Annotated in this window: 191 protein-coding genes, 4 tRNA genes, 1 other RNA gene, 1 pseudogene and 1 riboswitch (1 of these 198 cut by a window edge); of the genes and pseudogenes, 169 read left to right on the forward strand and 28 right to left on the reverse strand. The window is 45.5% G+C overall.

Going from position 1 to position 230,686, the window contains the following annotated elements:
- From ileS to DW183_RS09190, 15 genes are all read left to right on the forward strand, one after another.
- Positions 1-1,736, forward strand: partial view of an isoleucine--tRNA ligase gene (gene ileS, locus DW183_RS09120; protein ID WP_118281687.1) — the 3' portion only. Its footprint begins 1,417 nt before the window's first position; the window shows 1,736 of its 3,153 coding nt (coding positions 1,418-3,153); its start codon lies off the left edge, out of view; its stop codon occupies positions 1,734-1,736.
- Between the two features lie 32 nt (positions 1,737-1,768).
- Entirely contained in the window at positions 1,769-4,225 is a 2,457-nt protein-coding gene (locus DW183_RS09125; protein WP_118281882.1) for a glycogen/starch/alpha-glucan phosphorylase, read from the forward strand.
- A 107-nt stretch (positions 4,226-4,332) separates the two neighbouring features.
- Positions 4,333-5,193, forward strand: a complete 861-nt coding sequence (locus DW183_RS09130; protein WP_118281688.1) for a patatin-like phospholipase family protein — start codon at positions 4,333-4,335, stop codon at positions 5,191-5,193.
- Positions 5,183-6,034, forward strand: a complete 852-nt coding sequence (locus DW183_RS09135; protein WP_118281689.1) for a type II CAAX endopeptidase family protein — start codon at positions 5,183-5,185, stop codon at positions 6,032-6,034. Before DW183_RS09130 ends, DW183_RS09135 begins: the two co-directional genes overlap by 11 nt.
- A 27-nt stretch (positions 6,035-6,061) precedes the next feature.
- Entirely contained in the window at positions 6,062-9,544 is a 3,483-nt protein-coding gene (locus DW183_RS09140) for a DNA polymerase III subunit alpha (protein WP_118281690.1), read from the forward strand.
- A 44-nt stretch (positions 9,545-9,588) separates the two neighbouring features.
- On the forward strand, positions 9,589-10,566 hold the full coding sequence (gene pfkA / locus DW183_RS09145) for a 6-phosphofructokinase (RefSeq protein ID WP_118281691.1): 978 nt from the start codon (positions 9,589-9,591) through the stop codon (positions 10,564-10,566).
- 75 nt (positions 10,567-10,641) lie between these two features.
- Positions 10,642-11,403, forward strand: a complete 762-nt coding sequence (locus DW183_RS09150) for a TrmH family RNA methyltransferase (RefSeq protein WP_118281692.1) — start codon at positions 10,642-10,644, stop codon at positions 11,401-11,403.
- A gap of 14 nt (positions 11,404-11,417) precedes the next feature.
- Complete coding sequence (locus tag DW183_RS09155; protein ID WP_118281693.1) at positions 11,418-11,681, forward strand: hypothetical protein; 264 nt, start codon at positions 11,418-11,420, stop codon at positions 11,679-11,681.
- 30 nt (positions 11,682-11,711) lie between these two features.
- Positions 11,712-12,374 (forward strand): GTP pyrophosphokinase, encoded by a 663-nt coding sequence (locus DW183_RS09160; protein ID WP_118281694.1) that lies wholly within the window; start codon positions 11,712-11,714, stop codon positions 12,372-12,374.
- Positions 12,375-12,540: 166 nt separating this feature from the next.
- Complete coding sequence (gene ispE / locus DW183_RS09165; RefSeq protein ID WP_118281695.1) at positions 12,541-13,413, forward strand: 4-(cytidine 5'-diphospho)-2-C-methyl-D-erythritol kinase; 873 nt, start codon at positions 12,541-12,543, stop codon at positions 13,411-13,413.
- Positions 13,414-13,419: 6 nt separating this feature from the next.
- The gene (locus DW183_RS09170) at positions 13,420-14,094 is read left to right on the forward strand and encodes a GntR family transcriptional regulator (RefSeq protein ID WP_118281696.1); all 675 of its coding nucleotides are present in this window, start codon (positions 13,420-13,422) and stop codon (positions 14,092-14,094) included.
- Between the two features lie 72 nt (positions 14,095-14,166).
- Positions 14,167-15,663 (forward strand): spore germination protein, encoded by a 1,497-nt coding sequence (locus DW183_RS09175; protein ID WP_118281697.1) that lies wholly within the window; start codon positions 14,167-14,169, stop codon positions 15,661-15,663.
- Between the two features lie 2 nt (positions 15,664-15,665).
- Entirely contained in the window at positions 15,666-17,780 is a 2,115-nt protein-coding gene (locus DW183_RS09180; RefSeq protein WP_158573056.1) for a GerAB/ArcD/ProY family transporter, read from the forward strand.
- A gap of 100 nt (positions 17,781-17,880) precedes the next feature.
- On the forward strand, positions 17,881-18,474 hold the full coding sequence (gene spoIIR, locus DW183_RS09185) for a stage II sporulation protein R (protein WP_158573057.1): 594 nt from the start codon (positions 17,881-17,883) through the stop codon (positions 18,472-18,474).
- Between the two features lie 125 nt (positions 18,475-18,599).
- The gene (locus DW183_RS09190) at positions 18,600-19,022 is read left to right on the forward strand and encodes a DUF1934 domain-containing protein (protein WP_118281700.1); all 423 of its coding nucleotides are present in this window, start codon (positions 18,600-18,602) and stop codon (positions 19,020-19,022) included.
- 52 nt (positions 19,023-19,074) lie between these two features.
- Here the strand turns inward: DW183_RS09190 and DW183_RS09195 are convergent, their stop codons facing one another.
- Positions 19,075-19,548 (reverse strand): hypothetical protein, encoded by a 474-nt coding sequence (locus DW183_RS09195; RefSeq protein ID WP_118281701.1) that lies wholly within the window; start codon positions 19,546-19,548, stop codon positions 19,075-19,077.
- A gap of 148 nt (positions 19,549-19,696) precedes the next feature.
- On the opposite strand from DW183_RS09195, the gene DW183_RS09200 reads away from it, so the two are divergent.
- The 9 genes from DW183_RS09200 (at position 19,697) to DW183_RS09240 (ending at position 32,214) form a co-directional block, all read left to right on the forward strand.
- A complete protein-coding gene (locus tag DW183_RS09200; RefSeq protein WP_158573058.1) occupies positions 19,697-20,062 on the forward strand; it encodes a TIGR04086 family membrane protein in 366 nt (121 codons plus the stop codon).
- A gap of 82 nt (positions 20,063-20,144) precedes the next feature.
- On the forward strand, positions 20,145-20,288 hold the full coding sequence (gene scfA / locus DW183_RS09205) for a six-cysteine ranthipeptide SCIFF (protein WP_118281703.1): 144 nt from the start codon (positions 20,145-20,147) through the stop codon (positions 20,286-20,288).
- Between the two features lie 136 nt (positions 20,289-20,424).
- Positions 20,425-21,801, forward strand: a complete 1,377-nt coding sequence (gene scfB, locus DW183_RS09210; protein WP_118281704.1) for a thioether cross-link-forming SCIFF peptide maturase — start codon at positions 20,425-20,427, stop codon at positions 21,799-21,801.
- Entirely contained in the window at positions 21,798-24,080 is a 2,283-nt protein-coding gene (secD, locus tag DW183_RS09215; RefSeq protein ID WP_118281705.1) for a protein translocase subunit SecD, read from the forward strand. Before scfB ends, secD begins: the two co-directional genes overlap by 4 nt.
- A gap of 41 nt (positions 24,081-24,121) precedes the next feature.
- On the forward strand, positions 24,122-25,360 hold the full coding sequence (gene glyA, locus DW183_RS09220; RefSeq protein ID WP_118281706.1) for a serine hydroxymethyltransferase: 1,239 nt from the start codon (positions 24,122-24,124) through the stop codon (positions 25,358-25,360).
- A 60-nt stretch (positions 25,361-25,420) separates the two neighbouring features.
- Positions 25,421-26,707 carry a serine--tRNA ligase gene (gene serS / locus DW183_RS09225; RefSeq protein ID WP_118281707.1) on the forward strand — a complete coding sequence of 429 codons (1,287 nt, stop codon included), beginning with the start codon at positions 25,421-25,423 and terminating at the stop codon, positions 26,705-26,707.
- 189 nt (positions 26,708-26,896) lie between these two features.
- The gene (locus DW183_RS09230) at positions 26,897-28,891 is read left to right on the forward strand and encodes an elongation factor G (RefSeq protein ID WP_118281708.1); all 1,995 of its coding nucleotides are present in this window, start codon (positions 26,897-26,899) and stop codon (positions 28,889-28,891) included.
- A 170-nt stretch (positions 28,892-29,061) separates the two neighbouring features.
- Positions 29,062-29,763 carry a response regulator transcription factor gene (locus DW183_RS09235; RefSeq protein WP_118281709.1) on the forward strand — a complete coding sequence of 234 codons (702 nt, stop codon included), beginning with the start codon at positions 29,062-29,064 and terminating at the stop codon, positions 29,761-29,763.
- A gap of 60 nt (positions 29,764-29,823) precedes the next feature.
- Positions 29,824-32,214, forward strand: a complete 2,391-nt coding sequence (locus DW183_RS09240) for a sensor histidine kinase (RefSeq protein WP_118281710.1) — start codon at positions 29,824-29,826, stop codon at positions 32,212-32,214.
- Here DW183_RS09240 and DW183_RS09245 read toward each other — a convergent pair.
- Positions 32,186-33,481: a helix-turn-helix domain-containing protein gene (locus tag DW183_RS09245; protein ID WP_118281711.1), complete on the reverse strand. Its 1,296-nt coding sequence runs from the start codon at positions 33,479-33,481 to the stop codon at positions 32,186-32,188. The genes DW183_RS09240 and DW183_RS09245 overlap by 29 nt on opposite strands.
- Positions 33,482-33,649: 168 nt before the next feature.
- Between DW183_RS09245 and DW183_RS09250 the strand changes: the two genes are divergently transcribed.
- The 11 genes from DW183_RS09250 to DW183_RS09300 all read left to right on the forward strand — a co-directional run bounded on the left by DW183_RS09250 (position 33,650) and on the right by DW183_RS09300 (position 49,885).
- On the forward strand, positions 33,650-35,044 hold the full coding sequence (locus DW183_RS09250) for an MFS transporter (RefSeq protein ID WP_158573059.1): 1,395 nt from the start codon (positions 33,650-33,652) through the stop codon (positions 35,042-35,044).
- A gap of 131 nt (positions 35,045-35,175) precedes the next feature.
- Entirely contained in the window at positions 35,176-36,072 is an 897-nt protein-coding gene (locus DW183_RS09255; RefSeq protein ID WP_118281713.1) for an alpha/beta hydrolase, read from the forward strand.
- A 55-nt stretch (positions 36,073-36,127) separates the two neighbouring features.
- Positions 36,128-38,683 (forward strand): glycoside hydrolase family 3 C-terminal domain-containing protein, encoded by a 2,556-nt coding sequence (locus tag DW183_RS09260; RefSeq protein WP_118281883.1) that lies wholly within the window; start codon positions 36,128-36,130, stop codon positions 38,681-38,683.
- A 298-nt stretch (positions 38,684-38,981) separates the two neighbouring features.
- Positions 38,982-41,555, forward strand: coding sequence for a PRD domain-containing protein (locus DW183_RS09265; RefSeq protein ID WP_118281714.1), 2,574 nt, complete (start codon positions 38,982-38,984; stop codon positions 41,553-41,555).
- A 16-nt stretch (positions 41,556-41,571) separates the two neighbouring features.
- Complete coding sequence (locus DW183_RS09270; RefSeq protein ID WP_118281715.1) at positions 41,572-41,892, forward strand: PTS lactose/cellobiose transporter subunit IIA; 321 nt, start codon at positions 41,572-41,574, stop codon at positions 41,890-41,892.
- 10 nt (positions 41,893-41,902) lie between these two features.
- Entirely contained in the window at positions 41,903-42,205 is a 303-nt protein-coding gene (locus DW183_RS09275) for a PTS sugar transporter subunit IIB (RefSeq protein ID WP_118281716.1), read from the forward strand.
- Between the two features lie 41 nt (positions 42,206-42,246).
- Entirely contained in the window at positions 42,247-43,533 is a 1,287-nt protein-coding gene (locus DW183_RS09280) for a PTS sugar transporter subunit IIC (protein WP_118281717.1), read from the forward strand.
- Complete coding sequence (locus tag DW183_RS09285; RefSeq protein ID WP_118281718.1) at positions 43,533-44,984, forward strand: glycoside hydrolase family 1 protein; 1,452 nt, start codon at positions 43,533-43,535, stop codon at positions 44,982-44,984. Before DW183_RS09280 ends, DW183_RS09285 begins: the two co-directional genes overlap by 1 nt.
- Positions 44,985-45,003: 19 nt before the next feature.
- Positions 45,004-45,270 carry an HPr family phosphocarrier protein gene (locus DW183_RS09290; protein WP_118281719.1) on the forward strand — a complete coding sequence of 89 codons (267 nt, stop codon included), beginning with the start codon at positions 45,004-45,006 and terminating at the stop codon, positions 45,268-45,270.
- 13 nt (positions 45,271-45,283) lie between these two features.
- Positions 45,284-46,996 (forward strand): phosphoenolpyruvate--protein phosphotransferase, encoded by a 1,713-nt coding sequence (gene ptsP / locus DW183_RS09295; RefSeq protein WP_158573060.1) that lies wholly within the window; start codon positions 45,284-45,286, stop codon positions 46,994-46,996.
- A 21-nt stretch (positions 46,997-47,017) separates the two neighbouring features.
- Positions 47,018-49,885 (forward strand): glycoside hydrolase family 3 C-terminal domain-containing protein, encoded by a 2,868-nt coding sequence (locus tag DW183_RS09300; RefSeq protein ID WP_118281721.1) that lies wholly within the window; start codon positions 47,018-47,020, stop codon positions 49,883-49,885.
- A gap of 14 nt (positions 49,886-49,899) precedes the next feature.
- Here DW183_RS09300 and DW183_RS09305 read toward each other — a convergent pair whose 3' ends face one another.
- Positions 49,900-50,475 carry a TetR/AcrR family transcriptional regulator gene (locus DW183_RS09305; RefSeq protein ID WP_158573061.1) on the reverse strand — a complete coding sequence of 192 codons (576 nt, stop codon included), beginning with the start codon at positions 50,473-50,475 and terminating at the stop codon, positions 49,900-49,902.
- A gap of 163 nt (positions 50,476-50,638) precedes the next feature.
- On the opposite strand from DW183_RS09305, the gene DW183_RS09310 reads away from it, so the two are divergent.
- The 3 genes from DW183_RS09310 (at position 50,639) to DW183_RS09320 (ending at position 52,384) form a co-directional block, all read left to right on the forward strand.
- Complete coding sequence (locus DW183_RS09310) at positions 50,639-51,571, forward strand: DUF5692 family protein (protein WP_118281723.1); 933 nt, start codon at positions 50,639-50,641, stop codon at positions 51,569-51,571.
- 176 nt (positions 51,572-51,747) lie between these two features.
- Positions 51,748-52,143: a C-GCAxxG-C-C family protein gene (locus tag DW183_RS09315; RefSeq protein WP_118281724.1), complete on the forward strand. Its 396-nt coding sequence runs from the start codon at positions 51,748-51,750 to the stop codon at positions 52,141-52,143.
- A gap of 16 nt (positions 52,144-52,159) precedes the next feature.
- Positions 52,160-52,384 (forward strand): Lar family restriction alleviation protein, encoded by a 225-nt coding sequence (locus DW183_RS09320; RefSeq protein ID WP_118281725.1) that lies wholly within the window; start codon positions 52,160-52,162, stop codon positions 52,382-52,384.
- A gap of 56 nt (positions 52,385-52,440) precedes the next feature.
- On the opposite strand, the gene aroD is transcribed toward DW183_RS09320, so the two are convergent.
- Entirely contained in the window at positions 52,441-53,205 is a 765-nt protein-coding gene (aroD, locus tag DW183_RS09325; protein WP_118281726.1) for a type I 3-dehydroquinate dehydratase, read from the reverse strand.
- A gap of 219 nt (positions 53,206-53,424) precedes the next feature.
- Here aroD and DW183_RS09330 point away from each other — a divergent pair, with 219 nt between their 5' ends.
- The 6 genes from DW183_RS09330 to DW183_RS09355 all read left to right on the forward strand — a co-directional run bounded on the left by DW183_RS09330 (position 53,425) and on the right by DW183_RS09355 (position 57,791).
- Positions 53,425-53,952, forward strand: coding sequence for a shikimate kinase (locus DW183_RS09330; RefSeq protein ID WP_118281727.1), 528 nt, complete (start codon positions 53,425-53,427; stop codon positions 53,950-53,952).
- 56 nt (positions 53,953-54,008) lie between these two features.
- Entirely contained in the window at positions 54,009-54,875 is an 867-nt protein-coding gene (locus tag DW183_RS09335; protein ID WP_118281728.1) for a shikimate dehydrogenase, read from the forward strand.
- Positions 54,876-54,908: 33 nt separating this feature from the next.
- A complete protein-coding gene (locus DW183_RS09340) occupies positions 54,909-55,190 on the forward strand; it encodes a nucleotidyltransferase family protein (RefSeq protein ID WP_118281729.1) in 282 nt (93 codons plus the stop codon).
- Complete coding sequence (locus DW183_RS09345; protein WP_118281730.1) at positions 55,171-55,572, forward strand: HI0074 family nucleotidyltransferase substrate-binding subunit; 402 nt, start codon at positions 55,171-55,173, stop codon at positions 55,570-55,572. Before DW183_RS09340 ends, DW183_RS09345 begins: the two co-directional genes overlap by 20 nt.
- Before the next feature lie 180 nt (positions 55,573-55,752).
- Entirely contained in the window at positions 55,753-56,997 is a 1,245-nt protein-coding gene (locus tag DW183_RS09350) for a hypothetical protein (RefSeq protein ID WP_118281731.1), read from the forward strand.
- Positions 56,994-57,791 carry a hypothetical protein gene (locus DW183_RS09355; RefSeq protein ID WP_118281732.1) on the forward strand — a complete coding sequence of 266 codons (798 nt, stop codon included), beginning with the start codon at positions 56,994-56,996 and terminating at the stop codon, positions 57,789-57,791. Before DW183_RS09350 ends, DW183_RS09355 begins: the two co-directional genes overlap by 4 nt.
- Before the next feature lie 120 nt (positions 57,792-57,911).
- Here DW183_RS09355 and typA read toward each other — a convergent pair whose 3' ends face one another.
- Complete coding sequence (gene typA, locus DW183_RS09360) at positions 57,912-59,744, reverse strand: translational GTPase TypA (protein ID WP_118281733.1); 1,833 nt, start codon at positions 59,742-59,744, stop codon at positions 57,912-57,914.
- 185 nt (positions 59,745-59,929) lie between these two features.
- Here typA and DW183_RS09365 point away from each other — a divergent pair, with 185 nt between their 5' ends.
- From DW183_RS09365 to DW183_RS09390, 6 genes are all read left to right on the forward strand, one after another.
- On the forward strand, positions 59,930-60,568 hold the full coding sequence (locus DW183_RS09365) for a single-stranded DNA-binding protein (protein ID WP_118281734.1): 639 nt from the start codon (positions 59,930-59,932) through the stop codon (positions 60,566-60,568).
- 91 nt (positions 60,569-60,659) lie between these two features.
- Positions 60,660-61,142 carry a cob(I)yrinic acid a,c-diamide adenosyltransferase gene (locus tag DW183_RS09370; RefSeq protein ID WP_118281735.1) on the forward strand — a complete coding sequence of 161 codons (483 nt, stop codon included), beginning with the start codon at positions 60,660-60,662 and terminating at the stop codon, positions 61,140-61,142.
- Positions 61,143-61,199: 57 nt separating this feature from the next.
- Positions 61,200-61,375, forward strand: a riboswitch (Lysine riboswitch).
- 133 nt (positions 61,376-61,508) lie between these two features.
- Positions 61,509-62,393 (forward strand): 4-hydroxy-tetrahydrodipicolinate synthase, encoded by an 885-nt coding sequence (gene dapA, locus DW183_RS09375; protein ID WP_118281736.1) that lies wholly within the window; start codon positions 61,509-61,511, stop codon positions 62,391-62,393.
- Between the two features lie 37 nt (positions 62,394-62,430).
- Entirely contained in the window at positions 62,431-63,192 is a 762-nt protein-coding gene (dapB, locus tag DW183_RS09380) for a 4-hydroxy-tetrahydrodipicolinate reductase (RefSeq protein WP_118281737.1), read from the forward strand.
- A gap of 170 nt (positions 63,193-63,362) precedes the next feature.
- On the forward strand, positions 63,363-63,797 hold the full coding sequence (locus DW183_RS09385) for a MarR family winged helix-turn-helix transcriptional regulator (protein WP_118281738.1): 435 nt from the start codon (positions 63,363-63,365) through the stop codon (positions 63,795-63,797).
- Positions 63,798-63,799: 2 nt separating this feature from the next.
- Entirely contained in the window at positions 63,800-64,576 is a 777-nt protein-coding gene (locus tag DW183_RS09390; RefSeq protein ID WP_118281739.1) for a sulfite exporter TauE/SafE family protein, read from the forward strand.
- Between the two features lie 9 nt (positions 64,577-64,585).
- On the opposite strand, the gene DW183_RS09395 is transcribed toward DW183_RS09390, so the two are convergent.
- The gene (locus tag DW183_RS09395) at positions 64,586-65,239 is read right to left on the reverse strand and encodes an alpha/beta fold hydrolase (RefSeq protein ID WP_118281740.1); all 654 of its coding nucleotides are present in this window, start codon (positions 65,237-65,239) and stop codon (positions 64,586-64,588) included.
- 172 nt (positions 65,240-65,411) lie between these two features.
- Between DW183_RS09395 and DW183_RS09400 the strand changes: the two genes are divergently transcribed.
- The 15 genes from DW183_RS09400 to DW183_RS09470 all read left to right on the forward strand — a co-directional run bounded on the left by DW183_RS09400 (position 65,412) and on the right by DW183_RS09470 (position 83,815).
- Positions 65,412-66,731, forward strand: coding sequence for an MFS transporter (locus tag DW183_RS09400; RefSeq protein ID WP_118281741.1), 1,320 nt, complete (start codon positions 65,412-65,414; stop codon positions 66,729-66,731).
- A 20-nt stretch (positions 66,732-66,751) separates the two neighbouring features.
- Positions 66,752-67,480 carry a glycerophosphodiester phosphodiesterase gene (locus tag DW183_RS09405; RefSeq protein ID WP_118281742.1) on the forward strand — a complete coding sequence of 243 codons (729 nt, stop codon included), beginning with the start codon at positions 66,752-66,754 and terminating at the stop codon, positions 67,478-67,480.
- Positions 67,481-67,504: 24 nt separating this feature from the next.
- Positions 67,505-68,194, forward strand: a complete 690-nt coding sequence (locus DW183_RS09410; RefSeq protein ID WP_118281743.1) for an MgtC/SapB family protein — start codon at positions 67,505-67,507, stop codon at positions 68,192-68,194.
- Positions 68,195-68,287: 93 nt separating this feature from the next.
- Entirely contained in the window at positions 68,288-69,796 is a 1,509-nt protein-coding gene (gene clpX / locus DW183_RS09415) for an ATP-dependent Clp protease ATP-binding subunit ClpX (protein ID WP_118281744.1), read from the forward strand.
- A gap of 30 nt (positions 69,797-69,826) precedes the next feature.
- On the forward strand, positions 69,827-71,269 hold the full coding sequence (locus DW183_RS09420) for an HD domain-containing phosphohydrolase (RefSeq protein ID WP_118281745.1): 1,443 nt from the start codon (positions 69,827-69,829) through the stop codon (positions 71,267-71,269).
- Positions 71,270-73,996 carry a hybrid sensor histidine kinase/response regulator gene (locus DW183_RS09425; protein WP_118281746.1) on the forward strand — a complete coding sequence of 909 codons (2,727 nt, stop codon included), beginning with the start codon at positions 71,270-71,272 and terminating at the stop codon, positions 73,994-73,996. It abuts the gene before it with no gap.
- A gap of 13 nt (positions 73,997-74,009) precedes the next feature.
- A complete protein-coding gene (locus DW183_RS09430; RefSeq protein WP_118281747.1) occupies positions 74,010-75,716 on the forward strand; it encodes a S8 family peptidase in 1,707 nt (568 codons plus the stop codon).
- A gap of 72 nt (positions 75,717-75,788) precedes the next feature.
- Positions 75,789-76,295 carry a DUF5721 family protein gene (locus DW183_RS09435; protein ID WP_118281748.1) on the forward strand — a complete coding sequence of 169 codons (507 nt, stop codon included), beginning with the start codon at positions 75,789-75,791 and terminating at the stop codon, positions 76,293-76,295.
- A gap of 94 nt (positions 76,296-76,389) precedes the next feature.
- Positions 76,390-76,593, forward strand: a complete 204-nt coding sequence (locus tag DW183_RS09440) for a cold-shock protein (protein ID WP_118281749.1) — start codon at positions 76,390-76,392, stop codon at positions 76,591-76,593.
- Between the two features lie 277 nt (positions 76,594-76,870).
- Complete coding sequence (locus DW183_RS09445; RefSeq protein WP_118281750.1) at positions 76,871-78,160, forward strand: M18 family aminopeptidase; 1,290 nt, start codon at positions 76,871-76,873, stop codon at positions 78,158-78,160.
- A gap of 33 nt (positions 78,161-78,193) precedes the next feature.
- Positions 78,194-79,348, forward strand: coding sequence for a transglutaminase domain-containing protein (locus tag DW183_RS09450; protein ID WP_118281751.1), 1,155 nt, complete (start codon positions 78,194-78,196; stop codon positions 79,346-79,348).
- Positions 79,349-79,486: 138 nt separating this feature from the next.
- Positions 79,487-80,323 carry a DegV family protein gene (locus DW183_RS09455; RefSeq protein WP_118281752.1) on the forward strand — a complete coding sequence of 279 codons (837 nt, stop codon included), beginning with the start codon at positions 79,487-79,489 and terminating at the stop codon, positions 80,321-80,323.
- Between the two features lie 5 nt (positions 80,324-80,328).
- On the forward strand, positions 80,329-81,600 hold the full coding sequence (locus DW183_RS09460) for a bifunctional folylpolyglutamate synthase/dihydrofolate synthase (protein WP_118281753.1): 1,272 nt from the start codon (positions 80,329-80,331) through the stop codon (positions 81,598-81,600).
- A gap of 11 nt (positions 81,601-81,611) precedes the next feature.
- Positions 81,612-82,244, forward strand: coding sequence for an endonuclease III domain-containing protein (locus DW183_RS09465; RefSeq protein ID WP_118281754.1), 633 nt, complete (start codon positions 81,612-81,614; stop codon positions 82,242-82,244).
- Between the two features lie 92 nt (positions 82,245-82,336).
- Positions 82,337-83,815 carry an MFS transporter gene (locus DW183_RS09470; RefSeq protein WP_158573062.1) on the forward strand — a complete coding sequence of 493 codons (1,479 nt, stop codon included), beginning with the start codon at positions 82,337-82,339 and terminating at the stop codon, positions 83,813-83,815.
- A gap of 2 nt (positions 83,816-83,817) precedes the next feature.
- Here the strand turns inward: DW183_RS09470 and DW183_RS09475 are convergent, their stop codons facing one another.
- Entirely contained in the window at positions 83,818-84,849 is a 1,032-nt protein-coding gene (locus tag DW183_RS09475; protein ID WP_158573063.1) for an AraC family transcriptional regulator, read from the reverse strand.
- A 161-nt stretch (positions 84,850-85,010) separates the two neighbouring features.
- Between DW183_RS09475 and DW183_RS09480 the strand changes: the two genes are divergently transcribed.
- Positions 85,011-86,651 carry a GH35 family beta-galactosidase gene (locus DW183_RS09480; RefSeq protein WP_118281757.1) on the forward strand — a complete coding sequence of 547 codons (1,641 nt, stop codon included), beginning with the start codon at positions 85,011-85,013 and terminating at the stop codon, positions 86,649-86,651.
- Positions 86,652-86,671: 20 nt separating this feature from the next.
- Here the strand turns inward: DW183_RS09480 and DW183_RS09485 are convergent, their stop codons facing one another.
- Positions 86,672-87,856 carry a helix-turn-helix domain-containing protein gene (locus DW183_RS09485; protein WP_118281758.1) on the reverse strand — a complete coding sequence of 395 codons (1,185 nt, stop codon included), beginning with the start codon at positions 87,854-87,856 and terminating at the stop codon, positions 86,672-86,674.
- Between the two features lie 183 nt (positions 87,857-88,039).
- Here DW183_RS09485 and DW183_RS09490 point away from each other — a divergent pair, with 183 nt between their 5' ends.
- The 9 genes from DW183_RS09490 to DW183_RS09530 all read left to right on the forward strand — a co-directional run bounded on the left by DW183_RS09490 (position 88,040) and on the right by DW183_RS09530 (position 104,132).
- Positions 88,040-89,944, forward strand: a complete 1,905-nt coding sequence (locus DW183_RS09490) for a hypothetical protein (protein ID WP_147403379.1) — start codon at positions 88,040-88,042, stop codon at positions 89,942-89,944.
- Positions 89,945-90,031: 87 nt separating this feature from the next.
- Positions 90,032-92,479, forward strand: a complete 2,448-nt coding sequence (locus tag DW183_RS09495) for a hypothetical protein (protein WP_243069555.1) — start codon at positions 90,032-90,034, stop codon at positions 92,477-92,479.
- Positions 92,480-92,492: 13 nt separating this feature from the next.
- Positions 92,493-94,805: a GH36-type glycosyl hydrolase domain-containing protein gene (locus tag DW183_RS09500; RefSeq protein WP_118281760.1), complete on the forward strand. Its 2,313-nt coding sequence runs from the start codon at positions 92,493-92,495 to the stop codon at positions 94,803-94,805.
- An 83-nt stretch (positions 94,806-94,888) separates the two neighbouring features.
- Positions 94,889-95,836 carry an ABC transporter permease gene (locus tag DW183_RS09505; protein ID WP_118281761.1) on the forward strand — a complete coding sequence of 316 codons (948 nt, stop codon included), beginning with the start codon at positions 94,889-94,891 and terminating at the stop codon, positions 95,834-95,836.
- Between the two features lie 13 nt (positions 95,837-95,849).
- Positions 95,850-96,764, forward strand: coding sequence for a carbohydrate ABC transporter permease (locus tag DW183_RS09510; protein ID WP_118281762.1), 915 nt, complete (start codon positions 95,850-95,852; stop codon positions 96,762-96,764).
- Positions 96,765-96,777: 13 nt separating this feature from the next.
- Positions 96,778-99,327, forward strand: a complete 2,550-nt coding sequence (locus DW183_RS09515; RefSeq protein WP_118281763.1) for an alpha-L-rhamnosidase — start codon at positions 96,778-96,780, stop codon at positions 99,325-99,327.
- The gene (locus tag DW183_RS09520) at positions 99,305-101,743 is read left to right on the forward strand and encodes a glycoside hydrolase family 3 N-terminal domain-containing protein (protein ID WP_118281764.1); all 2,439 of its coding nucleotides are present in this window, start codon (positions 99,305-99,307) and stop codon (positions 101,741-101,743) included. The genes DW183_RS09515 and DW183_RS09520 overlap by 23 nt, the downstream gene beginning before the upstream one ends.
- On the forward strand, positions 101,740-103,557 hold the full coding sequence (locus DW183_RS09525) for a family 43 glycosylhydrolase (protein ID WP_118281765.1): 1,818 nt from the start codon (positions 101,740-101,742) through the stop codon (positions 103,555-103,557). The genes DW183_RS09520 and DW183_RS09525 overlap by 4 nt, the downstream gene beginning before the upstream one ends.
- 32 nt (positions 103,558-103,589) lie before the next feature.
- Positions 103,590-104,132 carry a histidine phosphatase family protein gene (locus tag DW183_RS09530; RefSeq protein WP_118281766.1) on the forward strand — a complete coding sequence of 181 codons (543 nt, stop codon included), beginning with the start codon at positions 103,590-103,592 and terminating at the stop codon, positions 104,130-104,132.
- Here the strand turns inward: DW183_RS09530 and DW183_RS09535 are convergent.
- Positions 104,129-104,563, reverse strand: a complete 435-nt coding sequence (locus tag DW183_RS09535) for an FMN-binding protein (RefSeq protein WP_118281767.1) — start codon at positions 104,561-104,563, stop codon at positions 104,129-104,131. The two genes, DW183_RS09530 and DW183_RS09535, sit on opposite strands and share 4 nt — an antisense overlap.
- 137 nt (positions 104,564-104,700) lie before the next feature.
- Between DW183_RS09535 and DW183_RS09540 the strand changes: the two genes are divergently transcribed.
- Positions 104,701-104,773: transfer RNA gene (locus tag DW183_RS09540), tRNA-Gly, on the forward strand.
- Positions 104,774-104,905: 132 nt separating this feature from the next.
- Here the strand turns inward: DW183_RS09540 and DW183_RS09545 are convergent.
- The 4 genes from DW183_RS09545 to DW183_RS09560 form a co-directional block, all read right to left on the reverse strand.
- Complete coding sequence (locus tag DW183_RS09545; RefSeq protein ID WP_118281768.1) at positions 104,906-106,909, reverse strand: hypothetical protein; 2,004 nt, start codon at positions 106,907-106,909, stop codon at positions 104,906-104,908.
- The gene (locus tag DW183_RS09550; protein ID WP_118281769.1) at positions 106,884-107,783 is read right to left on the reverse strand and encodes an ABC transporter ATP-binding protein; all 900 of its coding nucleotides are present in this window, start codon (positions 107,781-107,783) and stop codon (positions 106,884-106,886) included. Before DW183_RS09550 ends, DW183_RS09545 begins: the two co-directional genes overlap by 26 nt.
- Entirely contained in the window at positions 107,767-108,153 is a 387-nt protein-coding gene (locus DW183_RS09555) for a GntR family transcriptional regulator (RefSeq protein WP_118281770.1), read from the reverse strand. The genes DW183_RS09550 and DW183_RS09555 overlap by 17 nt, the downstream gene beginning before the upstream one ends.
- 168 nt (positions 108,154-108,321) lie before the next feature.
- On the reverse strand, positions 108,322-108,564 hold the full coding sequence (locus DW183_RS09560) for a hypothetical protein (RefSeq protein ID WP_118281771.1): 243 nt from the start codon (positions 108,562-108,564) through the stop codon (positions 108,322-108,324).
- Positions 108,565-108,739: 175 nt separating this feature from the next.
- Here DW183_RS09560 and thyA point away from each other — a divergent pair, with 175 nt between their 5' ends.
- The 16 genes from thyA to DW183_RS09640 all read left to right on the forward strand — a co-directional run bounded on the left by thyA (position 108,740) and on the right by DW183_RS09640 (position 129,779).
- The gene (gene thyA, locus DW183_RS09565) at positions 108,740-109,588 is read left to right on the forward strand and encodes a thymidylate synthase (protein WP_118281772.1); all 849 of its coding nucleotides are present in this window, start codon (positions 108,740-108,742) and stop codon (positions 109,586-109,588) included.
- Positions 109,589-109,599: 11 nt separating this feature from the next.
- Positions 109,600-110,088 carry a dihydrofolate reductase gene (locus tag DW183_RS09570; protein ID WP_118281773.1) on the forward strand — a complete coding sequence of 163 codons (489 nt, stop codon included), beginning with the start codon at positions 109,600-109,602 and terminating at the stop codon, positions 110,086-110,088.
- Positions 110,089-110,095: 7 nt separating this feature from the next.
- The gene (gene ilvB, locus DW183_RS09575) at positions 110,096-111,817 is read left to right on the forward strand and encodes a biosynthetic-type acetolactate synthase large subunit (protein WP_118281774.1); all 1,722 of its coding nucleotides are present in this window, start codon (positions 110,096-110,098) and stop codon (positions 111,815-111,817) included.
- An 18-nt stretch (positions 111,818-111,835) separates the two neighbouring features.
- On the forward strand, positions 111,836-112,351 hold the full coding sequence (ilvN, locus tag DW183_RS09580) for an acetolactate synthase small subunit (protein ID WP_118281885.1): 516 nt from the start codon (positions 111,836-111,838) through the stop codon (positions 112,349-112,351).
- A gap of 14 nt (positions 112,352-112,365) precedes the next feature.
- On the forward strand, positions 112,366-113,667 hold the full coding sequence (locus DW183_RS09585; RefSeq protein ID WP_158573064.1) for a cell wall hydrolase: 1,302 nt from the start codon (positions 112,366-112,368) through the stop codon (positions 113,665-113,667).
- Between the two features lie 248 nt (positions 113,668-113,915).
- Positions 113,916-117,992 (forward strand): type II CRISPR RNA-guided endonuclease Cas9, encoded by a 4,077-nt coding sequence (gene cas9 / locus DW183_RS09590; protein ID WP_158573065.1) that lies wholly within the window; start codon positions 113,916-113,918, stop codon positions 117,990-117,992.
- Positions 117,989-118,861, forward strand: coding sequence for a type II CRISPR-associated endonuclease Cas1 (gene cas1, locus DW183_RS09595; protein ID WP_118281777.1), 873 nt, complete (start codon positions 117,989-117,991; stop codon positions 118,859-118,861). Before cas9 ends, cas1 begins: the two co-directional genes overlap by 4 nt.
- 45 nt (positions 118,862-118,906) lie before the next feature.
- Entirely contained in the window at positions 118,907-119,206 is a 300-nt protein-coding gene (cas2, locus tag DW183_RS09600) for a CRISPR-associated endonuclease Cas2 (protein ID WP_243069561.1), read from the forward strand.
- Complete coding sequence (csn2, locus tag DW183_RS09605; protein WP_118281778.1) at positions 119,203-119,871, forward strand: type II-A CRISPR-associated protein Csn2; 669 nt, start codon at positions 119,203-119,205, stop codon at positions 119,869-119,871. Before cas2 ends, csn2 begins: the two co-directional genes overlap by 4 nt.
- 2,577 nt (positions 119,872-122,448) lie before the next feature.
- A complete protein-coding gene (locus DW183_RS09610; RefSeq protein WP_118281779.1) occupies positions 122,449-123,636 on the forward strand; it encodes an acetyl-CoA C-acetyltransferase in 1,188 nt (395 codons plus the stop codon).
- 35 nt (positions 123,637-123,671) lie between these two features.
- Positions 123,672-124,544, forward strand: a complete 873-nt coding sequence (locus tag DW183_RS09615; RefSeq protein ID WP_118281780.1) for a 3-hydroxyacyl-CoA dehydrogenase family protein — start codon at positions 123,672-123,674, stop codon at positions 124,542-124,544.
- A gap of 80 nt (positions 124,545-124,624) precedes the next feature.
- Positions 124,625-125,779 (forward strand): acyl-CoA dehydrogenase, encoded by a 1,155-nt coding sequence (locus tag DW183_RS09620; protein ID WP_118281887.1) that lies wholly within the window; start codon positions 124,625-124,627, stop codon positions 125,777-125,779.
- 20 nt (positions 125,780-125,799) lie between these two features.
- A complete protein-coding gene (locus DW183_RS09625; RefSeq protein WP_118281781.1) occupies positions 125,800-126,582 on the forward strand; it encodes an electron transfer flavoprotein subunit beta/FixA family protein in 783 nt (260 codons plus the stop codon).
- 24 nt (positions 126,583-126,606) lie between these two features.
- A complete protein-coding gene (locus DW183_RS09630) occupies positions 126,607-127,650 on the forward strand; it encodes an electron transfer flavoprotein subunit alpha/FixB family protein (protein WP_118281782.1) in 1,044 nt (347 codons plus the stop codon).
- 184 nt (positions 127,651-127,834) lie between these two features.
- Positions 127,835-128,914, forward strand: coding sequence for an S-methyl-5-thioribose-1-phosphate isomerase (mtnA, locus tag DW183_RS09635; protein ID WP_118281783.1), 1,080 nt, complete (start codon positions 127,835-127,837; stop codon positions 128,912-128,914).
- A 19-nt stretch (positions 128,915-128,933) separates the two neighbouring features.
- On the forward strand, positions 128,934-129,779 hold the full coding sequence (locus DW183_RS09640) for an Mrp/NBP35 family ATP-binding protein (protein WP_118281784.1): 846 nt from the start codon (positions 128,934-128,936) through the stop codon (positions 129,777-129,779).
- Here DW183_RS09640 and DW183_RS09645 read toward each other — a convergent pair.
- Complete coding sequence (locus DW183_RS09645; protein ID WP_118281785.1) at positions 129,754-130,077, reverse strand: hypothetical protein; 324 nt, start codon at positions 130,075-130,077, stop codon at positions 129,754-129,756. The genes DW183_RS09640 and DW183_RS09645 overlap by 26 nt on opposite strands.
- 473 nt (positions 130,078-130,550) lie before the next feature.
- Between DW183_RS09645 and DW183_RS09650 the strand changes: the two genes are divergently transcribed.
- The 5 genes from DW183_RS09650 (at position 130,551) to DW183_RS09670 (ending at position 135,455) form a co-directional block, all read left to right on the forward strand.
- The gene (locus tag DW183_RS09650; RefSeq protein ID WP_007888235.1) at positions 130,551-131,153 is read left to right on the forward strand and encodes a Type 1 glutamine amidotransferase-like domain-containing protein; all 603 of its coding nucleotides are present in this window, start codon (positions 130,551-130,553) and stop codon (positions 131,151-131,153) included.
- Positions 131,154-131,213: 60 nt separating this feature from the next.
- Positions 131,214-131,573, forward strand: coding sequence for a GNAT family N-acetyltransferase (locus DW183_RS09655; protein ID WP_243069556.1), 360 nt, complete (start codon positions 131,214-131,216; stop codon positions 131,571-131,573).
- Between the two features lie 97 nt (positions 131,574-131,670).
- Complete coding sequence (srtB, locus tag DW183_RS09660) at positions 131,671-132,456, forward strand: class B sortase (protein ID WP_118281786.1); 786 nt, start codon at positions 131,671-131,673, stop codon at positions 132,454-132,456.
- 71 nt (positions 132,457-132,527) lie between these two features.
- Positions 132,528-132,607: transfer RNA gene (locus DW183_RS09665), tRNA-Leu, on the forward strand.
- Between the two features lie 346 nt (positions 132,608-132,953).
- On the forward strand, positions 132,954-135,455 hold the full coding sequence (locus tag DW183_RS09670) for a glycoside hydrolase family 2 TIM barrel-domain containing protein (protein ID WP_118281787.1): 2,502 nt from the start codon (positions 132,954-132,956) through the stop codon (positions 135,453-135,455).
- Positions 135,456-135,459: 4 nt separating this feature from the next.
- On the opposite strand, the gene DW183_RS09675 is transcribed toward DW183_RS09670, so the two are convergent.
- Together DW183_RS09675 and DW183_RS09680 are read right to left on the reverse strand one after the other, a co-directional pair.
- Positions 135,460-136,707, reverse strand: coding sequence for a helix-turn-helix transcriptional regulator (locus tag DW183_RS09675; protein WP_158573066.1), 1,248 nt, complete (start codon positions 136,705-136,707; stop codon positions 135,460-135,462).
- A gap of 20 nt (positions 136,708-136,727) precedes the next feature.
- The gene (locus tag DW183_RS09680) at positions 136,728-137,843 is read right to left on the reverse strand and encodes a D-2-hydroxyacid dehydrogenase (RefSeq protein WP_118281789.1); all 1,116 of its coding nucleotides are present in this window, start codon (positions 137,841-137,843) and stop codon (positions 136,728-136,730) included.
- A gap of 221 nt (positions 137,844-138,064) precedes the next feature.
- Between DW183_RS09680 and DW183_RS09685 the strand changes: the two genes are divergently transcribed.
- The 6 genes from DW183_RS09685 to DW183_RS12450 are packed head-to-tail and all read left to right on the forward strand — an operon-like array spanning position 138,065 to position 144,620.
- Positions 138,065-140,044, forward strand: coding sequence for an alpha-amylase family protein (locus DW183_RS09685; protein ID WP_118281790.1), 1,980 nt, complete (start codon positions 138,065-138,067; stop codon positions 140,042-140,044).
- A gap of 11 nt (positions 140,045-140,055) precedes the next feature.
- On the forward strand, positions 140,056-141,561 hold the full coding sequence (locus tag DW183_RS09690) for an MFS transporter (RefSeq protein WP_118281791.1): 1,506 nt from the start codon (positions 140,056-140,058) through the stop codon (positions 141,559-141,561).
- Positions 141,562-141,567: 6 nt separating this feature from the next.
- On the forward strand, positions 141,568-142,470 hold the full coding sequence (gene garR / locus DW183_RS09695) for a 2-hydroxy-3-oxopropionate reductase (RefSeq protein ID WP_334294461.1): 903 nt from the start codon (positions 141,568-141,570) through the stop codon (positions 142,468-142,470).
- A gap of 14 nt (positions 142,471-142,484) precedes the next feature.
- Positions 142,485-143,732: a glycerate kinase type-2 family protein gene (locus DW183_RS09700; RefSeq protein ID WP_118281793.1), complete on the forward strand. Its 1,248-nt coding sequence runs from the start codon at positions 142,485-142,487 to the stop codon at positions 143,730-143,732.
- A gap of 11 nt (positions 143,733-143,743) precedes the next feature.
- Entirely contained in the window at positions 143,744-144,430 is a 687-nt protein-coding gene (locus DW183_RS09705; protein WP_118281794.1) for an MBL fold metallo-hydrolase, read from the forward strand.
- Positions 144,431-144,476: 46 nt separating this feature from the next.
- Positions 144,477-144,620: a hypothetical protein gene (locus DW183_RS12450; RefSeq protein ID WP_158573067.1), complete on the forward strand. Its 144-nt coding sequence runs from the start codon at positions 144,477-144,479 to the stop codon at positions 144,618-144,620.
- Between the two features lie 51 nt (positions 144,621-144,671).
- Here DW183_RS12450 and DW183_RS09710 read toward each other — a convergent pair whose 3' ends face one another.
- A complete protein-coding gene (locus tag DW183_RS09710; protein ID WP_118281795.1) occupies positions 144,672-146,627 on the reverse strand; it encodes a glycoside hydrolase family 31 protein in 1,956 nt (651 codons plus the stop codon).
- Between the two features lie 168 nt (positions 146,628-146,795).
- Between DW183_RS09710 and DW183_RS09715 the strand changes: the two genes are divergently transcribed.
- Both DW183_RS09715 and DW183_RS09720 read left to right on the forward strand, forming a co-directional pair.
- Positions 146,796-147,575, forward strand: a complete 780-nt coding sequence (locus DW183_RS09715) for a class I SAM-dependent methyltransferase (protein ID WP_118281796.1) — start codon at positions 146,796-146,798, stop codon at positions 147,573-147,575.
- Between the two features lie 72 nt (positions 147,576-147,647).
- The gene (locus DW183_RS09720) at positions 147,648-148,466 is read left to right on the forward strand and encodes a class I SAM-dependent methyltransferase (RefSeq protein ID WP_118281797.1); all 819 of its coding nucleotides are present in this window, start codon (positions 147,648-147,650) and stop codon (positions 148,464-148,466) included.
- 3 nt (positions 148,467-148,469) lie between these two features.
- Here DW183_RS09720 and DW183_RS09725 read toward each other — a convergent pair whose 3' ends face one another.
- Complete coding sequence (locus tag DW183_RS09725; protein WP_118281798.1) at positions 148,470-149,399, reverse strand: helix-turn-helix transcriptional regulator; 930 nt, start codon at positions 149,397-149,399, stop codon at positions 148,470-148,472.
- A gap of 205 nt (positions 149,400-149,604) precedes the next feature.
- Here DW183_RS09725 and uxuA point away from each other — a divergent pair, with 205 nt between their 5' ends.
- The 4 genes from uxuA to uxaC all read left to right on the forward strand — a co-directional run bounded on the left by uxuA (position 149,605) and on the right by uxaC (position 153,762).
- Positions 149,605-150,660, forward strand: coding sequence for a mannonate dehydratase (uxuA, locus tag DW183_RS09730; RefSeq protein WP_118281799.1), 1,056 nt, complete (start codon positions 149,605-149,607; stop codon positions 150,658-150,660).
- A 34-nt stretch (positions 150,661-150,694) separates the two neighbouring features.
- Positions 150,695-151,543 (forward strand): SDR family oxidoreductase, encoded by an 849-nt coding sequence (locus tag DW183_RS09735; protein ID WP_118281888.1) that lies wholly within the window; start codon positions 150,695-150,697, stop codon positions 151,541-151,543.
- Positions 151,544-151,634: 91 nt separating this feature from the next.
- Positions 151,635-152,267 (forward strand): bifunctional 4-hydroxy-2-oxoglutarate aldolase/2-dehydro-3-deoxy-phosphogluconate aldolase, encoded by a 633-nt coding sequence (gene eda / locus DW183_RS09740; protein WP_118281889.1) that lies wholly within the window; start codon positions 151,635-151,637, stop codon positions 152,265-152,267.
- A 100-nt stretch (positions 152,268-152,367) separates the two neighbouring features.
- Positions 152,368-153,762 (forward strand): glucuronate isomerase, encoded by a 1,395-nt coding sequence (gene uxaC / locus DW183_RS09745; protein WP_118281800.1) that lies wholly within the window; start codon positions 152,368-152,370, stop codon positions 153,760-153,762.
- Between the two features lie 88 nt (positions 153,763-153,850).
- Here the strand turns inward: uxaC and DW183_RS09750 are convergent, their stop codons facing one another.
- Entirely contained in the window at positions 153,851-155,203 is a 1,353-nt protein-coding gene (locus tag DW183_RS09750; protein WP_118281801.1) for an MATE family efflux transporter, read from the reverse strand.
- Positions 155,204-155,518: 315 nt separating this feature from the next.
- Positions 155,519-155,603 (reverse strand) — tRNA-Leu (locus DW183_RS09755).
- 147 nt (positions 155,604-155,750) lie between these two features.
- On the opposite strand from DW183_RS09755, the gene DW183_RS09760 reads away from it, so the two are divergent.
- The 14 genes from DW183_RS09760 (at position 155,751) to DW183_RS09825 (ending at position 168,613) form a co-directional block, all read left to right on the forward strand.
- Complete coding sequence (locus tag DW183_RS09760; protein WP_158573068.1) at positions 155,751-156,401, forward strand: helix-turn-helix domain-containing protein; 651 nt, start codon at positions 155,751-155,753, stop codon at positions 156,399-156,401.
- Positions 156,402-156,497: 96 nt separating this feature from the next.
- The gene (locus DW183_RS09765) at positions 156,498-157,298 is read left to right on the forward strand and encodes a motility protein A (RefSeq protein WP_243069557.1); all 801 of its coding nucleotides are present in this window, start codon (positions 156,498-156,500) and stop codon (positions 157,296-157,298) included.
- A 67-nt stretch (positions 157,299-157,365) separates the two neighbouring features.
- Positions 157,366-157,995, forward strand: a complete 630-nt coding sequence (locus DW183_RS09770) for a Maf family protein (RefSeq protein ID WP_118281803.1) — start codon at positions 157,366-157,368, stop codon at positions 157,993-157,995.
- A gap of 158 nt (positions 157,996-158,153) precedes the next feature.
- On the forward strand, positions 158,154-158,696 hold the full coding sequence (locus DW183_RS09775) for a phosphohydrolase (protein WP_118281804.1): 543 nt from the start codon (positions 158,154-158,156) through the stop codon (positions 158,694-158,696).
- Positions 158,697-158,779: 83 nt separating this feature from the next.
- Positions 158,780-159,832 carry a deoxyguanosinetriphosphate triphosphohydrolase gene (locus DW183_RS09780; RefSeq protein WP_118281891.1) on the forward strand — a complete coding sequence of 351 codons (1,053 nt, stop codon included), beginning with the start codon at positions 158,780-158,782 and terminating at the stop codon, positions 159,830-159,832.
- A gap of 18 nt (positions 159,833-159,850) precedes the next feature.
- Positions 159,851-161,638 (forward strand): DNA primase, encoded by a 1,788-nt coding sequence (gene dnaG, locus DW183_RS09785; RefSeq protein ID WP_118281805.1) that lies wholly within the window; start codon positions 159,851-159,853, stop codon positions 161,636-161,638.
- A gap of 29 nt (positions 161,639-161,667) precedes the next feature.
- Positions 161,668-162,933: an RNA polymerase sigma factor RpoD gene (rpoD, locus tag DW183_RS09790; protein WP_243069558.1), complete on the forward strand. Its 1,266-nt coding sequence runs from the start codon at positions 161,668-161,670 to the stop codon at positions 162,931-162,933.
- On the forward strand, positions 162,933-163,640 hold the full coding sequence (locus DW183_RS09795) for a tRNA (adenine(22)-N(1))-methyltransferase (RefSeq protein ID WP_118281807.1): 708 nt from the start codon (positions 162,933-162,935) through the stop codon (positions 163,638-163,640). The genes rpoD and DW183_RS09795 overlap by 1 nt, the downstream gene beginning before the upstream one ends.
- A 27-nt stretch (positions 163,641-163,667) precedes the next feature.
- Positions 163,668-164,450, forward strand: a complete 783-nt coding sequence (locus tag DW183_RS09800) for a Nif3-like dinuclear metal center hexameric protein (protein ID WP_118281808.1) — start codon at positions 163,668-163,670, stop codon at positions 164,448-164,450.
- Between the two features lie 5 nt (positions 164,451-164,455).
- Positions 164,456-166,111 carry a nucleoside kinase gene (locus DW183_RS09805; protein WP_118281809.1) on the forward strand — a complete coding sequence of 552 codons (1,656 nt, stop codon included), beginning with the start codon at positions 164,456-164,458 and terminating at the stop codon, positions 166,109-166,111.
- A 25-nt stretch (positions 166,112-166,136) separates the two neighbouring features.
- Positions 166,137-166,487, forward strand: an RNA gene (gene rnpB, locus DW183_RS09810) — RNase P RNA component class A.
- 185 nt (positions 166,488-166,672) lie between these two features.
- Entirely contained in the window at positions 166,673-167,101 is a 429-nt protein-coding gene (locus DW183_RS09815) for a hypothetical protein (RefSeq protein ID WP_118281810.1), read from the forward strand.
- A gap of 12 nt (positions 167,102-167,113) precedes the next feature.
- A complete protein-coding gene (locus tag DW183_RS09820) occupies positions 167,114-167,953 on the forward strand; it encodes a DUF5685 family protein (protein ID WP_118281811.1) in 840 nt (279 codons plus the stop codon).
- A gap of 18 nt (positions 167,954-167,971) precedes the next feature.
- Positions 167,972-168,613: a DnaJ domain-containing protein gene (locus tag DW183_RS09825; RefSeq protein ID WP_118281812.1), complete on the forward strand. Its 642-nt coding sequence runs from the start codon at positions 167,972-167,974 to the stop codon at positions 168,611-168,613.
- 188 nt (positions 168,614-168,801) lie between these two features.
- Here DW183_RS09825 and DW183_RS12740 read toward each other — a convergent pair whose 3' ends face one another.
- Together DW183_RS12740 and DW183_RS09835 are read right to left on the reverse strand one after the other, a co-directional pair.
- Positions 168,802-169,017, reverse strand: a complete 216-nt coding sequence (locus tag DW183_RS12740; RefSeq protein WP_256386606.1) for a DUF1349 domain-containing protein — start codon at positions 169,015-169,017, stop codon at positions 168,802-168,804.
- Between the two features lie 108 nt (positions 169,018-169,125).
- The gene (locus tag DW183_RS09835; protein WP_158573069.1) at positions 169,126-170,163 is read right to left on the reverse strand and encodes an AraC family transcriptional regulator; all 1,038 of its coding nucleotides are present in this window, start codon (positions 170,161-170,163) and stop codon (positions 169,126-169,128) included.
- A gap of 214 nt (positions 170,164-170,377) precedes the next feature.
- Between DW183_RS09835 and DW183_RS09840 the strand changes: the two genes are divergently transcribed.
- The 8 genes from DW183_RS09840 to DW183_RS09875 all read left to right on the forward strand — a co-directional run bounded on the left by DW183_RS09840 (position 170,378) and on the right by DW183_RS09875 (position 185,469).
- Entirely contained in the window at positions 170,378-171,469 is a 1,092-nt protein-coding gene (locus DW183_RS09840) for an alpha/beta hydrolase (protein WP_118281814.1), read from the forward strand.
- Between the two features lie 34 nt (positions 171,470-171,503).
- Positions 171,504-173,756, forward strand: a complete 2,253-nt coding sequence (locus tag DW183_RS09845; protein ID WP_118281815.1) for a glycoside hydrolase family 3 C-terminal domain-containing protein — start codon at positions 171,504-171,506, stop codon at positions 173,754-173,756.
- Positions 173,757-173,818: 62 nt separating this feature from the next.
- On the forward strand, positions 173,819-176,614 hold the full coding sequence (locus DW183_RS09850; protein WP_118281816.1) for an alpha-L-rhamnosidase: 2,796 nt from the start codon (positions 173,819-173,821) through the stop codon (positions 176,612-176,614).
- 14 nt (positions 176,615-176,628) lie between these two features.
- Positions 176,629-179,277, forward strand: a complete 2,649-nt coding sequence (locus DW183_RS09855; protein ID WP_118281817.1) for a family 78 glycoside hydrolase catalytic domain — start codon at positions 176,629-176,631, stop codon at positions 179,275-179,277.
- Positions 179,278-179,285: 8 nt separating this feature from the next.
- Positions 179,286-180,098, forward strand: coding sequence for an SGNH/GDSL hydrolase family protein (locus tag DW183_RS09860; RefSeq protein ID WP_118281818.1), 813 nt, complete (start codon positions 179,286-179,288; stop codon positions 180,096-180,098).
- Between the two features lie 103 nt (positions 180,099-180,201).
- Positions 180,202-181,578, forward strand: a complete 1,377-nt coding sequence (locus tag DW183_RS09865; RefSeq protein WP_118281819.1) for an MFS transporter — start codon at positions 180,202-180,204, stop codon at positions 181,576-181,578.
- 23 nt (positions 181,579-181,601) lie between these two features.
- Positions 181,602-183,857, forward strand: coding sequence for a beta-glucosidase (locus tag DW183_RS09870; RefSeq protein ID WP_118281820.1), 2,256 nt, complete (start codon positions 181,602-181,604; stop codon positions 183,855-183,857).
- A 418-nt stretch (positions 183,858-184,275) separates the two neighbouring features.
- On the forward strand, positions 184,276-185,469 hold the full coding sequence (locus DW183_RS09875) for an ATP-binding protein (RefSeq protein ID WP_118281821.1): 1,194 nt from the start codon (positions 184,276-184,278) through the stop codon (positions 185,467-185,469).
- A gap of 200 nt (positions 185,470-185,669) precedes the next feature.
- On the opposite strand, the gene DW183_RS09880 is transcribed toward DW183_RS09875, so the two are convergent.
- Both DW183_RS09880 and pyrB read right to left on the reverse strand, forming a co-directional pair.
- Entirely contained in the window at positions 185,670-186,098 is a 429-nt protein-coding gene (locus tag DW183_RS09880) for an aspartate carbamoyltransferase regulatory subunit (RefSeq protein WP_118281822.1), read from the reverse strand.
- Positions 186,092-187,012, reverse strand: a complete 921-nt coding sequence (gene pyrB / locus DW183_RS09885) for an aspartate carbamoyltransferase (protein ID WP_118281823.1) — start codon at positions 187,010-187,012, stop codon at positions 186,092-186,094. The genes DW183_RS09880 and pyrB overlap by 7 nt, the downstream gene beginning before the upstream one ends.
- Before the next feature lie 460 nt (positions 187,013-187,472).
- On the opposite strand from pyrB, the gene DW183_RS09890 reads away from it, so the two are divergent.
- The 12 genes from DW183_RS09890 (at position 187,473) to DW183_RS09945 (ending at position 200,746) form a co-directional block, all read left to right on the forward strand.
- Positions 187,473-188,945: a UDP-N-acetylmuramoyl-L-alanyl-D-glutamate--2,6-diaminopimelate ligase gene (locus DW183_RS09890; protein WP_118281824.1), complete on the forward strand. Its 1,473-nt coding sequence runs from the start codon at positions 187,473-187,475 to the stop codon at positions 188,943-188,945.
- A gap of 24 nt (positions 188,946-188,969) precedes the next feature.
- Entirely contained in the window at positions 188,970-191,198 is a 2,229-nt protein-coding gene (gene priA, locus DW183_RS09895; protein WP_118281892.1) for a replication restart helicase PriA, read from the forward strand.
- A 24-nt stretch (positions 191,199-191,222) separates the two neighbouring features.
- Positions 191,223-191,699: a peptide deformylase gene (gene def, locus DW183_RS09900; protein WP_118281825.1), complete on the forward strand. Its 477-nt coding sequence runs from the start codon at positions 191,223-191,225 to the stop codon at positions 191,697-191,699.
- A gap of 12 nt (positions 191,700-191,711) precedes the next feature.
- Complete coding sequence (gene fmt, locus DW183_RS09905) at positions 191,712-192,668, forward strand: methionyl-tRNA formyltransferase (RefSeq protein WP_118281826.1); 957 nt, start codon at positions 191,712-191,714, stop codon at positions 192,666-192,668.
- Positions 192,669-192,706: 38 nt separating this feature from the next.
- On the forward strand, positions 192,707-193,420 hold the full coding sequence (locus DW183_RS09910; protein WP_178010095.1) for a zinc metallopeptidase: 714 nt from the start codon (positions 192,707-192,709) through the stop codon (positions 193,418-193,420).
- On the forward strand, positions 193,413-194,693 hold the full coding sequence (gene rsmB, locus DW183_RS09915) for a 16S rRNA (cytosine(967)-C(5))-methyltransferase RsmB (RefSeq protein ID WP_118281828.1): 1,281 nt from the start codon (positions 193,413-193,415) through the stop codon (positions 194,691-194,693). The genes DW183_RS09910 and rsmB overlap by 8 nt, the downstream gene beginning before the upstream one ends.
- 8 nt (positions 194,694-194,701) lie before the next feature.
- Positions 194,702-195,742, forward strand: a complete 1,041-nt coding sequence (gene rlmN / locus DW183_RS09920) for a 23S rRNA (adenine(2503)-C(2))-methyltransferase RlmN (RefSeq protein ID WP_118281829.1) — start codon at positions 194,702-194,704, stop codon at positions 195,740-195,742.
- A 14-nt stretch (positions 195,743-195,756) separates the two neighbouring features.
- Positions 195,757-196,494, forward strand: a complete 738-nt coding sequence (locus DW183_RS09925; protein ID WP_118281830.1) for a Stp1/IreP family PP2C-type Ser/Thr phosphatase — start codon at positions 195,757-195,759, stop codon at positions 196,492-196,494.
- 2 nt (positions 196,495-196,496) lie between these two features.
- On the forward strand, positions 196,497-198,455 hold the full coding sequence (gene pknB / locus DW183_RS09930; protein ID WP_118281831.1) for a Stk1 family PASTA domain-containing Ser/Thr kinase: 1,959 nt from the start codon (positions 196,497-196,499) through the stop codon (positions 198,453-198,455).
- 7 nt (positions 198,456-198,462) lie between these two features.
- Positions 198,463-199,341: a ribosome small subunit-dependent GTPase A gene (gene rsgA / locus DW183_RS09935; protein WP_118281832.1), complete on the forward strand. Its 879-nt coding sequence runs from the start codon at positions 198,463-198,465 to the stop codon at positions 199,339-199,341.
- A 34-nt stretch (positions 199,342-199,375) separates the two neighbouring features.
- Positions 199,376-200,023, forward strand: a complete 648-nt coding sequence (gene rpe / locus DW183_RS09940; RefSeq protein ID WP_118281833.1) for a ribulose-phosphate 3-epimerase — start codon at positions 199,376-199,378, stop codon at positions 200,021-200,023.
- A 66-nt stretch (positions 200,024-200,089) separates the two neighbouring features.
- Positions 200,090-200,746 (forward strand): thiamine diphosphokinase, encoded by a 657-nt coding sequence (locus DW183_RS09945; RefSeq protein WP_118281834.1) that lies wholly within the window; start codon positions 200,090-200,092, stop codon positions 200,744-200,746.
- A gap of 119 nt (positions 200,747-200,865) precedes the next feature.
- Here DW183_RS09945 and DW183_RS09950 read toward each other — a convergent pair whose 3' ends face one another.
- A complete protein-coding gene (locus DW183_RS09950) occupies positions 200,866-203,301 on the reverse strand; it encodes a GH36-type glycosyl hydrolase domain-containing protein (RefSeq protein ID WP_118281835.1) in 2,436 nt (811 codons plus the stop codon).
- Between the two features lie 411 nt (positions 203,302-203,712).
- On the opposite strand from DW183_RS09950, the gene DW183_RS09955 reads away from it, so the two are divergent.
- From DW183_RS09955 to DW183_RS12685, 19 genes and pseudogenes are all read left to right on the forward strand, one after another.
- Entirely contained in the window at positions 203,713-204,732 is a 1,020-nt protein-coding gene (locus DW183_RS09955) for a LacI family DNA-binding transcriptional regulator (protein WP_118281836.1), read from the forward strand.
- Between the two features lie 80 nt (positions 204,733-204,812).
- Complete coding sequence (locus tag DW183_RS09960; protein ID WP_118281837.1) at positions 204,813-206,207, forward strand: hypothetical protein; 1,395 nt, start codon at positions 204,813-204,815, stop codon at positions 206,205-206,207.
- Between the two features lie 66 nt (positions 206,208-206,273).
- A complete protein-coding gene (locus DW183_RS09965) occupies positions 206,274-207,266 on the forward strand; it encodes a carbohydrate ABC transporter permease (protein ID WP_118281838.1) in 993 nt (330 codons plus the stop codon).
- Positions 207,256-208,128 (forward strand): carbohydrate ABC transporter permease, encoded by an 873-nt coding sequence (locus DW183_RS09970; protein WP_118281839.1) that lies wholly within the window; start codon positions 207,256-207,258, stop codon positions 208,126-208,128. The genes DW183_RS09965 and DW183_RS09970 overlap by 11 nt, the downstream gene beginning before the upstream one ends.
- A gap of 5 nt (positions 208,129-208,133) precedes the next feature.
- Complete coding sequence (locus DW183_RS09975) at positions 208,134-208,778, forward strand: DUF624 domain-containing protein (RefSeq protein ID WP_118281840.1); 645 nt, start codon at positions 208,134-208,136, stop codon at positions 208,776-208,778.
- 59 nt (positions 208,779-208,837) lie between these two features.
- Positions 208,838-208,990: pseudogene (locus DW183_RS12870) on the forward strand (fumarate hydratase C-terminal domain-containing protein); the annotation flags it as partial.
- Between the two features lie 146 nt (positions 208,991-209,136).
- Positions 209,137-209,997, forward strand: coding sequence for a TrmH family RNA methyltransferase (locus DW183_RS09985; RefSeq protein WP_118281893.1), 861 nt, complete (start codon positions 209,137-209,139; stop codon positions 209,995-209,997).
- A gap of 72 nt (positions 209,998-210,069) precedes the next feature.
- Complete coding sequence (locus DW183_RS09990; RefSeq protein ID WP_118281841.1) at positions 210,070-211,560, forward strand: methyl-accepting chemotaxis protein; 1,491 nt, start codon at positions 210,070-210,072, stop codon at positions 211,558-211,560.
- Between the two features lie 355 nt (positions 211,561-211,915).
- Entirely contained in the window at positions 211,916-213,013 is a 1,098-nt protein-coding gene (gene ychF, locus DW183_RS09995; protein WP_118281842.1) for a redox-regulated ATPase YchF, read from the forward strand.
- A 68-nt stretch (positions 213,014-213,081) separates the two neighbouring features.
- The gene (locus tag DW183_RS10000; protein WP_118281843.1) at positions 213,082-213,336 is read left to right on the forward strand and encodes a YlmC/YmxH family sporulation protein; all 255 of its coding nucleotides are present in this window, start codon (positions 213,082-213,084) and stop codon (positions 213,334-213,336) included.
- A gap of 112 nt (positions 213,337-213,448) precedes the next feature.
- Positions 213,449-213,901, forward strand: a complete 453-nt coding sequence (gene nrdR / locus DW183_RS10005) for a transcriptional regulator NrdR (protein ID WP_118281844.1) — start codon at positions 213,449-213,451, stop codon at positions 213,899-213,901.
- Between the two features lie 84 nt (positions 213,902-213,985).
- Entirely contained in the window at positions 213,986-214,381 is a 396-nt protein-coding gene (locus DW183_RS10010) for a hypothetical protein (RefSeq protein WP_118281845.1), read from the forward strand.
- 172 nt (positions 214,382-214,553) lie between these two features.
- Positions 214,554-215,093 carry an isochorismatase family protein gene (locus DW183_RS10015; protein ID WP_118281846.1) on the forward strand — a complete coding sequence of 180 codons (540 nt, stop codon included), beginning with the start codon at positions 214,554-214,556 and terminating at the stop codon, positions 215,091-215,093.
- A gap of 26 nt (positions 215,094-215,119) precedes the next feature.
- Positions 215,120-215,563 (forward strand): ribose 5-phosphate isomerase B, encoded by a 444-nt coding sequence (gene rpiB, locus DW183_RS10020; RefSeq protein WP_118281847.1) that lies wholly within the window; start codon positions 215,120-215,122, stop codon positions 215,561-215,563.
- Positions 215,564-215,576: 13 nt separating this feature from the next.
- Complete coding sequence (locus DW183_RS10025; RefSeq protein WP_118281848.1) at positions 215,577-217,874, forward strand: GGDEF domain-containing protein; 2,298 nt, start codon at positions 215,577-215,579, stop codon at positions 217,872-217,874.
- A gap of 147 nt (positions 217,875-218,021) precedes the next feature.
- A complete protein-coding gene (locus DW183_RS10030; RefSeq protein WP_118281849.1) occupies positions 218,022-219,791 on the forward strand; it encodes a methyl-accepting chemotaxis protein in 1,770 nt (589 codons plus the stop codon).
- Positions 219,792-219,882: 91 nt separating this feature from the next.
- Entirely contained in the window at positions 219,883-220,440 is a 558-nt protein-coding gene (efp, locus tag DW183_RS10035; protein WP_118281850.1) for an elongation factor P, read from the forward strand.
- Positions 220,441-220,455: 15 nt separating this feature from the next.
- Positions 220,456-220,665: a hypothetical protein gene (locus tag DW183_RS10040; RefSeq protein ID WP_118281851.1), complete on the forward strand. Its 210-nt coding sequence runs from the start codon at positions 220,456-220,458 to the stop codon at positions 220,663-220,665.
- Positions 220,666-220,746: 81 nt separating this feature from the next.
- A complete protein-coding gene (locus tag DW183_RS12685) occupies positions 220,747-221,433 on the forward strand; it encodes a lytic transglycosylase domain-containing protein (protein ID WP_118281852.1) in 687 nt (228 codons plus the stop codon).
- A gap of 51 nt (positions 221,434-221,484) precedes the next feature.
- Here DW183_RS12685 and DW183_RS10050 read toward each other — a convergent pair.
- Positions 221,485-221,557 (reverse strand) — tRNA-Thr (locus tag DW183_RS10050).
- 149 nt (positions 221,558-221,706) lie between these two features.
- Here DW183_RS10050 and DW183_RS10055 point away from each other — a divergent pair.
- The 3 genes from DW183_RS10055 (at position 221,707) to DW183_RS10065 (ending at position 224,894) form a co-directional block, all read left to right on the forward strand.
- Positions 221,707-223,254: an ASKHA domain-containing protein gene (locus DW183_RS10055; RefSeq protein ID WP_118281853.1), complete on the forward strand. Its 1,548-nt coding sequence runs from the start codon at positions 221,707-221,709 to the stop codon at positions 223,252-223,254.
- Positions 223,255-223,321: 67 nt separating this feature from the next.
- Positions 223,322-224,062 (forward strand): nickel pincer cofactor biosynthesis protein LarB, encoded by a 741-nt coding sequence (larB, locus tag DW183_RS10060; protein ID WP_118281854.1) that lies wholly within the window; start codon positions 223,322-223,324, stop codon positions 224,060-224,062.
- Between the two features lie 22 nt (positions 224,063-224,084).
- Positions 224,085-224,894 (forward strand): LarC family nickel insertion protein, encoded by an 810-nt coding sequence (locus tag DW183_RS10065; protein ID WP_118281855.1) that lies wholly within the window; start codon positions 224,085-224,087, stop codon positions 224,892-224,894.
- On the opposite strand, the gene DW183_RS10070 is transcribed toward DW183_RS10065, so the two are convergent.
- The gene (locus tag DW183_RS10070; protein ID WP_118281856.1) at positions 224,891-226,120 is read right to left on the reverse strand and encodes a DUF4317 domain-containing protein; all 1,230 of its coding nucleotides are present in this window, start codon (positions 226,118-226,120) and stop codon (positions 224,891-224,893) included. The genes DW183_RS10065 and DW183_RS10070 overlap by 4 nt on opposite strands.
- A 137-nt stretch (positions 226,121-226,257) precedes the next feature.
- On the opposite strand from DW183_RS10070, the gene asnS reads away from it, so the two are divergent.
- From asnS to DW183_RS10090, 4 genes are all read left to right on the forward strand, one after another.
- Entirely contained in the window at positions 226,258-227,640 is a 1,383-nt protein-coding gene (gene asnS / locus DW183_RS10075) for an asparagine--tRNA ligase (protein WP_118281857.1), read from the forward strand.
- A gap of 70 nt (positions 227,641-227,710) precedes the next feature.
- Positions 227,711-228,721 (forward strand): aspartate--ammonia ligase, encoded by a 1,011-nt coding sequence (gene asnA, locus DW183_RS10080; RefSeq protein WP_118281858.1) that lies wholly within the window; start codon positions 227,711-227,713, stop codon positions 228,719-228,721.
- A gap of 18 nt (positions 228,722-228,739) precedes the next feature.
- On the forward strand, positions 228,740-229,036 hold the full coding sequence (locus tag DW183_RS10085) for a YerC/YecD family TrpR-related protein (protein ID WP_118281859.1): 297 nt from the start codon (positions 228,740-228,742) through the stop codon (positions 229,034-229,036).
- A 3-nt stretch (positions 229,037-229,039) separates the two neighbouring features.
- Entirely contained in the window at positions 229,040-229,675 is a 636-nt protein-coding gene (locus DW183_RS10090; protein WP_118281860.1) for a DUF1836 domain-containing protein, read from the forward strand.
- 79 nt (positions 229,676-229,754) lie between these two features.
- Here the strand turns inward: DW183_RS10090 and DW183_RS10095 are convergent, their stop codons facing one another.
- The gene (locus DW183_RS10095) at positions 229,755-230,597 is read right to left on the reverse strand and encodes a lipase family protein (RefSeq protein WP_158573070.1); all 843 of its coding nucleotides are present in this window, start codon (positions 230,595-230,597) and stop codon (positions 229,755-229,757) included.
- Positions 230,598-230,686 lie beyond the last annotated feature (89 nt).

Genomic DNA, 230,686 nt, shown 5'->3' on the forward strand with positions numbered 1-230,686 from the left:
AGTGCGGACACCAGGAATGTATCGGAAGCCGTGCAGAATTGGCAGAGCGTGCCGGTGATCCAAAGGCAGCAGAAGTAGAACTCCATCGTCCATATATCGATGCCGTGACCTTCACCTGCCCGGATTGTGGAAAGACCATGCACCGTGTACCGGAAGTTATCGACTGCTGGTTCGACTCCGGAGCAATGCCATTTGCACAGCACCATTATCCATTTGAAAATAAAGACTTATTTGAACAGCAGTTCCCTGCACAGTTTATCTCTGAGGCAGTGGATCAGACCCGTGGATGGTTCCATTCCCTGATGGCAGAGTCCACCCTGCTTTTCAATAAGGCACCTTATGAAAATGTTATCGTACTTGGACATGTACAGGACGAAAACGGACAGAAGATGTCCAAGTCCAAGGGCAATGCGGTAGATCCGTTTGATGCATTGGAGACCTACGGCGCAGATGCGATTCGCTGGTACTTCTATACAGCAAGTGCACCATGGATCCCGAAGAGATTTTCCGGCAAACTGGTACAGGAAGGTCAGAGAAAGTTCATGGGAACCCTGTGGAACACCTACGCATTCTTTGTACTATATGCTAATATCGATGAATTTGATGCAACAAAATATACACTGGAATATGACAAATTATCCATTATGGATAAGTGGATTCTTTCCCGCCTCAATTCGGCTGTAAAGGATGTGGATGACAATCTGGCAAACTACCGTATTCCGGAGGCAGCAAAGGGATTGGATGCTTTTGTTGATGACATGAGCAACTGGTATGTACGCCGCAGCCGTGAACGTTTCTGGGCAAAGGGCATGGAGCAGGATAAGATCAATGCATACATGACACTTTACACCTGTCTGGTTACCATCTGTAAGGCAGCAGCACCAATGATCCCGTTCATGACAGAGGAGATCTATCAGAACCTTGTCAGAAGCATTGATGCAGCAGCGCCGGAAAGTATCCATCTGTGCGACTATCCGGTTGTTAATGAGGCATGGATCGACAAGGAACTGGAAAGCAACATGGACGAACTTTTGAAGATCGTCGTTATGGGACGTGCCTGCAGAAATACAGCCAACATCAAGAACCGTCAGCCGATCGGTCAGATGTATGTCAAGGCAGAAAAGGATCTGCCGGCATTCTATATGGATATCATTGCAGATGAGTTAAATGTCAAGAAAGTGACCTTTACAGGTGACGTGGCAGACTTTACTACCTATACCTTCAAGCCGCAGCTTCGTACCGTAGGACCAAAATACGGCAAGTTCTTAAAGGGCATCCAGCAGGCACTTGCAGATCTGGACGGCAACGCTGCCATGGCAGGCTTAAAGGCTGATGGCGTGCTCAGACTGCCGGAGGTAGATGCATCGATCGAACTTTCTGAGGAAGACCTTTTGATCACCATGACCCAGAAAGAGGGCTATGTGACAGAAAACGATGCAGATATGACGGTGGTATTGGATACCAACCTGACCGAAGAATTACTGGAAGAAGGATTTGTAAGAGAGTTGATCAGCAAGATCCAGACCATGCGTAAGGAAGCAGACTTTGAAGTTATGGATCAGATCAAGGTATTCTATCAGGGAGCCGAAAAAGTCGGTCACATCTTTGCCGAGAACTGTGATACAATCAAGAAAGAAGTTTTAGCAACAGAGATCACAGCAGGCGACCAGGGCGAATACAATAAAGAATGGAACATCAATGGCGAGAAAGTTACTCTGGGAGTTTCAAAACAATAATGAGATTGCTGAGAAGAAAGGAGCCTGAGCAGATGGTTCATACTTTTGACAAGAAAGCGTTTAAGAAACAGATCAAGGAAAATGTCAAACTCTTATATCGCAAGGAGTTTGAGGAGGCAAACGATCAGGAAGTCTATCAGGCAGTTGCGCTGGCAGTCAAAGACGAAGTCATTGACAACTGGCTGGCGACCCAGAAGACCATGGAGAAAAAGGATCCCAAGACCGTATATTATATGTCTATGGAATTCTTAATGGGCAGGGCATTGGGCAACAATATGCTCAATCTCTGCTGCTATGATGAGATTTCAGAATGTCTGGATGAATTGGGATTTGATATCAATGCGATCGAGGATCAGGAACCGGATCCTGCACTTGGAAATGGCGGTCTGGGAAGACTGGCAGCCTGCTTTATGGATTCCCTCTCTACTTTGGGATATCCGGCATATGGCTGTGGCATCCGCTACCGCTATGGTATGTTCAAGCAGAAGATTGAGGACGGTTACCAGAAAGAAGTGCCGGACAACTGGTTAAAGAACGGTTATCCGTTTGAGATCAAGCGACCGGAATATGCACATGAAGTCCGTTTTGGCGGCTATGTCAGAACCGAGCAGGGCGAGGACGGCAACCTGCACTTTATCCACGAGGGATATTCTTCTGTGATCGCAGTTCCTTATGATATGCCGATCGTCGGCTACGACAACAATATGGTCAACACCCTGATGATTTGGGATGCAGAGCCAAAGGAAGTCTTTCGTCTGGATTCCTTTGACAAAGGGGAATATGATAAGGCAGTCGAGGAAGAAAATCTGGCACGCAATCTTGTCGAGGTTCTCTATCCGAACGACAATCATATCTATGGCAAGGAACTCCGCCTAAAGCAGCAGTACTTCTTTGTATCTGCAAGTTTGCAGCGTATTCTCTGCCGCTACAAAAAGCATCATGACGACATTCGTAAATTATACGAAAAAGTCACAATCCAGATGAACGATACCCATCCGACCTTGGCAGTTGCAGAACTCATGCGCCTGCTTTTGGATGAGGAGGGCTTGAGTTGGGATCAGGCTTGGGAAGTGACGACCAAGACCTGTGCCTATACCAACCACACCATCATGTCAGAGGCTCTGGAAAAATGGCCGATCGAGATCTTCTCCCGCTTACTGCCGAGAGTTTACCAGATCGTTGAGGAGATCAACCGTCGTTTTGAGATCGAGATCCGCAACCGCTTCCCGGGAGACGAGGGTAAGGTAGCCCGCATGGGTATTATCCGTGACGGACAGGTCAAGATGGCGCATCTTGCCATTGCGGCAGGCTATTCTGTCAACGGTGTGGCAAAACTCCATACAGAGATCTTAAAGACCCAGTCTTTAAAAGATTTCTATGATATGTACCCGGAGAAATTCAACAATAAGACCAATGGTATCACACAGCGCCGTTTCCTCTTACATGGAAACCGCCTTTTGGCAGACTGGGTGACAGATCACATTGGCAAGGAATGGATTACCAATCTGTCCCAGATGAAGAAATTAGAACTCTATGCGGATGATAAAAAGGCACAGCATGAGTTCATGAACATCAAATACCAGAACAAACTGCGTCTGGCAGAATATATCAAAGAGCACAATGGCATCGAGGTCGATCCGAGATCTATCTTTGATGTGCAGGTAAAGCGTCTGCATGAGTATAAGAGACAGTTGCTCAATATTTTGCATGTCATGTATCTTTACAACCAGATCAAGGAGCACCCGGAAAAAGAATTTTATCCACGCACCTTTATCTTTGGCGCAAAGGCAGCAGCAGGCTATAAGAATGCCAAACTGACGATCAAACTGATCAACAATGTGGCAGAGGTCATCAATAACGATAAGAGTATCGAAGGCAAGATCAAAGTTGTCTTTATCGAGGACTATCGCGTATCCAACGCAGAGTGGATCTTTGCAGCGGCGGATGTATCTGAACAGATCTCTACCGCCAGTAAGGAGGCATCCGGCACCGGCAACATGAAGTTCATGTTAAACGGCGCGCTGACCATCGGTACCATGGATGGAGCCAATGTGGAAATGGTTGAGGAAATGGGCGAGGAAAATGCCTTTATCTTCGGTATGAGTGCAGAGGAAGTCATTGCACATGAGAAGAACCGTGATTACAACCCAATGGATATATTCAACAATGATCAGGATATCCGTAAAGTCCTGACCCAGTTAGTCAACGGATTTTACAGTGGCAGCGATTCTGAACTCTTCCGTGACCTTTACAATTCACTCTTGAATACACAGTGTACGCAGTACGCGGACACCTATTTTGTACTTGCAGACTTCCGTTCTTATGCAGAGGCACAGCAGCGTGTCATGGAAGCCTATATGGATGAGACCGGATGGGCAAAGAAGGCACTTTTAAATGTTGCCAATGTTGGTAAGTTCTCATCTGACCGCACCATTCAGGACTATGTGGATGATATCTGGCATTTGGATAAGATCACAGTAAACAAATAATAAATATTTTACGCACATATGACAGCGGTCGCTTTCCTGCGGCTCGCTGTTATATTGCGTCTTATAAACGTGTGCTTATGGCGTACGCTATCACAAGGAGCAAAGAGATGAAAACGGGATTGATCGTTGAAGGGGGAGGCATGAAATGCGCATACAGCGCAGGAGTTTTGGACATCTTTTTAGACGAGGGGATTCAGTTTGATTACTGCATCGGTGTATCTGCGGGCGCGGCAAACAGTGCGTCTTTTCTGGCAGGGCAGCGTGAGCGAAACATGCGCTATTACACCAAACATGTCAAGGATCCGCGCTATATCAGTCTGCGCAGTCTGCTGACAACAGGATCCTTATTTGGATTGCAATACATTTATGGAACGATGACAAATGAGGGAGGCGGCGATCCGCTGGATTATGATGCTTATCATAACAATCCGACGGAGGCTTATCTGCCGGCAACGGATGCCGAGACAGGGCTGCCTCACTATTTTAATAAAAATGAGATCCGGCGCAACGAATACCAGCCGATCATGGCGACCTGTGCCCTTCCGGTGGCATGCCGTCCGATTTCTTATGAGGGACATGTCTATTATGACGGCGGGGTATCGGATTCCATGCCGATCGAGCATGCCCTAGAGCATGGCTGCGACCGTTTGATCGTGATCTTTTCCAAGCCGCGGGGCTTTCGCATGAAGCCGCAGGGCGGCAAGATCGCCTATACGCTTGGGCTCAAGCATAAATACCCAAAGATCGTAGAGGATCTCAACCATCGCCACAAAGTCTATAACCGGCAGATGGATATGGTAGACACATTAGAAAAAGAAGGAAAGGTTATGACTTTCTGTCCGTCCGCAGACATCAAGATCGGCACCTACACCACCGACCCGGCGGTAATGATGCAGTTGTATGATAACGGGATCGCGGATGCCCAAAAACAGATGAGTCAGATAAAGGAATTTTTAAATGGAAAATAAATTGTCAAATATTTGGAAGTGCTTTCTGCCGAGCGTTTGTATCTTTGTTTTACAGATGGCGATTTCTTTTGTGGGGATGTTTTTTGTCTTTTGTTATAAGGCACACACTTATACCAGTGGAAGTTTTTCGGACTTCTTTCAGGGTTACTATAACGCGGTGACATCAACGGACTTTAACGTGGGCGTTATGTTGGTATATGCCGCTATTGCAGCCGTATTGTTTTTCTTCTGGTACTACAAAAAAGTATGTGATAAGAGTGCAAAAAAGGGAGCCTTTGCGCTTTTGAAGGCAAATCCGGCGACCTGTATTGTGGGCGTGATCCTGCTTTCTTTTGGGATGCAGTATCTGTGTACTTATCTGATGAATGTAGTTTCCGTTCTTTTTCCCAACTGGCTGACCCAGTATGAGACCTTGATGGACGGCATGGGCTTGTCAGAGTCACTGACCCTGCCGTTGGTACTCTACACGGTCGTGATCGGACCGATCTGTGAAGAACTGACCTTCCGCGGACTGACCTTTTCTTATGCCAGACGTGTTATGCCGTTTTGGGCAGCCAATGTGGTACAGGCACTGCTTTTTGCCGGTATGCATATGAATCCGCTGCAGGCAGTATATACCTTTTTATTTGGCTTAGTGCTTGGATATTTTGTGGAAAAGGCAGGCAATCTTTCCATGGGCATCTGCCTGCATATGAGTTTCAATGCTGTGGGCGTTTTGAGCGGTGGTCTGGCCTTAGGCGGCAATGGACCGATGCAGTTCTTCTGTATCTTATTTGGCTCTATGGTGGCTACTTATCTTGGCATTTTGCTCTTGAACAAGAATGCCAAAAATATGGCGTAATTTATCATAACTACGAAAGGGAAAGACATGGCATTTGTACATTTACACACACATACGGAGTACAGTCTTTTGGACGGCTCCAACAAGATAACTGAATATGTGGCGCGCGTGAAAGAACTTGGCATGAATGCGGCTGCCATTACGGATCATGGTGTCATGTATGGTGTCATTGATTTCTATAAAGAGTGTAAAAAACAGGGCATCCGGCCGATCTTAGGCTGTGAGGTCTATGTGGCACCGGGTTCCCGCTTTGACCGTGAGTTGTCGCATGGGGACGACCGCTATTATCATCTGGTGCTTTTGGCAGAAAATAATGTCGGCTATCAAAACCTGATCAAGATCGTTTCCATTGGTTTTGTGGATGGCTACTACTACAAACCGCGTGTGGATATGGAGACACTGGAAAAATACCATGAAGGCATCATCGCCCTGAGTGCCTGCTTAGCAGGCGTGGTACCCCGTTATCTGCAGCGTGGCATGTATGAGGAGGCAAAGGAGATCGCTCTTAAGCACCGTGCCATCTTTGGAGAAAACAATTATTTTCTGGAATTGCAGAGCCATGGGATCGAGGCGCAGGAACTGGTCAACCAGCAGTTGGTGCGCATGAGCAAGGAGACCGGCATTGAACTGGTCTGCACCAACGATATCCATTACACCTATGCAGATGATGCGGCGCCGCATGATGTCCTTTTGTGTATCCAGACCGGCAAGAAACTGACCGACACCGACCGTATGCGTTACGAGGGTGGACAATATTTTGTCAAATCCGAAGAACAGATGGCGGCACTTTTTCCTTATGCACCACAGGCGCTTGCCAATACGCAAAAGATCGCTGACCGCTGTAATGTAGAGATTGAATTTGGCGTGACAAAACTGCCGCATTATCAGGTGCCGGAGGGCTACGACTCCTGGACCTACCTCAACAAACTCTGTTTTGAAGGCTTGCAGGAACGCTACGGAGACCGGGCAGAGGAATTGAAACCGCGTTTGACTTATGAATTAGAGACCATCCAAAAGATGGGATATGTGGATTATTTTTTGATCGTCTGGGATTTTATCAATTATGCCAGAACACATCATATCCCAGTAGGACCGGGACGAGGCAGTGCAGCCGGAAGTCTGGTGTCCTATACGACCGGTATCACCAATATCGATCCGATCCGTTACAATCTATTGTTTGAGCGATTTCTGAACCCGGAACGTGTATCCATGCCGGATATTGATATCGACTTCTGCTTCAACCGCCGAGGTGAGGTCATTGATTATGTCATTGAAAAATATGGCAAGGACTGTGTGACCCAGATCGTCACCTTTGGAACCCTCAAGGCAAAGGGCGTCATCCGGGACGTTGGACGCGTCATGGATATGCCATACAATTATGTGGATTCCATCGCAAAGGCAGTGCCGGATGATCTTGGCATGACATTGGATCTGGCTTTGAAAATGAGCCCGGATCTGCGCAAGATGTACGAGGATGACCCGGAGGTCAAGCGGCTGATCGATACGGCAAAACGTCTGGAAGGTCTGCCGAGGCATACGGGAATGCATGCGGCAGGTGTCGTTATCTCCCAAAAACCAATGGATGAATATGTGCCGTTATCGCGTGGCGGAGACGGTACGATCACAACCCAGTTCGTCATGACGACGATCGAGGAACTGGGACTTTTGAAGATGGATTTCCTGGGACTTCGTACCTTGACCGTCATTGATGATGCTGTCCAGTTGGTCAAGAAAAATTATGGCGTATCGCTGGATATGGATCATATTGATTATGATGATAAAAAGGTCTTAGACCTGATCTCATCCGGTAAGACGGAAGGGATTTTCCAGTTGGAAAGTGCCGGCATGAAGAATTTCATGAAGGAACTGCGCCCGGAGAGTTTAGAGGATGTCATCGCTGGAATCTCTTTGTATCGTCCGGGACCAATGGACTTTATCCCTGCCTATATCAAGGGCAAGAACGACAAGGCATCCATCACCTATGACTGTCCGCAACTGGAACCTATCTTAGCCCCGACCTATGGCTGCATCGTATATCAGGAACAGGTTATGCAGATCGTGCGTGATCTGGCGGGCTATTCTATGGGTCGGAGCGATCTGGTGCGCCGTGCCATGTCCAAGAAAAAGACCCAGGTCATGGAAAAGGAACGCCAGAACTTTGTTTACGGAAATGAGGAAGAGGGCGTCAAGGGTTGCATTGCCAACGGGATCAGTGAGGCTGTGGCAAATAAGATCTACGACGATATGATCGATTTTGCCAAGTATGCTTTCAACAAGTCCCATGCGGCAGCATACGCAGTTGTGGCATATCAGACAGCCTTTTTGAAATATTATTATCCGGTTGAATTCATGGCAGCCCTCATGACTTCGGTGCTGGATAATGCAGGCAAGGTTGCTGAGTACATCATGGTCTGCCGGGAGATGGGCATTGACGTCCTACCACCGGATATCAATGTGGGAGAGGGCAAGTTTGCCGTATCGGACGGAAAGATCCGCTATGGCATGTATGCGATCAAGAGTATTGGACGTCCGGTCGTGGATTTCATTGTGGCAGAGCGTCAGCAGAACGGCGATTACAAGACTATCGAGGATTTCTTAAAGCGTGTCAGTGGCAAGGAAGTCAACAAGCGTGCGGTGGAAAACCTCATCAAGGCGGGAGCCATGGATGGACTGGACGGCAACCGCCACCAGATGATCACGGTATTCCCATCCATCATGGATCGGATTAGCAGTGATAAAAAATCTTCCATGGCAGGGCAGATGACTCTCTTTGACATCGCATCGGATGATATCAAAGAAGAATTTGAGATCAAGATGCCGGATCTGGAAGAATACGATAAGGAAGAATTTCTGGCATTGGAAAAAGAGGTGCTGGGTGTTTATATCAGCGGGCATCCTTTAGAGAAATATACAGAACTTTTAAAAAAGAACGTGACTGCAGGCTGTCGAGATTTTATGCTGGATGAGGAGACTCATAAGGCGACTGTGGCAGACGGGGCAATGGTCATTATCGGCGGCATGATCACGGACAAGACCATCAAATATACCAGAAACAACCAGACCATGGCTTTTATCACCATAGAAGACCTCTTGGGCAGTGTGGAAGTGATCGTCTTTGCCAGAGAATACGAAAAATACCGAAATCTTCTGGAAGTGGACAACAAGGTCCTGATCAAGGGACGTGCCCAGGCAGAGGAAGAAAAGAATGCAAAACTGATCTGTACGGAAATGCATGGATTTGACGAAGTGCGCAAGGAACTCTGGGTCCAGTTTGCGACCAAGGAGGAGTTTGAAGCAAAACAGCAGACTCTCTTCGATGCCATTGCCGATATGGATGGGGAAGATAACATTGTGGTATATATTTCTGCTATCAAGGCGATGAAGCGCATGCCGGCAAATTGGAATATTTCCATAAATGAGGATGCGATGGAGAAAATATCACAGATTTTTGGCAGACAAAATGTAAAAGTTGTGGAAAAGAATGTTGAATTTCAAAGAAAAAGATATTAGAATATAAGTCGAGTGAATGGATTAAATTATAGGAGGAAGTTACGATGGCAAAAGAAGTACAGACAATTGGCGTCTTAACAAGTGGTGGAGACGCACCGGGAATGAATGCAGCCATCCGTGCAGTCGTGCGACAGGCGATTGCCAGAGGTAAAAAGGTCAAGGGAATTAAGCGTGGATATGCCGGACTTTTGCAGGAAGAGATCATAGATATGGATGCGCATAGTGTATCTGAGATCATCCAGCGAGGCGGTACGATCTTGCAGACAGCCAGATGCTTGGAGTTCATTGAACCAGAAGTACAGAAAAAAGCAGCAGACATCTGCAAGAAGCATGGAATAGATGGATTGGTCGTTATCGGTGGTGACGGTTCCTTCAAAGGAGCGCAGAAGTTGGCAACACTGGGGATCAATACGATTGGTCTGCCGGGCACGATCGATCTGGATATCGCATGTACAGAGTACACGATCGGATTTGATACAGCCGTAAATACAGCAATGGAAGCCATTGACAAGGTACGTGATACTTCTACTTCCCATGAGAGATGTTCTATCATCGAGGTTATGGGACGTGGTGCCGGTTACATAGCACTCTGGTGCGGTATTGCCAACGGTGCCGAGGATGTATTGCTTCCGGAGAGATATGATTATGACGAGCAGGCACTTGTCAACCATATCATCGAGGGCAAGAAAAAGGGCAAGCAGCATCACATCATCATCAATGCCGAGGGTATCGGACATTCTGCTTCTATGGCAAAACGTATCGAGGCTGCTACCGGTATTGAGACAAGAGCAACGATTTTAGGACACATGCAGCGTGGCGGAAGCCCGACATGTAAGGATCGTGTTTATGCATCTACCATGGGTGCATTGGCAGTTGACCTGCTTTGCAAGGGAGCATCTAACCGCGTTGTAGGTTATCGTCATGGCGAGTTCGTTGATTTTGATATTGATGAGGCACTTGCAATGACAAAGGGAATTGATGAATATCAGTTCGAGATCTGCAATACGCTTTGCAATTCATAACAGGAATGATATGAGGGGTGATGCCGCGTGCATCATCCCTTTTTTGGTTTTCTACCATGCAGAAAGGCAGGAAGTATGATCACAAGCACCGCAAATAAGCAGGTAAAACACATTATACAATTACAGAAAAAAGCGCGGCTTCGTCGCGAGGAAAATGTCTTTATCGCAGAGGGCCCGCGCATGGTCATTGAGACGCCAAAAGAAATGCTGGAAGAGATCTATGTGGCAGAGTCTTTTGAAGATACCTGGGATGGACCAGTAGATGAGATCGTCAGTGACGCGGTGATGAAGGCTATGTCGGATACACAGACCCCACAGGGAGTGCTTGCTGTGGTAAAAAGACCTTCCTATGATCTGGAGGATATTCTTGCCAGGCGCCCGGCACATCTGCTTTTGGTGGAAGGAATTCAGGATCCGGGAAATCTGGGGACCATGTTTCGCACCGGGGAAGGCGCAGGCGTTACCGGTGTGATCATGCACAAGACGACGGTAGATCTTTTTCATCCAAAGACCGTGCGCTCGACCATGGGAAGCCTTTACCGGGTGCCTTTTTATGTGGCAGAAGACTGGGAAAAAGACCTGCATAGAATCTCGGAGGCAGGCATATCTTTATATGCAGCGCATTTGCAAGGAAAGCAAATGTATGATATGTTTGATTATAGGTCTGATTGCGGATTCCTAATCGGAAACGAGGGTAATGGTCTGACGGATGCGACGGCAGCGATGGCGGACGCTTATCTGCGTATTCCGATGGAGGGATCGGTAGAATCTCTGAATGCGGCAATGGCGGCAGGCATACTCATGTATGAGGTCAACAGGCAGAGAAGACAAAAGTAGGAGGACGTAAGAAGTTGCGTATATGGTTCAAACAGTGGAAAGACAGCCGTATGGTGCGGGATCTGGTCATTGAGGACAATTCGGATGAGACGAGAACGCACAAGGTATTTGGCGCACTGGATCAGGCTTGTTATGATATGGATCTGGGCAGACCTTTATGGCTGGATGTTACGGTGCGTGATTTTAAACGCCAGGCAAAAGCCAGATTTACCAAAGATTGTTTTATGGAAGAAGTTCCGTTTGATTATTTAGAGATCGATGTCATTGAGGAAGACTAGGATGGGTCGAAAAGCAGGGGGTAGTTAGAAATGGAAAGCATAATGATGCAGGACGATTCGGTTTTGTCGTGGAATACGGCAATGCTTTTATACAATTCAGCACTGAAAGAAATGGGAACCAAGATTGAGATCTTAAATGATGAATTCCAGCATGTGCATCAGTACAATCCGATTGAATACGTCAAGACCAGATTGAAATCGCCGGAGAGTATTGTCAAGAAATTGAAGCGCTATGGATACGAGGATTCCATTCAGAATATGATCGAATACTGTAACGATATCGCAGGTGTGCGTATTGTCTGTTCCTTTACATCCGATATCTATCGTCTGGCGGATATGATTGGTAGACAGAGTGATATCACCGTTTTATCCATCAAGGATTATATCAAAAATCCAAAGCCGAGCGGCTATAAGAGTTATCATATGATCGTTACGATCCCGATCTTCTTGTCCGATCGCATGGTAGATACCAAGGTGGAGATCCAGATCCGTACGATCGCCATGGATTTCTGGGCGAGTCTGGAGCATAAGATCTATTATAAATTCGAGGGGCATGCACCGGCGTATATCAGCCATGACTTACAGGAGTGTTCCAAGATTGTATCCGAACTTGACGAAAAGATGCTCATGTTAAATGAGGCGATCTTAAAGGCAAAAGAGGAGCAGGAGAAAAAAGAAGCAGAAGAAAAGTAGAATTGCTTACCCAGTCAACAAGGAAGGTTGACTGGGATTTTTCTTGTCTGTAGCATTGCATATTGTTGTTTTTTGAATACAAAAATAGGTTGAACTGTTGGAAAGAGAATGATACAATAGGGATTGTACTAAAATAAATACATCGCTAAAGCGATGAGGAGTTTATATGGACGAGATGACAGTGAAGGCACTCGCCAAGATCAATATCGGTCTGGATGTGACTGGCGTGCGGGAGGATGGATATCATCTGGTGCGCATGATCATGCAGACGGTGCATATGTATGATCTGGTGACGGTGTCTAAAAGTGCAGAGACAGGCATTTCCATGACGAGCAATGCCAAGTATCTGCCGACCAATGAGGATAATCTTTGTATTAAGGCTGCCAAGTTGCTGGCAGATGAATTTTCCATTACGGATGGTACACAGATCCGACTCAGCAAGAGGATTCCGGTTGCGGCAGGCATGGCTGGAGGCAGTTCAGATGCGGCAGCCGTTTTATATGGTATGAACCGGATCCATGGACTGGGACTTACCAAAAAAGAACTGATGGAGCGAGGCGTAAAGATCGGTGCAGATGTACCTTATTGCCTGATGCGGGGGACGGCTTTGGCAGAAGGGATCGGTGAGGAGTTGACAGAACTTCCCCAGATGATGCGTTGTCCGGTTTTGATCGCAAAACCGCCCATCTCTGTTTCTACCAAGTATGTTTACGAGCATCTGGATGCGATCGAGGATCCGGTGCACCCGGACATAGATGCCATGATCGCAGATATTACAGCGGGAGACCTGCATGCGTTGGGATCCCATATGGGCAATATCTTAGAGGATGTGACTATTCAGAAATATCCGGTGATCGCACAGATCAAGGAGTTGATGCGGCAGAATGGAGCCGTGGTTTCCATGATGAGCGGCAGTGGTCCGACCGTCTTTGGTTTTTTTGATGATGAGGAGACTTTACAGAGAGCAAAGCGTGCAGTAGAGGCATCGGGACTTGCCAATCGCGTACAATGCACGACCATATATAATAATAGGAGATAATAGAGAATGAGTGAAGAATTACAGTTGGACATGGATTCCTATTTGCCCCTGCGAGACGTGGTATTCAATACCCTGCGTAATGCGATCCTGCGAGGGGATCTCAAGCCGGGCGAGCGTTTGATGGAAATGCATTTGGCAAATAAATTGGGAGTCAGCAGAACACCGATCCGTGAGGCGATTCGTATGCTGGAGCAGGAAGGACTTGCCGTGACGATTCCGCGCAAGGGAGCTCAGGTTGCTAAGATGACGGAAAAGGATCTGCAGGATGTCTTAGAGATCCGGGATGCTTTGGATGAACTGGCGGTCAGCATGGCATGCCAGCGTATGACACTGGAATTGTTATTGGAACTCAAAGAGTCTATGAAGGATTTTGAGATCGCAACGAGATCCGGGGATGTGCGAAAGATCGTGGAGGCAGATGAGGCATTTCACAATGTCATTTATCGCATGGCGGACAATCCAAAGTTGGAGACTATCGTCAACAATATGCGTGAGCAGACCTATCGTTATCGCTATGAATATGTCAAGGGCAATAGCACTTACAATCAGTTGATCGATGAGCATGCCAAGATCATCGCGGGCTTTGAGAAAAAGGACAGCGAGTATGTCAAGGCGATCATGCATACGCATCTGGAAAATCAGATCGAGGCTGTGCGCGTGGTTATCCGTGAGCAGGAATAAATTTCAAATTATCAGACCATACTAAGAGACAGGCGAGAGCCTGTCTCTTTTAATGTTTGAGAGGTAGTTAGGATGGAGCAAGGATATAAATTCACAGGAAAGATCGCAGAAGACAAAGGCGCAATGCAAAAGATCTTCGCAAATTGCGACGACATCCTACAGCGGGATATGACGCTGGGAGCAGAGCACGGCATTGACTGCTTTTTACTTTACATTGAGATCACCATGTCGTCCGTTATGTTTGAAACCACAGCCATCGGGCAGTTTTTGACCCGGTTATCTGTCATGCCGGAAAATGAGATTCGGCGGCAGTTGGCAGAAAATGGGCAGGGACTTTCGGACATGGTCTTATATGACACGGCAGAGGAGGCAGCCGCCGGTCTTTTGACCGGGGATGCTATCTTGGTGATCGACGGCTTTGCCCATGCCATGAAGATCCCGGACAAGGGCTATCCGGGGGCGACCGTGCGGGACACAGACTCAGAGAAAGTCCTGCGTGGCTCTAACGAGGGATTCAATGAAAATGTCAAGATCAACACAGCCCTTCTACGCAAACGCCTGCAATCCACAGATCTGAAAGTGGAAAATATGAGTCTGGGCGTGCGCACTAACACCCTGGTCAACCTGGTGTATATGGATGGGATTGTGAAAAAAGGACTACTGGAGCATGTCAAGGCAAGACTATCTGATTTTGTCATTGATGGGATCCTAGACAGCGGGATGGCAGAGCAGTTGACGGAAGAAACCTGGCTGTCCCCATTCCCGCAGATCCAGTCGACCCTGCGCCCGGATCGGGCGGTCATGGCAGTCTTGGATGGAAAAGTCCTCATCCTCTGCAATAACTCTCCGGCGGCGCTGATCGTGCCGTCAGACTACAACTCCTTTATCCAGACCGCCGATGACTACTATCAGCGTCCGATCGTGGCTTCCTTTGGCAGGATGCTCCGCTATGTGGCGTCCTTTCTGGCAGTCGCTATGCCGGGGCTGTATCTGGCGGTTACGAATTTTCAGACCGGCATCCTGCCGACGACCCTGCTGATGTCCTTTGCGGCGGCTCGTCTTGGCGTGCCTTTTCCTGCTGTCGTAGAAGTCCTTTTGATGGAACTATCCTTTGAACTTCTTCGGGAGGCGGGCGTGCGTTTGCCGGGAGCCATGGGTAATACCATCGGTATCGTGGGCGGACTCATCATCGGGCAGGCGGCAGTGGATGCCAATATTGTCAGTCCTATCGTTGTGATTGTGGTGGCGTTTACCGCCCTGTGTTCCTTCTCCATCCCCAATGAGGAATTCGCAGGAGCCTTTAGGATGCTTAAGTTTTTTGTCATCCTTATGAGCGCGTGGCTGGGCTTCTTTGGCTTCCTATGGTCCATGTTTGCCATCCTCATTCATCTGGCACTTTTGAAAAGTTTCGGTCAGCCTTATCTGTTACCTTTTATCGGGGCCAAAGGGGATGAGGAGACCAGACGTAAGGACTCACTGATCCGCTTTCCACTGGGAAAAATCTTCTACCGGTCGGTACATGCAAAATGGGATCAGAAAAGAAAATTCCGTCGGAAAGGAGACGAATAGCCATGCAGATGCAAAACGGAAAAATTTCCCTGCGCCAGTATAAAAGACTGCTCTTTTTTGACATGGTCGGTCTGGGACTGGTCATCCTGCCGGATCTTCTGGCAAGACACGCAGAGCGTGCAGGCGGATGTTCTATTTTCCTGGGAGCCCTGCTCGCCAGCCTGTATGGCGGGCTTTTGCTTGCCTGTATGCGGGGCGGGGTTCGTGATCGGTCCTGGCTCTATCTTCCCTATGGGATCTATCTGCTTTTCGTGGGAGCTTTTGGGCTATACCTTCTGGCAGACCTGGTGCATACCTTCCTGCTGCCGGAGGAGTCCTTTCTCCTGCTCACAGTCCTGATCCTGCTTCTGGTGCTCTATAGCAGGCGCGCCGGTCTGGAAGGGCGGGGACGGACCTTTGAGGTCTTGTTCTGGCCTATGCTCCTGCTTTTGATCATCCTATTGGCACTGGGGGCAAGCAGCCTGCGTGGCATGAATCTTTTCCCACTGCAGCTTTCCAAAAAGGGCTTTGCCTTTCTGGGCTGGTATCCTGCTTTTTTGGTCTTTTCCTCCTGCCAGTTTGTCTTTTTTATGGGGGATGGTCTGGAAGACGGCGTGGATCAGAAAGCCCAGTGGAAAGGAACCTGTGAGATGATCTGGCTGTCAGCCCTTGTCCTCTTCCTGACTTATGAGATGCTGCTTGGCTCTTTTGGCAGCCAGGCATTGGCGGCGGCGGAGACACCGATCATGATCTTTACCAGCAACATTGTCATTCCCGGCGGTTTTTTGCGGCGGCAGGAAGCCCTGGTGGCAGGCGTGTGTTTCGCGGGGCTGATCGCTTTTTGCGGCAGTGGTCTGCATTATGGGATCTTCTGCATCAAGCGAGGGCTGGGACTGGAAAAAAAAGCACACAAGAAAGGGGAAAAGGCAGTTGTCTGGCTGTCAGCCCTTGCCATGCTTCTGATCAGTCTGGGACAGTATTATTACAGTAGAAAAAGCGGCGGACTGGTGGTGCTTCTGGCTTGGCTGTCAGCCCTTGCCCTGTGTTTTCCTTTTTTCCTGATGGAAAGGAAAAAGCGAAAAAGAGGGATGGCACTGGCGGTCCTTTGTCTGGGAATGGTCTTGTTTGGATGTGGCTGTAGTGTGCAGGAACTGGAAAATAAGAGTTTCCCTATGGTCATGGCCCTGCGCGCGGAGGACGGCGACTGCGTGCTTACCTATAAATATATGGATCTGTCCCGGGTGTCCGAAAAAGAAAAGACCAAGCAGGGCAGTGATGAACTGACTGTACGGTCATCCTCCGTGAGAGGTGTCATCCGCCGTATGGATGAGAAAAACGGAAAGATCCTAGACCTCAACCATGTCAAAGTCCTTTTGCTGGAGGCAGAATTTCTGGAAGAAAAGGATTTTATGCAGGAACTGGTGGAGATCGGAAACAGCGGTGTGGATCTGCCGGGCAACATGATCGTTTTTGTGGCGGAGGATGTGGATGCCATCAGCAATCTGCAAGAAGAAATGGACGAAGATCTGGGCAATTATCTGGCAGAGATGCTGGAGGGCAATCCCAATTACGAGGATACCAGCGGAGCGACTTTTAAGAGCCTGATCTGTGACTGGTACAATGGGGGCAGCAGTACTATCCTGCCGAGCCTTGGCGTGCAGGACGATCTGCCGGTCGTGGAGGGCTACTATCTCATGCAGACCGACGTCAGTGGAGATGACCAGATCTTGCGAAAAGTGACCGCAGAAGAAGGCTATGTGGCAGGACTGTGCAGTGGTGCTATTGGCATGGTGGATATGGACGTGGACGGCGGGCAGATCCATCTGGAAAATGTCAAAGTCTCTTATGAATATACGGCGACAAACTCCGGTGTCGGCTGTCAGTTGACCTTTCGCGGAGACATCATACAAAAGGACAGCATTGATCTTTCTGCCCAGAAATTGCAGGAGGCTGCCGCTGCCTATCTGGCGGGCATGATCCAAAATGCATACGAGCAAAAGGGGCTGGATCTTGCCAACTCCTATGGACATCTGCGCTGCCATGATCTGGATCTTTATGAAAAATACCAGGGGCGGGCAGGGGCTTATCGGAAAGATCTGCATCTGGAAACAATCTGTAAATTCCGTGTCGTGGAATAAGGATTGTATAAAAGAAAAATTTGGTTGCATACTTTGGTTAGAAACATCGGATGGATGTCCGGTGTTTCTAATCTTAAGACAGAAAGAGCAGGAAGCAGATATGTATGCAAAAAGGAAAAATATAAGGATCGTGGCAGGACTTTTGATCGTAGGACTACTTGTCCTCATAGGGCAGAGCCGGCATTTGCAGGAGGACTACGCCAGTGAAGTCTTTCGTTTTCATGTGATCGCCAATAGTGATACTGAGGAAGATCAGGCACTCAAATTGCAGGTGCGGGATCAGGTGGGGGCTTATGTTTCGGGATTGCTTGCGACAGCAAGCGATAAAAAGGCGACAGAGAGCATCATCCGTGCGCATCTGAAAGAGATTGAGAAGATTGCGGGGCAGGAGATCGCAAAAGAAGGTTATACCTATCCGGTCACGGCGGCGATCGAGGATGTGGATTTCCCGGAGAAGTTTTACGGCATTTATCATTTGCCTGCAGGTAATTATACTTCCCTACAGGTGCGGATCGGTCAGGCGCAGGGCAAAAACTGGTGGTGCGTCATGTATCCCAATATGTGTTTTCGGGACAATACATATGAGGTCGTGGGAGAGGATGAAAAAGAGCAGATGTACCAGGTCTTTACCTTATATCAGTATAAAAAACTCATCGAGTCCGAGGACAAGCAGATCCGTTTCCGTTATCTCTGATGTCCGTAAAATGTGCAGATAAAAATGCCATGGAAGAGAAGATAGGAATAGGGTATAATCCTATATGAGCCATCCGGGAAGCACCGGGGCTGACAGACTAAGACAGAAAGACAAAGGATATACCAATGGATAATCGTATTCTTATAGAAATGACAAGTATACAGACCGTGGATGGGCAGGCGGATACCAATCGGCTTACCTACCACGGCAGATATCAGGAAACGGATGGAAAAGCAATCCTTCAATATATGCAGGTGGATGAGATGGGGCGTACCCGCAATAAATTGGAAGTCTGGGACGGCGGCTGCCGCATGACGACGACAGGAGATATGGGACGGGTCATGGAATTTCTTCCGGGGCAGCGCACAAGCACGCAGATGCGGACCCCTATGGGATGCATGGATATGGATATTGTCACGCATGTCTATGAATTGGATGTTGTCAAGGAAAAAGAACCACACATGCAGATCTTACTGGTCTATGATCTCTATGTCGGTGGAAATACACTGGCAGAGAACCGGCTGGAAGTCCGTGTGCAACCGGCATAAAGAGAGCAAAGAAAAAGGCTTGTCCGTATCGGACAAGCCTTTTTGATATGTCTTATTTGCTGGCATTGAGTTCTTTCTGCTTGCGCAGTGCCCAAGCACGAAGCCCCTTTTTCTTCTTTTTGCCATCTTCGGATTCTGTTTTTCCGTGCAATCCGCGAACACTTGTGATGTAAAGTCCGCTGACTCTTGCCTTGACTTCCTTCTTTACAGGAATCTCATCAAAGATCGTCGCATCACAGATCAGTGACATGACCTTTGGACCAACCTTGGCCTTAACGATCGGCAACTTGGACAACTTTGCATAGAAAGGTGTCTGTGCGATCACTTGCTCCGGCAGACCGGAATCTTTGATCCGTAACTTTTTCTTGTCGATGATAAGCATTGTCACATTCTGGGCGGTTGCCTCCACCTGTGCGTTTTGCTCTTCCTGTTTCTTTTCGGCACGCTTGCCAAGGAAATACAATCCAATGATCAGCGCAACGAGAATGACCAATACAACAATCAATACAATCCAACCAGTACTCATTCCGTTATCCTCCTAAAAATATCGGAGTCCATTGTAGCATTATTCCCCTAAAAAAGCAATGGATGTGTCATATTGTAGATGGAATTTACATAAATTCATAGTGGATGATGGGACGGATCCGATCCCAGTGTGGAGAAAGGATGGAAAAATGAAAGAGACAAAGGTGCGAAGGGGATGCGTTGTGCGCAGCCTGCTTGTCATGTATATTATCAGTGGATTATTGTTGGTACTTTTAGCCCTTATCGTGTCACGTGTGGAAAAAGAGGATGCAGTCGCCCAGGTCGGCGTGATCGTCATCTATGTGCTTTCCTGCGGTATCGGGGGCTTTGTCCTGGGAAAATGGAAGAAAAGGCAGAAGTTTTTGTGGGGGCTTTTGGTTGGGATCTTATATGTGGCAACCCTGCTTGGGGCAGCCCTCTGGATCCAGAAAGGAAGCCTGCCGCCCATCCCCTATATGGGAACTGCATCTGCCATCTGCATCGGATCGGCAATGCTGGGCGGTATGCTGAGTTGAGGAAGCAGAAAAAATGCTTTTCCTTTAGGCACTTGTATGCTATAATATAGCGTAATCAAGCAGTAAAGGAGAGATATTTACAATGAAACATGTACAGACATTAAATACAAAGAAGTTACAGAACACAGTAAAGAAGGGTGGATGCGGCGAGTGCCAGACATCTTGCCAGTCTGCATGCAAGACATCTTGTACTGTAGGTAACCAGTCTTGCGAGAACAATCGCTAATCATCATATTTGTACAATGCGGAGCGTCCTACTTTTCGTGGGAGGCTCCATTCTGTAGTTAAAACAAGAAAAAGTACACGCGACCGTACGCTTGATAGCGTTCGGTCATTTGTGCGTTTATAGAAGGAGGACTATTTTGGTTCATCAATACAAAATGGGCGGTTACAATATCGTGATCGATGTCAACAGCGGGGCCATTCATGTGGTGGATGACATGACCTACGATATGATCGAGATGTATGAGTCATCCGATAAGGACAGCATTTTTGCAGAGATGGCAAAACGCTACCCGGATCACAAGGATGAGATCGCAGAAGTCTGGGACGAGATCGCAGAACTGATCGCCGCAGAGGAATTATTTACAAAGGACTCATATGAGCCTTATATCACAGATTTTGCCAAGAGACCTACGGTTGTCAAGGCACTGTGTTTACATATTGCCCACGATTGCAACCTGGCATGCCAGTATTGCTTTGCAGAGGAGGGCGAGTATCACGGTAAGCGTGAACTCATGTCTTACGAAGTCGGCAGAAAGGCATTGGATTTTCTGGTTGCCAATTCCGGCAATCGCCGCAACTTAGAGGTGGATTTCTTTGGCGGAGAGCCGCTGATGAATTTTCAGGTTGTTAAGGATCTGGTCGCATACGGCAGGAGTCTGGAGGAAACACATAACAAAAAGTTCCGCTTTACGCTTACGACCAATGGCGTGCTTTTAAATGATGACATCATGGAATTTGCCAACAAAGAGATGGGCAACGTGGTCTTGAGTATCGATGGCAGAAAAGAAGTCCATGACCGCATGAGACCTTTCCGCAAGGGGGCAGGATCTTATGATCTGATCGTACCGAAGTTCCAGAAGTTCGCGGACAGCCGACATCAGGAAAAATACTATGTGCGTGGAACCTTTACCCATAACAATCTGGATTTCTCTAAGGATGTCCTGCATTTAGCAGACCTTGGTTTCAAGCAGATCTCGGTAGAGCCGGTCGTTGCACAGGAGACAGATTCCTATGCGATCCGCGAGGAGGACTTGCCACAGTTGATGGAAGAATACGAAAACCTGGCATTGGAGATGGTAAAACGTCATGGAAAAGAAAATGACTTCAACTTCTTCCACTTTATGATTGATTTAGAAGGCGGTCCTTGTGTGGCAAAACGTTTGTCAGGTTGTGGATCAGGAACAGAATATTTAGCAGTAACACCGACAGGTGATCTTTATCCTTGCCATCAGTTTGTTGGAAATACCGACTTTTTGATGGGAAATGTGGATGATGGCGTGGTCAATACAGACCTGCGTGACGAGTTCAAGTCCTGCAATGTCTATGCCAAGGACAAGTGCAGGGAATGTTTTGCAAGGTTTTATTGTAGTGGTGGATGTGCAGCCAATTCTTACAACTTCCATGGCGATATCCATAATGCATACGATATAGGATGTGCACTTCAGAAAAAACGTGTTGAATGTGCCATTATGATAAAAGCGGCATTGGCTGCACAAGAAGGAGAAGAAGTATGAAACGATTAAAGAAAGGGCAGGGAGTAGCGTGGCTTGTGGTCCTGCTTGCCTGCATTGTCGGATTTGGTTATCTGGCATGGAATATTGTGACAGCGACCGTTTCCGGCAAAGATGATTTTGACATCCGTCTGGGTCTTGACCTTGCAGGTGGTGTCAGCATTACTTATCAGGTTGTGGGAGATACCCCGTCCAGCGAAGACTTAAACGATACGGTCACCAAGTTACAGAAGCGTATCGAAAATGAACTGGGATCCGACTCCTCTACAACAGAGGCGAGTGTTTATCCGGTCGGTGATGACAGAATCACTGTTGAGATTCCAGGTGTTAAGGATGCTAATGCACTTTTAGCAGAACTGGGAACGCCGGGCTCTATTTATTTCATCGCGCAGACAGATGCTGATGGAAACCAGAACTATTCTTATGACAGCACGACCGGTGGTTATAAGTTGAATTATGACCTGAATGATCTGATCGCAAATGGTTCCGTTATTTTGCAGGGGTCTGATGTAAAAAATGCTACGGCTACCAATCAGCAGAACCAGACAACAGGAGCAACAGAGCCGGTGGTATCTATTAGCTTGACAGATGCCGGAACAAAGGCATTTGCGGATGCAACCACAACGGCTTACGCAAGAGGTGAATCTATCGGTATCTACTATGACGGACAGTTTGTCAGTGTACCAAAGGTAAATGCAGCCATCACAGATGGCAAGTGTGTTATCGAGGGTATGAGTGATTTTGATGAGGCAGACAGCCTTGCTTCTTATATCCGTATTGGTGGTCTGAATCTGGAACTGGAAGAGTTGCAGTCAGAAGTCGTAGGCGCACAACTGGGAAGCAGCGCATTATCTACCAGTTTGCTTGCAGCAGCCATCGGTCTGATCATTGTCATGATCTTCCTTATGATCATGTACCGTGTGCCGGGTGTGGCAGCGTCCCTTGCTTTAGCACTTTACACAGGACTTATGTTATTTATCCTGTGGGCATTTGATATTACCCTTACATTGCCGGGTATCGCCGGTATCATCCTTTCCATCGGTATGGCGGTGGATGCCAACGTTATCATTTTTGCCCGCATCCGTGAAGAGATTGCGGCAGGCAAGAGTGTGATCGCAGCCATTGAGATTGGATTTAAGAAAGCACTTTCTGCCATTGTTGATGGTAATGTGACAACATTGATCGCAGCAGCGGTTCTTGGTGTTTTAGGTTCCGGTACGGTAAAGGGATTTGCCATTACCTTAGCGCTTGGTGTTGTTCTTTCTATGTTTACCGCCTTGGTCATCACAAGAATTTTGATGAACGCTCTGTATGCAGTAGGACTCCGTGATCAGAAGTTCTATGGCAAGGCAAAGGCAATGAAGAATATCAACTTCATGAGCAAGAAGGCAGTCTTCTTTGCCTGCTCTATCCTGGTGATCTGTGTCGGCTTTGTCGGCATGGGCGTACATGGTGCAAAGGGAGATAAGGCATTAAATTATAGTCTGGAATTTTTGGGCGGTACTTCAACAACCGTAGAATTTAACGAAGCCTACACTTTGGCACAGGCAGATGATGAAATCGTGCCAAAGATCGCTGAGGTCATCGGCAATAATGACGTCCAGACACAGGTTGTTGATAATACCAATCAGATCATCTTTAAGACCAGAAGTCTGGATCTGGAGCAGAGAGAAGCACTCAATACCATGTTAGAAAATGATTATGGTGTAGACGAGAGCGCGATCACTTCTTCCAATATTGGTTCTACCATCAGTGGAGAGATGCGTTCACAGTCTTTGATTGCTGTTATCGTAGCAGCATTCTTTATGCTTCTTTACATCTGGTTCCGCTTTAAAGATATCCGGTTTGCAAGTAGTGCCATCATTGCCCTGATCCATGATGTGCTTGTGGTACTGGCACTTTATGCAGTTGCACGTATTTCTGTGGGCAGCGCATTTATTGCATGTATGCTTACGGTTATCGGTTATTCTGTCAATGATACGATCGTTATCTTTGACCGTATCCGTGAAAATAAAAAAGTACTTCGTGATGAGACACCGGAGAGTCTGCAGACACTGGCAAATGAGAGTATCACGCAGACACTTTCCAGATCCATCAGTACCTCCTTTACGACAGTTGTTATGGTACTTATGCTTCTGATTCTTGGTGTAACAAGTATCCGCGAATTTGCATTGCCACTTTTGGTTGGTATTGTATGCGGTACTTATTCTTCTATCTGCATCGCTACAGAATTATGGTATGTGATGAAGGTACATATTAAGGGAAAAAAGAAGGCAAACTAAGATAGGTTACTTGTAAACATGCACATCATAAGGAGGAAAGGATGTACACATTAGAAGATATCAAAGCAGTAGATCCACAGATTGCAGATGCCATTACGGCAGAGTTTGGCAGACAGTCCAGCCATATCGAACTGATCGCTTCGGAAAACTGGGTGAGTCCGGCCGTGATGTCGGCAATGGGCAGTGTACTGACCAACAAGTACGCAGAGGGTTATCCCGGAAAGCGGTACTATGGCGGATGTGAGTGTGTTGATGTGGTAGAAGAATTGGCAAGAGAGCGTGCTAAAAAATTATTTGGATGCGACTATGTCAATGTACAGCCACATTCCGGGGCTCAGGCAAACATGGCAGTGCAGTTTGCCGTACTAAAGCCGGGAGATACTGTGATGGGTATGAATTTGGATCACGGCGGTCATCTGACCCATGGATCACCAGTCAACTTCTCAGGTACTTATTTCCATATTGTTCCTTATGGTGTGAATGATGAGGGATTTATTGATTATGATGAGGTGGAGCGCCTTGCAAAAGAATGTCATCCTAAGATGATCATTGCAGGTGCATCTGCTTATGCAAGAGCCATTGATTTCAAGCGTTTCCGTCAGATCGCCGATATGGTAGATGCGGTGCTCATGGTTGATATGGCACATATTGCCGGTCTTGTTGCAGCAGGTTTGCATGAAAGTCCGGTTCCTTATGCGGATGTTGTTACGACAACAACCCATAAGACTTTACGTGGTCCGCGTGGTGGTATGATCATGGCTACCGCAGAGGCGAATGAAAAATATAACTTCAATAAGGCTGTATTCCCTGGAACACAGGGCGGTCCGCTCATGCATGTGATCGCAGCTAAGGCAGTTTGCTTCCAGGAAGCCTTGCAGCCGGAGTTTAAGGTCTACATGAAACAGGTGGCTGACAATGCACAGGCACTTGCAAAAGGCTTGCAGGATAGAGATATCAAGATCGTATCCGGTGGTACTGACAATCACTTGATGCTTGTCGATCTGACCCCATATGATCTGACAGGAAAGGCAGTTGAAAAGTGGCTGGATGATGCACACATCACCGCCAATAAAAATACCATTCCGAACGATCCGAAGAGCCCATTTGTTACAAGCGGTATCCGTCTTGGTACACCGGCAGCTACAAGCAGAGGCTTGAAGGAAGACGACTTTGATCGTGTTGCAGAGGCAATCGCCAGCGTGATCAGGGAAGGCGAAGATGGCGTGGCAAAGGCGCGCAAGATTGTGGACGAACTCACAGATAAATATCCGTTGAAGTAATAACTTTGCTGCGAAGCATTGGGATTACCAATAGATTTTTGATAATGGAAGGAAAACAAAATGATCGATATTAAGTTTTTAAGAGAAAATCCTGAAATTGTAAAACAGAACATCAAGAATAAGTTTCAGGAGCACAAACTTCATCTGGTAGATGAGGTTATCGAGTTAGATGCGCAGGCGAGAGCTGCACAGCAGGAAGCAGATGAACTCCGTTCCAAGAAGAACAAGATCGCTAAGCAGATCGGTGCTTTGATGGGACAGGGCAAGAAGGAAGAGGCAGAAGCAGTCAAGGCTGAGGTTGCCGGTATTTCTGCGAGACTTGCGGAGTTAGAGCCGAAAGAAAAAGAATTACAGGAAAAGGTTACACAGATCATGATGAACATTCCAAACATCATTGATCCATCCGTACCGATCGGCAAGGACGATTCCTGCAACGTCGAGATCGAGAAGTTTGGCGAGCCGGTCGTTCCTGATTTTGAGGTTCCATATCATACAGATATCATGGAACGCTTTGACGGCATTGATCTTGAGAGCGCTGGAAAGGTTGCTGGAAACGGCTTCTACTATCTGATGGGAGACATTGCAAGACTGCATTCTGCAGTGATCTCTTATGCAAGAGACTTCATGATTGACCGTGGATTTACCTACTGTGTACCACCGTTTATGATCCGTTCTAACGTGGTTACCGGTGTTATGAGTTTTGAAGAAATGGATGCCATGATGTATAAGATCGAGGGTGAAGACCTCTATCTGATCGGTACATCCGAGCATTCTATGATCGGTAAGTTCATTGATACTTTGAATGATGAAGAAAAATTACCATATACCCTGACTTCTTATTCTCCTTGCTTCCGTAAGGAAAAAGGTGCCCATGGCATCGAGGAACGTGGTGTTTATCGTATCCATCAGTTTGAAAAGCAGGAGATGGTCGTTGTATGTAAGCCGGAAGATTCCAAGGCTTGGTATGACAAGTTGTGGCAAAACACCGTTGATCTCTTCCGCAGTCTGGATATCCCGGTTCGTACCCTGGAGTGCTGTTCCGGAGATCTTGCAGATCTGAAAGTAAAATCATGTGATGTAGAGGCATGGTCACCTAGACAGAAGAAATATTTCGAGGTAGGCTCCTGCTCAAATCTTGGGGATGCACAGGCTCGCCGTTTAAAGATCCGTGTGAAGGGTAAGGATGGTAAGTATTTTGCCCATACCTTGAATAACACGGTTGTTGCACCACCAAGAATGTTGATCGCATTCTTAGAGAACAACTTAAATGCAGATGGTTCTGTTAATATTCCAGTGGCTTTACAGCCATACATGGGCGGTAAGACAGTGCTTGTTCCAAAGCATTAGTGTGTCAAAAAGAAACATATCGAAGCACAGTGAGCCAATCGCTGTGCTTCTTCTTGTTTATGGGACAAATATCTGCCAACTAATGTACAAGCGATAAAAAAACAGAAAATTCTGAAAAAAGAGTGGTAATATGCCATCCACCTTGCTACAATAGCAGTAAGAGAAAACGAAGCGAGGAGGACATGTGACATGAAGGTTTTTACAACGGACAAAATTCGTAATGTGGTTGTTCTGGGGCACAGTGGGGCAGGCAAAACCAGTCTGGTGTCCGCGATGAATGGTATTGCAACCGCATCCAAGCAACGCATGACAGAACCGGCGGCAACAACGCAGATGCTTGTGCAGCCGATTTTGTGGGACGATCACAAGATCAACATTCTGGATGTGCCGGGAGCATTCGATTTCGTGGGGGAGATTGAAGAAGCCGTAGGCGTTGCAGATGCTGCCATCATCGTTATTTCCGGTAAGAATGGTGTGGAGAACGGAACGCGCAAGGCATGGGCTATGTGCGAAAAATACCATTTACCGCGTATCGTTTATGTAAGCGACATGGATATTGATGATGTCTCTTTTAAAAATGTTGTACTGGGTTTACAGGAATTGTATGGCAAGTGTATTGCACCTTTTCATTTTCCGCTGCGTGAAAATGAGGAATTTGTGGGTTATGTCAATGTGATCCAAGAGCGGGCAAAGCGTTGGCAATCCGATGGAACGGTTGTAAAGTCAGAAGTGCCGGAATATTCTATGGAAAATCTCTCTATCTATCGGGAAGCCCTGATGGAGGCGGTAGCAGAGACCAGTGAAGAATTTCTGGACCGCTATTTTGCAGGCGAGACTTTCTCGGAGAACGAGATCCGACAGGCACTCCGCGTCAATGTATCCGAGGGAACGATCGTACCGGTCATGATGGGCTCCAATACCATGGAAAGAGGTATGTATACACTATTGGCAGACATCATCAAATATCTGCCGTCACCGGATCAGCGCAGTGCAACCGGTATGAATGTCCTGACCCAGGAACTTTTCGAGGCAAATTATAATTTTGCTAAGGCAAAGACAGCCTATGTATTTAAGACTATCATGGATCCTTTTATTGGAAAGTATTCCCTCTTTAAGGTCATGTCCGGTGTTATCAAGTCAGACGATAACCTATACGACCCAGTCAAAGGACAGGAGATCCGCATCAGTAAGTTGTATGTCATGAAGGGAAGCAAGGCAGAAGAAGTAGAGGAACTGCACGCGGGCGATGTGGGTGCCCTCAGCAAGGTGTCGGGCTTGCAGACCTCCACGACACTTTCGACCAAGGCAACGCCGGTTCTTTATCCGGCGACCGCAATTTCCACGCCATATTGTGCAATGCGCTATTTTGCGGCAGATGCCAAGGAGGATGACAAACTGACGCAGTCGCTTTTAAAACTGGCAGAAGAAGACCGGACACTTCGGGTGGAAAATGACAGTGAAAACCGTCAGACGCTTGTATATGGCATCAGTGAACAGCATTTGCAGGCGGTCGCAGACCGACTAAGAGCCAAATATAACGTCGAGATGCAATTAGAAGCACCGAAAGTAGCATACCGTGAGACTATCCGGGGCAGTGCGGATGTCGAATACAAGCACAAGAAGCAATCCGGTGGACATGGACAGTACGGACATGTCAAAATTAAAGTATCTCCGTCAGGAAATCTGACCAGCGCATATGAATTTGAAGAGACTGTTGTCGGCGGAGCCGTACCGAAGAATTTCTTTCCGGCAGTGGAAAAGGGTATTGCCGAGGGAACGCAGGCAGGACCGCTCGCAGGATATCCGGTGGTCGGCATCCATGTCAATCTTTACGACGGCTCATCTCATTCGGTGGATTCGTCAGAGGCAGCCTTTAAGACAGCAGCCACCATGGCTTTAAAGGATGCCCTCATGAAAGCCGATCCTGTCCTTTTGGAGCCAATCGCATTGCTTCAGGTGCGTGTACCGGAGGATAAAGTTGGCGATGTTATGGGAGAACTCAGCAAGCGCCGTGCCAGGATCATGGGCATGAATCCGGAGCAGGAGAATGGCAGGCAAAGGATTGAGGCAGAGATTCCCTATGCAACACTCTATGGTATCGGGACAACACTTCACTCTATTACAGGAGGGGAGGCAGAGTATTCCTACGAATTCCTGAAATATGAAGTTGAAAATAAGGGATAACTTAAGAAAGTCTTAAAGACTTCCCTACTTGGAAATTAAATGATGAACCGCTACAATATGTATATGATTAATCAATACATGTTGTGGCGGTTTTTGTGTGTCGGATGCATAATTTTGCAAGGCATCAGATATCATCTTAAAAAACACAACAAAATTCTCTGGAGGATAAAATGGTAAACGTACTGGTTTGTGATGATGAAAAAGATATTGTTTCTGCACTGCGGATTTATCTGGAAAGTGAGGGCTATCAGGTCTATACGGCATATGACGGTATAGAAGCGCTGGAAGTGCTGGAAACAAAAGAAATACATTTGGTGCTCCTGGATGTGATGATGCCACGGCTGGATGGGATCCAGACCATGGCAAAGATTCGCGAGACATCTAATGTTCCGATCATACTTTTGACAGCAAAGAGTGAGGATACGGATAAGGTTTTAGGACTCAATGTCGGTGCAGATGATTATGTGACAAAACCTTTCAATCCGGTAGAATTGCAGGCAAGGGTCAAATCACAGTTGCGCCGCTACATGCAACTGGGGGGAAACCATGCAAGCGCTTCCGGTGATGATGGCATCATCGCGATCGGTCCGATCGTATTAAATGATCGGGCTAAAGAAGTGACGTTAGATGGAGAACTGGTCAATCTGACAAGGACAGAATATGATATCCTGCATCTTTTGATGGAAAACCCGGGAAAAGTATTTTCCCCGGCACAAATTTATGAACAGGTCTGGAAGGAAGATGCCTTTGGCACAGAAAATACCGTTGCTGTTCACATTCGTCATCTGCGTGAAAAACTGGAGTATGATCCGGCAGAACCAAGGTATGTTAAGGTTGTGTGGGGAAGAGGGTACAAGGTTGAAGACAAATAGAGCTCGTCCGTACAAACTGCCACGATGAAATAAAACAGGAAGAAATGTGAGGAATTTGATATGAAAAAAAATTGGAAAGGACAAACGGCGTATAAGGCTTTTGCGCTTTTGATTGCTTGTATAACCGGAATAACTACACTGCTTGCCGCTATCATGATGATCTTCAGTATCGGTTTACGTGCCGAATATGGGAATCAAAATGATACGATCGCAGAACTCATGCAGGAACATATGGTTTCCAACTATGCAGCCTATTTGAAGGAGAGTGCAACCGAAGAGGGCGGCTCCTGGGATGCTTTGGATGGCTCTTTGCTGACCTACGCAGTAGAGCAGATTGATTTTCAGGTAACAGGAGATGGCGACAAACTCAATGTTGTGCGGAACAACAATTTTGTCTATGGATCACCTTATCTGATCCAGTGGCTGCAGGATAAAAACCATCGGGAAATGGATGGCGTGTATGAAAATGTATTTTTCGATAAAAATGAATACCATTATAACACGGATACCTGGTTGGGAGCCATGCAGACCAATGTCTATGGATATGTTGGAAATGATGAAGTCTATCTGGATGAAAGCAAAAATGGAGATCGGTTGGAGTATTATGATTATGACGTAGACAGTGAAGATGCAGATAATATAGAAGAAAATCTGACAGATGAAGACAATATGTCGGATGATGTCGAAAATGAAGGGAATAATGCAGGAGACCTTCTTGCAGGAGAACTGCCGCCGGAAGGAACGTATACTTTCTACCGTATTTATATGATTCCCAATCTGGAAGATGTATTTCTGGAGGCAAATGATACAGCGCAATTGACGGATGAACAGCAGGATGTAGTCAAAGAGAATTACCGCGATGCGGCAATCACCATTATGGGATCTTTTTCTTATGGAAAAAGTGCTTTGGATCCAGGCAATTTCTTTGAAGTCATCAATCGTCTGCAAAAATATGAAGATGATCTGGTCTTTGCCAATGGCATGAGTGATTATCTGTGGATTCCGTATATACTTACTGCCATACTGACTATGCTGCAGAAGGTTTATCTGCCGATCCTTCTGGTATCGTTGCTTTTGTTTATCGTTTCCTTTGTTTTTCTGATGACCATGTCCGGACATCGCAAGGAAGATGATGCGATTTACCTACGATGGGCGGATCGCGTACCTTATGGTATTTACGGCATTGTAGTTGCAACAGGTGTATGCTTAGGCGTGATAGGGAATATAGGATTGTGGATGGCCTATTATAGTGGGGTTCTGGCATTGGCAGAGTTCGTTACTTTGTCCATTGTGCTTGCAATCCTTTGGACATTGCTTGCACTGGCATTTTGCATGAGTACGGCAACGCGTATCAAGTCAGGTCAATTCTGGAAACATACACTTTGGCATTATATTGCAGCCTTTTTTAGAAAATGGCTGATCAATCCTATCAGACGGCTGCATCGTGCAATACATGAAAATACAAAACTAAGCACGCGTTTAGGCCTAGGGCTTGCCATTTTAGCCTTGGTGGAACTGATGGCCTTACTGGCAACCGGTATTTATGGCGCAGGCGTTTTCCTTTTCTTTTTATATAAGATAGCCGAGACAGCCTTGATCTTCTATCTGGTCTTGATGGCAAAGAAATTAAAAGATGGTGGAAAGCGTGTCGCCAGTGGCAATTATAATGAGCCGATCGATACCACACATATGATTGCTCCTATGAGAGAACACGGCGAAGATATCAACCATGTGGGCGAGGGGATCGCTATTGCAGTGGCAGAACAGATGAAGAGTGAACGCTTCAAGACAGAACTCATCACGAATGTGTCGCACGATATCAAAACACCGCTGACCTCTATTATCAACTATGTAGATCTGATCAAAAAGGAGGGGATTTCTGAGGAAAAAGTAAGAGAGTATGTTGAGGTCTTGGATCGCCAGTCTGCTCGTTTGAAAAAACTTATTGAAGATCTCTTAGAAGCATCCAAGGCATCCACCGGTAATGTAGAGATGCATATGGAAGCCTGTGATGCCGCTGTGATGATCTCGCAGGTGGTCGGAGAGTATCAGGATAAACTGCAAGCACAGGATATTGAGATTGTGGTAAATGAAGCAAAGAATCCTGCAAATATCATGGCAGACGGCAGACATCTGTGGCGGGTATTTGATAATATCATGAGCAATATTTGCAAATATACACAGGACCATACCAGAGTCTATGTCAATGTGGAAGATGCAGGTGACCAGGTGCGCATGATCTTTAAGAATATTTCCAAGTATCCGCTCAACATCAGCAGTGACGAGTTGATGGAACGTTTTGTCAGAGGTGATGCATCGAGAAATACCGAAGGTCACGGCTTGGGACTTTCCATCGCATCCAGCCTGACCGCACTCATGGACGGACAACTGACCATCGATATTGACGGTGATCTCTTTAAGATCACGGTTGCGATGAAGAAGCAGGCTTAGAAAGGCTCTGCACATATGCGGATGGGGGCAGTCCGGTGCGCTTCTTAAAGACAGAAGAAAAATAAGACGGCGTGGAAAAATGTAATTTGGCACTCAGATCAGTCAGGGAAATGTTGTTATAGGTCAACATTTCCTTGGCTTTTTCTATGCGCAGATCTGTCATGTAATCGCCGATGGACTGCCCGGTCTGTTTTTTAAACTGGGAGGACAGGTAATAGGTGGAATAGCCTAGGGCTTCTGCCAGATCCTCCAGAGTGATCTTTTCATAGATGTTGCGGTGGATCAGTGCGATGCAGTCATTGACAAAAGGAGAGTATTCCTTTCCCTGTAACTGGATCTCATGCACGCGGTGGATAAAGGTATCATAGGCAAGAAAATGGATATCCATGATATTGTTGAGGTCTGTGCAGTCAGGGGATTCGATCTGCTGGATATAGTAGTCACTGAGAGAGTAGGCTTCGTCCGGATCCATACCGCCACGGATGGCGGCGCGGGTAATGAGTGCCACAAAGACAATGATCTCATCCTTTTCCTGTCTGACGATATCGCCCGGGCTCATAAGTCCTACCAGGTAGTTGTCTGCAGATAATTCCGTATTTTGCAGTTCGTCCTGATAATGGATGTTGCCGGTCTCGACATGTTTTAGCATAGCACATTCCATGGCATAACTACTGTGTTCGGTGATGGTAATATCGTGTGCTGTGCTGCCATTTTTCTTGGTTGGAGCCAAGGTATTTTTGGAACTGAGTGGATTGAGGGTGGGAAAAGAGGTGGTGGTCAGATTTCCCGGTGTTTTTCCATAAAGAGTGTAGTAGAGCATGCGCACGCTCTGCAAAAAGAGGCTATAGGGAATGACCGGAATCTCCTTCTGCACTTCCATCATGCGGTGCTGAGAGGATATGGACATATGCCAGTCGTCTAGCAGGCGCTTGAAATTGATCTCCGATACGGAGGAGTTTAAAAAGGGACCTAAGACGTAGAAAGAGTCTAAATTGTCATCTACAATATAAGGCTGGATCGCCCAGGTCAGGCAGAGGCGGTCCGGGTAGAGGATGGGCATGGTGGAGTTGGAAGCATAGGTCTTTAAGGCATCATCCTTGGAGTCAAAAAAGAAGTTGCGGACTTCGTTGATCCAGGGACAGTTGGTATCCAGGAGTTCCCAATCCTTTGTATAGTGCCAGAAGCAGATATTATTTACTGCATATAAAGAGTCGAATAAATAAGTAAGTTTTTGTGTCTGATACATGCTAAGTCCTTTCTTTCTCATCTTGTATTATCCATATCCTAGCACGCTTTTGTTAAATTTTCTATAATGTTTAATGAAATATTGTTAGAAATATCGAAATTTTAACAGGGTAAAACACAAGGAATTGGTATGATAAATACAAGAAATGGTCATGTGAAAGCACATGATCTTACAAGGAGGGTATTACTTATGAAGAAAAAAGCAAATTGGCTGGATCCGAGTACAACAGCCGAAAATGAAGTCCTGCCGGGCTATCTGAAGTGGGCATGGACATCCAGAGGTCTGTCTCTAGCACTCAATGTTATCTTGATCATGCAACTGACCTATTATTGTACCGACATGCTGGGCATGGGGGCAACACTGGTCGGAACCTTGCTTCTGGCATCCAAGATCTTTGACGGTGTGACAGATTTGTTTGTTGGTTTTATCATCGATGCGACGCATACCAAATGGGGCAAGGCAAGACCGTATGAGATCTTTATCGTCTTTGTATGGGGACTCACCGTACTTCTTTTCTCTGCACCGGAGATGAGTACGACCGGAAAAGCAATCTTTGTATTTGTACTTTATACACTGATCAATTCCGTCTGCGCTACTTTCTTAAATGGTGGCGATGCCGTATATCTGGCAAGAAGTATCCGAAGCGAGAAGAATCGTGTATCCGTTATGTCCTTTAATGGTGGTATCATCATGCTGTTTTCTATCGTAATCAGCATGCTTTTGCCACAGTTGATCGCAGGCATGGGATCTACCAAGGAAGGCTGGACGACCATGGCACTGCTCTTTGCCATTCCGTGTGCTATTATCGGTATGTTCCGTTTCATCTTTGTCAAGGAAGTGGTAGATGACAATCAGCCATCCGACCAGCAGAAAGAGGAGGTACAGAAGATCCCGCTCAAGCAGAGTTTAAAGTGTGTATTCTCTAACAAATACATCTTTATTCTGGCTGGTATGACCTTAGTCGTACAGTTGGCAACCAATATCGGTACAGCCGTAAATACATATTATTTCAAGTACATCATGGGTAATATCGGTCTGGCAACACTGGTTTCTATCGGTAGTATGCTGACACCGGTCATCATGCTGATCTTCCCGGTACTTTCCAGAAAGTTCGGAACCGTTCCGATCCTGCGTGCAGGTGCTGTTTTAGGCGTTGTTGGTTATGGCATCCGTATTCTTGGTGGAACCAATCTGGTTACTCTGACACTTGGTTCTGTTATTGGTGGTGTTGCGATTTTACCGGTTACCATGATGATCTCTATTTATCTGATCGATACCATGGACTATGGCGAGTGGAAGACCGGAACCAGAGTAGAAGGTATGCTTGCTTCTGTCAACTCTTTTGCTTCTAAGTTGGGAAGTGGTATCGCATCTGGCCTGGTAGGACTGATTATGGGACTTGCCGGATATGATGGAAGTCTTGCAACCCAGTCAGCATCCGCTCTGACCTCTATCCAGGTACTCTTTAACTATGTACCTATGGTTCTGATGGTTGTACTTTTGATCCTTGGTATTGCATACAAGTTGGATAAAGAACTTCCACAGATCAAGGCTGACCTTGCAAAAAAGCATGAGGCACAGTAAGAAGAAAGCGAATAATTAAAAAAACGTAAAAATTTAATAAGTCAAAAGTGCAGTGTCTGTTAGAATGCGTGTAACAAATAGCAGAGACTGTACTTTTTGAAATATAAAAAGCGCAGAGATAGGAGAGGTTTATGTCATTTACAGCAAAGATGTTTCGCATGGTATCCGGAAAGGCAGATGCCAAGCGTGACGCAAACTTAGTCGTACCGGAGGATGTAACCGCAGTCTATGATATCAATTACGCCGGGAATGCGGATGCTTATAACTTACTGGATGTGTATTATCCAAAGGACACCGATCATCTTTTGCCGGTCATCGTCAGCATCCATGGGGGCGGCTATGTCTATGGAACCAAAGAAATCTACAAATATTACGGTATGTATTTAGCCCAGCAGGGATTTACTTTTGTCAATTTCAATTACCATCTGGCACCGGAAGCCAAATTTCCGACCCAGTTGACGGAAACGAATATGGTGATGGAGTGGATGTGCGATCATGCTGATGAGTATCATCTGGATCTAAATAATGTCATTTTGGTGGGCGATTCTGCCGGATCCCAGATGACAAGCCAGTACGCAGCCATCGCGACCAATGCAGATTACGCAAAATTATTCCCCTTTACGGTGCCGGAGGAAATCAAGATACGTGCCCTTGGTCTGAATTGTGGTATGTACACCCTGACCATTCTGGGTAAGGATGGCAAGGTCAACAAGATGAACAAGGAATTATATGGCGATTATCTGGGCAAAGATTTTGATTTTTCCAATGAAAAAATAGATGTGCTGGGGCATATCACCGCCGATTATCCGCCGACTTATGTCATGACATCCTATTATGACTTTTTGAAGGAAAACGCCCAGCCTATGTATGAATTTTTAAAAGGCAAGGGCATCCCTTGTGCATGGAAATGCTATGGATCAGAGGATAAAAAATATATGGCGCATGTCTGCCATGTCAATATGAATCTGGAAGAGGCAAAAGAGATCAATCAGGATGAATGTGCATTCTTCCGAAAATATCTGGTGTAGAAAATTCAGACTGCAAGCAGCCTTGTATGAGAATAAAAGAAAAGGAGACAAGAAGATGGTACATATTACAGATGCAAGTATGCAGAAATTTGAAAAAGAGCATATCGCAAAGGTGCGCGAGGTTGCACCGGAATGTGCGATACTCTTAAAGAGCAATGGAGATTTTCCTTTGGATGCAGCAGGCAAGATCGCGCTCTTTGGCAGTGGCGCCAGAAGGACGATCAAGGGTGGAACCGGATCCGGGGATGTCAATGTCAGAGCCTATACGACCGTAGAGCAGGGATTGGAGAATGCTGGCTTTGAGGTGGTGAGCAAGGCTTGGCTGGATGCTTACGAAGAACATATGACAAAGACAAGAAAAGAATGGATCACCGCCATGAAGGCAGAGGCGGCAGCCGCAGGCATCAATGGTATTATGTATTGCATGGGAAAGGTCATGCCGGAAACTGCCTATGAATTTTCATTGGAAAGCGATGCGGACATCGCCATCTATGTACTGGCAAGAAATTCGGGTGAAGGCGCTGACCGTACCATGGTAGCGGGCGATATCAATCTGACCGAGACCGAGATCCGCGATATTCTGGCATTACAGAAGCAGTATGACAAGTTCCTTTTGGTATTAAATGTTGGTGGCATGGTAGATCTGACACCGGTAAATACCGTAGAAAATATCCTGCTCTTAGGACAGTTGGGAACACCGACCGGCGATGTTTTGGCAGACCTTGTCCTTGGCAAGTCTTACCCATCCGGTAAACTGGCTATGACCTGGGCGCCGATCGCAGAATATCCATCAACCGAGGGCTTTGGCGATCCGGATGATACCTACTATCGTGAGGGTATCTATGTGGGCTATCGTTATTTTGATACTGTCGGAAAAGAAGTGACCTATCCATTTGGTTACGGACTTTCTTACACGACATTTGCTGTTGAGACAAAGGATATTGTCGCAGATGAAAAGCAAGTCACAGTCACAGCCCAGGTGATAAATACAGGAAAATGCGCAGGCAAAGAAGTGGTACAGGTCTATGCCAGCCTGCCGGAAGGAGACCTTGACCAGCCTTATCAGAAACTGGTCGGCTATGCCAAGACCAAGGAAGTGGCAGCCGGAGAGAGCACAGAAGTTTCTGTCACTTTTGCAACCCAGACCCTTGCTTCCTTTAGTGAGAAGGACAGCGCCTATATCATGGAGGCAGGTGAATATGTCATCCGTCTGGGAAGTCATTCCAGAGATACCATGGTAGCAGGCATCCTGACCTTAGATGACAAGGCAGTCCTGGAAAAGACCAAGCACATCTGTGAAGGCTGGGGCTTTGATGATCTTGTGCCGGAAAAAGTTGCTTTCAACCCAGATGGCGAGGAAGAACAGAAAGAGGCTGCAAAACATATTGCATTATCCGCAGCCAAGTTTGAGACCGTGACTTATACTTACCCGGAAGTGGCAGCGGAGATCCCGGAGGGACAGACTTTTGATTTTGCAGAAGTGCTTTCCGGTAAAAAGACTTTGGAGGAATTTGTCGCAGGACTTTCGGATAAGCAACTGGCTTATCTTGCCATTGGCAATTATAAGGATGTACCGGAAGGCGCGGGGGCAGAATCAGTCATCGGTGCAGCAGGATCCCATGTGGCAGGTGCCGCAGGCGAATCTACCAGCCGTCTGGAAGATCTTGGCGTTGGCGGACTTTACATGGCGGATGGTCCGGCAGGACTGCGTCTTGCTACTTCCTACAAGATCGTGGATGGCGAGATCAAGGGCAATGCCAATGCTTTTGCCAACTTTATGGAATTTATGGGCGAGGAAGAACTCAAGATGATGGCGTCTATGGCACCAAAGCCATCGGAAGCGGAACTTGCAGCACCGGAAAACTACCAGTACTGTATCGCAATCCCGATCGGCACGGCTTTGGCACAGGCTTGGAATGATGATGTCGCGGAGATCTGTGGCGATATGGTCGGACAGGAAATGGAAATGTTCGGTGTGCATCTGTGGCTGGCACCGGCACAGAATATCCAGCGTTCCCCGCTTTGCGGACGAAACTTTGAGTACTATTCTGAGGAACCGATCGTCAGCGGACGTACCTCCGCTGCCGTGACGCGCGGTGTGCAGAAGCATCCGGGCTGCGGGGTTACCATCAAGCATTTTGCATGCAACAATCAGGAGACCAACCGCTTCTTGTCCAACTCTGTTGTCAGTGAACGTGCCCTGCGTGAGATCTATCTCAAGGGATTTGAGATCTGCGTCAGAAGTGCAAAGCCGGAGGCTATCATGTCATCCTATAACCTGGTAAATGGCGAGCATACCTGCAACAGCAAGGATATCCAGACCCACGTACTTAGGAATGAATGGGGACATGAGGGCATTGTCATGACAGACTGGTTTGTGACCGGTGGAATGGGCAATGGTGCAGAACACCGTGATAACAAGTATGAGACAGGATCTGCCGCAGGCTGTGTCAAGGCTGGCAACAATATCACCATGCCGGGCGGATCGAGTGATCTTGCGGACATCCTGGACGCATTGACCAATAAGGAGCATGCATATGCCCTGACCAAGGCAGAATTGCAACAGAATGCCATGACAGTCTTAAAGGAAGTCATCAAATTGAGAAAATAAACAGAAAAAATAAATTCATACGACGGATACGTTTGGAAACCCAGACGTATCCGTTTTTTTATACACTAGATGCTCTACTGACATAAAACATATACACTAAGCATAGAGATAAAAGAAAATATGCAAAAAGTACAAGGATTTATGCAAATTTACTATATTTATGTATATAAATTACAGGAAAAATACCATACACTAAGCGTTTTGACGATAAAAACAGGTCGTGGTAGATTTCTTATTGTATAAAGTGTATAGTTCTTCTTGTATATACAGTAACAAAACCGGCAGAGGAGATCCGCTTATGAAATCAAACAAAGAAAAGATCTATGACTTTATTCAGATGCATGATACGGCAGAAAAAGAGGGAGGTGTGTCAACGACATATATCGCACAGGCGCTATCTTTACAGCGAACCAATGTCAGCAGTCTTTTGAATGCTCTCGTGGAAGAGGGAAGGATACATAAATCCAATGGCAGACCAGTTCTTTATTCCATTGCCGGTGTCAGCCGGGGGGATGAGGAAGAATGTTTTTGCAAGATGACAGGATGGCAGGGCAGTTTACAGCATCCGATCCAGTTAGCCAAAGCAGCAGTCTTATATCCGGGCAGAAGCCTGAATATCCTGATCGTGGGAGAAAAGGGAACCGGAAAGAAAGAGTTCGCACACCTGATCTACGAATATTGTCTGGTAAAACAAATTTTTTCAGCGGAGAGTCCTTTCTTACAGATGAATTGCAGGGACTATCAGGGCAGTGCCAAAGATGCCAGGGAAAAACTCATGGGCGAGCGGCAGAGTGGCATGTTAAAGGATGCGGAGAGCGGTATCTTATACATGGATAATGTGCAGTATCTGGACGGTGGACTCTTGCGGGAAATCGCCTCCTACAGCGGAAAGCCCGGAAGGAAAGGGCTTTTGATCGCCAGTTGCACACCGGACGCACAGCCGGCACAGGAGGAGTTTCAGAGTGAATTTCCAATCGTTATTACAATGCCGAGGATCACAGAACGACCGATCGAAGAACGTATGGAAATGATCCAGACACTTTTTTCGACCGAAGCCTCGCGGGTAGGCAGGGAACTGGTCGTAAAGGAAGAATTGATGCGCTGCCTGCTTTTATATGAATGTCCTGAAAATTTTCAACAGTTGAAGCGGGATATCAAGATCGGTTGTGCCAATGCTTATGTGAGGGAACTGGCAAATGACCGGAGGATCACCCTCTATGTCAGCGACTTTGAACCGACCATACGTCAGGGAATGTCCCGTTTCGGACAGATGAGGGAGGAGATCGAAAGACTGATCCCGGAAAACAGCACCTTTACCTTTGACGGCAGTCGGATGCGTGTCAGTGAGACAGAGACCAAAAATATTTACAAGGAATTGCGGCAAAAGGCAAAGCAACTGGAGTCGGAGGGCATTGAGGATGAGGATATCAAGATGCTGCTCAGCACCGAAGTGGAAAGAGCCTTTGGCAAATATCAGCAAAAACTGATCCATGAAGTCCGCAGCCGGAAAGAATTGGAACTCATTGTAGATGAGGAACTGATCGACATGGTGGAGAGATTTCTGGCAAAAGTGGAGAACGCAAGGAACAAAAAGATCGACGATGCCGTATTTTTTGGACTTTGTCTGCATATGAAAAATGTAGTGAATGGTACAAAGACGACAGAGTCCATGGATCGGCTTGAAATATCTGAGGTCGTTACCAAATACAAGCAGGAATATATGCTAAGCCTTGCCTTTGCGGAGGAGATACAGGAAGTCTATGGCAGACAACTGACCATAGACGAGGTTATTTTGATCACCATGTTTTTGTGCTACGAACCGCCAAAGCAGACGGACAAGGGACAGATGGTTATCCTCTACGCCTTTTATGGCAAGGACATTGCAGCATCCATTGTGCGTACGATCACCGAGATCACAGGATTTAACCATATTTTTTCCTTTGAGGTATCGCACCGTCAAAGCGAGACGCAGATCTATGAGTCTTTGAAAAAATGTATTTTGGAGATTGAGCAAAAACAAGGTGTGTTCATAGTCTATGACAGTGATCTGGTGTCCAAAGTGGCAGAGGAGATCTCTGCGGAGACAGGTATTATGATCCGTCTTTTCCCGGCACCGGTGACGACCATGGGGATCGAACTGGCGAGAAAGGCAATGATCTCATCCAACCTGGATGCCGTTTATCGGGATGTCATGAAAAGCGTCGGTGATTTTGCCACCAGCCATGAGAAGTATCTCATCACTTTATGTACTACGGGCAAGGGTGGCGCGGAGGAATTAAAGACCTATATTGAGCGCTACGGTCACATGGAGGATGTGCAGATCATTCCTTTATCCATGAGTGATCCCAAGGCTTTGCAGGAGGTATTTCGTGACCTGATGCGGCGTGGAACCATACTTTGTGTGGTAGGAACCTTTGATCCAAAGTTATATTCCATTCCTTTCTGCTCGATCACGGAGGTTTTTACGACACCCAAAGAACGTTTGCCGGAACTTTTGCGAAAGACCGAGTCTAAGGATTATGAGGTCGATCATCAGGAAGTCTTTCATTATCTTGCCGGGCAGTTTAGCCATGTGGAGATAAAAAAGGTAGAGTCATCGGTAGAAGCATTTTTACAGGAGGTCGATCAGAAATTAAAACATATGACGCAGGATGCACAGATGGGACTATTGGTTCATACTGCCTGTTGTATTGAGCGTTTGGCATCCGGGGAGACTTCACCCGAAAATCCAAAGCGCAAGGCAATCCTGCATCAATATCACAAAGAATTTCAGCAGCTGCTTCGGATGCTAAGACCGATGGAAAAAGCCTTTCACATTATCTTTAGCGACGACGAGGTGGCAAATATGCTGATGATCATATATCAGATATAAAACAAAGGAGGTTACTATGAGCGAAGAATTACAGGAAGCATTGGAAGAGATTTCCATGTTGATCATTGCTAATTCCGGAGCAGCCAGATCGGCGGCATTTGAAGCCTTACAGGCTGCCAAAAAGAAGGATTTTGCACAGGCGGATCAACTGATGGAAAGCGCGGAAAAGAGTTTACAGACAGCCCATGAGGCGCACCGGAAACTCTTGCAGATGGATGCAAAAGGTCAAGTGGACAGCGTCAGCATTCTGCTTTGCCATGCACAGGATCATCTGATGGGAAGTGCATTAGCGGGGGATCTCATCAAGGAAATGATCCTTTTATACAAGGAAAAATAAGGAGGGGCATATGGAAAGGAAAGTGTTATTGATATGCGCTGGGGGCATGTCAACCGGGATTCTGATGAAGAAAATGGAAAAGTATGCAGAGGACAAAGGCATTGAGCTCAAGATCGACGCAGTGGGGATGTCCGCATACGAAGATTCCTACAAAAATTATGATGTGATCCTTTTAGGACCGCAGGTGTCTTACAAAAAGGAGGAGATCGCACAGGTAACGCAGATGCCGATCGCCGTGATCGCAGCCTATGATTACGCTATCGGTAATGTAGACAACATCATGAAACAAGTGGATGAGATCTATCCACAGTAATATCCGGTAAGGGTTTTTAGGGAAAGGAAAAGGAGAAGGATATGAGTAATTTATATGAAAGCAAATTCATGCAAAAAGTAAAATCCATAGGCGAAAAATGTGCGGGTAACAAAGCGATCGCAGCAGTATCTGCCGGTATGATGATGGCAATGGGCATCATCCTGATCGGCGCTATTTTCCAGTTGATCGCAATCATCCCGACTTTCTTTGGGGCGTGGACGACGGACGATGCGATCTATAACATCTTATTGGTACCATATGATCTGTCTATGGGGCTGATCTCTGTTTATATGGCATTTACCATTGCCTATTCTTATGCCAAGTCGCTTAAGATGCAGGCACTGACCAACGCATTAAATGCCATGTTGATCTTTTTGATCGTTGCAGGACCGATCAAGACGGTAGAACTGGCGGACGGAAGCAGTTTTACCGGTATTGACAACTCCTGCCTGGGTGCTGTGGGTATGTTCACAGCCATCATCATTTCGCTCTGTACCGTCAAGATGGCGCATTTTTGTGAAAAGCATCATCTGATGATCAAGATGCCGGATGTCGTGCCGAAATTTTTGCAGGACACCTTTGCATCTTTGATTCCACTGGTTATCAACATCGCGATCTGGCATACGATCGGAAGCATCTGCTTGAATGTCATGACGATCTCTCTGCCATACGCGATCTCTTATCTCTTATCTGCACCGCTTGGCGCACTGACCAGTGTACCGGGTATCATTATTGTCGTATTGGTTGCAAATGTCCTCTGGACTTTTGGTATCCATGGAACCATGGTTGTTTATATCGCCATTATGGCACCGCTCATGGAGTACATAGCCAACAATGCTGAGCATGTATCCAAGGGTGAAGCACTCGTCTTTGTACCGGTTGCTTTGTTTGGTATCATGAACTGCTGTGGCGGAACGGGAAATACCTTGGCACTTTGCGTCATGGGTCTCTTCTCCAAGTCTGAGCAGATCAAAGCAGTCAGCAAGGCGGCTGTTGTACCGGGTATCTTTAATATCAATGAACCGGCAACTTTCGGTTATCCGATCATGTATAATCCGACACTTGCTATTCCATTTGTGATCAACCCATTGATTACCATGATCATTTGCTACTTTGGTTATATGGTCGGCTTCTTTAAACCGGCGTTTACCATGATTACAGCGACCTTACCGGTCGGCGTATCACCATACCTGTGTACCTTATCCTGGACCAATATCCTGATTCCGGTCATTGCCTTTATCGTGGCATGGGTGGTATATCGTCCATTCTTTAAGGTATATGAGCGCGATCTGATCGCAAAGGAGCAGGAAGCAAAAGAGGTGGCTTAATGAATGCAGACTTTTTATGGGGTGGCGCGATCGCTGCCAACCAGGTAGAAGGTGCATGGAAGGATGATGGGAAGGGAGAGTCGATCTCAGACCATATCACCGCGGGGACAAAAACGTCTCCGCGGCGATTTACCAAAGAAGTGAGGGAAGGCGAACACTATCCAAGCCATCATGCCATAGACTTTTACCATCATTATAAAGAGGATATTGCCCTGTTTGGGCAGATGGGATTTCAGGTACTGCGTCTGTCTATTGCGTGGACACGCATCTTTCCTATGGGGGATGAGGAAAAGCCAAACCAAAAGGGATTGGATTTTTACCACGCCGTATTTGCTGAGTGTAAAAAATGGAACATCCGTCCGCTGGTGACACTGTCACATTATGAAATGCCTTACCATCTGTGTCAGGCATATGGCGGTTGGCAAAATCGTAAAGTTATAGACTTTTTCCTGCGTTATTGCCGGACGGTTTTTACAGAGTATCAGGATGAGGTCGATCTGTGGCTGACCTTTAATGAGATGAATACTTTAGTCAGTCGTTTTGGAACCCTGCTGGGGGCAGGAATTTTGCCGGAAGATGGAGCAGATATGTTTGGGCTTGGTCGTATGCAGACGCCGGAGACAAAGGAAGAAATGCAGGCGCGTTTTCAGGCACTCCATCATCAGTTTGTGGCAAGCGCAAAGGCGGTAGCCTTAGCCCATGAGATCAATCCGAAAAACCGGGTGGGCTGTATGTTGTCGGCGGCAGGAGTCTATCCATATACCTGTTCACCGGATGATATGTTAGAGGCACAGTGGCAGATGAAAAAAAGCAACTGGTTCTGTGGGGATGTCTGCATCCGCGGGGCATATCCTTATTATATGGAGCGTTTTTTTGAAGAAAATGCTATTGTCATTGTCGGCAAGACAGAGGATGCTGACATTTTAAAAAAGGGCTGTGTGGATTTTTTCAGTTTCAGTTATTATACTTCGCGTTGCGTGACAAGAAATGCCGAGGTACAAAAGACTGCCGGCAATATGATGCTGGGCGTGCAAAATCCGTATTTAAAGGCCAGTGAATGGGGATGGATCATCGACCCCAAGGGGCTGCGCTATCTGCTCAATGCGATTTATGACAGGTATCAGATTCCGGTCATGCTGGTAGAAAATGGCTTGGGAGCGGTCGATCAGTTGACGGAGGACGGATGTATCCATGATGATTACCGCATCGCATATCTCAAGGCACACATTGAACAGATGAAGGAAGCCATGAAAGACGGGGTGGACCTGATCGGTTATACGCCATGGGGCTGTATCGATCTGGTCAGTGCCAGCACAGGAGAGATGAAAAAACGTTATGGTTTTATCTATGTAGATCTGGATAATGAGGGCAAAGGATCCGGAAAACGTATAAAGAAGGATTCCTTTTACTGGTATCAGAAGTGTATTGCCAGCCATGGCGAGGAATTATAGAAATAAGAGGGTGGATCATATGGTTACAAAACAAGTGGAATTTATCAATAAGACAGGACTTCATGCAAGACCGGCATCGGATTTTGTCATGCTGGCAAAAAAATATGAGTCTAAGATCACGATCTGTAAGGAAGGTGGAGAGCCGGTCAATGCCAAGTCGGTCGTGCGTCTTTTGGCAGAAGGAATCGGGCAGGGAACAAAAGCGGAACTTGCAGCAGAAGGTCCGGATGAGGAAGAAGCGATCGAGGCTTTGGCAGTTCTGGTTGCCAGCGGATTTGGAGAATAAGGGGACAGCGACTATGGGCGAGAGACAGAAGTTTTTATGTGGTAATGCCGTATCCAAAGGGATTGCGATCGCAAAAGCATATAGATATGAACCATTGGATCTGAAGGTCAGCAAAAGCAAGTGCGACAAGGAGGAGACAGAAGCCGAGTGTCGGCGCTTTCAGTCGGCAAGGGAACAGGCAAAGGAGGAATTGCAGACACTTTATGCAGCCTTAGAGGAGGAACACCCGGATCAGGCGAAGATCTTTGTGGCGCATCAGGAAGTCCTGGAAGATGAAGAAATGACCGAGGAGACGGAGAATGTCATAAAAGAGGATTGTCTGACGGCTGAAAGCGCAGTTGATACAATATTCAACCAGTATGCCGATCTCTTAAAGCAGGTAGAGGATCCCCTGATCGCAGGCAGGGCGGCAGATTTTTTGGATGTTAAGGCAAGAGTGCTTCGCCTTTTACTGGGAAAAGAGGAAAAAAGACTGGATCATTTTGCCGAGGATGTGATCGTGGTGGCGCATGACCTTTTGCCGAGCGACACTGCCAATCTGGATCGCGACCATGTCAAAGGTCTGATCACGGAAGTGGGTGGTTCCAATTCGCACTGCGCAATCTTAGCCAGAAGTTTTTCACTTCCGGCGATACTGGGAGCAGAAGATGCCATGACGCAGATCCAGGACGGACAAGACCTGATCCTGGATGGTCTGACCGGTCAGATATGGCTGGATTTTTCCCAAGAAGAAAAAGAGCAGTATGAACAAAAGCGACAGTTGTGGAAAAAACAGATAGAGGAGGAGCAGACCTATTTGCTTCGTCCGGGAGCAACCAAAGATGAGGTAAAGATCGCGCTGGGGATCAATGTAGGATCGGATGCGTACGATACAGCAGGGGCGGCATATGATTTTATCGGTCTTTTCCGGACGGAATTTCTGTATATGGAAAACGACCATATGCCGACGGAAGAAGAACAATTCAGTGTCTACCGTCGTATCTTAGAAGGTGCAAAAGGCAAGCCGGTGACCCTGCGGACGCTGGATATCGGAGGGGATAAGACCCTGCCGTATTTTTCCCTGCCAAAAGAGGATAATCCATTTCTGGGAGAGCGGGCGCTGCGTTTATGTTTTTCCCACATGGAGATCTTTGAGACGCAAATGCGTGCGGCACTCAGGGCATCTGTCTATGGAAATTTACAGATCATGTTTCCCATGGTAGGCAGTATGGAGGATATCCGCAAGGCAAAGGAAGCGGTAAGAAAGGTCATGGATGCACTGAAGCAGGAGGGGATTGCCTATGATCCAAAGGTTAAGATCGGTGTCATGATCGAAGTCCCAAGTCTGGCTTTGCAGGCAGATCTTGTTGCGCAGGAGGTGGATTTTGCCAGTATCGGATCGAATGATCTGACCCAGTATGTATGTGCGGCAGACCGCATGAACGCTGCCATGGAGCCTTACTATCAGACTTATGCACCGGCGATGGTTCGGCTCTTGGGCTTTGTTTTTGAAAGTTTTCAGAAGGCAAACAAGCCGATCTCTGTATGTGGTGAGATGGCGGGAAATCCCAAGGGGGCGGCACTTCTGGTCGGACTTGGCGCAAGAAAACTCAGTATGAATGCTGCCATGCTGGCTGCAGTAAAAGCAGAATTGGCAAGGCACAGGATAGACGAATTAGAGAAAATGGCAAAGACCTGTCAGGAACTTTGCACAGAAAAAGAGATTAAGGAGCAGATGGAAATGTAAAAGAAAGTTAAGAGGTTTTTTATGAAAAGAAGAATAGCAAGCAGATATCTGGCTGGTTTATTGACCCTTATTCTTACAGTGACGACTTTGGGAACATCTTTGGTCGAGGCGTCTACAGGGGACATTGATGCCGCAATCGTAGCGGAATCATTACAGGTGGCAAAGCAGGTCGAAGCAGAGGGCATCGTTCTTTTGAAAAATGAAGACGGGGTGCTGCCACTTGCAGCAGAGCAGGCTGTCAGTGTCTTTGGAAGCGCAGCGATCGATCCGTATTATGGCAGTTCCGGTTCCGGATCGATCAAGTCGGATACCATGATCGGATTTTATGATGCGCTTTCTGCAGCAGGTATTACATATAATGATACCCTTTATCAATCTTACCGGACTTGGTATGGAAAGAACGGCAATCATAAAGAAATGCCCGTCAGCGAGTTGGATATGACCCAGGCAAGGGAATATGCCGATACAGCGATCCTTATGATCGGAAGATCCGGGAGCGAAGGAAATGACCTTACCCTGGAAGAATTGCAGTTGAGCGCGGATGAAAGCAGTCTGATCGATACAGTGGCAAAGACTTTTGATCATGTGATCGTATTGTTTAATATTGCAAATATGATGGAGATGGGATTTTTAGAAAATTACCCATCGATCCAGGGGGCTGCGATCATATGGACACCCGGTGAAGCGGGCATGGAATCGGTCGCACAGATGTTGGCAGGGCAAATAAATCCATCCGGAAAACTACAGGATACGATCGCATATCATGTATCGGATCATCCATCTACAGCAAATTTTGGCGATTATACTTATGCGGATCAGAAAGCCAACTTTGTGGAGTATGAGGAAGGCATTTATGTCGGCTATCGCTATTTTGAGACCTTTGGGGTTCCGGTCCAGTATCCGTTTGGCTTTGGACTTTCTTATACAGAATTTGCATGGAGCGATATCAGCTTTGATAAAAACGGAAGGGACTGTCAGGTGGCAGTGACGGTGACGAATTGCGGAGAACGTGCCGGTAAAGATGTGGTCCAGATCTATGTCAGCCTGCCATATCAGGCAGGAGGTGTGGAAAAAGCGGCGACACAGTTGGTGGCTTTTGTCAAAACGGATCTTCTGGAGCCGGGAGCAAGTGCACGCTATACGGCAACCTTTGACATATGGGATTGTTCTTCTTATGATGCTGACGGCGAACAGGCATATATTTTAGATGCCGGTGATTATACGGTGCGTGTGGCACATGATGTAAAAGATAGTGAGTGTGATTTCTCTTATGCACTTGGGGAAAAACTGGTAAAGAAAACGGATGAAGTATCCGGTGCAGAGATCAAGAATTTATTTTCGGATGCTTTCTGTGATCAGATGACGGTTCTGTCAAGAATGGATCCGGTGGGGACTTATCCGACCACACCTGTCAATGAGACCTGTCCGGTTGATATCAGTGATATGGATGCTGCTGTAGCACCGGAAACGGATGCGGATGCCGTGGCACCGACGATCGGAGCGATTTATGAGGATAAGATCATGCTGCAGGAAGTGGCTGTGGATCCATCATTAGAGGAGGCATTTTTAGATCAGTTGACTTTGGATGAGATGATCGATCTGATCTGTAACTGCGGCTATAAGACACCGGGCGTAGATCGTCTGGGAATCCCAAAGACAAATGATAATGACGGACCGGCTTCCGTAAAAGGAGCAGGCGGTCTTTTGTATCGGGACTCCGGTGTGGCATGGCCGGCGGGAGTATGTCTTGCCTGCACATGGAATGTAGATCTTGCCTATGCACATGGCGTGCGCTGTGGTATCGAGGCAAAAAATATAGGTACAAATATCTGGTATGCACCGACGGCAAATATTCATAGAAATCCAAAGGGCGGACGAAATTTTGAGTATTTTTCCGAAGATCCGATCGTTTGCGGAAAGATGGCAAGTGCCATTGTGCAGGGGGCGCAGTCACAAAACCTGACAGTTACAGTAAAACATCTGGTCTTAAATGAGCAGGAGAAAAACCGCTGGGGGATTTTGACCTGGGCGGATGAACAGACGATACGGGAGATATACCTAAAGCCTTTTGAGATAGCGATCAAGGAAGGCGGAGCAAGAGGTGTCATGTCTGCTTACAGCCGTTTGGGAAAGACCTGGTGCGGCGGAAATGATGTACTGTTAAAGGATCTTTTGCGTACAGAGTGGGGCTATTCCGATTATGTGATCTCAGACTTTTCCGTACATGGTCTGTATGGAAGTTATATGAATCCTTTACAGGCGACATATGCGCAGAATGATGCAAATCTGACAGGTATTTATGCAGTCCAGTTTTTATCTATCAAAAAAGCGATGAAGCAGGAGTATAAAGAAAATCCGGCAGCTTTTGGTACAGCCATGCGAGCGTGTGTGAGAGACATTATCCATATGAAAATGGCATCCAGTGCATTCTCTAGGCAGGTGGGCACATCGGAAAGCATACACATTGAAGGTGAGACGGCAAAGGTCAAGGGTAAGTCTGTCAAGAATGCCGGGTTTACGGAAAAAGCAGATGGTGCAAGTCAGGGATATGTGCTCTGCAATCTGTCCAAGAAAGGCAATGTGGCAACATGGACATTTGATGTAGCGGAAGCAGGAACCTATGATTTGACTATGGCATTGGCAAGTACAAATCTGATCGGGAAAGATGTGGCGTTAAGTAAGCAGATCAATATGCAGGTCAACGGCGTGGATACGGATGTATCGGAGATAGAAATTCTGGGCAGTGGCGTTTTGAAATATAATCAGTTCGCTAGCTATGGCCCATTGCAGGTAGATCTGCAGGCAGGGACGAATACGATCACTTGGACAGTGATTGGGTATTCGGTGCCAAATGTAGACTATGTGGAATTATATAAAGTAACAGAGTAATTAGGATGTTCAAGTCATCCATGGCGGATCAGGCGTATGCTCTCTGCCATGGATGATTTTGCTATTCGGGTAAAATCTGTTAGTGACAGTGCAGGACTTTCCTGCCGGAACCAGTAGGCATACAAGCCCATGATGCCATTGGCGATATATTCTGCGTAGTAATCTTTCTGTATCTCGGAAAGTGAAGTGTCACAGTTGGACTCCAAAATGCAGTATTTGATCGCTGCTACGCCATCTTGAAAAAATCCGGAGCAACTTGGCTCGGTAAAGATCACGCGGTAAAAGTCTATCTTATCTTGTGCTACAGCGCTCAGACAGTCAAAAAGAGTATCTAACTGCACATTTCCGCGCTGCTTGAGTTGCTCGGTGATGGCATCGCGAGCAATCTTTTGCATTTCTTTTACCAGATCTTCGATACTCTCATAATGAAGATAGAAGGTGCGACGATCAATATCAGCCTCACGCGTTAATTCAGATATGGTAATGGCGTTGTAAGGTTTTCTTTTTAATAGTTCCACAAAGGCATGACGCATTGCCTGTTTCGTCTTTTCTACGCGACGGTCTGTTTTGCGTTCTTTTGTTTCAGACATAAATTTTCTCCCCCCTGTAATATTGCTCATAAAGTTGTGACTTGTGCATTTCTGCTCATTTCTAAAAGGACTGGCGATTGTTTTTTTGCCAGAAACATTTATATAATAATAGCATAATAAATGCACAATGTGTGCATCAAAAGTACAAGGAGGGGGATTTTTTATGGGAATTTTGTACAATGTACCAGATTTAAAGACGTGGGGATTTATGGCATTTGTCCTATTGGCATTGATCGCTTTTAATGAACTGGGGCGAACCAAGAAGTGGGGTGGAATTTTGCTGTTTGTGATTGTGCCGTTGGTTCTAACGATCACAATCTGGCCGACAACAGCAGCACCGGGAAATGAATATGGAACAGGAAACTGGTTCAACTGGGTAAAGACATATTCAGCACTGGCTGGTTGCGTAGGATTTATGCTGATCCGCTACTGCCCAAAGATTGAACATAGTAAGTTCGCAATCTATTTTCCACCAATTATTTTAGCGGCGAATATCTGCGAGGCGGTTATGCGAGATTTTCAGGTATTTTCGTGGGGATTGACAGAGGGCGGATATGTAGACAATTTGTGGACGATTTCCGGACCGTGGAACATTATGAATGGCATCGCCGGAATCTTTAATATTTTGCTGATCTGTGGCTGGTCAGGCATCTTTGTTTCAAAGGATAAAAGCAGGGATATGATGTGGCCGGATATGGACTGGATCTATATTCTGACTTATGATCTGTGGAATTTTGCATATACATATAACTGCATTTCAGATCATTCCGTATATTGTGGAATGTTACTCTTGCTATCCTGCACAATACCGTCTTTCTTTATCAAGAGGGGATGTTGGTTACAGCACAGAGCGCAGACGCTGGCACTTTGGATCATGTTTATCATGACGGTCCCGACCTTTGCAGATCGTGTAGCACCGGTGCCGACAACGCACAATCCGACGGCATTCTTTATTGTAAGTTTCCTTGCGCTTGCAAGTAACGCTGGACTTTTCATCTATCAGGTATACGTTATTCGTAAGAATAAGAAGAACCCACTTAAGGATGAACTTTATACAGAAACAGCACATTACAAGAAGATTGTTGCTGAAAACTAAAATTTCATAATTTCACTTATATAGCTGAGCCGCCATTTTTATGGTGGCTCAGCATTTTTTCGCTTTCATGGTAGAGGTGTTGTGAGGTTTCTGATTTTGAACAAGGGAAAGCGTTTTGCTCGTGTTATACTTGTATAAAATCGAAAAGTGCATCTATACTAAATGGAGGATAAAATATGAATCAACATGTAGATAAAGCAATGGAGTTAAGAAACGAGATGCCAATGGTAAATAACTGTGCACAGACCATCATGCGTGTCTACGCAGATGAACTTGGCATGAATGAGGAACAGGCGGCAGCCATCGGCTGCAATTTTGGTGGCGGCATGAAATGCGGTGGTACTTGTGGAGCAATCACAAGTGGACTGATGGTGTTAGGCGCTATGGGCATAGATTCGCCAAAAGTCGTCGGAGAATATCGCAAACGTATGGCAGGTATGCATGATGGATTGACAGACTGTGCGGCGTTATTGCAGGAAAATGCCAGAAAAGGTGGCGAGAAAAAGGTACATTGTGATAATATGATTAAGGAGTCCATCGAACTGATTGATGAACTCACAGAGAATAAATAAGGAATGGAGCATCAAAATGGATATTTTTGATAAGATTGAATTACAGGATTGTCCAATCTGCGGAGGCGCAGGACTGTTGGAAGAGGAGAATGGCAACAGTTTTTATGTGGCATGTATGGATTGTGGCAGCCGTTCTGTAAATATTGATTACAAAGAAGAAGCAAAACGTGAAGATGCAGCACAGCGCGCTGCAGACTTGTGGAATACCGGAAAAGTAATTTCCAGTCATCCGGGAGAATAAAAAAAGAAGCCGCAAGGCTTCTTTTTTATATGCTTTATATGTGCCTTAGATATTTTTTATTGTATAGCATTATGCAGCAGAGTAAGCACTGTATTTACGTCATCCACATTCATTTGACCAGGGGCAGAAATTTTATTGGCAGCGGCAAATGTCATGGAGGAACCGAATACCTCACCGCAGAGACGACTGAGGACACCGGTATCTGCCATAGACATGGTTATAATTGGACTTGTGGCATGACAGCGTGTCATTTCTTCTGTTGCGGAGAGGAGTGTCAAAACATCTTTTTTGCTTTGTGGCATGACAGCGATTTTGGGGATATCAGCCCCCATGTCCTGCATTTTACATAGACGCTGGAGGATGTCCTCTTTGGAAGGTGTTTTGTAAAAATCATGATTAGAAGCAATGACTTTTACACCAGCAGCGTGCGCACCGGCAATGATTTCGGATACTGTATCATCACCAATAAAAATCTCAACATCAATAAGATCGACATTACCGGTTTGGGACGCAAGAATATTTAATTCTTTATAGGCATCAACGGAAATAGATTTTTCGCCACCTTCTGCGGAAGTCCGGAAAGTCATGAGCAGTGGTGTTTCACCAAGGATGTTACGAAGTTCTTTTAATACATCTTCTACTTGCGTAAAGTCAAAGACGCCCTCAAACCAATCAGCACGCCATTCTACTACATCAAGTGGAATGGTATGAAAGGAACGTGCTGTAGTAAGAATTTCTTCCTTTGTCACACCGACGATGGGAACGATAATCTTTGGCATTCCAGTACCGATTTCGATATTTTTTACTTTTACAGGATTCATAATGTATTCTCCTACTATAATATGCATGCAAAACCTAACTATAATGAATGTACTCGTTGTTTTGCATAAATGCAACTGCCTTTTGATAAAAAATGACTTTATCACTTTAAAGCCAAAGAGTACTTGAATTCAGACCTGCCATACGTTATGATGGAAGAAATTCGTGAAGTCATATAGATATCTGTGATTTTACATAAAAGAAGGCAGAGGACTTGAAAAATGAAAGATTTGGAGAAGTTAGATTTTAATATTTTTCTGATTGGCTTTATGGGCGTTGGAAAAAGTACAGTTTCAAAGGCTTTACAGCGTATGTTCGCCATGGATGTGGTGGAAATGGATGAGATTATTGCAAAACGCAATGGTATGAGTATATCAGAGATTTTTGAGTTACACGGAGAGGAATATTTCCGTAACGAAGAGACTGCGTTTTTGCGAGAAAGTCGCGAAAAAAAGAACATGATCGTGTCGTGCGGCGGTGGTGTACCGATGCGCCAGGTGAATGTGGATGAGATGAAAAAGAGTGGTAAGGTAGTGCTTCTTACAGCCAACCCGGAGACGATTTTAGAACATGTCAAGCATAGCCATGACAGGCCACTTCTGGAAAATAATAAGAACGTAGATTATATTGCAGAACTGATGGAAAAGCGCCGGGAAGCTTATGAAGCAGCTGCTGATATCGTCATTGCTACCGATGGTAAGAGCGTCTATGATATTTGTGAGGAAATCATTACAAAGGTCAATCAGTAGCACAAGATGTTGTTGATACGAGAATAAACTACAACATATAGAAAAGAGGAAAAAAGATGGGAAAAGAGATTACAGGACATACAGGGCTTTTATGTTTGCTTGGAAGCCCGGTGGCACACAGTATATCGCCGGCAATGCACAATGAAGCATGTAAGCAGTTGGGATTGGATTACGCGTACTTAGCGTTTGATGTGCCGGAAGAGAAGATGCCGCAGGCGGTAGAGGGACTTCGTACCATGGGAGCGCGAGGTTGGAATATTACGATGCCGGGAAAGAATATTATGTGTAAATTAGCAGATAAGCTTTCGCCTGCATCTGAGATTTCCGGTGCATGCAACACCATTGTTAATGAGGATGGTGTACTGACTGCATATACGACGGATGGCGTAGGTTTTATGCGTGCTGTTAAGGACAAGGGTGTAGATATCATTGGAAAGAAGATGACACTTCTCGGTGCCGGCGGAGCTGCAACAGCTATTTTGGTGCAGGCAGCGCTTGATGGTGTGGCTGAGATTCAGGTATTTAATATCAAGGATGCTTTTTGGGAGCGTGCGCAGGATATTGTGAACCAGTTGAATGAGCGTACCACGTGTAAAGTGACGCTGCATGATTATGAAGACCCAGAGGTGCTTCGCGCAGCCATTGCGGACAGTGCGATTCTTGTCAACGGTACATCGGTTGGCATGGCTCCAAAGACGGATGCAACCATTATTACAGATACGACAATGTTCCAACCGGATCTTTTCGTATTTGATGTCATCTACAATCCAAAGGAGACGAGACTTCTGCGCGAAGCAAAGGCAGCAGGATGTAAAACATCCAATGGTATGTATATGCTTTTGTACCAGGGAGCAGCATCTTTTGAACTGTGGACAGGACAGGAAATGCCGGTGGACATCATAAAAGAAAGGTATTTTTCATAGGACGCTGTGAAAAGCATGGAGGGAGTTAGTTATATGAACACAATGCCAATAGCGGAAGTTATTGATCATGTTGCAACTATTTGCAAAAAACATGGATGCAAACGATTAGATTTATTTGGATCATTCGCGACAGGAACAGCAGTACCTACGAGTGATATTGATTTTGTGGTGTACGATTGTGATAATATAACAAAATTGGAAGAAGATTTGGAGCAGATTGATACATTGCGAAAGATAGATATTTTCGATTATAATAGTATTAACAATGAGTTCTTGTTGGAGGATATTCGTAAGTATGGAAAACAAATATATTAATCGCTATCGTACATTTTGTAAATGTCTGGATAATTTAAAAAAAAGCAAGCAGGCAAATCCAAATGAAGATTTTGTGTTGGAAGGAACCATCATGAATTTTAATCTCACTTTTGACATTTCATGGAAAGTAATGAAAGATATATTGGTGAAGCAATTGGGAATTCTTGATTTTGCGATAGGATCTCCGAGAGATACGTTACAGCAGGCATTTACCAATCGCATTATTGATGATGACAAATGGATGCAGATGCTCCGTATTCGAAATCAGTTGGCGCACGACTATGATGGAAGTCTGGCTGCGGCGGAATTTGCGATAATCGTTAATGAATATATCCCCTTATTTGAACGATTCAGAGGTTGCGCAGAACAATATTATACATGACGAAGAGGAAGAACCGCGAGGTCTTCCTTTTTTTATACAAAGAAAATTTAGTGATGTATGCAAAAAGCATACATGTAAACATGACCGTGAGGATATATGCTTTTAATATACACAAATTAAAGGCTAGTCATATGAAAAAAGTACGTTTAGACTATTAGCAGAACGAAGGGAGGTTCAAAGGTGAATTATATCGTAGATAAGAAAAAGGTGGGCGCATATTTAAAAAAATTAGTCAAAGAAAGTCAATATTCCTCAAACAGACAATTTGGCAAGGAATATCTGAAAATGATGGGATACACTCAGCCAGACGATATAGAAATCAATAGAATGAATAATCGTCTGTCGCAGATTTTTAATGGGAAAAAGGGAATACAGATGGAGGACATGCTGACTTTTTCAGATTTACTGGGGGTATCCTGCGAAGAAATATTAAGTGCAGGAGAGCGACGGGTTCCAGTATCTAGTCATATGACAAATTATCGCATTGCTTTTTCGCAAGATGAAGAATTATGGTCTAGTTATATGAAGCGTGAAGATAAACTGTTTTTAAATAGTGATGAGTATGGAAAAACCGTGATTGACTATGCAATAGAATTTAAAAATTATCCATTTATTAAGTGGTTGTTGGATGAAGAATTTATATGGCTTGTAGATAATAGTGAATATCGTCAATTTGGTTATTCATATGGTGGTGGAACAAGCATAGAAAAGCGTGCTCCATGGGACATGGATAATGCTGTACCATTACAGGTGAAATATGATGATCAGTTAAGACTGAAGATTATAACATTGGCACTGGAAAATGAAGATTATGATGTTTTAGATGAATTTCGGGCAAGGGAGACACCGTTTTTACATAGGGTGGGTTATTTAAATGATCGGGATGATGCATACCAATATTACAATGAAGATTATATACATGCAATCGCGAATGCATCGGATAATGTATTGGAATATTTTGCTAAAGAATTTGAACTGGTAAGCAATCTTAAGTGGAAAAGTCAATTTATTTATCCGTTTCTTGGGGAAGTTATTGAAGTTTTAGTGGAGAATCATCAATTTAAAAAAGCGGAGTTTTTGGCGCAACATGTTTTAACACATAATCAGAATACATATGAACAAGTAGAGTCTTTGATAAATATCGCCTATACAGCAGCATGTGATGAGTGGGGAGATAAACTCACGGAAGATTTAAAGAGAGCCTTAAGACTACAAATACCCAAGCAGATAGAATATTCGGAAAAAAATCGCGTGGTGTCTTTTTTCGATAGTATGGGGAAAGATAAAACGCCGATCTGCTATGCGACTAATATTGTGAGAGTAAAAGTGGATAAAACCAAGTCACCCATCAAAGATGTGTTGCTTGAAATTAATATGTGGTATGACCGAGTTGCAGCATTAAAGGAGACATGGGGATGCGAATGAAAAAGAAAGTGAAGGTAATCATAGGGATCATCATTGTAGTGGTGCTGGTGATAGTCATTGGAAAGATTTCTTCGCATCGTGTGAATACATTAGCAAACTGGTCTTTTCAATATAATGACAGCACAGATGATTATAGTCTCTTCTTCGCGCTATGTGATACGAAAGAAAGAGAAGTTGCGGCATCCGGAAAAGTTAGTATTCGAATAGAAAATGAGAATGGTCAGGTTGTTTATGAGGGAAAGAAGGCATTTGATAAATCAGATTTCGGAACCTATGAAAGCAAGGCGGCTGGTGAACATTTTCTGGCTGATGTCAGAATTGGTAAAGATGAAATGGCAGAAGGAAGTTCAGAGAAGGGTATGGTCTATTTTACGGTTAGTGGAAGTGATTATGTATTTGACGAGGTTCATTGCGAGGCATATAACCTGCCAACAAAAGAAATAACGATAGATGTACAGGGATTGCCACAAGAAATATGCCAAAAGGATTGGGATGGCTCTGTGAAAGCAAAACTTATGATCACGGATGTAACATATAGTGTATCATCTGATATGATGGCAGGTATTACTTTTAGTATATCTGGAGAAAAGACATTTGGAAGTCGTACGAGTTTGGGCTATGATATGATAGATTACCAGTTATGTGACGGAAATGGATATGTGGTAGATTCTGGTCAAATTTTTATAGACAAAGCACTTGGAACCGGAGATAAATTTACGGATGATTCATTGACAATTTATGACTTGATTCCGGGAGAAACATATGTGCTGACTTTTCAAGATGGTGCGTGGTAGATGAAGAAAAAGGATAAAAGTAGCCAACCTGTTTGTTGGCAAAATGATACGGTGGAGAATAAATAAAAAACGCGTTGGGCTGATAGAAATCTATCAACCCAGCGCGTTTATTTCGTTTCCTTACTTTTTATTAAAGTTGGCTCTCTTTCTTAAAGTAGGATCCAGGATACGCTTGCGGATACGCAGGCTTTCCGGTGTTACTTCAAGCAGTTCATCCGTATCGATGAAGTCCAGCGCCTGTTCCAGACTAAGGACTTTTGGTGGAACCAGTGTCAGTGCTTCATCCGCAGAAGAAGATCGGGTATTGGTCAGATGCTTCTTTTTGCAGACATTCAACTCGATGTCTTCCGCACGGGAAGAAGATCCGATGACCATACCGGCATAGACTCTTTCGCCAGGTCCGATAAAGAGGGTTCCACGATCCTGGGCAGAGAACAGACCATAAGTTACGGATTCGCCGGACTCAAAGGCGATCAGAGATCCCTGCTTACGGTAAGCAATGTCGCCCTTGTATGGTGCGTAGCCTTCAAAGATCGTATTGATGATACCGTTTCCCTTGGTGTCGGTCATGAACTCGCCACGATAACCGATCAGACCTCTTGCAGGAATCAAAAATTCGATTCGTGTGTAGCCGCCGGTGATCGGGGTCATGTTCTGCAATTCACCCTTGCGCTGGCTGAGTTTTTCGATAACGGCACCGGTAAATTCGTCCGGTACATCGACATAAGCGCGCTCCATTGGCTCTAATTTCTTGCCGTTCTCATCGGTGTGATAAAGTACCTCTGCCTTAGATACGGCAAATTCAAAACCTTCACGGCGCATATTTTCGATTAGAACGGACAAATGCAGTTCTCCACGTCCGGAAACCTTGTAAGAATCCGGAGAATCGGTCTCTTCTACACGCAGGGAAACGTCCGTGTTTAATTCCTTGAACAGACGATCGCGGATATGACGGGAGGTAACGTATTTACCTTCCTGTCCGGCGAGCGGGCTGTCATTGACGATAAAGTTCATAGAGATCGTCGGCTCAGAGATCTTCTGGAATGGGATCGGCTTTGGATCGTCAGGGTTGCAGATGGTATCTCCGATGTGAATGTCCGCGATACCGGATACGGCAACGATAGAACCGATGCGGGCTTCCTCAACGTCAACCTTTTCCAGACCGTCAAATTCATATAACTTATTGATGCGGACTTTCTTTAACTTGTCCGGCTCATGATGGTTGACAACGGCAACTTCCTGGTTGATACGCAAGGAACCATTGTCGACCTTTCCGATACCGATACGTCCCACATATTCATTGTAGTCGATCGTGCTGATCAGAACCTGTGTACCAAGGTCAGGATCACCGGTTGGTGCCGGGATATAATCTAAAATGGTCTCAAACAAAGGAACCATGTCTTTTCTTTCGTCGTCCAGATTTAAGACAGCAAAGCCTTCCTTTGCGGAAGCATAAACGAATGGACAGTCCAGTTGTTCGTCAGAGGCATCTAGATCCATGAAAAGTTCCAATACCTCATCAATAACTTCGTCCGGTCTTGCCTCCGGTCGGTCGATCTTGTTGATACATACGATAACCGGCAGATCCAGATCCAGTGCCTTCATGAGCACGAACTTGGTCTGTGGCATAGCACCTTCAAAGGCATCAACGACTAGGACAACGCCGTCTACCATTTTAAGGACACGTTCTACCTCGCCACCGAAATCTGCATGTCCCGGTGTGTCAATGATGTTGATCTTGGTATCCTTATAATAAACGGCTGTGTTTTTGGATAAAATGGTGATACCACGCTCACGCTCAATATCGTTAGAATCCATCACGCGTTCCGCAACTTCCTGGTTGGCACGGAACACACCGCTTTGCTTTAATAATTCATCTACAAGTGTCGTCTTACCATGATCGACGTGAGCGATAATGGCAATGTTACGAATGTCATCTCTTGATTGCTTCATGTCATCCTTCTTTCTATAAGGTCTTTCCTTAATATAATACAAATTTACACATACTGTACTAGTTTACCACAAATTTAGGGATTTACAAGTTTATCGACAAAATGCCTGTCACTTTTTACCTTGCACATGGTAAACCATAATGGAGAAAAGATTGAAAGATCCAAAAGAAGGGAGAGGCTAATCAAATGGCAGATAAAGTGTTAGAAAACAATCAGGTATCAATCGTGGGAGAAATTGTTTCGGATTTTTCTTACAGTCATGAGGTGTATGGGGAAGGTTTTTTTGTGGTGGAAGTAGCCGTGAACCGTCTGAGCAATTATGCAGATTACATTCCACTCATGGTATCTGAAAGATTAATTGACACGACACAGTCTTATATTGGTGAAAAGATCCATGTGACGGGACAATTTCGCTCGTATAATCGCCATGAAGAAACAAAGAACAGATTGATCTTATCTGTCTTTGTCAGGGAACTTGAATTTGTAGATGAATATATGGAAAACGAGGATGAGGAAAGAAAGAGCAATTACATCACACTGGATGGCTATGTGTGCAAAGCCCCGGTTTATCGTAAAACGCCGCTGGGACGGGAGATCGCAGATCTTCTGGTGGCAGTTAACCGCTCTTATGGAAAATCAGATTACATTCCATGCATCTGTTGGGGCAGAAATGCCCGTTATGCCACGACATTTGAGATCGGCAGTCATGTCAGCGTGATCGGTCGTATCCAAAGCCGGGAATATGTAAAGAAATTATCGGAGGACGAGGCAGAACGCAGAATTGCATATGAGGTATCTGTATGCAAGATTGAAGAATTGGACTAAAAATTCACATAATTGCCATATTTTACAATCTGTGGTAAACTGAGTGCACTTGGTGATGTATTTTTAAATTTCAACCGTCGTAGGAGGAATTATGGATAAGGGTATTATTCAGATTTATTACGGAGAGGGACAAGGAAAGACATCTGCAGCACTTGGCAATGCCATCCGCAAGGCAAGTAACGGACAGAGTGCCTATGTGGTGCAGTTCATGAAAGGACAACTGGATACGGAATATCTGACAAGGCTGGAGCCGGAGGTCAAGGTCTTTCGCTTTGAACGTTGCAGCGAGGGATTTGATGCGCTGGATGAGGCAGAAAAGCAGGAGCAGAAGCAGAACATCCAAAATGGCTTGAATTTTGCAAAAAAAGCCCTTGTGACCGGACAGTGCGATATGCTGGTTCTGGATGAGGTCTTAGGACTGGTAAAGGAAGGCATGGCAACGGAAGATCAGATCTTAGAGGTCTTGCAGGCAAAGTCCTTATACACAGATGTGATACTGACAGGCAGGGATTCATTACCGCGTGTATTTGATATGGCAGACAACATTTTAAATATCGTACCGGAGAAAGTCTGAACCGTCGATATTTATTGACAAGGTAATAGCGTAATGCTATAGTTTAAAAGTATTATATAAAAAGGTAGAGGTTGCGTAATTCATTAGTAATTCACAGGATGTGGCAGGCACAGTGGAGTGTGAAGGAAAGGGAGGCACGCCGAAAGGATACGTCTTCTGCGGATGTTTTCTTGGGCGCAAGTTTAATAGGCTTGTGACTGTCATCTCGTAAGAGATGGGGAGCTATCATGGATGCGTATGTATTGACCAGCTCCTTAGAGCTGGTCTTTTATGTGCAAGACCTTATGACAAGATAGAGATAAAACATATATGCATTGTTTCACGAGGCAAACAGGTCGCATATACTGTATAAAGGAGGAGAAGAATATGGCTATTTTTACAGGCTCAGGAGTTGCAATCGTTACACCGATGAAGGATAATTTAGAGGTAAACTACGATAAACTGGAAGAACTCATTGACTTTCATGTAAAAGGTGGCACGGACTGTATCGTCATCGCCGGAACGACAGGCGAGGGCGCGACCTTATCCATGGAAGAACACAGAAACGTGATCCGCGCGGCAGTGGAGTTTACCAGACATCGTATTCCGGTGGTGGCAGGGACCGGTTCTAATTGCACAAAGACAGCGATCCAGCTTACCCAGGAAGCAGAGGAAGACGGTGCAGACGGTGCACTGATCGTGACACCGTATTACAATAAAGCAACACAGACAGGCTTGATCAAGCATTACAGCCAGATCGCATCAGAGACAAAACTGCCGATCATTCTTTACAATGTACCGGGACGTACCGGATGCAATATCCAGCCGGAGACCGTGGCAACGCTGGTTCGCGAGAATGAAAATATCGTAGGCTTAAAGGAAGCAACCGGCAATATGGCACAGGCATCCAAGACTATGTACCTGTGTGACGGCAAGTTGGACCTTTATTCCGGCGAGGACGGACTTGTTGTACCGTTGATGGCGATCGGCGGTATCGGTGTGATCTCCGTTATTGCCAACATTGCACCACAGCAGACACATGATATGTGTGCAAGTTATATGGCTGGCGACCGTGAAAAGGCTTTAGAATTACAGATGAAGTCTTTGCCGCTCGTTGATGCACTCTTTAGCGAGGTCAACCCGATCCCTGTAAAACGTGCTCTGAACCTGCTTGGCATGGAAGTTGGTTCTCTGCGTGCGCCACTTTGCGAAATGTCAGATGCTAATGCGGCTGTCTTAAAGCAGGCAATGGTAGAATACGGACTGCTGTAATCGGGCAGACTAGATAACGGAAGAGGAGATTTTAAGCATGGTAAAAGCGATTATGCATGGCTGTAATGGTCATATGGGTCAGGTCATTACAGCCATTTGCAAAGAAGATGAAAATATTGAGATCGTAGCAGGCATTGACTTAAATGACAGCCTGCCAAACGACTATCCGGTCTATAAGAGCCTGGCAGAGTGTGATGTCAAAGCAGATGTTGTCATTGATTTCTGCAATGCCAAGGCAGTTGATGCACTCTTAGATTATTGTGAGACGACAGGGACACCGGTGGTACTTTGCACGACCGGACTTTCGGACGAGCAGCTTGCCCGTGTAGAGGAAGTATCGAAAAACGTAGCAGTCTTAAAGTCTGCTAATATGTCACTGGGTATCAATACCTTGATGGATCTTTTGAAAAAGGCAACCGATGTGTTTGCGGAGGCTGGATTTGATATCGAGATCGTAGAAAAGCACCACAACCAGAAACTGGACGCACCGAGCGGTACGGCGCTGGCACTTGCAGATGCTATCAACGAGGAGTTGGACAACTCCTATGTTTACAAGTTTGACCGTTCCCAGGAGCGCAAGAAGCGTGAAAAGAAAGAGATCGGTATTTCTGCTGTGCGTGGCGGTTCCATTGTGGGCGAGCATGAGGTCATCTTTGCCGGTATGGACGAGGTCATCACCTTCAAGCATACGGCATATTCCAAGAGCGTATTTGCCAAAGGTGCTGTAGAGGCAGCCAAGTTCTTAGCAGGCAAATTGGCAGGACATTATGATATGAAGGATGTCATTGCAGCCAAGTAGGAGCGGGAAGTTATCTTCCCTACATAATAATATAGGTTTTTATTTGAGGTACTCTGTAGGATGCAGAGTACCTTTTTTATGAGACAATGAAAATATGCATCTTGACAAAAGGAGGTAATTTTCTTAAAATACTTCAAAAATGAACAATTCAATTTTGAAAGGAGATGCATATGAAAACAGGACTTGAATTCAGCAGAAAAGTGGACACTGCATATGTGGCACTTTGCAAACCTTTGCGCAAGAAGTGGCATTTGACGCAGACAGCCCTGGATATTCTTATGTTTCTGGCAAATAACCCGGAGTTTACAACTGCCCGTGATATTGTTGAGATCCGAAAATTGAAAGCAAATCTGGTATCGGTCAATGTAGACCGACTGGTGAGGGAAGGCTATCTGGTGCGACAGGAAGTGGCAGGGGATCGTCGCAAGACGAAACTTTTATGCACATCCAAAGCCGATGAGATCATCACACAGGGAAGAAAATTGCAGCAGGATTTTGTTGCACTTTTATTTGCGGGGATTGATGAAGAGACAATGGATATCCTTTTAGGCAGTATGACAAAAATGGAAGAAAATCTTGATTATATACTTGAGGAGGAAGCGTAAAGATGAATTTGTTGCTTACGATCTTAGTTACTTTTTTTGCGGGAATGGGAGCGGGGCTCGGAACCGGATTTGCGGGGATGAGTGCAGCCGCGGTCATCAGCCCCATGCTGATCACATTTTTGGGGCTAGACCCCTATATGGCAGTCGGCATTGCTTTATCGTCTGATGTCTTGGCGAGTGCAATTTCTGCCTACACCTACGGAAAACACAAGAATCTGGACATAAAAAATGGCTTGATCATGATGGCAAGCGTTCTGCTCTTTACGGTCGTGGGAAGTTACATTTCCAGCTTGGTACCATCGAAAACCATGGGAAATTTCTCTGTCTTTATGACATTTTTACTGGGAATAAAATTTATTGTCCGACCGGTCATGACGACAAAAGAATCTATGGAGAGTGTTTCACCGAAAAAACGTGTGATCCAGTCGATCATCTGTGGCGTTTTGATCGGTTTTATCTGTGGATTTGTCGGCGCAGGAGGCGGCATGATGATGCTTCTGATCCTGACATCTGTCTTGGGTTATGAATTAAAGACCGCCGTAGGCACCAGTGTGTTCATTATGGCATTTACGGCACTGACCGGGGCAGTATCACATTTTGCGATCGGTGGCTTGCCGGACGTGACCGTGTGGATCCTCTGCATTGTCTTTACCCTGATCTGGGCGCGGATCGCTGCCATTTTTGCAAATAAGGCAAAGCCAAAGACTTTAAACCGGGTAACCGGGATCATTCTGGTTGTCCTGGGCATTGCCGTTATGGGATTTTCCTTTTTGTCTTAAATGAAAACCCTACAAAAACTTGCGTAAGACCGGAGCGAGTTTATCGGTGTGCTCGACATAAGAGCCGTGTGTCTCGCCCTCAAAGATATGCAGGGTCGCCTGTGGCAGGTGATCTGCGATCGTCTGGGTCTCCTTGGGCTTTATCATATCCTTGCTGCCAGCACAGACGAGAGCAGGAAGGTTGATGGAACGCAATTTGTCCGGCGCAATGTCCGGCTCTAACAGCATCATTTCCACCAGTGGACTGTTTGTCTTTTTGTAAAGAGATTTGATCTCGCGTCTGGCAGAGCCGGTCAGACCCTTAGGGCTCAGGTTGGCTCCGCACAGAACAATGGCGTAAAGAAGATCCTGGCGTTTTAAGGCTACGAGCAGTGTGATGATGGCGCCGTCACTAAAGCCGCACAAGACCGGCTTTTCAATATGTAAGGACTCGATAAAGCAGATGACGTCTGCTGCCATATCTTTATAATGATATTCTTTTGGGGTGGCACTTTCACCCTGTCCGCGGCTGTCGATGGCATAAACCGTATGATCCATGGACATTTCTGCGATCATGCGATCCCAGATCGCGTGTGTTTCTCCATTGCCGTGCAAAAAAATGATGGGGCTGCCTTCTCCCTCTTTTTCATAAGATAATATCTGTCCGTTTAGTTGAATATACATAGTAAAACCCCGCATCTGAAAATTTCTATCTAAATTCTAGCATGATGGGAAAAAAGTTACAACTCCGGGATGGAAACTATGGCTATTATTTAACGTTCTTTTTACTTTACCCACATGGGGCGAAATGGTATAATCTTTGTGTATTATTAAAAAATAAGGGGGTTTTTTACAAATGAAACTAAACGTAAAAAAGACGGTCCAGGTCGGATTCGCGTTTTTATCCATCTGTGCATTCTGGCAGATGTATAATGCCATCATTCCGATCATCCTGACCTACACATTCCATATGAATGAGACGATCTCCGGTGCCATCATGGCAGCGGACAATGTACTTGCCTTGTTCTTACTGCCGCTCTTTGGTGGTATTTCCGACCGGTGCAAGTGCAATTGGGGCAAGCGTAAGCCATTTATCCTGTTTGGAACGATCGCAGCAGTCATCCTGATGCTTTTGATCCCACTCATCGATAATTCTTACTATGAGAACCCGTCGACAGCCAAATTGGCACTCTTTATCGGGGTATTGGGAGCACTTTTGGTTGCCATGGGAACCTACCGCAGCCCGGCGGTTGCTTTGATGCCGGATATCACACCAAAGCCACTGCGAAGCCGAGCCAACGCCATCATCAATCTGATGGGAGCACTGGGCGGTATCATGTATCTGGTGATCGCCAGTGTGACTTTGAATTCCAAGAGCGAGCATGAGAACTACTTCCCGATCTTTCTGATCGTAGCAGGTATCATGGTCGTAGCCGTCATGATCGTTATGATCACGGTAGATGAAGTAGACTTAAATAAGCAGATGCGCGAATATGAGGCTGCACATCCGGAAGAGAATCTGGAAGTACAGGATGCGTCCGGTAATGCAGAACTGCCAAAGGATGTCAAGAGAAGTCTGATCTTCTTACTCCTTTCCGTAGCTTTCTGGTTCTTCGCATACAATGCTTTGGAGACATGGTTTACCACTTACGCAAAGAGCGTATGGGAAATGACGACCGGTCAGGCATCCCTTTGCCTTACCGTTGCAACCGGTGGCGCCATCTTAGCCTATGTTCCGGTTGGCTCTATCGCAGCCAAGATTGGACGTAAGAAGACCATTTTGAGTGGTATCATCCTGATGCTGATCAGTTTTATCGTGGCACTTGCATTTTCACTTATGAGTGACACCTTCAGCCCGGTTCTCTATGTTCTCTTCTTGTTAGTAGGATTTGGCTGGGCAGGCATCAATGTCAACAGTCTGCCGATGGTTCTGGAAATGTGTAAGGGAAGTGACATCGGTAAGTTCACCGGCTATTACTATACCTTTAGTATGTCAGCACAGATCGTTACACCGATCGTGGCAGGCTTTTTGATGGAGCATGTCGGCTACAAGGCGCTGTTCCCATATGCCGCAGTCTTTATGGTGATCGCATTTATTACCATGCAGTTTGTAAAACACGGCGACAGCAGAGAAGGTATCAAGCAGGGTATTGATGCATTTGATTTTGAAGATTAAGAGAGAGGAAGTAATACATAATGAGAACAAAACCACTTGTATGGGCGCATAGAGGAGCCAGCGGATATGCACCGGAAAACACACTTGCCGCTTTTCAGAAGGCGGTAGATTTAGGCGCTGACGGAGTAGAACTGGATATCCAGTTGACAAAGGACGACCAGATTGTCGTCATCCATGATGAGATGATCGACCGTACCAGCGATGGCAAGGGATGGGTCAAGGATTATACTTTGGAAGAATTGCGGGCATTCAATTACAACCGCACCAAACCGGAGTATAAGCATGCTGATATCCCTACCATGCGAGAAGTGTTTGAACTCTTAAAGCCAACCGGGCTTTTCATCAACATTGAGATCAAGACCGGTGTGGTATTTTATGAAAAGATCGAGGAAAAGATCTTAGCCCTGGCCAAGGAAATGGGCATGGAAGACCGCGTTTGCTATTCTTCCTTCAATCATTACACAGTGACACGTATCCACGAGTTGAAGCCGGATGCAGAGGTTGGATTTTTATATGCAGACGGTCCGATCGATATGCCGTCTTACGGCGTAAAGCACGGTGTCAACGCACTCCATCCTGCACTTTACAATCTGCAATATGACGGATTTGTCAAAGAGTGCAAGGAAAAAGGACTCAAACTCAACGTCTGGACAGTCAACGAGAGACCATATATGGAAATGTGCTGTCAGTACGGCGTGGATGCTATCATCACTAACTACCCGGATATCGCAAAAGAGGTAGTCGGCTAAGACAATATACAATAAGGGGATGACATGGAAATGTTACAATATTTAGAGCAGTTTAATTTGCTCTCTGTATTTGTGCGTCTGGCGCTTGCGACGGTCTTGGGGGGATTGATCGGCTTGGAGCGTGGATCGCATGGGCAGCCCGCAGGTCTGCGCACCTTTGCGCTGGTCTGTCTGGGAGCCACCATTGCCATGATCACAGATGAATATCTGGTTGTGACATATGGCACGGGAGATCCTGCCCGACTGGCGGCACAGGTCATCAGCGGCATTGGTTTTCTCGGCGTAGGTACGATCATTGTAACCGGAAAGAATTACGTCAAGGGATTGACGACGGCGGCAAGTCTGTGGACGACCGCCTGTCTTGGCATAGCGATCGGCGCGGGATATATCGCAGGAAGCCTGCTGGCTTTCTTTTTCATCGCTTTCGTTATGACTGTGCTGACAGCTTTAAGCCATTATGTGGATGAGCATAACACCAAGATTAAGTTGTATCTGGAAGTGGATAAATCAGACGGCATTGAGGTGCTGTATGATTATGTGACCAAGAATGGCTACGAGATTGCTTCCGTTGACAAGCAGAAGCGGCAATCTTTACAGGGCAAGGACACGGTGCTTATGGTCGTGATCGATCTGAACAAGCGATGTTCGCATGCAGACTTCATCAATGGACTCAATCAGAACGATTCGATCCATTACATAGAAGAAATTCGATAACAGAGATGCAAATATGGGGAAACTCGGTTGAGTTTCCCCCTTTTTTGTTTTATAATTCTCTAATATAAGTAAAAACAGAAAGTAGGAAAAAATATGTCAGAACACGATAATGATTTTCGAGAAGTAATAGATGAAGAAGACAAGGATGCGGATGTCGTAGAAGTGACAGGTGATACTACGGTAGACCCGAGCGTCGCAGATCCGAATAACGACAAAAAGGATGATTATGAGGATATCTGCTATATCTGCCGCAGACCGGAGTCTGTTGCCGGCAAGATGATCCACATTCCAAATAACATCTGTATCTGCAACGACTGTATGCAAAAGACCTTTGATTCCATGGAAGGTTTTGGCTTTGGCAGTGGGGACAATGCAAGTTTAAACAACATTGATTTTTCCAAGATGCCAAATATCAGCATGGTAAATCTTTCGGATCTTTCTGATTTCATGCCGAACATGCCAAACTCACAGCGTCTGAAAAAGAAGAAAAAGAAAGAAGACAAGCAGGAAGCACCTGTGCTGGATATCAAGAATATTCCGCCACCACACAAGATCAAGGCAGAACTGGATGAGTATGTGGTCGGACAGGAATACGCCAAAAAGGTCATGTCCGTTGCCGTTTACAATCACTACAAGCGTGTGGCAACCGGGACCATGGATGAGATCGAGATCGAAAAGTCCAATATGCTCATGATCGGACCGACCGGTAGTGGTAAGACCTATCTGGTAAAGATACTTGCGCGCCTCCTGGATGTGCCGCTTGCCATTACAGATGCGACTTCTCTGACCGAGGCAGGTTATATCGGTGATGATATCGAAAGCGTTGTTTCCAAACTTTTGGCGGCAGCAGACAATGATGTGGAAAAGGCAGAGCGCGGTATCATCTTTATTGATGAAATCGACAAACTGGCAAAGAAGAAAAATACCAATCAGCGTGATGTCAGCGGGGAATCCGTACAGCAGGGCATGCTCAAACTCCTAGAGGGAGCCGAGGTTGAGGTTCCGGTCGGAGCCAGCAGCAAGAATGCCATGGTGCCGATGACCATCGTAGATACCAAGAATATCTTATTTATCTGCGGCGGGGCCTTCCCGGATCTGGATTCTATCATCAAGGAGAGACTCAACAAGGCATCTTCCATGGGCTTTATGGCAGATCTCAAGGATAAGTACGACAAGGAAGAAAATATCCTGATGAAGGCGACAGTCGAAGACCTCAAGAATTTTGGCATGATACCGGAATTTCTGGGACGTCTGCCGATCCTCTTTTCACTGGAGGCACTGGATGAGGATATGTTAGTCCGTATTCTGAAAGAGCCAAAGAATGCCATCATCAAGCAGTATCAGAAGTTACTGGAACTGGATGAGGTCAAGTTGGAGTTTACGGATGAGGCACTGCATGCCATTGCAAAACAGGCAAAGCAGAGAGAACTTGGCGCAAGAGCCCTGCGTGCCATCATAGAGGAGTTTATGCTGGATATCATGTATGAGATCCCTAAGGATGACAACATCGGGAAAGTCATTATCACAGAGGACTATGTGACGAAAAAGGGCGGACCAAAGATCGTTATGCGCGGAGCAGAAGCCAATCTGATCGAAGGATAATTTTTTACGGTATTGAGGGAGTAGATATACATGAGATACATCGCACTGACGGAAGCAAAAGCAGGGATGCAGTTGGCGACCAGCCTATATGATAGTAATGGGCGAACGCTGGTTGGCAGTCATATCCTGCTGACGGACAATTACATCGAAAAACTGATCGAATACGGCTATGCGGGTATCTACATCGAGGATGAACTGACACAGGACATTGAGGTGGAGGATGCCATTTCGCCGCAACTGCGTGCGGAGGGCATGGATTGCATCGAAAAAAGAGATATTGACGGCTGCAAGGTCGTGGCAGAAAAGTTGGTCGAAGAGATCCTTTCCAAGGGAAGGATTTCTTTGGATATGCTGGATCTGCGTTCCTATGACGATTATACCTATGCACATTCCGTGAATGTAGGTGTTTTGTGCGGTGTGATCGGCATGGAAATGCACATGAATGAAAAAGAGATGGCACAACTGGTCACGGCAGCCCTTTTGCATGATCTGGGCAAACTTGCCATCCCGGGGGAGATCCTCAACAAGCCGGGGCGTCTGACCCAGAAAGAATACAAGCGCATGCAGGAGCATCCGGTCATTTCCTATGAACTCATCAAGGATCGTTTTGACCTTTCTGCACAGATCAAGGTGGCGGTTCTCTTTCACCATGAAAATGTCGATGGGACAGGCTATCCTAATGGTGTCATGGGTGAGGAGCAGACTCTTTTTACCAAGATCTTACATGCGGCAGATGTCTATGATGCGCTGGTTTCCAAGCGTCCTTACAAAGAGCCTTATGCGCCGTGTGAAGCGGCAGAGTATCTCATGGGCGGTTGCGGGATCCTTTTTGACCGGGAGGTTGTTGAGGTCATGCTGCGTTCCATCCCTCTTTATCCAAAGGGCACCGAGGTGGAATTGTCCGATGGCAGGGTCGGTGTGATCAAGGAGAATGCGGATGCCCACAATCTGCGACCGATCGTGCGGCTTTTGGATGGCACGACACTGGATCTGTCTGACCGTGCCAATATGTCGATCGCCATCTTACCGCCAAAGGGCAAGCAGGAAGTTTCTACTTCTTCTGAGGCCGAGCGGAAGGAAATGATCAAGCATCAGCGGGAGGTTCATATCATCGCGGTGGATGATATGAAGACCAATTTACAGATGATCTATGACATTTTAAAGGATGATTACAAGGTGACGCTTTTGAAGTCGGGCGCACAACTGATCAAATATTTAGAGAAGAATCCATACCCGGATCTGATCCTGTTGGATATCGACATGCCGCAGATGGATGGCATCGAGGCGGCAAAGCGGGTCATGGATATGACAAAGGAGAGTGTGCCGATCATGTTTGTATCTGCCCTCTGTGACACCAAGACGATCATGGCATGCAAGGACTTAAATGTGGCGGGCTATGTCGTCAGACCATACAAGCCGGTTTACATACGTTCCGAGATCGAGCGTATCATAAACCGATGGGAGGCAAATTAGATGGTATTTGGATTTCAAGTGGTATGTTTGCTGGTGACACTGGTCACGGTATTTGCCTATATCGCGCATCATGTGTATTCCAGAGAACATCGTCTTTTGCCTCTCTTTTTAGGCGTAATCGCCGTCTTTGATTTTTATCGGATCGTTTTGATGCTGACGGGAGCCGTAGGTCTTTTTGCCCAGTTGGAAAATCTTCTGATACTGACGCTGACGACCGTTATCTCTTATTATGCGGTCGATTATCTGCATATCAAATTGCCTCATGCTATCCATGTGGGCTTATTTCTTTATCTGATCGTTTTACTTATCCTGATATTTTTACATTTCGACCAGCCGGATACCTATGTGGTGGCATTTCGTTTCTTTACGATCTCTAACGCGCTTTTTGTATCGGCGGGAGCCTTATATTCATATGAGACACAGCATTTTTCCAAACGCGACAGCATTACGAATGCCCTTATGTTTATCGCCATTTGTCTGCCGTCTGTGGTGGGCAGTACCTGGCAGGTCAAATCAACACGGGGACATTCCCTGCTCTTGGTGGTATGTCTGGCAAGTTGTCTTATCATCTTATATCTGATCTTTGCCAATCGTCTGGTGGCGACTAGCGTGGTCATGCAGCAGAATGCTTTTGCAAATTCCAGTGTGGCGCAGTTTTTGCTGGATAAAAACCTGGAATTGATCGATGCCAATGGTATGGCGATGGATATTTTCCTGGATGGCAAGGAGTTTTGCAATTTTGAGGATATCCATGACTTCTTCTGGAAACATAAGGATATGATCTTTGTGCAGGACGGCAGTGTGGGCGATTATGTCTATCGGGACAAGACTTATGAATGTAAAGAGCGTATCATCTGTCAGGGCAAGCGGCTTTTAGGCTATCAGTTGTCGGTTGCAGATGTGACGGCAGAGCGGGCGCGTCTGGAGCAGTTGACCGAGGAGAGCAAGGCGGCACAGTGGCAAGCACAGATGAAAAGCCACATGCTTGCGACCATGAGCCACGACCTGCGGACACCGGTGCATGCCATTATAGGAGCCAGTGACATCCTCATGACCAGCCATGCCATTTCTGCCAGAAACCGTGCCATGATCTCTTATGTGCGAGGGGCAGGCAATGATCTTTTAGAAAAGATCGATCAGATCCTTTTGTATTCAAAGATGGAAGTGGGACGTTTGGAATTGGAAGAACACGCTTATTCCATGGAACACCTGATCACGGAACTCATGCAGATGCTCTTATACAACTTGCATGGGCATGATGTCGGCTGTCGGGCGCGGTTTGCAACGCCGATCCCGCAGACAGTCATTGGGGATGAGGAACATGTGCGGGAGATCCTGCAAAATGTGATCTCCAATGCGGTCAAATTTACCAAATCCGGTCAGATCGACCTGACCCTGTCCTGTCAGGATCTGGAAGATGACCGGGTGCGTTTCTGCTGCCTGATCGAGGATACCGGAGCGGGCATGACGGAAGAACAGATGGCGCATATGTTTGAGTCCTATCGGACCTATACCGTGGACGGACAGGAGGGTACAGGACTTGGCATGACTATTGTCAAGGAATTGTGCAAACTCATGCAGGGCGATTGCAAGGTGGAGAGCCAGCAGGGAAAGGGTACAAGGGTAGAGGTGACCTTCTGCCATAGAAAGGCGGATGAAGGCAAAATCCAGCCGGGTGAGATCAATCACTTTACTTTGGTTGATAGAATAGTCAACTACAAGGATGATGTCTGCCCGGATTATGTCTATCCGACGGCGCGGGTCTTATTGGCAGATGATATGGTCATCAATCAGCAGATCTTCCGCCATATGATAGCCCCTTGGAAAGTACAACTGGACATCGTGGCGAACGGTATGGAAGCAGTTGAGGCTGCCAGACATGAGGACTATGATCTGATCTTTTTGGATTATCTTATGCCGGAAGTCAATGGGCTGGAAGCGGGAGCCGAGATCCGCAAATACAGTCAAGTGCCATTGGTGCTTTTGACGGCGAGCGATCAGGAAGATATTTTACGGGCTGTTAAGGACAAGGGATTTGATGCCTTCCTGGGCAAGCCGATCGATATGTTCCGCTTCAAAAACACGCTGGAGGAATTGCTGCCCAAAGAAAAGCAGACGCCGGTCGTCTTGCGGGACAACGCAGGGCAGGCACATCATATCGAGATCTATGCGCGGGCTTTGCAGACCTATCTGGATGAGATGGAAGAACTGCGGGAGGAACTACCAGTCTATGCTAAGGAGGACCGGGAACTTTTCCGTGCCAAGGTGCATGGTGTCAAGAGTGCCAGCCGACAGATCAAGAAGGAATATCTCAGCGAATATGCGGAAGTTTTAGAAATGGCGGCGATCGTAGGCAATCAGAAATACATCGATCGCCACATCGAGGAACTCCTTTCCTGTATGGATGATGCCTTAGAGGAAGTGCGGGCAGAACTTTCCTATATGCAGGATGCTCTGGCAAAGACGGAAAAAGAGTCGGAGCAGAAAAAGGTCATGTCTCGCGACAAAAGGCAGTATCTTTGGCAGGAGATCAAGGAGGCTTTTGCTTCCTATGATACCGGATCGATCGAGCGGGGCTTGGAGACCTTGGGGCAGATCGCCCTGCCGGAAAGCGAGCAGGCTGCCTATGAGCAGACCCATGCGTATTTTATGGATTTTGCCTATGAGGAAGGCGAGACTTATCTGGAAGAATTTTTGCAGGAATTGGATATAAAAAGCAGATCATAGCATAAGATATCATATGAATTGTTATGATATGATCTATGGAAATGATTATTACGATCTGATCGTGCGCAACACGGCATATTTGCCTCCGCTTTCGGATGGCATCTGTGGTCTGGATGTGGGGAACAATTACACCATTCTTTTTGTCTCGCGCGATCGCTATCCCGACTTTCGGGTGGCAAATTACCACTATAATGCCATACCAAACTGCTACCAGCCTCTGTCCATGGAAGCCCTGGATGCAGCAGGGATCCTGCAGGTGCGGGAAAACCCGGCGCTGGGCTTGGATGGAAAAGGCGTTTTGATCGGCTTTTTGGATTCTGGGATCGATACGACCCATCCGGCATTTTTGGATGCCGCTGGGGAAAGCCGAATCGTCGCGGTCTGGGATCAGAATTATGTGGAAGAAAACGAAGGCACGGCCAGAACGGCGGATGACCTGCCACAGCCTTATTACGGCAGAGTGTATGGAAAAGATAGCCTTTCTGTCTATGGCAATCGTGATGCGACCGGGCACGGAACTTATGTGGCGAGCGTGGCTGCAGGCAGTGACGTAGGAGATCACAGTGGGGCGGCACCGGCGGCGGACATCGCCATGGTGCATTTAAAAGAGGCAAAACCTTATCTGCGCCAGTATTATTTTATCCCGGAGGATGCGACCTGCTATGCGGAAAATGACATCATGTTCGGCATACAGTTTTTGGATGAACTGGCAAGGATGCGGGGGCAGGCGCTCGTGATCTGTATGTCTTTGGGCTGCGGGCTCAGCAGCCACAGCGGCAACAATTCCCTGGCACTTTATCTGAATGATCTGGCGGTTGCCTACCGCAGATGCGTAGTGACGGCGACCGGAAATCTTGCGGCGGCAAGAAAGCATTTTCAGGGAGTCTTTACGGCGGAGGACATAGAAGAAGGACTGGGGAAAAAGGCCTACCGGCAGGTGGAAGTTGTGGTGGAAGAAGATGTCTGCGGTTTTGTCATGGAACAGTGGTGTCTGGCACCTGCCCGCTATGAGGTGGCGATCGTTTCGCCTTCCGGGGAGGTACATCCGGCGGTCGGGATCCAGACGGCGGGTAGTCAGATCTATGATTTTCCTCTGGATGGAACGACGGTGGAAGTGGACTACAGTTTCCCGGAAGCCACGGCAGGCAACCAACTGATCTATTATCGTTTTACAAAACCGGCGCAGGGCATATGGCGGATCCGGGTCTACAGCGAAAACGGACAGCCGGGAGAATTTCATATGTATCTGCCGGGGCAGGCGCTGACATGTGGGCGCATCTACTTTCTGGCATCCAACCCGGATACGACCATTATGAATCCGGCGAATGCCAACCGCGTTCTGACCATTGCAGGCTACAATGCCGTGGAAAATGCTATTCTTTTGGAAAGCGGGCGTGGCTATACTATAGACCGGCGGATCAAACCGGATCTGGCGGCACCGGGCTATGCGGTCGAAGGAGCAGTAGCAGGCAGGGGCAATTTCCCGGCGGAAGCCCGGTATGAAAGGCAGACCGGTACCAGCGGGGCTGTGGCGATCGCATCAGGGGCCGCGGCACTTTATCTGCAATGGTGCGACAGACGGCAGGATACTCTGGTCAATACGACACAAGTTAAAATTTTTTTGATCCGGGGGGCAAGGGCGATCCCCGGTGACCTTTATCCCAACAGGCAGTGGGGCTATGGGGCGCTGGATCTGTATGAATCTTTCCGGCGTATATAATAAGGATAGGCGGGAAGCAGGAGTTCTGTTAAAATAGAGGCAGTGACCTATCACAGATACCAAGGAGAGAGAATGTTAGCACTTAAAGTATTAGATGTAAAAAATTGCATGAATGACCTTTTGGCGTCGGAAGCCTTTGATCGTTTCTTGTTGTCAGATGCGACGATCACGACCAGGATGACTTATTCTCTGGACGGACATCTGACCAAGGGCTATCTAACCGAGGAGGAACTTTTGGAGGAAGGACTGTCCGGGGAACGCTGTGTGCCTTATGGATATGTGCGCAAATTGTGCTTTGATATGATCAAGGGCAAGCGCAAACCGGCATCTTTTCATTTTACCTTTCTATGTCCGCAAAAACTTTTACGCGAGATCATAGAGGGACAGAGTCTTTCCATCCAGCCGTCCGAGGTAGCCAATCTGACCCTGAATTTACGCTATGTCGGGGAAGAATTACTGGTGACGGCAGGTTGCACCATGCAGGGATTTTCTCTGGATCGAAGCATGGAAGAAGCATGGAAAACATGGGTATTAGCCTTTTTTGGGAGACTTTCGATCGCAGTGGAAAAAGCCGTGTAAGAAAGACCGAAATGCCTTTACTTTTCGGCGCTTGTGTGCTACTCTAATCACATATTGGTTTCCAATATAGATAATTTTTTTGGAGGTACTTGTAATGAGCAAGGGTACAGTAAAGTGGTTCAACAACCAGAAGGGTTACGGATTCATCTCTGACGAAGAAGGCAATGATGTTTTCGTACACTACACAGGCCTTAACATGGAGGGCTTCAAGTCTTTAGAAGAAGGCGCTGCTGTAGAATTTGATGTTACAGATGGTGCTAAGGGACCACAGGCAGTAAACGTAACAGTAGTAGGCTAATCTACGAAGTATTAATCAGACCGTTTTCAATGTACCTTTTTAGTTTATACATCTTGATTTAAATTGAGCAGGAAATTGGGATACAGCATGATTAAGGAAAGGCGGCGTGCATAGCATGTCGCCTTTTGCTTTGCGGCGGCTGCGCAGGACGGGAACATCAGTGCCCCCGGTCATACTTGCCCTAGATTGTTTCCTATACAAAGAGTGTTGTCCGTCCTGCGTAGATAGGACGTATGACAGTAAGAAAAGGCGATATGCTATATATGGAGGAAGTAGAATGAAGAATGAGATCTTAGTGAAATATTTGAAGGCGGGGATCACGCCGTTTCATCTGGTGCAGCAGTGCGCAGCAGACTTAGAGGCGGCAGGCTTTGCACCGCTTGCCATGGAAGAAGCATGGCATCTGGAAGAAAGCAAAAAGTATTATATCAATCATCATGGCACAACGATCCTGGCATTTACCGTGCCAAAAAAGGATGAGATGCTGGCAAGTCAGGATAATATCGCACTCCGCATTGCTGCGGCACATACGGATTATCCTTGTATGCGGATCAAGACCAGCCCGGATGTCAAGACCAAGAAATATCATAAACTGAATGTGGAAGTCTACGGCGGAGCCATTCTGAACACATGGCTGGATCGTCCGCTGGGGATCGCCGGACGCGTGGCACTGCGGTCAGATAAGTGCCTACATCCGCAGATGCGCCTGTACGACAGTAAAAGACCATTGGCAACCATCCCAAACCTTGCCATCCATATGAACCGTGAGATCAATAAGGGCATAGAACTCAACCGCCAGGCCGATATGCTGCCATTGCTTGGCATGGGCGAGGATGAGGATGCCTTTATGACATTTCTGGCAAAAGAACTGCAAGTGCCGGTGGAGGATATTCTGGACTTTGAACTGTCTATCTATGTCTGGGAAGAACCGGCTCAGATCGGTCTGCGAGAGGATATGATCTCATCGCCGCGTATTGATAATATCAGTTCCTGTGCTGCGATCATGGAGGCTATGTGTCAGGCAACTTGTGACAAGCATTTAAATATCGGCATTTGTTACGACCATGAGGAGATCGGCAGCCGGACCAAGCAGGGCGCAGGATCTGCCATTCTCACCGATGTCATCGAAAAGATCTATGAATCTATGGGATGGACGGCTCGGACTGCAAAAGATGCCATTTATCAGGGACTGATGGTCTCTGCGGATGTGGCGCATGCCCTGCATCCAAATCATGTGGAAAAAGCAGACATCACATCACAGCCGATCATGGGAGATGGTTTTGCCATCAAGGAGGCTGCTTCTCAATCTTATGCTACGGACTGCGAAGCCATTGGCATTGTAGAGCAGATCGCACGGGCAAATGGGATCGCTTACCAGAAATATACGAATCGATCTGACATTGTGGGCGGCGGTACTTTGGGAGCCATTTCCTCTGCACTTTTACCGATGCGCACGATCGATGTGGGTGTACCTATGCTTGCCATGCATTCCGCAAGAGAATTGATGGGGCAGGCAGATTACGGCAACCTGAAAGATCTGATCGTATCTTTTTATGGAGCAGCCTGAACTTTAACGATTTTTTAACCTTTGGAAATTAGAATGAGAAAAAATACAAAAGGACATAATAGAATATATGCCTGTCTGGGGCTTGTATGCAGTCTTTGCCTTTTACTTCTTACTGCCTGCGGTCCGGTGGATTTTTTACAGGAGACCGTCAATGGGCGGCTGGAAAAGGTCGTTGTGGGCGAGGCAAAAGAGGTTGAGACCATTTCGGCAGACCGCTTTGCCTACCAGCAGTTGTCGGCAGAGGAGCAGACAGTCTACGATCAGATCTTAGATTGCATCCAGCATCATACCGATTGCGTGACGGTATCCACCAAGGATCAGGATGTCTTAGACAAGGCATATCGCTGTGTGATGGCAGATTACGGCGGGCTTTTCTGGACATCCGGTTACCAGTACAACACCTATTCCAGTTTTGATCAGGTGATCGGCATGGAATTTATGCCGACCTATACCTATACCCAGCAGGAGCGGGAGGAATTGCAAGCGCAGATCGACGATGTTGCAGACCTCTGGCTGGCCGGGATCGACAGCGATGCCTCCGATTATGAAAAAGTCAAGTATGTCTATGAAACACTGATCAGTCAGGTGGATTATGATGCCGATAGCCAGAATAATCAGAATATCATCAGCGTATTTATAGGTAAGAAGACGGTTTGTCAGGGCTATGCGGATGCGACGCAATATCTTTTGTGGCAACTGGGCGTGTCGTCTATCGTGGTGACCGGTCTGGCAGGTGGCGATAACCATGCATGGAATCTGGTCAATCTGGACGGAGAATACTATTATATTGATACCACTTGGGGCAACACCCATTTTCTGGGAGAATTGCAGGGTGCCAAGAAGATCGATTATGGCTATCTGGGCGCCAGTACGCAGGATCTGGCGGCGACCCATACGGCGGATATGCCCTTTGACCTGCCTGCCTGTGAATCTGTGACGGACAATTACTTTTATCAGGAAGGTCTGTATTTTGAGACAGCAGATTTGTCTGCTATTGGCAGCCGGATCAGAGAAAAATATCGACGGGGCGCGACAGAAATCTCCCTTCGTATGTCAAATTTGCAGGATTACCTGCAAGTAAAAGACGATCTGATCGGGCAGGATAGGATCTTTACATATCTGGAGGGGCAGCAGGAACTGACCTATTTTGAAAATCAATCGCTCTATATTTTGACTTTTGTCTTGTAAAAGAGTAGGAAAAAGCCACTTTTGCTGGAAAATGCGCAAAAAGTATTTACAAAAGTGGTTTTATATATTATTATGATGTGGTGATGAAAACCACGTGAGAAATAAAACAAAACCACAAACAGGTTGGGAGGCGTTTTTATGTATAAAATAATCATTGATTCTTGTGGAGAATTATCAGAAGAAATGAAAGAGAACGGACATTTTGCCAATGTTCCGCTGACATTACAGGTCGATGATGCAGAGATCGTTGATGATATGACCTTTGATCAGGCAGATTTTTTGAAAAAGGTCGCTGCCAGTGAGGAGAGCCCAAAGTCAGCCTGTCCTTCCCCGGATGCCTATATGCAGGCGATGGATTGTGATGCAGACCATATTTATGTGATCACCCTGTCATCACAGTTGAGCGGATCCTACAACAGTGCCTGTCTGGCAAAGGATCTTTTCTTAGAAGACCATGAGGATAAGAAGATCTGTGTGATCGATTCCAAGTCCGCTTCTGTCGGGGAATCTTTGATCGGACTCTATATTGCATCCTGTGAAGAAGCCGGTATGGATTTTGAGACAGTGGTTGAAAATGTCGGTAATTACATCGAAAACCAGCACACTTTCTTTGTACTGGAGACCTTAGAGACCCTGCGCAAAGCAGGGCGTCTCAGCAATCTGAAGGCAAAACTTGCCAGCACCCTCAACATCAAGCCGATCATGGGATCGACCGAGGAAGGCTCCATTCAACAGTTGGCGCAGGCAAGAGGCATGAATAAGGCATTGGATCGCATGGTCCAGTCCATGATGGAAGTGACCAAGAACTGTGAGAACCGTGTTCTGGCAATTTCCCATTGTAACTGTAGGGAGCGTGCGCTACAATTAAAAGAAAAAATAGAAAAGGTAGCCTCTTTTAAGGATATTTTTATTGTTGATACGGCAGGTGTCAGCAGTATGTACGCCAATGACGGAGGCATTATCATGGTGGTATAGCGCACATGCAATACGAAGAAATTATCGAAATCATACAATCAAAAAGAAGATTTGGAAAGGCATATGGAAGAGATGTGACCGCGGAAATGATGGAACGTTTAGAACATCCGGAAACGGGCATGAAAATCATTCATATTGCCGGAACCAATGGAAAAGGATCAACGGCAGCATTTGTAAGTAGTATATTACATGCTGCCGGTTTTGTTGTAGGAAGATTTACATCACCACATCTGATCCGCTTTACAGAACGTATCGTTGTTGACGGAGAAGAAATTGGAAAAGATGATGTCATACGATTAGGAGAACGTGTGTTAGCACTTCCGATGAGACAGGAAACAACGATGTTTGATTTGTGCCTGGGAATGGCAGTGCTATATTTTAAAGAGAAGAATTGTGACTTCGTTGTTTTAGAAACGGGACTCGGTGGGGCGAAAGATTCGACTGCGGGATTATCAGTTGTTCCTGAGGTTTGTGCGTTTACAAATATTGGATATGATCATACGGCAATTCTTGGAAATACCATAGAAGAAATTGCAGCGGAAAAAGCCGGGATTTTGAAAAAAGGTACCCATGCAGTTCTTGGAATTATGGATGAAAAAGCAGCGGATGTGATAAAAAAACAGGCGGAGATTTTGGATGTCCCCATTACAAATGTGGATAACTTGTTGACAAAAATCTCAACCTACGAAATACCGCTAAACGGCGTATTTCAGAGGGCTAACGCCACATTGGCTGTGGGGGTAGTGGAAACATTATTCAATAACCATTGTGGATATCTCGGGGATAACTTTTTGTCGAAAAAAGAGGAAATCATTCGACAAGGGTTAGTGGAAGCTAAGTGGCCAGGACGAATGGAGGTTTTGTCCGAGAAACCGTATGTTTTGGTAGATGGAGCTCATAATCCGCATGGAGTTGAAGCGTTATTCAACTCACTAAAAAATATGTTTCCGGATGAAAAATTTGTCTTTTTGGTAGGAGTTATGGCAGATAAGGACTACAGAGCCATGATGCGGTGCATGTATCCGCTGGCGGACACCTTTTTGTGTGCTACGGTTGATACCAGTCGCAGTTTACAGGCGGACGAGTTGTGTCAGGATCTTTTGGAAGATGGAATGTCTGCTTCCGTAAGTGGAGATCTTTTGGATGGGATCCAAAAGGCGATCGCTTTAGGAGAAGAAAAAGGAGAACGTATTATTATTTTTGGATCTCTTTATTTTATAGGAGAGGTCAAGGCAATATTTGAAGGCGGAAGCATACATCTGCCGGAGTATGAGTAGAGGAGAAAAGGATGCGAAAAAAAGAATTAGCAAAACTTGTCATAGAAAGATTAAAGGAAGAATACCCGGAGTCTCATTGTACCCTGGATTATGATGATGCGTGGAAACTGCTCGTCAGCGTGCGTCTGGCTGCCCAGTGTACGGATGCCAGAGTCAATGTTGTAGTGCAGGATCTTTTTGCGGCTTATCCGTCGGTAGAGGCGCTGGCGGAGGCGACCCCGGAAGAAATCGAAAAATATGTCCATCCGTGTGGACTGGGCAAAAGTAAGGCGCGGGACATCAGTGCCTGCATGAAGATGCTGCGCGATCAGTATGACTGCCATGTGCCGGATGATTTTGATGCCCTGCTTTCCTTGCCCGGCGTGGGGCGAAAAAGTGCCAACCTCATCATGGGGGATGTCTTTGGCAAGCCGGCGATCGTGACGGATACCCACTGTATCCGACTCTGCAACCGGATCGGACTGGTGGACGGCATCAAGGATCCGAAAAAAGTGGAGATGGAACTTTGGAAGATTGTGCCACCGGAGGAGGGCAGTGAACTCTGCCATCGTCTTGTCGATCACGGACGTGCCGTGTGTACCGCGCGGACTGCACCTTATTGTGATAAATGCTGTCTGGCGGATATTTGCAAGAAGAGGATATAAATTATGAAAACTGCACATAAGAATTGCGTATCTTTTCTATTCGTTGTAGAATATACACATATAATATGGAGAGTAGGAAAGGGGTATTTTTTATGGAGAATGAAGAAAAACTCAGAAAGCGGAATTTGATCACTTATCCGCTGGGAACGATGGGACGTGATGCGGTTTACGCACTGATTAACAGTTATCTTTTGACCTTTGTCTTGTTTACCCATTCGCTGACGGCAGCGCAGTTGACCGCCATCACCGGTATTATGATCGGAGCGCGTGTCTTTGATGCCTTTAACGATCCGATCATGGGCAATATCATCGAGTGCACCAGAAGTAAATATGGTAAGTTCAAGCCATGGCTTTTGGCAGGCATTTTATCGACCTCGGTGGTTATTTATCTGATGTTTAATGTGCAGTTGCAGGGCTGGAAGTTCGTGGTATTTTTTGGTGTCATGTATTTTGCCTTTAGTATTACCTATACCATGAACGATATTTCTTATTGGGGCATGGTTCCGGCGCTGTCCTCCGATGCAGATGCGAGAAACCAGTTTGCCTCGAGAGCTACGCTTTTTGCCGGTATTGGTGGTACGGCGGCAACGATCCTGATACCGCTTTTTACGACAGGCAAGAATACCATTGGCGGTAACGCTGCTTACGCATACGGTAGGATTGCGCTGGTGATCGGTATCTTAGCACCGCTTTTTCTTTGTATCACCATTTTTGGTACTAAGGAGCACCGCGATACGGCGCAGGAGAATAAGGCAAAAGAGAAGTTCAGTTTCAAGAAACTGGTACATGCGATCTTTCGGAACGATCAGTTGATCTGGGTAGCAGTCATCTTTTTGATCCAGCAGATCGGCAATGGATTGATCGTGGGCGGTATCGGTTCGACTTATATTTATTCTATCTATGGATATGAAGGTGGACTTTATTCTTTGTTTACGACCGTCGGTATGTCGGTTACGGCATTTTTGATGATCTTTTATCCGACCATTTCACGCCATATCCATCGTAAGAAACTCATGGGCTATATGGCTGTGATCGCAACCATCGGGTATGTCATGATCTTTGCCTCCGGGCTGATGCCGGGCAAGGGCATGGGCAAGTTTGTGGTGCTTATGATCGGCTATATGCTCTGTAATTTCGGACAGTATTGCTACTATCTGATCATGATGATCTCTATTATGAATACGGTCGAGTACAACGAACTCAAATTTGGTTCGCGTGATGAAGGCATCATCACATCCCTACGTCCTTTTATCACCAAACTGGGTGGAGCCATCATTGTAGCGGTCACATCAGCCGCATATATTTTGCTGGGGGTTACCGATTATACCAACCAGATTTCAGAATTAGAGCAGCAGTGCAATCAGAACCTGATCACAGAGGCAAGCAAGTTGTCCCAGATCGACGCAGTGCTTTCTCATGTGACCAATCAGCAGGCTATGGGGCTTTTGATTTTTATGTCCATCGTGCCGGGCATTTTGATGCTACTTTCTTATTTTCTCTATAAGAAGCATTACAAGTTGGATGAGGAAGAATATGACCGTATCTGCAAGGAGTTGGGAAAGACGGAGTAGGATCACCTTCGTATATCCCCCGGCAGCAGACCGTAGCGTTCCTTGAACTTTCGGTAAAAGAAGCCCTGATTATGGTAGCCGACAGCCTCGGCAATGGAGGCAATGGATCGGTCTGTCGTGTGTAAAAACTGCATGGCTTTGGCAAGCCGGATCTCCTGTATGTAGGCAGAGAGGGTAATATCTTCTGCCCCGCGAAAAAGACGGTTCAGATAGTCCGGGCTATAGTGAAAGGCATTGGCAACGGCAGATACTGACACAGTGGCAAGATGGGTATTGATGTACTGCTTGATATCAGAAAGCAGGGCATTGTGCCATGCCTTGGTATCTTCGGTCATGACCTGCATACGAAATTCCTGTGTTAAAAGGTCAATGATGCGCTCGACATAGCCGACGATGATATGTTTTTTGCCGGGGCGGCAGGCGATCAGTTCTTCCAATATGGTATAAAAAGCATGATAGGTCAGAGGTGTCTGATCAAAAGGAGAGAAGCGGATATAGAGATATTCGCTTCTTTTTTGGTTGAGAAGTTTTCGGAGTGCCTGCATATAGTCGGTGCGGCGGTCGGCGCCAATATATTGATCAAAGAAAGAATCGTCCACATCCAGACACAGGATGGTGCAGTCTCTGGCGAGAAGATATTCTCCGTGCATGACACCGGCAGAGATCAAAAGCATTTCTCCCTGTGAAAGGCTGACATCCTGATCTTCGATATGGATGCGCAAAGACCCCTCGACAATGTAGATGAGTTCAATATGTGTATGTGCATGGAGGTCACAGCGCATACCGTTTTCAAAAGGAATCAAAAAAGTGTAAGCGTCCGGTGCAGAGATCGTGGCATAGAAAAACTCCTGCTTAGACCGGGGACTGGTGTGCCAGCCGGTCAAGGTGACCAGGTCGTAGGTCAGGCGGCGCGGAGAATTTTGGAAATGGTAAGTCGTATCTAAAAATGCCTGATGCTCGGCGTAAGAATTGACGACAGGCTGATCTACCGTGCTTTTTTCAACTGTTTTTGAGAGTAATTCTGTAATATTCATGGGGAAAGTATAACATGCCGGAGAAAAAAAGAAAATACCATGTCGGATTTGGTAAGTGAAAAGCGACAGAGTGTGCGTCATTGGAAATTACAATCGATGGAAAATGAGGTTAGGATAGGAGTCATCATAAACAAAGTAAAATAGAAAGGATAGATAGGATTATGACAAGTAAAAGAACCGTATTTACCGTAGATGGAAAACCTTTTATCGCAATCGCCGGAGAGTCACACAACTCCAGTTCATCCGATGCCGCCTATATGCAGGGCGTATGGGATAAGGCAGAAGAGGAAGGCTTAAATACCTTACTGCTCCCTGTGACATGGGAACTGACAGAACCGGTGGAAGGACAATTTGATTTCACATTAGTTGATACACTTATCAACCAGGCGAGAGAAAGAAAAATGCATCTGATCTTCCTTTGGTTTGGTACATGGAAGAATGCCCAGTGTATGTATGCGCCGGAATGGGTGAAAAAAGATATGGTGCGATTCCCGAGAGCCCAGATGGAAAAGGGCAAGAATAAGACCAGACTGATGGCATTTTACGGCATGGAATATACGACGCTTTCCGCTTTTGGTGAGGAGACAGTGAAGGCTGATGCGAATGCTTTTGCTCATCTTATGGCACATATCAAGGAAGTCGATGAAAACGTGGGTACCGTGATCGGCATGCAGGTAGAAAACGAGACCGGTATGCAGGGATCTGACCGGGAACATTCCGATTTTGCTGATGCGAAATATGCAGAGGATGTTCCGGCAGAATTTGTTTCTTATATGAAGGCTCATACAGACAGCATGGAGACCGGTGTCAGGGAAGCCGTGGAAAATGGCGCTCATGCCGGAAACTGGGAGCAGGTCTTTGGAGCATGTGCCGGAGAGATCTTTACTGCATACTATGTGGCATCTTATGTGGAGAAAGTGGCTGCCGCAGGCAAGGCAGTATATGACCTGCCGTTTTCTGCAAACTGCTGGCTGGATAAGGGCGAGGAAGCGGGAAAATATCCGACCGGTGGACCGGTAGCCAAGGTCATGGAGGTATGGCGCTACGCAGCACCGTCGATCGATGTGATCTCTCCGGATATCTATGTGCCAAACTTTACCGAGATCTGTGATACCTACACCAAGATGGACAATCCGCTCTTTATCCCGGAGACAGCGACACATTCACATTGCGCACCGCGTCTGATCTATACGATCGGCCATTATCATGCAACCTGTTTTGCGCCGTTTGGCTTTGAGGATATGGGGCAGCCTTTTAATGATATTTCTGCCTATCTGTTTGGGGTGGACGTATCCGATCCGCTCTTACAGACGCCACAGAATGTCGAGGACTATCGTTGGTGTGCATCAACCTTAAATGACATGATGCCGCTTCTGACAGAAGCTTATGGCACAAACGATTTGCAGGCGGTGATCTCCGAAAAAATGGATATGACGCCGAGCGATCCGTCTAAGGGCTTTGCCGGAATGATGGCAAATAGTGATCCGGAAAATGACACCATGATGTTTGGCGGCTTTGGCTTCAAGGTCATGATGAACATACCGCTTGTGACAAGAAAAGACGGTGTGTGCTTGATATTGAAGGCAGAGGAAGATACCTATTATATCCTGGCGAATGGCTGCATGATCACGCCATTTTCTGCAAACCCGGAAAAACCAAACTATGACATCATCGCACTGGAAGAAGGCAAATTTGTAGATGGACAGTGGAAAGCCGGTCGTCGTTTGAATGGCGATGAGGCATCCCGTTTCTGCTACAATGACTATACTCTGGTGAAATTGAAGGTATTTGCTTATAAATAAAATATGAAAAACAGAGGATTTCAGTTGATCCGTTGCATTTTTTTTCGATACTGCAATGGGGTCAACTGAAATTTTTTCTTAAAGGCATTTTGAAAATAACTTTGACTGGAGTAGCAGAGATAATTGCTGATCTCCGTCAAAGACATGTTGGTATACATTAAAAGGCTCTTGGCTTCTTCCAATTTACAACGTGAAATGTAGGCACCCGGAGAAATACCCAGTTCTTTACGGAAACAATTTGTAACATAGGAAGTGCTGCGTTCGATATTATCTGCAACATCTGTTACGGTGATCGGTTCGTTTGTATGGCTGCGAATAAAATTCATGCTATTGAATACATCACTGGATACCCCAAGTGGGATGTGGCTCTTGCCGGAAAGTTGGCAGAATTTAACCAGCATATTGTAGCGTAGAGTCTCAATCTCGTGGATAGATTGGAGTTTTTCACATTCCTGCACATATTGTCCCATCAATTCAAATGCAACTTCTGTTGAAACACCGCCGGGAATGGCTCCGATCATAACGATATTGGTGATGGTGCTAATGAACATATTTTTTGCCTGGCGCAGCGCCGATGTTGCCATAGGCTTTGCCAGAATACTCAATGGAATCTGATTTAAATAACTTTCTAATTCCTCCTCATTTCCCATTTTAATAATTTCATAAAGTCGCAGTTCGTTGGAATAGGTATTGAAATATTCTTTGGCTTCGTCTCCGATATTGGATCTGGTATTGGTCGCCATGTCATCTGCTGACGGGGTATAATCCGGAAAAAAGTGTGATAATTCACAGGTTTCATTATTGATTGCCTGATGAAGAAAAATTAAGTGCTTGGCTAATTGTAATTGGTTCATACGCGGGATAGAGCATAAAAAATCCTGGATCTTATCTCTTTCAGAGAATGGGATTTTATTTTCACGAAGGAAGGCATTTAGGATCTCAGGTGTGATCTCAGTCTCGAACACGGGACCAATCACGATGTGTATGGAAGTGTCTTGGACGCGGACAATGCCATACTCGATCGAAGGATCATAGTGACTAAAACAGGGGAAGTTTGGAAGATCATCCGGGACATAATAGTCATTATATTGAGGAATATTGGTTACTGTCCGTACGGAAGAATAAAGTATGTTCACATTGTCTAAAAGATTGACAGGAATACTTGTGGCAGAAAAATAACTTTTACAAAAATTAAGATAATCCATAAAATATATCCTCCGATCATGATTTTAAAGTCAGTTTAAATGAAAAAAAAAGAAAAATCAATAATGAAAATCATAATAACAAAATGAAAAGCGCAATATTGAATAAAAATCCTATGATATTCTTGTATCATCAAAAAGATGACAAGCGCGCGAAAATGGAATCTACAATTTTAGGAGGTTTTTATGAAGAAAATAACTTGGAAGAGAATGCTATCGGTAGCACTTGCTGCAACCATGGTAGCAGGGGTTTTTACCGGATGTGGTAAATCGAGTAGCAAATCGAATGATCCGGATCATTTCTCAATGTGGATCTTTCAGACAGATGGCGCGGGCAAGTATTATACGGATTACAACGATTCCGCAGCAGTACAGTACATAGAGGCGCAGACATGGGATACGGAAAATGGTGGTATTGGCGATGGTGAGAGCCTGGATTTTGATTTTCAGGTGCCGGTTGCCGGATCAGAATCAGATAACTTTAATACACTGCTCTCCACAGGTGATTATCCTGATCTTTTGGATCTTACGGTTTCATCTGAAAATGCAGAAGCCTTGGCAGATGACGGAATCCTTATGGATATCACAGAATATGTAGAAAAATATATGCCAAATTATGTTGCATATCTGGAGCAGAACCCGGAACTCAAGATGCTTTGCACATCAACAGATGATGAAGGCAAGACACATTATTATCAGATCTGTATGTTGGGCGATTCCGTTAGAGATCCTTGGCAGGGCTATATGTATCGTCGTGACTGGATCGTAAAGTATGCTACACCGACCGATTATGTATGGGATTGGGATAGCGATACAGTAAAGAAAAATGGTCATCCGGAAGTAACACCTCTTTCTGAGGCAAAGAAACAGAACAATCTGACCGGATGGAAGAAAAATGAAGTGACTTCCTTTAGCGCAAGCGATGGAGATGATCCGGACAATACCTATGAAGATAATGTTATCTTCCCAAGTGGTACATCAGATCCTCTGACCATCAGCGACTGGGAGTGGATGTTTGAAGCATTTGACAAGGCAATCGCAGAAAGAGGCTGGGATGATGCTTATGACATTTCTATTTCTTATATGGGAAATAGTACCTTAGGCGATCTGGTTTCTTCTTTTGGTGGTGGTAACGGCTACTATTACATCAATGATGGAACGGTAGAGTATGACGGAACTTCTGAAAACTTTAAGACATACACAGAATGTATGCAGAATTGGTACGATCAGGGATGGTTGGATAAGCAGTTCTATACCAGAACAGATATCTTCTATATGATCAATACCACAGGCGTTAGTCAGGGTAAGGTAGGTCTTTGGTCTGCTTACACAGGAACCGCTTTAGGTTCTGTGATCCGTGATACCTGCATGGATGAGTCAGATAAGGAAGATGCCTATGCAATGGCTGCACCACTTCCAATCAATGATACTTACGGTAGCGATGCACAGAAATTTAAAGATCCTGACTGCATGTATCATGACAGCAGAAAGGCAGCAGCACTTGGTGTTACCAACAAATGTGAGGATAAGGATTTAGCAACACTGTTTACCTTCTTTGATTGGACTTACACAATGGAAGGCGCTTTGCTTACAAACCTGGGACTGACAGAAGAGCAGATCAGCGAAACCAAGTTGGATCCAAACTTATATGAAGAATATGGATACAAGGGCAGTTATGAATTGACAACAGGGGATGATGGAAAGCCGCTTTATACCCAACTGATCCCACTTGACGATGCTGTAGGTGGTGCTGTGACTGCAACCAGAATGTGTGTAGGATTGCAGCTGAATGGTAATACAGATGACTATACCATAGAGCAAGACGAATCCGCAGTGTTAAAGCATGCATATGAATTATGGACCAAGTATGAAGATACCGGAAGTGCATCTGATTATGCATCCTTATTAAATTCGGATGATTCACAGACATGGAGTACAATGCAGACTACAGTTAGAGATTATATGAGCCAGAATCTGCCGCAGGTAATCCGTGGAGAAAAGACATGGGATGAATATGTAGCAGGTATGGAAGCAAATGATCCATCCAGCGTTTGCGAACTCTTGCAGAAACAGATTGACAAAGCAAAATAAAAAGATATTGCCTTATAGGATATTTAAGACCGTCATACCGGTATGGCGGTCTTTTTATACCAAAATTTCAGGAAAAAGGAGAAAAACATGAAGCAGCATATCAAACTTTCTAAGACACAAGTCAACAAGGGAGTCTTGGATTTTTCACATTTACTGGATGCGCCTGCGGGCAAACATGGATTTTTGCAGATAAAAGATGACCATTTCTATTTTGAAGATGGTACACGAGCACGTTTTTTGGGGTTTAACATTGCAGCGAGATCCAACACACCGAGTCACGAACTGGCAGAAAAATTGGCAGACCACTTTGCAAGCATGGGAGTAAATATCATCCGCATGCATGCAGCAGATGCACCGATCGGTCAGGAGGAGTGCACCTGGAGCAGTTGTAAAGAGGCACCTCTCCTAAAATATAGTGAGGGGTCCAGCATAGAGTTTAACCCGGAAGGTCTGGATCGTTTTGATTATCTGGCAGCTAAATTAAAGGAAAAAGGCATTTATCTGCATTTTGATCTTCTGATTGCCCGCCAATTTCTAGCTGGAGACGGACTGGAATATCCGGGAGATATGGTTCCTTGTATCAAGTGTTTTCCTATGTTTAACCAGCGTCTGATCGATCTGCAAAGAGACTATGCAAAGAAGTTTCTTTGCCACGTCAATCCTTATACAGGGTTTGCCTATAAGGATGATCCGGCGGTAGCTGTCGTGCAGATGAATAATGAGGATTCGGCGATCAAAGGTATTGATGAAGTAGACCAGAATCCACAGTTATTGCCTTATATGGAAGAGGTACAAAGGCGCTTTAATTATTTCCTATTGATGAAGTATGACAACCGGGAAAAACTGGCAAGAGCATGGACCAGTGATGGAGTATGTGCCCTGCGCGAGGATGAGGATCCGGCAAAGAATACGGTTAAGATGGTGCGGGGATCTTTTTACCAGCCAACCAACAATGCATGGGATGACTGGGCAGGCGATGTCAGCCCGGCGCGTTATGCAGATTATATGGAATTTGGACTTTGGTCCAATCGACGTTTTTACCGGGAATATAAAAATTATCTGCTCTCTCTGGGAGTCAAAGTACCGATTGCTGCCAGCAATCTGATCGCGGGTGCCGCGGATGTCTATGGACATATTGACGGTGATTTCATGGAGAATAATACGTATTTTAATCACCCGATCCTGCCGGTCTATGGAAGGACATTTATGACGGGGCGGCCCTCGGAAAGTGTATCAGTGAATCCGCTCACGGTACAAAAATATATTGGACAGATGGCAACAACGCTTTTATCACTGGGATCTGTGTCCTGTGTCGAAGGGAAACCATTTATGATTACGGAATGGAATGATTATGGATTACATCCGTTCCGGTCGACTTCTTTTGTGCAGATGATCGCCTACGCTTGTTTGAATGATTGGGATGGTCTGATCCTCTATAATCATCATACATCGGACAAGGACAACCAACCGGATGATGAGATCCATGATGTCTTTGATTGCTATAATGACCCGGCAGTTATGTGCCAGTGGGGGTTCATGGCAAATGTGTTTTTGAAGGGATTGGTAGCCAAAAGCAATGTCAAAGTAGAGCAGGTCTTTTCCATGGAGGATTTGGAGACATTGCCAAATTGGTACGCCATGGTCAATCTGATCGCACCATATATTACCGGTCTGCGTGCGGCATTTGTGGAAAATGGGCATAAATATCGGGGAGATGCGGATCTTGCGATCAATGCGGGCTACTTTAATACTGCAGATTTATCTGAAGCAAAGCATGCTGTGCAGTTTGCATGGTCAAAGGATAGGGATGCTTTTCGAAGATTCCCGGATGACCAGCGACTTCCTAAGGCTAGTAAAGGCTGCATGGAAGAGGATGCCAAGATTTATCTGGACGAAAAAAATCTTGTCATTAGAGATATCCGTCAGATGGCAGGTATGGGAGATTATACAGAGTTTGCAGAGAAACTGGATCAGGCAATGAAGTGTTGGAAACTAATCCCGGAGGATACAGGTCTGGTGGATGGAAAATTGATTTCGGCAACAGGAGAGATCTGTTTCGATCCGGCATATGCAAGATTTGAGGTACATACACCGTATGCCGCATACTTTAGTGGTGCGCCAGAAGAAAATATTGTGCTGGATGATCGTATTCTGGTCAAGGCATGCAATGACCGAATCTCACTCTCCGTCATGCCGCTATATCAAGAGGAAAGGGACAAAATGAAGCTGGCAGATGCCAATGAATTTGTGATTTCTGCGTTTGGACGATGTGGCAATGATGATAACGTGATCTCAGACGGACCGGAGTATGCACCGGGTATCACGATGACTTGTATCACAATGAACGGAAAGTTATATGCGGAGACCTTAGAGGGAAGCATGATCATAAAGGCACAGAATAAGGCAGTCCTGGAGTTTTTAGATACTGAGGGCAATGTGATCTCTTCTGTGGAGAAAGCAGCGAAAAATGGTCAGGTTGTCTTTGACTTGCCGGGAAATGTAGCCAGTGTATTTTATCATCTGTGGATGGATTAGAAAGAGGTAATATATGGAAGATAAATTATATGAATTTTCGGAAGATGAAAAAGCCTGCGTGATCTATCAGCCCAAACTGCCACGCTATTGGTTTAATTATCTTTGGAGTGAGAAAGGCTACTGTGCGCAGATTTCCCAGAATGGGCATGGACGAAGTTATTACCTGAATGAGAAAGCGGATATGTGTATGCTGAATAATAATGATGCACGCTATGTTTATATCCGTGATGATGAGTCTATGCAGAGTTGGAATATAGGTGCGGCACCGCTCAATGAAGAAGTGGAAAATTTCAAATGCACGCATCATCTGGGATATACAGAGTTGTCTTCTCAGGTGGATCAGATCACATCTTGCTGGTGCCTGTATGTGCCGAAGGATGCTTATCACGAGGTTTGGCGGATACGCATAAAAAATGAGAGCCAGCGGACAAGAAAATTGAGTGTTTTTGAGGCGACCAGTTTTGAACTGGAAGGCTTTTCCTATCCCAGATATTATGAAAATTATCGATGCATGGAAACACATTTTGATAGGGATCTGAATGGGATTTACTGTTCTTCCGATCATCCTTTTGCTCCGCATAAGCGGTATAACGCATTCCTTGCCTCGTCGGAACCGGTCTTTGCTTTTGACGGAGATCTTTCAAAGTTTTGCGGCGGCGTAGGAACGATCACTAAGTTAGATGCGTCGGCATATGCACTTTTTCAACGTCCGGACATTGTTGTGAAGGGACTGGATTGCAGTAATTCCGAGGCGGCCTTATTTGTCCTAGGGGCAGTCCTGCAACATAAGATCGTCCTTGCGCCGGGTGAAAGTAAAGAAATTTATATGGTCATGGGAGTGAGCGAATCCGTAGAAGAAGCCATTTCTGTGGGCAGACAGTACAAAGAGAAAAAGGCTGTGGAGGACAGTCTGCAAAAGGCGATCGCCTATAATGTGGATAAGTACAGTTCCCTTATACTGGAAACCCCGGATGCAAAAGTGAACCATATCATGAAAGAGTGGATCAAAAAGCAGGTGGATTGCTGCATTGTCGGTAAGAAAGGAGTTCGAGACAATTTGCAGATTGCGGTAGGACTTTTGAATTACCGGCAGGAAAAGGCAAAAGAAGAGATCTTAGAATGTTTACGCCATCAGTTTCAGAATGGTCATGCTGTCTTGACATGGTATCCATATGATGATACCCGCTATTCGGATCAGCCGTTCTGGATCATATGGGCAGTGTGCGAACTGCTCAAGGAAACGGGGGATCTTTCTCTCCTGGAACAAAAGATCTCTTGGCAGGATGGCGGTCAGGCAACGGTCATGGAGCATCTGCGCGCAGCGGTATCCTGTCTGATCCGTGATAAAGGAAAGCACGGTCTGGTCAAGATCTATTTTGCAGATTGGAACGATGCCTTAAATATCACGACCGATCCGGAGGCAGAAAGCGTGATGCTGTCGGAACAGTTCTGTATGGCACTGCTGGAGATGGAAGCCTTGATGCATTATATCGGCAATGAGGAATATGCCGTCTTTTTGCGACAGGAATATGAAAAATTGGCACAGGCGATCAACACCTATGCGTGGGATGGCAAATGGTATATGCGTGCCCTCAGTCAGGTGGAAAATATTGGTTCAAAGGATAGCGATGGGAGCAAGATTTATCTCAACGCGCAGACATGGGCGGTGCTGGCAGAGATTGTACCGCCGGAGCGTATGGCAGATGTGGTTGCTTCCGTGGATGGCATGGAAGGAGATTTCGGCTTTCCACTGAATATGCCAGCCTATGAAAAATATTCACCAAATGTAGGGCGTATGTCCGGTATGCTTCCGGGCTTGTTTGAAAATGGCGGTGTATATTGCCATGCGACCAGTTTTAAGATTTTTATGGATTGTAAATTGGGACGCGCCAATAAGGCAATCCGTACTTTGAAAAAGATCATGCCGGATAGTGAGCAAAACCCATCCAGCAATTCCGGGGCAGAACCATATGTGTTTACAAATTGCTACGCTACGCACCCGGGATATTATGGAAAATCCTACTGGTCATGGACGACAGGTACATCGGCATGGGCTTTGCGCAGTATTTATGAAGGAATCATGGGTTTACAGAGAACTTACGAAGGTTTAAGGATCGCACCGTGTTTTCCGTCAGATTGGAATGAGGCGACGGTAGTGCGGCATTTCCGCGATGCAGATTATCGGATCTGCATCCATAATCCTATGCATCTGGAGCAGGGAGTAGCACATATTCTTATGGATGGCCAGGAGATTACAGGCAATATCCTTCCGGATATGCAGGACAACAAGGTGCATGATGTACAGGTTACCCTGTGCGGAAAATGATATTTACAATCAGAAAATGAAAAACATAATACATAGAATGATGCCTATGATAAAGTATAAGCAGAAACAAGGAGGAAGGTTCTATGGCAAAAACAAAATCTAAATCGGCGACGTATAACCCGAAAAACACATGGAAATATGATCTGAAGAAAAATGGAGTGCTTTATCTGATCTTCTTGATCCCATTTACATTTCTCTTGATCTTCAAATATATTCCGATGGTGGGGATTTTGATGGCATTTCAGGATTATAAAGTCGCGAAAGGCTTATTCGACAGTCCGTGGGTCGGACTGGATAAATTTCAGGAACTGTTTGCGGGGGCACAATTTGGTTATGCTTTTCGCAACACGGTCTATATGGCACTATTGAATCTGACATTGGGATTTATCATTCCGGTTATCCTGGGACTTCTGATCAGTCAGGTCAGAAATAAAAGAAGATCCCGTGTGGTACAGACCATCACATATATGCCATATTTTGTTGCACCGGTCGTTGTGTGTACTTTGGCAAAGGAGTTTTTAAAAGAAGGTGGAGCCATCACCATGTTCCTGACTATGTTTGGACTTCCAAACCAGAACTGGCTGGCAGTCAATTCACCGGTGTTCTGGTTCATTAACTGTTTCCTTGGCATTTGGCAGGGGGCAGGCTATGGAGCTATTGTTTACATAGCAGCCATCAATGGCATTGACCAGAATCTCTATGAAGCAGCCTGTATTGATGGAGCAAGCAGATGGCAGCGCTTATGGAATATCACAATCCCAAGTATTGTGCCACTGGTTGTTATGATGTTTACCATGCAGATTGGATTGGTATTTATGACAGGATTTGATAAGGTATTGCTTTTGTATATGCCGACAACTTATGAATTTTCAGATTGCCTGAGTACATACACCTATCGAATGGCATTTTCTTCAGGAAATGACTTTAGTTTATCAACAGCATCCGGTTTGTTGCAGTCTATTATCGGAACCCTGTTACTGATCTTTGGTAACAAAATGTCTGAAAAAGCAACGAAAATGTCGCTGTTCTAAGGAGGAATGAGAGATGGCTAGAAAACCGAAATACAAAGAAGGAATGGTCGTACACCCGAGCCTTGGAGAGAGGGTAGCAGACGTCATTATCGGGATTATCTTATTGGCTTGCATGGCATTGGCAATTATTCCGATGTGGCATACCCTGATGGCGTCTTTGTCCGATGGCAATTTACTCCTGGCACACAACGGAGTCTTATGGAAATGGGTAACAGCGGACGGAAAACCAAACTGGGACGGATATATTAAGACTTTATCTTATGATGATATGGCGATTATCAAGAGTTATGCCTATACCATTTTATATGTGGTGGGCAATGTCCTGGTCGGTTTGGTATTAAATGTGATCGCAGCTTATGTGATCTATCGTAAGCCAAAGGCATCCGGGATTATGATGCTCTTTATCATTATTTCCCTTATGTTTAATGGTGGAACGGTACCGACCTATATGGTCATCCGGAATCTGGGGATGACCGGAACCGTATGGTCTATGATCCTGCCGGACTGTACCAATGCCATGTTTATCATTTTGACCCTGAATGCATTCAAACAGGTGCCAAAATCAACGATCGAAGCAGCCGAGTTGGACGGGGCAGGACATTTTACCATCATGTTCCGTATTCTGCTTCCGCAGGCTATGGGACTGGTAACGGTAACCATGATCAACACAGCGATCATTTCTTGGAATGCATGGTTCAATGCAATGCTTTATGTTCCAAGTGATAAGAATTTGTGGCCTTTACAATTGTGGATCAAGCAGATCGTGGCAGATAATGCGACACTTACTACAGCAACATCACCGGATTGGAACCGTTATCTGGTATCTTACTGTGTGATCATCATTGCCACTTTGCCGGTACTTATCGCAATGCCATTTGCACAAAAACAGTTACAAAAAGGATCTCTGATGGGAGCCGTGAAAGAATAAAGGATAGGAAAATATGATTAAAATTAGTGATATTACGATCGACTATCGTTCTTTATTGGAAAGGAAGGATACCATTTATTATACGGATCAGTCAAAGCCAGTGCTTGGATTTTGCATGGAAAGTGATGAACAAAAGATTCGTGTAGAGAAGGCATGTATTTCCTTAAATGGATGGCAGGAGGAAATAGACGAAATCGCCTATGTTATCTATGGGGGAGAAGAACTCCTGCCGATGCAGACATATACGATCCGTGTGCAGGTAAAAACGACAGACGGTAACCATACAGAAGCCCATGCGACCTTTGAAACAGGTCGCATGGAGCTACCTTGGAAGGGGAATTGGATCACGGATCCATCGATCATTAATACGTCACCCTTATCACCGAGACCTCTGGAATTTCGCAAAAAGATCATTTTGCAAAAGCCGGTAAGATCCTTGAAAGTTATGGCAACAGCCATAGGGATCTATGATCTGTATTGGGATGGAAAACGGATCAATACAGAATACTTTGCACCGGGATTTACGGATTATGATCATCATTTACAATATGGTATCTACCCATTGGAAAATATCCAGCCGGGCACTTATGAGTTGCGGGCGATCGTCGCCGCTGGCTGGGCAGTGGGACGGTCTACCTATATACAGGATACCAATAAGAGCAGATCTCTTTTGATGGCAGACAGGCAGGCTTTTTTATCTGACGTTTTTGTGGAATACATGGATGGAACAAGTGAATGTGTCGGTACCGATGCGTCCTTTGAAGTGGCGCAAAGCGGGACATACCTTTTTGCAGATTTCTATGATGGTGAGATTTATGAGGCAGATCCAAGCCGTGCTGTCTACGCATGGAAAAAGGCAGAAAACACACAGTTGAAAGAAAAACCAACTATTCAGGTTCGCTATGGAGAGCCTGTTTTGGGACATGAGATCTTTGCGGGAAAGTATATCGGACAGACCAGGGATGGAGAATTTTTATATGACTTTGGACAGAATTTAGCAGGAGTCATAAGAATGACGGTGCAGGCAAAAGCAGGAGATGTCATTACCATCCGTCATGCGGAAGTTCTGGATGGTGATGATCTTTATGTGCAAAATCTTCGTTCTGCCAAGCAGATCATAGAATATCACTGCAAGGATGGAGAACAGACATATTCGCCGCGTTTTACCTATATGGGATTTCGTTATATTGCTGTCAAAGGCATCCGGCCGGAACAGATGCAGATAGAGGTACAGGCGGTTTATTCCGATCTTCTGGGAGATGGCGGTTTTTCCTGTTCCAATGAGGATCTGAACCAATTACAGAACAATATCGTATGGAGCGGAAAAAGTAACTTGGTGGATATTCCGACAGATTGTCCGCAACGCGATGAGCGGCAGGGCTGGACAGGAGATATTGCTTTGTTTGCTTCTACCGCATGTTTTAATTTTGCCATGGATCACTTTTTGATGAAATGGCTGAAGGACATGAAGGCAGAGCAGGGAAAAACGGGATCCATTCCTTTTGTTGTTCCCGTTAGAAAAGGTATCACACCGAGCATGACGACCAGTTGCTGGGGAGATGCCTGTATTATCGTTCCATACGAATTGTATCGCTATAGTGGAAATGTGCGGATTTTGGAAGAAATGTATCCGGTCATGAAAAAATACATGAAGGATGTCCGCAGGTGGGCTAATATGGGGCTTCTTGCCAACAAGACACCTTATGTATTTTCCCTCCCATTTCAATTTGGTGACTGGTGTGCACCTTATGGCAGCCTGCCGGACTGGCTTGCAAAAGGAAAATGGACGGGAACTGCCTATTATGCGCATGCCTGTGATTATATGGAAAAAATTGCACGGATTCTGGGAAAAGACCGGGATGCGGATGAATACCGGAGATTAGGCGAGAAAGTAGCAGACACTTATATAGATAAGTTTATGCAGGGCAAGGGGCAAATGCCGGACACGGAGGCTTTTCAGACGGGCTATGTCTTGCCTTTATATTTTTCCTTGGCAAAGGCTGAGAAGGTCAATCAGACAATGGTAGAAGAACTGTGGAAGTGTATCCAGGCGGATGGTGGACATCTGAAGACAGGATTTACGGCAACACCTTATTTATTGTTTGCGCTTGCGGATCATGGTTATGTAAAAGAGGCATACAAACTTTTACTGGAGGACACCAATCCGTCATGGCTATATCAGATCCGAAAAGGTGCCACAACGACATGGGAGCAGTGGGACATTATTACAGAATCCGGTGAGATAAAAGAAGGATCCATGAACCATTATGCATATGGCGCTGTCGGAGATTTTCTCTACCGCAGGGTGTGCGGTCTGGAAGCCGAGGAGGCAGGCTATCGCCGGTTCCGGGTACAACCATTGGTGGGCGGCGATCTTACTTTTGCTGAATGCTGGCACAGGTGCCCTTATGGGATCATCCGTGTGCGCTGGGAAAAGCGGGAGGATGATCTGTATGATCTGCAAGTGCAGGTTCCGGTGGGGACAAGTTGTCGGGTGGTACTGGCAAATAAAGAAATTGAGATGGTGGAGAACGGAAATTATGAGTTTACATGGAAAGAATAAAATTTATTTGGATGAAACGAGATCTGTAGAAGAAAGGGCAAAAGACCTGCTTTTGGATATGTCGCTGGAAGAAAAGATGGCACAGGTCAACTGTGTTTTCCCATTCGATAAAAAAGCCATGGATCTTGCATGGATCGCTGAGAGAGTGCCTTATGGTATCGGCGAGGTCAGTACCTTGGAAATGCGGCGCATACCGACCTTACAAGGCGCGGCGCAGTGGGTAAAAGATGTGCAGACGCTGGTTATGGAAAAGAGCCCGCATCATATTCCTGCGATTTTTCACATGGAGGGACTTTGCGGAGCTTTTATCCAGGAGGCGACCAGTTTTCCGTCCGGTATTGCCAGAGGGGCATCTTTTGATCCGGATCTGGAAGAACAAATAGGATCTTGTGTAGCCGAGCAGGAATTGGCTTGTGGTATTACCCATATTCTGGCGCCGGTTCTGGATATATCTAGGGATTCCCGCATGGGTCGGCAGGGAGAAAGTTATGGAGAGGATCCTGCTCTTGCAAGTGCCATGGGGGTAGCCTATACCAAAGGAATTCAGGAAGCAAGTGTAGATGGCAGACAGGCGGAAAGTGTGGCGAAGCACTTTTTGGCATTTCATAACTCGCAAGGTGGAATCCATGGAACCCATAGTGATACACCCGAAAGACTTTTACAGGAAATATATGGAAAACCTTTTCAGGCGGCGATCAAGGAAGCTGGATTAAGAGGAATCATGCCTTGCTATTGCTCCATTGATGGAGAGCCGGCTTCTCTTTCCCATAAACTTTTGACAGACTTGTTGCGGGAACAGATGGGATTTGATGGTCTGTGCATCAGTGATTATGGTGGCATAGAAAATAGCCATAATTATCAGCGTATTGGTGAAAGTATGGCAGATGCAGGGGAGATGGCACTGGCTGCCGGTATGGATGTGGAAATGCCAAGTCCTGCCGGTTATGGCAAGGAATTACAGGAAAGATTTGCAAATCAGGCATTGGATATTGGCGTGTTAGATCAGGCGGTATATCGTGTCCTTTGTGCCAAGTTTCGCATGGGTTTGTTTGAACATCCTTACCCGTTTATGGATGACAAACTGGAAAATGTTTATCGGAAGGCGGATAAAGGAAAGCAGCTGACCAGACAGTCAGCCATGGAATCCATGACACTGCTCAAGAACGACGGTATTTTACCTTTACGTAAAGATAAGATAAAAAAGATCGCTGTGATTGGTCCCCATGCGGATAATGCGCGTATGTTCTTTGGCGGTTATACGCACATATCTATGATGGAATCTATTTATGCGGTGGCGAACAGTATTGCAGGGGTTGCCGGGATTGAAAATACGACCGGTAAGACTATTCCAACGGTTCCGGGGACTGATATCCAGTTGGATCAGGGGGAAGAGTATGATGCTATTTTGCGTACCCAGAAACCGGACTGTCCGTCTCTTTTGGAATATTTGAAAGCGTATGCACCATCCTGCGAGATCGTATATGCCAAGGGCTATGATATTGCCGGTCAGGATCAATCAGGATTTGATGAGGCATTGCAGATAATCGGGCAGGCAGATCTGGCAATTCTTACTCTGGGAGGAAAATACGGCACCTGCTCTCTGGCATCTATGGGAGAAGGTGTGGATGCAACAGATATCAATCTTCCGGAGTGTCAGGATGCATTTATTGAACAGGCAGCGGAAATAGGCAAGCCGCTTGTGGGTGTCCATATCTTTGGTAGACCGATTTCTTCTGATATAGCCGATGAAAAATTGCATGCTATCCTTGAGGCATGGAATGGTGCTGAGTGTGGTGCGGAGGCGATTGTGCAGACCTTGTTTGGTGAGAATGATCCGGCGGGACGTTTGCCGGTATCGGTAGCATATAAAAGCGGACAGATCCCTATTTATTACAATCATCCGTGGGGGTCTGCGGAGTCACAGAGTGGCAGTATCGGCTTTGCAAATTATGTGGATATGTCGCATAGTCCGCGCTATCCGTTTGGACATGGCTTAAGTTATGCAGAGTTTTATTATCGGGATCTGCATATAGAAAATAGAGAAGTAGATACCATGGGCGACATTGTATGTAGTTTTTTCTTAAAAAATGTGTCAGACTGTGCAGGTGATGAAGTGGTGCAGATTTATGTATCAGATCGATTTGCATCCCGTACCAGACCGGTCATGGAATTGGCAGCCTTTGAGCGTATTCCTTTGCAACCGCATGAAGAAAAGGAGATTATCTGTCACATTTCGCCGTCTCAACTTGCATTTTTAGATAAGGATATGAAGTGGAAGATAGAAAAGGGTGATATTGATCTTTTGATCGGAGCCTCCAGCAAAGATATCCGTCTGAAGGATAGCATCCGGATCACAGAAAATGCATGGATTGATGGCAGAGACAGAAGTTTCTATGGAAAGGTAGAGGTCAAATGAGAGTATATTGTAATCCGGTAAATGTACCCTATGCTTATCAGTTTAAAAAGGATCCACGGGATCGGTATAAAATGACAGTCAACCGGGAGGCGGCAGATCCTTCGATGGTTATGTTTCAAGGCAAATATTATCTGTTTGCTTCTATGACAGGTTCGGTGTGGGTCTCTGAGGACATGGCGCATTGGGATAGTTATCCTTTGCCAGAAAATATGCCAATTTATGACTATGCACCGGATGTGCGTGCCATAGGTGAGTATCTGTATTTTACGGCATCTAGCCGGGATGTAAAGTGTAGTTTTTATCGCACCAAGGATCCGATCCATGGGCCGTATGAAGAAATACCGGGCTATATGGATTATTGGGATCCGAACCTGTTCCAGGATGATGATGGCAGACTCTATTTTTACTGGGGATGCGCAAATGCGACACCTATCTGGGGGATAGAGTTGGATCCTGCGACCATGGAACCTATGGGCCAGAAAAAAGATTTGATCTTTGGTGACCCATATCATATTGGTTATGAGCGCTTTGGGGAAGATCATTGTGAAGAACCAAAGAGTCAGGCTGAGATTGATGCCCTATTTCAGGAATTTTTAGATCAATGCGGAGAAGATGCAGATAAGATCCCGGAAGCCAACAAGGCGATGATACGGGCAACCTATGCCGGAATGCCTTATATCGAGGGTGCATGGATGACAAAGCATGCCGGAAAATATTATTTACAATATGCTTGTCCGGGAGCGGAATTCAATGTTTATGCGGATGGGGTCTATGTGGCGGATGCACCGTTGGGACCTTTTCATTTAGCAGAGAATAATCCATTTTCGTATAAGCCGGGTGGCTTCCTGCCGGGAGCCGGACATGGATCTACCATGCAGGATCGCCGGGGTCAGTGGTGGCATACGGCAACCATGCGTATTAGTAAGAATCATGTATTTGAAAGACGAGTAGGCATTTGGCCGGCAGGCTTTGATGATGTGGGAAATCTCTATTGCAACCAAAGATACGGTGATTGGCCTTATATTATAGAAGATATAGAAAAGGATCCATGGGCAGATCCGAGGTGGTATCTGCTCAGTTACCGGGCGAAGGTGACTTCCTCCGGGTGTGAAAAGGGACATGAGGCGGCATTGGTTGTGGACGAAAATGTGCAGACATGGTGGAAAGCAAAAGAACTGGATGCAGAACCTTGGTTGTGTCTGGATCTGGAGACCTGTGATCATGTGCATGTGGTGCAGATCAATTTTGCTGATGATATGGAAAACAGGATAGACTGTCCGGGAAGTCTGGTGGCAGGACCCGATATGGAACGTTATATAGACTGCAATATACATCCGACAAGATGGCTCTTAGAGGGATCTGCGGATGGCAGGGACTGGACGGTTTTGGTGGATAAGCGGCAAGCCCAGACAGACCTTCCGCATGATTATGTGGTATTTGAAGATGGCATAGATCTGCGTTTTATCAAATTGACGATCATAGATGTGCCTTATCATGTTTTGCCGAGTGTCTCAGGAATACGGGTCTTTGGAAACGGGGATGGTAAACGACCGGAGATGGCGAGGGCTCAGGTAGAACAAACCGATGCAAGAGATATGGTAGTATCTGCTGTTTCAGATGAAAGCGTTTGTGGATATAACATTTTATGGGGGCATGCACCGGGAAAACTTTATCATAGTTGTATGGTTATGGGAGCATGTCAGGCATATAAAGTGGGAGCACTCGTAGAGGGGCAGTCCTATTATGTAAGAGTGGATGCTTTTAACAAAAATGGCATTACGCATGGAAAAGAAATTTGCCTTCCTATGGTATGATAGTAAAAACGTTATACACAGGAGGACATAGAATGCATCCAATTTATTTTGTGAGACATGGAGAGAGTGAATGGAATGTTGCAGACCGTATCTGCGGGCAGACGGATGTAGCCTTGACAGACCTGGGGCATGCGCAGGCAATTGCGACCGGGCAAAAGATCGCCAAAGCGGGAATTGCCATCGATGAGATCCTGTATTCGCCGCTGAGCCGGGCTGCGGAGACGGCGCGGCATATTTCGGAGATGACAGGCGTGCCTATGCGCATGGAACCGCGTCTGGTGGAACAGAATTTCGGCAAATGGGAAGGAACTTCGCCAAGAAATGCTGCGGACTTCTTTGAGGCAAAAAAGCAGTTTGTATGCCGCCACGAGGGCGGGGAGTCTATGCTGCAGTTAGCCCAGCGCATTTACAATCTTTTGGATGAATTGGGCAAAGAGGCGGATAAGACCTATATGCTCGTTGCTCACAATGGCATTGCCCGCGTGGTCTGTTCGTATTTTCACGATATGACAAATGAGGAGTATGCCTCATATGGTGTGAAAAATTGCAGCCTGACAAGATTTGATTTTGACTAAGGCTTTATTTTGGCATGGTCGAGGGCATCCTCGATCGCCATCATAAGGACCTCGGTCGTGTACTGGTTGTTGGCTTCGTATGTAATATTGTCCAGAGACTGTGACTCATAGATCTGCTGGCTGATGTTACTTAGCGCCGGCTGCATGAGTGGGTACATGGTTGCAACGGACTCCTCCAGATTGACAAAGGAAATGTCATTGATATGGTTGGAATCGACGACGACCTGGACTTCGATGGCACTGTCGTTCATGGTAAATCCGGCAGTATATACGCCGGGCATGTAGATGGTTTCCTGCACAGGCTCCGGTTTCTCGTGGCTGGAAAACATCCAGCATAAGAGAATGACAAGCAGTACGCCAAGACCGGCAAATACCGCAGTATATATTAATTCTTTTAGATGAAATACGACGATTTTGGTTTTCTTGCTCACGATAATTCCCCCAGTTTTCGGTGTCTAGTAGAGTATATGAAAAAAAGTTAAAAAAATTCTTATTTTTTTGTTGACAAACTATAGGGGGTTATATATAATAATTTTTGTCGTCACGGAGATGACACAACATAATAAATGCGACAGTGGCTCAGTTGGTAGAGCACCTCCTTGCCAAGGAGGAAGTCGCGGGTTCGAGTCCCGTCTGTCGCTCTTGTATGAGGAACGAATTTGATTCGTTCCTTTTTTGCGTAATAAGGAGATTGTTAAGACAAAGAAAAACCATCTCGCCCCGATTAGTGCGGTCGCGAAGATGGTTTTTCTTATATTATGGTAACTTATATTTTACTCATCAGTAAACATATAGACTTCCCCTGCTGTGGATAGGGTCAGATCATCGGTGTTTGTGATCATGCCCATGTCGATCATCGCCTGCAGGGTATGGGTGCAGTCCGGTGTCGGGTGGATATATAAATGTGCGGTCATATCTCCATTTGCGGCAACGGCTTCCTTGGTCTCCTCAGCGACCGCCATTTTGGATACCGGAGACAGGGCGCCGGTGACGCTAACGTAGTTTGTAAATAAACTTAAGGAAGAACGACCGGTGTAGTAGAAGGAATACTTGGTGCGGTCCAACAGGATCGGTTCCGGGGATCTTAGGACAAGAGCGAAGGAATCCGAGTAGCATGGCGCGCTGGCGTCCAGATCTGTGATCTTGTAGTTGCCTTCCTTAATATCCTGCACAAATGCCTCATAGAGATTTTGCAACTGGGCATTCGTGTAAGTCTTTTCTTCAGATCCATCGTCCGGGGCGTCAAAAGGATAAAAAGTCACATCCTCTGCCTGAAGTTCTGCATAGTTTTTTGAAATACCATGGGTCAAGATGGCATCCTTGTCGTTAAAGAGTGACAGGAGTTTTTGACAGGTATTCTGATATGCTTCGGACTTGCCGGCATAATCCGGCAGACGGTAAGAACGGCTCAGTGAACTGCCGTCTTTTAAATGGTAGGAAATATCCAAAAATCCATAAGGCTCGCTGCAATGTCTGGAATAATCTAAAAGTTCTTCTTTTTCATTTATGATCTCTTTGTGGATCGAAATGAAATCCGCAATCTCATCGGCATCTGTAAGAGCATAGGTGGTTTCTCCCATCGTCATGTCTACTTCAAAAACATCGGATGCTGTCGGAACCTGCCTTTCGATACCAAATACATCAAAACGCACGCAGAGCAAGAAGGCGAAAATGACGCCGGTGTAAATGCAGCAGTATTTCATGTACCGCCTTTTCCATACATGTCTGGTTCGGTCGATCAGCATCTGTATTATGAAATAAAGGATCACACCGATGCCGAGACATAGGATCATGATGCTGATAAAAAATACCGTCTCATTCTCGGAAAGGAGATTGGTTAAGGCATAACCGATGCCGACGGTTGCCAACAATGAGGCGAAAAAGGTCATACCCAGTGTAAATACCGGTTTCATAAATGGCACTGCGATAAAATCACCACAGGTTTCCAAGGCTTTATGCTGGTAAAGCAGGTAAGCGAGTCCGGCAAGCCCAATGCCGACTAAGGCATAGACCAGCAGGGTAGGCAGAGCCTCCGGCAGGATATGATAGATCCGGTAGGTGGCATCATTGATATAAATTCCGGTATGATGCGGCAGATAGGCTGACGGCGTCATACAGAGCAGTTTGTTCCGGTAAATATCCGAAGAATAAACACCGAAACAAAGGAAGGATAAAAGCACGCGGATCACGACCTCAGCCGCCATAAACATAAAATTGAAGATCCAGTAGAAGATGAAATTTGTAATTAACTGTCCACTGATCATGGCGGTAAACAGGGCTATGCCTAAAAAGCATAGATCATAAGCAATCATGCAAAGCATCCAATACCATGGAATCCATACCAGACTTCCGGCACCAAAGACAAGATAGAGGATGGTATTGATCAGGGTTACTGCCAGTTGCGGCAGGAGAGTAAGCGTCAAAATAGAAGCAATACCGGTTGAAAACATGATCTTACGGTTGACCGGGAAAGCATGCATCATGTTGCAGGACCGTCTTTGGTATAAATAGGAAAAGACAGCCAAGGTCACTAAGATCATGTAAATAGCAACAAAGATTGGTACATTTCTGTTCATCACCCCTTCATACAAATCCTGATGTGTTTTTAGGGTCTGGATATAGGCGTCCGGGGACTTTTGCATATTCAGGCGGTTTACGAGCATATTGCAGGACATACTGATAAAAAGAAATGCAAAGTAAAGAAGCGGAAAAGCCACAAAGCGAGTCAGATTTTTCTTGTATATGGTCTTGTTAAAAAAGGATGTTTTTGACTTCATAATGTTCTCCTTCCATTTCATAGATAAAGATTTCTTCCAGGCTCAGAGGAAGAACATCTAAAAGCAGTGGATGCAAGGCTGCCATTTTTTCCTGCGCCTCCCGTGGCTGACCTTTTAAGATCAGGGTAGAAACACGCCCGTTGGTCACGGAATGTAAAACCTGCAGTCCCTCCGGGATCGGTGGAAGATCGCCGTCAAAGGCAACCTGCACTTTGGTGACACTGCTCTGTAAATTGTCTAAAGAGCGTTCCAATATGATATGGCCATGGCTTAGGATGCCGATGTGATCGCAGACGTCTTCCAACTCACGCAGATTGTGTGAGGAGACGAGTACGGTCGTTCCACGATCAGCAACTTCGCCCATGATCAGGCTCCAGATCTGTCGGCGCATGACCGGATCCAAGCCATCGACCGGTTCATCCAAAACGAGCAGGGCAGGATGGATGGACAGAGCCAGAACAAATGCCACCTGCTTGATGGTACCCTTGGAAAAAGACCGGATAGGTTTCTTGAGGTTTAACATAGGAAAACACTTGCAGATCTTATAAAAATACTGCTCGTCAAAACTTGGATATAAGCCCTTGTAGTAATGCATCATATCAAGCGTGGTCGCCTGTGCAAAATAAAAGATCTCATCTGGGATGTAGGCAATTTTTTCTTTGATAGACGCATTTTCCCGGATGTTTTCACCGTCAATGAGGATCTCGCCTTCGTCTGGGCGGTAGGCACCGACGATATGACGGATGATAGTGGACTTTCCGGCACCGTTGGGACCGACCAGACCATAGATGGCACCCTTAGGTACATGCATCTGCAAATGGTCGAGGGCTTGTGTGCCATGGAAAGATTTGGAAACATTATTGATCTGAATCATCTTTGCCACCTCCTTTTGCCAGCACTTCAATGCGTTCTTTTAATTGCTCCTTGTCTTCGCTTAAGAAGAGAAGTTCTTTTACGATCTCGTCAAATTTTTTTAGCAATTCGTCATTCCTCCCGGCTGAAATATCTTTTCTGTCTGCAGCAAAACTGCCACGGCCTGTGATCGTGTAGATGTAACCCTCCTGTTCCAATTCACGGAACGCCTTGGCGATGGTGTTGGGATTGATCGCCAACTGGCTTGCAAGTTCGCGCACGGAGGGAAGTTTTTCATCGGTAGCAATCGCTCCGGTGATCACGAGACGCTTTAAGCCATCCTTGATCTGTTCGTAGATGGGCTTGGAGTCCCGATAGTTTAGTTGAATCATAAAAGGAATCACCACCTTTACCATTTCTGAAACTGTATTAGTTGTACTAGTACACTTATAACACGCTTTGCTAGGATATGTCAATAGCCTGTGAAAAATGCATAAAAAAACACTTCACAACATGAATTTGTGAAGTGCCTGTATGTCTTGTATCAATATGTATATGAACTAGTCTTGCAAAGAAGAAAGATACTCTGTCAGATCTGAGGTATCTACACTGTAATAAGTAGGGGTTTCAGCCTTTTTCTCCTCGTATTTTGTGTGTGCAGAAAATCCTGCCCATACAACGATAGCGACTGCCACAACAATACCGCCTACAGCAAGAAGGATGTGTTCCATCTTTTGCTTTTTGAGGATCTTCTTACGGTTGTGTTTCTGTTCTTTGCGTAAGTCAACTTTTTCCTGGCTCATTCTGTCTTACTCCTTCGATTAATTTCTTCTATAAATATAATCCTTTTTGCGACAAAAGGCAACTTCTTTTGTTGCGCTCCTGGGATAAATTCGCTACAATAAATAATAATATGGCATTGCTATACATTGATTGAAATGATATATGATTTGACATAAAGATGGGAGGAAATGACAAGTGAGTCTAGCAGATCAGATTTTTGTAGATATGTGCAATGATATCATAACGAATGGCATCAGCACGGAGGGAGAAAAGGTGCGCCCGAAATGGGAGGACGGCACCAGCGCTTATACGATCAAGAAGTTTGGTGTCGTGAACCGCTATGATCTGTCAAAGGAATTTCCGGCTATCACACTTCGTAGAACAGCCATCAAAAGTTGTACCAATGAGATGCTCTGGATCTGGCAGAAAAAGTCCAACAATATTCATGACCTCAAGAGTAGTGTCTGGGATGAATGGGCAGATGAGACAGGCTCGATCGGCAAGGCTTATGGTTATCAGATGGGGGTAAAGCATAAGTATAAAGAAGGTATGATGGATCAGGTAGACCGCGTGATTTATGATCTGAAAAACAATCCTTTTTCACGTCGTATCATGACAAATATTTATGTACATCAGGATCTGTCAGAGATGCATTTATATCCTTGTGCATATTCGATGACATTTAACGTGACGACAAGACCGGGAACAGACAAATTGGTTTTAAATGCAATTTTAAACCAGCGTTCACAGGATGTTTTGGCAGCCAACAACTGGAATGTATGTCAGTATGCTGTGCTTATGCATATGTTGGCACAGGTGTGTGATATGGAAGTGGGAGAACTTGTACATGTGATCGCAGATGCACATATTTATGACAGACATATTCCACTCGTGCAGGAACTGATTACCAGAGAGCAGCATCCGGCACCAAAGTTCTGGCTGAATCCGGAGATCAAGGATTTTTATGCCTTTACCGAGGATGACATCCGTTTAGATGATTATGTTACCGGACCACAGATTAAGAACATACCGATTGCAGTATAAGGAGTAGATATATGAACATCATCGCATCAGCAGACAATAATTGGGCTATTGGCAAGAACAATGAACTTTTGATCCGTATCCCGCAGGATATGAAGCGTTTCCGTCAGATGACAACAGGAAATGTCGTTGTCATGGGACGAAAGACTTTAGAGAGTTTTCCAAATCAGGCACCCCTCAAAGACCGCATCAATATTGTATTGACGGCAAATCCAAATTATGAGGTCAAAGGAGCTGTGATCGTACATTCCATGGACGAATTGCAGGAAGAATTGCAAAAATATAATTCCGAGGATATTTATGTGATCGGTGGAGACAGTATTTACCGGCAGATGCTGGATCTTTGCGATACAGCCTATATCACAAAAATCGATTATGCCTATGAAGCCGACGCACATTTGCCAAATCTGGAAAAAGATCCGGCATGGTCGATGACTGAGGAGAGCGAGGAGCAGACTTACTTTGATGTAATCTACACCTATCAGATATATAAGAGAGGTTGATCATAATATGGACATCACGGGAAGAAAATTATTTGTAAAAGCATTACAGGAAGAAGGCGTAGATACTATTTTTGCTTATCCGGGCGGAATGGTAACCGATATTGTGGATGAGTTGTACAAGCAGGATTCAATCCATGTTGTTTTGCCTCGCCATGAGCAGGCGCTGATCCATGAGGCAGAAGGATACGCTAGAGCAACAGGACGCGTCGGTGTATGTCTGGTGACCAGTGGACCGGGGGCAACCAATACGATTACCGGTATCGCAGATGCACATTACGACAGTATTCCGCTTGTCATCTTTACCGGTCAGGTGCCGCAGAGCCTGATCGGAAACGATGCCTTTCAGGAAGTTGATATCGTTGGTATGACGAGAAGCATTGTAAAATATGGTGTGACCGTGCGTGACCGCAAGGATCTGGGCAAGATCATAAAGATGGCATTTCAGATCGCAAGTTCCGGCAAGCCGGGTCCGGTATTGATCGATATCCCAAAGGATATCCAGACCCAGAACGGACCGGCAGGATATCCGGATCATGTGGATATCCGCGGCTACAAGCCAAATGAGACCGTACATATCGGGCAGTTGAAAAAGGCATACAAGATCTTGAAATCAGCCAAGCAGCCTTTGCTTTTAGCAGGCGGCGGTGTTAATATCTCAGGGGCACAGGAACTTTTGACGACCTTTGCGGAAAAGATGCATATACCGGTTGTCACGACCGTTATGGGCAAGGGAGCCATCCCAACAGACCATCCTCTATATGTGGGGAACAGCGGTATGCATGGCAGATATGCCGCAAATATGGCGGTCAGCGAATGCGATGTTCTCTTCTCGGTTGGCACAAGATTCAACGACAGGATCACGGGCGATCTGAACGAATTTGCACCAAAGGCAAAGATCGTACATCTGGATATTGATGCATCTTCTATTTCACGAAATGTCGTTGTGGATGTGCCGGTCGTTTCGGATGCCAAGATCGCGCTGGAACGTCTGGTGGAATGGGCAGAAGCCAAGAATACGGACAAGTGGCTGGCAAAGATTGGCATGTGGCAGGAAGAAAATCCGCTGGAAATGCGACGAGACCATGGACTTTCGCCACAGATGATCATGGAAGCCATCAACGATACTTTCCCACAGGGAATTGTCGTGACGGATGTCGGACAGCACCAGATGTGGGCAACGCAGTATATTACCATGCCGAGAGGCAAGCAGATGATCACTTCCGGTGGTCTCGGAACGATGGGGTTTGGTTTCCCGGCAGCAGTGGGCGCCAAGATCGGAGCACCGGACAAGGATGTTGTCTGTATTACGGGAGACGGCGGCATGCAGATGAACATGCAGGAAATGGCGACCGCTATTTGCGAAAAAGTGCCACTGACCATCTGTATTTTGAATAATAATTATCTGGGCATGGTGCGCCAGATGCAGCAGTTGTTCTATGGCAAGCGTTATGAGATCACCTGTCTGCGCCGACAGATCGGATGTCCGGACGGTTGCAAGGGACCGAATGAAGCGTGCCCGCCATATGTCCCGGATTTTGTGAAATGGGCTGAGAGTTATGGGGCGCATGGACAGCGCGTGACTTCTTTGGAGGAGGCAAAAGCGGCGCTGGCTGAGGCAAAAGAGCGGACAGATGCACCTACGGTGATAGAGTTTATGATTGCAACAGAGGAGATTGTTCTTCCTATGGTAAAGAGCGGTAATCCTATGAGCGAAATGATTTTGAAGTAGGAGGTGTCAGATATGGGAATGAAAAATCGATGGATTGCACTCTATGTAGAAAATCAGGTGGGCGTTCTGGCGAAGGTGTCCGGTCTTTTTTCTGCAAAGTGCTATAACTTACAAAGTCTTACCGTTGGCACGACCGAGCATGAAGATGTCTCGCGCATGACTATCTGTGTTACCAGTGATGACATCACCTTTGAACAGATCAAAAAGCAGTTAAACTGCATGGTGGAAGTCATCAAGGTGATCGACCTGACGCATGTGCCTTTGCACATGAAAGAGATCCTTTATGCCAAGGTCAAGGGGCTTGACAATGAGGGCAAGGAAGAAGTCTTTCGGATCGCGCAGGTCTTCAACGTCAACAATGGCAATGTTAAAGTGGCGGACATCGGCGAGGACAGTGTACTTTTGGAATGTACGCTGACAGACCACAGAAATGACGATCTGATCACACTTTTGAAAAAGCAGTTCAAGAGCAAGGTTGAGATCGTGCGGGGCGGTGCGGTTGCGATCGAGGCAATCTCTACATCCTGCCGATAAAGATGAGGTTTGATATGAAAAAACTTTGGAAAAAGTGTCTGGTTCTTTTCTTGTGTTTTTGCGTGATGTGGAGCGCAGGGGGCATAGGCAATGTCTACGCTAAGTCTCTGGAGGAGATCAGACAGGAACAATTAGAAAACAAAAAGAAAAAGGACGAGGCAGAGAGCCAGAAGAACGATGCACAGAAAGTTGTTGACGATCTTCAGGACGAGGCAGATGATCTTGGCGCGACCTATAACTCATATAACAAGCGTTTGCAGAGCGTCAACCAGGAGATCACGGATACGCAAAATGCGATCGAATCTGCCAATGCCAGCATTAGTCAGTTGGAAAAGGAACTGGCTGAGGCAGAGGCGGCAGAGGCTGAACAGTATGAGGGGATGAAGACCCGTATCCAATACATGTATGAGAACGGATCCCAGTCGCTTTTGACCACCCTTCTGGAGAGTGGCTCCATGGTAGAATTTTTGCAGAGAGCCGAGTATGTGTCCTCTATCACTTCCTATGACCGAAAGATGATGAACTCCTATGCAAAGTTGCAGGAGACCATCAAGGAAAAGTCGGCAGCACTTAGTGATAAAAAGACAGAACTTTCTGCCTATAATGATACGCTTTCTGCAAAGCAGGATGAACTTGACGATCTGGTCAATGATGCCGGCAATGCCTACAGTGCCAAGAAGGGGGAAGTATCAGCGGCACAGATGTCCGTGGAAGAATACAATGCCAAGATCCAAGAGTTCCGGGACAATGAGACAGCATTAGAGGGAGAGGCAGCAGCAGCGCAGGCAGCCCTGGCACAGCAGATCCTGCAGCAGCAACAGCAACAACAGCAGCAAGGGGGAGATACAGGTGGAGACGGCAGTGATGGATCCGATGCAGGTAATGCAGGAGATGCGGGCAATACACCGCAGATTCCTACGGAAAATACCGGTGGCTCGATCTCTTATTCGGATGCTGACTTGAAACTGATGGCTGCGATCATCCAGGCAGAAGCCGGAGGCGAGTCCTATGCAGGACAGTTGGCAGTCGGAACCGTTATTATGAACCGAGTCAAGAGTTCCCTGTTCCCGAATACCTTATCGGGGGTCATTTATCAGACCAACCAGTTCCAGCCGGTACGAGACGGGCATCTAGCCCTGATCCTGGAGCGTGGACCGAATGAATCCTGCACCAATGCCGCCAGACAGGTTTTGAATGGCTACCGGTCGGGCGACTGGCTCTTTTTCATGACCAAGAAGTGGGCTGATTATTACGGCATCACGGGATATACTATGATTGGAAATCATGCGTTCTTTAGAAATTGGGGAGCAAATTAGAAAAAACGTGGATACTTTTCTGAGGGAAGGTGTCCGCGTTTTTGTGCTATAAGAAAGAGAAAATGATTTATTAAATTTTGATTAGTGTTTATAATAAAAAAAGACTTCTATATGAAGCCTTTAAGCACACCCTGTGCTGCTGGAAAAACCAGTGAATTGAATAAATTTTTATTTGAACTCGCAGTGTAAATTCGTAGGGGAACTACAATTTACATTTGTATGGTAGCGCAAAGATGGAGGAATGTCAAATGAAAAATGAGAAAAAGTACTATTTAGGATTGGACATTGGAACGGATTCTGTGGGCTATGCTGTGACAGACACAGAGTATCGCTTATTAAAGTTCCATGGGGAGGATGCTTGGGGCAGTCATGTATTTAGTGCGGCTGCCCTTTGTGATGAGCGTAGAAATTTTCGCTCTGCGCGACGCAGACTGGATCGAAGACAACAGCGCGTGCAACTTTTGCAGGAAATCTTTGCAGATGAGATTGCAAAGATTGATCCGCGCTTTTTTATACGTTTATCAGAGAGTTATTTATGGCGTGAAGATACAGCAGACAGGTATATTTTCTTTAATGATAAGGAATATACAGACGTTCAATATATGGGAGAATATCCGACAATTCATCATCTTATTTCGGATTTAATGCATGATAAAAAGAAACATGATGTGAGGCTGGTATATTTAGCATGTGCATGGTTAGTTGCGCACAGAGGACATTTTTTGAATCAGATCAGTGTGGAACATATGGATTCATTGCTGGATATTCAGGAAGTATATCAGAATTTCCTGGGATTTTTTATAGAAAATGGTTTTGAAAATCCGTGGTCATCAGATGCGCAGGCTATTGGTGCGATTTTAAAAGAGCATGTGAGAGTGACAGAAAAACAAAATCTTCTAGCGGCAACTATATTGGATGATAGAAAGCCAAATAAGAATGTAAGCGAAACTTTTCCATACAGTGAATATCATATTATTCGTTTACTGGCTGGAGGAACTTGTAAATTACAGGATTTATATGGAAAAGATGAGTATGAAGCCTTTGGCTCTCTTTCACTTGAGATGGATGATAATAAAATGGCGGAGATCATGGTCAATATCGGAGATGATTATGAACTGATTTCTGTATTACGCAATTTACATGATTGGAGTGTGCTGGCAGAAGTTTTAGATGCGGAATCCGGAATTACAACGATTTCGGAGGCAAAAGTGAAAATATATGAGCAGCATAAAGCGGATCTTAAGACATTAAAATACTTTATACGTAAGTATTGTCCAACAAAATATGATATGGTTTTTCGTGAAGCACGAAATGACAACTATGTGGCCTATTCCTATCATGTCAACCGAGATATAGCAGACCAGGTCAAAAGCAAGGCGGATGTTGAAACTTTCTCGAAGTTTCTTGAAAAAATAGTAGGGAAAATTCAGCCAGATGAAGAGGATGAAGCCGTATATCAGGAGATGTGCGAACGGCTGGTGTTACGACAGTTTTTGCCAAAACAAAAAAATACGGATAATCGTGTGATTCCGCATCAGTTGTATGAATATGAATTAAAGAAAATTCTGGACAATGCAAGCGAGTATTTACCATTTTTAAAACAGAATGAAGATGGAATTTCAAATAAGGATAAGATATTAAGTGTATTTAAGTTTAAAATCCCATATTATGTTGGACCACTGAATACAAATTCTGATTTTGCATGGATTCAGCGCAAAGCAGGAAAAATTTTGCCTTGGAATTTTCAGAGCATGATCGATGATGATGCGAGCGAAGAAGCATTCATAAAAAAGATGACAAATCAATGTACATATCTTCCAGGAGAAGCAGTTTTGCCGAAGGATTCTTTATGCTATCAGAAGTTCATGGTTTTGAATGAGATAAATAATCTAAAAATAGATGGTAGAAAGATACCGGTAGAAGCCAAGCAGGGACTATATACATGTCTTTTCTTAAAATATAAGCGTGTAAAGAAAAAGCAGATTGAGGATTATTTGATCAGTAATGGATATTTAGATAAAAATCACAGAGAGAGTCTGAGCGGAATTGATGTGACGATCAAATCATCATTATCTTCCTATCTTTCTTTCAAGCGATTGTTGGATAAGAAGATACTGAGTGAACAGGAAGTGGAGCGGATTATTGAGAGATCTTCGTATGCAGAAGATAAAGGTCGTGTAGGAAAGTGGTTACGAAAGAATTATCCGGATTTGTCAGATGAAGATGTCACATATATTTGCAAAATAAAAACCAAAGATTTTGGAAGACTATCACGCAAATTCCTAACTGGCATGGAAGGGGTTTGCAAAGCAACAGGAGAGATAGCGACCATTATCAACATGATGTGGGAAACCAATGATAATCTGATGGAATTGTTATCAGAACGATATACTTTTGTAGAGACAATTGATGCATGCAGAAAAGAGTATTATACGGGAAGAAAGCAGACATTAGAAGAACGTTTAGATGAAATGTATGTATCAAATGCAGTTAGAAGACCAATATATCGTACCCTAGATATCGTAAAAGATATTGAAAAAGCATTTGGAACACCTGAAAAAATCTTTGTTGAGATGGCGAGAGGAGGATTACCAGAGCAAAAAGGAAGACGGACAAAATCACGTTATCAGCAGATTCTGGATTATTATGCAAAGTGCCGGGAAGAGGATGTTCGCGATTTGAAACATCAGTTAGAGACCATGGGCGAATACGTGGATAATCGTTTGCAAAGTGATCGGTTGTTTTTATATTTTATGCAATTCGGGAAATCGGCATATAGCGGAACTCCTATCTCGATTGAGCGTTTAATGGCAGGTTCCAAAGAATACGATATCGATCATATATATCCACAGGCATATGTTAAGGATGACAGCATTATCAATAATAAGGTATTAGTGTTGTCAGAGGAAAATGGTGCAAAACAAGATGTTTATCCGATCAAAGCAGAAATTCGCAACCAAATGCAAAGTACATGGGCATACTGGCATCATTTGGGAACCATTTCAGATGAAAAATACAAACGACTGATTCGCTCAACTCCATTTACAGAGGACGAAAAGTATGGATTTATCAACCGTCAGTTGACAGAAACGTCGCAGTCCACAAAAGTAGTAGCCGAATTGCTGAAGGAAAGATTTCCACAGACGATAATTGTTTATTCTAAGGCAGGACTGGTTTCTGAGTTTAGACATGAGTTTGATCTGTATAAATCACGTACATATAACGATCTGCATCATGCGGTGGATGCGTATTTGAACGTGGTGGTAGGAAATGTGTATCATATGCGATTTTCGCGTCAATGGTTCCGTGTCGAGTCCAGGTATAGTGTTAAGACGAAAACCTTATTTACACACACTGTTAAATGTCAGGATCAAATTGTTTGGAACAAGGAAGAAATGTTACCGCGAGTACTTAAAACAGCAAAGAAGAATACGGCTCACTTTACCAAGTATGCAAGTTTTAAGACTGGTGGATTATTCGACCAGCAACCAGTAAAGAAGGGAGCAAACTTGATACCATTAAAGGCAGGACTCCCAACGGAAAAATATGGTGGCTACAATAAGGCGGGGGTTATGTTTTTTATTCCGGTACAGTATAGGACTGGAAAAAAGTCGACCTTAATGGTATTGTCGGTGGAACTTTTATATGGCAAGAGATTTCTGGAAGGCACGACATTTGCCAGAGAGTATGCGAAAGATCGTTTACAGCGCATTACGGGAAAGCCCGTGGATATTGTGGATTTCCCAATGGGAATGCGACCATGGAAGGTAAATACCATATTGTCTTTAGATGGATTCCGCGTGTGTATCACGGGAAATGCGAGTGGAGGTAAGTGTTTGATTGCACAGCCGGTTGTGCAGTTTTCATCGGATGAGTATTGGAAGTATTATCTGAAAAAAGTAGAGAGGTTAACGGAAAAAGTATCCAATAACCCACGATACGCTTATGATGTGGACTATGATGTAGTGCAGGCAGAGGATAATTTGAAATTATATGACCTCTATATAGATAAATTGCAAAATACCATTTACAAAAAACGAATCAACTCTCCATTACAACTTCTTATAGATGGGAGGGAACGGTTTATAGGATGTAATGTAATAGAACAGTGTCAGGTGTTGTTAAATATTCATCAGGTGTTTGGCAGAATGACGGCGGGATGTAATCTGGAAAAAATAGGTGGAAAAGCGCATAGTGCTGCGACAGTAAGTTTTAGTAGCACGATGTCAAACTGGAAAAAGAATTATTCAGATGTACGTATTATCGATCAATCGGCATCTGGATTGTGGGAAGTGGTTTCGGATAACATTTTGGAGTATGTATGAGTTGGCGAGTGGTAGTCATTGAAAGTCAATCCAAATTAGATTACAAGATGGGGTATCTGGTTGTACGTGGATTGGAGACAAAACGTGTTCTTTTAGATGAAATAGCGGTGCTTCTTATAGAGAATCCTGCAGTTTCTATGACAGGTGTCTTGATTGCGGCGTTGACGGAAAAGAAAATAAAAGTAATCTTCTGTGATTCAAAACGAAATCCTATTGCGGAATTGATACCTCATCATGGTTGCCATGACAGTTCAGCCAAGATTCGTTCACAAATAGCGTGGGAACAGACGGTGAAAGATAGTATCTGGCGAGATATTGTAAGTGAAAAAATACGAAAACAGGCAGATTTTCTCTTGGAAATAGGATGTTTGGAGCAGGCAAGGATGCTATCCGGTTATACAGAACAGATTGAACTTGCGGATACGACGAATCGTGAAGGACACGCTGCAAAGGTGTATTTTAATGCACTTTTTGGAATGGAATTTACCAGAAGTGCCGATATAGCCATCAATGCTGCGCTAAACTATGGTTATAGCATGATTCTTTCGGCATTTAATCGGGAAATCAGTGCGAATGGATATTTAACACAATTGGGAATATTTCACAATAATATGTTCAATCATTTTAATTTGTCCAGTGATCTGATGGAACCATTTCGTATTTTGGTCGATCGGCTTGTATATCAAATGCAGCCGGTGGAATTTGATACAGAAGAAAAACATGAAATGTGGCGCATCATGGATCAAAAAGTGAGTATTGATGGACAGAGTCAGTTTGTAATGAATGCTATTAAGATATATACAAAAAGCATATTGGATGCAATTAATGATGGAGATGCTTCGCTTATAAAGTTTTATGGTATGTTGTAGCGAAAGCATTTGGGAGATAAAATGGCAGGGTTTCGATTTATGAGGATGTTAGTCTTTTTTGATTTACCGACACTTACAACGGAAGACAAACGGCAATATCGGCAGTTTCGAAAACTGTTGATAAAAAATGGATTTATTATGTTGCAAGAATCTGTATATTGCAAAATGATGACAAGCCCATCTATGGAAAATTCGATTAAGTTGCTTATTCATAAGAATAAACCGTCACAGGGAATCATACAGACGCTGGTTGTAACAGAAAAGCAATTTGTCAAGATGGATTATGTAGTCGGAGAGTATACAGGCGATGTGATCGATACAGAGGAAAGGCTGGTTGTGTTATGAAAGTATATATTCCACAAATAGATAGCACAGTTACGTGTGAAGCGGGGTGTTGCCAGACAATCGTGATTGAGAATCAAAAAGTATGGTGTGATATTCTAAATGATTTGGCTGACCAGTCGCAAGGAGCAGAAGGGAAAATAGTTTTATCGAATGAGGATAAAGTTCTTCCAATGGCAAAACATGCGGAAATGGTATCACAGTTTATCCCTTTTGATATGAATCAAAAAGGACTCATAACAAAGATTGTCAATCGGATGCAACAACGGGCAATAGGAGAAGATTATTTTTTGAAGATGTCAACCCTGGTAGCAGAATGGGAGCAATTACTTTTGGAATTATCCACGGAGATGACAGGCCATATAAGTTTTTCAAAGGTTAATATAGAATCCCTGATCAAGGCAGCAGGAGTGGAAGTGGAGAATGTTTATGATAATCTGGGGGAAAAGTTGTTGGATTATTTTGAACTGGTGCAGATATACGATCATAATAAGTTGTTTTTCCTGATCAATCTGAGAAGTTATTTATCGGATGGAGAGATGGAAGAATTTTTTGAAGATGTGCAAAATCGTGGATATACGGTTTTATTCATAGATGCCATGGAACATCCAATTTCAAAGCGAGAACATAGAATTATAGTGGATGCAGATCAATGTATTTTATGTTAAAATAAAAGTGTTTCCGAAAAAAACTAGGGATGTTACACAAATATTTCGCAGATATTTTTCTCGGGCAATTTGAGGTTTGAGGTTTGAGAGCAGTGTAAATTCGTAGGGGAAACAAACGATATTGCAAAAAATACAGAAGATATTGCAGTTTGAGAGCAGTGTAAATTCGTAGGGGAAACAAACTATGACCTATACACGAAAAGTCGTCGTAAGGTTTGAGAGCAGTGTAAATTCGTAGGGGAAACAAACTTGCAAATGCGACGGAAATCCCGCTCAACGTTTGAGAGCAGTGTAAATTCGTAGGGGAAACAAACAAAAAATCGTCTGCCACCAAACATTATATAGTTTGAGAGCAGTGTAAATTCGTAGGGGAAACAAACGGCTTGTCCCCGGCTGCCGGGATAAAGTTCGTTTGAGAGCAGTGTAAATTCGTAGGGGAAACAAACGAATGCAGTCTGTGAATTGTCTGTCTTTGAGTTTGAGAGCAGTGTAAATTCGTAGGGGAAACAAACGCATCTTTCTCATTTGCAATCTGCAATGTAGTTTGAGAGCAGTGTAAATTCGTAGGGGAAACAAACTTTTCTGACGTTCATGTTGTCGAGCAACAGTTTGAGAGCAGTGTAAATTCGTAGGGGAAACAAACATGGAATCTCCCTTTATTTTCAGAGCGAAGTTTGAGAGCAGTGTAAATTCGTAGGGGAAACAAACGATTAATCCTGTGATATAATCGATTGCCATGTTTGAGAGCAGTGTAAATTCGTAGGGGAAACAAACTATCAAGGCAATTCACACAGTAGAGGGAAAGTTTGAGAGCAGTGTAAATTCGTAGGGGAAACAAACTCAACATGGTATTACGTGGCGAATACTTGGTTTGAGAGCAGTGTAAATTCGTAGGGAAAACAAACGATAGCACTAGTGGAGCAGTTAAGACCAACGTTTGAGAGCAGTGTAAATTCGTAGGGGAAACAAACAGTGGGTTAAACTCTAACAACTCACTTTCGGTTTGAGAGTAGTGTAAATTCGTAGGGGAAACAAACTGTATTTGACACGAGTGAGGTCATGCACTTGTTTGAGAGCAGTGTAAATTCGTAGGGGAAACAAACATGTCAAGATGGGGAATCTATATTTCAGCAGTTTGAGAGCAGTGTAAATTCGTAGGGGAAACAAACAGCAGAGAATTATCAAAGGTGGAGTTATAGTTTGAGAGCAGTGTAAATTCGTAGGGGAAACAAACATTCATCTACAATCTTCATGCAGGATTCAAGTTTGAGAGCAGTGTAAATTCGTAGGGGAAACAAACCCACATCTTCATCCGGAGGAAATGAGATTAGTTTGAGAGCAGTGTAAATTCGTAGGGGAAACAAACCTGTTCGTCAGAAAAGACTCTTCTACTTCCGTTTGAGAGCAGTGTAAATTTGTAGGGGAAACAAACGATAGCGAATAAAATAAATAATCTGCCTGCGTTTGAGAGCAGTGTAAATTCGTAGGGGAAACAAACTGAAAGAGATCGAGAACGACAGCGCCGCGGTTTGAGAGCAGTGTAAATTCGTAGGGAAAACAAACACGCGCGTGAAAAATCGCTTGCCACGTGTCGTTTGAGAGCAGTGTAAATTCGTAGGGGAAACAAACTTGATAAGACCGTTGAAAAACCACACCTTAGTTTGAGAGCAGTGTAAATTCGTAGGGGAAACAAACTAAAATGGCAGATGTATTAGCACAAATAAGAGTTTCGATAAACTGTGGAATAGATGTTTGACATAGAGCAGAAGCGATGTTAATATAATAATAGAAAAGGTGCTACCTATGACGGTTCGCCTGAAAAATGGGTAAAAATAACCGCTTAACTTGTCAGGTTGGGGCGGTTATTTTTGTGCCTTGGAATCACGCTTCCCATGAGCGTAACCCAGACTGTAAAAAGTCGCACACAGTGAAATCACTGCGATTAAGTCACTGATGGTCAGCATAAGCACATACCTCCTTTCGTAAGATTTCCCTCAAAAAGAGAGATAAATCTATGTAATCGGAGCTATGTAATACTCTCCGCGCAAAGCGAACCGCCATTTCACGTCAAGTGAAGTAGCACCTTAGGCTGTAAAGCCTATAATTATCGTATCAAACATTTGTTCTGAATACAAGATATGTTATCGAAAATCCTAAAATAAGGTTTTGACTGTTCGCCTGCTCAAAATAGTAAAATCCCAACTCTTTTTTTGTAATAGATGCAAGAAAAATAATTCCGAAAATTACGCAAATTGTGTTTGAATAAGACACAATTATAAGGCGAAATTCCAACGCTAAGATAGAAAATGAAAATGGCAAACCCCCATATATTGATAATTTTTTAACAAAGATAAGAAACAGGTCAAAAAAGTATGTGGCGAAAAACTTGTGAATATTCTGACAATTTTATTTTGCAAGCCGCAAGTGTAAAAAAGTTGGCTTGCATGAAGAATAATTTTGTGCTACTATAAGTTCATGCGGAAACGCTGTTTTCTTTTTTTTACTTTCGCTTGTTAAAAAAATAACGAATGGTAAAAAAAGAGAAGCAGCAAATAAGAAATAAAAAGGAGAAAGAACATGGGAAAGAAAGTCGTTTTAGCAGGTGCATGTCGTACTGCAATCGGAAAAATGGGGGGAGCACTCAGCAACACACCAGCAGCAGATCTTGGTGCTATCGTTATTAAGGAAGCATTAAATCGTGCAGGTGTAAAACCAGAGATGGTAGACGAAGTTAAGATGGGATGTGTTATCCAGGCTGCACAGGGGCAGAACGTAGCACGTCAGGCAGCGATCAAGGCAGGACTTCCGATCGAGGTTCCGGCAATCACGATCAACGTTGTTTGCGGATCCGGTCTGAAATGTGTAAATGATGCAGCAACCATGATCATGGCAGGAGAGGCTGATATCGTTGTAGCAGGTGGTATGGAGAATATGTCAATGGCTCCTTACGCTATGACAAAGGCTCGTTTCGGATATCGTATGAACAATGCAACAATCATTGATACTATGGTAAATGATGCTTTGACAGATGCATTCAATCATTATCATATGATGATCACAGCAGAGAACGTTTGTGATAAATATGGCATTACAAGAGAAGAACTTGATGCATTCTCAGCAAACAGCCAGCAGAAATGTGAAAAGGCTATCGCAGAGGGCAAGTTTGATGACGAGATCGTTCCTGTACCGGTTAAGGTTAAGAAGGAAATGGTTGATTTCGTTAAGGATGAAGGTCCAAGACCTGGTACAACACCGGAATCACTTTCTAAGTTGCGTTGCTGCTCAGGTAAGGAAGGCGGACTTGTTACAGCAGGTAATGCTTCCGGTATCAACGATGGTGCAGCAGCAATCGTTGTTATGAGCGAGGAAAAAGCAAAAGAACTTGGTGTTACACCAATGGCTACATGGGTTGCAGGAGCACTTGGCGGTGTTGCGCCGGAGATCATGGGTGTTGGTCCTGTTGCTTCTACAAAGAAAGTTCTTGCTAAGACAGGACTTACCATTGATGATATGGATCTGATCGAAGCAAACGAAGCATTTGCAGCACAGTCAATCGCAGTTGCAAGAGATCTGAACTTTGATATGAGCAAGGTAAATGTAAACGGTGGTGCGATCGCACTGGGACATCCGGTTGGAGCATCCGGCTGCCGTATCCTTGTTACCCTATTACATGAAATGCAAAAGAGAGATTCTAAGAGAGGTCTTGCTACACTTTGTATCGGTGGTGGCATGGGCTGCTCAACAATCGTTGAAAAATATGAATAAAAATTTTTAAAAGTATATTTTACGGAGGTGCTAACATGAAGGTTGGTGTTATTGGAGCAGGAACAATGGGACAGGGCATTGCAAAGGCATTTGCCCAGGTCGATGGATATGAAGTCGCACTTTGCGATATCAAGCAGGAATGGGCTGAAAGCGGAAAGGCTAAGATCGAAAAAGGCTATGCTCGTTTAGTAGAAAAAGGAAAATTGACACAGGAAGCTGTTGATGCTATCGTTGCTAAGATTACTCCTGGATTAAAGGAAGACCTTTGCAAAGACTGCGATTTGATCGTAGAGGCAGCTTTCGAAGATATGAACGTTAAGAAGACAACATTTGCAGAACTTGACAAGATTGCTAAGCCAGAGTGTATCTTCGCATCTAACACATCAAGCCTTTCTATTACAGAGATTGGCAACGGACTTACACGTCCACTGATTGGTATGCATTTCTTCAACCCAGCTGATCGTATGAAATTAATCGAAGTTATCGCAGGTGTAAATACTCCTGTTGAGTCAGTAGATGCAATCAAGAAGATTTCTGAAGAAATCGGTAAGACACCTGTACAGGTAAATGAAGCAGCAGGATTCGTTGTAAACCGTATCCTGATCCCAATGATCAACGAAGCAGCATTTATCAAGATGGAAGGTGTATCTGATATCGCAGGTATTGATGCCGCTATGAAACTTGGCGCAAATCATCCAATGGGTCCTTTGGAGTTGGGAGATTTCGTTGGTTTGGATATCTGTCTTGCTATCATGGATGTTCTTTATAAGGAAACAGGCGACAGTAAGTATCGTGCATGCCCACTCATCCGCAAGATGGTTCGTGGTGGAAACTTAGGTGTAAAGAGTGGTAAAGGCTTCTATGTTTACAATGCAGACCGTACCAAGACACCGGTAGACGCACAGTAAGATTAGGATTTCAAAGCCCCGTCTATGCAGGCGGGGCACATCATCGAATATTATTTATGAAAGACGGAGGAATGAAGATCATGGATTTCGGTTTAGATAAGAAACATGAAATGGCGCGTACTTTATTTAAAGAGTTCGCTGAGACAGAAGTAAAGCCTCTTGCACAGGAAGTTGACGAGACAGAGCAGTTCCCTGCTGAAACTGTTGCAAAGATGGCAAAGAGTGGATTTATGGGAATCCCGGTACCAAAGGAATACGGCGGACAGGGATGTGATCCTTTGACCTATGTTATGTGTGTAGAGGAATTGTCAAAGGTATGTGCAACCACAGGTGTTATCGTTTCTGCACATACATCACTTTGTATCGACCCGATCATGACATACGGAACCGAAGAACAGAAGCAGAAATATGTAAAGCCTTTGGCAACCGGTGAGAAACTTGGTGCATTTGCTCTTACAGAGCCGGGTGCCGGTACAGATGCACAAGGGGCACAGACAAAGGCTGTTCTTGATGGCGATGAGTGGGTATTAAACGGATCTAAGTGCTTTATCACAAATGGTAAAGTCGCAGACGTTTACATTGTTATCGCTATCACAAGTGTGACAGAAGACAAGAGAGGCAGAAAGAAAAAGAACTTCTCTGCATTTATCGTAGAAAAGGGAGCACCTGGATTCTCCTTCGGAACAAAGGAAAAGAAGATGGGTATCCGCGGTTCATCTACATATGAATTGATCTTTGAAGATTGCAGAATTCCAAAGGACGCATTACTTGGACCGGAAGGCAAGGGCTTCCCGATCGCTATGCATACTCTGGATGGCGGACGTATCGGTATCGCCGCACAGGCTCTTGGTATTGCAGAGGGCGCATTGGATCGTGCGATCGCTTATACAAAGGAAAGAAAGCAGTTTGGTCGTTCTATCGCCCAGCAGCAGAATACACAGTTCAAACTGGCTGATATGGCTACCCGTGTTGAGGCTGCACAGTTTTTGGTTTACAGAGCCGCTATGGCAAAGGCAAACCAGAAGGTTTACTCTGTAGAGGCTGCAAAGGCAAAACTTTTTGCTGCTGAAACAGCAATGGCTGTTACAACCGAGGTTGTTCAACTCTTTGGTGGATATGGTTATATCCGTGAATATGATGTAGAGCGTATGATGAGAGATGCCAAGATCACTGAGATCTATGAAGGAACTTCAGAAGTTCAGCGTATGGTTATCTCTGGTGCATTACTGAAATAGAAATAGGAGGAAATGAATACATGAAAATCGTAGTATGTATTAAACAGGTTCCTGATACAAAGGGCGGCGTAAAGTTCAACCCGGACGGAACACTTGATAGAGCAGCAATGCTTGCCATTATGAACCCGGATGACAAAGCCGGCTTAGAGGCAGCACTTCGAATCAAAGACGAGATCGGTGCAGAAGTTACCGTTCTTACCATGGGTCTTCCAAAGGCAGATGACGTACTTCGTGAGGCATTGGCTATGGGAGCAGACAATGCGATCCTTGTTACAGACAGAGTACTTGGTGGAGCCGATACATGGGCTACATCTACAACCATTGCCGGTGCACTGAGAAACATTGACTATGATCTTATCATCACAGGTCGTCAGGCAATCGATGGTGATACTGCACAGGTTGGACCACAGATTGCAGAGCACTTGGGAATCCCGGTTATCTCCTATGCAGAAGATATCAAGGTAGAAGGAGACTCTGTTATTGTTAAGCGTCAGTATGAAGACAGATACCATATCTTAAAGGCACAGATGCCATGTCTGGTAACCGCTCTTTCTGAATTAAATACACCAAGATATATGACTCCTGGCGGAATCTTCGATGCCTATGACAAAGAAGTTACCGTATGGGGACGTGCAGACTTAAAGGATGTTGATGATTCTGACCTTGGATTAAAGGGATCACCTACCAAGATCGCTAAGGCATCTGACAAGGTACGCAAGGGCGCAGGTGAGAAAGTTACATTAGATCCATCTGAATCCGTATCTTATATCATGGACAAATTAAAAGAGAAACATGTAATCTAATTTGGAAGGAAAACGGTGAATAAAATGGCATTAGAAGAATATAAGGGCGTATTTATTTACGCACAACAGGTAGATAATGAAATTAGTTCCATTGCCTTTGAATTGATCGGAAAGGCAAAAGAACTGGCTGCTGATCTTGGAACAGACGTAACGGCAGTTCTTTTGGGACACAATGTAGGAAATCTCGTTGATTCTTTGGCTGAGTATGGTGCAGACAAGGTAATCGTTGTAGATGATCCGGAACTTGAAACATACAGAACAGAACCATATGCACATGCACTTGCTTCTGTTATCAATGAGTATAAGCCGGAGATCATGTTGGTTGGAGCAACTGCCATCGGACGTGATCTGGGACCTACCGTTTCAGCAAGAGTAAAGACAGGTCTTACCGCAGACTGTACCATGCTTGAGATCGGTGACTTCCCACTTTCTGTTCCGGAAGGAAAAGAGGATACACAAAAGCATGGTCAGTTACTTATGACAAGACCTGCATTTGGTGGAAATACGATCGCAACGATCGCCTGCCCGGACAATCGTCCACAGATGGCAACCGTTCGTCCTGGTGTTATGCAGAAGATCGAGCCGATCAAGGGTGCAAAGGCAGAAGTTATCAATTACAACCCTGGATTTACCAAGAACAACAAGTATGTTGAGATCCAGGATATCGTAAAGGCAGTTGGAACCGTTGAAAATATCATGGATGCCAAGATCTTAGTATCCGGCGGACGTGGTGTTGGCAGTGCTGAGAACTTCCAGATGTTAAAGGATCTGGCAGATGTTCTTGGTGGTATGGTATCCTGCTCACGTGCTGTTGTTGAAAATGGCTGGTTGGCACAGGATTATCAGGTAGGACAGACAGGAAAGACAGTTCGTCCGAATGTATATTTCGCAATCGGTATTTCCGGAGCAATCCAGCATGTTGCCGGCATGGAAGAATCTGACATCATTATTGCGATCAATAAGGATGCAGATGCACCGATCTTTGATGTTGCTGACTATGGTATTGTCGGTGATCTCAAGAAGATCGTACCAGCGCTGACAGAGGCTTTAAAGGCTGAGTTAGCATAATAATTGCTTTCCCATCATTTCTTATTTTCAAAAGACGAGTCGATCATGCGATCGGCTCGTTTTTGCGTCGGAGAAGGTGCCCGTGCACACTTACCCGGCTTTGCACTTTCCGAGGAACACATTTGTATATTTCGGGTAAATTCAGTACAATATAGGTGTTGATAATAATAGGGGGATAAATGAGATGGGTGGTAAAATTACAGAAATCGATACAGTCTCATTGGATGAGGCAAACAAGGCTCTCGTGATCATTGATCAGACCAAGTTGCCGGGGCAGATCCAGATGCTTTCGCTGACAAAGGCAAAGGAGATCTGGGATGCTATTTATCTTTTACAGGTCAGAGGGGCACCGGCGATCGGTGTTGCAGCAGCCATTGGTATGTATGTCTTAGCGTCGCGTTATGAGGTGGATGACTATGATGCATTTTATGCTGCATTTTGTCGGGACAAGGAATATCTTGATTCATCCAGACCGACAGCAGTCAATCTATCCTGGGCACTAAAGCGTATGGAAGGTGTGGTGACAGCCCATGCAAATGAGGATATTCCTGCCATCGTTGAGGCATTGCATCAGGAGGCAATGGTCATTCGTGACGAGGACATTGCCGTATGTCACAAGATCGGTGAATATGGCATGGAACTGCTGAAGCCCGGCGATGGTGTTTTGACCCATTGCAATGCAGGCAAACTTGCAACCGTCCGTTTTGGTACGGCGACAGCACCGATCTATCTGGCAGAGGAACACGATTATCATCTGCGTGTCTTTTGTGATGAGACAAGACCTCTCTTACAGGGAGCGCGTCTGACCGCATTTGAATTGCAGGAATCCGGCGTGGATACGACCCTGATCTGCGATAATATGTCAGCCATGGTCATGAAAAACGGCTGGGTCAATGCCGTCTTTGTCGGATGTGACCGTGTGGCAGCCAATGGCGATACCGCCAATAAGATCGGTACTTCGGTCGTAGCCGCAGTGGCAAAACTCTATGGTGTTCCGGTTTATATCTGTGCACCGACGTCTACGATCGACATGGCAACACCGACCGGGGATGACATTGTGATCGAGGAAAGAAAGCCGGAGGAAGTAACACAGATGTGGTATGAAAAGCGCATGGCGCCGGAAGGTGTCAAAGTCTTTAATCCGGCATTTGATGTGACAGACCACGAATTAATTGCAGGCATTGTGACAGAATATGGGGTGGCAAGAGCTCCGTATACAGAGTCTTTAAAAACAATTATGGATCATAAGCGTAAACACGCATAAAAGGGAGGAAATTAGTATTATGGCAGAAGAAAAGAAAGGGTGCGCCAGCGCATCTACTTGTTCAAAAGAAAGTTGTGCAGGTTGTGCATCAGCAAACAAAAAAAATCCATTTGAGGTAGAAACAAATCCAAATGCACATATCAAGCATGTGATCGGTATTGTCAGTGGTAAGGGCGGCGTAGGTAAGTCCTTTGTGACTTCATCCGTGGCTTCCATGATGGCAAAGGCTGGTTATAAGGTAGGTATTCTGGATGCCGATATTACAGGTCCGTCCATTCCAAAAATGTTTGGTGTGCATGGTCCGGCAGTCGGGGATGACAATGGTACTTTCCCGATCGAGGCAGAAGATGGCACCAAGATCATGTCCATCAACTTACTCTTAGAGGACGAGGAACAGCCGGTCATCTGGCGTGGACCTGTCATTGCAGGAGCAGTCAAGCAGTTCTGGACAGATGTCCAGTGGGGCGATGTGGATTATTTGTTTGTTGATATGCCACCTGGAACAGGTGATGTTCCACTTACGGTATTCCAGTCACTTCCGGTAGATGGTATTGTGATTGTGACATCTCCACAGGAATTGGTACAGATGATCGTAAAGAAAGCTTATAACATGGCAGGAATGATGGACGTTCCGGTACTTGGTGTGGTAGAAAACTATTCTTATGTGAAATGTCCGAATTGTGACGAGGAGATCCATATTTATGGTGACAGTCACATTGAAGATGTGGCAAAAGAATTAGGCATTTCCGTCCTCGGCAAACTTCCGATGGATCAGAAATTTGCCAAGGCAGCAGACGCAGGTCAGATCTTTGCAGTGGAGAATGACTATCTTACAGAGGCTAAGACAGTTCTGGAGAAATTGTAGCAAAGAACAAGGAGATCATAGTATGATACTGGGCAAAGAGATCTTCCTTGCTCATGGTCTCCGGATGTAGGAACCAGGATTTGGAAAGTTGGATGATTCCACCAGCGCAATAATTAGAAATCACGTAACGGTGCACGGGAAGTGCACCGTTTTTTTCTTCAAAAACAGCCAGACTGCCCTCTAAGTTGGACTGGATATCTTCCGTCAGCATAGGCATGAGGGTGGAAAAGAGATGGCTGGATACATTGTTGGGCGAAAAATGCTGGTCTTCGATAAAGGTAATAAATTTTAAGAACATATTTGTACTCAGATCAACAATGTTCTCCGCCTGATGGTGTTCTGTGGAAAGGTTGAGATCGCCGAGGACGGCAGTGTAAAGGGTATCGCAGATGCTCCACATCACAAGCCGATGGAGATCAAAGGAAACTTGCAGGAGATTGCATAGGCAATAGAAACTATCGTAGAAAAACATGCTGAGGAGAGGTGGACATGGAGAAGAAAGAAACGAATGTGATGTTGAAAATTGCCAACATCATCGTAGATAAGAGAAATCTTATTTTTCTAGTCCCTATTTACATTTGTGTGTCTGATGTATCAACAGTATAATTATACATTTCACGAATTGCGTATGTAATTAGAAAGTCAAGTAGTCCAAATTCCATAAAATGAAATTTTAGGGCAAATTACAGACATTGGCTTGGCTGTAGTATTTTTAAACAACGTGTGTTAGACTGCTGTTATACAAATCGAAATTTATAAAGGAGAATATTGATGAAATTATTTTTATGTTCGCACTTTTCAAGTGTAGGAAGTCTGATAAAGGAAGAAATTGAAAATAAGAAAGTCGCATTTATTCCAACAGCTTCACTGCGTGAAGGCTACACCGGTTATGTCGGCTCGGCTCGAAAATTATTCAAAAAGTTGGGAGCGATCGTAACTGAAATTGATATTTCAACGGAGGCTTATTCAACGATACAGTCTGTTTTTGAAGAAGCAGATGTGATATATTTTACCGGCGGAAATTCTTTCTTTCTTATGGACCAGCTCCGTAAAACGGGAACTGATGGACTGCTGAAAAAGGAATTGGCAAATGGAAAATTGATGATCGGCGAGTCGGCAGGCGCAATTATATGCGCTCCAAGCATCCAATATATCGAGCAAATGGATGAAAAGCCGGAGGACTACTCACAAGAAGATGATGCAGGGATTGATTTGATTGATTTCTATGTTCTTCCGCATTATCTTACAGCACCATTTAAGAAAGTTACCGAGAAAATAATGACTGAGTTTTCGGATTTGAATCTATGCCCAATTAACAACCGTCAGGGAATTGTAATTGATGGTGAAGATTCAAAGGTTATTTGCAAAGACTAATTTGAAAATTCCAGTTTGTAGAATTAAGAAAATCGGTATTTTTGAGGAGATAGATATAAAATGACCTTCCAATTAGTTTGTATAGAACCAAAAGAATTAACGCAATACAAGTCTGATATGCAGGAGGCATTTCAGAAAGGTTTTGAAGATGTTTTCGGGAAAACAGATGCTGTTATTCTGCCTGAAAAGGACATTGACCAGTCGGTGAATGCGGAGGGTTCTGCTGTCTATAAAGCTGTTGTCGATGGAGAAATGGTGGGCGGTGCAGTTGTTATTATCAATGAGAGTACACAGCATAACCATTTTGACCTGCTTTTTGTAAAGAACGGAGTTCAGAGCAATGGTATTGGTAAGAAGATATGGTTTGAATTGGAACGGATATATCCGAAGAGGACATTAGGGACGTTCCTTTTGCCATAAGGAGTGTCCCATTTGGACGTGCCTCGGTCTTTACTTGCAAAATCTGCCTCTTACCATCATAATAGTAGATAGTTAGTGTTATAGGAGAGCAGATAGGATGAAAAGGAACAAAAGAGATCAGGACAAGCATGAGCGACTACTTCGCCTGATCAGTGCGGTGATCGTACTGGCGGCAGCCCTTTGTCTGGGGATATATATTTATCAGCAGCATCAAAATGATTTTGCAGAGGCGGAATATGCCAAGATGCGGCAAAAGCAGGAAAAGACGGAAGAACCGGTAGCGGAGGCATCGCCTATCCATGATTTTGCATCTTTGCAGGAGCAAAATGCGGACGTGTACGGCTGGATCAACGTGGCGAATACCATTGTGGATTATCCGGTCTTGCAGACAGAAGAAGATAATTATTATCTGAGTCATGACATGAACCACGTCGAGACTACGGCGGGAGCCATTTACAGCAATGCCTGCAACAGCAAGGACATGTCGGATGCCATTACGATTCTATATGGGCATGATATGCGCGCGGATACGATGTTTGGATCCTTGCATTTGTTTGATGATGCTGATTTTTTTGAGAAGAATGAGACTATGACATTTGAGACCCCGGAGGCGCTTTATACCTATCAGATTTTTGGCGTCTACAATTACAATGATAATTATATTCCGGCAATGTTTGATTTGAAATCAACAGATGGTGTACAGCAGTTTCTCGATTCACTGAAATCATGTGCAGAAGAAGGGCGAAGTATTACCCATGTCAGAAAAGGTGTGGAAGTAACGGCAGATGACAAACTTCTGGTTCTTTCTACCTGCATTGGCAGTCAGAGTGACCGGCGTTTTCTGGTCGTTGGAAAATTGATTGATACGACATCCTATCGTTAGGAAAGCTAGACTTGAAAATCGATTGGTAATGTGGTAATCTTTCTAAGTAACTGTGAAACGCAGTTATACGTGCGGGCATGGCGAAATTGGCAGACGCGCTAGATTTAGGTTCTAGTGGGAGACCGTGCAGGTTCAAGTCCTGTTGCCCGTACTATCATAACGGAACGTGTCACAATTGAAAAAAGTTCTTACAAATATGCTTTGCCAGATGTTATAATCTAGCAAAGCATATTTGTTTCTGGTGTGATCTTTATATGAGCGAGGTTCATATTTCTATAGATTCAATTTATCATTCGAAAATCTATGCTTTTATTCCAAGAAAACAAAAGCAGAATTTTTGATGAACTGTATTATAAAAAAGGCACATTCTTTCTTACTAATTTATACATAAAAAAACGAATTTTTGTATTAAAGAAATCTGCAAAGCCGGCTATGATAACATATATAAAAATGTAATCATACAAGTAAGATTATAATGTATAGCATAGGAGGTTGGTATGAAAAAAACAAGTTTGAATCGTGGCTGGGTGTTTATGGCAGGGGAAAAGTCAAGTATCCCTATGATGCCGCAGCAGACGAAGAAAGTCAATCTACCACATGATTTCATGGTGGAAACAGATGTAACGCCGGATGCTCCGGGTAAGGCTGAGAGCGGATTCTATAAGGGAAGTGCGGGAACTTACTTAAAGACCATTACGCTGACAGAAGAAGAAATGACGGATACCATGCTTTTACATTTTGAAGGATGTTTTGGAAAGACAAGAGTTCTCATCAATGGCAATCCGGTCGGCAGTCATGCCTATGGTTATACGCCATTTACCATGGATATCCGCAAGTTTTTGAAGGTAGGAGACAACGAGATTCAGGTAATCGTTCATACCGATGATGATCCAAACGGTCGTTGGTATTCCGGCGCCGGTTTGTATCGCGGTGTCAACCTCTTAAGCGCACCGGCATTTCATATAGCACATGACGGAATCTTTGTATATACTGATCATATTACAAATGGGGATGCTTTTTGCAAGGCGGAAATTACTGTGGTCAATGATTTGGCAAAGGCAAGCGGCGATGCAGAAGGATTCTTAAAACTCAGCGTTGCAAAAAAGGACACAGGCGAGGAAGTGGCTGTGCGCTATCAGAAGATCAGCCTTCCGGCAGGAACAAGTCAAGTAGTTCCACAGGCTTTTGTTATTGAAAATGCAGAACTTTGGGATACCGAGAATCCTTATCTTTACGAAGTGAAGGCACAGTTGAGTCTTACATCAACTGGTAATGTTCATATGTCTCTGGACAACCGCCAGGATTTGATGGCACAGACCGATTACGAGGATGAGATTACGACAAGGTTTGGTGTTCGTACCATCACAGCAGATGCTAAAAATGGACTCCTTTTAAATGGAAAATCCATCAAGTTGAAAGGTGGATGTATCCATCATGACAATGGAATTCTGGGTGTGGCAAGTTTTTACGATGCCGAGTACCGCAAGGTAAAACTGCATAAGGATAATGGATACAATGCTCTTCGTCTGGCGCACAATCCGCAATCAGAGCAGATCTTAGATATCTGTGATGAACTGGGAATGATTGTCTTTGATGAAGCTTTTGATGTTTGGAATCTGCCTAAGAATAGTTTCGATTTCAGTCATCAGTTTGCAGAGGATGGTATCAAAGAAATCGAGGCTATGGTAAGACGCGACCGCAATCATCCGTCTATTTTCTTCTGGTCCATTGGTAATGAGTTGACCGAACAGGGCGGTATGGCTGCTGGATATGAGGTTTCTGCTATGCTGGCAAAAACAGTGCGAAATATGGACAGCACAAGACTGGTCAGCGGCGCACTTTGTTCTTTCTTTAAGGGCTTGGATAATGAGGATAATGCAGCTTTTTGGCAGACTTTCCGCAAAGAGATGCCGCAAGGTGGTTCTGTCATAAATATGGATAATTCCTACGGCAAGAAGATCTGGATGGAATATACCGCCCCATTTGTTAAAGATTGGGATGTGGTCGGTTACAATTATCTGAACTATCATTATGAGACTAGCCATGAACTTTTCCCGGATCGTGTGATTCTTTGTACAGAGAGCAAGCCGGGGCAATTTGAAGATTATTGGTCAGATGTAGAGCACCTTCCGTATGTGATCGGAGATTTCCTCTGGACAAGCATGGATTACATTGGAGAAGCAGGTATTGGAAAGAGCATTTATTGTAGCGAAGAAGAAGTGCCACAGATGTCTCGCATGTTAAACTACGCAGCTTATCCTTGGCGTCTGGCACAGGCAGGAGACTTTGACCTTTGCGGAAATGTCAGAGCCCAGGGAAGATATCATCAGATCATCTGGGGTGCAAACGATACTTATATTTTTGCAAAAGATCCGAAAAACAATGGAAAGATTGCCTTGATCGGTCGTTATGGTTGGGCAGAAGGCGGCAACCATTGGTCTTGGAATTGCGAAAAAGGGACAGCGGTAAGTGTAGAAGTTTATAGCCGTGCTGAGGAAGTAGAACTTTTGTTAAATGGCAAGTCCCTTGGCAAAAAACCAACGGGGGCAGAATGCCATTTCAAGGCAGAATTTGAAGTGGCATATGAGGCAGGTACTCTGACAGCGATCAGTTATCAGGATGGACAGGAAGTATCCCGTGATGAAGTAAAAACGGTGGGAGAGCCGGTTGGACTTAAGATCACTATGGAAAAGAATCAGATTGCTGCAGATGGAGAAAGTCTTGCTTATGGCATCGTCGAAATCGTAGATGCAGAAGGCAACTGGGTACCGACAGCTGAGGATACGCTAGCAAAGGTTTCAGTAGAAGGTGCTGCAAGTCTGGCGGGCTTTGGAACAGGCAGAGGCCAGACAGAGGAAAATTACACCAAGGGGGAATTTACATCCTTTGAGGGCAGATGGCAGGTCATCCTTCGTGCCGGTACAGAAGCCGGAGAGGCAGGTGTACATGTAGAGGCAGAAGGTTTAGGTCTTGCAGAGAGCCACGTGATCGTAGGATAAATGTTTAATGTTTTTGATGGCTGGTGCGGAAAGCCGCTGGTGTTGTGTGCATTTCTTCCTTAAAGGCACGACAAAAGAAATTACGATTGCCAAAGTGGAGCAGATCAGAAATCTCCTGAATACTCATTTTGGTGGAAACAAGTAAATAGGCGGCTTTTTGCACCCGAGCTTTTTTGATGTAGGCGTTGATACTGACACCTACTTCTTTTTTGAATTTTTTTGACAGATAGTAATCGCTATAACCGATTTTTTCAGCCAACAGAGGAATATTCAGGTCATCATCTGTGTGCAGTTCGATGTAGTCGATGCAGGCTGCGATATTTTCAGAATAATGATTTAGATGCAGATGATTATGAACCAGAAAAAGAAAATCATCAAAGGCCAACTGGGCAGACGCTGTGATATCACCATAGGATTTGGCATGAGATAGGTTGTTTAAATAAATATTGCCGCGGGAAAATGCCGTATCAGGAGACACACCACCATCAATCGCAGCGCGGATACACAGACCGATAAATATGATGGTGTATTGACGGGTACGTTCCAACTCCTGGATATTTTGTGGCTGCATATTGCTAAGGTGTGCAGACGCCGGACCAAGTGATGATTTGCGATAGATATCGCCCGTTCGTATGATGTCGAGCATGACATTTTCTCTAGCCCAATAGGAAGCATAATCTACCGATTTCGTCGATCTATCTGCAAAAGAATCATAGTTAAAGTCGGCATAGGTGATGTCGGATGGCTTCAAATGTTCGTTGTTTATGCTAAAGTGAAGCATAAGTGTGTATTTGATAAAATTTGTTGTTGTAACAACAGGAACCTGACGCAGATAATCGTATAATTTGACCTTCCAGTGTTCTCGTATATCGGGGCGCTTTTGCAATAGGGCAATCGTATCGTCGGAGAGCATGGCTGTAAAGACCGGACCAATGATATGAATGCGGCTTAGTTGATGAGCGATATCCTTTTGGTAGACGACAGACCACATCATACCGGTGATTGATGTGACCATAAGCGGGGTATCATGCTCCTGACCAAAAGTGATGATTTCATCGAAGTTTTTGGCATGGCGGAGCATGGTATCATAAATAGGAAGAGAAGAATTGGTCCAAAGACAATTCCCTTCGGCATCATACTGCCAAAGATACAAGACTTCATTACATTGGAGAAAGTCCAACAGCAGTGAGAGGCGGTTTTGAATATCCACATCGGTCAAAGTAGGTTTTGTCAATGAATTCAATTCTTCCATGGATGATGTATTCCTTTCTTTTAATCGAGATAATTCCATTCACTAGGATCTGTCCAACCACGTTTTCCTAAGAATTTTTCCAGAGGAATTTTGGCAATCTCTTCTTTGGATAGGTTGGATTGTGTTAGTCTTGCCCAGCCGCTATTGCCATTTCCGCTTTGGAAGGTATCGGTTGGTTTTAAGAGATTTAACATTGGTTCTCCTGCTACAAAGCGACGTGCGTTTTCTCGGATGATCTCAATGCTTCGGCCAGCGCGGTTGGGAACCTGAGGCGTCATATGTGGTGTGATATAGACATTTGGCATTCTCCAAAGAGGGTGGTCGGATGGGAATGGTTCTTCTTCTATTACATCGAGCCCGGCACCGCCAATCGCTCCGTCTTCTAGAGCCTGTGTCAGGGCAGCAGTATCCACGATGCCACCACGTGCCATATTGATGAGGACGGCATTGGACTTCATTTTACGGAATGCTTCAGTATCAAACATATGATAAGTTTCATCGGTTAGAGCCAGTGTCAGAACGATGAAGTCACATTCGGCTAAAATAGGATCTAAGGTGTCGCCATTCAGACCGCAGTATTTGTGAGGAATGTAATCATAATCTTTGATTGGATATTTGTCATAGGCATAGATTTCCATGCCAAAGGCTTGCAGGCGGTCAGCAAGCATACGGCCGTTATTACCCATTCCCAGTATAGCAACTTTTCTTCCGTAAAGTCCACGCCAGTTGTTCGACCCGTCAACACCCCATTGACCTTTTTCCTGGGCAGCCAAAAGTTCTTTGGTGTGATAGCAGGATTGCAGCATAAAATAGATGCAGTGTTCTGCCAGAACAGGGGCACTTCTTCCGGCAGCACCTGTCACGAAGATGTTTTTGGCAAAAACCTCCGGGCGTGCAGAACCATTAAGTCCGGCATGGTCGCAGGCAATCCATTTTAGAGAGTTTTCTCCTAGCAGGCAATCCGGGACATCGCCCAGTACAAGAGCAACGTCTGCGTCTTTTGCTTCCTTCTCCAATTTTTCTTTGTCATAAAAGTCTACATATATAAATTCTGCGTTTGGAAATACATTACGCAAGGTGTGGTAGTTATCTTTGTCGTACCACAATGTAGATACTACTTTTCTGATCTCATTCATTAGTTTAATCTCCTTTCAGTTACAAACGTTTTGGAATGGATGTGACTTTATTATACAAGCCACCTGAGATTTGTTTATACTTAAAATAGTTAAAATATATCCAGAAACGATACAAAATATAGAAAGAGAGAAAACAGATATAAAAAACAGAAAACAGATATATACAAGATCATAACACGTTTTTATAATGAGGGCAACTTCAAAGGAGGAGGTGAAGGAACATGAGCGACACCAGATGGTGGGAAACTTTTCCATGGCGTATGGTGCAGACCAATTTACGTGAGATTGATATGGCAGATATGGATGCAAAATCTTATGTAGATGAGTTGAAACGATATCATGCAACGGTTGTGACACTAAATGCTGCTGGTATTATTGCAAGTTATCCGACGGAAGTTACGCAACAGAAGCAGAGTGATTATCTGACAGGAGATACTTTGGCTGATATACTTCGTGAATGTCATAAGGCCGGTATCCGGGTGATTGCCCGCTGTGATTTTTCAAAAGTGCATGAAACCTTGTATGAGGAACATCCGGAGTGGGCATATCGCCAGAGTTCGGGACAGCCGCTGATTTATAATGGCTATGTGCAGACTTGTATCAATGGAGATTACCAACAGAGGTATGTATATGATATTCTGCGAGAACTTTTTTCAAAATATGACTTTGATGGTTTGTTTTGCAATATGAGTTCTACCTTTGTTGTGGACTATGAATTACAGGTTCATGAGCCATGTCATTGCAAGAATTGCAGACGATTGTTTCAAGAACACACCGGAATGGAGATACCGGATAGCCTGAATCCCAAAGATCCGGCTTTTGGACGCTATATGGCCTTTATTGGTGCATGTAGCAAAAAACAAAAACAGAGGATGTACGAAGTCGTGAAGGGAATCAATGAGAATAATGCCATAAATGGGTTTGATTATTTTCGGACAGAGTGCAATCAGGATGTCAACCATCACGCATGGGTTTATGATGCATCGGTCAATGCGAGAAGAATAGCAGGACCTTTACATGACAAGGTTGTGGATGATGCATCCGCTGTTTATATGGCTTTTCGATATCGCCACAGCAGCATATCCAGAGGGATTCTGGAAATACGACAATGGCAGAATCTGGCATATGCAGGAAGTACCAGCCTTTATTTGCTTGGAACCTTGGGAAAAAGTGCAGATCAGTCAGGAATAATAGCCTCAAAAAAAGCGTTCGATTTTTTTGCACAACATGAAGATCTTTTTCGGGGGCAGCAATCAGCAGCGCGTGTGCTTCTGATAGAAAAGCCTCTGATGGGAAGAAATGATCCGGAGGCAGATGGCTGGGTACAGGTATTGACGCAGTTGCACATTCCGTTTGATGAACAAAAGATTGGGGAAGTATCTGCGCCTTTGTTAAAGAGATATGATGCGGTTATTCTGGCAGATGTTGAGACGATGTCAGATACACAGTGCGAGATGCTGGATTCTTTTGTGGAAAAGGGTGGAACATTGATCGCAGATGGATGCTCATCTATGAGTGATGAGAGACGGCAACCAAGAAAACATATGGGATTACAGTGTCTGGGTATGGATGAAATTACAGAAAAAAAGCAGGTGCGCTCAGCAATTTTTCAATTTTCAGATGCAGAGAAAGAAGCGTGGGTGTCCTGTAAGGAATCGGGCGTGGATTGCATTGTGCCAGGAGATTTGGTTGTGACAGGCACACGTAGAAAAGAGGCAAAAACATACCTGCGTATGATTTCCGATCAGCCGTTTGGACCACCAGAGATCTGTTATTCCACGGAGAAAACCGAGATAGCAGGAGTGTATGAGAGGGACTATGGAAGCGGGAAAAGTCTATATATTCCATTTCGCATAGCTGCTTTTTATTACGAATTTGGCTATGACAATTCTTATGATTTCTTAAAAGATATTGTTTGCAGTCTTGCAGGTGTCAAGAGCATCGCTCCGACATTGACACCTATGTGTGAGTTGGCAGTGACCGAAGGCGAAGCCGGAAAGGTGATACATCTTATCAATTTATCGGGGGCTTTTGCTAATTATACTTATTGTGAGCCTTTACCAATCCGCGATATTTTTATTGAGATAGCATGCGGTGCGGATAAAAACATGGATGCCTTAAATGGCGGTCATGTAATACGGACAGATAAGGGGATAAAACTGGATTGCTTGCATGGATATGAGGCAATTCGTATTTATTAAAGGAGGTTTTTATGAATTTAAAGAAAATATTTGCTGGAATGTTTGGTAGTAACGATCCCAAATATCGTACGGCAAAACCATGGGAAATGATATTTGCAGGAGGAACCAGTGCCGCAAAAATGGCATTTTATGTCCTTATGATGTATGCCTCTTATGCAATGAATGCCGGATTTGGTATTGCGGTTACGGTAACCGGTATTATCATTCAGGCCAAGACAATTTTTGACGGTGTGACAGATCCTATTGTCGCTGTGATTTATGACCGTCTGCCGGTGTTTAAACATATTGGAAAGATTCGACTCTTTCTGTTGATTGGCTGGGCGACCTGTTCTATTGCGGCACTTTTGATGTTCCGTATTCTGGCAGGAAAATTTAGTGGCGTTGCAGGAATTGTTGTGTTTTGTCTGGTTTATGCTTTGTTTGTTGTTGGCTACACGATCATGTCTATTGGTGGGGCTTCCACGATCAGTTCTGCGCTGACTAACGATCCAAAGCAGCGTCCATTTGTTACCTTTGTTACCACGGTTTATCAGTACATTGGACCAATCCTTGTCAATACCATTCTGGCATTTGCAGTTTTGCCAAAGTATGACAACCAATATAATGTAGAGAGTCTGAGTGAGGCATGTGTTATCTTTATCATTACGGCTTTTATCTTCGTAATGTTTTCCTTCATTGGTCTGCATAGAATTGACACACCGGAAATTCTGGGAGAAATGGTTGCCATGGGTGGCAAGCAGACTAAGGTAGGTATTAAGGAAATCGTAAATATTTTTAAGGAAAATGTTCCTATGCGTTGTTATCTGGTTACAGGTATTACAGATAAAATTGCATCTAACAGCGCAACCCAGACGATTGTGCTTACCATGTTAAATGGTATTTTGATTGCCAACTATAAGGCGGCGACAATGATTACGAATGCGGGTACGATTATTAGTTTTGTCTTTGTATTTCTGGGTGGTGTTTATATTGCCAAGAAAGGAGTAAAGGTTGCAACTAAGGTATGGTCTGCTGTTAATATCTTTATCAATATAGCAATCTTTGCCTTTTTGTTATACCTTGGACCAACAGGTATGGCGCAGATCGGAAAAGGTGGCGTAGTCATGATGGTCTATGTGGTATTTACCATGGGTGTTAATGCATCCAAGATGATCCTAAATGTTGCTGAAGGAATGATGCGAGCAGACGTTATTGACTATGAATTGGAGCGTTCCGGAAACTATATGCCGGGAACCGTTGGTGCGGTTTATTCTCTGACAGAAAAAGTAATTGCCTCCTTTGGCTCTACGATTGCAGCAGTTGCGGTTGCAGCAATCGGATATAAGACGGTAATGCCGCAGATGGGAGATGCGGCAACCTGGCCAATCTTCTGGGTAACGGTTATTCTAACGTATGGGTTTCCAATTCTCGGATGGCTGTGTAATATCATTGCCATGAAGTTCTATGAATTGGATTATGACCGCATGGCTGAGATTCAGGAGAACATTGCTGAAATGAAGAAGCAAAAGAGAAAATAAATAGAAGTGCTTGAGGTGAATGAAATGAAAATAGGATTTATTGGTCTTGGAATTATGGGAAAACCAATGGTGAAAAATATCATCAAGGGTGGATATACGGATGTCTTAGTGAACGGCAGACATCAGGATGTCTTGGATGAAATGGAAGCCTGTGGTGCAAAATCTGCTACTTATGAGGAAATCGGCAGACAGTGTGATGTTGTCATGACCATGCTGCCAAACTCTCCGCAAGTGAAAGAAGTTATGCTGGGAGAGAATGGTGTTGCTGCTTATATGCAGGAAGGTAGTATGTTTATTGACATGAGTTCTATCAATCCGGTTGCAAGCAAAGAAATTGCAGCAGTGTTGGCGAAAAAGAATATTGATATGTTAGACGCACCGGTTTCCGGTGGTGAACCAAAGGCAATCGACGGAAGTCTGAGTTTTATGGTTGGCGGAAAAGAAGAACTGGTGGAGACTTATCGTCCGCTGCTTGAAACCATGGGATCATCCGTGGTAAGATGTGGAGAGGTTGGTGCCGGAAATACCACCAAATTGGCAAACCAGATTATTGTTGCCTGCAACATACAGGCACTGTCAGAGGCTCTTACACTGGCACAAAAGGCAGGGGTTGATCCGGAACTTGTTTTTCAGGCAATTCGTGGTGGTTTGGCTGGTTCAACCGTCATGGATGCAAAAGCGCCTATGATGATTGCCGGAAATGATAAACCGGGATTTAAGATCGATCTGCATATCAAGGATCTCAACAATGCACTGGACTGTGCGCATACCGTGGGTGCACCGGTACCAATGACGGCCGAAGTGCAGGAAATTATGCAGTGGATGCACAATCATGAGGGCGGACAAAAGGATCATAGCGCAATTGCGCAGTATTACGAATATCTGACAGACATTCAGATTGGTAGATAGAGGAGATAGAAAGAATGAATCAGGAGTTAAGAAAGGATGCAGAACAGATCATAGATGTGGCGATAGCATCCGTTCAACCTGATGCGGCAGTAAGACGTGCTCTGAGTAACATTGTGTTCTCAGAGCATGTTTATATTGTGGCGATCGGGAAAGCAGGATGGCAGATGGCGAATGCTGCGGTTTCCTATTTGCAGGAAAATGGAATCAAGTATGAAAAGGGTATTGTTATAACAAAATATCATCATGTTATGGGGCAGTTACCACGTATCCACTGTGTGGAGGCAGGACATCCGGTACCGGATGAAAATAGTTTTAAAGGAACGCAAGAGGTTCTTTCCATGGTAAAGGATCTGACAGAGGAAGACATGGTATTATTTCTGGTTTCAGGCGGTGGCAGCGCCCTGTTTGAAAAACCCAGAATCTCAAAGAAAGAATTATCGGATATCACAGAGCAGTTGCTTGCCAGTGGGGCTGACATCGTAGAGATGAATACCATTCGAAAACGTCTTTCGGAGGTAAAAGGTGGCAGATTTGCGTTGGCGTGTATGCCGGCAATGGTAGAAGCCGTCGTTTTGTCAGATATTGTGGGAGATCCTATGGATATGATCGCGTCCGGACCTGCATATCCGGATGCGTCTACCTGTGAGGATGCAGGAAAAATTGCAAAAAAATACAAATTACGACTGAGCGCGGCGGCAGAAAAGTGTCTGGCGGATGAAACCCCCAAAGAACTGCATAATGTCCATACGCAGATTATTGGCAGTGTACGACAATTGTGCAAGGCGGCATACAAAGCCTGTAAAGAACTGGGGTATGAGCCGAGAATCTTAGCGGAAGATGTGACGGCAGAGGCAAGAGAGGTTGGCTGGAATCTGGCGCAGCTGTGTCTGAGGGAACATGACGATGCGGGGAAGAAAAAGATGGCACTGATTGCCGGAGGAGAGACTGTCGTACATTTGCGTGGCAAAGGAAAAGGTGGGCGGAATCAGGAACTTGCTTTTTCAGCGATGAAAGTTATCGCCGGACAGCAGAATATGGCAATCTTTTCTGTAGGCTCCGACGGAACGGATGGTCCGACAGATGCAGCAGGCGGCTATGTGGATGGAGATTCTTATGAAGCCTTAAAGAACGCAGGATTGTCTTACGAAAAGATTTTACAGGATAATGATTGCTATCACGGACTACAGGCCATTGACGGTTTGGTAATGACAGGACCTACCGGAACGAATGTCAATGACTTCTGGGTTGCTTTGATCGGATAGGGGGTGACAAGATGAAAGTAAAGCCCTTATTGGAAGGTAAGCCTTTTATGACCGAATATGGAATTGTCGGTTACAGTACGGTTGTTCTGATAGCGTGTGATGACGAGAAAAACATACTGTATGACTGCGGATCAAAAGGATGCGCTTTGCAATTAAAAGAAGCATTGGAAAAGGCAGGGATGAAGCCGGAAGATATCACGCATGTGGTCATCAGTCATCTGCATTTTGATCATGTTGGGAACCTACCGCTGTTTTCCGATGCAGAAATTCTGCTTAATAAGATCGAGTGGGAGAGTGCAAATCAAACGCCGGATGAGTGGCATAGCATCCAGACGCTGGCGTATTTGGAGAAAAGAGGAAATCTGCGTTTTGTAAAAGAAGGAGATATCATCTCAGAGGAGGTGTCTGTCATGGAATTGCCGGGACACACACCGGGGCTTATCGGTCTGCGCTGTGGAGCGGAGACGATTTTATGCTCGGATGCCATGAAAAACCGCTATGAATTATGGAAGAATATTCCCTTGATGAGCCAGAATTTGGAGCAAAGCAGGAGATCCATACAACGGATCAAGGAGAATGCCAGATATATTTATCCGGGGCATGATGGCATGTTGGATTTATTACATGAAAACAGTGATGAATATCCAGCGGTTACGCTGCGTTATGCAGATGGAAGGCAGATAGATATAAAAGCATAGAAGAAATGCAAACAAAATTTACCGGGTTTTTCAGAAAATGATGCACATGACCCCGAAGGAATATCAGAAAAAAAGTCCTCACCTTCAGACCCAGTATGTTCTTCATCAGCCGGACATTATGCAGTTGAATCAGTTTCAGACATTCTGGGAAACCGGATATGATGTGGAAATGTTGAAAAATGCGTATTAAAAAGGACAGCGCAAAAACGCTGTCCTATATGGTGCCAAGGCACATTCTTTTTTATGCGATTGGTGTGATACCATCATCGGTGTAAAGTTCGTAATCGGCATCTGTATATCCGATATATTGCAGTGTTGTCATATCGATGGCATCTACATATTCTGCCACATCGACCACCGGGATCTTGTGATCTTTGCGGATAAAAAGCGGAACTTCATTCAAGGCAACTTCTGCAAAATGCCAGCCCTTTTCCCACTTTTCTTGTAAAATAGTGCCATCTGCAAGGAATTTGACAAAAATCATTTCTTCCGGCAGATAGACCGGACGACCGGCAGCGTTCTGGGTGTAAACCGGAGCGATCATAATCTCGTTTCCAAGCATAAGCTGATCTTCGATCTGTCTTGCTACGGCATCATCCGAATAAGTGAATGCCAGCGGCTTGAAATAAAGGTCATCGCCAAGTGCAGCTTTCATATACTCGCTGTAGAGATAAGGAAGCAGACGGTAGCGAACACCGATGACTGCTGCAAAGTCCTGAGGATCTTCAAACTGATAAAATTCCTGTTCGCGCGTTCTGGTTGCAGAATGGTTGCGCATGAGCGGTGTGAAGACGCCAAGCGCTAAGAAACGCAGGAGCAGATCTCTTGTGGTATTTTCTCCGAAACCACCTAAGTCACAGCCAACGTAAAGGAAACCGCACATATTCAGCCCCGGCAGCATTTTCAGGCAGAGCAGAATGTGACTCCACCAGGACTTGTTGTCGCCGGTCCAAATGCCGCCATAACGGTGCATACCGATATAAGAAGACCGCGAAAATAATAGGATGCGTCGATCAGGAACAAGTTTAGCAAAGGCTTCGGATGCGGCTCTTGTCATGTTGTAACCAAACAGATTGTGTACTTTGTTGTGGCAGACTAATTTGCCGTCAATCTTGTGATACATACGGGCATAGTCCGAAGAAATATCATTTCCGGACATGAGATAGAAAATTGCCACTGGCGGATACTTGGAGTCGCCGGAGAGCAATTCTTTGGTTATCTTTTGCTTTTCTGCCATTCCTTCCGGTGTATAAAAGATTGCCGGTTCGTTCATGTCATTCCAGAAAGCGTCAATTCCCTGCGATAAGAGGCTATCATATTTTTGACCGAACCACGCTCTTGCAGCAGGATTTAAGACATCCGGGAAATGCGTCAGTCCCGGCCAGACCGCCGCCTCAAAATTAGAACCATCTTCTTTTTTACAGAAATAATCACCGGCAAGGCCTTCTTCATATGCATCATAGCCTTCTTCGATCTTAACTCCGGCATCAATGATAGGTACTAAATGGATGTGGTCTTCCTTCATTTCGTCAACAAATCCCTTAAAGTCAGGAAAAGCCTCTGTATTTACCGTAAAATCCTTGTAGCCGTCCATGTAATCAATGTCCATATAGACCATGTCAAGTGGCACATGAGCCTTGCGGTGTTCGGAAACGACCTTGCGGAAATCCTCCGGCTTTTCGTAACCCCAGCGGCTCTGCCCGAAGCCGAAAGCAAAGCGTGGCGGGATGTAAGAGCGGCCAATGATATGACGGAACTGTCTTGTGATATCATAGGCATCCGTGCCGTCAATGACATAGAGATTCAGGTCAGCATCCTGGCAGGAAATGGTGAGGGTATCGGATCTGGTGTAGCCAATGTCAAAAGTTAGATTGGTCGGGTAGTCAACAAAAAGACCAAAACTGTGATTGATTCCGTCAACAATGATAAAGTTATGGGCGCCGTAAAGGGACTGCTTGTCCTCCGTATGGTTGGGCTCGTCTGTGCAGTTGCTGACATAAAGGAAGCCTCGCTTGTTGATGCCGCGGTTGGACTCGCCCAGCCCATAGACGATATCCTCCGGCTGCATGATGTAGGTAAAGGAAAAGCCATCCTGGGTTGAGATCGTGCCATAAGAAGGATGCCCCTCGCTTGTCGGGATCTCTTTTATGACGGCATCCGTTTCGATCGGATCGCCATAGATATATTTTTGGATCATAGTAAAAACCTCCTTGTATTCTTTTGCCTATATTCTAACAAATGCATGGGAGGCTGTCTTACAAAATCCTGCGCTTTTATACAATTTTTCGTGGAAATGGGAAAGAATTTAAGTCTTGTAGAAACCGCCTCATCTGTGGTAAATTAGTAGTCGGTGAGGATAAATAATATGGATAAAAACCTATTAAAGGCTACCGAAGACTATTGGACCCGACGCGCTGACGGATATTCTAAGGTCAATCAGGAAGAACTGACAGGCGTACAGCATACGAATTGGAAGCAGTTTTTGGTAAAAGAAATAGAAAAGACTTATCCGGGACACCAGCCATCCGATATCCATATTCTGGATATTGGGTGCGGACCCGGATTTTTTTCTGCCATTCTGGCGGAGTGTGGCTATGCGGTGACAGCCATTGACTACACACAGGTGATGTTAAAAGAGGCAAAGGACAATGCGGCGACTTGCGGTGTGCAGGATAAGATACGTTTCCTACAGATGGATGCCCAGGCGCTGACCTTTGCGGATACATCCTTTGATGTGGTGGTCTCCCGGAATCTGACATGGAATCTGCAGGAACCGGCAGTTGCTTATAAGGAGTGGTGTCGTGTCTTAAAAAAGGGAGGCCTGCTTTTGAATTTTGATGCCAACTGGTATGGCTATCTTTTTGATGAAAAGAAGCGGCAAGCCTATGAGGAAGACCGTAAGAATACACAGGAACTGGGCGTGGAGGATCACTATGTGGGGACGGACATTGATGCCATGGAACGGATCGCTTATCAGATGCCACTTTCCCCGGTGCAGCGTCCGACATGGGATGAGGCTGTTTTAAAAGAAGCGGGTGTGCAGAGCGTGAGCAGCAGGCAGGATATCGGCAGCATGCTCCTATCCGAAGTGGAACAGATCAACTATGCGGCGACGCCGATTTTTATGGTGCGGGCTGAAAAATAGGCATCAGAACTATGAGAAATATGCGGGATGCACCCGCTATAATAGAAGGGGTAGAAAGCGACAAGAATTCATATGGGCGAGTTAAAAAAAATTGCATTTGAAGAACAACCGGAAGAAGTGAAAGACCGGGTAAAGGGCTATTGGAGTAAACGTGCGGATTCCTTTGCCAAACTTCGCAAGCACGAGATGAAGAGCAACAAGGCAGATCGCTGGTTGACAGAGATACTGACTAAGATCACAGATGCCGCCATGGAAGATGCTGATGAGATGGCAGAGGCAGAGGCTGTGGCTGATAAAGATACTTCACTGATAAAAGTATTGGATGTCGGCTGTGGAAGTGGCTTTTTTGAGGTGCTTTTAGGACAACAGGGATTTGAGGTCACAGGGATTGATCTGACAGAGGAGATGGTTGCAAAAGCCAATGGCATGATTGCAGAATATGGATTGGATGCAAAACGGGTAAAGGCACTTACCATGGACGCAGAAAATCCCGACTTTGCGAAGGAAAGTTTTGATGTGATCATCACCAGAAATCTGACCTGGACACTGCCACATCCGATCGAGGCTTATGGAAAGTGGTATGCCCTTTTGAAAAAGGGCGGTATTCTTCTGAATTTTGACGCGGAATATGCCAAGGGGGCGCATAACCTGTCTCTGCCGGAGAATAAGGCACATAATATGATGACGGATTCGCTGAAAGAGGAGTGTCACGATATCTATCATATGCTTTCCATCAGCGCACTGTCTCGTCCATCCTGGGATGAAGAAGTGTTGCGCAAGATAGGTTTTTCTTATGTGGCTATAGATCAGACCGTTGGAAAACGCATCTATGCAGAAATGGACGAGTTTCATATCCCGGATGCCATGTTTGGCATCGTAGCGAGAAAATAAGACCTAAATCTCATCAAACACCGCATGTTCGATCGTATCGGTCGCTTCCTTGTGTGGCTGGGCGACAATGCCGAAGGAGTCTTTATATTCCTTTGGTCCGATGCCAAATTCTTTCTTAAATGCTCTAAAAAAGTTCGTATAATCTTTGAAGCCATAAGTCATGGCAACTTCACGCAGAGGCTCTCCGGCAAGGATATTGTTCTTGCATGCATAGAGTCTCTTTTTTAATAGGTACTGATGGACAGACATACCCATATTTTCCTTGAATACATGGGAAATATGATATTTGCTCACATAAAATTCACGCGAAAGTGCATTCAGGCTCAAATCTTCATCCAGATGTGTATTGATATATTCGCACAATCTGGTAAAAAGACTGCCCTGTTCGCTTTTTGTAGCCGTTGGGCGCTCACCCATATAGACAATGCGGTTGATGCTAAGCAGCAGGGACGCGATGTAGCAGGAAATCATAGCTTCGTGAAAAGGAACATCGCGCTGACGTTCTTCTATGATGTCGATTAGTTTGTCAAAGAGAATCTGTGCATTGGCAAAGTCACAGGAAAAATGATGGCAGGAGATCTGATTCCCATAATTGAAACTGTAGGTAATATCCGGATGTAGTGCCTGCAATCGTGCAAAAAAGTCAGGCGACAGCCAAAGCACCATACGGCGGTAAGGCTTGTCATTGCTGTGAAACTGCGGACGATGAAAAACGCCCGGTGGAATCAGACAGATATCACCGTATTGGAGGGGGTAAATATTTTTTCCTATTTGATAGGAAAGATCTCCCTCCAAAAAGAAATATATCTCATAATAATCGTGGCGATGCATGGATACATCAGATGCTTCCTTGTCTTCATAATAGAAGATCTCGAAATCCGAGGTCTGCATTTCCTGTCGTTCGTCGAATTGTGAATGATAATGTTTTGCCATGGTTCTTTCCTTTTATCTGTGATTTGCGCGGTACAAATATCTTTTCTCCTATGATTTTACACCGCAACAACAACTTTTGCAATGTTTACAACAAGTTTTATGATTTCAAAGTCAGGGGAAAGATTGTACATTATAGGTACAGTAAATGAGACATAAGGGCTAACAAAAAAGCCCATAATATTTTTTAAAAATGAGGAGGGTCTATATGAAATTATCATTCCGTTGGTATGGAGAAGACGACAAGGTAACATTGGAGCAGATTAGACAGATTCCTGGTATGGATTCTATCGTAACAGCTGTTTACGATGTACCTGTTGGAGAAGTTTGGAGCAGAGAGTCAATCGCAAAGTTAAAGAAGCAGACAGAAGATGCTGGTCTTCACTTTGAAGTGATCGAGAGTATCCCGGTTCACGAAGACATCAAGTTAGGAAAGCCTTCAAGAGACAAATACATCGAGAACTACTGCGAGAACATCCGCCGTGTTGCTGAGGCTGGTATCAAGTGCGTATGCTACAACTTCATGCCGGTATTTGACTGGACAAGAACACAACTCGATCATCCGCTTCCAGACGGATCTACATCCCTTGTTTATTATCAGGAGCAGGTAGATCAGGTAAATCCACTCGAGTCTGACAGCGATCTGACACTTCCTGGATGGGATGCAAGTTACTCCAGAAAAGAGTTAAAGGACATCGTAGCACAGTATCAGGAATTGTCAGAAGATGATCTCTGGAACAACTTACAGTACTTCCTTGAGAAGATCATTCCTGTAGCAGCAGAATGTGACGTAAACATGGCTATCCATGAAGATGATCCATGCTGGAGCATCTTTGGACTTCCAAGAATCATCACTTGCGAGGAAAACTTAGATCGTTTCCTTAGCCTTGTAGACGATCCTCATAACGGCATCACACTTTGTACCGGATCTTTGGGATGCTCTGCAAAAAATGATGTTGTAAAGATGGCTGCTAAGTATGCAAAGATGGGAAGAATCCACTTTGCACACCTTAGAAACGTACAGGTTCTTGACAACGGATTTGAGGAGAGAGCACATCTTTCATCTTGCGGAAGCCTTGATATGTATGCGATCGTTAAGGCACTGCATGACAACGGATTTACAGGATATGTTCGTCCGGACCACGGTAGAATGATCTGGGGCGAGACAGGTCGTGCCGGTTACGGTCTTTATGACAGAGCACTTGGTGCAACTTATATCAATGGTCTTTTTGAAGCCGTTGAAAAAGCGGATAAGAACAACTAATAGTTTTAATAAATAACAGGAGGAATTTACAATGATGAAATTACCACTTAACACAGATCTTTCAGGAAAGGTTGCAGTTGTAACAGGAGCAGGCGGTGTGCTCTGCGGAATGTTCGCGCAGGCACTTGCACAGGCTGGTGCTAAGGTTGCAGTCCTTGATTTAAATGAAGAAGCTGCACAGAAGGTTGCTGACGAAATCGTAGCAGAAGGCGGTGTAGCAAAGGCATACAAGACAAACGTTTTGGAAAAAGACAGCCTGATCGCAACACATGAAGCAGTTGTTGCTGATCTTGGTACATGCGATATCCTTATCAACGGCGCAGGCGGAAACAATCCACGTGCTACTACAGACAAGGAATACTTCGAGCATGGTGATATCGACGCTGATACAATTTCTTTCTTCGACTTGGATACAAGCGGAGTAGAGTTTGTATTTAACCTAAATTTCATTGGAACATTGCTTCCAACACAGATCTTTGCCCAGGATATGGTAGACAAAGAAGGATGTAATATTTTAAATATTTCCTCAATGAATGCATTCACTCCACTCACCAAAATTCCTGCCTATTCTGGAGCAAAGGCTGCAATCAGCAACTTTACACAGTGGCTTGCCGTTCACTTCTCAAAGGCTGGCATCCGTGTAAACGCTATTGCACCGGGATTCTTCTCAACAAAGCAGAATGCTAAGTTGTTATTTAACGAAGATGGAACCCCAACTCCTCGTACCGGCAAGATCCTTGCTGCTACTCCAATGGGACGTTTCGGCGAATCAGAAGAGTTAATTGGAAGCCTTTTATTCCTTCTGAACAACGATGCAGCCGGATTTATCACAGGTGTTGTTCTTCCTGTTGATGGTGGTTTCTCTGCTTACTCAGGGGTATAGGCCGAAAGCAACTTAGCGAATAGAACTTCCTTAATGAGAACGAGATATGACATTGAGTTATAGAATAGAAAAGAGGTAATATATCATGGAAATGCAAGAATTATTAAAAAAAGTTGAAGAACTGAAGATCGTTCCGGTTGTTGTTCTTGAGGACGCAAAGGATGCGCTTCCCTTGGGACAGGCTTTGATTGATGGTGGACTTCCGGTTGCTGAGGTTACTTTCCGTACAGCCGCTGCCGCTGATTCTATCAAGGCTATGAGCGAGGCTTTCCCGGAAATGCTCGTAGGTGCAGGCACTGTTGTAAATGTTGAGCAGTGCAAGCAGGCAATCGAGTGTGGTGCAAAGTTCATCGTAACACCGGGATATTCTGAAGAAGTTACAACATACTGCTGCGAGAACAATATTCCGATTCTCCCAGGTGTATGCACACCAACCGAACTTATGATGGTTGTAAACCATGGACTTCCGGTAGCAAAGTTCTTCCCAGCAGCACAGTTTGGCGGACTCAAGACCATCAAGGCTCTGGCAGCTCCTTTCCCACAGATGCGTTTCATGCCTACCGGTGGCGTAAGCGAAGCAAATATCTTAGAGTATCTTGCTGAGCCAAAGATCATCGCAGCTGGCGGAAGTTGGATGGTTAAGGGCGACCTTGTTAAGGCTGGTAAGTTTGACGAGATCAAGGCTATGACAAAGAGCGCTGTAGACCTTGTAAAGAACGCTTAATTCATTATATAGACTCATACAAAATCGTTCACAGATTGCAAGGATCCGTGGGCGATTTTGTGATAAAAGAGAAGTGCGAGAGCAGAAAGGACACAAAATTATGAAAAAATTTATGGATAAAGATTTCCTTTTGACAACCGATACAGCAAAGCATTTGTTCCATGATTTTGCAGAAAATATGCCGATCATTGACTACCACTGTCATTTGAGCCCGCAGGAGATCGCTGAGGATGCACATTTTGACAATATCACACAGGTATGGCTGGGCGGTGATCACTATAAGTGGCGCCAGATGCGTTCTAACGGTGTAGAGGAGCGTTACATCACAGGCGATGCTTCTGACCGCGAAAAGTTCCAGAAGTGGGCTGAGACACTTGAGATGGCTATCGGAAATCCACTCTATCATTGGTCACATCTTGAGTTGCAGAGATACTTTGGATATACAGGTGCCTTAAATGGCGATACTGCTGAGGAAGTATGGAATCTCTGTAATGAAAAGTTAAAGACCATGTCTGCAAGACAGTTGATCTTGGATTCCAATGTAGAAATGATCGGAACCACAGATGATCCGATCGACGATCTGTATTGGCACAAGGTGATTGCAGCGGATGAAAACTTTAACGTAAAGGTTCTTCCATCCTGGAGACCGGATAAGGCTGTCAATATTGAAAAAGACGATTTCGTTTCATATATGGAGAAACTGGGACAGGCAGCAGATATGAAGATCACATCTTTTGCGGATGTCAAGACTGCGCTTACCAAGAGAATGGAATACTTCAAGGAAGCAGGTTGCTGTGTCAGCGATCATGGTCTGGAATATGTTGCATATGCAGATGTCACCGAGGACGAAGTTGAGGCAGTATTTGCAAAGAAGATGGCAGGACAGGAGTTGAGCCGTGAGGAGATCGGTAAGTACAAGATGGGCGTGCTCATGCATCTTGGCAAAGAGTACCATCGTCTGAACTGGGTAATGCAGTTGCATTATGGCGTAAAGCGTGACAACAACCGCAAGATTTTTGAAGCCTTGGGACCGGATGCAGGTATCGACAGCATTTCTACCAGTGCACCGATCAACGAACTGGCTGATTTCTTAAATGCCCTGGCATATACGGATGAACTGCCAAAGACCATCATCTACTCTTTGAACCCGATCGACAATGCAGCGATCGGAACCATCATTGGATGCTTCCAGTCTTCTGAGGCAGTCGGCAAGATCCAGCATGGTTCTGCATGGTGGTTCAATGACAATAAGACCGGCATGATGGAGCAGATGACTTCGCTGGCGAACTTAGGACTCCTTGGCAACTTTATCGGTATGCTGACAGATTCCAGAAGTTTCCTGTCTTACACAAGACATGAGTATTTCCGCCGCATTATGTGCGAACTGATCGGAAATTGGGTAGAAAACGGAGAGTACCCGGCAGACGACAAGTCTTTACAGAAGATCGTAGAGGGTATTTCTTACCGCAACGCAAAACGTTATTTTGAAATCTAGTACAATAGGGACGTTCCTTTTGCCATAAGGAGCGTCCCTATTGGCTTGTTTATAAACCTTTTTATGCGCACTCGCATAAAGTGGCAAATTATCGGGTGATATTTCGTACCCAGACATATTTCTTGTAATGGATATAGACTGCCGGAAGTTTGACGATCTCATCCAGACTGATAATGATGTAGACCAGCCATACCGGAGCATGGAGGACAAAGGCTGCAATAAAGCCGAGGGGAACGGAGAAACACCACATGGCACCGAGGTTACCTTTCATATCGAATTTGGAATCTCCACCGGCACAAAAGATACCGTCCAGTACTGTGGTATTTACGGACTGTCCCATGAGGTTAAAGCCCAGTACGATCATCATAAATTGAAGATAGCCTCTGGCAGTATCCGATATTGGGGCAATGCGCGATATAAATGGAGACAGGATCATGAGGAGAGTACCGGTTACGATACCGATAACAATGGCGATATGCGTGATCCGACCGCCATAATTCTTGGCTTTTTCCAGTTGGTTGGCACCCAGCAGATTCCCGACCAGAATACCGGCACCGGCACTCACGCCACGGATGACGCACTGCACCATGCTTTTTACGATACTGGCAATGGAATTGGCGGCAACTGCATTACTGCCCATGTGTCCCAGGATGACGGAGTAGAGGACAAAGGCGATGCCCCAGACAAGGGAAGCACCAAGGACAGGTGTGGTATAGTGCCAGAAATCCTTGGTCAAAGTGCTGTCAGTATGCAAAATGCCAGCCCAGCGGATGGCAACGTCGCCACTGCGCCGTACTGTAAAATAAGCCCAAATCAGTTCTACAACACGGGCTGTGACCGTGGCGTAAGCGGCACCGACGATGCCCAGCCGTGGTGCACCAAGAAAGCCAAAGATCAAGATGGTATTGAGACAGATATTGATCACAACGGCAGTAGATGAGATCTTGGAGCTAAGCGCCGCATGCCCTGTATTTTTTAAAAGGATCAAATAGATCTGCGAAATGCCACAGAGGACATAGGAAAATGCAACGGCTCTTAAATAGGAGGTGCCGTTGGCAATCAGGGTTGCATCGTTGGTAAAGATCTGCATGAGGTGGCTTGGAATACACAAAGCCAGTACGGTAAAAGTCCCTCCGAAGATCAGGTTGGTATAGAGCGCTACCGGCATGACCTTTTCGATGGAGGTGGTGTCTTTTTTTCCCCAGTATTGCGCGATAATGATACCGCATCCGGCAGCAATGCCTGCGATAAAGAGATTGAGGACAAACTGGATCTGTCCGGCAAGGGAAACTGCGGACAGGGATGCCTGATCGACAAAGCCCAGCATCAGGGCATCGGTCGCACTGACGAGTGCTAACATAAATTGCTGTATAGCGATAGGGACAACGAGATGCAACATTTGTTGCGCTAATTCGTTGTCTTTTATCTTGGTTTGTAACATAGGTAAACTCCTTCGTATTTTGTGAAACTTATGCTATTGTATTGGGGAAACAAAGCCTGTGTCAAGGGATTTTGTGGGGATGACAAGTTAGGTTGAAGAAAACGCAAAAATTGCTGAGAAAAGAGCAGGATATGTAAAATGTGCAAAAGGTCGTTTTTACATAGCATAAGGATGCATATGCTCCGATTTGGATTGAAATTCCTTTAGATTGCAGGTTTCCATATGCTACCTCCATATACCAGGATTTACAATGAGAATATAGTCATTATGATAACAAAAAAGGAAACCTATTTCAAAAGGTTTCCTATCAGTAAATGCGGAAGATGGGACTTGAACCCACACGTTCGCAATGAACACAAGATCCTTAGTCTTGCTCGTCTGCCAGTTCCGACACTTCCGCATATCATCTCGCGACGACTTGATTATAATATCAAATCGGACACCAAATGTCAACGACTTTTTCGATTTTATTTAGAGGAAAAATTCCATCCCAAGAAAATGATTTCATGGTAAAATGAGAACACAAAGATTTTACAGGAGAAAACGCATGGCACAGGAAAATGTTGGCGCATTCATGCAGAAAATGCGCAGAGAAAAGGGCATGACACAAAAAGAACTCGCAGATATCTTACATATCAGTGACAAGACGATCTCAAAATGGGAGACAGGCAAGGGCATACCGGATGTATCTTATCTGGAAAATATATGCACAGCCTTGGATGTTACGATCAACGAGTTGCTTTCTGGTCAAAAACTTCCGCCGGAGGAATATCCCCCAAAAGCAGAGGACAATATGCTTTATCTTTTGCAGGAAAATCACGAGACCAAAAAGCAAAACAGAATGTCTCTGCTCCTGGGCGGCATTTTATTGGTCTTGGGCGTGGCTGGACTTTTTCCGGTATCGGGATCCAATATGACATGGTATCTTGATCTGCCGTCGCTTTTGGTTCTGGCTTGTATCTGTACGGCACTGACGCTCTTTTCCGGAAAAAGGACAAAAAGAGAAGTCATACCTTTTCTACGAAAGATCGTACTCCCGGTTGGCATATGCGAAAGTCTGATGGCGGTGGTCTGCGTTGTCGGAAACGTGCAGAACATCCCTTTACTGGGAGCTAATCTGGCAGTATGCATCTTGTCTGTCCTATATGCGCTGATTGCCTATCTTGTCCTGTTCGTGCTGGAACAACGTATGCGGTAGAGTCAGGAGTAGAGTTATTCTACGGTTCGTAGGTTTTCTCTACGGTGCCTATTCAGTATGCTTTTATCAAACGAAGGAAACGAGGAGTGATAAAAGATGAAACTGAACAAGGCTGGAATGATGGGATTTTTCTTATGCTTTATGGCGATCATTTTTGGCGTGGCAACCAACGGTGGACTTTCTACGATCGTGCAGTATCTGCACTTGCCATCCTTTATTTTGACGGCGGGTGGTGCCTTGTGTGCGGTGCTTACGACGGCTGATTCCTTTGCAGATTTTGCCTATGGGGCAAAAGGTATCTTGGTTGCATTTCAAAATAAGGAAGAAGATGCCGGGCAGCTGACAAAAACGATCTTGCAAATGTCCGACACCGCGCGAAAAGAAGGTCTGCTGGCATTAGAGGAGACAACGCATGATCTGGGCAATCCCTATCTGGAAAAAGGTATTCGCCTGGTCGTGGATGGATCCGACCCGGAATTGGTCAGAGATATTATGGAAGCGGAACTGACCCACACCTATGAATGTAACAAAAAACGTGTGAAGTTCTGGGAGGATTTTGGCGCCTATGCTCCGGCATGGGGCATGGTCGGCACCCTGATTGGGCTGATCAATATGATGAAGACCATGGGATCGGACTCTTCGGCAATCGGTTCCGGTATGTCACTGGCACTGATCACGACCCTGTATGGCTCCATCATTGCCAACTGGATCTGTATTCCCATTGCACGCAAGTTGGAAAAGAGTGGAGCGGCAGAAGCACTTTCCATGGAACTGGTAGTCGAGGGCGTCTTGTCGATCCAGGCAGGGGAAAACTCCCGCATCATCAAAGAAAAACTTTCCGCCATTGTGGAAAATGATGTCATGGACAAGGCGGAGGAAGCCGGGGCTATGGGATGATTGCAAAATGCCATCTTGTTCGCTATGATATTCTTATATTAGGAAAAATAAGGATAGGAAATAGACAATGAAACTGATTTTAGCATCGGCATCGCCGAGAAGAAAAGAATTATTGGAACAGATCGGACTGGAGTTTGAGGTTCGTACCAGTGGAGCCGAGGAGTTCACGACGGCAAGTCAGCCGGGGCAGATCGGACAGGAATTATCCGAGATCAAGGCGCAGGCTGTCTGGGATACTTTGACAGATGCAGAAAAAGAAGACGCCGTGGTGATCGGAGCGGACACCATCGTATGCGTCCGCCAGTCTGCTGACAGCAAGCAGTTGGAACAAGGACAGGAAGAAAAATTCTTTGTTTTGGGCAAACCAAAGGACGAGGCGGATGCCGCGCGTATGCTGCATCTTTTATCCGGTCGCGTTCATCAGGTCTTTACCGGGGTGACGATCTTATCTAAAGAAGGGAAAAAGACCTTTTACGAGTGCACGGATGTGCATGTCGCCAAACTCTCCGATCAGGAAATCGCGGATTATATTGCCACAAAAGATCCGATGGATAAGGCGGGAGCCTATGGCATACAGGGCATATTTGCAAGACATATCACAGGAATCGAAGGCGATTACAATAATGTTGTGGGACTGCCGGTGGCGTCAGTCTATCATGAGTTAAAGCCATTTTTGATGGAACGAAAATCATATTAGTTTTATAGGATATTTTGGCACATTTTTACATAGGATATATGATAGAATATATCTCAAAATGAAGAGTGCCGCGAAGAAGAAAAATCTGACACATTGCGGTGAGGTTTTTCTTTTTTTGTGTAAAAGAAAGGCACAGTATAAAAGAGGACGGATAAGCAATGCAGGACTATATTACAACATACACAAAGAAACATTTTACCATTATGGAGCCTAAGATGGCGGACATTGATATCAATGACATCGCCCATGCGCTTTCTCTGATGACACGCGCCAATGGGCATTTCAGCCAGTTCTATTCGGTGGGACAGCACTCGGTCGGATGTGCTTATGAGGCGTTGGAGCGCGGCTACAGCGCGCGGGTAGTTTTGGGCTGTTTGCTCCATGATGGCAGTGAGGCTTATATGGCTGACATCACCAGACCCCTCAAGCAGCACATGAGTGCCTATCTTGTGGCAGAGGAAAAACTGCAAAATATGATCTTTGAAAAGTTTTTGGGGCAGTGTCCGTCAGAGAAAGAAATGGCACAGATCAAGTCGGTGGATGATGCCATGCTTTTCCATGAGTTTAAATGTTTTATGAATGAGGAACTGGATATCCCGGAGCATGAGATCTTGACCAGACCGGCTTTTAGTACCAAGCCGTTTGAAGATGTAGAAGAAGACTTTCTTTTGATGTTCCACAAGATCAGCGCCCTGCTGTAGTGTCCCTCAAAAAAATAAAGGAAAATGTCCTTTGGCGCGTAAGAAAGAATAAGAGAGTGTTTATTTTTTGAAAGGACATGACTATGACCATAAGAGAAACCATTGAGGATATGGAGCGTGAAACACTCAGTCCTTATGCAACCTTGAGTGAAAATTCAAGGGGGCGTGATCGGGAGGAACCACAGTGTGACATTCGTCCGGTCTTTCAAAGAGACCGCGACCGTATCTTACATTGCAAGTCTTTCCGTCGTTTGAAAAATAAGACTCAGGTTTTTCTGACCCCAAAGGGCGACCATTACCGCACGCGTATGTCGCATACGCTTGAGGTATCGCAGAATGCCAGGACTATCGGCAAGGCACTCCGCTTAAACGAAGATCTGGTGGAGGCGATCGCACTGGGACACGATCTGGGACACACACCGTTTGGACACGCGGGAGAGCGGACGCTCAACGAACTGTGTCAGGGCGGTTTTGTACATAGCGAGCAGAGCGTGCGTATTGTAGAGCATCTGGAAAAAGACGGCGAGGGACTCAACCTTACATGGGAAGTGCGCGACGGCATCCGCAATCACCAGACCAGCACCATCCCGGCGACACCGGAGGGCAAGATCGTCCGTTTATCCGATAAGATCGCCTATATCAACCATGATATTGACGATGCTATCCGCGGATTGATCCTGACCGAGGATGATATTCCAAAGGAACTGCGCAATACTCTAGGACATACGACAAGAGAACGACTGGATAATCTGATTCATGATGTGATCATGAGCAGTCTGCACAACATTGACATCATGGACAAAGAATGTCGCAATGACTTAGAGCCGATCGCTATGTCTGCGGAAATGGAACAGGCAATGTACGATCTGCGCAAGTTCATGTTTTCCAATGTATATCAGAACCCGGTCGCAAAGGCAGAGGAAGTCAAAGCCCAGCGTATGCTGAGCCAGTTGTTTGAATATTACATGGAACATATAGACCAACTGCCAATGAAATATACGCGCATGATCGAGGAAGGGCATGAGGCAAAAGACCGTGTGGTCTGCGATTATATTGCCGGTATGACGGATCAGTATGCCGTTACCAAGTTCAACGAATTTTTCATGCCGCTATCATGGCAAGTAGACGGATACTAATGGAAAAGAGGCAAAACTATGCCATATTATGATAACGATACCATCGAGGAAGTGCGTTCCCGCAATGACATCGTCGATGTGATATCACAATATGTTCATTTACAAAAAAAAGGCTCGTCCTATTTTGGACTCTGTCCTTTTCATAGTGAAAAAACAGGTTCTTTTTCCGTCACGCCGTCCAAGCAGATGTATTATTGCTTCGGCTGTGGCGCAGGAGGCAATGTTTTTACCTTTTTGATGGAGTATGAAAATTTCACCTTCTCGGAGGCAATGGAGGCACTGGCAGACCGCGCCGGGATCGAACTCCCCAAGCAGGAGATGACTTCCGAGGCCAGGCGGGAAGCGGATAAGCGAAACATCCTCTTTGAGATCAACAAGGAGGCAGCCAAATACTTTTACAGTCTGCTCCGCAGCGAAAAAGGAAAATTAGCCTACCAATATTTTACCAAAAGAGAATTGTCCCCGGAGACCATGCAAAAGTTTGGTCTGGGCTATTCCGACAAATACAGCAATGACCTATACCAGTATCTGCGCAAAAAGGGCTACACAGATGAAGTCCTAAAGGACAGCGGACTGGTGACCATAGACGAGGCAAGGGGAGCACATGACAAGTTCTGGAACCGTGCCATGTTCCCCATCATGGATGCCAACAATAAGGTGGTGGCATTTGGCGGGCGTGTCATGGGCGATGGAGAGCCCAAATACCTAAACTCCCCGGAGACCATGATCTTTAACAAGAGCCGGACTCTTTACGGTCTGCAGTTGGCAAGGCGGACGAAAAAAGATCAGTTCATCCTTTGTGAGGGCTATATGGACGTGATCGCCCTGCATCAGGCAGGCTTTGACAATGCGATCGCTTCCCTTGGAACGGCTCTGACCAGTGGACATGCCAACATGATCAAGCGGTACGGCAAGGATGTCTATCTAAGTTACGACTCCGATGGCGCGGGAACCAAGGCAGCCCTGCGTGCTATCCCGATCTTAAAAGAAGCCGGAATCACCTGTAAGGTCATCAACATGAAACCGCACAAAGATCCGGATGAGTTTATCAAAGCCTTAGGGGCGGAGGAGTATCAGCACAGGATCGATGAAGCAGAGAATAGTTTCCTTTTTACCATCCGTATTTTGGAGCGCGACTATGACATGAGCGACCCGGAGAGCAAGTCAGCCTTTTACTATGAGGTGGCAAAGCGGATCTTGGAATTCCCGGAAGAACTGGAACGCAACAATTATATCGAAGCGATCGCCAGCCGCTATCAGGTTGGTTTTGACAATATGCGCCAGATGGTCAATCATCTGGGAACCAAAGGCGGGATCATCAGTGAGCGTGAGCCGCAGCGGCTCAAGTCCGGTGTACAAAAGAAAAAGACCAGAGAGGACGGCATGATGCAGTCACAGCGTCTGCTTCTGACATGGCTGGTCGAACGGCCGCAGATCTATGCAGCCATCCGGGATTATATCGAACCGGTGGATTTTACCGAGGGCATTTATGAGACAGTGGCGCGGGAACTCTTTACCCAGTTTGCAGAGGGGGGAGAACTCAATCCGGCGCGTATCGTGAGTCTCTTTTCCGATGAGGAGAGCCAGAGGCAGGTGGCAGAGATCTTTAACACAAATGTGCAGGGGATGGAAACCGATGCCGACTGGGAAAAGGCCATCCGCGAGACTCTGGTGCGGATCAAGCAGAACAGCATGGAGCAGAGGCGGCGCAATTTAGACCCTACCGATATGAATGGTCTGAAACAGATCATAGACGATAAACGCAGACTCCAGGAGATGGAGAAATTGCATATTTCCTTTAAATAAGGGCAAAATACATGAGAGAGGATGTAAAAATGGCGAAAAAAAGCGAAAGCACAGTAGAAACACAAGAAGTGGTAGAAGAAAGCGTAAAGACAGAGGGAAAAGCAGAAACAAAGTCCGGCGCAAAGAAGACTACCGCCAAGAAAACGACTGCAAAAAAGAGCAGTAAAAAGACAGAAAATGCTGAAAATGCAAAAGAGGATGAAACCAAAAAGGCAGAATTTCAGAAGAAGTTGGGCGAGTTATTGGAACTTGCCAAAGACAGAAAGAATGTCCTTGAGTATCAGGAGATCAGTGATTATTTCAAAGATATGCAGTTGTTGCCGGATCAGTTCGAGGCAATTTTGGATTTCCTTGAGAAAAACAACATTGATGTCTTGCGTTTACAGGATAATGATGACGACATCATCTTGGATGATGACGATGATGTGGAAGTAGAAAAGATCGACCTTTCTGTACCGGACGGCATCAGCACAGAGGATCCGGTGCGTATGTACTTAAAGGAGATCGGTAAAGTACCGCTTCTTACCGCAGAGGAAGAGATCGAACTTGCAAAGCGTATGGAACTGGGCGATCAGGAGGCAAAGAAGCGTCTGGCTGAGGCAAACCTTCGTCTGGTTGTTTCCATCGCAAAGCGTTATGTAGGACGTGGTATGCTTTTCCTTGATCTGATCCAGGAAGGCAACCTCGGTCTGATCAAAGCCGTAGAAAAGTTTGACTATCGTAAGGGTTACAAGTTTTCAACCTATGCAACATGGTGGATCCGTCAGGCGATCACAAGAGCCATTGCCGATCAGGCAAGAACCATCCGTATCCCAGTGCATATGGTCGAGACCATCAACAAACTTATTCGCGTTTCCAGACAACTCTTGCAGGAGTTGGGACGTGAACCTACCCCGGAAGAGATCGCAGCAGAGATGGATATGCCGGTCGAGCGTGTGCGTGAGATCTTAAAGATCTCCCAGGAACCGGTTTCTTTGGAGACCCCGATCGGTGAGGAAGAAGACTCTCATCTGGGAGACTTCATTCAGGACGACAATGTACCGGTACCTGCGGATGCAGCGACCTTTACCTTATTAAAAGAACAGTTGGAGGAAGTGCTTGGTACACTGACCGAGCGTGAGCAGAAGGTTCTGATCCTTCGTTTTGGTCTTGAGGATGGCAGAGCCAGAACACTGGAAGAAGTTGGTAAGGAATTTAACGTTACCCGTGAGCGTATCCGTCAGATCGAGGCAAAGGCTTTGCGTAAACTGCGCCATCCAAGCCGCAGCCGCAAGTTAAAGGATTACTTAGAGTAATGGCGGTACGTTTATCAAAACGCATGGAGGCATTGGCACACCTGGTCACACCGGGCAGCCGGCTTTGCGATGTGGGATGCGATCACGGCTATCTGCCCATCTATCTGGTGCAGGAGCAGATCATTCCGTCAGCCATCGCTATGGATATCGGGGAAGGACCGCTTTTAGCGGCAAAGACCCATATAGCGGAAGTGGGCTTGGAGGATATGATTCAGACACGACGTTCGGATGGACTGGCTGCCGCCAGTGCAGAAGAAATCGATACCGTACTGATCGCCGGTATGGGCGGAGGTATCGTCATACATATTTTGACTGAGGGAAGAAAGGTCGCGCAAAGTGTCAAAGACTTGATCTTGCAGCCTCAGTCAGAACTGAAAGAAGTGCGCCGCTTTTTGTGTAATGAGGGCTATGAGATCGTAGATGAGGACATGGTCTTGGAAGATGGCAAATATTATCCTATGATGAAAGTCAGATATGTGCCGGAGACCAAAGCCCGCAGGCAGAGCGTAGCAGAGCATGATTTCCTCTTTGGACCTATGCTTTTGCAAAAAAAGCACCCGGTCTTACATGCTTATCTGCTCCGGGAGGAGCGGATCCAAAAAGAGGTCTTGGAGCGTCTGGCAGGACAAAAGCAGACACCGGCGATCGAAAAGAGGACGCAGGAAGTGCAGGCATATTTGCAGGAGATACAAAGGTGTCTGTGGTAAACAGAAGAAATAAGAGGTGATCTTGCGATGAGAGTGATGGATCTGACAGAGCGGATCGAAAAAGAGATCCCGCGCGAGCAGGCGCTGGATTGGGACAATGTAGGACTTTTGGTCGGAGATAAGGAACAGGAAATCCACAAGGTCTATGTGGCATTGGATCTGACCGATGCAGTCCTAGAACACGCGATAGATTGTGGGGCAGATATGATCCTGACCCACCATCCGCTGATCTTTGGCGGCATCAAGCGTGTGAATGCAGATGATTTTATCGGCAGGCGGATCCTGGCACTGGCACAGCATGGCATTGCTTATTATGCCATGCATACCAATTTTGATGTCTGTGTCATGGGCCAGATCGCGGCAGAGCAGTTAGGCCTTATGGATATCGAGGCTTTGGAAGTCACCTCGCCGGAGGATGGCAGGGGCATCGGTTGTCTGGGCAAATTGACGCAGGCGGTCAGTATTTATGATCTGGCAGAGCGTGTGCGGGATGCCTTTGGACTCTCCCATGTCAAGGTCTTTGGCGATAAGGATCGGATGGTGCAGAGTATCGCCATGTGTCCGGGTTCCGGCAAGAGTGAGATCGGCTTGGCAATAGAAAAAGGAGCAGATGCCTACATTACCGGGGATATCGACCATCATTCCGGGATCGATGCCGTGGCAGACGGACTTTCTATCATTGATGCCGGACATTATGGGATCGAGCACATTTACATGGAATATATGAAGAACTGGCTTGCAAAGGAGGCGGCAGAATTAGAGGTCGTCACAGAGCCTTTTGCAGAGCCTTTTTGGATCGTTACGAGGTGAGAGATATGCAGGAAATCAATGTATGCGTGCAGGAAAAAACTTACCAATATGAAAAAGGCACGACTTTTTTACACTTGGCGCAGGCGTGGCAGGATAAGTATGAGGATGCGATCATCCTGGCTGTCTTTAACAACAAGTTAATCGAACTGGGACAGGTCATACCGGGGGATGGCGACATTGCTTTTCTTACGACCAAGGATAAGAATGGCAGACGCGCCTATCGCAGAAGCGTTGTCTTTTTGATGCAACGTGCCTTGCAGCAGATGTATCCGGATGGGACAGAAATTTTGCATGTGGAACATTCTCTGGGAGCAGGCTATTATTGCCGGATGGAGGGCAGGAAGGTCATAGACTCTGCATGGCTGGAGAATTTGAAAAAGGAAATGCTTGCCCTGGTAGAAAAGAATCTTACGATCGAAAAAAAGACCATGAAGACCGAGGATGCCAGAAAACTTTTTGCCAAGTGCGGTATGCAGGATAAGGAACGCCTGATGCATTATCGCTCCAGTTCCAACTGCAATGTCTATGAATTAGATGGCTGTCTGGATTATTTTTACGGCTACATGGCACCAAATACCGGCATGTTGTCCTACTTTGCCCTTTATCCTTACGAGGAAGGCTTTATTTTGCAGTTCCCGGACAAGGTGACGACCGAGGTCGCTCCTTTTGCTCCGGCAAACAAACTCTTTCATGTCATGCAGGCATCCGAGCAGTGGGGCACAGATATGGGGATTCCTACCGTTGGCGCTTTAAACGATGCTGTCTGTGCAGGAAAGACCAGAGAAATCATCCTGTCGCAGGAAGCCTACATGGAGCGCCGCATCGGTGCGCTGGCAGAGCGCATCGTGGCAGACCCTGACAAAAAGTTTGTCATGATCGCCGGTCCGTCATCTTCCGGTAAGACGACCTTTTCCCACCGTCTGTCGGCACAACTGCGTGCCCTTGGTGTGACACCGCATCCGATTCCACTGGATGACTACTATCTGGATCGGGATCAGATCCCTTTGGATGAGTTCGGGCAAAAGGATTTTGAGTGCATTGAGGGCTTGGATGTGGGGCAGTTCAATGAGGACATGGTGCGCCTTTTAAAGGGTGAGCGTGTGCTTCTGCCGACCTTTAATTTCAAAACCGGCAAGCGTGAATACAAGGATCACTATATGCAGTTGGGCAAACGCGATATTCTGGTGATCGAGGGCATCCATGGACTGAACGAAAAGATGTCCGAATCTTTGCCGAAAGAGAGCAAGTTCAAGATCTACATAAGTGCCTTGACCCAGTTAAATATCGACGAGCACAACCCGCTCTCGACGACCGACGGCAGATTGATCCGCCGTATCGTAAGGGATGCCAGAACCAGAGGCACCAGCGCAAAAGAGACCATTGCTATGTGGGATTCTGTGCGCCGTGGTGAGGAAAAGAACATTTTCCCATTCCAGGAACAGGCAGATGAGATGTTCAATTCTGCGCTCATCTATGAGATGGCAGTGTTAAAGATCTATGCCATGCCGCAACTTTTGGCGATCGATCAAGACTGCCCGGAATATGCAGGAGCAAAACGATTGATTAAATTGTTGGATTATTTTCTTGGCATTCCAGCGGATGATATTTGTAACAATTCACTAGTGCGTGAATTTATCGGTGGAAGTTGTTTTAACGTCTAAAATAAGATATACTGTTTTCGAAAAAGAAGTAAGATAAGTAATCGCGGCTGCAATTGCCGAAAGGCAGCAGACGAGGAAAGTCCGGGCTTCATAGGGCAGGATGCCGGATAACGTCCGGTGGAGGTGACTCCAAGGAAAGTGCAACAGAAATAAACCGCTGAGGGCGCAAGCTCTCAGTAAGGGTGGAAAGGTGGTGTAAGAGACCACCGCTTTGCTGGTAACAGCAAGGGTCCCTGTAAACCCCATCCGAAGCAAGACCGAATGGAAACGTATGTGGCCCGCTAGTTTCAGGTTGGTCGCTTGAGGCGATTGGCGACAGTCGTCCTAGATAGATGATTACTCTCGACATAACCCGGCTCATCGTCTTGCTTCTTTTTCATAAAAATAGAGATGGATTTTTGACGAAATTATCAACAGGACAAATGATTTGTAAACAGATTCTAAAATCTTTATTAAATCATTTGTCCTTTTATTGACTTTGCTTTGCAAAATGATAGAGTTGATTTGAAAGAAACAATAGCGTGCGCGTACGAAAAGAAGTGACGTGCAGACGGAGGAACTATGAGAGAAAAATTGGCTCGTTTTATGGTGGGGAGAAATGGCGCAGATGCGCTTTCAAAATTCTTTTTATATGTGGCATTGGTGCTGGTTGTGATTACCATGTTTTCACACAATGCGATTTTGTATCTGCTTGGAATCGCAGCGCTGGTTTATAGCTATTTTCGCATGATGTCCCGTAATGTATCGAAGCGCTACTATGAAAATCAACAATATTTGCGTATGACAGATAAGATTCGGGATAAGTTTCGTGGAGCATCTGCTAAGGTAAAATACCAAAAAAGCAAAGTTGTTTACGAAAGAGAGCAGAAAAAGATATATAAGATATATTATTGTCCGTCCTGTAAGCAGAAAATCCGTGTACCAAAGGGCAAGGGTAAGATTATGATTACCTGTCCAAAATGTAAAATGGAATTTATCAAGCGTACCTAGTGAGGGTGTGATATGTTTGGATATATTAATGTAAATCGTAAAGAACTAAAAGAAGCGGATGAAAAGACGTATCAGGCATATTATTGTGGCCTTTGCCGCCAATTAAAGAATGAGGCGGGAATCAAGGGGCAAATGCTTTTGAATTATGATATGACATTTTTGTTGATTCTGCTGACGGGTTTGTATGAACTGGAGCATGAAGAAATATCATATCGATGCGCAGTGCATCCGGCATCAAAAAAGACGGCGTATATCAATGAGGCTACAGAGTATGCGGCAGCTATGGATGTCGTTTTAAGCTATCATAGTTTACAGGATGACTATGAAGATGATGGCAGTCATATCAAACAGGCGATAGCAAAAGCTTTAAAAAAAGATTATAATCGAATCAGCATCCGTTACCCAAGACAAGTGCAGGCGGTAGAGGACTACATGAAAAAACTTGCGGAGGCAGAAAAGCGCAAGGAGTCTAATATAGATATTGTGGCTGGCTATACGGGTGAAATGCTGGGACAATTGTTCCAATGGAAGCAGGATGAATGGGCAAAAGATTTAGATAGTATGGGCTTTTATATGGGTAAATTTATTTATCTGTTGGATGCCTATGAGGATTTGAAAAAGGATCAAAAAAAGGGCAGCTACAATCCATTTGCATACGTGTCCATGGAATCAAAAGAAGAATACGAGACTTTTTGCCGTTCGACGCTTACCTGTCTGATGGCAGAATGCGCAAAATCTTTTGAACGTATGCCGATTCTGGAGCATGCAGAGATTTTACGTAATATTTTATATTCTGGTGTTTGGACAAAATATGAATACCTGAAGTTAAAAGAAAAAAAGACGAAACCATAGAGTTGGAGGAACAAGTTTATGTCAGATCCATATAGGGTGTTGGGCGTATCGCGAGATGCATCTGAGGATGAGATCAAGAAAGCATATAGAACGTTGAGCCGGAAATATCATCCAGATGCAAATGTCAACAATCCGCACAAGGATCAGGCGGAAGAGAAGTTTAAGGAAGTGCAGCAGGCGTATGATCAGATTATGAAAGAACGTCAGCAGGGCGCAAGCTTCGGCGGTTATCAGTATGGATATGGTGGCTTTGGCGGGCAGACGTCACAAGGTAGTTACCAGCAGACGCAGGAGTCCAATGAGATGCGTGCAGCAGCCAATTATATCAATAGCCGTCATTTTACAGAAGCGATGCATGTGCTAAATAGTATGCCAGAGACAGTACGAAATGGACGATGGTATTATTATGCGGCAATCGCCAGCGAAGGATTAGGACATGTTGTGGATGCCAAGGAATTTGCCAGACGTGCAGTAGCATTAGAGCCTGGCAATTTCCAGTATCGGCAGTATCAGCAGCATTTAGAATTTGGAAGTGACTGGTATGAGACACGAGGCTCTGCGTATGAGAGACCATATGCAGGTGTGACAAGATGGTGTTTCAATATGTTTTTGTTGAATTTATTCTGCAATATGTGCTGCTTCGGACCTCGATGCATATAACATGAAGTCACAAGGGCGTTCCTTTTTGCAAGGGGGCATACATTAAAATAGGACTAAATCAAGAGAAACCTTATAAAACAAGGGTTTGAATGATTTACGTCCTATAACTCTGTAAAAAAGCAGACTGAAATCTGAAATGGTTTCGGTCTGCTTTTTCATCGCATTTCGTTTGTGATAGCGGCACATAATTACTTATTCGCCCAGTTTTTCATGTCCTGCATTACCATAATGGAAGCAGAATCATAGGTATCTTTAAAGTCGTGTGATACCTTTACTCTCATTACAAAATCGCCTGTAATCTCTGTGTAATAAAACGGAGCGTTACACAAAGATTCTGGTGTAATTCCTTCTTCTCCGATTGCGCCTTTGTTATAGTCCCATAGAAAACCTTTGTAAGTACACACTTTAGCGTAAGATACTTACCTCAAAGTAATAAATTGAAAAGTAGTTAAATGTTCGGAATAGAGGGGCTGCTGTCTACCTAATTCTTGTGTGTTACTTTATGCCACATATCACATATTTGGCGTATCAGAAGCATGAAGCATGCCTCGATATTCCATAGGCGTACATCCGTATTTCTTGCGGAACAGCTGAAAGAAAAAGCTGGTATTCTGATATCCGACGGCAAGGCTGATATCATTTGTGGAAAGTGCGGTGCTCTTTAACAGTTTTGCCGCCTGAGAGAGCCGCTGTGTCTGGACCAGCTCTTTGTAAGTGGTTCCGGTATGCTGGCGGATGTAGGCAGAGAGATAGTTTGGGTGCATATTAAAAAACTCAGCTGTAGAAGAAAGAGTACAGTCCGCAAAGTTTGTTTCGATATATCGGAGTATGGTATAAACCTGATCCAAAGAGGAGTGATCCAGAACCATATCGTGCTGGAACAGATTGATCATCTCGCAGGTAATCAGCGTAAAAAGACTGTCTAAAAAAGGTCCGGATGTTACGGACGGAGAATAAAATTCACAGAGAAACTGGTTGGCAAGATCTGCCAGCCGGTTTTGTTTTTGTTCTGGGGAAAAGACAATATACCTGCTTTCCTGCATCGTGGTGTTCAGAGCCTCAATGAAAAAGTGTGTAAGGTAATTATCCTGAGACAGGCGTTCAAAAAAGGTACCGTTCAGATATTCGCGCGTCAGTAGAAAATTGATGATAATATCATTTTCTGAACATCTTTTGACAGAATGAGGTGCATTCTGGCTGATCAGAACCATCTGCCCGGCTTTTAGCCTGAATGTAGTCTTATTTATCGTCATTGTGCAGGAACCAGAATAAACATAACTCAACTCCAGCCACTCATGGATATGCAGAGGTACGTTTTCAAAACGATTCTGTTTTACAACAGCGAAGTTGTAATAACTCGGAAGAACTTTCTTTGAAAGAACTAAAGAACGTATATCTTCAAGGTTCGTATCAAAACGGTAACAGGGTGTATCAAACTTACCGCTGGCAACAGGAAATTGTGAATAATCTTTCTTTATACCGTTCAGACGCTGGGTTTCCTCGGGAGTGTGCTGCTTCAGAAATTGATTCAATGTAGATAATGTCATCATATATATTCTCTCCTTTTCGAGATATGAATGAACTGTGATTATAGTCATCAGCCGTTTATTAAACCTGTCTAAAATATACCATATTGGGGGAAAAGGTGTACAGAGTAATCTCGGATATTTATTAAGTTTGGTCGGTAGATCACTTATGTTTCGTTGATGTAATTTTAGTCTGTATAAAGTAAGATATCAGTAAGAAAAGGAGGCATAGGTTAGGATGAAGATATTTTTTGCAGTAGTGGTGATTGTTTTATTATTTGTGATCGGTGCGACATTATATGTCTATAAAAAAAGTGCCATGTTTTTGCCGGCACTTCTTGGCATCTGCGGATTTCCAAAAATAAAGGGAAGCAGCTATTACGATGAAAATGGACATTTCCGTCCGGGAACGGGGGAGGACAAAGTTGGATTTTTCATGCAGCATCCGGTATTCGGCGGTTTTAAACATATGTTTTTCAATGTGGAGGACAACGTGCTGAAAGCCATTGCGCCTATAAAGTATAAGGATTTTTTAAAGGCGCAGGGCCGTGAGGAACAATTGGATGCAGCCTTGGAATCTTTCAACTATCTAACCGGACTTGTTGAGAAAGGTCAGGCAAGGCTGGTGCCGGATCTGTATCCTGCGGAAGCAGTTAATGGTCATCCGTACAGGTCACATCTGACGGGAATGTTTTATCAGGGACAACAGGGAAAACCACTTGCCATTGTAGTTCCGGGAGGCGGATTTATCAGTAATGTAACTGATTGCGAGGGGTATCCTGCGGCGATGAAGCTGCATAAAATGGGATATTCTGTTCTCGTCATAAGTTATCCGGTCGGCAGACAGCTGGGAGAAACAGAACAGATGAAACAGGGACAGGCTGCCGCGAGGGAACTGACACAGGTGATCCGATATCTGACGGAGCATCAAAAACAGTTTTCTGTAAACATGGATGATTATGCCATCTTTGGTTTTTCAGCAGGAGGACTTATGACCACGGCGTATTCATTTGCAAATTATGAGGACTGCTGCCACAAGAATCATCTGCCAAGACCGAAAGCGATCTTCCCTATGTATGGTCTGGACTGGAATATCAAAGCTTTGCCGGAGGACAAAGGACTGGCGGTATTTTCTATCGTAGGGCGGGATGATGAGTTCGGTTTTGCAAATGTGGAAGATAAACTGCCGGAATTAGAGAAGGTACTGGGCAAAGAAAATGTGTCAGTTAAAATCATTGACGGTCTGGGACATGGATTTGGCATTGGATATGAAACAAAAGTGAAAAACTGGCTTCAGGAAGCGGTATCCTTCTGGGAAGCCCACAGATAACAGAGGGTAAGATTTATTTAAGGAGGATTTCATAATGAGCAGAAACTTGAAAGAATTAATCAGAGAGATGACGCTGGAGGAAAAAGCAGGACTTTGTTCGGGCGCGGATTTCTGGAACACAATGGGAATCGAAAGATTAGGGATTCCGTCCGCTATGATGACAGACGGCCCGCATGGTCTGCGCAAACAGGAAGGAGCGGCGGATCATCTCGGCCTGAATAAAAGTGTGAATGCAGTATGCTTCCCGGCAGCCTGCGCCACGGCATCTAGTTTTGACGTGGAACTGATGGAACGTATGGGACAGATCCTTGGTGATGAGTGTCAGGCTGAGAACGTGAGCATGCTCCTCGGTCCTGCGGTTAATATCAAACGAAGTCCTCTCTGCGGAAGGAATTTTGAATATATGTCCGAAGATCCTTATCTGACAGGAAAGATGGCGTCAGCATATATCCGGGGCGTACAGTCGAAAGGAATCGGAACCAGTATGAAACATTTCGCTGTGAATAATCAGGAAACAGACCGTATGCAGATATCGTCGGAAGTATCGGAACGGGCTTTCCGGGAAATTTATCTGCCGGCTTTTGAGGAGGCGGTGAAGAAAGCGCAGCCAAAGACTGTGATGTGCAGCTACAATAAGATCAACGGAGTATTTTCTTCAGAGAATAAGAAGCTTCTGACAGATATCCTGCGGGATGAGTGGGGATTTGAAGGATATGTGGTCAGTGACTGGGGAGCTGTAAATGACCGGGTGAAAGGACTGAAAGCCGGTCTTGACTTGGAGATGCCGGGATCAGGAGGATATAATACAAGAAAGATTATCCAGGCAGTGGAGAATGGAGAGCTGGAGGAGGAGATTCTTGACAGAACGGTAGAGCGCATACTGAAAGTAGTCTTCTCCTACGCAGATAACCGGAAAGCAGAGACTGTATTTGACAGGGAAAAGGATCACAAGGCAGCGGCAGATATCGAAACAGAGTGTGCCGTACTTCTGGAAAATAAGGGGGCGCTGCCGCTGAGAAAAGAACAGAAAATAGTCTATATCGGGGAATTTGCAAAGAAACCGCGCTACCAGGGCGGGGGATCGAGCCACATCAATACGGACAGCGTAGTGTCAGCTCTGGAAACTGCGGTGAGAAAAGGCAGGGCAGTGGAGTATGTGAAGGGCTTCTCGTCAGAGCGTGACGAAATGACAGAAGAAGAACTGAAACAGGCGTGTGAAGCGGCTGCGGGAGCAGATGCAGTTGTAATCTTTGCCGGACTGCCGGACAGCTTTGAATCGGAAGGATATGACAGAACATCCATGGAACTGCCAAAGTGTCAGAATCGCCTTATAGAGGCTGTGGCTGAGATACAGAAGAATGTGGTGGTGGTTCTACATAACGGAAGTCCCGTAGAAACTCCGTGGGCTGAGTCTGTAAATGCCATTCTGGAGATGTATCTGGGAGGAGAAGGCATCGGGGAGGCCAGCGACCGGCTGTTATTCGGGGAGGCGAACCCGGGGGGACGTCTGGCGGAGACTTTCCCATATCGTTTGGAAGACAATCCGAGTTACCTGAATTTCCCCGGAGACGGCAGGACTGTTCTCTATGGAGAAGATATCTTTGTCGGATACCGCTACTATGATGCGAAGAAAGTACCGGTGCGCTGGGCATTCGGACATGGTCTGTCATATACGGAATTCAGCTACAGCAATATGAAGCTCTCTTCTGTAGAAATGAAGGATGGAGATGTTCTGAGGGTAAGCATTGATGTGGAGAATACAGGAAAGATGGCAGGAAGTGAAGTAGTTCAGCTCTATGTCAGCGGCAAAGACAGCACAGTGCCAAGAGCAGTGAAGGAACTGAAAGGGTTTGCGAAAGTAATTCTGAATCCGGGTGAGAAGAAGACGGTTACAATGGAGCTTTGTGCGAGAGATTTTGCTTACTACGAGACAAAGATTCACGACTGGTATACTCCGTCAGGGATATATGAAATCCAGATCGGACATGCCAGTGATGATATTAGAGAGACTATTGAATTTACCTTTACTACTGATGTGCTGTTGCCGTTCACTGTGGATATGACCACGACAATGGGAGAGTTAATGAGCCACCCGAAGACAGCAGGAAAAATGATGGAGTATCTTGAGGGGTTATCACAGGGAGAAGAACCTAAGAAAGAAGATGGGGAGGTACAGCTTGTGACTCCGGAAATTATAGCCCAGATGCCGCTGAAGTCATTTCTGAGTGTGATTCCGGGCGAAGCGATTGAACAGATGATCGTGGAGTTGAATTCTTTGTGCCAGTAATGGGAGAAACAGTTGGCTCATTATAGGATGAAAAAGTATCAGCATGGAAATGAGGAATAATTATGGGCAAGATTTATGCAGCGAAAACAAATCATATCACAAACCCTGTAGGGTTTTATCTGAAACCGCTGGTTTTTTCATGGAAAGTGAAAGGATGCAGAGGACAGGAACAGAAACATGCAAGGATTGTAATCAGCAAGAATAAAACCTTTACAGATATCTGTTACGATACAGGTGAAACAGAGTTGGACAGCCTCTCTACAAGAGTAGAATTTGAAATACAGCCGTATACAAGATATTACTGGAAGGTCATTGTTGTAACAGATGCAGAGGAAGTAATCGAATCAGATGTACAGTTTTTTGAGACTGCCAAAATGGATGAACCATGGACTGGAAGATGGATTACTTGTGACAGCAGTCAGGAACGTCATCCGATTTTTTCAAAAAGGATTGAACCGAAAAAAGAAGTGAAAAGTGCAAGGTTGTACATTTGTGGCCTAGGATTGTATGAGGCATACTTTCTCGGGGAAAACAGAGAAGATCCGGAGAAAATCGGTGATGAGTATCTGACTCCGTACTGTAATAATTATGACCAGTGGATCCAGTATCAGACGTATGACATCACGGAACAGGCCGAACAAGGCGGTGTGCTGTCTGTTCTTCTCGGAAACGGTTGGTATAAAGGACGGTTCGGTTTCAATGATCCGGAGCGGGAAGCATATTACGGTGACGAGTGGAAGCTGATTGCGGAGATTCACATAGAGTACAAGGATGGAACGAAAGATGTGATCAGTTCTGATGAAACCTGGTCAGTTACAAGAAGCAATTTGTGGTTTTCCAATATCTATGACGGTGAGAGAAGAGATGATACGCTGCCGCCGGTAGAGGAGTCTCCTGCGCGGATCGCAAAGGTTCCGAAGGGCCGGCTTATGGAACGGTTATCTCTTCCGGTTAAGGTACAGGAGGAGATGAAGCCGGCAGAACTGATCCATACGCCTGCTGGAGAAGATGTATTTGATCTGGGGCAGGAGATCGCAGGGATCTTCCGACTGCGTGTACATGAGCCGGCGGGGACAACTATCAGGGTTCAGACGGGAGAGGTGCTTCAGGACGGATGTTTCTATAACGAGAATTTAAGAACTGCACTTTCGGAGTACATTTATGTTTCTGATGGTACAGAAAAGGTGATTACGCCTCATTTTACATACTATGGCTATCGATATGTGAAAGTGACCGGGATTAGGGATCTTTCATGTGAGGATTTCACGGCGCTTGTTCTTTACAGCGATTATGAGAGTATCGGGGCAATCGAGACAGGGAATGATCTTGTGAACAAATTGATCTCCAATATCGAATGGGGGATGAAAGGAAACTTCCTGGATGTGCCTACAGACTGCCCGCAAAGAGATGAGAGAATGGGCTGGACAGGGGATACACAGGTATTTTCTGCGACTGCAAGCTATCTGGCTGATACCTACGCGTTTTACCGGAAATATTTATATGACATGTATCAGGAACAGCTTCTGGCGGACGGAATGGTTCCGGAGATTGTCCCCACATTCGGACCGACAAAATGTTCCTGCGCATGGGGAGACGCTGCGTGTATCATTCCGTGGAACGTATATCTGTTCAGCGGGGACAAAACAATCCTGGAAAGCCAGATTGAGAGCATGAAGGTATGGGTTGATTATATTCGCAGGATTGACGGAGATCATCACGGATGGAGACAGGTGTTCCATTATGGAGACTGGCTGGCTCTCGACCGTACAGACGCCGCCGCGAACAGTGTGTACGGGGCGACCGATGAAGCATATATCGCGGATATCTACTATGCGGCAAGCGCCCAGACAGTCGCAAAGGCGGCGGACGTGCTTGGACTGGAAGAAACGAGACAGGAATATCAGGAAATCGCAGACCGTCAGTGGCAGGTCGTGAAAGAAGAATATTTTACTGCCACCGGCAGATGTGCGGTGAAGACGCAGACAGGGCTTATCCTTGCGCTGAAGTATCATTTGTCTGAAAATGAAGAACTGACAAAGCAGATGATGAAAAAAGTCCTCCGGGACAACAAAAATAAACTGAATACCGGGTTTGTGGGTACGCCGCTTCTGTGCAACGTGCTGACAGACCACGGGATGACGGATGCGGCGTACCGGCTGCTCCTGAATGAGGAATACCCGGGCTGGCTTCATGAAGTGAAGCTGGGGGCAACGACCGTGTGGGAGCGTTGGAATTCACTGGATGAGAACGGCCATGTCTCCAGCACGGGAATGAACAGCCTGAATCATTATTCATATGGCGCTGTACTGGAATGGATCTTCCGCCATGCGGCCGGGATTGATGTGACGGAACAGAGTCCGGGAGGCCGGGTGATGCGGATCAGCCCGAAAGTGAATCGCGGACTGGGATATGTAAAAGCGGTTTATGATTCAGCATGCGGATGCTATCAGTGCGGTTGGGAGATATCAGGGGATAATAAAATCACTGTCACTGTTACAGTTCCGTTTGGCGGAAGGGCAGAAGTGGTTCTTCCACTCGCGTCGGAATCTGTATATGAAGATAAAGAAAACCCACTGTTTGAAGATGTAGAAAACGGAATTTGCCGTGTGAAAGCCGGAGAATATGAAGTCGCTTATGAGGCGTCACAGCCTTTAAAGAGGAAATACAGCATAGATTCGACAATGGAAGAACTGCTGAACCATCCGGATATTCGTGCGTTTCTTTCTCAAATGATGGAAGTGGATATGATTCCGGATATTGCATATAGACTTTCACTCAGAGATGTCGCGAAAACATTCGCAAGAGAGATAAAAAAAGATGAGGCGCAGATGCTGGATGCGGCACTGGCAAAATTCTAATCAGGAGGGTTGCTATGGAGCTTATAAGGCTTAAAGTAAACAGTCAATACAGACCATGCGTGGACGAAGCACCTTATTTTTCATGGGTGATCACCAGTGGCAAAAAGAATGTGATGCAGACATCTTATCATATTACAGTGACAGGTCCGGGAGAAGTAGTGTGGGATTCCGGGGTGGTAGAAAGTGATAAAAGTACTTTTGTAGAGTACAACGGAAAACCATTGAAAAGTCTCAGTGACTATAGCTGGACAGTGGAAGTGACGGTTAATAACGGAGAAAAGGCGGCGGCATCCTCATCCTTTGAGACAGGATTTATGAAGAAAGAATGGACGGCCGAGTGGGTAAAATCTCCGTCCCCGATGAAAAAGGTTAAACCCGGAACCGGCGGGCAGAATCCGGCAGAATATTTCCGCAAAAAATTTGATGCACGAGACGGTGTAAAACGGGCACGCGTCTATGCCACATGCCACGGAGCATATCAGCTCAGCGTGAACGGAATACGTCCGGACGACAGAGAGTTTGCTCCGGAATTTACCGTCTATTCTAAATATCTGTGCTACCAGACTTATGATGTGACTCCGTTTTTGAGAGAGGGAGGAAATGTCATAGGAATGCTGGTGGGGGACGGCTGGTATGACAGCGCGAACTTTAAACCGAGAAGCAGGAAGTTTAAAGCCGAACATTCTGTGTTATTTCAGATAAAGATTGATTATGAAGACGGAACGAGTGAAATGGTTGTGTCCGATGATGCGGTGAAAGTTTCGGAAAGTCCGGTCCGGTCTTCCGATCTGTTTGCAGGTGAACTCTATGACGCACGGATGGAACAGGAAAACTGGAACTGTTGCGGATTCGATGACAGCAGCTGGAAAGCAGGTATCCCATGCGGAAAATCTTACGCGAACCTGGTAGCTCAGTACGGGGAACCGGTGCGCCCGGTAAAGGAATTACCGGCAGTCGGAATGACGGTCAGCCCGAAAGGCGAGACGATCATTGACTTCGGGCAGAATCTGGCGGGTGTTCTGCGGGTAAAAACCAAACTGCCGGCCGGAACAAAAATGGTATTAGATCATTTTGAAACTCTGGATCAATATGGAAACTATTTCAACAATATTTTCATGTCAGAGAAAACAGGGCACAAGCAAAGTGATATTTATATTTCAAACGGGAAATTTACAGAATATATACCGCATTTTACATATCATGGCTTCCGCTATGTGAGAGTGACATGCGATCAGCCGGTGAGTCCGGAGAATTTCACAGCGATTGTCCTGTCTTCTGACAATGAGGATCTGGGAACTTTCGAGACGTCCAACGAAGATATAAACCGGCTTTACGAAAATACAAGATGGTCTCAGCGGTCGAATCTGTTCTCAATCCCCACGGACTGTCCGCAGAGAGAAAAAGGCGGATGGACCGGAGATATCCAGATTTATGCAAGAACAGCCATGCTCAACGAAAATGTAACCCCGTTTCTGACAAGATGGCTGCGTAATATGACCTGCAGCCAGCAGAAAAACGGAGCGATTCCCAATGTGATCCCCCTTACCGGAATCTATGAATTACTGGAGAAACTGAATCGGATCGTATACCGCAATTTTGAACCGGTGGGAGAAGCGGGATGGGGAGATGCCGCTTGTATCGTACCGTGGAGCATGTATCAGCTTACAGGAAATATCAGGATACTGAGAGAGCAGTATGACACAATGAAAAAGTGGTGCGACTATATCATCAACACTGCAAAGAAGCGTAGAGGCAAGATGAAACATCCAAAAGAAATTGACCAGTATCTGTGGAATACAGGACATCAGTACGGGGAGTGGCTCATACCGAGCCAGACAGTAGACGGAGCAGACCAAAGCGCTGCAAAACCTATCAATACTTCTGTATACTGCGCGCCAATCTTTGGATGGAATTCCTGTCGGATCATGGCAGATACGGCAGCACTCCTCGGGCATACATCAGACGAATTATACTATGATGACATTGCGTCCAGAATGAAATCTGCCATTCAAAAAGGACTGATCGATGATGACGGGAAGATGCCTCTTGATTTTATGGGCAGTTATGTGCTGGCAATCGCATTTGATCTTGCTCCTGAAAGGAAGAAAAAAAGTATCGCCGGACATTTGATCCGCAAGATAGAAGAAAACGGGGATTGTCTGGATACAGGGTTCCTGACGACGCCGTATCTGCTGGATGCACTCTGTAAGATTGGCAGGATGGACAAGGCATATAAAATCCTGCTTCAGACAAAGTGCCCGTCATGGCTTTATGAGGTGAAGCAGGGAGCGACAACAATTTGGGAAAACTACATTTCTTACAAGGAGGACGGGTCTCCGGTTATGACAAGCCTGAACCATTATGCCTTTGGATGCGTGGACGATTGGATGTTCCGGAAGATAAGCGGCATTGATATGGCTGCTCCCGGATTTAAGAAGATTGTGATTGCGCCGGAGACGGATGAGGCGTTTACCAGTGCAAAGCGTACCTATATGAGTGAGTACGGTAAAGTACGGACAGAGTGGAGCGTGGAAGAGGGAAAATTTGAGTTGAAGGTGGAGATCCCCTGCAACACGACTGCCACTGTAAAGATGCCGGATGGCAGATTGTATGAGGTAGGAAGTGGAACATATGAGTTTGAATGTAAGAAATTTATAGAATAGGAGAGATTATGAAAAAGAAAATATTGAAGATTATCTTAAGAATCGTTTTAATTGTGATTCTGGTCGCGGGAATCGGCCTGACATATTTAGTAGGAGCAGTAGGCGGTGGAGGACCGTTTGATTTTGTCTGGAAGAACAAACTGAAAAAAATGCCGGGAAACGCAGAAAAATACAGTCTGGAAAATATAGAACCGTTAGAAAACAGCCCTCTTAGAGGGAAGCGTATCTGCTACCTTGGATCATCTGTAACCTTAGGTCTGTACTCAATGGATGTTTCTTTCGCAGATTATATCTCTTACAGAAATGGCTGTGAGTATGTAAAAGAAGCCGTAAGCGGTACTACTTTAGTGGATAACGGAAAGACGTCTTATATCCAAAGGATGAAAAATAATATCGGTACAGATGAGAAATTCGATGCATTTGTCTGTCAGCTTTCCACGAATGACGCGTCGAAGGAAATGCCGATGGGAGAAATCAGCAGTTCAGAAAATCTGGAGGATTTTGATACACAGACGATAACAGGAGCAATGGAATATATCATTGTATATGCAAAGCAGACATGGAATTGTCCCGTGATCTTTTATACCGGAACAAAATATGACAGTAAACAGTATCAGCAGATGGTAGATGTATTGTTTGAGCTTCAGGATAAATATGGAATAGGCGTGATCGACCTTTGGAATGACGAGGAGATGAATGACGTTTCTGAAAAAGAATATGAAGTTTATATGGCAGATCCGGTTCATCCGACGCAGGCAGGATATCTGGAATGGTGGACGCCTAAGATGGAAGAATACTTATATCAGTTTTTAGAAAGATGATTATTATATTAAGTTTCGTCGGTAAACTGCTTATATATCGTTGGTGATTTGCCCTTTGGAGTTATTTATAATTGAATCAAACAATGAAAGGACGGATAACGAAATGGAAAATTCAGTTACAAAAAGAGAAAAAATCAGTTATGGTTTGTATTTTATGGGACAGAATGTATTCTACGGACTGGTAGGATATATGACTACATATTTTACAGATATCGGCATAACGGCAGCATTGGTTGCAATCGTGGCGCTTATCACGAAAGTGTGGGATGCCATCAACGATCCGATCTTCGGTATGATCATGGATAAGGTGAATTTTAAGAAAGGGAAATTCCTGCCGTGGCTTCGAATATCTGTCATAGCGATTCCGGTGGCAACTATTCTTCTTTTTATAATACCTACCGGGATTTCCATGACGGCTAAAATCATATGGGCAACACTCGCTTATATGTTATGGGATACAGCCTATACCCTTTGCGATGTACCGATTTTTGGTATTGTTACCACGATGACAATAGACCAGAAGGAACGTGTTTCACTAAACAGCATAGGAAGAATGTTTGCTATTTTTGCAGGTATTGTTACAGGAATTGTCCTGCCGTTGGTACGGCAGCGGTTAGGCGGCTGGTCAACAACAGTAATTGTGTTATCTCTTTTGTCATGTGTTATGATGATTCCGATTTGTCTGTTCGCAAGGGAGAGAGTAATTGAAAAAGAAAGAGTCCTGAATGACGGGGCAGAAGAAAGTTATACATTGCGAGATATGGTAGAATGTCTGCGGAAGAACAAATATTTATTGATTTTCTTTGCGGCTCCGCTCATCAGCAGCCTGCTTAATGTTGGTGCAAATTGGGGCTTATACGTTGCCCGGTACTGCCTTGGCGGTGAAGAAGCTGCCTCATATGTTTCGATGGGGGTAATTATTCCGACCTTAATCGGTGCGGTTATGGCAGTAGAATTATGCAAAAAATATGATAAATTTAAAGTCTTCTATATTTCATATGTTTTCGCTTTACTTCTGGGAATTGTAAGATTCATAGCCGGGTATGAGAATATGACGGTGTTTATGATTTTAAATGCTTTAGGAGGAATTCCGCTGGGAATAGCAGTTATACTGCAGTATCAGTTTACGCCGGACTGCTACGAGTATGGACAGTACAAGACAGGATTAAAAATGCGTGGTGTAACGTTTGCAGCGCAGACATTTTTTACAAAATTAAATGGAGCGATCGCAACAGCAGTCAGTGTGTTTGCGTTAACTTTAATCGGCTTCCGAGAGGGAGAAGGCGTTGTTCAGGCGGCAGGATTTGCCGATAAATTATGGACATTCAGCTGTCTTGGCGGCATTATCGGGGGTATTTGCACTCTGCTTATACTTCGTCTTTACAAGCTTAATGACCATGATGTCCAGCTGATGGCAAAATGCAACAATGGCGAGATCAGCCGTGAAGAGGCAGAGGCACAGATGATCAATCAGTATTAAGAAAAGAATGGAGGACTTTTGCGATGGACAGAATAAAGGAACTGATTTCTGAAATGACGCTGGAAGAGAAGGCAAGTCTCTGTTCGGGCGCTGATAACTGGCATACGAAAGAAATCAAACGACTGAACATTCCGTCAGTTATGATGGTGGACGGTCCTCACGGACTGAGAAAGCAGGAAGGGGAAACGGATCATCTGGGATTGAATGAAAGTGTGAAGGCCGTTTGTTTCCCGGCAGCCTGTGCAACAGCCTCCAGCTTTGATGTTGACCTGATGGAACGGATGGGAGAGACGCTGGGAGCGGAGTGTCAGGCCGAGAATGTAAGCATACTGCTTGGCCCGGCGGTGAATATTAAAAGGAGCCCGTTATGCGGGCGGAACTTTGAGTATCTGTCGGAGGATCCATATCTGGCAGGTAGGATGGCATCGGCATATATCCGCGGAGTACAGAGTCAGGGTGTGGGGACAAGCATTAAGCACTTCGCACTGAATAACCAGGAAACACTCCGTATGACGATATCTTCCGAGGTGTCAGAACGTGCGCTCAGGGAAATCTACCTGCCTGCGTTTGAGGAAGCGGTGAAAGAATCAGCTCCAAGAACCGTCATGTGTAGCTACAACAAAATAAATGGAGAATATGCTTCAGAAAACAGATATCTTCTGACAGATATCCTGAGAAAAGAATGGGGATACAAAGGCTGCGTCGTTAGTGACTGGGGCGCTGTAAATAACCGTGTGAAAGGACTGCAGGCCGGACTGGATCTGGAGATGCCTTATTCCGGAGGATACAATGACAGACAGATTGTGCAAGCAGTACAGGAGGGAAGACTGGACGAAGCTGTGCTGGATGAAGCGGTGGAGCGGGTATTGAATGTTGTATTTGCCGGTGAAGAGCAGCATCGTCCGGAAGTTATATCTGATAAGGAAACAGATCATAAAAAAGCAGCTGATATTGAGACGGAATGTGCGGTCCTGCTGGAAAATAACGGTATACTTCCGCTGAATACAGACAGAAAGGTTGCCTATATAGGGGAATTTGCCGAAAAGCCGCGGTATCAGGGCGGCGGCTCCAGCCATATCAATCCGTTCAGGGTTGTTTCGGCATTGGATGCTGCCGGAGAAAAAGGGCGTAGCGTGACTTATGCAAAAGGATTTTCTATGGAAAATGACGCGATGACGGAACAAGAGCTGGAAAAAGCGCTTCGGACTGCTGCAGAAGCAGACGTCGCGGTAATCTTTGCCGGGCTGCCTGAGATATTTGAGTCGGAAGGGTATGACAGAACATCCATGAAGCTGCCCAAATGCCAGGACCGGCTGATCGAAGAAGTGTTGAAAGTACAGCCTAATGTTGTAGTAGTACTCCACAATGGAAGTCCGGTAGAACTGCCATGGGCAGACCGGGTAAGCGCGATCCTTGAAATGTATCTGGGCGGTCAGGGCGTTGGCGAAGCCTGCGACCAGCTGTTATTCGGGGAAGCGAATCCGTCCGGCAGGCTGGCGGAGACATTCCCGTACCGGCTGGAAGATAATCCGAGCTACCTTCATTTTCCGGGAAATGGAAAGCGGGTGTTATATGGTGAGGATATCTTTATCGGATACCGCTATTATGATACAAAGAAGGTTCCGGTACGGTATGCATTCGGCCATGGGCTGTCTTACACGGAATTTGCTTATGGGGATCTGACTTTGTCATCGGCTCAAATGACGGACGAGGATATCCTGACAGTCTCTCTCAAGGTGAAAAATACAGGACAGACAGAAGGAAAAGAAGTCGTACAGCTGTACGTAGCTGACCTGTGCGGCACACCGGAAAGACCGGCCAAGGAATTGAAAGGATTTGCCAAAGTTCATCTCCTGCCGGGAGAGGAGAAAACGGTATCGATGGAAATTTCGGCGAGGGATCTTTCCTATTATGAAGAATGTCTCGGGGACTGGTATGCGCCATCCGGAACATATCGGATCCTGATTGGCCATGCTTCTGATGACATCCGATTACATGCGGATATTGTGTTTAAAACAAAGAAAAAACTGCCTCTTCGCGTAGATTTCACAACAACGTTCGGAGAATTATTGGATCATACGAAAACCGCTCCCGTTATTACGGAACTGCTGGCGCCATTGGCAGCAGCGGCCGCATCAGCAGAAGGGATGAGTGACGAATACAAGAAGCTGGGAGAGCAAGTTATCCGCGAAATGCCGCTGAAATCCCTGCTGGGGCAGATGCCGGGAGAACAGGTGGAGCAGCTGATCGGTCAGTTGAATTGTTTACTTGCACAATAGGATAATTCACGAGATAATTGAGATGAAAAGGTGTTGTGCCAGAGAGCAGTGCCTTATGAGCTTTATAAGGGTTTGACATTTACCACAATCTGGCTAGAGGTTAATCCTCGAAAGAAAATGTTAGAAGGGCTCTGCTTATGCAGAGCCTTTCTTAATCTAAGGAGCAAGTGGTCGATATCTGTAGATGGTTACGAGAATAGTATCAAACAAAGGGCGTTCCTTTTTGTAAGGGAGCGTCTTATTTACGTTCTGTATTAAGTGCTTGCCTTTACCTCAGTAGTGATACCGAAAAATGAATGATTTTAAAAAAGTGGGAATAGAATAATGACAGAAGGAACAGAGTGTGGTAATATCAGCTTATAAAATATATTACCGAAAAATGAAAATAATTCAAAAAGTGGGAATAGGAGGTTTTGCCATGCAGATTATCGTAAGAAAAAAGTATTTAGAAGAACTGATTGAATTGTATGGAACACCGGATATAAAAGTAATTACGGGCATCAGACGAAGTGGTAAATCGGTATTGCTGCAAGAGTTTGTCTCTTACCTACAGTCATTAGAGGAACCGATAAATATTGTTATGATAAACCTTCAGGAGTTAGAGTTTGATCATTTGTTGGAATATCATGCGTTGCATAAGTATATATTGGATCAGTACAAAGAGGGAATGACGAATGTTTTACTAATTGATGAGGTACAGCTGTGCCCGCAGTTTGAGCTTGCAATTAACAGTATTTATACAAAAGGAATTTATGATATTTATATTACCGGTTCAAACGCATTTTTATTAAGTTCAGATTTGGCAACACTTTTTACCGGAAGAACGATGGAAATAGAAGTATATCCATTTTCTTTTGTGGAATATCTAACTTATTATGGAATTACAGATAGATATGATGAAGCTTTTGAACGGTATGTCCGAACTGGTGGTATGCCTGGATCTTATGTATATAGGACTGAGGACAGACAGTATGATTACGTTAAGGATGTGTATGCAACCATTCTTATCAGAGATTTGGTTGAAAAGTATAAGATAAGAAATAAATCAGAGTTCACCAACATATCTGAATTCATGATGGATAACATCGGTAATTTACTTTCGCCTAATAATATCAGCAAAACTTTAAAAAATGACCAGAGCGAGATAACCAGAAAGACGGTATCAAAATATATTGGTTATTTGGAAAATGCATTTCTGTTCTATGAGGCAAAACGATACGATTTAAAAGGGAAAAAATATCTGGCAAATAATAGTAAATATTATCTTTGTGATACATCATTTCGTTATGCAGTCAATGGTACACGAAACATGGACTTTGGAAGAGTTTACGAAAATATTGTTTATCTGGAGCTGCGTAGGAGAGGATATGAGGTATATGTGGGAAAACTTTATAAAAAGGAAGTGGATTTTGTAGCTAAGAAACGTGAGACTCAAATATATATTCAAGTAAGTGATAATATTTCAGAAGCAAATACATTTGAAAGAGAATATTCGCCTTTGCTTGCAATAAGAGATGCATATCCTAAGATGATAATTGCAAGAACACATCATGAAACATATGATTACAAAGGAGTGCAAGTGGTTGATATCTGTAGATGGTTACGAGAATAGTATTTTTTACGTTTTGTATTAAGCGCTTGCGCGACGGCAGACAGTGTTATGAAAAAACGTCATAAGATTCTGTGTCTCTTTCGAGAGACACGACGAATCTGATTCCAATCTTTTTTCATAACACTGTCTGCCGTCACGCAAGCGTTAAACATAAATGCAAATAAAAAGACGCCCCTACAAAAGGAGCGCCCCTGTGATGATTATTTTCCGTTGTATTTCTCTTCACAGTATTTGCAACGATATACTTCGTTTTCTTCGTCGGTCAGAATAAAGATCTGATCTAATTCCTGTTCGATCGAAGTAATGCATCTTGGGTTCTTGCAGGAGATCACGTTCTTGATCTGACGAGGAAGGGTCAGAACCTTTTTATCTACGATCTTATCGCCTTGAATGACATTGACCGTGATATTGTGATCGATATAACCAAGGATATCAAGATCTAAGGCATCGATCGGACATTCTACTTTGATGATGTCCTTTTTTCCCATTTTGTTGCTTTTGGCATTCATGATGATGGCAACGGTGCAATCAAATTGATCTAAGTGCAGATCATGATAGATCTTCATGCTCATGCCTGCCTGAATGTGATCGAGAACAAATCCCTCGTGAATTCCACTGATATTTAACATGATCCCACCTCCAATAATGTATAGATAAGTGCCATTCGGATATAGACGGCGAATTGTGCCTGCTTAAAGTAGGCTGCCCTTGGATCATCATCGACTTCCACAGAAATCTCATTGACTCGTGGCAGTGGGTGCAGGACGATCATATCCTCTTTGGCAAGAGCCATCTTATCGGCATTTAAGATATAGAAATCTTTCATGCGCAGATAGTCTTCCTCGTTGAAGAAACGTTCTCTCTGCACACGGGTCATATAGAGAATGTCGAGTTCCGGCATGGCATCTTCCAGTTTTTCAACCTCTACATATGGAATGTGTTTTTTGTCTAAGACATCTTCACGGATATAACTTGGAACACGCAGTTCCTCCGGTGAGATCAATACAAATTTAATATTGGGATAGCGTACCAGTGCATTGATCAGAGAGTGCACGGTTCGTCCAAATTTTAAGTCGCCACATAAGCCAATGGTCAGATTATCCAGTCTTCCATGTAAAGAACGAATGGTATATAAATCTGCTAATGTCTGTGTGGGATGTTGGTGACCACCATCACCGGCGTTGATAACGGGAATACTGGAATGAGAGGAAGCTACTAAAGGAGCACCTTCCTTGGGATGACGCATTGCACAAATATCTGCGTAACTAGAAATAACACGAATGGTATCGGAAACACTTTCGCCTTTAGAAGCGGAAGAAGAATCAGCACTGGCAAAACCAAGAGTGGAACCACCAAGGTTGAGCATGGCTGCTTCAAAACTTAAACGAGTACGAGTGCTTGGCTCGTAGAAACAAGTGGCCAGTTTTTTGCCATGACAGGAATCCGCATATTTGTCGGGATGCTGTCTCATGTCATCGGCCAGATCCATTAGTTGCTCGATTTCCTCTGTTGAAAAATCCAGAGGGTTCATAAGATGACGCATAACAAACCTCCGTTTTTGGTATTTTTTCTATCATATAATAGCGGACTGCAAAATTCAACTCATAAGTGATTTTCAGACTATTCAGACGATAAGAAGGGCTGGCGCAGAGGGCGCGTTGGACAGGGCATAGAGGGGGCGGTGGGGCGGCGCCTCTGAACATCTGTCAGGGACGGACACATCCTGACGGCAGTCGAAGCTGTGCAAGAGACAGATGGGCATCAAACAACTGCCTCTTTAAGAGACACGACGAATTTGCTCCTGATTTTTCACAGCCAGCCCCTGCATCGCCCCACCACTCCCTCTATGCCCTGTCCAACGCGCCCTCCGCGCCAGCCCTTCACACACCAAAGCCAAAGGGACACTCCCCGTGGCAAAAGAAACGTCCCTCTAGCACATTTGGTCTGAATTTGCTATACTAAAGGTTATGAAAAAATCAGTGGAAAGCGGAAAGGAAATAGATATGAAGTGTGTTAGAAATTTACTGGAAAAACTGGATTATAAACTGCTACAGGGAAATCTGGATCAGGAGATTTCAAGCCTTGTTTATGATTCCAGAAAAGTAGAAAAGGATGCCATGTTTGTCTGCGTAAAAGGAGCCGCAGTGGATGGGCATGCGTTTGCGAAAGAAGTGGTGGAAAAAGGAGCCAGTGTCCTTGTGGTCTCAGAAGATGTAGAGGTCGGAGCGGACGTGACGGTCATCAAAGTGGCAGATACCAGAGAGGCACTTGCTTATCTGGCAGCAGCATATTTTGACCACCCGGCAGACACCTTAAAGGTCATCGGTATCACAGGAACCAAGGGAAAGACGACGACCACCTACATGGTCAAGTCCATCATGGAAAATGCAGGTTTTAAAGTTGGTCTGATCGGTACCATCGAAGCCATCATCGGGGATGAAAAGATCCCTGCCAATAATACGACACCGGAATCCTATGTGGTGCAGGAGTATTTCCGCAAGATGCTGGATGCCGGCTGTGATTATGCGGTCATGGAAGTATCTTCCCAGGGACTTATGATGCATCGCGTGGATGGCTTTACCTTTGATGTCGGCATCTTTACCAATATCGAACCGGATCATATCGGACCAAATGAGCATGCATCTTTTGAGGAATATCTGCAGTGCAAGTCCCTGCTTTTCCAGAAGTGCCGTTTGGGTATTGTCAATGCGGATGATGCCCATGTGGAGGCTATTTTAAAGAACCACACCTGTCAGGTGCAGACCTACGGATTTTCAGAAAATGCAGACATTCGTGCAACCGATATGAAATTGGTGCGAAAGGGCGGTCACCTAGGCGTTGCTTATCATGTGAGCGGTCTTTTGGAGGGGGATATCGAGACCAGTGTACCGGGACGCTTTAGTGTTTATAACTCTCTGACGGCAGTGGCTATCTGCAATCATTACGGGGTGGATATGGAAGTCATGAAAAAGGCACTTTTGAATGCTTCTGTCAAAGGACGTATCGAACTGGTGCATGTATCCGATGACTTTACGCTGATGATCGACTACGCCCACAATGCCATGAGTCTGGAAAGCCTGCTTACGACCTTAAAAGAATACGAACCGGGCAGACTGGTATGTCTCTTTGGCTGCGGCGGCAACCGTTCCAAATTGCGTCGGTACGAGATGGGCGAGGTGTCCGGCAAGTTGGCAGATCTTACGATCATCACATCCGATAATCCGCGTTTTGAAGAACCGCAGGCAATCATCGATGACATTAAGACCGGTATCGGCAAAACCGATGGCAAGTATATCGAGATCATTGACCGGAAAGAAGCCATCCGCTATGCGATCTCACACGGACAGCCGGGGGATATCATTGTCTTAGCTGGCAAGGGACACGAAGATTATCAGGAGATCAAGGGCAAAAAGTACCCGATGGATGAACGTGTTCTGATCGCGGAAGTATTGGAAGAGTTAGGCTGGACAAAATAATTTTTACAGAAGGAAAGACAGATGTTGTATGGTGACGTGATAATCGACATATCACTGGAAAAACTGGATAAGACCTTTCAATATGAGATTCCGGAACATTTGCGGGAAACCGTACAGATTGGAAGTCGTGTCGTGATCCCCTTTGGCAATGGCAAAAGGCGCATTACGGGATATGTGGTCGATATGTCCACGGAGCCAAAGATTGATGCCGGGCGGATCAAACCCATCCTTGGTGTGTCAAAGGACAGCATTGCCGTGGAATCGCAGTTGATTGCGCTGGCTGCTTGGATCCGCCGCAATTATGGATGCACCATGAACCAGGCATTAAAGACGGTCATCCCCATCAAGAAAAAAGAGGCAGGCAAGGAAAAAAAGACAGTCACCTTTCTTCTGACGCAGGAGCAGGCGCGGGACGAACTCTCTACCTTGCTTGCCAGAAAAAGGCATAGTCAGGCAAAGGAGAAACTTTTGCGGACTTTGATGGAAAGGTCTACCCTGCCATGGGAGGACATCACAGGCAAAATGCAGATCCCGGCGACCGTCATCCGTGATTTTGAAAAAAATGGCTGGGTGCGGATCGACGCCGAGCGTGCCTATCGCAATCCTGTGCCCATGACTTTGGAAAAGGAAAGACCGATCGTCCTCAGTCCGGCGCAAAGTGAAGCTGTTTCGCGTATCACGCAGGATATGGAAGCAGGCAGGCTGGGAACCTATCTTTTGTATGGGGTAACCGGCAGCGGAAAAACGCAGGTCTATATGGAACTCATTGCAAAGACTCTGGCGGACGGAAAAAGTGCCATTGTCCTGATCCCGGAGATTGCACTGACCTATCAGACCCTGATGCGTTTTTATCAGCGCTTTGGCAAGCAGGTGTCGATCATGAATTCCCGCATGTCGCCGGGAGAGCGTTTTGACCAGTACGAGCGGGCAAAAAAAGGAGATATCCGCATTATGATAGGCCCGCGGAGTGCTTTGTTCACACCTTTTTCCGATTTAGGGATTATCATTATAGATGAGGAACACGAACCTTCCTATAAGAGTGAGACCGTTCCAAGGTATCATGCAAGGGAGACGGCGATCGCCAGGGCAAAGATGCAGGGGGCGAGCGTGGTCTTGGGATCCGCGACACCATCGGTGGAGTCTTTCGCCAAGGCAAAAAGTGGGGAATATACCCTTTTGACCTTGCCGGATCGTATATCGGGACGGACGCTGCCGACTTGTGAGATCGTTGACCTGCGTGCGGAACTGCGGCAGGGCAACCGTTCGATCCTATCGCGCAGATTACAGGAACTGATGGCAGACCGTCTGCAGAAAAAAGAGCAGATCATGCTTTTTGTCAACAGGAGAGGGCTGGCAGGCTTCGTTTCTTGCAGAGCCTGTGGGCATGTGATAAAATGTCCCCATTGTGACGTTTCACTGAGTCTGCACCGCGGGGATGTCCTGCGCTGTCACTATTGTGGCTATGAGACGAGAAAACCGGTGGTCTGTCCGTCCTGTGGCTCCAAATATATCGGCGGCTTTAAGGCGGGCACGCAAAAGTTTGAGGAGGTCGTCAGACAGACCTTTCCGATGGCGCGCGTTCTGCGTATGGATACGGATACGACACGCGGAAAGAACGGACATCAGGAGATCCTGGATGCCTTTCGCAGAGGGCAGGCGGATATTTTGATCGGGACGCAGATGATCGTCAAGGGACATGATTTTCCAAACGTGACCCTGGTCGGTGTGCTGGCAGCAGACCTATCGCTCAATTCCAGCGATTTTCACAGTGGAGAGCGTACCTTTCAACTTTTGACACAGGCAGCAGGCAGAGCGGGCAGGGGCGACATTCCGGGCAATGTCGTGATGCAGACCTACCAGCCGACCCATTACAGCATCCTTGCTGCAAAAGATCAGGATTACGAGGCATTTTATGAGGAGGAGATCGCCTACCGCGAGTTGATGGACTATCCACCGGCGGCGCATATGCTTTTGATCCTCATCACTTCCGAAAAGGAAGAAGAGGCTGACCGATGTGCCAAGGCACTGGCAGACCTGATCGAAGAAAAGGCACCGCAGATCCGGTGCTTGGGTCCATCCGATGCCGTCGTGGCAAAGGTCAGGGATATATACAAAAAAGTGATCTACTGCAAGCACAAGGACTATGAGCAGTTGATCGAGATAAAAGATCGCGTTGCGCAGACCATACAGGCGGATGCGGGATTTGCAAAAGTAATGGTCTGGTTCGATTTTGATCCAATGAATCAGGCGTAATTTTATAGAAAGAGGGATAATTTTATGGCAATCAGACAGATTAGAGTACAGGGAGACGACGTTTTGACAAAGGTATGCCGTCCGGTAAAGGAGATCACACCAAGGATCGCGACCTTGATCGAGGATATGATCGATACCATGTATGAATACGATGGTGTAGGTCTTGCAGCACCGCAGGTGGGCGTTCTGCGCAGGATCGCAGTGATCGATGTAGGGGACGGTCCGATCGTTTTAGTCAACCCGGAAGTGCTTGAGACATCCGGTTCGCAGACAGGAGAGGAAGGCTGTTTATCCCTTCCGGGCAAATCCGGTCAGGTTACCCGTCCGAATTATGCCAAGGTGCATGCTTTCAATGAAAATATGGAAGAATATGAGGTGGAGGGCGAAGAACTTTTAGCCAGAGCCCTTTTACATGAGATCGACCATCTGGACGGACATATGTATACCGAAAAGGTAGAAGGCAATCTGCATGATGTAAATTATGAAGAAGAGGAAGCATAGAGGAGAAGGGGAATGAAAGTTGTTTTTATGGGAACACCGGATTTCGCGGTAGCAACGGTGGATGCCATTGCAAAGGCAGGACACGAGATCGTCATGGTGGTGACGCAGCCGGATAAGCCAAAGGGCAGAGGCAAGGAGATGCAGTTTCCGGCAGTCAAGACCTGGGCAGTGGAACATGATATTCCGGTCTACCAGCCAAAGCGCATCCGCGAGCCGGAGGCAGTGGAAGTCCTGAAAAAACAGGATGCGGATATTTTTATCGTAGCAGCCTTTGGGCAGATCCTTCCAAAGGAAGTCCTGGAGATCCCCCCACTTGGCTGTGTCAACGTGCATGCTTCGCTTTTACCAAAATATCGTGGCGCAGCCCCGATCCAATGGGCGGTCATGAATGGCGATGAAGTCAGCGGTGTGACGACCATGCAGATGGGGGTCGGCTTGGATGATGGCGACATGCTTTTAAAAGAGGAAGTCAGACTTGCAGCCGATGAGACTGGTGGAAGCCTCTTTGATAAATTGGCGATCGTCGGTGGAGAACTTTGTGTTAAGACCATGGAAGGGCTTGCAGCAGGCACGATCACACCGGTTTCGCAGGAGGAAGCGGAAGCGACTCATGTCGGCATGATCAAAAAGAGCATGGGAAATCTTGATTTTACAAGAAGTGCTGTCGAACTGGAGCGCCTGGTCAGAGGCCTGAACCCTTGGCCGAGCGCTTATACCCATCTGGGAAATAAGACACTGAAGATCTGGAAGGCACGCGTGGAGAAAAATATCGTCCCGGATGCCGTGCCGGGACAGGTGGTAGCGGCAGATGCTGATGGCATCGCGGTAGTCACCGGGGACGGACTCTTAGTGATGGAAGAGATCCAGTTGGAGGGCAAAAAACGTATGCCTGTCGCAGATTTCCTGCGAGGCCGCGATATTCCGGCGGGCACGATTCTAGGGGAGCAGGAAAGTATGACGCAGGCATAATTGCTGATACACAATATATTTATTTAAGGAGCAAAATTATGTACGGATATTATGGATTTTACTGGGACCCGACCTATTACCTGGTCGTCATCGGCGCCATCATCTGCCTGATCGCATCAGCGCGGGTCAAAGGAACCTTCAACAGATACAACCGCGTGCGCAGTGCCTCCGGTATGACGGGCGCACAGGCGGCAGAGCACATGCTTCGCAGATCCGGTATTTATGATGTGACGGTGCAGCATGTATCCGGCAATCTGACGGATCATTACGATCCGCGCAACAAGACCTTGAACTTATCCGATCCGGTCTATAATTCTACCAGTGTGGCAGCCATCGGCGTGGCGGCGCATGAGTGCGGGCATGCCATCCAGCACCAGCGCAACTACTTTCCATTGACTTTGCGCAGTGCCATTGTCCCGGTAGCAAATTTAGGATCCACCCTGTCCTGGCCACTTATCATCATTGGACTGCTCTTTAACAGCCGTATGGGGCAGACCCTGATCATGGCAGGCGTAATCGCATTTTCTCTGGCAGTTTTGTTCCAGTTGGTGACACTTCCGGTCGAATTTAATGCGTCTGCGAGAGCACTTCGCTTTTTAAATGATACAGGCATGTTATCCCATGAGGAACTCAAAGGAACGAAAAAGGTCTTAAAAGCAGCAGCACTGACCTACGTTGCAAGTGCAGCAGCAGCAATCCTGCAACTCTTACGGCTCTTGCTCCTGTTTGGAGGAAATAGACGCGATGACTGATCCAAATCAAAGAGAAATCATTGTCGCCATCTTAGAAGAAGTACTGGAAGAAGGAAAATATTCCCATCTGGTACTGGGGGCGACCTTGGAAAAATATCAATATCTGTCTAAACAGCAGCGTGCTTTTATCACGCGTGTGACGCAGGGGACCATTGAGCGGCTTTTACAGATCGATGCCATTCTAGGACAGTTTGTAAAAAAGCCTAAAGTGCCAAAGATGAAACCGCTCATCCGGACAGTCCTTCGCAGCAGTGTCTACCAGATCGTTTTTATGGATGGTGTGCCGGATGCAGCGGTCTGCAACGAAGCCGTCCGTATCGTGAAAAATCATGGACTGGGCGGACTTTCCGGTTTTGTCAATGGTGTGTTGCGCAATATTTCAAGAAACAAGGATAGCATCACTTACAAGGGCCTTTCAGAAGCCTATTCCATGCCACAATGGATCATTGATGCGTGGGAAGAACAGTTTGGCGGGGAGACCACAAAGCAGATCCTAGGGGAATTGTTAGAGGAAAAGAAAACCTGTATCCGTGTCAATACCGGCAATATTTCTGTGGAAGAGTTGACAAAAAATCTGCGGGAGCAGGGGATCACGGTAGAGCCTTGCGAGGAGATCCCATATGCCCTTTATATCAGTGGCTATGACTATCTGCGCGGTATCCCGGAATTTCTTGCCGGAGATTTTTATATCCAGGATTTTTCCTCTATGATGGTGGCACACAGTGCCGGTATTCAGCAAGGGGATCATGTGATCGATGTCTGTGCGGCACCCGGTGGTAAGAGTCTGCATGCGGCAGAACTTTTGGCGGGCACGGGACTTGTGGAAGCAAGGGATCTTTCGGATCACAAGGTTTCCCTTTTGGAAGAAAATATCAGGCGTATGGGGCTTGCCAATATTCGGGCAGAAAAATGGGATGCGACCATCTTAAACGAAGAATCCGTCGGGCAGGCGGATGTCGTGATCTGCGATGCGCCTTGCTCCGGGCTTGGTGTTGTGGCAAAAAAGCCGGACATCAAGTACCACATGACAAAAGAGACCCAGAAGGAACTGGCGATATTGCAGCGTCAGATCCTGGATGTGGTCTGCGCTTATGTCAAGGCAGGCGGGACGCTTATGTATTCGACCTGTACGATCTCGTCTCAGGAAAACGAGGATAATGTGACATGGTTTTTAGAGAAGCACCCGGACTTTTCTTTGGAAACAGAAAAGCAGTTTTTGCCAAAAGCAGGTAAGCAGGACGGTTTCTTTTTGGCAAAGATGAAAAAGAGATAGGAAGAAAGATGGAAGAAAAAAGAGATATCAAGTCTTTATCATATGAGGAAGTCTTGACCTTTGCAGAAGAACTGGGAGAAAAGAAATTCCGCGGCAAACAGTTGTATGAATGGATGCATATACATAATGTGGCATCTTATGATGAGATGACAAATCTGCCAAAGAAATTCCGGGAAGTTTTAAAAGAGCAGACGACCTATACGGCATTGGAACAGATCGATTGTCAGATTTCAAGGGAAGACGGTACGCGCAAGTATCTCTTTGCTCTAGCGGACGGCAATATGGTAGAAAGCGTTCTGATGCGCTATCACCATGGAAATTCGGTCTGTGTTTCCTCACAGGTGGGCTGTCGCATGGGCTGTCGCTTTTGTGCATCGACTCTGGATGGGCTGGTCAGAAACCTGACACCATCGGAGATACTAGATCAGATCTATGCCATTGAGCGGGATACAGGGGAAAAGGTTTCTAATATCGTTGTGATGGGGACCGGAGAACCTATGGATAATTACGACAATCTCATACGTTTTATCCATCTGCTGACCGATAAACATGGTAAAAATCTGAGTCAGCGCAATATCACGGTCTCTACCTGTGGCATCGTGCCAAATATGCGCCGTCTGGCGGAGGAAGGTCTGCAGATCACACTGGCTTTATCTCTGCATGCACCAAACCAGAAAAAGCGTCTGGAACTCATGCCGGTTGCCAATAAATACGATATCCATGAGGCGGTGGATGCCTGCCGCTACTATTTTGAAAAGACCGGGCGACGCGTGACCTTTGAGTACAGCCTGGTGGGCGGTGTCAATGACAGCGAGGAAGATGCTGCGGAGTTGTGTGCGCTGACAGAGGGGATCAACTGCCATATCAATCTGATCCCGGTCAACCCGATCAAGGAGCGGGACTATGTGCAGTCGGGCAAGCGGGCGATCGAGACCTTTAAAAACAAACTTGAAATATACGGGAAAAATGTTACTATTAGAAGGGAAATGGGCAGAGATATTGATGGAGCCTGTGGACAATTAAGACATAGACATATTTCCGAGACATAAGAAAGGTAAAATACATGAACTATTCTGTTTTGACGGATATTGGACGTATGCGTTCGCAAAATCAGGATGCAGTGTTTGCCACGGAAGAGACCATTGGCTCTTTACCGAATCTCTTTGTGGTCGCCGATGGAATGGGCGGCCACAAGGCAGGAGAATACGCATCCAGCCAGGCAATCGCACTGGCAAAACGTGAGATCGCGTCCGATACGGGATCTGAACCGGTTCAGATTATCAATCAGGGAATTACAGCAGCAAACAAGAGCATATACGAGGAAGCGACACAGGATGAGGACAAATATGGCATGGGTACGACCATGGTTGTAGCAACGCTTTTGGAAGATCATCTTTGTGTGGCAAATGTTGGTGACAGCAGGCTTTATGTATATAGGGACGGACAGTTGAGCCAGATCACGCAGGATCATTCCGTGGTCGGAGAGATGGTGCGCAAGGGCGAGATGCCAAAGGAAGAAGCCAGAAGCCATCCAAAGCGCAATCTGATCACAAGAGCAGTTGGCGCGGAGGCAGAGGTCCGTGTTGATTTCTTTGATGAGACCCTGCAGGCTGGAGATCTGGTACTTATGTGTACGGATGGACTGACATCTATGGTCGAGGAGAGCGAGATCGAAGAGGTCTTGGCGGGATCCGGTCAGGTGGCAGATAAAGTAGCAAAATTGGTCGATCTGGCGAACGATCATGGTGGTAAAGATAACATTACGGTAATAGTAATAGAACCATTTTCTGATGAGGTGTAAAAATGTTGACAAAAGGAAATTATATAGCAGATCGTTATGAGATCTTAGATAAAATCGGTACCGGCGGCATGTCCGATGTCTATAAGGCAAAGGATCATATCTTAGGTAGAGAAGTAGCAGTAAAAGTACTCAAACAGGAGTTCGCAGAGGATGTTACCTTTGTGACAAAGTTCCGCTCAGAAGCACAGTCAGCGGCAGGATTGGAACATGCCAATATTGTCAACATTTATGATGTCGGCAGTGAAAATGGCATGTACTATATCGTTATGGAATATGTCGAGGGTATCACCCTAAAGACCTATATCGAGAAAAAGGGACAACTCAATTTTAAAGAGGCGATCAGCATCGCCATTCAGGTAGGCCGCGGTATTGAGGCAGCCCACAATAAGGGCATTATCCATAGGGATATCAAGCCACAGAATATCATTATCTCCACGGAAGGTAAGGTCAAGGTTACTGATTTTGGTATCGCGAGGGCCACCACTTCCAACACCATTCATGCGGATGTGATGGGATCTGTGCATTATGCATCACCGGAGCAGGCGAGAAATGGTTATGTGGACGGCAAGAGCGACATCTATTCTCTGGGTATCGTTATGTATGAAATGGTGACCGGACGTGTACCGTTTGACGGAGATACCACCGTTGCCGTAGCCTTGCAGCATTTACAGGAAGAAATGGTCGCACCGAGTGCATATGCACCGGAACTGCCGATCAGTTTAGAAAAGATCATTTTAAAATGTACCATGAAGAGCCCGGATCGCAGATACGCTACGATCGAGGATCTCCTTTTGGATCTGAAAAAAGCACTTGTCAGCCCGAATGAGGATTTTGTGACGATTGGTTCCGCAGATGATGTGGAAAAGACCCGCGTGATCTCACCGGAGGAGCAGGAGCAGATCCGGGAAGGACTTGCCGAGGGCGAGGAAGCCGATGAGGACGAACTTTTAGAGGATGAGGAAGACGAGGAAGAAGATGGTCCGGTCAATCCAAAACTCGATAAGGCGATCACCATTATGGGAATTGCGGCAGCCGTTATCATCATTGCCATTGTGATCTATATTGTGGGCAGTTTCTTTGGACTTTTCCATTTTGGAACCAAGAAGAGCGACAGCGATAAGGACAGCAAGACACAGGCAGAGCAGGTAGAAATGATCCATGTTGTGGGCATGACCGAGGATGAGGCAGTCGCAGCCTTAAAGAAGGCAGGCATTTCTTACGAGATCGTTTATGAGTCTTCCGACGATGCAGAGGAAGGCGAAGTCATCAAGCAGAGTGCTGATGAGGGCGACAAGGTCTCTACTACAGAAAAGGTCAAGATCACCGTTTGCAAAGAGGGAGATCTTGAAATACCAAGCGTGGTAGGCATGAACGGCGATGCAGCCATTCAGACCTTAAAAGATAAAGGATTTAAGGCAAACCGTACCTTTGAATACAGTTCTGATGTAGCAGAGGGGCAGGTTATCAGCCAGACACCGACCGGTGTTGGTAAAAAGGGTGATACTGTGACGATCGTTGTCAGTGCAGGCATCCAGTCCGTACAGGTACCGTCCCTGACCAATAAGACACAGCAGGAAGCAGCCAATGAACTTGCAAGTGTCGGCTTACAGGTTGGAAATGTGACAACCGAATACAGTGATAATTATGCGGCAGGCAGAGTTATCCGTCAGGGTATTACACAGGGCAAGACGGTAGATGCCGGAACCTCAGTTGATCTGGTTATCAGTGACGGCAAAAAACCGGAGTATTACAGTTATTCCGGCAGCGTCAGCAATACACATGAAGTACCGGTATCCGTTGTCTTAAAGGATGCGGAAGGCGTTGCCATTGCGTCATGGGATCTGCAGGCAAAACAGTCATTCAATATTAGTGCTAAGGATATCGCGACTTCTTCCGGTACGATCGAGATTACCGGAGACGGTGTGAGCGAGACCAAGACAGTCACATTTACAAAGCAGTAAGGAAAGTATGACAGGCAGGATAGTAAAAGGAATTTCCGGATTCTACTACGTTTTCGTAGCAGGATCCGGAATTTATGAATGTAAGGCAAAAGGTGCCTTCCGAAAACAAGGGTTAAAGCCTCTGGTTGGCGATCAGGTAGAAATCGATGTGCTGGATGAGGCAGAACATCTGGGAAATGTAGTCAGGATCTTACCGCGCAAAAATGCCCTGATCCGTCCGGCAGTTGCCAATGTCGATCAGGCACTTGTTATTTTTGCGACCGATTCTCCAAAACCCAATCTCAACCTTTTGGACCGCTTTTTGGTCATGATGGCTTATCAGGATGTGCCGGTGCAGATCTGCTTTAACAAAGAAGATCTGGGAAGCCGGGCGGACAAGCAGGTCTTAAAGGAGACCTATGAACTGGCAGGCTATCCGGTACATTTTACCCAGGCGATCACCGGGGAGGGCAGAGAGGAGATCAGGACACTCTTGCAGGGCAAGACGACTACGGTGGCAGGACCGTCCGGTGTTGGCAAGTCGTCGCTGATCAATGGATTGCAGGATCATACCCTGATGGAGACCGGTGCCATCAGCCAGAAGATCGGGCGTGGAAAACACACGACCAGACACAGTGAACTGATCCCCATTGGCGGGGATTCCTTTATCATGGATACACCGGGCTTTAGTTCCATGTATGTACCGGAGATCGAGGCAGGGGGGCTATGGGAATGTTTCCCCGAATTTGTGCCACATGAACCGGAATGTCGTTTTCAGGGCTGCGCCCATATAGGAGAGCCGGATTGCGGGATCAAAGAGGCGGTAGCACGCAGGCAGATCGCGCAGAGCCGCTATGACAATTACAAGTTATTGTATGAAGAACTCGTTCAGGCAAGAAAATATTAGTGCCTGGCGGAAACAGAGTAAACAGGAGAGAATCATGAATTGTTTGTCACCTTCGATTTTATCTGCAGATTATGGTAAATTGGCAGAGGAGATAGAGAGAATTGATGAGGCGGGAGCACAGTATATCCACATTGATGTCATGGATGGTATGTTTGTGCCAAACATCACACTTGGCGCACCGGTGGTCAAGTCTTTGCGTAAATACACAGACCGCATTTTAGATGTGCACCTGATGATCGAAGAACCGGATCGCTATGTGGAGGATTTTGCCAAGGCAGGAGCCGATATCATTACGGTGCATGCGGAGGCCTGCCGCCATTTGGATCGTACGGTAGCGCATATCAAGGAACTGGGGACCATGGCAGGCGTTGCGATCAATCCGGCAACACCGATCGAGGTTTTGCGCCATGTCATAGATCAGGTAGATATGGTTCTGATCATGACGGTAAATCCGGGCTATGGCGGACAGAAACTGATCCCATATACCCTGGAGAAGGTGACAGAACTGCGTCGCATCTTAGGAGAGCGTGGCATCAAACTTGACATTGAGGTGGATGGTGGCATTACCTTGGATAATGTCGATCAGGCACTTATTGCCGGTGCCAACATCATTGTGGCTGGCAGTGCCGTATTTTCCGGGGATGCAGCAGCCAATGTAGAAGCATTTTTGACGCATATGTAGACCACAGGGACGTTCCTTTTGGCTTATGGAGTGTCCCGAATGGCTTGGTAGTATAGAGGTTACAGCATGAAAAACGAAGAAGTAACACTGATTTTGGCAGGGGGTAATTTATCCCTGCCTTTTTTGGAAAATGTCATAAAAGAACATGCGGGGGCTACGATCATCGCTGCGGACAGAGGTCTGGAAGCCTGCATGAAATTGCAGATTGAGCCGGACTATGTCATAGGAGATTTTGATTCACTGGATGAGCAGGTCAAGGATGCCTTTCTGGCAGACCGTCGCAATGTAACAAAACTCAATCCCATAAAGGATGATACAGATTCGGAAGCAGCGCTGCATCTGGCGTTTGAAAAGACAAAGGGTGATATCTTTCTTTTGGGAGGAACCGGAACCAGACTGGATCATGTGCTTGGCAATATTGCCATTTTAGGACAGGGCTTTGTACAGGATCGCCATATTTTTCTTTTGGATGAACATAATCGGATCCGTCTGATCCAGAAGGAGTGCCGGATCAAAAAGGAAGAACAGTATGGAAAATATGTATCCGTGGTTTCTTTTTGCGGCGTTGCAAGAGGTGTAAGCGAGAGCGGCGTATTCTATCCGCTGGATCATGTAGATCTGCAGCCGTTTACATCCTTAGGCATCAGTAATGAGATCGTGGACGAGGAAGCCGTGATCACGGTGGAGGATGGAACGCTGATTGTGATTGAGTCCAAGGATTGAGCACGGAGACAGGCACAGATAAGGACAAACGGGTAGGTGCCTGCCCATTTGTCCTTATCTGCGCCTGTCTCAGAAAGCCAAAAGGGACGCTCCTTATGGCAAAAGGAACGTCCCTGACGTCAGCCGAGTGTGACCTCGACCTGATATTCTTTTTTTTCTCTTACATAAGGAATGACATTGCCTGCAATTTCCTGTCCATCGACACGCAGACTGACCACACCTTTTTCTACCTGTTTCGGATTTCTCACCTGAATATGGTAGATTCCTTCACGGAACTTTCTCGTTAGTTCAAAATCCCCAAAATCATGCGGAATACACGGATTTACCGATAAGCCCTCATGGGTTGGCAGAAGCCCTAAGATATGTTGGGATATGTTTACAAAAGTCCAGGCAGCCGTTCCGGTCAGCCAACTGTTCTTTGCTTCTCCAAAGAAGACGGCATCGCGTCCGGCGATCATCTGTGAGTAAACATAAGGTTCTGTCCGGTGTATCTCACTGAATTCCTCCACATAGGCAGGGCAGGTCTTTTGGTAGATCTCAAAAGCACGGTCGCCCCTGCCGATCACGGTCTCGGAAATGGAAACCCATGGGTTGTTATGACAGAAAATACCCGCATTTTCCTTATATCCCGGTGGATAAGAAGTGATCTCGCCCAGTTCCAGATGATATCTGGTGTAGGCAGGCTGGAGCAGGACGATACCGTATTTGGTGTCCAGTCGTTCCTTGACAGAATCCAGCGCTTCTTTGGCAAGACCTTCCTTGACGCCGACACCGGCGAGAGGGCAGAAGCCCTGTGTCTCGATATAGATCTGTCCTTCCTCACATTCATGGGAGCCGACCTTCTGCCCGTGGGCATCATAGGCACGCAGGAACCATTTGCCATCCCAGCCATCCTTTAAGATGGCATCATAGATCTTGTCAACTTCTTTCTCTGCCCGCGTGGCCTCGGACGTATTCCCGGTCAGCCGGCATAACTTGGCATAGGCATTTCCGTATTTGACAAACATGGCTGCAATAAAGACAGATTCCGCTATCGGTCCCTCACTTGGACCAAAGGTCTGGAAGGATTCACCCGGATGTGCGGAAAAGCAGTTTAAATTCAGGCAATCGTTCCAGTCGGCACGCCCGATCAGAGGCAGTCCGTGAGGACCCTTATGGTTTACGATATAGTCAAAAGACCGGTGCAGATGTTCCATGAGTGGCGCGGCAAGACTGACATCATTATCAAATGGCACGGCTTCGTCTAAGATGGAAAAATCGCCTGTCTCGCGGATATAGGCATCTGTTCCAGCGATCAGCCAGAGGGGATCATCATTAAAACCACTGCCAATATCAGAATTTCCTTTTTTGGTCAGCGGCTGATACTGGTGGTAGGCACTGCCGTCGATAAATTGTGTTGCGGCAATGTCTAAGATACGCTCTCTGGCACGCTCCGGTATGAGATGGACAAAACCAAGCAGATCCTGACAGGAATCGCGGAAGCCCATACCGCGTCCGATACCGGATTCGTAGTAGGAGGCAGAGCGTGACATATTAAAGGTCACCATACACTGATACTGGTTCCAGATATTGACCATGCGATCGACTTTTTCATTGGAAGATGTGACATGATATTTGGATAGCAGGTCTTCCCAATAGGCAGCCAGGGCGGATAGAGCCTGCTCCACCTGTGCATCGGTCTGGTATTTGGCAAGGATCTCTTTCGCCGGTTTCTTATTGATGATGCCGGGCGCAGACCATTTCTCCGCAAGGGGATTTTCGGCATAGCCCAGAACAAAGATCAGCGATTTTTCCTGACCTGGAGCAAGGGTCAGATCGATCTGGTGGCAGGCAATCGGAGACCAGCCGCTTGCTACGGAATTGGAGCAGGCGCCTTTTTCTACAACTTGTGGATGGTCATTGCCCCGGTAAGCACCAAGAAAGGCATCCCGGCTGGTATCAAATCCGTCGATCGGTGCATTGACCCCATAAAAAGCAAAGTGATCGCGGCGCTCGCGGTACTCGGTCTTATGGTAGATGACCGAATCTTCAATCTCGACTTCGCCGATACTCAAATTTCTCTGGAAGTTCTTCATATCGTCATCCGCATTCCAAAGACACCATTCCACATAAGAAAAGAGGGAAAAAGTCTTAGGCGCATCGCCATCATTTTTTAAATGCAGCCACTGGAGCTCACAGTTATCTTCCAAAGGAACAAAGAAGAGAACCGATGCCTGCAGGTTCTTCTTTTTCCCGGTAAAACGGCTATAGCCCAGGCCGTGGCAACATTCGTAAAAATCTAGGTCCGTCTTGGTCGGCTGCCAGCCTGGATTCCAGATGCAGTCCCCATCTTTGATATAAAAGTATTTGCCGTTGGTATCGCAAGGTACGTCGTTATAGCGGTAGCGAGTCAGGCGCAGGAGTCTGGCATCCCGATAAAAGGTATAGCCGCCGCAGGTATTGGATATGAGGGAGAAAAATTCCCGGTTTCCCAGATAATTGATCCAGGGAAGTGGTGTTTTCGGTGTAGTGATCACATATTCCTTATGTTGATCATCAAAGTAACCAAATTTCATAATAACCTCCGATTTTTAACTATAAAATTGAATGAAGGTGGTGCAAAGAATTTAAGAAATACCTGGTAAGCGCTGCACCATAGTGAAAACGATTAAGAGACTGAAAATAATGGAATATTTATTCTTGAGTCAGATTATAATGTATAAAACTTGGAAAATCAACAGGAAATCAACGAAAATACTACGAAAACCACAGGCTTTTTATGGGCTTTCCTTATATAAAATAATTACGAAAATGTAGTTTCGTAAAAATGGGCAAAACAAAAGTCCTTAAACTGTGAAACCTTGCCAAAAATAGGTAAAAACATCAAAAAAGGCTTGCAGACCATATCAAATTGATGTACATTCAACTTACGAAAACGATTAAGAAATTTTTCTTCAAAACAAATTACAAAGTCGAGAGGAGAAAGGATGGTATCACTCAAGGATATTGCAAAGGCTTGTCAGGTTTCCGTGGCAACCGTCAGCAAGGCACTCAACGATCACAATGATATCAGTGCTGAGACAAAGGAACGGATTCGGCAGGTGGCAAAAGACATGGGATATTTTCCAAACTCTGCGGCAAAGGCACTCAAGACAAATCGTACTTATAATATCGGTGTTTTGTTTGTCGATGAAGCACGTAGCGGTTTGACACACAATTACTTTTCACATGTGCTTGACAGTTTCAAGCAGACAGCGGAGCAGCAGGGCTATGATATGACTTTTATCAACTGTTGCAAGACCCGTCCCAACCGCATGACCTATCTGGAACATGCCAGATACCGTGGATTTGATGGCGTGGTGATCGCCTGTATCGATTTTAACGACCCGGAAGTGATAGAACTTGTAAAAAGCAACATTCCGGTAGTGACGATCGATCACCTTTTCCACAATCGCATCGCCATCATGTCGGACAATGCAAAGGGCATGGAAGACCTCTTTTCCTATGTATATGAAAGAGGACATCGGAAGATCGCTTATATCCATGGCGCAGATTCCGCAGTTACCCAGAGCCGCTTATCTACCTTTTACCGGATGGCGGAGCAAAAGGGCTTATCCATCCCGGATGCTTACATCAAGGAAGCGGCATACCGCAACGCGGATGAGGCATATGAAAGAACCAGAGAACTTCTGGCATTGGAGGATCGACCGACCTGCATCTTATATCAGGATGATTTCGCCAGTTTCGGCGGTATCAAGGCAATCCGACAGGCTGGACTCAAGATCCCGCAGGACATTTCCGTAGCCGGTTATGACGGTATACGGATCGCCTATCAGTTGGAGCCGCAGTTGACGACCTTAAAGCAGGACACGGACAGCATTGGACGATTGGCAGCAGAGCAGTTGATCAGTCTGATCGAGGAACCAAAGACAACGCTGATCCGTCCATACATTGTCGAAGGCTATGTGGAAAAAGGACAGTCCGTAAGGGACATCAATCATACCTAGTGCACAATTACAGTGGCGATGACTACTGTGGTTAGCAATAAATATTTATATGTAATGTATTTAAAAAGGAGGAAAACGAAATGAAAAAGAGAAAAGTGTTAGCGATGTTGTTGGCATTTGCCATGACGTTTTCGTTGGCAGCCTGTGGAAGTTCTGGGGGGAACGACGATCAGGCAAACAGTGATGCAAACACGGAGAGTGGTTCCGATGAGGATGCCATTCCGGATAATGAGATCACAGGTGATCCGAGTGCAAAAGATGCTTTTGTTGTCTGGGCGTGGAACACAGATTTTACGACCTTGCAGGACCTTTTAGTAGAAAAATACCCGGATCTCAAGGATAGACTGGTATTTGTAAACTGCGGTGGTTCCAGTTACTATCAGGACAAGATCGATGCTTTGTTAGACGATCCGAGCAACGAACTTTATCCTGACATGATGCTTTTGGAAGTTGGTTATGTGCAGAAATATGTGCAGTCTGATTATCTGATGAGCCTTAAGGATCTCGGCATCACAGATGCTGATACAGCAGACCAGTTCTCTTACAATATCGAACTTGGTTCTGACAAGGATGGCGTTCAGAAGGCTTCTTTCTGGCAGGCAACACCCGGATGTATCCAGATCCGTGCTGATCTTGCAGAAAAGTACTTGGGAACGACCGATCAGGCAGAACTTGAGAAGACCTTCTCTAGTTGGGATTCTATCTTAGAAGCAGCAAGAAAAGTCAATGATGCTTCCGGCGGAAAAGTAAAACTCTTCTCCGGCTATGATGATCTGAAGTACATCTTCTTAAATGGTGCCCGTACCGTTGGCTGGTATGATGACAATGATGTGATCCAGATGGATCCTGCCATGGAAGAATACATGGAATACTCAAAGACCTTATATGATGAAGATCTTACCTTTAATACTACTATGTGGGGGACAGACTGGGCAGCATTAAAAGATGGCGATGGCGAGAAGTCAGAAGCATGTATCGCATTTGCAGGATGCCCATGGTACACCTATTGGAGCCTGACTGATACATGGGATAAGAACACCATCCTTGTAGACGCACCGGTTCAGTTCTATTGGGGCGGTACCGGACTTGCAGCAACCGCAAAATGTGCTGATACAGACGTTGCAGCAGAGATCATCAAGTCCTGCACTTGTGACAAGGACTTCATGACAAGCATTTATGAAGCAAATGGTGACTTTGTAAACAACCAGAAGGCTATCTCTGATATCGTAGCAAACAATTTAAAGGGTGCTTCTACCTTTAGCCTTTACGGCGACCAGAACATTCCGGAATTCTTCTCGACAAGAGGACAGAATGTAGATGTATCTTTGGTTACAGCAGAAGATATGACGATCAATGAGACCCTGTTCCCGGCAGCAGTTACCGCATATGCGACCGGCGAATCTGATATGGACACTGCCATCAAGGACTTCAAGGCAGCCGTACATGACACATATTCTTATTTGAAAGTAGAGTAATAAAAATCCTTTGCCCGGAGCAGGACTTGGGCTCCGGGCAATCATTTTAAATGAGGTGAAAACCATATGAAAGCAGGAAAAAAAGAAACAAAACCAAAGACGGTCAGTTATGGGAAGTATGGTTATCTCTTTATTGCACCGTTCTTTATCGTATATCTGGTTTTCTCCCTGTGGCCGCTGATCAATACCTTCTATTACAGCATGTTTGAGTACACCACCAGAAATCTGCGGACAACGATCACTTTTACAGGACTTCAGAATTATCTGAATGTGCTGGGTATTGCAGATGGTGAACAGGGATATTTCCTAAAATACCTGGGCAATACGCTTCGTCTGTGGTTGTTAAACTTTGTACCCCAGATCTTACTGAGCCTTTTGGCAGCCGCATGGCTGACCAATAATCGTGCAAAATTAAAGGCAAGAGGCTTTTACAAGGTTGTTCTTTACATGCCGAATATTATTACAGCGGCATCTATTTCCCTTCTCTTTTGTGCCCTCTTAAGCAAGTATGGTCCGATCATGTCGACACTGCGCAGTCTGGGTTGGATCTCGCAAAATGCGGATATTATGATGAGCAAGTGGGGAACCGGCATATCCATTTCCATGATCCAGGTCTGGATGTGGTATGGCAATACTATGTTACTTCTGATTGCAGGTATCATAGGTATCAGTCCTGATATTTACGAAGCCGCCGAGTTGGATGGGGCGACAGGCAGACAGCAGTTCTTTTCGATTACCCTTCCGCTGTTAAAGCCGGTCATGTTGTATGTACTTGTGACATCAGCCATCGGTGGACTTCAGTTATTCGATATTCCGGCACTCTTTAATGTAGGGCAGGGCACAGGCTATGTGGGAGGACCAAACGATACTTCAACAACTGTGACCATGTACATTATGAGACTGCACAATACAGATACCGGAAGGGCGGCGGCAGTATCCGTACTTCTCTTTATCTGTACCCTGATCATTAGTTTGATCTTCTTCCGCGTCATGCAGACATCCGATGCATATGGCGGAGGCGGAAAAAAGAAGAAAGGGGGCAAGCGTCATGGAAAGTAATCAGCCATTGCAAAATAAGACAAAAGCCGTACGCAGGCAAAAGATCTTTCGGAACATCATTATGATCCTGCTTTGTCTGATCAGTTTGATCCCATTTTATCTGATGTTCGTCAATGCGACACGCACGTCGACCCAGGTACAGAGCGGTATATCACTTCTCTTTGGATCAAATTTAAAAAACAATATCGCAAATTTCGACAAATCCCAACAGGGTCTTGGTGTTACAGTCTTACAAAGCATGTTCAATTCCTTTAAGGTGGCTGTTCCATTTACCGTATTGTCCGTATATTTTTCTTCTATGACAGCATACGGCATCCACAACTACTCCTTTAAAGGTCGCAAAGCAGCATGGGCATTTATCATGGGTGTCATGATGGTGCCGACGCAGGTTTTTGCCATTGGTTTCTACCAGTTCATGATGAAACTGAATCTGCTGGATACATATTGGCCGCTGATCATCCCGGGTATTACTACTCCGGCGGTCGTATTCTTTATGAAACAGTACATGGAGGGAGCGCTTTCCCCGGAACTGGTAGAGGCGGCCCGCATCGACGGTTGCGGTGAGATCCGTATCTTTAACACGATCGTCGTACCTTTGATGAAACCGGCGATCGCAACACAAGCGATCTTCCAGTTTGTGGCTAGTTGGAACAATCTGTTCATGCCGACACTGATCATCAGCAGTTCTGAGAAAAAGACACTGACCATGTTTGTGCAGATGCTGACAAGCGAATCCTTCCGTACCGACTATGGTGTTGTATTCTTGGGACTCTCCATTACAATCTTGCCAATGCTTGTGATGTACTTCCTCTTATCCAGATTTATCGTGGAGGGCGTATCACTCGGTGGCGTAAAGGGGTAAAAGAAATGTTGAATTTTACATCTGAGAACAAAGTTATATGGATCTTGGGAAAGATTGGGCAGTTTGTGCTGCTCAATTTTCTCGTGCTTTTGGGCTGTATCCCGATCGTGACGATCGGGGCATCGCTCAGCGCCGGGGCACGTTGTATGAAAAAAATGAAAGAGCCGGAGGGCGGTATTTTGACTTTAGAGTTTTTCCATGCCTTTGCCGCTGACGTTAAGCAGGCGACCGGTGCGTGGCTGGTCCTTGCTAGCGTCATGGTCTTGGGCGCTGGGGATATATATTATGCCATCAGGATCGCAGAGCCTGTCAATATGTTCTTTTTATTCTTTGGCGGCGTGCTTTTCTTTGTGGCAGTCAGTATGCTCTTTTGGATTTTCCCACTGGTAGCAAACTATGACAACCGGGTCAAAGGGCATCTGACCAATGCTTTTTTGTTTGCTTTTGGCAAACTGCCGGCGACCCTTTTGCTCTGGGGTATCTGGGGCAGCCCTGTCATTTTATGTTATTTTAGACCGGTCTTTACCAGCCTGGTCGGCTATATCATTGTTTTCTTTGGCGTGGCACTGCAGCTTTGGCTCTCTCATCTGATTTGGGATCATACACTTTGCCGGGAAGAGACTCTGGAAGTTCACAGCGTTGGCAGATAAGGTGTGATGTCGTAACCGGAAGCAAAGTCAATAAATTTGGAAGTACGAAGGGGTGTGAAAGAGAAGACGGTATCCTGCATGCAGGTTCGATCATCCGTCCGCTGGGTGATGAAAAATACGAAATGGTATCGGTTGGACCGACCACCTCTATGCGTATGGAGAAATTCGAGTACGAATTTGTCAAAGAGACAGGCGTGCGCGTTGTTGTCGGTATCAGGAAAGACTCTTGTGCAGGTGTGCACAGGAGTTTTTCTGTTTTACAAATCTCATCTTTTCGTTTATCTTAGAGGAAGAAAAAACAGAACCAAGGGGACACTCCTTGTGGCAAAAGGAACGTCCCTTATGGCAAGGAGAGCGTATGATCGAGATCACAGACCTGCATATTCCACAACTGGATATGTATATAGATAAGAAGGAAGCACAATTATTACATTATTTTGAGCCGGAGCCGGGTCTTTTTATCGCGGAGAGCCCCAATGTGATCCTGCGTGCTTTAGAGGCCGGCTATGAGCCGATTTCTATTTTGATGGAAAAAAGACAGGTGGAGAAAAAAGCAGGGGAAGTCCTGAAAAAAGTGGGCGATATCCCGATCTATGTGGCAGACCTTTCTGTGCTGACACAGATCACCGGTTTTCAGTTGGCACGGGGTATGCTGTGTGCCATGCGGCGCAAGCCCATGCCGACGGTGGAGCGCATCTGTCAGGGGAAAAGACGTATCGCCATTTTAGAAGAAGTCGTCAATCCGACCAATGTCGGTGCCATCTTCCGGTCGGCGGCAGCCCTTGGCATGGATGGCATCCTTTTGACCCATGGCTGTGCAGATCCTTTGTATCGCAGAGCCTGCCGGGTCAGCATGGGAACGGTCTTTCAGATTCCTTGGACCTATCTTTCCAAAGAGGCGTGGTATGAAGAGACGGGGCATCTGTTGCAGCAGATGGGTTATAAGACAGTCGCCATGGCATTAAAAGAGGATTCTTATGCCGTGGATGATCCAAGACTGCTTGCGGAAGAACGTCTGGCAGTGGTGCTGGGAACGGAAGGCGATGGGCTGGCAAAGGAAACGATCGCTGATTGTGACTACACGGTCTGTATTCCCATGATGCATGGCGTGGACTCCTTAAACGTGGCGGCAGCCAGTGCAGTGGCTTTCTGGGAACTGGGAAAAACCGGTGCGGATCAAAAAAAGTATAAATTTCGACAAAAAGTGGTGGAAAAATGACGCAGATTTTCGTACAATAAAAATGTATGGAAATTTGAGACATTTTGTATATAGGAAAGGATTTGTTGCTTTATGGATTTTAAATATGCAGATCAAGAGGAACAGTTAAAGAGAGCCAATCGCTTTTTGGTATCCGGATATCTTATTTTTTACGCAATCTTAATGATCATTATGTGGGCATGCTATTTCGTAGGCATCCGCTCTAAGGGGCTGACCATGATGGTTTCCGGTATTGTTTTGGTATCCTGTATTGCCATCTTTTTACTGTCCAGAAAGTTTTTGACATCCCAGAAATTAAAAATGATGGCATTGCCATTTTTGCTTGTTGTCTGCTATGTGACAGGATTTGCCTTTACACAGGGATTTATCCAGTTGCTTGGAATCTTCCCTTTGGTAGGATGTATGCTTTTCTTTGACAAGAAGTTTTCACTCATCAGTGGGATTGCTTATGCAGTCATGGAAGTGCTCGTGACTACGGCCAAGATCGTACAGCATATCAATCTTGAGGGGGATTCTGCCTTAAATCAGATCTTTGTCCTGGTGATCTGTCTGGTACTTTTGGTATTGCTTTATTGCGTTACCAGCATTGCGGAGCAGTTTAATAAAGATACTTTAGGCGAAGTACATGAAAAGAATGCCAAGATGCAGACCATGCTTGACGATGTGATTGGCGTGGCTACTGAGGTGCGCAAGGGTACGGAAAGTGCCATGGATATCGTCAATGACCTCAATGGTTCTTCCGAGGTCGTAAACGGTGCAATGAAGAATATTTCGGAAAGTACCTTGTCGACCGCAGAAAATATCCAGACACAGACGACCATGACTGCCAATATCCAGCAGTCGATAGAAGATACTTTGACAAGTTCTGAGACTATGGTAGAGATCGCCAAACAGTCCGGTCAGATCAACCGGCAGTCTATGGATGTGATGAATCGCTTGAAGGAGCAGTCTCAGGTAATCTCCAATACAAATCAGGATGTGGCAAAGGCGATGGAAGCCTTACAGGCCAAGACGGAAGAAGTACGAAATATCGCGGATACTATTCTTGGAATTTCCTCCCAGACCAATCTTTTGGCATTGAATGCCTCCATTGAGAGTGCCAGAGCCGGTGAGGCTGGCAGGGGATTTGCTGTGGTTGCGGATGAGATCCGCCAGTTGGCAGAGCGTACCAAGCAGGAGACAGAAGAGATCAGCAAGATCTCTGATGATCTGACAGAGAATGCGACCAGGGCAGCCAATGCGGTTTCCCAGTCTGTTAGCGCAACGGATGCACAGGACGTCATGATCACAGAAGCATCCGAGAGTTTTGAGGCGATGAATGATAATGTGACAGAATTGATTACCCATATCGAAAATATCGATGATCGTCTGAGCAGACTTTCCGAAGCCAACAATCAGATCGTAGATAACATTACCAACCTATCAGCAACGACCGAGGAAGTGACCGCATCTTCCAACCAGGCAGCTGAACTTTCCAATGCCAATATGGAAAATGCGGAGAGCGCGAAGAATCGACTGACAGGTGTATTGGATGTGTCACATCAGTTGGATAAATATTTGTAAAATAGGTAACAACAGGCTAATAGATTAGGAATGTGAAAGAAGATTTGGACCGGCGAGAGTTGGTCCTTTTTTCAATTGCGTCATTATGAAATTGGACTTGGAAATCTAACCGCCTACCGTGTATGGTAGAGATATTTACTGATCTGACAGTATGGATGGGAATCAAGAAGATTATCGACCAGATAAATGCTAATGCAGTAGCGTAAATGATATCCTCCCCCCAAAAAAAAGAAAGAAATGTACATTCCTCCCTAAATGTGATAGACTAAATATTGCTGTATCAGGGCTTTTAAGAAGCATGACAACGGAAAAGATTTTAATAAAATCAATACTTTTCAAAGGAGAAATATAAATTATGAAACTTGGAATCGTCGGACTGCCGAACGTAGGCAAGTCTACTTTATTTAATTCGCTGACCAAGGCAGGCGCACTTGCAGCCAACTACCCATTCGCAACGATTGACCCAAATGTGGGCGTGGTCAGTGTGCCGGATGAGAGACTGAAAAAACTGGCAGATCTTTACCAATCAAAAAAGGTGACACCGGCTGTTATTGAATTTGTCGATATTGCGGGCCTTGTAAAGGGAGCCAGCAAGGGAGAGGGACTTGGCAACCAGTTCCTTGCCAACATCCGTGAATGTGATGCGATCGTACATGTAGTACGTTGCTTTGAAGATACCAATATCGTGCATGTGGATGGAAGCATTGATCCGCTCCGTGATATTGAGACCATCAATCTGGAACTTCTTTTCTCCGATTTGGAGATTTTGGAGAGAAGATATGCAAAGACTTCCAAGGCTGCCCGTATGGACAAGTCTTTACAAAAGGAAGCCGCTATGCAGGAACGTCTGAAAGAGCATATGGAAGCAGGTAATTCTGCTCGCACTTTTGAACTTCTGGATGAGGATGAGGAAGCCTACTTCAAGGAGTATGGACTTCTTACTGCAAAGCCGGTCATCTATGCTGCCAATGTATCCGAGGATGAGGTGGCAAATGACGGCGCAGACAACGCAGGTGTTGCAGCCGTTCGTGAGTTCGCGGCAAAAGAAGGAAGTGAAGTCTTTGTGATCTGTGCGGAGATCGAGCAGGAGATCGCAGAACTGGATGATGACGAAAAAGCGATGTTCTTAGAGGAACTCGGCATGAAGGAATCCGGTCTGGATAAACTGATCAAGGCTAGTTATTCTTTATTGGGCTTGATCTCTTATCTGACTTCCGGCGAGGATGAGACACGTGCATGGACCATCACCAAGGGAACCAAGGCTCCGCAGGCAGCAGGAAAGATCCATACCGACTTTGAGCGTGGCTTTATCAAGGCTGAGGTCGTAAACTTCCAGGATCTTTTAGATTGCGGCAGCACTGCAGCAGCCAAGGAAAAAGGTCTGGTGCGTGTAGAGGGCAAGGAATACGTCGTACAGGATGGTGATGTGATCCTTTTCCGCTTCAATGTATAATTTCAAAGTGTGACTTATCAAGGCTTTCTACATATACTGTAGAAAGCCTTATTTTGTGGTGGACTGCCATGCTTTTGTGTGAATTACAGACAAAAGATGTGATCAATGTATGCACAGCCAAATGCCTGGGACGTGTGATGGATCTGGAGATCGATGAAAAAAGAGGCTGTATCTGCACCCTGATCGTACCATCCAAAGGAAAGATCTGCGGCTTCTTTTTACATGAGTGTGAATACTGGATCCCCTGGTGCCAGGTCTGCCGTATCGGTTCGGATATGATCCTGGTGGATGTCAATGAAAAGGAAGTCATGCACAAACCATAAGACATGTCGAAAATAGTGCGAATTGCTTGACAATTCATACAAAATCCGTGTAATATAAATCTATATATTGTGGTTTAGGCGAAGCGGATTCGCTAAGAAATGGAGGGAAGGCATGAAGTGTCCTTTTTGTAGTAGTGAGAATACCAGAGTAATTGATTCCAGACCGGCAGATGACAACAATTCTATCCGCCGCCGTCGTATGTGTGATGAATGTGGCAAGCGTTTTACGACCTATGAAAAGGTAGAGACGATCCCTTTGATCGTGATCAAGAAAGACAACAACCGTGAACAGTATGATCGTGCCAAGATCGAGGCCGGTGTGCTCAGAGCCTGCCATAAGCGTCCGATTTCTGCCAACGACATCAACAAACTGATCGATGAAGTGGAAACAGAGATTTTCTCCAGAGAGGAAAAGGAGATCCCGAGTGACGAGATCGGCGAGATCGTTATGGATAAGATCAAGGATCTGGATGATGTTGCTTATGTCAGATTTGCCTCTGTTTACCGTGAGTTTAAAGATGTCAATACATTTATGAGTGAATTAAAGAAAATGTTAGACAAATAAAAGGGTTAAGATTTTTTTACATGATCCGATATATTTTGTGTAAGGAACAAGAAGTTTTCGTGAGAGCGAAATTAGGAGTATAAGATGAATATATCAGGTATCCGACCAGCCGTTGGATTTTATGATTATAACAGCATAAAGCAAGTCGAGAGTGTACCGGTCGCATCCCAGTCTATTTATATAGATGGTACGACCAAGGTATCCGTCAATGTCGCCGAGGCAGGCACACAGCAGGATGCATCAGCCAGAAGCAGACAGACCTTTGGAGCATACGACTATGCCAGCCAGTACGAGCCGAAGGCAACCTATGATCTCAAGGGCGCTGACAGCGATATCCGATCATTGGATGTGGCAAAGGCAGTCTCTGATATGCAAAAGGATGAATTGATCCATCAGTATCAGTACTTTGTAGGTCAGGATCTGGCAGTGGAAGCATCCCAGACACCATCTATGCGCGGCGCAGAAGACTTCTCACTCTAGGACAGAAAGACAGATTACATAGAGATTCTCATTTGTGGATGAGGATCTCTTTTTGTTTTATGGAAAATTCCCTTTTACTCATTTTTTCATGCGGGAAAACATTGTCTTTTACAGGTAATTTGCCTATAATTAAATTGGTATATTTTTCAACAACAGAAAGAGGTATAAGAAGATGAGAATAAAGGCAGAAGATACATTTGCGATCGTCATTGATTATCAGGAAAAGATCTTGCCGGCAATGAGCGGGCAGGAGGAACTGCTCCGCAAGAGCCAGATCTTACTGGGTGGCTTGAAGGCACTGGAAGTACCAATGATCCTTACCACACAGTATGCCAAGGGACTGGGCAATAATATCCCGGCGATCACAGATGCCATGGGTGTGACAGAAGCGATCGACAAGAATACTTTCAGCGTATATGACAATGAGAGCGTCCGACAGACCATCCCGCATGGCAAAAAGAATGTCATCCTGTGCGGTATCGAGGCGCATATCTGTGTCTTACAATCTTTGATGGATCTGCAGGCAGCAGGCTATCAGACCATTCTGGTGGCAGACTGTGTAGCCAGCAGAAGCGACAGAGATCTGGCATTTGCCTATGAGAGAGCAAAGCAGGAAGGTGCGATCATCACGAGCGCAGAAGCCATCCTTTACGAATTGGCAGGATCTTCCAAGCATCCTGCATTTAAGACGATCTCTGCCTTAGTAAAATAAAAAGAAATGATGAATGGAGAAAAGAAATGAAAATAGGAATTGGAAACGATCATGCAGCAGTTACTATGAAAAATGAGATCAAGGCATACTTGGAGGAATTGGGACACGAGGTTGTAGACTTTGGTATCTCCAAGGAGGAAAGTTGCGATTATCCGGTATATGGAGAAGCCGTGGGACGCGCTGTTGTATCCGGTCAGGTGGAATGTGGCGTACTTATTTGCGGTACCGGTGTTGGGATTTCCATTGCAGCCAATAAGGTGCCGGGCGTGCGTGCAGCAGTATGTTCCGATACGACAACAGCCCGTCTGGTAAAAGAACACAACAATGCTAATATCATTGCTTTTGGTGCCCGCATCGTTGGTATCGAAGTGGCAAAAGATATTGTCAAAACATATTTAGATGCAGAGTTTCAGGGCGGACGCCATGAAAAGCGTATCGCTATGATCCACGAGATCGAGAATAAAAGATAAGGAAATATAGTCTATGCCAAAGATGATTTATCTGGGAATCTTGTTTGTGCTGACACTTCTGGTGGTAGCATTCGCCGGTATGATCCGGGAAAAACAGGATCGGGTCAGTAAAAGCATATTTACACTTTTTGTTGCAGTCGTTGTTGCCGTTGTAGCCAATGGCATCTTTATCATGACAGATGAGAAAGCAATTGCTACGGTTTCTCACTCTGTCTTTTTGGCATGCATTGACTGGCTGCTCTTGTTCATGCTCCGCTATGTCTATTTTTACACGGACAATGAGGAAAAACAGGTCAAATGGATGACACCGTGTTACCTCGTGGCTGGTCTGGAAACGGTTAGTATGCTGCTCAATCCTTGGCTGCATCATGTCTTTATCTTAAAGGAGGCTTTTTCAAAGTCTTACGGGGCATATTTTTATCCGACAGGTTATTCCGGTATTTTTTATGTGCATCTGGCTTATTGTTATGGACTGGTTGCCTGGATCGTGCTTCTGTTGATGGTAAAGATCCGCCATACGGCGCGTTTGTACCGCAAGAAATATACATCCATCCTGGTGTCTTTTCTGGCAATCATCATATGTGATGCAATCGGACTGGCGCTCAATCTGCCAATCGATATTTCCCTGATCTTTTATGGGGCAGCGGCACTGATCATTTGCTTTTTTACCGAGTTTTATGTGCCACAGGCTATGCGTGACAAGATCCTTGCCAATGCGGTACAGATCGCAGAGATGGGCGTAGGCTGTTTTGACATCAGTGGAAAATGTATCTATGTCAATCGGCGTGGAAAGGACATGTTCTACCGCTACAAGCATCTTGCCCTGGACGAGGATTTAAGCGTTGCAGAGCAGTATTTTGAGGGCTGGCTCAAGCGGCATTGGAAAGAGGAATGTAGCGAGCAGGTCTATATGGAGCATTTTGAGGCAGATGATAAGACCTTCAATTATGAGTTTACCGTACAGCGTCTGACGGACGAGGAAGATGTATTCTTGGGCTATTTTATTACCTGTATTGACCGGACGGAAGAGACGGAGAAATACAGGGAAGAACATTTTCGTGCAACGCATGACCTTTTGACAGGTATCTATAACGAGCAGTATTTTGAGGAAAGGGTGACAGAGACCCTGCGCACGGCGGGCAAGCCTTACGTCATGATCACTTCCGATATCAAGGATTTCAAATTGATCAATGATATATTGGGAACCCAGCGCGGTGATGAGATCCTCAAGATGCATGCGTACTTTTTCCGGGAGCGTGCCAAGGAAGATGATCTTTATTGCCGTCTGAACGAAGATCAGTTTGCCTTTTGTATGCCAAAAGAGCGTTTTACGGAAGAACTTTTCTTAGATGTCATGGATCGTCTGGCCGACACCTTTGCAAACGAATACTTCCACTTGCAGATCTATATGGGCGTTTATGAGATAACGGATGTGACAGAGCCTGTTTTTGTCATGGTGGATAAATGTAATCTGGCGATCAACACGATCAAGGGAGATTATGCAAGGCGTGTGGCATATTTCGATGATGCCCTTTTGCAAAAAAAACTGGAGAAGAACCTGATCATCAATGAATTTGAGCAGGCATTGGAACTGGGGCAGATCCGGATCTATCTACAGGCACAGACGAGAAGAGACGGCAGTCTGCTTGGGGCAGAGGCACTTGCCAGATGGATCCATCCGATCAAGGGACTGATTGCACCGGATGAATTTATACCGGTCTTAGAGTCGGCAGGTCTGGTACACAAGTTAGACCTTTATGTATGGGATTTAGCCGCCAGACAGTTGGCAATCTGGCGGGATCAGGGACGGGATGATCTGTATCTTTCGGTTAATATTTCCGTGCAGGATCAATATTATCTGGATGTTTATGATGTCTTTACCCGTCTGGTCGAAAAATATGATCTCGACCCACACAAGTTAAAACTAGAGATCACGGAAACGCTCTTTGTGACGGAAATGGAAAATCACAGATATATGCTGGAAAGATTGCAGGCGTATGGATTTGAGATCGAGATCGACGATTTCGGCAGTGGCTATTCTTCTTTGAATATCTTAAAGGATATCAAGGCGGATGTGATCAAGATCGACATGGAATTTTTACAGGAAACGGTCAATGTCGACCGGAGTTGGTCGATCTTATCGGCACTGATCCGCCTGATCGGGCAGTTACATATGGATGTGATCACAGAGGGTGTTGAGACAGAGGAACAGGTGGAAGCATTGGCGCAGATGGGATGTCAGCATTTCCAGGGATATTATTTCTGCCGCCCGATGCCGGTAGACCAGTTCGAGAAAAAATATCGTATCTGAGAGTTATGAAAAGAAAAATATCGTATGTGGACGAAAAGTTATCGAAATTTTGATAATTTTCGCTATTTTTTATATATGAAGAAAAAGCAATTATGGTAAACTTGGCACGGAAAACATTAAGATAGGAAACTTATGGAGGCATGAGAGATGGAAAAGAGGTCAAAGGATACAAAAAATACGACAAAGAATAACAAGAAAAAAATGTCGGGAATGATGGCAAAGATTGTTACACCGGTTGCGGCAATGGCATTGGTGACACTGGTTACCGTTTCGGGGCTGCGCATGGCAGTACAAAACCTGTATAATCAGGGAATGATGATTTCGGAGCAGATTGTATCCTGTGTGGATGCAGCAGGTGCGTTAGATACGGATTACACAAAGATGCAGAGTTATACCTCAAATGCAATTCATGAGCCGAGCGAACAGACCATAGGTGGATACTCAGATGCACTCGATCAGGCCTATGGACGTATGGTCAAAAACATCGAAGTATTCAAAAAATACGCAAATGCTAGCAAGGAAAAAGAAACGGTTTTGGATCTGCATGAGAAGTTAAAGGGTATGTATGCCTATCAGCAGGCGCAGATGCAGAATGCTGTTTATGGCACAGAGATCCCGGAAGAAGTATTGGCGGCAGAGAGTGGATACAATACGGGTATTTTATCTGATATTTCGGAACTGGAGAAGATGATACAGGCGGATGAAAAAGAGGCGAAGGCAGCCTTGAAGCAGGCAAAGATCCTGTCTAATATAGTGATCGCCGGTTCGATCGCCTTTACGGTACTGATCTTTATTATTGTTGTATTGATCAGCGTGCGACTGATCGTGGCACCGGTCAAGAAATCTTCCAAGGAACTTGGCGATATGGTGGATGAGGTCAACAATGCAGCAGCCGATCTGACCAAGCGAATTTCAGTCAACCAGAAGGACGAGATCGGTAGTCTGGTCGAGGGCGTCAATACTTTTATCGAGGCATTGCAGAATGTGATCGCCAAGATCCGCGACTCTTCCGTACATTTGAATTCTACCTTTGCGGCAGTGACTGACAGCGTGACATCCGTCAATGGCAATGCGACGGATATTTCTGCCGTCATGGAAGAACTTTCTGCAACCATGGAGGAAGTTTCTGCAACATTGGCAAACGTCAATGAGCGTGTGGAAAAGGCAGGAACGGGCATGGAGCGAATTTCCGAACAGAGCGAACATATACTGACCTATGCGACCGAGATGCAGGATCGTGCGACACAGTTGGAAGATACGGCAGTTTCCAACAAGGATACGACTTCTGCCATGATCCAGGAGATCCTTGGGACCTTGCAGCAGGCGATCGAGAATAGCAGGAGCGTAGAAGAAGTCAATGCGCTGACGGATGAGATCTTAAACATTTCTTCCCAGACCAATCTTTTGGCACTCAATGCTTCCATCGAGGCGGCAAGAGCCGGAGAGGCAGGCAAGGGCTTTGCGGTTGTCGCAGATGAGATCCGTGTCTTGGCAGACAGCAGCAGAGAAACGGCGGGCAACATCCAGCAGATCAATGCTAAGGTTGTTGCAGCGGTAGGAGATCTGGCAAAGAACTCTGAAAATATTGTTACCTATATTAATGAAAATATCTTGAAAGATTATGACGGATTCGTAGAGTCCGGTCATAAATATCGCGCAGATGCTGATTATATCAATGAAGTGATGACATCCTTTACGGAGTCCGTCGATCATTTGCGCCAGACCATGGATGAGGTCGTAGAAAACGTAAATGATGTATCCACCGCGGTAGAACAGGGCGCAGAGGGCGTGACCAACGCGGCAGAAAATACATCACAGTTGGTAGGCGAGATGGATACCATCATGAAGGAGATCGACGAAAGTAATAACATTATTTCCGAACTTTCGACCCAGACAAACCGCTTTATCAACGTCTGATCGTACTAATACTTGAAATATGTGGCAAGATATATTAAAATATAGAGCATAAGTGGGCTCGGGTCCATAGAGTATTAAGGAGGAAGAAAGAATGATTTCAGCTGGCGATTTTAGAAATGGCGTTACCATCGAATTGGAAGGCAACGTTTACCAGATCATCGAATTTCAACATGTTAAGCCTGGTAAGGGTGCGGCATTTGTTCGTACAAAGTTAAAGAATATCAAAAACGGTGGTGTTGTAGAAAAGACATTCCGTCCGACAGAGAAGTGTCCACAGGCACACATCGATCGTAAGGATATGCAGTATCTTTACAATGATGGAGATCTCTACTACTTCATGGACGTAGAGAATTATGAGCAGATCGCGCTCAGCACAGATGATATCGGTGATGCATTAAAGTTCGTTAAGGAAAATGAAATGGTTAAGGTATGCTCTCACAAGGGAAGCGTATTTGCAGTAGAACCACCACTTTTCGTAGAACTTGAGATCACAGAGACAGAACCGGGATTCAAGGGAGACACAGCAACAGGTGCTACAAAGCCTGCTACCGTTGAGACAGGAGCAACTGTTTATGTACCTTTGTTCGTTGAGCAGAACGATGTGATCAAGATCGACACCAGAACAGGGGAATACTTATCAAGAGTATAAGTAGAGACTAGACGTATGGATTTCAAGAAATTACCTTTTTCACAAATGTTACAGGACCGCAGGGTGTTTGGCATTTTTGATGATGTATTTCAACAAGGAACTTGGCTGAATGTTTCAGCACTTTTAGCCAGTGAATCATGTATTGAGGATGCTTACGCAGATGGCACGATTCCGAGCGAGACTTTAGATCTGATCGTGGAGCGCTTGGAAGATCTGCAAGCGTAGACTCATATTACAGGACGAAGACAGGATGTATCGAGAGATACATCCTGTTTGATATACATTACAGACCCAAAGGAGTTACCAATGAAGATATCTATCATAAACGGGGATGGCACGACCACCTATGTAGAAAATATGACTCCGGTTACCAGCCTTGAGGAATTTTCCGATTCCCTGACCAGTGCAACCCAAGCCTTAAATGATAGTCAGACAGAGACAAACGCGACTTTTGCCGGGACAAGTCTTACGGTACCGACAGATCTGATGAGCATTTTTGAAGAAGCAGCCGATACCTATGGCGTGGATGTCAATCTTTTGACTGCCATAGCCAAGCAGGAATCCAATTTTACAGCAGATGCCACGAGTTCCAGTGGCGCTATGGGCATTATGCAGCTCATGCCTGCCACTGCGCAGGGGCTTGGCGTATCGAATGCCTATGATCCATATCAAAACATCATGGGCGGTGCAAAATATATCAGTCAGTTGCTTTCCCGCTATGACGGGGACGTATCACTTGCGCTTGCCGCATACAATGCCGGCAGTGGGAATGTAGCAAAATATGGCGGTATTCCACCTTTTGCCGAGACACAGAATTATGTTTCAAAAGTGCTTGGTTATTATCAGAATGGAGTCGACATTCCGTCACAGACCAGCAGTGCACAGGCAAGTGCTACAGATACGGAAGGGCTGTCCGTAGATGAAAGGCAGAATATTTACCGGCAGATGCTCAGTCTGACCAATCAACTGATCTTAGATAAATTAGAAGCCTAAAGAAATAGCATATAGAAAAAAGACATCAGATCGACTGATGTCTTTTTTTTAAGCTAGCGACGAGAGTTGAACTCGTGACCTCCTCACTACCAATGAGGTGCGCTACCACCTGTGCCACGCCAGCTTGTCGTTTACCGACCTGTATAATATACTATAAAGCCATGAGCGTGTCAAGAGACTTTTTACAATAATGTTTTGACCTTTTTGTTTGGGGGAATTGCGCAGGCTGGCATAGAATGATAAGATACAAAAAGAAAGTCTTGGAGGAAAGATATGCGGATCGGGATCAGTGCAGGCGTAGGAAAAAACAAAACAATCAGAGATGCCTTGCAGGAGCAGGGACTGAGTCTGGATTATGTCTGTGGCGGAATCGGCAGATGCGGAAAATGTGCGGTGCGCGTCATTTCCGGGCATGTGCCTGTTACAGGGGCCGACCGGGCATTTTTTTCAAAAGAGGCATTAGAGCAGGGCTGGCGTCTTGCCTGTCAGATGCAGGTGACAGATGATATAGAGATAGAAGTGGCAGAGGATCTGGTCTGTCAAAAAGAAGCCGGCATACAGGTCGCTGGTCTTTATCCACAGGATGAAAAAACAGATCAGGGGGTGCCAACAAAGGCTGCCTATGGCATTGCTATTGACCTGGGAACGACTACGATCGGCTTTTCCCTGGTCGATCTTGCTACAGGACAGGTCGAGTCATGCCTAAGCCGCATGAATTCCCAGCGGATCTACGGAGCGGATGTCTTGTCCCGTATCCAGAGTGCAAATGAGGGACATGGGGATGACCTGCGCCGGTACGCAGAATCGGATCTGACGCAGGGGATCAAAGACCTTTGCAAAAACCGGATACAAGTGTCTGATATCCGGCATATCGTCATTGCCGGCAATACGACCATGTGCCATCTGCTGCGGGGCTATTCCTGTCAGACCTTGGGCGTGGCTCCTTTTCAACCGGTCAGCATCAAACAGGAAGATTTTGTGCAAAAGGGGATCGCGGTAACGATCCTGCCGGGGGCATCCGCTTTTGTCGGAGGAGACATCATATCCGGTATCTATGGGATCCGGGAGCATATGGATGCTGACGAGCCATGGATGCTTTTGGATTTCGGAACCAACGGAGAGATGGTCCTTTGGACGGGAGAGGAGTATTTTGCCACGGCGGCTGCGGCTGGACCGGCATTTGAGGGCGGGAATATTTCCTGCGGCTGTGCCAGTATTCCGGGGGCGATCAGCAGCGTTATGATCGCCGGACGCAACTCGCATACCAGGACGATCGGCGGCCTCCCGGCGATCGGTATCTGTGGCAGCGGGATTTTGGAGGCGGTCAGCGGCATGAAAAAAGGGGGGATCGTGGACGAAAACGGCACCTTTGCGGCGGATATCCCGGAGGATGGATTTGCCCTAAATACGCCGGGCAGTCAGAAAAAGATCTCTTTGACACAGGAAGACATCCGGCAGTTTCAGATGGCAAAAGCGGCGATCGCCGTGGGGCAGAAGACCCTGTTAAAAGCGGCTGGTATGGAGGCTTGGCAGGTAAAAAAGGTATATCTGGCAGGCGGCATGGGTACCTTTTTAAATGTGCGCGCAGCGGTAGAGACCGGTCTGGTGGAAAAAAATTTTTTGCCGGTGGCAAAAGCCGGAGGGAATACTTCTTTACAGGGGGCAGTTTCCTATCTGAAAAAGACCGGACAGGAGCAGATTTTAGAAAAGGATAAATTAAAGGAAATCACGGAGAAAATGCAGGTTCTTATGCTTGCGGATATGCCGGACTTTGCGGATGCCTACATTTCGCATATGGCATTGACAGAGTTTAAGGCATGAGGCACAATAGGTGCGGTAACTTTGGCAGAGCATAGGATGTAAAATAGACGACAAGGTGGGACCGAAGATGGATACCAGAGAAATTCTTGAACAACTACAGAAGGAACAGATCACTTTGGATCAGGCAGATCACCTGCTGCGCAGGCAGCCTTACGAGGAACTGGGCTATGCGAAGTTGGATATGCACCGGAAAGTACGGTCGGGCTGTGCGGAAGTGATCTTTTGCCAGGGGAAGGCAGACGATCATCTGCTTTCCATTTTTTCACACTTGTATGAAGCAGATGGCGAAGTTTTTGGTACGCGGGCAAATGAGCACCAGTATGCCCTGATCCGGGAAAAGTTTCCTCAGGTTTCCTATGATGACAAGTCTCACATCATAAAGATTGAAAAAGAGGACAAAACGCACATTGGCAGCATAGCGGTATGCACAGCGGGGACGGCAGATATCCCGGTAGCGGAGGAAGCGGCGCAGACGGCAGAATATTTCGGTTCCCATGTCGAGCGTATCTATGATGTCGGAGTCAGCGGCATCCACAGATTATTTTCCCAGTTGGATCTCATACAGTCAGCAAATTGTGTGATCGCGGTAGCGGGCATGGAAGGGGCGCTTGCCAGCGTTTTGGGTGGACTTGTAGACAAGCCGGTCATTGCCGTGCCGACCTCGGTCGGTTATGGTGCCTGTATGGAAGGGCTGTCGGCGCTGCTTACTATGATGACTTCCTGTGCCAACGGGATCGCGGTCGTCAATATTGATAATGGATATGGGGCAGGCTATATTGCTAACCAGATCAATCATTTGGCAAAATAGGACAGAAAAAAGGAGACATAGAATGGGAAAGCAGTTATATTTTGAGTGCGCAAGTGGTATCAGCGGGGATATGGCAGTGGCGGCACTGATAGATCTGGGGGCACCGGAGGCACAACTGCAAGAGACACTTGCGACGCTTCCAATCACGGAAGCATATGAGATCAGGATCAGCCGGGTCAAAAAGTCGGGCTTGGATACCTGCGATTTTGATGTAATTCTGCCAAAAGATCTGGATACCCACGATCATGACATGGCATATCTGTATGGACATCTGCAGGAAAAAAATACTGCCCATGAACACCATACGCACCGCGGACCTAAAGAGATCGCAGCCATCTTTGATGCATCTGCCATGACGACAGGTGCAAAAGAGACCGCCCACCGCATTTTAGATATTTTGACAGATGCGGAGGCAAAAGCACATGGCATCGCGCGTAACCAGGTGCATTTTCATGAAGTGGGGGCTGTGGACTCCATCGTGGATATTGCAGCCTTTGCCATTTGCTTTGACGCTTTATGTCGGAAATACGCAGTGAAGGACTGCATCGTAAAAGAGATCACGGAGGGCTGCGGCACGGTACGCTGTCAGCATGGGATCTTACCGATCCCGGTTCCGGCAGTTGTCAATATTGCGGCAGCCGGAGGATTTCGTCTGCACATGACACAAGTGGCAGGAGAACTGGTCACGCCGACGGGGGCAGCCATAGCAGCAGCCGTAAAAACAAAAGACCAACTGCCTGAATCCTGTCAGATAGAGGCTGTTGGTCTAGGCGCAGGAAAGCGTGTCTATGAGACAGCCGGCTTCCTGCGGGTATTTTTGTTGGATGATTAAAAACTCATGGTCTCGCCGTTGATCTTGGCTTCCTCATTCTCTTCCATAGGAATGACGAGGCAGCGCTTGCCATCGACGAAAGCCGTATGTATTTCTTCGACTTTCTCCGGTGTGACCTTTACGACAACATCAATGTCGGTGCCGTCAGATGTGATGACACCGGCATCTTCTAATTTCTTGGTAAGATCTACGACTTTTTCCTGTAATTGTTTTTTCTCAACGCGGACTTCGTTGTTCTTGATCGCCTTGGCGTCCAAGAGTTCCTGTGCGTCCGGCAGGGTGTCCTCAAAGAAAGACTCATAGGAAGCCTTGATCTTTTCTGCCTTTGGCTCGGAAATGCCGGCATCGGTCAGGATCTCTGTGATCATCTCCCCATCCAGAAGGATCGGTTCATCCTTATCGACTTTTTCTTTTTCTACTAAGATAAAATCATTCAGATTTTGCTGCACATCAAGGACGGTGTCCTTGGTCTCTTCGTCATCCGGTCCCAAGGTCTGTACGACCATGTTTTCAAAGGCATCGCGCTTCTGGGTCGCAGTGCGTTTTGTCCCGCAGCCAAGTCCGTTTGCCCAGAATTCCTCATGCGGTTCCTTGGCATTTTTGGTATAAACTAAGGTAGAGTGGATATCTGTGGCACGACCGTTAAAGGCTGGAAAAAGAAAAGCGGTATCCGTAGGTCCAACAACCCAGTCCCGGATTCTGGCACCGATGCGGTGCTCGCCTTCCAAATAGCCCAGCCCCGGCTTTGACAGAGCGACCGGACAGATACAGCAAAGCAGGTATTCGTAGACTTCGTCCGACTCGTCCATTGCCAGTTCATCCGTTCCCTTGAGAGGAACATCATAGACATCATAATATAAGGTGATGAGATAATTGCCGACATAATCATAAGAATCAATAATAAGATCATAATAGGTGTCGAGCAGGGCATCATCCTCTAACTTGCTGGCACGCAGTGCCATAAGGATCTGCTGTCTGCCGCCAACGGCTTCCTCATCGATCGGAAACTCGAGTTCCAAAAGATTATTTCCAAGGGTACCGGAGAGTGCTTTTCCGGCGATCTCCAAGTATTTGTAGAACTCGTCCTCCTCCAGATTTAAGAATTTCTGGGAAAAGGTGACTAATTTATTTTTTTCAGCATCGACATAGCAGCCGCACATGTGCTGAATGGTGCAGCTTTCTTTTTTTAACCGACGTTTGATCTCTGCAACTTCTTTTTTATTCATAATGCATTCCTTTCCAAATTTGTGAGCACTTCTTATTATATCGAAAAAAAGAAGTCATGCAACACCTTGATTTTCACACTTTAGTGAGGTAAAATAAGGAATAGTTTTGTACGATAGATTTTGGAGGAATTAGGAAAATGATCAACATTAGAGATTTACATCATAACTACAAAGATTATGATGGCAAGGTCGTCACCATTGGAGGATGGGTTCGCAGTATCCGTGATTCAAAGACATTTGGATTCATGGTCGTAAATGACGGTACTTTCTTTGAGCCTGTGCAGGTGGTTTACGCAGATAAATTAGACAACTTTGAGACCATCTGCAAGTTGAATGTAGGTGCAGCCGTGATCGTGACTGGTCAGGTCAAGGTTACACCGGAGATGAAGCAGCCATTTGAGATTCATGCCGATGAAGTCGTGGTCGAGGGCGAGTCTACACCGGATTATCCATTGCAGAAAAAGCGTCATTCTTTTGAGTATTTGAGAACTATCAGCCATTTACGCCCGAGAACCAATACTTTTCAGGCAGTTTTTCGTGTGCGTTCTCTGACAGCATATGCTATCCACAAGTTTTTCCAGGAGAGAGATTTTGTCTATGTGCACACACCACTCATTACCGGTAGTGACTGTGAGGGCGCAGGCGAGATGTTCCAGGTCACCACTATGGATCTAAGCAATGTGCCGACTAAGGATGGCAAGGTGGATTATTCACAGGATTTCTTTGGTAAGCCGACCAACCTTACTGTGAGTGGACAGTTAAATGGTGAGACTTATGCCATGGCATTTAAGAATATCTATACTTTTGGACCGACTTTCAGAGCGGAGAATTCCAACACGACCCGTCATGCAGCAGAGTTCTGGATGATCGAGCCGGAGATCGCTTTTGCAGATCTGACAGACGATATGATGCTTGCTGAGAGCATGTTAAAATATGTGATCTCTTATGTGCTGGAGCATGCACCGGAAGAGATGGCCTTCTTCAACCAGTTCGTTGACAAGGGACTGATCGAGCGTCTGGAGCATGTGGTTAATTCTGATTTTGGACGCATCACTTATACAGATGCGATCACAGAATTGGAAAAGCACAACGATGAATTTGACTATAAGGTATATTGGGGATGCGACTTGCAGACAGAGCATGAACGCTATCTGACCGAAAAGATCTTCAAGCGTCCGGTCTTTGTGACCGATTATCCAAAGGAGATCAAGGCCTTTTATATGAAATTAAATGAGGACGGCAAGACTGTTGCTGCCATGGATTGTCTGGTACCGGGTATCGGCGAGATCATCGGCGGTAGCCAGAGAGAAGATGATTATGAGGTCTTAAAGAACCGTATGGCTGAGTGTGGTCTGAAGGAAGAAGATTATGAGTTCTATCTGGATCTTCGTAAGTATGGATCCGCACGTCATGCCGGATTTGGTCTTGGATTTGAGAGATGCGTTATGTATCTGACCGGAATGGGCAACATCCGTGACGTGATCCCGTTCCCAAGAACCGTAGGAAACTGCGATCTATAATTTTGGCAGTGACTGTGCATATGCGAAAGCGTGTGCACAGTTTGAATTGTGGAAGGGAAGGAAGATAGAAATGAGCAAAATGTATATCCCGGAGGATTATGTGCCGGCTCTGAATTTAAAAGAGACACAGATCGCCATCAAAGAGGTCAAGGATTTCTTTCAGAGACAGATCACGGCAGAACTCAACCTGCATCGTGTATCTGCACCGCTTTTTGTCACACCGGAATCCGGTCTGAATGACAACTTAAATGGTGTGGAGCGTCCGGTTGCCTTTGGTATCAAGGAGCAGGATGACCGCGAGGTCGAGGTCGTACATTCTTTGGCAAAATGGAAGAGAATGGCACTGGGGCGTTATGGCTTTTCTGTAGGGGAAGGCTTATATACGGATATGAACGCCATCCGTCGTGATGAGGATACCGACAATATCCATTCCATCTATGTCGATCAGTGGGATTGGGAAAAGATCATCACCAAAGACCAGCGCAATGTACAAACTTTGCAAAGCGTTGTTAAGTCTGTATATGATGCTCTCCGCGTGACGGAAAAGTACATGGCAAACAAATATGATTACATAGAATGCATTTTGCCGGAACAGATCTTCTTTATCACTTCGCAGGAACTGGAGGATATGTATCCGGACAATACGCCAAAGGAGAGAGAGTACAAGATCTGCAAACTGCATGGTGCGGTCTTTATCTCACAGATCGGTGGCAAACTGGCATCCGGGGAAAAGCATGATGGACGTGCGCCGGATTATGATGACTGGTCCTTAAACGGCGACATTCTGGTCTACTATCCGATGACGGATATTGCACTGGAATTATCCTCTATGGGTATCCGTGTGGATGAGGATTCGCTCGTCAGCCAGTTGGAATTGGCTGGTTGCAAAGAGCGCTTGGAATTGCCTTTCCAGAAAGCCGTATACGAGAAAAAACTGCCTTATACCATTGGTGGAGGTATCGGACAGTCCCGTATCTGTATGTTCTTCCTGCGCAAGGCACACATCGGCGAGGTACAGGTATCTGTATGGCCACAGGAAGATATCGATTATGCCAAGAGCAGAGGTGTTATTATTTTATAGAAAGCATGGGGAAAGACTATGAGCAAAAAAATTCGCAGTGAAGAGATGGACCGCCTTTTGGAAGGTATCCTTCTTTTGAAAGACAAGGAAGAAGCATATCAGTTCTTTGAGGATTTATGTACGGTCAATGAAATGGTATCTTTGTGCCAGCGTTTTTCTGTTGCGGCAATGCTTCGTCAGGAAAAGACCTATCTGGACATTGCTGAGCAGACAGGGGCATCTACAGCGACGATCAGCCGCGTGAACCGTGCCCTCAATTATGGCAATGACGGTTACGATATGGTGTTGCGCCGTCTGGAAGAAGCAGGAGAGTAAAAGATGCAGTCAGAAATGCGAAAATCGCTGAATTTGATATTGAAGCAGTTCTCAGAACTTGATTATGTGCACCCGGAAGACATACCCAACATCGATCTATATGTCGATCAGGTCACGACCTTTATCGAGTCGCAGTTGTCGTCCTTAAAGCGTGATGAGGATGAAAAGATCCTGACCAAGACCATGATCAACAATTACACCAAGAATCATGTCTTGCCGTCACCGGACAAGAAGAAGTATTCCAAGGATCATGTGTTGACGCTGATCCTGATCTACTATCTCAAGAGTTTTCTGTCGATCAAGGATATCCAGACCCTCTTGGAGCCGATCACAGACAAATACTTTGGCACGGAGTCAGAACTGTCTTTTTATGAATTGTACGAAGAACTGGTGGCGCAGGGCAATGGACAGTCCAAGGCATTGATCAAGGATGTGATCGCCAAATATAATGCCATGCAAAATGCTTTTTCCGATGCGCCGGAGGAAGATCAGGAGTTCTTGCGTAACTTTGGTTTTATCTGTATGCTGAGTTTTGATGTCTATATCAAAAAGATGATGATCGAGACTTTGATCGATTTTAACAGTCAGCAGAGAAAAGCGGCAGCCGATCAGGCGAAGGAGAAAAAGGATAAATCATAAATCAGGCAATGCATAAGCCCGGAGATCATATGACCTCCGGGCTTATTTTATCATACATATCTTAGGTTAAAAATAGTGACTAATTATTGACGGTAACCGGTGAATAATAGAAACGGGTCGTTGCCATATTCAGTGTCAGTGTAGCCCCACCGTTCTTGGTGCCTGTTACGTCATATGCGCCCCAGACATCGGCACGATTGTAACTTTCGCAATGTGCACCAAGCAGGTTGGTGCCGTAGTTGCCGCTCTCCTTATTGAGTCCGGCAGACTGCCAAACGATATTGGTAAAGGTCGTCAAACTGAGATATGGTACCGGATCGGATGTGTCACCCAGACGTTTTACGGTGCCTTCTCTCTGGAAACCGTTGATCAAAGGAGAACCAAAGGTCACGGTGTTTAAGACATTGTAGTTCTTTTTGATGGTGCTGTCCGCAGCAACCTGCTGTGCGACCATACCGCCTAAACTGTGTCCGGTAACGACAAGGTTGGACCCCTTTGGAACGTTGGAAACGATAGCGTTTCTGACATTCTGGATGTATTTGTTGTCCTGCTCAAAGCCGACCAGAAGATCTGTCCAGTAACCGGTGGACTGATTTTTGACATCAGTATCCGTACCGGATAAGGCGATGACATAGACTGCCTTGGATGACTTTTTGCCAAACCATTTCTTTGTTGTCAAAGTGCCCTGTGTGATGGAGAAAGGTCCCTGATGCTGTGGCTGGTTACATGCATAACCCAACTGCACGAAACGGGAAAGTTCGGATGCATTGGTGTAGGTGTAAGTACCACGGGATGCCAACTGCTGATAGGTGGCATTAACGAGAGCCGTGTTGGAATCGGAAGCGAATACCGTGCCGCCGAATGCCATGGCAAGAACGAGTGACAGTGCCAGAATACGTCTGACTTTTGTAAATCTTTTCATGATTAACCCCCTTACATGAAATGTGATGATCGCTGACTTACGGACGGCGATCATGTTTCAATAAAAACCCTATACACATATTGTAGAAT

The organism is Roseburia sp. AM16-25 (assembly GCF_003473825.1).
In the GTDB taxonomy this organism is placed as follows: domain Bacteria; phylum Bacillota; class Clostridia; order Lachnospirales; family Lachnospiraceae; genus Pararoseburia; species Pararoseburia lenta.

What these genes read in the sequence shown, in the direction of transcription:
- DW183_RS09125 (WP_118281882.1), top strand. Translation starts at nt 1,769, where the DNA reads ATGGTTCATACTTTTGACAAGAAAGCGTTTAAGAAACAGATCAAGGAA.
- DW183_RS09130 (WP_118281688.1), top strand. Translation starts at nt 4,333, where the DNA reads ATGAAAACGGGATTGATCGTTGAAGGGGGAGGCATGAAATGCGCATAC.
- DW183_RS09135 (WP_118281689.1), top strand. Translation starts at nt 5,183, where the DNA reads ATGGAAAATAAATTGTCAAATATTTGGAAGTGCTTTCTGCCGAGCGTT.
- DW183_RS09140 (WP_118281690.1), top strand. Translation starts at nt 6,062, where the DNA reads ATGGCATTTGTACATTTACACACACATACGGAGTACAGTCTTTTGGAC.
- pfkA (WP_118281691.1), top strand. Translation starts at nt 9,589, where the DNA reads ATGGCAAAAGAAGTACAGACAATTGGCGTCTTAACAAGTGGTGGAGAC.
- DW183_RS09150 (WP_118281692.1), top strand. Translation starts at nt 10,642, where the DNA reads ATGATCACAAGCACCGCAAATAAGCAGGTAAAACACATTATACAATTA.
- DW183_RS09160 (WP_118281694.1), top strand. Translation starts at nt 11,712, where the DNA reads ATGGAAAGCATAATGATGCAGGACGATTCGGTTTTGTCGTGGAATACG.
- ispE (WP_118281695.1), top strand. Translation starts at nt 12,541, where the DNA reads ATGGACGAGATGACAGTGAAGGCACTCGCCAAGATCAATATCGGTCTG.
- DW183_RS09170 (WP_118281696.1), top strand. Translation starts at nt 13,420, where the DNA reads ATGAGTGAAGAATTACAGTTGGACATGGATTCCTATTTGCCCCTGCGA.
- DW183_RS09175 (WP_118281697.1), top strand. Translation starts at nt 14,167, where the DNA reads ATGGAGCAAGGATATAAATTCACAGGAAAGATCGCAGAAGACAAAGGC.
- DW183_RS09180 (WP_158573056.1), top strand. Translation starts at nt 15,666, where the DNA reads ATGCAGATGCAAAACGGAAAAATTTCCCTGCGCCAGTATAAAAGACTG.
- spoIIR (WP_158573057.1), top strand. Translation starts at nt 17,881, where the DNA reads ATGTATGCAAAAAGGAAAAATATAAGGATCGTGGCAGGACTTTTGATC.
- DW183_RS09190 (WP_118281700.1), top strand. Translation starts at nt 18,600, where the DNA reads ATGGATAATCGTATTCTTATAGAAATGACAAGTATACAGACCGTGGAT.
- DW183_RS09195 (WP_118281701.1), bottom strand. Translation starts at nt 19,548, where the DNA reads ATGAGTACTGGTTGGATTGTATTGATTGTTGTATTGGTCATTCTCGTT.
- DW183_RS09200 (WP_158573058.1), top strand. Translation starts at nt 19,697, where the DNA reads ATGAAAGAGACAAAGGTGCGAAGGGGATGCGTTGTGCGCAGCCTGCTT.
- scfA (WP_118281703.1), top strand. Translation starts at nt 20,145, where the DNA reads ATGAAACATGTACAGACATTAAATACAAAGAAGTTACAGAACACAGTA.
- secD (WP_118281705.1), top strand. Translation starts at nt 21,798, where the DNA reads ATGAAACGATTAAAGAAAGGGCAGGGAGTAGCGTGGCTTGTGGTCCTG.
- glyA (WP_118281706.1), top strand. Translation starts at nt 24,122, where the DNA reads ATGTACACATTAGAAGATATCAAAGCAGTAGATCCACAGATTGCAGAT.
- serS (WP_118281707.1), top strand. Translation starts at nt 25,421, where the DNA reads ATGATCGATATTAAGTTTTTAAGAGAAAATCCTGAAATTGTAAAACAG.
- DW183_RS09230 (WP_118281708.1), top strand. Translation starts at nt 26,897, where the DNA reads ATGAAGGTTTTTACAACGGACAAAATTCGTAATGTGGTTGTTCTGGGG.
- DW183_RS09235 (WP_118281709.1), top strand. Translation starts at nt 29,062, where the DNA reads ATGGTAAACGTACTGGTTTGTGATGATGAAAAAGATATTGTTTCTGCA.
- DW183_RS09240 (WP_118281710.1), top strand. Translation starts at nt 29,824, where the DNA reads ATGAAAAAAAATTGGAAAGGACAAACGGCGTATAAGGCTTTTGCGCTT.
- DW183_RS09245 (WP_118281711.1), bottom strand. Translation starts at nt 33,481, where the DNA reads ATGAGAAAGAAAGGACTTAGCATGTATCAGACACAAAAACTTACTTAT.
- DW183_RS09250 (WP_158573059.1), top strand. Translation starts at nt 33,650, where the DNA reads ATGAAGAAAAAAGCAAATTGGCTGGATCCGAGTACAACAGCCGAAAAT.
- DW183_RS09255 (WP_118281713.1), top strand. Translation starts at nt 35,176, where the DNA reads ATGTCATTTACAGCAAAGATGTTTCGCATGGTATCCGGAAAGGCAGAT.
- DW183_RS09260 (WP_118281883.1), top strand. Translation starts at nt 36,128, where the DNA reads ATGGTACATATTACAGATGCAAGTATGCAGAAATTTGAAAAAGAGCAT.
- DW183_RS09265 (WP_118281714.1), top strand. Translation starts at nt 38,982, where the DNA reads ATGAAATCAAACAAAGAAAAGATCTATGACTTTATTCAGATGCATGAT.
- DW183_RS09270 (WP_118281715.1), top strand. Translation starts at nt 41,572, where the DNA reads ATGAGCGAAGAATTACAGGAAGCATTGGAAGAGATTTCCATGTTGATC.
- DW183_RS09275 (WP_118281716.1), top strand. Translation starts at nt 41,903, where the DNA reads ATGGAAAGGAAAGTGTTATTGATATGCGCTGGGGGCATGTCAACCGGG.
- DW183_RS09280 (WP_118281717.1), top strand. Translation starts at nt 42,247, where the DNA reads ATGAGTAATTTATATGAAAGCAAATTCATGCAAAAAGTAAAATCCATA.
- DW183_RS09285 (WP_118281718.1), top strand. Translation starts at nt 43,533, where the DNA reads ATGAATGCAGACTTTTTATGGGGTGGCGCGATCGCTGCCAACCAGGTA.
- DW183_RS09290 (WP_118281719.1), top strand. Translation starts at nt 45,004, where the DNA reads ATGGTTACAAAACAAGTGGAATTTATCAATAAGACAGGACTTCATGCA.
- ptsP (WP_158573060.1), top strand. Translation starts at nt 45,284, where the DNA reads ATGGGCGAGAGACAGAAGTTTTTATGTGGTAATGCCGTATCCAAAGGG.
- DW183_RS09300 (WP_118281721.1), top strand. Translation starts at nt 47,018, where the DNA reads ATGAAAAGAAGAATAGCAAGCAGATATCTGGCTGGTTTATTGACCCTT.
- DW183_RS09305 (WP_158573061.1), bottom strand. Translation starts at nt 50,475, where the DNA reads ATGTCTGAAACAAAAGAACGCAAAACAGACCGTCGCGTAGAAAAGACG.
- DW183_RS09310 (WP_118281723.1), top strand. Translation starts at nt 50,639, where the DNA reads ATGGGAATTTTGTACAATGTACCAGATTTAAAGACGTGGGGATTTATG.
- DW183_RS09315 (WP_118281724.1), top strand. Translation starts at nt 51,748, where the DNA reads ATGAATCAACATGTAGATAAAGCAATGGAGTTAAGAAACGAGATGCCA.
- DW183_RS09320 (WP_118281725.1), top strand. Translation starts at nt 52,160, where the DNA reads ATGGATATTTTTGATAAGATTGAATTACAGGATTGTCCAATCTGCGGA.
- aroD (WP_118281726.1), bottom strand. Translation starts at nt 53,205, where the DNA reads ATGAATCCTGTAAAAGTAAAAAATATCGAAATCGGTACTGGAATGCCA.
- DW183_RS09330 (WP_118281727.1), top strand. Translation starts at nt 53,425, where the DNA reads ATGAAAGATTTGGAGAAGTTAGATTTTAATATTTTTCTGATTGGCTTT.
- DW183_RS09335 (WP_118281728.1), top strand. Translation starts at nt 54,009, where the DNA reads ATGGGAAAAGAGATTACAGGACATACAGGGCTTTTATGTTTGCTTGGA.
- DW183_RS09340 (WP_118281729.1), top strand. Translation starts at nt 54,909, where the DNA reads ATGAACACAATGCCAATAGCGGAAGTTATTGATCATGTTGCAACTATT.
- DW183_RS09345 (WP_118281730.1), top strand. Translation starts at nt 55,171, where the DNA reads ATGGAAAACAAATATATTAATCGCTATCGTACATTTTGTAAATGTCTG.
- DW183_RS09355 (WP_118281732.1), top strand. Translation starts at nt 56,994, where the DNA reads ATGAAAAAGAAAGTGAAGGTAATCATAGGGATCATCATTGTAGTGGTG.
- typA (WP_118281733.1), bottom strand. Translation starts at nt 59,744, where the DNA reads ATGAAGCAATCAAGAGATGACATTCGTAACATTGCCATTATCGCTCAC.
- DW183_RS09365 (WP_118281734.1), top strand. Translation starts at nt 59,930, where the DNA reads ATGGCAGATAAAGTGTTAGAAAACAATCAGGTATCAATCGTGGGAGAA.
- DW183_RS09370 (WP_118281735.1), top strand. Translation starts at nt 60,660, where the DNA reads ATGGATAAGGGTATTATTCAGATTTATTACGGAGAGGGACAAGGAAAG.
- dapA (WP_118281736.1), top strand. Translation starts at nt 61,509, where the DNA reads ATGGCTATTTTTACAGGCTCAGGAGTTGCAATCGTTACACCGATGAAG.
- dapB (WP_118281737.1), top strand. Translation starts at nt 62,431, where the DNA reads ATGGTAAAAGCGATTATGCATGGCTGTAATGGTCATATGGGTCAGGTC.
- DW183_RS09385 (WP_118281738.1), top strand. Translation starts at nt 63,363, where the DNA reads ATGAAAACAGGACTTGAATTCAGCAGAAAAGTGGACACTGCATATGTG.
- DW183_RS09390 (WP_118281739.1), top strand. Translation starts at nt 63,800, where the DNA reads ATGAATTTGTTGCTTACGATCTTAGTTACTTTTTTTGCGGGAATGGGA.
- DW183_RS09395 (WP_118281740.1), bottom strand. Translation starts at nt 65,239, where the DNA reads ATGTATATTCAACTAAACGGACAGATATTATCTTATGAAAAAGAGGGA.
- DW183_RS09400 (WP_118281741.1), top strand. Translation starts at nt 65,412, where the DNA reads ATGAAACTAAACGTAAAAAAGACGGTCCAGGTCGGATTCGCGTTTTTA.
- DW183_RS09405 (WP_118281742.1), top strand. Translation starts at nt 66,752, where the DNA reads ATGAGAACAAAACCACTTGTATGGGCGCATAGAGGAGCCAGCGGATAT.
- DW183_RS09410 (WP_118281743.1), top strand. Translation starts at nt 67,505, where the DNA reads ATGGAAATGTTACAATATTTAGAGCAGTTTAATTTGCTCTCTGTATTT.
- clpX (WP_118281744.1), top strand. Translation starts at nt 68,288, where the DNA reads ATGTCAGAACACGATAATGATTTTCGAGAAGTAATAGATGAAGAAGAC.
- DW183_RS09420 (WP_118281745.1), top strand. Translation starts at nt 69,827, where the DNA reads ATGAGATACATCGCACTGACGGAAGCAAAAGCAGGGATGCAGTTGGCG.
- DW183_RS09425 (WP_118281746.1), top strand. Translation starts at nt 71,270, where the DNA reads ATGGTATTTGGATTTCAAGTGGTATGTTTGCTGGTGACACTGGTCACG.
- DW183_RS09430 (WP_118281747.1), top strand. Translation starts at nt 74,010, where the DNA reads ATGAATTGTTATGATATGATCTATGGAAATGATTATTACGATCTGATC.
- DW183_RS09435 (WP_118281748.1), top strand. Translation starts at nt 75,789, where the DNA reads ATGTTAGCACTTAAAGTATTAGATGTAAAAAATTGCATGAATGACCTT.
- DW183_RS09440 (WP_118281749.1), top strand. Translation starts at nt 76,390, where the DNA reads ATGAGCAAGGGTACAGTAAAGTGGTTCAACAACCAGAAGGGTTACGGA.
- DW183_RS09445 (WP_118281750.1), top strand. Translation starts at nt 76,871, where the DNA reads ATGAAGAATGAGATCTTAGTGAAATATTTGAAGGCGGGGATCACGCCG.
- DW183_RS09450 (WP_118281751.1), top strand. Translation starts at nt 78,194, where the DNA reads ATGAGAAAAAATACAAAAGGACATAATAGAATATATGCCTGTCTGGGG.
- DW183_RS09455 (WP_118281752.1), top strand. Translation starts at nt 79,487, where the DNA reads ATGTATAAAATAATCATTGATTCTTGTGGAGAATTATCAGAAGAAATG.
- DW183_RS09460 (WP_118281753.1), top strand. Translation starts at nt 80,329, where the DNA reads ATGCAATACGAAGAAATTATCGAAATCATACAATCAAAAAGAAGATTT.
- DW183_RS09465 (WP_118281754.1), top strand. Translation starts at nt 81,612, where the DNA reads ATGCGAAAAAAAGAATTAGCAAAACTTGTCATAGAAAGATTAAAGGAA.
- DW183_RS09470 (WP_158573062.1), top strand. Translation starts at nt 82,337, where the DNA reads ATGGAGAATGAAGAAAAACTCAGAAAGCGGAATTTGATCACTTATCCG.
- DW183_RS09475 (WP_158573063.1), bottom strand. Translation starts at nt 84,849, where the DNA reads ATGAATATTACAGAATTACTCTCAAAAACAGTTGAAAAAAGCACGGTA.
- DW183_RS09480 (WP_118281757.1), top strand. Translation starts at nt 85,011, where the DNA reads ATGACAAGTAAAAGAACCGTATTTACCGTAGATGGAAAACCTTTTATC.
- DW183_RS09485 (WP_118281758.1), bottom strand. Translation starts at nt 87,856, where the DNA reads ATGGATTATCTTAATTTTTGTAAAAGTTATTTTTCTGCCACAAGTATT.
- DW183_RS09490 (WP_147403379.1), top strand. Translation starts at nt 88,040, where the DNA reads ATGAAGAAAATAACTTGGAAGAGAATGCTATCGGTAGCACTTGCTGCA.
- DW183_RS09495 (WP_243069555.1), top strand. Translation starts at nt 90,032, where the DNA reads ATGAAGCAGCATATCAAACTTTCTAAGACACAAGTCAACAAGGGAGTC.
- DW183_RS09500 (WP_118281760.1), top strand. Translation starts at nt 92,493, where the DNA reads ATGGAAGATAAATTATATGAATTTTCGGAAGATGAAAAAGCCTGCGTG.
- DW183_RS09505 (WP_118281761.1), top strand. Translation starts at nt 94,889, where the DNA reads ATGGCAAAAACAAAATCTAAATCGGCGACGTATAACCCGAAAAACACA.
- DW183_RS09510 (WP_118281762.1), top strand. Translation starts at nt 95,850, where the DNA reads ATGGCTAGAAAACCGAAATACAAAGAAGGAATGGTCGTACACCCGAGC.
- DW183_RS09515 (WP_118281763.1), top strand. Translation starts at nt 96,778, where the DNA reads ATGATTAAAATTAGTGATATTACGATCGACTATCGTTCTTTATTGGAA.
- DW183_RS09520 (WP_118281764.1), top strand. Translation starts at nt 99,305, where the DNA reads ATGAGTTTACATGGAAAGAATAAAATTTATTTGGATGAAACGAGATCT.
- DW183_RS09525 (WP_118281765.1), top strand. Translation starts at nt 101,740, where the DNA reads ATGAGAGTATATTGTAATCCGGTAAATGTACCCTATGCTTATCAGTTT.
- DW183_RS09530 (WP_118281766.1), top strand. Translation starts at nt 103,590, where the DNA reads ATGCATCCAATTTATTTTGTGAGACATGGAGAGAGTGAATGGAATGTT.
- DW183_RS09545 (WP_118281768.1), bottom strand. Translation starts at nt 106,909, where the DNA reads ATGAAGTCAAAAACATCCTTTTTTAACAAGACCATATACAAGAAAAAT.
- DW183_RS09550 (WP_118281769.1), bottom strand. Translation starts at nt 107,783, where the DNA reads ATGATTCAGATCAATAATGTTTCCAAATCTTTCCATGGCACACAAGCC.
- DW183_RS09555 (WP_118281770.1), bottom strand. Translation starts at nt 108,153, where the DNA reads ATGATTCAACTAAACTATCGGGACTCCAAGCCCATCTACGAACAGATC.
- DW183_RS09560 (WP_118281771.1), bottom strand. Translation starts at nt 108,564, where the DNA reads ATGAGCCAGGAAAAAGTTGACTTACGCAAAGAACAGAAACACAACCGT.
- DW183_RS09570 (WP_118281773.1), top strand. Translation starts at nt 109,600, where the DNA reads ATGAACATCATCGCATCAGCAGACAATAATTGGGCTATTGGCAAGAAC.
- ilvB (WP_118281774.1), top strand. Translation starts at nt 110,096, where the DNA reads ATGGACATCACGGGAAGAAAATTATTTGTAAAAGCATTACAGGAAGAA.
- ilvN (WP_118281885.1), top strand. Translation starts at nt 111,836, where the DNA reads ATGAAAAATCGATGGATTGCACTCTATGTAGAAAATCAGGTGGGCGTT.
- DW183_RS09585 (WP_158573064.1), top strand. Translation starts at nt 112,366, where the DNA reads ATGAAAAAACTTTGGAAAAAGTGTCTGGTTCTTTTCTTGTGTTTTTGC.
- cas9 (WP_158573065.1), top strand. Translation starts at nt 113,916, where the DNA reads ATGAAAAATGAGAAAAAGTACTATTTAGGATTGGACATTGGAACGGAT.
- cas1 (WP_118281777.1), top strand. Translation starts at nt 117,989, where the DNA reads ATGAGTTGGCGAGTGGTAGTCATTGAAAGTCAATCCAAATTAGATTAC.
- cas2 (WP_243069561.1), top strand. Translation starts at nt 118,907, where the DNA reads ATGTTAGTCTTTTTTGATTTACCGACACTTACAACGGAAGACAAACGG.
- csn2 (WP_118281778.1), top strand. Translation starts at nt 119,203, where the DNA reads ATGAAAGTATATATTCCACAAATAGATAGCACAGTTACGTGTGAAGCG.
- DW183_RS09610 (WP_118281779.1), top strand. Translation starts at nt 122,449, where the DNA reads ATGGGAAAGAAAGTCGTTTTAGCAGGTGCATGTCGTACTGCAATCGGA.
- DW183_RS09615 (WP_118281780.1), top strand. Translation starts at nt 123,672, where the DNA reads ATGAAGGTTGGTGTTATTGGAGCAGGAACAATGGGACAGGGCATTGCA.
- DW183_RS09620 (WP_118281887.1), top strand. Translation starts at nt 124,625, where the DNA reads ATGGATTTCGGTTTAGATAAGAAACATGAAATGGCGCGTACTTTATTT.
- DW183_RS09625 (WP_118281781.1), top strand. Translation starts at nt 125,800, where the DNA reads ATGAAAATCGTAGTATGTATTAAACAGGTTCCTGATACAAAGGGCGGC.
- DW183_RS09630 (WP_118281782.1), top strand. Translation starts at nt 126,607, where the DNA reads ATGGCATTAGAAGAATATAAGGGCGTATTTATTTACGCACAACAGGTA.
- mtnA (WP_118281783.1), top strand. Translation starts at nt 127,835, where the DNA reads ATGGGTGGTAAAATTACAGAAATCGATACAGTCTCATTGGATGAGGCA.
- DW183_RS09640 (WP_118281784.1), top strand. Translation starts at nt 128,934, where the DNA reads ATGGCAGAAGAAAAGAAAGGGTGCGCCAGCGCATCTACTTGTTCAAAA.
- DW183_RS09645 (WP_118281785.1), bottom strand. Translation starts at nt 130,077, where the DNA reads ATGTTCTTAAAATTTATTACCTTTATCGAAGACCAGCATTTTTCGCCC.
- DW183_RS09650 (WP_007888235.1), top strand. Translation starts at nt 130,551, where the DNA reads ATGAAATTATTTTTATGTTCGCACTTTTCAAGTGTAGGAAGTCTGATA.
- DW183_RS09655 (WP_243069556.1), top strand. Translation starts at nt 131,214, where the DNA reads ATGACCTTCCAATTAGTTTGTATAGAACCAAAAGAATTAACGCAATAC.
- srtB (WP_118281786.1), top strand. Translation starts at nt 131,671, where the DNA reads ATGAAAAGGAACAAAAGAGATCAGGACAAGCATGAGCGACTACTTCGC.
- DW183_RS09670 (WP_118281787.1), top strand. Translation starts at nt 132,954, where the DNA reads ATGAAAAAAACAAGTTTGAATCGTGGCTGGGTGTTTATGGCAGGGGAA.
- DW183_RS09675 (WP_158573066.1), bottom strand. Translation starts at nt 136,707, where the DNA reads ATGGAAGAATTGAATTCATTGACAAAACCTACTTTGACCGATGTGGAT.
- DW183_RS09680 (WP_118281789.1), bottom strand. Translation starts at nt 137,843, where the DNA reads ATGAATGAGATCAGAAAAGTAGTATCTACATTGTGGTACGACAAAGAT.
- DW183_RS09685 (WP_118281790.1), top strand. Translation starts at nt 138,065, where the DNA reads ATGAGCGACACCAGATGGTGGGAAACTTTTCCATGGCGTATGGTGCAG.
- DW183_RS09690 (WP_118281791.1), top strand. Translation starts at nt 140,056, where the DNA reads ATGAATTTAAAGAAAATATTTGCTGGAATGTTTGGTAGTAACGATCCC.
- DW183_RS09700 (WP_118281793.1), top strand. Translation starts at nt 142,485, where the DNA reads ATGAATCAGGAGTTAAGAAAGGATGCAGAACAGATCATAGATGTGGCG.
- DW183_RS09705 (WP_118281794.1), top strand. Translation starts at nt 143,744, where the DNA reads ATGAAAGTAAAGCCCTTATTGGAAGGTAAGCCTTTTATGACCGAATAT.
- DW183_RS12450 (WP_158573067.1), top strand. Translation starts at nt 144,477, where the DNA reads ATGACCCCGAAGGAATATCAGAAAAAAAGTCCTCACCTTCAGACCCAG.
- DW183_RS09710 (WP_118281795.1), bottom strand. Translation starts at nt 146,627, where the DNA reads ATGATCCAAAAATATATCTATGGCGATCCGATCGAAACGGATGCCGTC.
- DW183_RS09715 (WP_118281796.1), top strand. Translation starts at nt 146,796, where the DNA reads ATGGATAAAAACCTATTAAAGGCTACCGAAGACTATTGGACCCGACGC.
- DW183_RS09720 (WP_118281797.1), top strand. Translation starts at nt 147,648, where the DNA reads ATGGGCGAGTTAAAAAAAATTGCATTTGAAGAACAACCGGAAGAAGTG.
- DW183_RS09725 (WP_118281798.1), bottom strand. Translation starts at nt 149,399, where the DNA reads ATGGCAAAACATTATCATTCACAATTCGACGAACGACAGGAAATGCAG.
- uxuA (WP_118281799.1), top strand. Translation starts at nt 149,605, where the DNA reads ATGAAATTATCATTCCGTTGGTATGGAGAAGACGACAAGGTAACATTG.
- DW183_RS09735 (WP_118281888.1), top strand. Translation starts at nt 150,695, where the DNA reads ATGAAATTACCACTTAACACAGATCTTTCAGGAAAGGTTGCAGTTGTA.
- eda (WP_118281889.1), top strand. Translation starts at nt 151,635, where the DNA reads ATGCAAGAATTATTAAAAAAAGTTGAAGAACTGAAGATCGTTCCGGTT.
- uxaC (WP_118281800.1), top strand. Translation starts at nt 152,368, where the DNA reads ATGAAAAAATTTATGGATAAAGATTTCCTTTTGACAACCGATACAGCA.
- DW183_RS09750 (WP_118281801.1), bottom strand. Translation starts at nt 155,203, where the DNA reads ATGTTACAAACCAAGATAAAAGACAACGAATTAGCGCAACAAATGTTG.
- DW183_RS09760 (WP_158573068.1), top strand. Translation starts at nt 155,751, where the DNA reads ATGGCACAGGAAAATGTTGGCGCATTCATGCAGAAAATGCGCAGAGAA.
- DW183_RS09765 (WP_243069557.1), top strand. Translation starts at nt 156,498, where the DNA reads ATGAAACTGAACAAGGCTGGAATGATGGGATTTTTCTTATGCTTTATG.
- DW183_RS09770 (WP_118281803.1), top strand. Translation starts at nt 157,366, where the DNA reads ATGAAACTGATTTTAGCATCGGCATCGCCGAGAAGAAAAGAATTATTG.
- DW183_RS09775 (WP_118281804.1), top strand. Translation starts at nt 158,154, where the DNA reads ATGCAGGACTATATTACAACATACACAAAGAAACATTTTACCATTATG.
- DW183_RS09780 (WP_118281891.1), top strand. Translation starts at nt 158,780, where the DNA reads ATGACCATAAGAGAAACCATTGAGGATATGGAGCGTGAAACACTCAGT.
- dnaG (WP_118281805.1), top strand. Translation starts at nt 159,851, where the DNA reads ATGCCATATTATGATAACGATACCATCGAGGAAGTGCGTTCCCGCAAT.
- rpoD (WP_243069558.1), top strand. Translation starts at nt 161,668, where the DNA reads ATGGCGAAAAAAAGCGAAAGCACAGTAGAAACACAAGAAGTGGTAGAA.
- DW183_RS09795 (WP_118281807.1), top strand. Translation starts at nt 162,933, where the DNA reads ATGGCGGTACGTTTATCAAAACGCATGGAGGCATTGGCACACCTGGTC.
- DW183_RS09800 (WP_118281808.1), top strand. Translation starts at nt 163,668, where the DNA reads ATGAGAGTGATGGATCTGACAGAGCGGATCGAAAAAGAGATCCCGCGC.
- DW183_RS09805 (WP_118281809.1), top strand. Translation starts at nt 164,456, where the DNA reads ATGCAGGAAATCAATGTATGCGTGCAGGAAAAAACTTACCAATATGAA.
- DW183_RS09815 (WP_118281810.1), top strand. Translation starts at nt 166,673, where the DNA reads ATGAGAGAAAAATTGGCTCGTTTTATGGTGGGGAGAAATGGCGCAGAT.
- DW183_RS09820 (WP_118281811.1), top strand. Translation starts at nt 167,114, where the DNA reads ATGTTTGGATATATTAATGTAAATCGTAAAGAACTAAAAGAAGCGGAT.
- DW183_RS09825 (WP_118281812.1), top strand. Translation starts at nt 167,972, where the DNA reads ATGTCAGATCCATATAGGGTGTTGGGCGTATCGCGAGATGCATCTGAG.
- DW183_RS09835 (WP_158573069.1), bottom strand. Translation starts at nt 170,163, where the DNA reads ATGATGACATTATCTACATTGAATCAATTTCTGAAGCAGCACACTCCC.
- DW183_RS09840 (WP_118281814.1), top strand. Translation starts at nt 170,378, where the DNA reads ATGAAGATATTTTTTGCAGTAGTGGTGATTGTTTTATTATTTGTGATC.
- DW183_RS09845 (WP_118281815.1), top strand. Translation starts at nt 171,504, where the DNA reads ATGAGCAGAAACTTGAAAGAATTAATCAGAGAGATGACGCTGGAGGAA.
- DW183_RS09850 (WP_118281816.1), top strand. Translation starts at nt 173,819, where the DNA reads ATGGGCAAGATTTATGCAGCGAAAACAAATCATATCACAAACCCTGTA.
- DW183_RS09855 (WP_118281817.1), top strand. Translation starts at nt 176,629, where the DNA reads ATGGAGCTTATAAGGCTTAAAGTAAACAGTCAATACAGACCATGCGTG.
- DW183_RS09860 (WP_118281818.1), top strand. Translation starts at nt 179,286, where the DNA reads ATGAAAAAGAAAATATTGAAGATTATCTTAAGAATCGTTTTAATTGTG.
- DW183_RS09865 (WP_118281819.1), top strand. Translation starts at nt 180,202, where the DNA reads ATGGAAAATTCAGTTACAAAAAGAGAAAAAATCAGTTATGGTTTGTAT.
- DW183_RS09870 (WP_118281820.1), top strand. Translation starts at nt 181,602, where the DNA reads ATGGACAGAATAAAGGAACTGATTTCTGAAATGACGCTGGAAGAGAAG.
- DW183_RS09875 (WP_118281821.1), top strand. Translation starts at nt 184,276, where the DNA reads ATGCAGATTATCGTAAGAAAAAAGTATTTAGAAGAACTGATTGAATTG.
- DW183_RS09880 (WP_118281822.1), bottom strand. Translation starts at nt 186,098, where the DNA reads ATGTTAAATATCAGTGGAATTCACGAGGGATTTGTTCTCGATCACATT.
- pyrB (WP_118281823.1), bottom strand. Translation starts at nt 187,012, where the DNA reads ATGCGTCATCTTATGAACCCTCTGGATTTTTCAACAGAGGAAATCGAG.
- DW183_RS09890 (WP_118281824.1), top strand. Translation starts at nt 187,473, where the DNA reads ATGAAGTGTGTTAGAAATTTACTGGAAAAACTGGATTATAAACTGCTA.
- def (WP_118281825.1), top strand. Translation starts at nt 191,223, where the DNA reads ATGGCAATCAGACAGATTAGAGTACAGGGAGACGACGTTTTGACAAAG.
- fmt (WP_118281826.1), top strand. Translation starts at nt 191,712, where the DNA reads ATGAAAGTTGTTTTTATGGGAACACCGGATTTCGCGGTAGCAACGGTG.
- DW183_RS09910 (WP_178010095.1), top strand. Translation starts at nt 192,707, where the DNA reads ATGTACGGATATTATGGATTTTACTGGGACCCGACCTATTACCTGGTC.
- rsmB (WP_118281828.1), top strand. Translation starts at nt 193,413, where the DNA reads ATGACTGATCCAAATCAAAGAGAAATCATTGTCGCCATCTTAGAAGAA.
- rlmN (WP_118281829.1), top strand. Translation starts at nt 194,702, where the DNA reads ATGGAAGAAAAAAGAGATATCAAGTCTTTATCATATGAGGAAGTCTTG.
- DW183_RS09925 (WP_118281830.1), top strand. Translation starts at nt 195,757, where the DNA reads ATGAACTATTCTGTTTTGACGGATATTGGACGTATGCGTTCGCAAAAT.
- pknB (WP_118281831.1), top strand. Translation starts at nt 196,497, where the DNA reads ATGTTGACAAAAGGAAATTATATAGCAGATCGTTATGAGATCTTAGAT.
- rsgA (WP_118281832.1), top strand. Translation starts at nt 198,463, where the DNA reads ATGACAGGCAGGATAGTAAAAGGAATTTCCGGATTCTACTACGTTTTC.
- rpe (WP_118281833.1), top strand. Translation starts at nt 199,376, where the DNA reads ATGAATTGTTTGTCACCTTCGATTTTATCTGCAGATTATGGTAAATTG.
- DW183_RS09945 (WP_118281834.1), top strand. Translation starts at nt 200,090, where the DNA reads ATGAAAAACGAAGAAGTAACACTGATTTTGGCAGGGGGTAATTTATCC.
- DW183_RS09950 (WP_118281835.1), bottom strand. Translation starts at nt 203,301, where the DNA reads ATGAAATTTGGTTACTTTGATGATCAACATAAGGAATATGTGATCACT.
- DW183_RS09955 (WP_118281836.1), top strand. Translation starts at nt 203,713, where the DNA reads ATGGTATCACTCAAGGATATTGCAAAGGCTTGTCAGGTTTCCGTGGCA.
- DW183_RS09960 (WP_118281837.1), top strand. Translation starts at nt 204,813, where the DNA reads ATGAAAAAGAGAAAAGTGTTAGCGATGTTGTTGGCATTTGCCATGACG.
- DW183_RS09965 (WP_118281838.1), top strand. Translation starts at nt 206,274, where the DNA reads ATGAAAGCAGGAAAAAAAGAAACAAAACCAAAGACGGTCAGTTATGGG.
- DW183_RS09970 (WP_118281839.1), top strand. Translation starts at nt 207,256, where the DNA reads ATGGAAAGTAATCAGCCATTGCAAAATAAGACAAAAGCCGTACGCAGG.
- DW183_RS09975 (WP_118281840.1), top strand. Translation starts at nt 208,134, where the DNA reads ATGTTGAATTTTACATCTGAGAACAAAGTTATATGGATCTTGGGAAAG.
- DW183_RS09985 (WP_118281893.1), top strand. Translation starts at nt 209,137, where the DNA reads ATGATCGAGATCACAGACCTGCATATTCCACAACTGGATATGTATATA.
- DW183_RS09990 (WP_118281841.1), top strand. Translation starts at nt 210,070, where the DNA reads ATGGATTTTAAATATGCAGATCAAGAGGAACAGTTAAAGAGAGCCAAT.
- ychF (WP_118281842.1), top strand. Translation starts at nt 211,916, where the DNA reads ATGAAACTTGGAATCGTCGGACTGCCGAACGTAGGCAAGTCTACTTTA.
- DW183_RS10000 (WP_118281843.1), top strand. Translation starts at nt 213,082, where the DNA reads ATGCTTTTGTGTGAATTACAGACAAAAGATGTGATCAATGTATGCACA.
- nrdR (WP_118281844.1), top strand. Translation starts at nt 213,449, where the DNA reads ATGAAGTGTCCTTTTTGTAGTAGTGAGAATACCAGAGTAATTGATTCC.
- DW183_RS10010 (WP_118281845.1), top strand. Translation starts at nt 213,986, where the DNA reads ATGAATATATCAGGTATCCGACCAGCCGTTGGATTTTATGATTATAAC.
- DW183_RS10015 (WP_118281846.1), top strand. Translation starts at nt 214,554, where the DNA reads ATGAGAATAAAGGCAGAAGATACATTTGCGATCGTCATTGATTATCAG.
- rpiB (WP_118281847.1), top strand. Translation starts at nt 215,120, where the DNA reads ATGAAAATAGGAATTGGAAACGATCATGCAGCAGTTACTATGAAAAAT.
- DW183_RS10025 (WP_118281848.1), top strand. Translation starts at nt 215,577, where the DNA reads ATGCCAAAGATGATTTATCTGGGAATCTTGTTTGTGCTGACACTTCTG.
- DW183_RS10030 (WP_118281849.1), top strand. Translation starts at nt 218,022, where the DNA reads ATGGAAAAGAGGTCAAAGGATACAAAAAATACGACAAAGAATAACAAG.
- efp (WP_118281850.1), top strand. Translation starts at nt 219,883, where the DNA reads ATGATTTCAGCTGGCGATTTTAGAAATGGCGTTACCATCGAATTGGAA.
- DW183_RS10040 (WP_118281851.1), top strand. Translation starts at nt 220,456, where the DNA reads ATGGATTTCAAGAAATTACCTTTTTCACAAATGTTACAGGACCGCAGG.
- DW183_RS12685 (WP_118281852.1), top strand. Translation starts at nt 220,747, where the DNA reads ATGAAGATATCTATCATAAACGGGGATGGCACGACCACCTATGTAGAA.
- DW183_RS10055 (WP_118281853.1), top strand. Translation starts at nt 221,707, where the DNA reads ATGCGGATCGGGATCAGTGCAGGCGTAGGAAAAAACAAAACAATCAGA.
- larB (WP_118281854.1), top strand. Translation starts at nt 223,322, where the DNA reads ATGGATACCAGAGAAATTCTTGAACAACTACAGAAGGAACAGATCACT.
- DW183_RS10065 (WP_118281855.1), top strand. Translation starts at nt 224,085, where the DNA reads ATGGGAAAGCAGTTATATTTTGAGTGCGCAAGTGGTATCAGCGGGGAT.
- DW183_RS10070 (WP_118281856.1), bottom strand. Translation starts at nt 226,120, where the DNA reads ATGAATAAAAAAGAAGTTGCAGAGATCAAACGTCGGTTAAAAAAAGAA.
- asnS (WP_118281857.1), top strand. Translation starts at nt 226,258, where the DNA reads ATGATCAACATTAGAGATTTACATCATAACTACAAAGATTATGATGGC.
- asnA (WP_118281858.1), top strand. Translation starts at nt 227,711, where the DNA reads ATGAGCAAAATGTATATCCCGGAGGATTATGTGCCGGCTCTGAATTTA.
- DW183_RS10085 (WP_118281859.1), top strand. Translation starts at nt 228,740, where the DNA reads ATGAGCAAAAAAATTCGCAGTGAAGAGATGGACCGCCTTTTGGAAGGT.
- DW183_RS10090 (WP_118281860.1), top strand. Translation starts at nt 229,040, where the DNA reads ATGCAGTCAGAAATGCGAAAATCGCTGAATTTGATATTGAAGCAGTTC.
- DW183_RS10095 (WP_158573070.1), bottom strand. Translation starts at nt 230,597, where the DNA reads ATGAAAAGATTTACAAAAGTCAGACGTATTCTGGCACTGTCACTCGTT.